This window comes from Methylocystis sp. H62, assembly GCF_015709515.1.
Lineage (GTDB): Bacteria > Pseudomonadota > Alphaproteobacteria > Rhizobiales > Beijerinckiaceae > Methylocystis.
Genome location: NZ_JADNQZ010000059.1, coordinates 398,320 through 602,452, shown reverse-complemented (window position 1 = coordinate 602,452; position 204,133 = coordinate 398,320). Strand labels below are relative to the sequence as shown.

215 protein-coding genes and 2 tRNA genes (1 of these 217 cut by a window edge) are annotated in these 204,133 nt (G+C 63.3%); 113 read left to right on the top strand and 104 right to left on the bottom strand.

Annotated elements, in window-relative coordinates; all coding sequences use genetic code 11:
* Both IYY11_RS22320 and ftsH read right to left on the bottom strand, forming a co-directional pair.
* The coding region (locus IYY11_RS22320; protein ID WP_196405886.1) for a methane monooxygenase/ammonia monooxygenase subunit C at positions 1 to 542 on the bottom strand (542 nt) is incomplete at its 3' end.
* 189 nt (positions 543 to 731) lie between these two features.
* Positions 732 to 2,648 (bottom strand): ATP-dependent zinc metalloprotease FtsH, encoded by a 1,917-nt coding sequence (ftsH, locus tag IYY11_RS22315; RefSeq protein WP_196405931.1) that lies wholly within the window; start codon positions 2,646 to 2,648, stop codon positions 732 to 734.
* A 172-nt stretch (positions 2,649 to 2,820) separates the two neighbouring features.
* Here ftsH and IYY11_RS22310 point away from each other — a divergent pair, with 172 nt between their 5' ends.
* Complete coding sequence (locus tag IYY11_RS22310) at positions 2,821 to 4,287, top strand: GlxA family transcriptional regulator (protein ID WP_196405885.1); 1,467 nt, start codon at positions 2,821 to 2,823, stop codon at positions 4,285 to 4,287.
* 181 nt (positions 4,288 to 4,468) lie between these two features.
* On the top strand, positions 4,469 to 4,600 hold the full coding sequence (locus IYY11_RS23355; protein ID WP_281431712.1) for a hypothetical protein: 132 nt from the start codon (positions 4,469 to 4,471) through the stop codon (positions 4,598 to 4,600).
* 114 nt (positions 4,601 to 4,714) lie between these two features.
* Here IYY11_RS23355 and IYY11_RS22305 read toward each other — a convergent pair whose 3' ends face one another.
* The 4 genes from IYY11_RS22305 to IYY11_RS22290 all read right to left on the bottom strand — a co-directional run bounded on the left by IYY11_RS22305 (position 4,715) and on the right by IYY11_RS22290 (position 8,170).
* Complete coding sequence (locus tag IYY11_RS22305; protein WP_196405884.1) at positions 4,715 to 5,371, bottom strand: acyl-homoserine-lactone synthase; 657 nt, start codon at positions 5,369 to 5,371, stop codon at positions 4,715 to 4,717.
* Entirely contained in the window at positions 5,368 to 6,159 is a 792-nt protein-coding gene (locus tag IYY11_RS22300; RefSeq protein ID WP_312029766.1) for an autoinducer binding domain-containing protein, read from the bottom strand. The genes IYY11_RS22305 and IYY11_RS22300 overlap by 4 nt, the downstream gene beginning before the upstream one ends.
* Positions 6,160 to 6,315: 156 nt before the next feature.
* Complete coding sequence (locus IYY11_RS22295; RefSeq protein ID WP_196405882.1) at positions 6,316 to 7,263, bottom strand: outer membrane protein; 948 nt, start codon at positions 7,261 to 7,263, stop codon at positions 6,316 to 6,318.
* A 352-nt stretch (positions 7,264 to 7,615) separates the two neighbouring features.
* Complete coding sequence (locus IYY11_RS22290; RefSeq protein ID WP_196405881.1) at positions 7,616 to 8,170, bottom strand: PAS domain-containing protein; 555 nt, start codon at positions 8,168 to 8,170, stop codon at positions 7,616 to 7,618.
* A gap of 333 nt (positions 8,171 to 8,503) precedes the next feature.
* On the opposite strand from IYY11_RS22290, the gene IYY11_RS22285 reads away from it, so the two are divergent.
* Both IYY11_RS22285 and IYY11_RS22280 read left to right on the top strand, forming a co-directional pair.
* Positions 8,504 to 9,202 (top strand): rhomboid family intramembrane serine protease, encoded by a 699-nt coding sequence (locus IYY11_RS22285; RefSeq protein WP_196405880.1) that lies wholly within the window; start codon positions 8,504 to 8,506, stop codon positions 9,200 to 9,202.
* Positions 9,203 to 9,260: 58 nt separating this feature from the next.
* Positions 9,261 to 9,692 (top strand): CBS domain-containing protein, encoded by a 432-nt coding sequence (locus IYY11_RS22280; protein ID WP_196405879.1) that lies wholly within the window; start codon positions 9,261 to 9,263, stop codon positions 9,690 to 9,692.
* A gap of 8 nt (positions 9,693 to 9,700) precedes the next feature.
* Here the strand turns inward: IYY11_RS22280 and IYY11_RS22275 are convergent, their stop codons facing one another.
* The 3 genes from IYY11_RS22275 to folE all read right to left on the bottom strand — a co-directional run bounded on the left by IYY11_RS22275 (position 9,701) and on the right by folE (position 11,891).
* On the bottom strand, positions 9,701 to 10,756 hold the full coding sequence (locus IYY11_RS22275) for a patatin-like phospholipase family protein (protein WP_246720157.1): 1,056 nt from the start codon (positions 10,754 to 10,756) through the stop codon (positions 9,701 to 9,703).
* A 116-nt stretch (positions 10,757 to 10,872) separates the two neighbouring features.
* Positions 10,873 to 11,262 carry a phosphoribosyl-AMP cyclohydrolase gene (hisI, locus tag IYY11_RS22270; RefSeq protein WP_196405878.1) on the bottom strand — a complete coding sequence of 130 codons (390 nt, stop codon included), beginning with the start codon at positions 11,260 to 11,262 and terminating at the stop codon, positions 10,873 to 10,875.
* The gene (folE, locus tag IYY11_RS22265) at positions 11,262 to 11,891 is read right to left on the bottom strand and encodes a GTP cyclohydrolase I FolE (RefSeq protein ID WP_196405877.1); all 630 of its coding nucleotides are present in this window, start codon (positions 11,889 to 11,891) and stop codon (positions 11,262 to 11,264) included. Before folE ends, hisI begins: the two co-directional genes overlap by 1 nt.
* Before the next feature lie 250 nt (positions 11,892 to 12,141).
* Between folE and IYY11_RS22260 the strand changes: the two genes are divergently transcribed.
* The 4 genes from IYY11_RS22260 to ruvA all read left to right on the top strand — a co-directional run bounded on the left by IYY11_RS22260 (position 12,142) and on the right by ruvA (position 15,094).
* Complete coding sequence (locus IYY11_RS22260; protein ID WP_175093116.1) at positions 12,142 to 12,567, top strand: iron-sulfur cluster assembly scaffold protein; 426 nt, start codon at positions 12,142 to 12,144, stop codon at positions 12,565 to 12,567.
* Positions 12,568 to 12,652: 85 nt separating this feature from the next.
* Positions 12,653 to 13,909 carry a dicarboxylate/amino acid:cation symporter gene (locus IYY11_RS22255; protein ID WP_196405876.1) on the top strand — a complete coding sequence of 419 codons (1,257 nt, stop codon included), beginning with the start codon at positions 12,653 to 12,655 and terminating at the stop codon, positions 13,907 to 13,909.
* A 70-nt stretch (positions 13,910 to 13,979) separates the two neighbouring features.
* Positions 13,980 to 14,483, top strand: a complete 504-nt coding sequence (ruvC, locus tag IYY11_RS22250; RefSeq protein WP_196405875.1) for a crossover junction endodeoxyribonuclease RuvC — start codon at positions 13,980 to 13,982, stop codon at positions 14,481 to 14,483.
* Positions 14,480 to 15,094: a Holliday junction branch migration protein RuvA gene (gene ruvA / locus IYY11_RS22245; protein ID WP_196405874.1), complete on the top strand. Its 615-nt coding sequence runs from the start codon at positions 14,480 to 14,482 to the stop codon at positions 15,092 to 15,094. The genes ruvC and ruvA overlap by 4 nt, the downstream gene beginning before the upstream one ends.
* Positions 15,095 to 15,103: 9 nt before the next feature.
* On the opposite strand, the gene IYY11_RS22240 is transcribed toward ruvA, so the two are convergent.
* Entirely contained in the window at positions 15,104 to 15,688 is a 585-nt protein-coding gene (locus tag IYY11_RS22240) for a Uma2 family endonuclease (RefSeq protein ID WP_196405873.1), read from the bottom strand.
* A 47-nt stretch (positions 15,689 to 15,735) separates the two neighbouring features.
* Between IYY11_RS22240 and ruvB the strand changes: the two genes are divergently transcribed.
* Positions 15,736 to 16,791 carry a Holliday junction branch migration DNA helicase RuvB gene (gene ruvB, locus IYY11_RS22235; RefSeq protein WP_196405872.1) on the top strand — a complete coding sequence of 352 codons (1,056 nt, stop codon included), beginning with the start codon at positions 15,736 to 15,738 and terminating at the stop codon, positions 16,789 to 16,791.
* A 290-nt stretch (positions 16,792 to 17,081) separates the two neighbouring features.
* Here ruvB and IYY11_RS22230 read toward each other — a convergent pair whose 3' ends face one another.
* Together IYY11_RS22230 and IYY11_RS22225 are read right to left on the bottom strand one after the other, a co-directional pair.
* On the bottom strand, positions 17,082 to 18,119 hold the full coding sequence (locus IYY11_RS22230) for an MBL fold metallo-hydrolase (RefSeq protein ID WP_196405871.1): 1,038 nt from the start codon (positions 18,117 to 18,119) through the stop codon (positions 17,082 to 17,084).
* A 27-nt stretch (positions 18,120 to 18,146) separates the two neighbouring features.
* The gene (locus IYY11_RS22225; RefSeq protein WP_196405870.1) at positions 18,147 to 18,806 is read right to left on the bottom strand and encodes a peroxiredoxin; all 660 of its coding nucleotides are present in this window, start codon (positions 18,804 to 18,806) and stop codon (positions 18,147 to 18,149) included.
* 175 nt (positions 18,807 to 18,981) lie between these two features.
* Here IYY11_RS22225 and ybgC point away from each other — a divergent pair, with 175 nt between their 5' ends.
* Together ybgC and alr are read left to right on the top strand one after the other, a co-directional pair.
* Complete coding sequence (ybgC, locus tag IYY11_RS22220; RefSeq protein WP_196405869.1) at positions 18,982 to 19,413, top strand: tol-pal system-associated acyl-CoA thioesterase; 432 nt, start codon at positions 18,982 to 18,984, stop codon at positions 19,411 to 19,413.
* A 51-nt stretch (positions 19,414 to 19,464) separates the two neighbouring features.
* Positions 19,465 to 20,601, top strand: coding sequence for an alanine racemase (alr, locus tag IYY11_RS22215; protein WP_196405868.1), 1,137 nt, complete (start codon positions 19,465 to 19,467; stop codon positions 20,599 to 20,601).
* 7 nt (positions 20,602 to 20,608) lie between these two features.
* Here alr and IYY11_RS22210 read toward each other — a convergent pair whose 3' ends face one another.
* From IYY11_RS22210 to IYY11_RS22190, 5 genes are all read right to left on the bottom strand, one after another.
* Positions 20,609 to 21,247: a Maf family nucleotide pyrophosphatase gene (locus IYY11_RS22210; RefSeq protein ID WP_196405867.1), complete on the bottom strand. Its 639-nt coding sequence runs from the start codon at positions 21,245 to 21,247 to the stop codon at positions 20,609 to 20,611.
* A 25-nt stretch (positions 21,248 to 21,272) separates the two neighbouring features.
* Positions 21,273 to 21,491: a translation initiation factor IF-1 gene (infA, locus tag IYY11_RS22205; RefSeq protein WP_014890360.1), complete on the bottom strand. Its 219-nt coding sequence runs from the start codon at positions 21,489 to 21,491 to the stop codon at positions 21,273 to 21,275.
* A 169-nt stretch (positions 21,492 to 21,660) separates the two neighbouring features.
* On the bottom strand, positions 21,661 to 22,050 hold the full coding sequence (locus IYY11_RS22200; protein WP_196405866.1) for an endonuclease domain-containing protein: 390 nt from the start codon (positions 22,048 to 22,050) through the stop codon (positions 21,661 to 21,663).
* Positions 22,051 to 22,122: 72 nt separating this feature from the next.
* Complete coding sequence (gene uvrB, locus IYY11_RS22195; RefSeq protein ID WP_196405865.1) at positions 22,123 to 24,687, bottom strand: excinuclease ABC subunit UvrB; 2,565 nt, start codon at positions 24,685 to 24,687, stop codon at positions 22,123 to 22,125.
* A 173-nt stretch (positions 24,688 to 24,860) separates the two neighbouring features.
* A complete protein-coding gene (locus IYY11_RS22190; protein WP_196405864.1) occupies positions 24,861 to 25,226 on the bottom strand; it encodes a hypothetical protein in 366 nt (121 codons plus the stop codon).
* A gap of 59 nt (positions 25,227 to 25,285) precedes the next feature.
* Here IYY11_RS22190 and IYY11_RS22185 point away from each other — a divergent pair, with 59 nt between their 5' ends.
* Positions 25,286 to 25,555 carry a hypothetical protein gene (locus IYY11_RS22185; RefSeq protein WP_018407845.1) on the top strand — a complete coding sequence of 90 codons (270 nt, stop codon included), beginning with the start codon at positions 25,286 to 25,288 and terminating at the stop codon, positions 25,553 to 25,555.
* Here IYY11_RS22185 and IYY11_RS22180 read toward each other — a convergent pair.
* Together IYY11_RS22180 and IYY11_RS22175 are read right to left on the bottom strand one after the other, a co-directional pair.
* On the bottom strand, positions 25,532 to 26,140 hold the full coding sequence (locus IYY11_RS22180) for a hypothetical protein (RefSeq protein WP_196405863.1): 609 nt from the start codon (positions 26,138 to 26,140) through the stop codon (positions 25,532 to 25,534). The two genes, IYY11_RS22185 and IYY11_RS22180, sit on opposite strands and share 24 nt — an antisense overlap.
* 181 nt (positions 26,141 to 26,321) lie before the next feature.
* Positions 26,322 to 28,241, bottom strand: coding sequence for an ABC transporter ATP-binding protein/permease (locus IYY11_RS22175; RefSeq protein WP_196405862.1), 1,920 nt, complete (start codon positions 28,239 to 28,241; stop codon positions 26,322 to 26,324).
* A 107-nt stretch (positions 28,242 to 28,348) separates the two neighbouring features.
* On the opposite strand from IYY11_RS22175, the gene IYY11_RS22170 reads away from it, so the two are divergent.
* On the top strand, positions 28,349 to 28,945 hold the full coding sequence (locus tag IYY11_RS22170) for a TIGR00730 family Rossman fold protein (protein ID WP_196405861.1): 597 nt from the start codon (positions 28,349 to 28,351) through the stop codon (positions 28,943 to 28,945).
* Here the strand turns inward: IYY11_RS22170 and cimA are convergent.
* The 3 genes from cimA to IYY11_RS23350 are packed head-to-tail and all read right to left on the bottom strand — an operon-like array spanning position 28,929 to position 31,209.
* Entirely contained in the window at positions 28,929 to 30,566 is a 1,638-nt protein-coding gene (cimA, locus tag IYY11_RS22165) for a citramalate synthase (protein WP_196405860.1), read from the bottom strand. The two genes, IYY11_RS22170 and cimA, sit on opposite strands and share 17 nt — an antisense overlap.
* Entirely contained in the window at positions 30,566 to 31,075 is a 510-nt protein-coding gene (locus tag IYY11_RS22160; protein WP_196405859.1) for a GNAT family N-acetyltransferase, read from the bottom strand. Before IYY11_RS22160 ends, cimA begins: the two co-directional genes overlap by 1 nt.
* The gene (locus tag IYY11_RS23350) at positions 31,075 to 31,209 is read right to left on the bottom strand and encodes a hypothetical protein (RefSeq protein WP_269750296.1); all 135 of its coding nucleotides are present in this window, start codon (positions 31,207 to 31,209) and stop codon (positions 31,075 to 31,077) included. Before IYY11_RS23350 ends, IYY11_RS22160 begins: the two co-directional genes overlap by 1 nt.
* A gap of 103 nt (positions 31,210 to 31,312) precedes the next feature.
* Here IYY11_RS23350 and IYY11_RS22155 point away from each other — a divergent pair, with 103 nt between their 5' ends.
* Positions 31,313 to 31,693 (top strand): endonuclease domain-containing protein, encoded by a 381-nt coding sequence (locus IYY11_RS22155; protein ID WP_196405858.1) that lies wholly within the window; start codon positions 31,313 to 31,315, stop codon positions 31,691 to 31,693.
* 185 nt (positions 31,694 to 31,878) lie between these two features.
* Here the strand turns inward: IYY11_RS22155 and cysS are convergent, their stop codons facing one another.
* Positions 31,879 to 33,297: a cysteine--tRNA ligase gene (gene cysS / locus IYY11_RS22150; protein WP_196405857.1), complete on the bottom strand. Its 1,419-nt coding sequence runs from the start codon at positions 33,295 to 33,297 to the stop codon at positions 31,879 to 31,881.
* 260 nt (positions 33,298 to 33,557) lie between these two features.
* Here cysS and IYY11_RS22145 point away from each other — a divergent pair, with 260 nt between their 5' ends.
* Complete coding sequence (locus IYY11_RS22145) at positions 33,558 to 33,890, top strand: hypothetical protein (protein WP_196405856.1); 333 nt, start codon at positions 33,558 to 33,560, stop codon at positions 33,888 to 33,890.
* Here IYY11_RS22145 and IYY11_RS22140 read toward each other — a convergent pair whose 3' ends face one another.
* Positions 33,891 to 34,409, bottom strand: a complete 519-nt coding sequence (locus tag IYY11_RS22140; RefSeq protein ID WP_196405855.1) for a CreA family protein — start codon at positions 34,407 to 34,409, stop codon at positions 33,891 to 33,893.
* A gap of 391 nt (positions 34,410 to 34,800) precedes the next feature.
* Here IYY11_RS22140 and IYY11_RS22130 point away from each other — a divergent pair, with 391 nt between their 5' ends.
* Positions 34,801 to 35,958, top strand: coding sequence for a DUF2865 domain-containing protein (locus IYY11_RS22130; RefSeq protein ID WP_196405853.1), 1,158 nt, complete (start codon positions 34,801 to 34,803; stop codon positions 35,956 to 35,958).
* A 33-nt stretch (positions 35,959 to 35,991) separates the two neighbouring features.
* Here IYY11_RS22130 and cckA read toward each other — a convergent pair whose 3' ends face one another.
* From cckA to IYY11_RS22105, 5 genes are all read right to left on the bottom strand, one after another.
* The gene (gene cckA, locus IYY11_RS22125; protein WP_196405852.1) at positions 35,992 to 38,520 is read right to left on the bottom strand and encodes a cell cycle histidine kinase CckA; all 2,529 of its coding nucleotides are present in this window, start codon (positions 38,518 to 38,520) and stop codon (positions 35,992 to 35,994) included.
* Between the two features lie 3 nt (positions 38,521 to 38,523).
* The gene (locus tag IYY11_RS23505; RefSeq protein ID WP_196405851.1) at positions 38,524 to 38,991 is read right to left on the bottom strand and encodes a hypothetical protein; all 468 of its coding nucleotides are present in this window, start codon (positions 38,989 to 38,991) and stop codon (positions 38,524 to 38,526) included.
* A 187-nt stretch (positions 38,992 to 39,178) separates the two neighbouring features.
* On the bottom strand, positions 39,179 to 39,565 hold the full coding sequence (locus tag IYY11_RS23500) for a hypothetical protein (RefSeq protein ID WP_196405850.1): 387 nt from the start codon (positions 39,563 to 39,565) through the stop codon (positions 39,179 to 39,181).
* A gap of 145 nt (positions 39,566 to 39,710) precedes the next feature.
* Entirely contained in the window at positions 39,711 to 40,127 is a 417-nt protein-coding gene (gene dksA, locus IYY11_RS22110) for an RNA polymerase-binding protein DksA (protein ID WP_014890379.1), read from the bottom strand.
* Between the two features lie 82 nt (positions 40,128 to 40,209).
* Positions 40,210 to 41,421: an NADP-dependent isocitrate dehydrogenase gene (locus IYY11_RS22105; protein WP_196405849.1), complete on the bottom strand. Its 1,212-nt coding sequence runs from the start codon at positions 41,419 to 41,421 to the stop codon at positions 40,210 to 40,212.
* A gap of 149 nt (positions 41,422 to 41,570) precedes the next feature.
* Here IYY11_RS22105 and IYY11_RS22100 point away from each other — a divergent pair, with 149 nt between their 5' ends.
* A complete protein-coding gene (locus IYY11_RS22100) occupies positions 41,571 to 42,401 on the top strand; it encodes an RNA methyltransferase (protein WP_196405848.1) in 831 nt (276 codons plus the stop codon).
* Between the two features lie 26 nt (positions 42,402 to 42,427).
* Here IYY11_RS22100 and IYY11_RS22095 read toward each other — a convergent pair whose 3' ends face one another.
* Positions 42,428 to 42,823: a nuclear transport factor 2 family protein gene (locus tag IYY11_RS22095; RefSeq protein WP_196405929.1), complete on the bottom strand. Its 396-nt coding sequence runs from the start codon at positions 42,821 to 42,823 to the stop codon at positions 42,428 to 42,430.
* A gap of 81 nt (positions 42,824 to 42,904) precedes the next feature.
* Between IYY11_RS22095 and IYY11_RS22090 the strand changes: the two genes are divergently transcribed.
* The 21 genes from IYY11_RS22090 (at position 42,905) to IYY11_RS21990 (ending at position 61,204) form a co-directional block, all read left to right on the top strand.
* Positions 42,905 to 43,150: a hypothetical protein gene (locus IYY11_RS22090; protein WP_196405847.1), complete on the top strand. Its 246-nt coding sequence runs from the start codon at positions 42,905 to 42,907 to the stop codon at positions 43,148 to 43,150.
* Positions 43,151 to 43,232: 82 nt separating this feature from the next.
* Positions 43,233 to 43,790, top strand: a complete 558-nt coding sequence (locus IYY11_RS22085) for a NifU family protein (RefSeq protein ID WP_196405846.1) — start codon at positions 43,233 to 43,235, stop codon at positions 43,788 to 43,790.
* A gap of 59 nt (positions 43,791 to 43,849) precedes the next feature.
* Positions 43,850 to 44,587: a tRNA (adenosine(37)-N6)-threonylcarbamoyltransferase complex dimerization subunit type 1 TsaB gene (gene tsaB / locus IYY11_RS22080; RefSeq protein ID WP_196405845.1), complete on the top strand. Its 738-nt coding sequence runs from the start codon at positions 43,850 to 43,852 to the stop codon at positions 44,585 to 44,587.
* A gap of 10 nt (positions 44,588 to 44,597) precedes the next feature.
* Complete coding sequence (locus tag IYY11_RS22075) at positions 44,598 to 45,086, top strand: GNAT family N-acetyltransferase (RefSeq protein ID WP_196405844.1); 489 nt, start codon at positions 44,598 to 44,600, stop codon at positions 45,084 to 45,086.
* 68 nt (positions 45,087 to 45,154) lie between these two features.
* Complete coding sequence (locus IYY11_RS22070) at positions 45,155 to 45,400, top strand: type II toxin-antitoxin system Phd/YefM family antitoxin (protein WP_196405843.1); 246 nt, start codon at positions 45,155 to 45,157, stop codon at positions 45,398 to 45,400.
* The gene (locus IYY11_RS22065; RefSeq protein WP_312029765.1) at positions 45,397 to 45,666 is read left to right on the top strand and encodes a hypothetical protein; all 270 of its coding nucleotides are present in this window, start codon (positions 45,397 to 45,399) and stop codon (positions 45,664 to 45,666) included. Before IYY11_RS22070 ends, IYY11_RS22065 begins: the two co-directional genes overlap by 4 nt.
* Positions 45,667 to 45,950: 284 nt before the next feature.
* On the top strand, positions 45,951 to 47,309 hold the full coding sequence (gene miaB / locus IYY11_RS22060; RefSeq protein ID WP_196405928.1) for a tRNA (N6-isopentenyl adenosine(37)-C2)-methylthiotransferase MiaB: 1,359 nt from the start codon (positions 45,951 to 45,953) through the stop codon (positions 47,307 to 47,309).
* Entirely contained in the window at positions 47,306 to 48,346 is a 1,041-nt protein-coding gene (locus tag IYY11_RS22055) for a PhoH family protein (RefSeq protein ID WP_196405842.1), read from the top strand. The genes miaB and IYY11_RS22055 overlap by 4 nt, the downstream gene beginning before the upstream one ends.
* A gap of 2 nt (positions 48,347 to 48,348) precedes the next feature.
* Positions 48,349 to 48,840 carry an rRNA maturation RNase YbeY gene (gene ybeY / locus IYY11_RS22050; protein ID WP_196405841.1) on the top strand — a complete coding sequence of 164 codons (492 nt, stop codon included), beginning with the start codon at positions 48,349 to 48,351 and terminating at the stop codon, positions 48,838 to 48,840.
* Positions 48,841 to 48,849: 9 nt separating this feature from the next.
* The gene (locus tag IYY11_RS22045) at positions 48,850 to 49,797 is read left to right on the top strand and encodes a hemolysin family protein (RefSeq protein WP_196405840.1); all 948 of its coding nucleotides are present in this window, start codon (positions 48,850 to 48,852) and stop codon (positions 49,795 to 49,797) included.
* An 81-nt stretch (positions 49,798 to 49,878) separates the two neighbouring features.
* Positions 49,879 to 51,522 (top strand): apolipoprotein N-acyltransferase, encoded by a 1,644-nt coding sequence (lnt, locus tag IYY11_RS22040; RefSeq protein WP_196405839.1) that lies wholly within the window; start codon positions 49,879 to 49,881, stop codon positions 51,520 to 51,522.
* 333 nt (positions 51,523 to 51,855) lie between these two features.
* Positions 51,856 to 52,224, top strand: coding sequence for a helix-turn-helix domain-containing protein (locus IYY11_RS22035; RefSeq protein ID WP_196405927.1), 369 nt, complete (start codon positions 51,856 to 51,858; stop codon positions 52,222 to 52,224).
* 127 nt (positions 52,225 to 52,351) lie between these two features.
* Positions 52,352 to 53,542, top strand: coding sequence for a methionine adenosyltransferase (gene metK, locus IYY11_RS22030; protein WP_196400745.1), 1,191 nt, complete (start codon positions 52,352 to 52,354; stop codon positions 53,540 to 53,542).
* 143 nt (positions 53,543 to 53,685) lie between these two features.
* Entirely contained in the window at positions 53,686 to 54,369 is a 684-nt protein-coding gene (gene trmB / locus IYY11_RS22025) for a tRNA (guanosine(46)-N7)-methyltransferase TrmB (protein WP_196405838.1), read from the top strand.
* Positions 54,370 to 54,434: 65 nt separating this feature from the next.
* A complete protein-coding gene (locus IYY11_RS22020) occupies positions 54,435 to 55,328 on the top strand; it encodes a co-chaperone YbbN (RefSeq protein ID WP_246720152.1) in 894 nt (297 codons plus the stop codon).
* Between the two features lie 16 nt (positions 55,329 to 55,344).
* A complete protein-coding gene (locus IYY11_RS22015) occupies positions 55,345 to 56,013 on the top strand; it encodes an LON peptidase substrate-binding domain-containing protein (RefSeq protein WP_196405837.1) in 669 nt (222 codons plus the stop codon).
* 15 nt (positions 56,014 to 56,028) lie between these two features.
* Entirely contained in the window at positions 56,029 to 56,253 is a 225-nt protein-coding gene (locus IYY11_RS22010; RefSeq protein WP_014890397.1) for a Trm112 family protein, read from the top strand.
* Positions 56,254 to 56,267: 14 nt separating this feature from the next.
* A complete protein-coding gene (locus IYY11_RS22005) occupies positions 56,268 to 57,143 on the top strand; it encodes an acyl-CoA thioesterase II (protein WP_196405836.1) in 876 nt (291 codons plus the stop codon).
* Between the two features lie 352 nt (positions 57,144 to 57,495).
* The gene (locus IYY11_RS22000; RefSeq protein WP_029649519.1) at positions 57,496 to 57,834 is read left to right on the top strand and encodes a P-II family nitrogen regulator; all 339 of its coding nucleotides are present in this window, start codon (positions 57,496 to 57,498) and stop codon (positions 57,832 to 57,834) included.
* Between the two features lie 32 nt (positions 57,835 to 57,866).
* The gene (locus tag IYY11_RS21995) at positions 57,867 to 59,342 is read left to right on the top strand and encodes an ammonium transporter (protein ID WP_196405835.1); all 1,476 of its coding nucleotides are present in this window, start codon (positions 57,867 to 57,869) and stop codon (positions 59,340 to 59,342) included.
* Between the two features lie 353 nt (positions 59,343 to 59,695).
* On the top strand, positions 59,696 to 61,204 hold the full coding sequence (locus tag IYY11_RS21990) for a bifunctional UDP-sugar hydrolase/5'-nucleotidase (protein ID WP_196405834.1): 1,509 nt from the start codon (positions 59,696 to 59,698) through the stop codon (positions 61,202 to 61,204).
* Here the strand turns inward: IYY11_RS21990 and IYY11_RS21985 are convergent, their stop codons facing one another.
* Positions 61,205 to 62,653 carry an NAD-dependent succinate-semialdehyde dehydrogenase gene (locus IYY11_RS21985; RefSeq protein ID WP_196405833.1) on the bottom strand — a complete coding sequence of 483 codons (1,449 nt, stop codon included), beginning with the start codon at positions 62,651 to 62,653 and terminating at the stop codon, positions 61,205 to 61,207.
* 148 nt (positions 62,654 to 62,801) lie between these two features.
* Here IYY11_RS21985 and IYY11_RS21980 point away from each other — a divergent pair, with 148 nt between their 5' ends.
* The 6 genes from IYY11_RS21980 (at position 62,802) to IYY11_RS21955 (ending at position 69,423) form a co-directional block, all read left to right on the top strand.
* Complete coding sequence (locus IYY11_RS21980; protein ID WP_196405832.1) at positions 62,802 to 64,712, top strand: extracellular solute-binding protein; 1,911 nt, start codon at positions 62,802 to 62,804, stop codon at positions 64,710 to 64,712.
* A 66-nt stretch (positions 64,713 to 64,778) separates the two neighbouring features.
* Complete coding sequence (locus tag IYY11_RS21975; RefSeq protein WP_029651904.1) at positions 64,779 to 65,891, top strand: microcin C ABC transporter permease YejB; 1,113 nt, start codon at positions 64,779 to 64,781, stop codon at positions 65,889 to 65,891.
* Complete coding sequence (locus IYY11_RS21970; protein ID WP_154450912.1) at positions 65,888 to 67,063, top strand: ABC transporter permease; 1,176 nt, start codon at positions 65,888 to 65,890, stop codon at positions 67,061 to 67,063. The genes IYY11_RS21975 and IYY11_RS21970 overlap by 4 nt, the downstream gene beginning before the upstream one ends.
* 31 nt (positions 67,064 to 67,094) lie before the next feature.
* A complete protein-coding gene (locus tag IYY11_RS21965; RefSeq protein ID WP_196405831.1) occupies positions 67,095 to 67,349 on the top strand; it encodes a hypothetical protein in 255 nt (84 codons plus the stop codon).
* A complete protein-coding gene (locus IYY11_RS21960; protein ID WP_196405830.1) occupies positions 67,346 to 67,792 on the top strand; it encodes a type II toxin-antitoxin system VapC family toxin in 447 nt (148 codons plus the stop codon). The genes IYY11_RS21965 and IYY11_RS21960 overlap by 4 nt, the downstream gene beginning before the upstream one ends.
* Positions 67,789 to 69,423 (top strand): ABC transporter ATP-binding protein, encoded by a 1,635-nt coding sequence (locus IYY11_RS21955; protein ID WP_196405829.1) that lies wholly within the window; start codon positions 67,789 to 67,791, stop codon positions 69,421 to 69,423. Before IYY11_RS21960 ends, IYY11_RS21955 begins: the two co-directional genes overlap by 4 nt.
* Here the strand turns inward: IYY11_RS21955 and IYY11_RS21950 are convergent.
* The 3 genes from IYY11_RS21950 to IYY11_RS21940 are packed head-to-tail and all read right to left on the bottom strand — an operon-like array spanning position 69,406 to position 72,160.
* Positions 69,406 to 69,915: a MaoC/PaaZ C-terminal domain-containing protein gene (locus IYY11_RS21950; protein WP_196405828.1), complete on the bottom strand. Its 510-nt coding sequence runs from the start codon at positions 69,913 to 69,915 to the stop codon at positions 69,406 to 69,408. The genes IYY11_RS21955 and IYY11_RS21950 overlap by 18 nt on opposite strands.
* Entirely contained in the window at positions 69,912 to 70,775 is an 864-nt protein-coding gene (locus IYY11_RS21945) for a C40 family peptidase (protein WP_196405827.1), read from the bottom strand. Before IYY11_RS21945 ends, IYY11_RS21950 begins: the two co-directional genes overlap by 4 nt.
* Positions 70,772 to 72,160: a M17 family metallopeptidase gene (locus tag IYY11_RS21940; protein ID WP_196405826.1), complete on the bottom strand. Its 1,389-nt coding sequence runs from the start codon at positions 72,158 to 72,160 to the stop codon at positions 70,772 to 70,774. Before IYY11_RS21940 ends, IYY11_RS21945 begins: the two co-directional genes overlap by 4 nt.
* 296 nt (positions 72,161 to 72,456) lie before the next feature.
* On the opposite strand from IYY11_RS21940, the gene IYY11_RS21935 reads away from it, so the two are divergent.
* The 4 genes from IYY11_RS21935 to rpsI all read left to right on the top strand — a co-directional run bounded on the left by IYY11_RS21935 (position 72,457) and on the right by rpsI (position 75,539).
* Positions 72,457 to 72,795 (top strand): P-II family nitrogen regulator, encoded by a 339-nt coding sequence (locus tag IYY11_RS21935; protein ID WP_196405925.1) that lies wholly within the window; start codon positions 72,457 to 72,459, stop codon positions 72,793 to 72,795.
* 31 nt (positions 72,796 to 72,826) lie between these two features.
* The gene (locus IYY11_RS21930; protein ID WP_196405825.1) at positions 72,827 to 74,185 is read left to right on the top strand and encodes an ammonium transporter; all 1,359 of its coding nucleotides are present in this window, start codon (positions 72,827 to 72,829) and stop codon (positions 74,183 to 74,185) included.
* Between the two features lie 401 nt (positions 74,186 to 74,586).
* Positions 74,587 to 75,057 carry a 50S ribosomal protein L13 gene (rplM, locus tag IYY11_RS21925; protein WP_196405824.1) on the top strand — a complete coding sequence of 157 codons (471 nt, stop codon included), beginning with the start codon at positions 74,587 to 74,589 and terminating at the stop codon, positions 75,055 to 75,057.
* Between the two features lie 2 nt (positions 75,058 to 75,059).
* The gene (gene rpsI, locus IYY11_RS21920; protein ID WP_175093061.1) at positions 75,060 to 75,539 is read left to right on the top strand and encodes a 30S ribosomal protein S9; all 480 of its coding nucleotides are present in this window, start codon (positions 75,060 to 75,062) and stop codon (positions 75,537 to 75,539) included.
* 61 nt (positions 75,540 to 75,600) lie between these two features.
* On the opposite strand, the gene IYY11_RS21915 is transcribed toward rpsI, so the two are convergent.
* The 6 genes from IYY11_RS21915 to IYY11_RS21890 all read right to left on the bottom strand — a co-directional run bounded on the left by IYY11_RS21915 (position 75,601) and on the right by IYY11_RS21890 (position 79,799).
* The gene (locus IYY11_RS21915) at positions 75,601 to 75,951 is read right to left on the bottom strand and encodes a hypothetical protein (protein ID WP_196405823.1); all 351 of its coding nucleotides are present in this window, start codon (positions 75,949 to 75,951) and stop codon (positions 75,601 to 75,603) included.
* A gap of 128 nt (positions 75,952 to 76,079) precedes the next feature.
* On the bottom strand, positions 76,080 to 77,372 hold the full coding sequence (locus tag IYY11_RS21910) for an MFS transporter (protein ID WP_196405822.1): 1,293 nt from the start codon (positions 77,370 to 77,372) through the stop codon (positions 76,080 to 76,082).
* A gap of 61 nt (positions 77,373 to 77,433) precedes the next feature.
* On the bottom strand, positions 77,434 to 78,780 hold the full coding sequence (locus tag IYY11_RS21905) for a peptide MFS transporter (protein ID WP_196405821.1): 1,347 nt from the start codon (positions 78,778 to 78,780) through the stop codon (positions 77,434 to 77,436).
* 77 nt (positions 78,781 to 78,857) lie between these two features.
* Complete coding sequence (locus tag IYY11_RS21900) at positions 78,858 to 79,322, bottom strand: flavodoxin family protein (RefSeq protein ID WP_196405820.1); 465 nt, start codon at positions 79,320 to 79,322, stop codon at positions 78,858 to 78,860.
* A gap of 10 nt (positions 79,323 to 79,332) precedes the next feature.
* Positions 79,333 to 79,518 (bottom strand): hypothetical protein, encoded by a 186-nt coding sequence (locus tag IYY11_RS21895; protein WP_196405819.1) that lies wholly within the window; start codon positions 79,516 to 79,518, stop codon positions 79,333 to 79,335.
* Positions 79,519 to 79,595: 77 nt separating this feature from the next.
* Entirely contained in the window at positions 79,596 to 79,799 is a 204-nt protein-coding gene (locus IYY11_RS21890) for a DUF1289 domain-containing protein (RefSeq protein ID WP_196405818.1), read from the bottom strand.
* A 143-nt stretch (positions 79,800 to 79,942) separates the two neighbouring features.
* Between IYY11_RS21890 and argC the strand changes: the two genes are divergently transcribed.
* Entirely contained in the window at positions 79,943 to 80,881 is a 939-nt protein-coding gene (argC, locus tag IYY11_RS21885) for an N-acetyl-gamma-glutamyl-phosphate reductase (RefSeq protein ID WP_196405817.1), read from the top strand.
* Between the two features lie 22 nt (positions 80,882 to 80,903).
* Here argC and IYY11_RS21880 read toward each other — a convergent pair whose 3' ends face one another.
* Both IYY11_RS21880 and IYY11_RS21875 read right to left on the bottom strand, forming a co-directional pair.
* Positions 80,904 to 81,980 carry a transglycosylase SLT domain-containing protein gene (locus tag IYY11_RS21880; protein WP_196405816.1) on the bottom strand — a complete coding sequence of 359 codons (1,077 nt, stop codon included), beginning with the start codon at positions 81,978 to 81,980 and terminating at the stop codon, positions 80,904 to 80,906.
* Positions 81,981 to 82,229: 249 nt separating this feature from the next.
* On the bottom strand, positions 82,230 to 82,676 hold the full coding sequence (locus IYY11_RS21875; RefSeq protein WP_246720151.1) for an outer membrane protein assembly factor BamE: 447 nt from the start codon (positions 82,674 to 82,676) through the stop codon (positions 82,230 to 82,232).
* A 180-nt stretch (positions 82,677 to 82,856) separates the two neighbouring features.
* Between IYY11_RS21875 and IYY11_RS21870 the strand changes: the two genes are divergently transcribed.
* From IYY11_RS21870 to purF, 7 genes are all read left to right on the top strand, one after another.
* Positions 82,857 to 83,414 (top strand): DUF177 domain-containing protein, encoded by a 558-nt coding sequence (locus IYY11_RS21870; protein WP_196405815.1) that lies wholly within the window; start codon positions 82,857 to 82,859, stop codon positions 83,412 to 83,414.
* 152 nt (positions 83,415 to 83,566) lie between these two features.
* On the top strand, positions 83,567 to 84,643 hold the full coding sequence (gene plsX / locus IYY11_RS21865) for a phosphate acyltransferase PlsX (protein WP_196405814.1): 1,077 nt from the start codon (positions 83,567 to 83,569) through the stop codon (positions 84,641 to 84,643).
* An 8-nt stretch (positions 84,644 to 84,651) separates the two neighbouring features.
* Positions 84,652 to 85,629: a beta-ketoacyl-ACP synthase III gene (locus IYY11_RS21860; protein ID WP_196405813.1), complete on the top strand. Its 978-nt coding sequence runs from the start codon at positions 84,652 to 84,654 to the stop codon at positions 85,627 to 85,629.
* A 244-nt stretch (positions 85,630 to 85,873) separates the two neighbouring features.
* A complete protein-coding gene (locus IYY11_RS21855) occupies positions 85,874 to 86,227 on the top strand; it encodes an integration host factor subunit alpha (RefSeq protein WP_196405812.1) in 354 nt (117 codons plus the stop codon).
* A gap of 65 nt (positions 86,228 to 86,292) precedes the next feature.
* On the top strand, positions 86,293 to 87,693 hold the full coding sequence (gene radA, locus IYY11_RS21850; RefSeq protein WP_196405811.1) for a DNA repair protein RadA: 1,401 nt from the start codon (positions 86,293 to 86,295) through the stop codon (positions 87,691 to 87,693).
* Positions 87,694 to 87,907: 214 nt separating this feature from the next.
* On the top strand, positions 87,908 to 88,543 hold the full coding sequence (locus tag IYY11_RS21845) for a CvpA family protein (RefSeq protein ID WP_196405810.1): 636 nt from the start codon (positions 87,908 to 87,910) through the stop codon (positions 88,541 to 88,543).
* A gap of 99 nt (positions 88,544 to 88,642) precedes the next feature.
* The gene (gene purF / locus IYY11_RS21840; protein ID WP_196405809.1) at positions 88,643 to 90,139 is read left to right on the top strand and encodes an amidophosphoribosyltransferase; all 1,497 of its coding nucleotides are present in this window, start codon (positions 88,643 to 88,645) and stop codon (positions 90,137 to 90,139) included.
* Between the two features lie 120 nt (positions 90,140 to 90,259).
* On the opposite strand, the gene IYY11_RS21835 is transcribed toward purF, so the two are convergent.
* Positions 90,260 to 90,484 carry a hypothetical protein gene (locus IYY11_RS21835; RefSeq protein ID WP_210331475.1) on the bottom strand — a complete coding sequence of 75 codons (225 nt, stop codon included), beginning with the start codon at positions 90,482 to 90,484 and terminating at the stop codon, positions 90,260 to 90,262.
* Positions 90,485 to 90,526: 42 nt separating this feature from the next.
* On the opposite strand from IYY11_RS21835, the gene IYY11_RS21830 reads away from it, so the two are divergent.
* A complete protein-coding gene (locus IYY11_RS21830) occupies positions 90,527 to 91,273 on the top strand; it encodes an SDR family NAD(P)-dependent oxidoreductase (RefSeq protein ID WP_196405807.1) in 747 nt (248 codons plus the stop codon).
* A 23-nt stretch (positions 91,274 to 91,296) separates the two neighbouring features.
* Here IYY11_RS21830 and IYY11_RS21825 read toward each other — a convergent pair whose 3' ends face one another.
* On the bottom strand, positions 91,297 to 91,848 hold the full coding sequence (locus IYY11_RS21825) for a DUF992 domain-containing protein (protein ID WP_196405806.1): 552 nt from the start codon (positions 91,846 to 91,848) through the stop codon (positions 91,297 to 91,299).
* 247 nt (positions 91,849 to 92,095) lie between these two features.
* Here IYY11_RS21825 and IYY11_RS21820 point away from each other — a divergent pair, with 247 nt between their 5' ends.
* Entirely contained in the window at positions 92,096 to 92,950 is an 855-nt protein-coding gene (locus IYY11_RS21820; protein ID WP_196405805.1) for an EcsC family protein, read from the top strand.
* Positions 92,951 to 93,123: 173 nt separating this feature from the next.
* Here IYY11_RS21820 and IYY11_RS21815 read toward each other — a convergent pair whose 3' ends face one another.
* The 3 genes from IYY11_RS21815 to IYY11_RS21805 all read right to left on the bottom strand — a co-directional run bounded on the left by IYY11_RS21815 (position 93,124) and on the right by IYY11_RS21805 (position 96,394).
* A complete protein-coding gene (locus IYY11_RS21815) occupies positions 93,124 to 93,531 on the bottom strand; it encodes an SRPBCC family protein (RefSeq protein ID WP_196405804.1) in 408 nt (135 codons plus the stop codon).
* Positions 93,532 to 93,653: 122 nt separating this feature from the next.
* The gene (locus IYY11_RS21810) at positions 93,654 to 94,967 is read right to left on the bottom strand and encodes an alginate O-acetyltransferase AlgX-related protein (RefSeq protein ID WP_196405803.1); all 1,314 of its coding nucleotides are present in this window, start codon (positions 94,965 to 94,967) and stop codon (positions 93,654 to 93,656) included.
* Positions 94,968 to 94,972: 5 nt separating this feature from the next.
* A complete protein-coding gene (locus IYY11_RS21805) occupies positions 94,973 to 96,394 on the bottom strand; it encodes an MBOAT family protein (protein ID WP_196405802.1) in 1,422 nt (473 codons plus the stop codon).
* Positions 96,395 to 96,813: 419 nt separating this feature from the next.
* Here IYY11_RS21805 and tyrS point away from each other — a divergent pair, with 419 nt between their 5' ends.
* Complete coding sequence (gene tyrS, locus IYY11_RS21800) at positions 96,814 to 98,076, top strand: tyrosine--tRNA ligase (protein ID WP_196405801.1); 1,263 nt, start codon at positions 96,814 to 96,816, stop codon at positions 98,074 to 98,076.
* Between the two features lie 15 nt (positions 98,077 to 98,091).
* On the opposite strand, the gene IYY11_RS21795 is transcribed toward tyrS, so the two are convergent.
* Positions 98,092 to 101,610, bottom strand: a complete 3,519-nt coding sequence (locus IYY11_RS21795; protein WP_196405800.1) for an AsmA-like C-terminal region-containing protein — start codon at positions 101,608 to 101,610, stop codon at positions 98,092 to 98,094.
* Positions 101,611 to 101,733: 123 nt separating this feature from the next.
* Here IYY11_RS21795 and IYY11_RS21790 point away from each other — a divergent pair, with 123 nt between their 5' ends.
* Positions 101,734 to 102,252, top strand: coding sequence for a peroxiredoxin (locus IYY11_RS21790; RefSeq protein ID WP_196405799.1), 519 nt, complete (start codon positions 101,734 to 101,736; stop codon positions 102,250 to 102,252).
* Between the two features lie 23 nt (positions 102,253 to 102,275).
* Here the strand turns inward: IYY11_RS21790 and IYY11_RS21785 are convergent, their stop codons facing one another.
* Positions 102,276 to 103,226 carry a lipopolysaccharide assembly protein LapB gene (locus tag IYY11_RS21785; RefSeq protein WP_196405798.1) on the bottom strand — a complete coding sequence of 317 codons (951 nt, stop codon included), beginning with the start codon at positions 103,224 to 103,226 and terminating at the stop codon, positions 102,276 to 102,278.
* A 330-nt stretch (positions 103,227 to 103,556) separates the two neighbouring features.
* On the opposite strand from IYY11_RS21785, the gene rnd reads away from it, so the two are divergent.
* On the top strand, positions 103,557 to 104,729 hold the full coding sequence (gene rnd, locus IYY11_RS21780; RefSeq protein ID WP_196405797.1) for a ribonuclease D: 1,173 nt from the start codon (positions 103,557 to 103,559) through the stop codon (positions 104,727 to 104,729).
* A 249-nt stretch (positions 104,730 to 104,978) separates the two neighbouring features.
* The gene (locus IYY11_RS21775) at positions 104,979 to 105,365 is read left to right on the top strand and encodes a hypothetical protein (RefSeq protein ID WP_196405796.1); all 387 of its coding nucleotides are present in this window, start codon (positions 104,979 to 104,981) and stop codon (positions 105,363 to 105,365) included.
* Positions 105,366 to 105,423: 58 nt separating this feature from the next.
* On the opposite strand, the gene IYY11_RS21770 is transcribed toward IYY11_RS21775, so the two are convergent.
* The 14 genes from IYY11_RS21770 to IYY11_RS21705 form a co-directional block, all read right to left on the bottom strand.
* Entirely contained in the window at positions 105,424 to 106,470 is a 1,047-nt protein-coding gene (locus tag IYY11_RS21770) for a linear amide C-N hydrolase (protein ID WP_196405795.1), read from the bottom strand.
* 48 nt (positions 106,471 to 106,518) lie between these two features.
* Positions 106,519 to 108,045 (bottom strand): exopolyphosphatase, encoded by a 1,527-nt coding sequence (ppx, locus tag IYY11_RS21765; RefSeq protein WP_196405794.1) that lies wholly within the window; start codon positions 108,043 to 108,045, stop codon positions 106,519 to 106,521.
* Positions 108,038 to 110,272 (bottom strand): RNA degradosome polyphosphate kinase, encoded by a 2,235-nt coding sequence (locus IYY11_RS21760; protein WP_196405793.1) that lies wholly within the window; start codon positions 110,270 to 110,272, stop codon positions 108,038 to 108,040. Before IYY11_RS21760 ends, ppx begins: the two co-directional genes overlap by 8 nt.
* Positions 110,273 to 110,339: 67 nt before the next feature.
* On the bottom strand, positions 110,340 to 111,035 hold the full coding sequence (locus tag IYY11_RS21755) for a DnaA ATPase domain-containing protein (RefSeq protein ID WP_196405792.1): 696 nt from the start codon (positions 111,033 to 111,035) through the stop codon (positions 110,340 to 110,342).
* Positions 111,032 to 112,252: an AI-2E family transporter gene (locus tag IYY11_RS21750; protein WP_196405791.1), complete on the bottom strand. Its 1,221-nt coding sequence runs from the start codon at positions 112,250 to 112,252 to the stop codon at positions 111,032 to 111,034. The genes IYY11_RS21755 and IYY11_RS21750 overlap by 4 nt, the downstream gene beginning before the upstream one ends.
* A 1-nt stretch (position 112,253) precedes the next feature.
* Positions 112,254 to 112,802 carry a CDP-alcohol phosphatidyltransferase family protein gene (locus IYY11_RS21745; RefSeq protein ID WP_196405790.1) on the bottom strand — a complete coding sequence of 183 codons (549 nt, stop codon included), beginning with the start codon at positions 112,800 to 112,802 and terminating at the stop codon, positions 112,254 to 112,256.
* Positions 112,799 to 113,632 (bottom strand): ABC transporter permease, encoded by an 834-nt coding sequence (locus IYY11_RS21740; RefSeq protein WP_196405789.1) that lies wholly within the window; start codon positions 113,630 to 113,632, stop codon positions 112,799 to 112,801. The genes IYY11_RS21745 and IYY11_RS21740 overlap by 4 nt, the downstream gene beginning before the upstream one ends.
* Entirely contained in the window at positions 113,629 to 114,543 is a 915-nt protein-coding gene (locus tag IYY11_RS21735; protein ID WP_196405788.1) for an ABC transporter permease, read from the bottom strand. The genes IYY11_RS21740 and IYY11_RS21735 overlap by 4 nt, the downstream gene beginning before the upstream one ends.
* Positions 114,544 to 114,732: 189 nt before the next feature.
* On the bottom strand, positions 114,733 to 115,785 hold the full coding sequence (locus IYY11_RS21730) for an ABC transporter ATP-binding protein (RefSeq protein ID WP_196405787.1): 1,053 nt from the start codon (positions 115,783 to 115,785) through the stop codon (positions 114,733 to 114,735).
* Positions 115,782 to 116,555, bottom strand: coding sequence for a class I SAM-dependent methyltransferase (locus IYY11_RS21725; RefSeq protein ID WP_312029764.1), 774 nt, complete (start codon positions 116,553 to 116,555; stop codon positions 115,782 to 115,784). The genes IYY11_RS21730 and IYY11_RS21725 overlap by 4 nt, the downstream gene beginning before the upstream one ends.
* A gap of 41 nt (positions 116,556 to 116,596) precedes the next feature.
* Complete coding sequence (locus tag IYY11_RS21720; RefSeq protein WP_196405785.1) at positions 116,597 to 117,076, bottom strand: DNA polymerase III subunit chi; 480 nt, start codon at positions 117,074 to 117,076, stop codon at positions 116,597 to 116,599.
* Positions 117,077 to 117,257: 181 nt separating this feature from the next.
* Positions 117,258 to 117,569 carry a BON domain-containing protein gene (locus tag IYY11_RS21715; protein WP_196405784.1) on the bottom strand — a complete coding sequence of 104 codons (312 nt, stop codon included), beginning with the start codon at positions 117,567 to 117,569 and terminating at the stop codon, positions 117,258 to 117,260.
* 58 nt (positions 117,570 to 117,627) lie between these two features.
* Positions 117,628 to 118,023 (bottom strand): DUF4383 domain-containing protein, encoded by a 396-nt coding sequence (locus IYY11_RS21710; RefSeq protein ID WP_196405783.1) that lies wholly within the window; start codon positions 118,021 to 118,023, stop codon positions 117,628 to 117,630.
* 318 nt (positions 118,024 to 118,341) lie between these two features.
* Positions 118,342 to 119,892 (bottom strand): leucyl aminopeptidase, encoded by a 1,551-nt coding sequence (locus IYY11_RS21705; protein WP_196405782.1) that lies wholly within the window; start codon positions 119,890 to 119,892, stop codon positions 118,342 to 118,344.
* A gap of 390 nt (positions 119,893 to 120,282) precedes the next feature.
* On the opposite strand from IYY11_RS21705, the gene lptG reads away from it, so the two are divergent.
* The 8 genes from lptG (at position 120,283) to aat (ending at position 128,337) form a co-directional block, all read left to right on the top strand.
* Entirely contained in the window at positions 120,283 to 121,368 is a 1,086-nt protein-coding gene (lptG, locus tag IYY11_RS21700; RefSeq protein ID WP_018407749.1) for an LPS export ABC transporter permease LptG, read from the top strand.
* Positions 121,368 to 123,944, top strand: a complete 2,577-nt coding sequence (locus tag IYY11_RS21695) for an LPS-assembly protein LptD (RefSeq protein ID WP_196405781.1) — start codon at positions 121,368 to 121,370, stop codon at positions 123,942 to 123,944. Before lptG ends, IYY11_RS21695 begins: the two co-directional genes overlap by 1 nt.
* Positions 123,945 to 124,033: 89 nt before the next feature.
* Positions 124,034 to 124,822 carry a DsbA family protein gene (locus IYY11_RS21690; RefSeq protein ID WP_196405780.1) on the top strand — a complete coding sequence of 263 codons (789 nt, stop codon included), beginning with the start codon at positions 124,034 to 124,036 and terminating at the stop codon, positions 124,820 to 124,822.
* A 92-nt stretch (positions 124,823 to 124,914) separates the two neighbouring features.
* Positions 124,915 to 125,358: a type II 3-dehydroquinate dehydratase gene (gene aroQ / locus IYY11_RS21685; protein ID WP_018407746.1), complete on the top strand. Its 444-nt coding sequence runs from the start codon at positions 124,915 to 124,917 to the stop codon at positions 125,356 to 125,358.
* A 7-nt stretch (positions 125,359 to 125,365) separates the two neighbouring features.
* The gene (gene accB / locus IYY11_RS21680; protein WP_196405779.1) at positions 125,366 to 125,887 is read left to right on the top strand and encodes an acetyl-CoA carboxylase biotin carboxyl carrier protein; all 522 of its coding nucleotides are present in this window, start codon (positions 125,366 to 125,368) and stop codon (positions 125,885 to 125,887) included.
* Positions 125,888 to 125,900: 13 nt separating this feature from the next.
* Positions 125,901 to 127,259, top strand: coding sequence for an acetyl-CoA carboxylase biotin carboxylase subunit (gene accC / locus IYY11_RS21675; RefSeq protein WP_196405778.1), 1,359 nt, complete (start codon positions 125,901 to 125,903; stop codon positions 127,257 to 127,259).
* 18 nt (positions 127,260 to 127,277) lie between these two features.
* Positions 127,278 to 127,598 carry an MliC family protein gene (locus IYY11_RS21670; RefSeq protein WP_196405777.1) on the top strand — a complete coding sequence of 107 codons (321 nt, stop codon included), beginning with the start codon at positions 127,278 to 127,280 and terminating at the stop codon, positions 127,596 to 127,598.
* A 70-nt stretch (positions 127,599 to 127,668) separates the two neighbouring features.
* A complete protein-coding gene (aat, locus tag IYY11_RS21665; protein ID WP_196405776.1) occupies positions 127,669 to 128,337 on the top strand; it encodes a leucyl/phenylalanyl-tRNA--protein transferase in 669 nt (222 codons plus the stop codon).
* Here aat and IYY11_RS21660 read toward each other — a convergent pair.
* Positions 128,334 to 129,089, bottom strand: a complete 756-nt coding sequence (locus IYY11_RS21660) for a DUF2155 domain-containing protein (protein ID WP_196405775.1) — start codon at positions 129,087 to 129,089, stop codon at positions 128,334 to 128,336. The genes aat and IYY11_RS21660 overlap by 4 nt on opposite strands.
* Before the next feature lie 86 nt (positions 129,090 to 129,175).
* A complete protein-coding gene (locus tag IYY11_RS21655; protein WP_196405774.1) occupies positions 129,176 to 129,583 on the bottom strand; it encodes an NADH:ubiquinone oxidoreductase subunit NDUFA12 in 408 nt (135 codons plus the stop codon).
* A gap of 126 nt (positions 129,584 to 129,709) precedes the next feature.
* Between IYY11_RS21655 and IYY11_RS21650 the strand changes: the two genes are divergently transcribed.
* Positions 129,710 to 130,924, top strand: coding sequence for an FAD-dependent oxidoreductase (locus tag IYY11_RS21650; protein ID WP_196405773.1), 1,215 nt, complete (start codon positions 129,710 to 129,712; stop codon positions 130,922 to 130,924).
* A gap of 179 nt (positions 130,925 to 131,103) precedes the next feature.
* Here IYY11_RS21650 and IYY11_RS21645 read toward each other — a convergent pair whose 3' ends face one another.
* The 3 genes from IYY11_RS21645 to IYY11_RS21635 all read right to left on the bottom strand — a co-directional run bounded on the left by IYY11_RS21645 (position 131,104) and on the right by IYY11_RS21635 (position 133,457).
* Positions 131,104 to 132,057 (bottom strand): beta-propeller fold lactonase family protein, encoded by a 954-nt coding sequence (locus tag IYY11_RS21645; protein ID WP_246720149.1) that lies wholly within the window; start codon positions 132,055 to 132,057, stop codon positions 131,104 to 131,106.
* 164 nt (positions 132,058 to 132,221) lie between these two features.
* On the bottom strand, positions 132,222 to 132,806 hold the full coding sequence (locus IYY11_RS21640; protein WP_196405772.1) for an SRPBCC family protein: 585 nt from the start codon (positions 132,804 to 132,806) through the stop codon (positions 132,222 to 132,224).
* A 111-nt stretch (positions 132,807 to 132,917) separates the two neighbouring features.
* On the bottom strand, positions 132,918 to 133,457 hold the full coding sequence (locus tag IYY11_RS21635; protein WP_196405771.1) for an SRPBCC family protein: 540 nt from the start codon (positions 133,455 to 133,457) through the stop codon (positions 132,918 to 132,920).
* A gap of 208 nt (positions 133,458 to 133,665) precedes the next feature.
* On the opposite strand from IYY11_RS21635, the gene IYY11_RS21630 reads away from it, so the two are divergent.
* The 3 genes from IYY11_RS21630 to IYY11_RS21620 are packed head-to-tail and all read left to right on the top strand — an operon-like array spanning position 133,666 to position 136,112.
* Entirely contained in the window at positions 133,666 to 134,082 is a 417-nt protein-coding gene (locus IYY11_RS21630) for a CopG family transcriptional regulator (RefSeq protein WP_175094944.1), read from the top strand.
* Positions 134,083 to 134,114: 32 nt separating this feature from the next.
* On the top strand, positions 134,115 to 135,266 hold the full coding sequence (locus IYY11_RS21625; protein ID WP_196405770.1) for a PHB depolymerase family esterase: 1,152 nt from the start codon (positions 134,115 to 134,117) through the stop codon (positions 135,264 to 135,266).
* A 48-nt stretch (positions 135,267 to 135,314) separates the two neighbouring features.
* Entirely contained in the window at positions 135,315 to 136,112 is a 798-nt protein-coding gene (locus IYY11_RS21620; protein WP_196405769.1) for a 1-acyl-sn-glycerol-3-phosphate acyltransferase, read from the top strand.
* Between the two features lie 90 nt (positions 136,113 to 136,202).
* On the opposite strand, the gene IYY11_RS21615 is transcribed toward IYY11_RS21620, so the two are convergent.
* The 3 genes from IYY11_RS21615 to IYY11_RS21605 form a co-directional block, all read right to left on the bottom strand.
* A complete protein-coding gene (locus IYY11_RS21615; protein WP_196405768.1) occupies positions 136,203 to 137,477 on the bottom strand; it encodes an AAA family ATPase in 1,275 nt (424 codons plus the stop codon).
* Between the two features lie 38 nt (positions 137,478 to 137,515).
* On the bottom strand, positions 137,516 to 141,154 hold the full coding sequence (locus tag IYY11_RS21610) for a vitamin B12-dependent ribonucleotide reductase (protein WP_196405767.1): 3,639 nt from the start codon (positions 141,152 to 141,154) through the stop codon (positions 137,516 to 137,518).
* 720 nt (positions 141,155 to 141,874) lie between these two features.
* A complete protein-coding gene (locus IYY11_RS21605) occupies positions 141,875 to 142,432 on the bottom strand; it encodes a hypothetical protein (protein ID WP_196405766.1) in 558 nt (185 codons plus the stop codon).
* 129 nt (positions 142,433 to 142,561) lie between these two features.
* On the opposite strand from IYY11_RS21605, the gene IYY11_RS21600 reads away from it, so the two are divergent.
* From IYY11_RS21600 to IYY11_RS21590, 3 genes are all read left to right on the top strand, one after another.
* Positions 142,562 to 143,470: a GNAT family N-acetyltransferase gene (locus IYY11_RS21600; protein ID WP_196405765.1), complete on the top strand. Its 909-nt coding sequence runs from the start codon at positions 142,562 to 142,564 to the stop codon at positions 143,468 to 143,470.
* Positions 143,471 to 143,690: 220 nt separating this feature from the next.
* Entirely contained in the window at positions 143,691 to 144,263 is a 573-nt protein-coding gene (locus tag IYY11_RS21595; protein WP_196405764.1) for a hypothetical protein, read from the top strand.
* 85 nt (positions 144,264 to 144,348) lie between these two features.
* Positions 144,349 to 145,221, top strand: a complete 873-nt coding sequence (locus IYY11_RS21590; RefSeq protein WP_312029762.1) for a hypothetical protein — start codon at positions 144,349 to 144,351, stop codon at positions 145,219 to 145,221.
* Here IYY11_RS21590 and IYY11_RS21585 read toward each other — a convergent pair.
* Entirely contained in the window at positions 145,218 to 145,568 is a 351-nt protein-coding gene (locus tag IYY11_RS21585; protein ID WP_196405763.1) for a septal ring lytic transglycosylase RlpA family protein, read from the bottom strand. The genes IYY11_RS21590 and IYY11_RS21585 overlap by 4 nt on opposite strands.
* A 419-nt stretch (positions 145,569 to 145,987) precedes the next feature.
* On the opposite strand from IYY11_RS21585, the gene IYY11_RS21580 reads away from it, so the two are divergent.
* The 4 genes from IYY11_RS21580 (at position 145,988) to glyS (ending at position 150,760) form a co-directional block, all read left to right on the top strand.
* Positions 145,988 to 146,626 (top strand): hypothetical protein, encoded by a 639-nt coding sequence (locus tag IYY11_RS21580; RefSeq protein ID WP_196405762.1) that lies wholly within the window; start codon positions 145,988 to 145,990, stop codon positions 146,624 to 146,626.
* Between the two features lie 80 nt (positions 146,627 to 146,706).
* The gene (locus IYY11_RS21575) at positions 146,707 to 147,108 is read left to right on the top strand and encodes a hypothetical protein (RefSeq protein WP_196405761.1); all 402 of its coding nucleotides are present in this window, start codon (positions 146,707 to 146,709) and stop codon (positions 147,106 to 147,108) included.
* Between the two features lie 128 nt (positions 147,109 to 147,236).
* Positions 147,237 to 148,199, top strand: coding sequence for a thioredoxin-disulfide reductase (trxB, locus tag IYY11_RS21570; protein ID WP_196405760.1), 963 nt, complete (start codon positions 147,237 to 147,239; stop codon positions 148,197 to 148,199).
* 257 nt (positions 148,200 to 148,456) lie between these two features.
* On the top strand, positions 148,457 to 150,760 hold the full coding sequence (gene glyS / locus IYY11_RS21565; protein WP_196405759.1) for a glycine--tRNA ligase subunit beta: 2,304 nt from the start codon (positions 148,457 to 148,459) through the stop codon (positions 150,758 to 150,760).
* Between the two features lie 117 nt (positions 150,761 to 150,877).
* Here glyS and IYY11_RS21560 read toward each other — a convergent pair whose 3' ends face one another.
* Together IYY11_RS21560 and IYY11_RS21555 are read right to left on the bottom strand one after the other, a co-directional pair.
* A complete protein-coding gene (locus tag IYY11_RS21560) occupies positions 150,878 to 151,360 on the bottom strand; it encodes a hypothetical protein (protein WP_196405758.1) in 483 nt (160 codons plus the stop codon).
* Between the two features lie 95 nt (positions 151,361 to 151,455).
* A complete protein-coding gene (locus IYY11_RS21555; RefSeq protein ID WP_196405757.1) occupies positions 151,456 to 152,682 on the bottom strand; it encodes a penicillin-binding protein activator in 1,227 nt (408 codons plus the stop codon).
* 183 nt (positions 152,683 to 152,865) lie between these two features.
* Between IYY11_RS21555 and rsmI the strand changes: the two genes are divergently transcribed.
* Both rsmI and IYY11_RS21545 read left to right on the top strand, forming a co-directional pair.
* On the top strand, positions 152,866 to 153,780 hold the full coding sequence (gene rsmI, locus IYY11_RS21550; protein ID WP_196405756.1) for a 16S rRNA (cytidine(1402)-2'-O)-methyltransferase: 915 nt from the start codon (positions 152,866 to 152,868) through the stop codon (positions 153,778 to 153,780).
* 162 nt (positions 153,781 to 153,942) lie between these two features.
* Positions 153,943 to 154,323 (top strand): YraN family protein, encoded by a 381-nt coding sequence (locus IYY11_RS21545; protein WP_196405755.1) that lies wholly within the window; start codon positions 153,943 to 153,945, stop codon positions 154,321 to 154,323.
* A gap of 4 nt (positions 154,324 to 154,327) precedes the next feature.
* Here IYY11_RS21545 and IYY11_RS21540 read toward each other — a convergent pair whose 3' ends face one another.
* Positions 154,328 to 155,074 carry a metallophosphoesterase gene (locus IYY11_RS21540; protein WP_196405754.1) on the bottom strand — a complete coding sequence of 249 codons (747 nt, stop codon included), beginning with the start codon at positions 155,072 to 155,074 and terminating at the stop codon, positions 154,328 to 154,330.
* A gap of 220 nt (positions 155,075 to 155,294) precedes the next feature.
* On the opposite strand from IYY11_RS21540, the gene IYY11_RS21535 reads away from it, so the two are divergent.
* The 9 genes from IYY11_RS21535 (at position 155,295) to ung (ending at position 163,517) form a co-directional block, all read left to right on the top strand.
* Positions 155,295 to 156,938, top strand: a complete 1,644-nt coding sequence (locus IYY11_RS21535; RefSeq protein WP_312029761.1) for a multiheme c-type cytochrome — start codon at positions 155,295 to 155,297, stop codon at positions 156,936 to 156,938.
* Positions 156,939 to 157,088: 150 nt separating this feature from the next.
* Positions 157,089 to 158,057: a hydroxylamine oxidation protein HaoB gene (haoB, locus tag IYY11_RS21530; protein WP_196405752.1), complete on the top strand. Its 969-nt coding sequence runs from the start codon at positions 157,089 to 157,091 to the stop codon at positions 158,055 to 158,057.
* A 180-nt stretch (positions 158,058 to 158,237) separates the two neighbouring features.
* Positions 158,238 to 158,981: a protein TolQ gene (gene tolQ, locus IYY11_RS21525; RefSeq protein ID WP_196405751.1), complete on the top strand. Its 744-nt coding sequence runs from the start codon at positions 158,238 to 158,240 to the stop codon at positions 158,979 to 158,981.
* A 9-nt stretch (positions 158,982 to 158,990) separates the two neighbouring features.
* Entirely contained in the window at positions 158,991 to 159,440 is a 450-nt protein-coding gene (locus IYY11_RS21520; RefSeq protein WP_123175466.1) for an ExbD/TolR family protein, read from the top strand.
* Positions 159,441 to 159,451: 11 nt separating this feature from the next.
* Positions 159,452 to 160,606 carry a cell envelope biogenesis protein TolA gene (locus IYY11_RS21515; protein WP_196405750.1) on the top strand — a complete coding sequence of 385 codons (1,155 nt, stop codon included), beginning with the start codon at positions 159,452 to 159,454 and terminating at the stop codon, positions 160,604 to 160,606.
* A gap of 238 nt (positions 160,607 to 160,844) precedes the next feature.
* On the top strand, positions 160,845 to 162,164 hold the full coding sequence (tolB, locus tag IYY11_RS21510) for a Tol-Pal system beta propeller repeat protein TolB (protein WP_196405749.1): 1,320 nt from the start codon (positions 160,845 to 160,847) through the stop codon (positions 162,162 to 162,164).
* Between the two features lie 32 nt (positions 162,165 to 162,196).
* Complete coding sequence (locus IYY11_RS21505) at positions 162,197 to 162,493, top strand: nucleotidyltransferase family protein (protein WP_196405748.1); 297 nt, start codon at positions 162,197 to 162,199, stop codon at positions 162,491 to 162,493.
* Complete coding sequence (locus tag IYY11_RS21500; protein ID WP_196405747.1) at positions 162,493 to 162,852, top strand: DUF86 domain-containing protein; 360 nt, start codon at positions 162,493 to 162,495, stop codon at positions 162,850 to 162,852. The genes IYY11_RS21505 and IYY11_RS21500 overlap by 1 nt, the downstream gene beginning before the upstream one ends.
* Positions 162,849 to 163,517: a uracil-DNA glycosylase gene (ung, locus tag IYY11_RS21495; RefSeq protein WP_196405746.1), complete on the top strand. Its 669-nt coding sequence runs from the start codon at positions 162,849 to 162,851 to the stop codon at positions 163,515 to 163,517. The genes IYY11_RS21500 and ung overlap by 4 nt, the downstream gene beginning before the upstream one ends.
* Positions 163,518 to 163,654: 137 nt before the next feature.
* Here the strand turns inward: ung and IYY11_RS21490 are convergent, their stop codons facing one another.
* On the bottom strand, positions 163,655 to 164,308 hold the full coding sequence (locus IYY11_RS21490; RefSeq protein WP_196405745.1) for a glutathione S-transferase family protein: 654 nt from the start codon (positions 164,306 to 164,308) through the stop codon (positions 163,655 to 163,657).
* Between the two features lie 20 nt (positions 164,309 to 164,328).
* Entirely contained in the window at positions 164,329 to 165,438 is a 1,110-nt protein-coding gene (locus IYY11_RS21485; RefSeq protein WP_196405744.1) for a calcium:proton antiporter, read from the bottom strand.
* A 179-nt stretch (positions 165,439 to 165,617) separates the two neighbouring features.
* On the opposite strand from IYY11_RS21485, the gene uvrC reads away from it, so the two are divergent.
* A complete protein-coding gene (uvrC, locus tag IYY11_RS21480; RefSeq protein ID WP_196405743.1) occupies positions 165,618 to 167,603 on the top strand; it encodes an excinuclease ABC subunit UvrC in 1,986 nt (661 codons plus the stop codon).
* A gap of 28 nt (positions 167,604 to 167,631) precedes the next feature.
* Here uvrC and IYY11_RS21475 read toward each other — a convergent pair whose 3' ends face one another.
* Entirely contained in the window at positions 167,632 to 168,045 is a 414-nt protein-coding gene (locus IYY11_RS21475) for a lysozyme inhibitor LprI family protein (protein ID WP_196405742.1), read from the bottom strand.
* Between the two features lie 61 nt (positions 168,046 to 168,106).
* Here IYY11_RS21475 and IYY11_RS21470 point away from each other — a divergent pair, with 61 nt between their 5' ends.
* Positions 168,107 to 168,952, top strand: coding sequence for a YihY/virulence factor BrkB family protein (locus IYY11_RS21470; RefSeq protein WP_196405741.1), 846 nt, complete (start codon positions 168,107 to 168,109; stop codon positions 168,950 to 168,952).
* An 82-nt stretch (positions 168,953 to 169,034) separates the two neighbouring features.
* Positions 169,035 to 171,515: a DNA translocase FtsK gene (locus IYY11_RS21465; protein ID WP_196405740.1), complete on the top strand. Its 2,481-nt coding sequence runs from the start codon at positions 169,035 to 169,037 to the stop codon at positions 171,513 to 171,515.
* Positions 171,516 to 171,612: 97 nt separating this feature from the next.
* On the opposite strand, the gene IYY11_RS21460 is transcribed toward IYY11_RS21465, so the two are convergent.
* From IYY11_RS21460 to IYY11_RS21450, 3 genes are read right to left on the bottom strand one after another with little or no spacing between them, the layout of a single operon-like run.
* Positions 171,613 to 172,485, bottom strand: coding sequence for a hypothetical protein (locus tag IYY11_RS21460; RefSeq protein ID WP_246720148.1), 873 nt, complete (start codon positions 172,483 to 172,485; stop codon positions 171,613 to 171,615).
* A gap of 53 nt (positions 172,486 to 172,538) precedes the next feature.
* Positions 172,539 to 172,820, bottom strand: coding sequence for a BrnA antitoxin family protein (locus IYY11_RS21455; RefSeq protein WP_196405739.1), 282 nt, complete (start codon positions 172,818 to 172,820; stop codon positions 172,539 to 172,541).
* On the bottom strand, positions 172,783 to 173,070 hold the full coding sequence (locus tag IYY11_RS21450; protein ID WP_196405738.1) for a BrnT family toxin: 288 nt from the start codon (positions 173,068 to 173,070) through the stop codon (positions 172,783 to 172,785). Before IYY11_RS21450 ends, IYY11_RS21455 begins: the two co-directional genes overlap by 38 nt.
* 204 nt (positions 173,071 to 173,274) lie before the next feature.
* Here IYY11_RS21450 and IYY11_RS21445 point away from each other — a divergent pair, with 204 nt between their 5' ends.
* Positions 173,275 to 174,165, top strand: a complete 891-nt coding sequence (locus IYY11_RS21445) for an outer-membrane lipoprotein carrier protein LolA (protein ID WP_196405737.1) — start codon at positions 173,275 to 173,277, stop codon at positions 174,163 to 174,165.
* Between the two features lie 90 nt (positions 174,166 to 174,255).
* Here IYY11_RS21445 and IYY11_RS21440 read toward each other — a convergent pair whose 3' ends face one another.
* The 11 genes from IYY11_RS21440 to IYY11_RS21390 all read right to left on the bottom strand — a co-directional run bounded on the left by IYY11_RS21440 (position 174,256) and on the right by IYY11_RS21390 (position 184,242).
* Positions 174,256 to 175,290 (bottom strand): aspartate-semialdehyde dehydrogenase, encoded by a 1,035-nt coding sequence (locus IYY11_RS21440; protein WP_196405736.1) that lies wholly within the window; start codon positions 175,288 to 175,290, stop codon positions 174,256 to 174,258.
* Between the two features lie 37 nt (positions 175,291 to 175,327).
* Positions 175,328 to 175,726, bottom strand: coding sequence for a hypothetical protein (locus IYY11_RS21435; protein WP_196405735.1), 399 nt, complete (start codon positions 175,724 to 175,726; stop codon positions 175,328 to 175,330).
* Positions 175,727 to 175,806: 80 nt separating this feature from the next.
* Complete coding sequence (locus tag IYY11_RS21430) at positions 175,807 to 176,595, bottom strand: succinate dehydrogenase iron-sulfur subunit (RefSeq protein ID WP_196405734.1); 789 nt, start codon at positions 176,593 to 176,595, stop codon at positions 175,807 to 175,809.
* Between the two features lie 9 nt (positions 176,596 to 176,604).
* On the bottom strand, positions 176,605 to 177,051 hold the full coding sequence (locus IYY11_RS21425) for a type II toxin-antitoxin system VapC family toxin (protein ID WP_196405733.1): 447 nt from the start codon (positions 177,049 to 177,051) through the stop codon (positions 176,605 to 176,607).
* Entirely contained in the window at positions 177,045 to 177,287 is a 243-nt protein-coding gene (locus IYY11_RS21420) for a FitA-like ribbon-helix-helix domain-containing protein (protein WP_196405732.1), read from the bottom strand. The genes IYY11_RS21425 and IYY11_RS21420 overlap by 7 nt, the downstream gene beginning before the upstream one ends.
* A 167-nt stretch (positions 177,288 to 177,454) precedes the next feature.
* Complete coding sequence (sdhA, locus tag IYY11_RS21415; protein WP_196405731.1) at positions 177,455 to 179,287, bottom strand: succinate dehydrogenase flavoprotein subunit; 1,833 nt, start codon at positions 179,285 to 179,287, stop codon at positions 177,455 to 177,457.
* 145 nt (positions 179,288 to 179,432) lie between these two features.
* Complete coding sequence (gene sdhD, locus IYY11_RS21410; RefSeq protein WP_196405730.1) at positions 179,433 to 179,828, bottom strand: succinate dehydrogenase, hydrophobic membrane anchor protein; 396 nt, start codon at positions 179,826 to 179,828, stop codon at positions 179,433 to 179,435.
* 13 nt (positions 179,829 to 179,841) lie between these two features.
* A complete protein-coding gene (gene sdhC, locus IYY11_RS21405) occupies positions 179,842 to 180,249 on the bottom strand; it encodes a succinate dehydrogenase, cytochrome b556 subunit (protein ID WP_196405729.1) in 408 nt (135 codons plus the stop codon).
* Between the two features lie 162 nt (positions 180,250 to 180,411).
* Entirely contained in the window at positions 180,412 to 181,137 is a 726-nt protein-coding gene (locus IYY11_RS21400; protein ID WP_196405728.1) for an outer membrane protein, read from the bottom strand.
* Between the two features lie 172 nt (positions 181,138 to 181,309).
* Positions 181,310 to 182,524, bottom strand: a complete 1,215-nt coding sequence (locus tag IYY11_RS21395; RefSeq protein WP_196405727.1) for an MFS transporter — start codon at positions 182,522 to 182,524, stop codon at positions 181,310 to 181,312.
* A gap of 194 nt (positions 182,525 to 182,718) precedes the next feature.
* Positions 182,719 to 184,242 (bottom strand): PLP-dependent aminotransferase family protein, encoded by a 1,524-nt coding sequence (locus IYY11_RS21390; protein WP_196405726.1) that lies wholly within the window; start codon positions 184,240 to 184,242, stop codon positions 182,719 to 182,721.
* 237 nt (positions 184,243 to 184,479) lie between these two features.
* On the opposite strand from IYY11_RS21390, the gene IYY11_RS21385 reads away from it, so the two are divergent.
* The gene (locus IYY11_RS21385) at positions 184,480 to 184,677 is read left to right on the top strand and encodes a hypothetical protein (protein WP_196405725.1); all 198 of its coding nucleotides are present in this window, start codon (positions 184,480 to 184,482) and stop codon (positions 184,675 to 184,677) included.
* Positions 184,678 to 184,735: 58 nt separating this feature from the next.
* On the opposite strand, the gene IYY11_RS21380 is transcribed toward IYY11_RS21385, so the two are convergent.
* From IYY11_RS21380 to IYY11_RS21370, 3 genes are all read right to left on the bottom strand, one after another.
* Positions 184,736 to 185,014 (bottom strand): hypothetical protein, encoded by a 279-nt coding sequence (locus IYY11_RS21380; RefSeq protein ID WP_029651216.1) that lies wholly within the window; start codon positions 185,012 to 185,014, stop codon positions 184,736 to 184,738.
* 123 nt (positions 185,015 to 185,137) lie between these two features.
* Positions 185,138 to 185,461, bottom strand: a complete 324-nt coding sequence (locus tag IYY11_RS21375; RefSeq protein WP_196405724.1) for a hypothetical protein — start codon at positions 185,459 to 185,461, stop codon at positions 185,138 to 185,140.
* 98 nt (positions 185,462 to 185,559) lie between these two features.
* A tRNA-Leu gene (locus IYY11_RS21370) sits at positions 185,560 to 185,682 on the bottom strand.
* 86 nt (positions 185,683 to 185,768) lie between these two features.
* Between IYY11_RS21370 and IYY11_RS21365 the strand changes: the two genes are divergently transcribed.
* The 3 genes from IYY11_RS21365 to IYY11_RS21355 all read left to right on the top strand — a co-directional run bounded on the left by IYY11_RS21365 (position 185,769) and on the right by IYY11_RS21355 (position 188,977).
* Positions 185,769 to 187,055: a tyrosine-type recombinase/integrase gene (locus IYY11_RS21365; protein WP_196405723.1), complete on the top strand. Its 1,287-nt coding sequence runs from the start codon at positions 185,769 to 185,771 to the stop codon at positions 187,053 to 187,055.
* 935 nt (positions 187,056 to 187,990) lie between these two features.
* A complete protein-coding gene (locus IYY11_RS21360) occupies positions 187,991 to 188,263 on the top strand; it encodes a hypothetical protein (protein WP_210331472.1) in 273 nt (90 codons plus the stop codon).
* A 285-nt stretch (positions 188,264 to 188,548) separates the two neighbouring features.
* Positions 188,549 to 188,977 carry a hypothetical protein gene (locus IYY11_RS21355; RefSeq protein ID WP_196405721.1) on the top strand — a complete coding sequence of 143 codons (429 nt, stop codon included), beginning with the start codon at positions 188,549 to 188,551 and terminating at the stop codon, positions 188,975 to 188,977.
* A gap of 155 nt (positions 188,978 to 189,132) precedes the next feature.
* On the opposite strand, the gene IYY11_RS21350 is transcribed toward IYY11_RS21355, so the two are convergent.
* The gene (locus IYY11_RS21350; protein ID WP_196405720.1) at positions 189,133 to 189,327 is read right to left on the bottom strand and encodes a hypothetical protein; all 195 of its coding nucleotides are present in this window, start codon (positions 189,325 to 189,327) and stop codon (positions 189,133 to 189,135) included.
* A gap of 35 nt (positions 189,328 to 189,362) precedes the next feature.
* Here IYY11_RS21350 and IYY11_RS21345 point away from each other — a divergent pair, with 35 nt between their 5' ends.
* The 10 genes from IYY11_RS21345 (at position 189,363) to IYY11_RS21300 (ending at position 196,376) form a co-directional block, all read left to right on the top strand.
* A complete protein-coding gene (locus IYY11_RS21345; protein WP_196405719.1) occupies positions 189,363 to 190,643 on the top strand; it encodes an AAA family ATPase in 1,281 nt (426 codons plus the stop codon).
* Positions 190,640 to 191,086, top strand: a complete 447-nt coding sequence (locus tag IYY11_RS21340; RefSeq protein ID WP_196405718.1) for a single-stranded DNA-binding protein — start codon at positions 190,640 to 190,642, stop codon at positions 191,084 to 191,086. The genes IYY11_RS21345 and IYY11_RS21340 overlap by 4 nt, the downstream gene beginning before the upstream one ends.
* 11 nt (positions 191,087 to 191,097) lie before the next feature.
* The gene (locus tag IYY11_RS21335) at positions 191,098 to 191,583 is read left to right on the top strand and encodes a hypothetical protein (RefSeq protein ID WP_196405717.1); all 486 of its coding nucleotides are present in this window, start codon (positions 191,098 to 191,100) and stop codon (positions 191,581 to 191,583) included.
* A 280-nt stretch (positions 191,584 to 191,863) separates the two neighbouring features.
* Entirely contained in the window at positions 191,864 to 192,538 is a 675-nt protein-coding gene (locus tag IYY11_RS21330; RefSeq protein WP_196405716.1) for a hypothetical protein, read from the top strand.
* Positions 192,531 to 192,779 carry a hypothetical protein gene (locus IYY11_RS21325; RefSeq protein ID WP_196405715.1) on the top strand — a complete coding sequence of 83 codons (249 nt, stop codon included), beginning with the start codon at positions 192,531 to 192,533 and terminating at the stop codon, positions 192,777 to 192,779. The genes IYY11_RS21330 and IYY11_RS21325 overlap by 8 nt, the downstream gene beginning before the upstream one ends.
* Positions 192,780 to 192,806: 27 nt before the next feature.
* Complete coding sequence (locus IYY11_RS21320) at positions 192,807 to 193,310, top strand: hypothetical protein (protein ID WP_196405714.1); 504 nt, start codon at positions 192,807 to 192,809, stop codon at positions 193,308 to 193,310.
* A 36-nt stretch (positions 193,311 to 193,346) separates the two neighbouring features.
* Positions 193,347 to 193,637, top strand: a complete 291-nt coding sequence (locus IYY11_RS21315; protein ID WP_196405713.1) for a hypothetical protein — start codon at positions 193,347 to 193,349, stop codon at positions 193,635 to 193,637.
* A 242-nt stretch (positions 193,638 to 193,879) separates the two neighbouring features.
* Positions 193,880 to 194,203: a hypothetical protein gene (locus IYY11_RS21310; RefSeq protein WP_196405712.1), complete on the top strand. Its 324-nt coding sequence runs from the start codon at positions 193,880 to 193,882 to the stop codon at positions 194,201 to 194,203.
* 71 nt (positions 194,204 to 194,274) lie between these two features.
* The gene (locus IYY11_RS21305; RefSeq protein WP_196405711.1) at positions 194,275 to 194,781 is read left to right on the top strand and encodes a hypothetical protein; all 507 of its coding nucleotides are present in this window, start codon (positions 194,275 to 194,277) and stop codon (positions 194,779 to 194,781) included.
* 914 nt (positions 194,782 to 195,695) lie between these two features.
* Positions 195,696 to 196,376: an SOS response-associated peptidase gene (locus tag IYY11_RS21300; RefSeq protein WP_196405710.1), complete on the top strand. Its 681-nt coding sequence runs from the start codon at positions 195,696 to 195,698 to the stop codon at positions 196,374 to 196,376.
* Here IYY11_RS21300 and IYY11_RS21295 read toward each other — a convergent pair.
* The 7 genes from IYY11_RS21295 to IYY11_RS21265 form a co-directional block, all read right to left on the bottom strand.
* A complete protein-coding gene (locus tag IYY11_RS21295; RefSeq protein WP_196405709.1) occupies positions 196,373 to 196,603 on the bottom strand; it encodes a hypothetical protein in 231 nt (76 codons plus the stop codon). The genes IYY11_RS21300 and IYY11_RS21295 overlap by 4 nt on opposite strands.
* Positions 196,604 to 197,064: 461 nt before the next feature.
* Positions 197,065 to 197,466 (bottom strand): hypothetical protein, encoded by a 402-nt coding sequence (locus IYY11_RS21290; protein WP_196405708.1) that lies wholly within the window; start codon positions 197,464 to 197,466, stop codon positions 197,065 to 197,067.
* Entirely contained in the window at positions 197,463 to 198,170 is a 708-nt protein-coding gene (locus tag IYY11_RS21285; RefSeq protein WP_196405707.1) for a hypothetical protein, read from the bottom strand. The genes IYY11_RS21290 and IYY11_RS21285 overlap by 4 nt, the downstream gene beginning before the upstream one ends.
* 180 nt (positions 198,171 to 198,350) lie before the next feature.
* Entirely contained in the window at positions 198,351 to 198,683 is a 333-nt protein-coding gene (locus IYY11_RS21280) for an integration host factor subunit alpha (protein ID WP_196405920.1), read from the bottom strand.
* Between the two features lie 316 nt (positions 198,684 to 198,999).
* A complete protein-coding gene (locus tag IYY11_RS21275; RefSeq protein ID WP_196405706.1) occupies positions 199,000 to 199,407 on the bottom strand; it encodes a hypothetical protein in 408 nt (135 codons plus the stop codon).
* 931 nt (positions 199,408 to 200,338) lie between these two features.
* Positions 200,339 to 200,653, bottom strand: coding sequence for a hypothetical protein (locus tag IYY11_RS21270; RefSeq protein ID WP_196405705.1), 315 nt, complete (start codon positions 200,651 to 200,653; stop codon positions 200,339 to 200,341).
* 118 nt (positions 200,654 to 200,771) lie between these two features.
* Positions 200,772 to 200,846, bottom strand: a tRNA-Val gene (locus tag IYY11_RS21265).
* Positions 200,847 to 201,097: 251 nt separating this feature from the next.
* Between IYY11_RS21265 and IYY11_RS21260 the strand changes: the two genes are divergently transcribed.
* From IYY11_RS21260 to IYY11_RS21250, 3 genes are all read left to right on the top strand, one after another.
* A complete protein-coding gene (locus IYY11_RS21260; protein WP_196405704.1) occupies positions 201,098 to 201,277 on the top strand; it encodes a YdcH family protein in 180 nt (59 codons plus the stop codon).
* A gap of 108 nt (positions 201,278 to 201,385) precedes the next feature.
* Positions 201,386 to 202,801: a protein adenylyltransferase SelO gene (locus tag IYY11_RS21255; protein ID WP_196405703.1), complete on the top strand. Its 1,416-nt coding sequence runs from the start codon at positions 201,386 to 201,388 to the stop codon at positions 202,799 to 202,801.
* Between the two features lie 102 nt (positions 202,802 to 202,903).
* Positions 202,904 to 203,119, top strand: a complete 216-nt coding sequence (locus tag IYY11_RS21250; RefSeq protein ID WP_196405702.1) for a YdcH family protein — start codon at positions 202,904 to 202,906, stop codon at positions 203,117 to 203,119.
* 34 nt (positions 203,120 to 203,153) lie between these two features.
* On the opposite strand, the gene IYY11_RS21245 is transcribed toward IYY11_RS21250, so the two are convergent.
* A protein-coding gene (locus IYY11_RS21245; RefSeq protein WP_196405701.1) for a cation:proton antiporter crosses the window boundary here: on the bottom strand, positions 203,154 to 204,133 show its 3' portion. The gene runs 232 nt beyond the window's last position; 980 of the gene's 1,212 nt are visible here — the last part of the coding sequence; the start codon falls outside the window, past its right edge; the stop codon is at positions 203,154 to 203,156.

The following is a 204,133-nucleotide window of genomic DNA, read 5'->3' as shown; positions in this document are numbered from 1 at the left end:
ACCGAATAGCCCTTGGAGAAATACGGAAGACGCGTCTTCGCATAGAAGAAGCCGCCGACCGCGATCACCGAGTAGATCGGGTAGCTCATGTAGAACTCGATGATGTGCGACGGCGTGAAGTCCGTGTCGCGAATCACCGTCATGTGCCAGGTGCCGTCCTGCTCGGTGAAGAACGACGCGCCCCAGTAAATGGCCGCGGCGTAAACAACAAGCCATTGCACTTCGACAACCAGGCGGCGCATCTCTTCGCGCGGCGCCAGGTTCGAGAAGTCGCGCGTGCGCGTCTTCCAAAGAAAGCCCGCAAGGCCAATGCCGGAGATCAGCTCAAGCGGAATCTCGGTCCAAAGGATCGACATCCAATATGTCTGAAACTCCGGAGCGAACGAATCAAGGCCGGCGCGCCAGCCAAAAACCTGCTCGTAAATCCGGACGACCAGATAGAACCCGTTCAGAACGGCCAAGCCGATCCACATGCCCTTCAGGTCTACTACAGCTTCCGTGCCAGCAGCAGCGCGGGCTGCTGTGTCAGTCGTTGAGCTCATTATGACTCCTCCATAAAATTTGGCTCAAAGAGACGCTCTTCGAGGCTGACGCATCTTGCTTGTTATGGCGCATCGAAACAGTGACTTTGTCGCCAAATACGGCGCAGAACCCGCCACGCGGAAGTCTCTCGCAATACAAAAAAAAGGCCCGGCGCTGACGCCGGGCCCTATGCTTTCAATCGCCGGAGTTTAGACCGGCTGTGGCTCCAAGCCGCCGACGTCGGGCTCTGGCTTTTGCCCCGTCGTCGGCACCGCCGAGCCGCGCGGCGGCGGCGTTGGCGTCGACTCTTCGCGCACCGGCCGCTTGCCGGCGAGCAGGCCCTTCATCTCGTCGCCGGACAGCGTCTCAAATTCGAGAAGCGCATTGGCGATCGTGTCGAGTTGGCTGCGCTTTTCCGACAGGATGCGCATCGCCTCGTCGTAGGCCTCCTGCACCAATCGGCGCACCTCGGCGTCGATCGTCTGCTGCGTCGCCTCGGAAATCGTCTGCTGACGCCCGAGGGAATATCCGAGGAACTGCTCCTGCTCGGGATTGGCGTAGGCGACAGTGCCGAGCTTGTCCGAGAAGCCGAGCTGAGTGACCATCGCACGCGCCACACGGGTGCATTGCTGAATGTCCGAAGCCGCTCCCGACGTCACCTTGTCGTGGCCAAAGATCATTTCCTCGGCGACGCGGCCGCCCATGGCGATGGCGAGCATCGCGGTCAGTTGCTCGTATGTTTGCGAGATCTGATCGCGCTCGGGGAGGCCCTGCACCATGCCGAGCGCTCTGCCGCGCGGAATGATCGTCGCCTTGTGGATCGGCATCGCGCCAGGAACCGAGAGCTGCACCAGCGCATGGCCGCCTTCGTGATAGGCGGTGAGTTTCTTCTCCTCATCCGTCATCACCAGCGTGCGCCGCTCGGCGCCCATCATGATCTTGTCGCGGGCGTCCTCGAACTCCTGTTTCGTGACGATCCGCTTCGAGCGCCGCGCCGCGAGCAGCGCCGCCTCGTTGACAAGATTCATCAGATCGGCGCCCGAGAACCCCGGCGTGCCGCGCGCGACGATCTTCAGATCCACGTCCGGCGCCAAAGGCACCTTGCGGGCGTGAACCTTGAGGATCTTCTCGCGGCCGATGAAATCCGGGTTCGGCACCTGGATCTGCCGGTCGAACCGGCCCGGACGCATCAGCGCCGGATCGAGCACGTCCGGACGGTTGGTCGCGGCGATCAGGATGATGCCCTCATTCGCCTCGAAGCCGTCCATCTCGACGAGCAGCTGATTCAGCGTCTGCTCGCGCTCATCATTGCCGCCGCCAAGGCCGGCGCCGCGATGGCGGCCGACCGCGTCGATCTCGTCGACAAAGATGATGCAGGGCGCGTTCTTCTTCGCCTGTTCGAACATGTCGCGCACGCGCGAGGCGCCGACGCCGACGAACATTTCGACGAAGTCGGAGCCCGAGATCGAGAAGAACGGCACGCCCGCCTCGCCGGCGATGGCGCGCGCCAGCAGCGTCTTGCCGGTGCCGGGCGGTCCCACCAGCAGCACGCCGCGCGGAATGCGCCCGCCGAGCCGCTGGAACTTCTGCGGATCGCGCAGGAATTCGACGATCTCCTGCAGATCCTCCTTGGCTTCGTCGACGCCGGCGACGTCCTCGAAGGTGACGCGCCCTTGCGTCTCCGTCAGCAGTTTCGCTTTCGATTTGCCAAAGCCCATCGCGCGGCCGCCTGCGCCGCCCTGCATCTGCCGCGCCATGTAAATCCAGACGGCGATGAAGAGCAGCAGCGGCAGCCCATTGACCAGGAGAGTCGTGAGCCAACCCGGACTGTCGTTCGCGGGCTTGGCGCTGATCTGCACCTTCTTGGATTCAAGCTTCTGCACGAGGCTCGGATCGCTCGGCGCGTAGGTCGTGAAGGAGCGGTTGTCGTTGAAGTGGCCGGAAATCTCATTGCCGGACATCGTCACGTCATGGACGCGGCCTTCGTCGATCTGCACCAGCAGCTCGCTGAAGGTGATCTCGCGCGCCGGCGTGCGGGTCTGCTGATGCTGGAACAGCCCGAAAAGCAACGCGCCGACTGCGACGAACAGGACCCAAGGCAAATACTTCTTCCAATTCGCCTTCATTTTCACCTCCATGACGAGAGCCGCGGCGGGCCGGGGCGTCGTCGTCAATATGTATGCATCCCCCGCCGGAAGCCGAAGATGCCTCGACTAGCGCAGGATGAGATTAGAAGTAATCTAGGTCAGGATGGCGCAATAGCCAAACAGGCGTCATAATTCGCCAAAAGTTGAGCGGATGAGAAAGATTGTCATCGCCGGCCTAAATGAATGCCTGGGCTCGGCTTTCTCGGGACTAACAGATGTTTTGACGCTCGCGCGCCGCGCCGTCGTTCGCGCCGCCGCGCCCGCTGAAAGCGCTGAAGATCCTTTCTATGTCGTTGCGGCAAGCGCGGACGGCGAGTCGATCCGCGATCGCGCGGGGGCGAGCTTCCCCGTCGCCGCGTCGTTCGAGGCCATCACGGCCTGCGACGCGATCATCGTGCCGAGTTTCTGGCCCGGCGAGGACGGGAAGCCCCCGGACATGTCGCGCTTTGGCGCGACGGCCGCCTGGCTACGGCGCCACCATGTGCGCGGGGCGCTCATCGCAGGCTGTGGAACGGGCGTTTTTCTTCTTGGTGAGGCGGGTCTTCTCGATGGCCGCCGCTGCACGACGAGCTGGCGGCATCATGAGGAGCTGAAGCAGCGGTATGCCCGAATCGACGCCGCCTGGGGCGCGCGGCTGATCGAGGACCGTCGCGTGGTCACCGCCGCCGGCCCCTTGTCGTGGATCGACGTCGCTCTGCATGTCATTCGTGAGCTTTGCGGGGTCGATGCGGCGCGGATCGCAGCGGAGTTCACCCTGGGCGAGGCCGCGCCCTTCAAAGGCGCGCAGCTCGGCCCGACCGTCTACAACGCAACAGGGCTGAACGAAGGCGCCGGCGCCTTTTTGTCCGATGCCGAGCGAATCGTTCGGCAGTCCAACTCGTCAATGAGCGCTCAGGAGCTCGCACGGGCGCTTTCGACGTCCGAGCGAACGCTGCATCGCAGGCTCAAACTGGCCTCCGGAGAGTCGCCGAAGACGTTCATCGATCGAATACGCGTCGAGACTGCGCGCATGTTGCTGGAAACCAGCGCCAAGCCGGTCAAAGAACTCGCCGCCAGCGCCGGCTTCGCCGACGAGGCGAGCTTTCGGCGCGCGTTCCGGCGTTTCGCCGGCATGGCGCCAAGCGCCTATCGGGTGTGGGCGCGCGCCAGAAGCCAGAACAAAGGCCAGCTTTTCGCCCTGCGCAAGGAAGCGGAAATCATTCCGAAAATGCTGACGACCATATTCGACGCCTGCGTCAATGGCGTCACGCTCGCGGACCCCGACCTCGAAGACTCGCCGATCATCTACGCCAATCGACCGTTCATGCGGATCACGGGCTATGAACTCGACGAGATTATCGGACGCAACTGCCGCTTTCTCCAGGCCGACGACCGCGACCAAGAAGGAAGACTGCGGCTGCGCGAAGCGATCCACAATCGAGAACAGATCGAAGTCACGCTGCGCAATTATCGCAAGGACGGCGCGCTGTTTCATAACAAGCTCAACATCACGCCGCTCTTCGACGCCGACGGCCGCCTGCTGTATTTCCTCGGCGTGCAATATGACGTCAGCGATCAGGTGCAGGCCGAACTGGAAATCGGCGACCTTAAAGCGAAGCTTATGTCTCTGACGGATTAATCGTCATTGCGGCGCACAGACGCTGAAGCCTGGCCGACTAACCATTGTTTAGAGCCGGATTACTGGCCGCAAGCCGAAACCGCGCAACACTCTTTTGAGCGGCGTGGGGGGTGCATCGCAAAACCTTTTCCTACTTGGCATATTTCTAAGTCGGTGCGCTAATTTGTCGCGCCTGCCTCAGATGCGGCTCTTCGTTTCCTCAATGGGCAGCGAGCCACAGGACAAAGCCATGAATGCGATCTCAGCGATTCTCTCGATTTTTGCCGCGGCCGCCGCCATCACGCTTGCGATCACCGCGTTCGTGAACGCCTGAACTCTCGCGCGGCCACATCTTGAAGAAGCGTCGCTCGCCGCCCCGCGGCGAGACGCCGACGTCCTAATTTTTGAAATTGCCCCTCGGAAGCTCGTCGGGCGAGAGGTGTTCCGCTCATGACCGGCAGTCTGTCTGGCGCAAACGTTCCAGATCGGCAAGATTGATCGGCGGCGCCGAGGCGTCGCCCGCAAGACTTCTGAATGGCGCGTCCATCGCAGCGCCGACTTCATAGAGCACAGCAAATATGTCGGCGCCGTCGATGCGCATCGGCGGGGCTAATGTTTCGCCGGCGCAGCCGCGATGCGACAGCAGCCGATGCATCGCGCCATCGAAAACGCCGATGACATGCGCCAGCGCGGCGGCTTCAGCGATTGCATTCAGCGCGACGCCGAGCTGACCGATCGTGCGATTCATGGCGGCGTCCGTCGCACGAGAATCTCCGGCGCGGCGCAGCGTCAAACGACTTGCTTCCCAGATCAGCGGGCTCTCGACGCGTAACCCATCCGGCAGCGCGCCCGCGAAAGCGTCGTTCAACATCGTAACGCCGGTCGTCGGCAGCAATCTCAGCGCGCCCGCGACGCATGCCATTTCGTCGAGCGCAAGAACGTAGAGCGGATCAAGCGAATCAAAATAATCGACGACCGCCAAACGATGGACAGCGCCGGACGGCCGACCGGCATGCGCGCGAACAGCGCCGAGTCGCAGATCATACATCTCATCCATGAGACGGGGAAAAAGCGCGCGCGATTCGCCAGGCAGCAGCGCGATCATCGTTCCCGCCGATCGATCAAGTCAGCGGGAGTGGACCCGGTCGCGGAACGCCGCCGTTCGACGCCGACGAGAATCAGCCCTATCCGGCACGCCTCTTCGATCGCATCGTCGACGGAGGCGGCGTGAAGCCGCGCGCGCGCCGTTTCGAGCCAGAAGCGCACAGCGGTTGGACCCGCGCCAAGCGCCACCCCGATCTCATGATCGCCGATTCCTTGGGCCTTGAGGCGCAGGCAAGCCAATTCGGGATCAGACATCCGCATGTCGACGTGGGATTCTCCTGTGAAGGCGTCTCGCACGCTGGAGTGAAAAATCGCGCTCATCGCCATGAGCTTGCGAATCAGGGCATGGCGCGGCGACAGCAGGGGAGAAGCGTCTTCAGGGCAGCAGACGCTAAACAGCGCATATTCGCCGCTTCGGCCGCGCAGGGGAATGGAGACGCCGTTGGCGCCGAGGTCGAGCTCGAGCGCTTCGCCCAGGAGTTTACTAACCATCGGATCGTCGCGATCCAGCAGGCGCCAATCAACCGGCATGATCCCGCCGAACCCGACGCGCACGACGGGCTCGAGATCGACACGGCGCGCCTGGGCATAGGATTTTCGCCACGAGGCGGCATGAACGGCGGACAGCAGCGGTTGGTCGGCCAGCCCGGTTGGCATGTTGACGGCGAGGTAAGCGACGTTCGCGAGGCCTGTCGCCCGCAGGAGTTCGCTGAGGAAGCTGTTGGGAATTGGAATTCTGTCGGCGCGCGTGAGCCGATCGATGAGATCGAAAACATCCTCGCAATACACGCGACGCCTATGGCCGGAACCAATTATCAAATTGATACAGCGTCGCCCGAGGTTAGGCAATGCGCCCGTGCCGCCAAGCTTTGCGAAGGCGTCACCCCAAAAAAAAGAGCCCGGCCAATCCGGCCGGGCTCTTTCATATCGATTGTTCAGGCTAGATCAGTATTTCGCAACAATCGGAGCGGCGCCCCAGTTGAAGTGATAATTGACGCCAGCGCGGACGATGTTGCCGTTGAAGCGAGTCTGGGACTGCGTAACGACGCCGGAGATAAGGCTCCCAGCAGGGAAAGCCGTGAGCGTGTTGCTGAATGTCGTCAAGAGGCCACCGGAGTAGCTGACATTGCCGAGATCGTAATACAGATATTCGACCTTGGCGGACCAGTTCGGCATGAACATCCATTCCAGGCCGGCGCCCGCCGTCCAGCCGACACGCGTGTCGGAAAAGCTTCCGGACGAGAAAGCAGAGCTAGTGATACATCCCGCCGGGAACTGAGCGCAGTCATTGTTGAACTGCGCGACGCCGGTCGACACGGAGACGCCGCCGTAGGCGAGACCGCCGGTGCCGTAGACAAGCAAGGTCGGGGTGAAGAGCCAACCCAACCGGCCGCGAACCGTCCCGATATAGTCGAGCCGCTTCGAGGTCGTGATCGCGGTCGTTACGATTTCGCTGGCGGCGATAAACGGAAATGCGCCCGCTGCGGTAACCGACGTCTTGTTGCTGTTGCCGCTGGCGACGCCTTGGATGTCAGCCTCTACGCCCGCGACGAGGCGGCCGCCCCAGAACTGCCAGTTATAGCCAATCTGGCCGCCACCGATGAATCCGCTGGTGTTGCCCTGCGAAACGCCCGAAGCCCCGAGCGCCGAATACGCCGCATATAACGCCGAAGGGGCGCTTCCGGGGAAGGAGGAAATCGGGGCTGACGACGTCCAAATGTTATTGCTGCCACCCCACGTTCCGCCAGCATTCAGACCGACGTAAAAGCCGCTCCACAGCGGCGGCGGCGGCAGCGGGGGCGGCGGAGGAGCCTTGTAGCTGGGAAGATCGGCCGCCAAAGCCGAGCCCGTCAGCGCGACCAGAAGAGCGGCGACGGAAAGAGCTTTTTTCATCTGTGTCCTCTTTAGCTTGAGGCGGAAACCATCGCCCGATTGCCTAGTTGAAAACCTTCAGCGATCGCTCGCCATGCACTGCACTCAATCAGTCGAGGCCGCGCACAGTCAATGCAAAAGCCCTGTATCTGGCGGGCGTTCGGTCGGAATTCCGGCTGGTGTGGCGCCGGCGCCACAATGGCGCAGCGCTCAGAGTTTGAATCGACTGGCTGACCGGGAGATTCACGTCGCGAGTCGAGTTATGGAGCGCCCGAAAAGGGTTTCGGCACGCGCGCATAGCGTGAGGCTTCGCTCTGCTATGATCATGATTGGAGGCGATGGCTCACAGCAACCGGCTTTCTTCGAAAGGCCGTTAGTTGGAGGCCTCCAGGCGCGCGATCTCGCCGCAGCGCCGTTCCTCCTTCGAGCCTTCCGCCGCCTTGTCCTCCAGCATCCGCACGGCGACCAGATCGAGCGGTCCCACGGGGCAAACTCCCACCCAGTCGAGCCGCCGCGCGGGCGCAAGCGACCCCATGACGCGCGAACAGCTTTTGCCGAAATGACGCAGAGGCAAAAGCAGAAGCTCGAATTCCGCCGCATCGCGGTCCGGCGCGGTCCGGGCGCGCGCGACTAGCGGCGTTTGAGTGTCGATGACCCGGCGAATCGCCTCGGCCGCCTCCTCCTGCCGCTGCGCTCGCCACCATCTAAGGAAGGAGCGTCCCTTCTGCTCGCGCAGCCAGAGGGCGTTAACCCGAGCGCCGCAGAGACGGAGCGGAAGTCGGCGTTCCGGGTCCACTTCGATGATGAAGATGTCGGGCAGAATGTGGCGAATCGCGACGGGATCGATTTCCGCTCGATCCGGCGCCGCCCGTTCTCCCTTCAATCGACGCCAATAGTCGTGAAGCTCCCTAGTGCCCGGCAATATCATTCAGTTCCGCCCGACGCTCGCGCGCCCCCGCCCAGAATTGGGACGCCTGCCCCCGCCGCATCACAATTCTTGCTGAACGGAGCAGCGATCGTGCCATCGGAACGGCGATCGCCGCCATGGCGGCGAGGACAACGGTCAGGACCCCGCAACCTATGAGCGAAACCAACATGCTGAACCGGCCGGAAGCGATCTCGAGCGATCCGCTGGCGCTCGCGCGACGGGTTGAACGTCGCTGACAGGCGCCTCAAATCGGGACGCTCGCCGACGCGGGTCGCGCTAGATTAGCATTGAGGCTGCGCGGGCCGTTGCCCAGCAAAACGGACAGGAGCGAACGTGCCCGCAAGTCGAGAACGAATTTTCAATCTCCCGGTCGTGACAAAGACGCTGATCGTCGTGCTGGCGGCGACGCAGCTCGTCGTCGCTTACGGTCCTTTGGAATTCTCAAACTGGCTGCTCACGACGTTCGCTTTCATCCCCGCGCGCGTGACGCTTGAAGGCGGCGCCGAATACGCCACCATGCTGACCTACTTTTTCTTGCACGGCGATTGGACGCATCTCATCGTGAATGCGTTAGCGCTTGCAGCATTCGGCACGCCGGTCGAACGTCGATTCGGTTCGGCGCGCTACCTCTTCTTTCTCGCCGCGTGCGCCTTCGCAGGCGCGTTGTTGTTTCTTGCGCTGCACCCTTACGAAATCGCCCCTGTCGTGGGCGCATCAGGCGCAATCTCAGGAACAATGGGGGCGATTGTGCGTTTCGCATTTACGCCAGGAGCGCGTCTGGCGGACAAGCGGCGCAGTCCCGGGACGCCACACGACGAGGAATCGCATTCCACTTCGCTGTCGCATCTGCATTTGAACCGACAGGCGATGTTTTTCCTTGTCGCATGGCTAGCGGTGAACGTGCTTCTTGGCGCTTTTCCGCAGGCGGTCGGCGTGTCGAGCGCAATCGCCTGGGAGGCGCATGTCGGAGGGTTTCTGTTCGGCCTGCTCTTTTTCAGCTTCTTCGATCGCGCGGGTCGGCAGGCCCTTTAGTTCGCAGTAACGCCCTCGGCTGGCAGGGAGGCCGGTCGAGAGCGAAAAGGAGGGCCAGATGACGATCTCGAACATACTCGCAGAGAAAGGACGAGAGGTGGTGACGGCGAGCGCCGACACGACGCTGCAGCAGGCGGCTCAGCTGATGATGCGCTATCGAATCGGCGCGCTTGTCATTCTGGACGACAGCGGCCGACTGGCCGGACTGATCGCCGAGCGCGACATTGTTTCGGCGGTGGCGCTGGATGGGCCAGAGGCGCTGACGCAACGCATATCAGCGTATATGCAGCCCAGCCCCCAGCCGGCGAGAGAAGATGACGCCGTCGAGAACACGATGCGGGTGATGACCATCGAACGGCGCCGGCATATCCCCGTGATCCGGGAAACGCGCATCGTCGGCCTCGTGTCGATCGGCGACGTGGTCAAATACCGCATTCGCGTCATCGAGGAAGAGCACCGATCGATGCGCGAATACATCGCGCAAGCCTAAGGACAAGCCTAAGGATCAGGCGAGGTCGATAGCGGGATGTGGGCGAAGATGTTCGGCAGCGCGCGCTTCGTCGCCTCGCGCCCTACGTGGATGAGCTGCTCCGCCTTGTGAAAGTCGAACATGCCGACCTCCTCCAGTCGCGCCGTGATCGTGGCGTCTGGCGGGTCGCCGGCCAACCGCGAACGCAAGATGCGATCCTGGATGATGTTGAATGCGTCGATCATCGCGGTGGCGACGTTCGGCGCATCGCCCGGCTGACGATCGAAATAGCGGGGCAGGAACCGATCGACGAAGGAGGCGTCGGCTTTCTGTCCGAACGGACCGGCCTCTGCGGCGCGATGCAGCGCGCCGGGATCGTCGCGGATGACGCGCGCGCGATACATCGTGTCGGCGGTGACGTTTACGGCGATCACATATTCCGCGCCGAGCGCGCGGCACACGGTGACCGGCACGGGATTGACCAGCGCCCCATCAAAGAGCCAGCGATCGCCAATGCGCACCGGCTCGAAAACGCCCGGCAACGCGTAAGACGCGCGGATGGCGAGAGACACGGAGCCATGCTGCAGCCACACCTCATGGCCCGTCCCAACCTGAGTCGCGACCGCAGCGAAGGGTATGGCCAGGTCCTCGATCTCCAGGCCTTCGAGTTCCTTTTCCAAGGCGGACCGCAACCGTTCGCCGGTGATGAGGCTCGCGCCGGAAAATGAGAGATCCATCAGCGTGAAGACGCGCCGCTTGGTCAGGGTGCGGGCAAAGGCCTCGATCTGATCAAGCTTGCCGGCGGCATAGCATCCGGCGACGACGGCGCCGATCGACGTGCCTGCGATCACATCGGGCTTGATGTCATTGGCGGCGAGTTCGCGCAGCACGCCGATGTGCGACCAGCCGCGCGCCGCGCCCGCGCCGAGCGCCAGCCCGATCGTCGGCTGACCGCGCCTTTGCCGTTTGGCCTCGGTATCGGCCTTGCGTACGAGGGTCGTCGGAGGAGCTTGTGGTTCGTCCGTCATCGCGCCTGCCGCCTCGGCTTCGAGAAGTTGAGGGTTGCGTGAGCGTAGCGATAACATGCCGGCCCTCCTGAGCCGCTGTCTCCGTCATGGTAAGCGGCACAAGATATATTTGGAGACCAGCCTGCGCTTCGGAAGGTGGGCTTCAGGTTAACTTTCCGCCGAATAATGGGCGCCTATGCGCCACCGGCGGAGAAAACCAGCGCGCCATCGTCGCCGAGCGCTCGATAAAAGCAGGATTTTCTCCCCGTATGGCACGCCTTGCCGTCGCCGCCGACTTCGACCTCGAGCAGCACGGCGTCCTGATCGCAGTCGACGCGCAGCGAGAGCACTTTTTGCGTCTGCCCCGAGGTCTCGCCTTTGCGCCATAGCGACCCCCGCGACCGCGACCAATAATGGGCGAGACCCGTCTCGATCGTCTTCTCGAGCGCGAGTTCGTTCATATAGGCGACCATCAGCACTTCGTGCGTCGCCGCCTCGGTGGTGACGCAGACGATGAGGCCGTTCGCGTCGAATTTCGGCGCGAAAACGCTCCCCTCCTCCACCTCTTTCGAAGCCTGCGACATCACCGCGCCCCGCGCAGCAGCGTATAGAAACGCGCCTGCTCGGCCGGATCATCACGGAACACGCCAGAAAACTGCATGGTGACGGTGGACGATCCCTGCTTCATCACGCCGCGCATCGACATGCACATGTGTTCCGCCTCGACCATAACGGCGACCCCGCGCGGCGCGAGCGCTTCGTCGATCGCCGCCGCGATCTGCGCCGTCATCGCCTCCTGAGTCTGGAGGCGGCGGGCAAAAATCTCGACAAGCCGGGCAAGCTTCGACAGACCGACCACCCCGCCCGCCGGATAATAGGCGATGTGCGTCTTGCCAACGAAGGGCACGACGTGGTGCTCGCAATGCGAGGTGAAGGGAATGTCGCGAACGAGCACGAGATCGTCGTAGCCTTCGACCTCCTCGAAGACCTTCGACAGAACCTCGTCGGCGCTCTCCCGATAGCCGCTGAAGAACTCTTCATAGGCTTTGACGACTCGACGCGGGGTGTCGAGCAGTCCCTCGCGGTCCGGATCGTCTCCCGCCCAGCGCAACAGGGTGCGCACGGCGGCTTCGGCTTCATCGCGGGAGGGGCGTTCGACGGTTTTCACCGTCTCGAGCGAAGAAAAGGGACAGGTCTTAACCACGTCATCCATGTGGCGCCTCCAACTGACTAACGCCGCCCGCCCTCAAAAAAGCGTCGGCTGCCTCACGCCTAGCACGAAACGTGCAAGGCGCCCCTCAAATCGTCGCCCTCTCCTGATGGTGCCGAGATCACGAGAATTCGAGACGAACAGGGCCGTGGACGGCCCCGGCGCGGCGATCGCTTTCGCGAGGACGCGCGAAATCCTATATAGAGATTTACCAAGGCGATGGTAAGGCCTTGGCTTGGATGCACCGGCGGCGATGCTCGACAACATTTACAATCAACGCATTCTGGAGCTTGCCGGAAACATTCCGCGCATCGGCCGGCTGCCGCGCCCGGACGCGACCGCCTCGGCCTATTCCAAACTCTGCGGCTCGACGATCACCGTCGATCTGAGGCTGGAAGACGGCAAAGTGGCCGATTATGCGCATGAGCTGAAGGCCTGCGCGCTGGGCCAGGCGTCGGCCTCGATCATGGCGCGCAACGTGGTCGGCTCCACGCCGCAGGAGCTGCGCGAGGCGCGCGACGCGCTGCGCAGAATGCTCAAGGAGAACGGCCCGCCGCCGACCGGCAAATGGGCCGACCTCGCGGTGCTGGAGCCGGTGCGCGACTACAAGGCCCGGCATGGGTCGACGATGCTGGCGTTTGACGCCGTGGCGGACGCGGTGACGAAGGCGGAGGCTTGATCGCAAGCCGACGAGGGCCGAAAAGCTCTCATTCTGACGCCAACCGCGCAATTGCTGTCTTTCGCCAAGACAAGGATCGTCCCAGTTGATCTCACAAGATGCGGAACGAACGACCGGCCGCCAGGGCGTCCTCGGCTGGTGGCGCGCGACGCCCCTTTATCTGCGCATTCTGGGGGCCGTGGCGCTGGGGCTGATCGTTGGCGTCACGCTTGGCGACCAGGCGGCGGCGCTCGAAATTCCCGCAAAGCTCGTCCTGCGGCTCCTGGGGGCGCTTGCCCCTCCGCTGATTCTGCTGGCGATCATGCAGGCGCTGATGCGGGCGCATCTTGGCGGGCGGCAGGCGCTGCGGCTGGTGACGCTGCTGTTGACGAATACGCTGGTGGCGATCGGCATCGGCCTCCTTGTCGCCAACGTTCTTCAGCCCGGTTCATGGTGGAGCCCCGCGCCGGCGCACGCGCCCGCCAAGGCTGCCGCTGGCGCCGATCCTCTCGCGCAGTTCCTGGACAGCGTGCCCAAGAGCATCGGAGGGCCCTTTTCAGACAATGGCACGGTGATGGGCGTCATCTTCATTGCGGTGGCGCTGGGCGTCGCGCTGAGAAGCCTGCGGCATCATGAGGTGCGCACCGTCGAAGACCTCGTTCACGTGGCGCTGACCACCCTGATTACGATTCTGCACTGGATCATCGACCTGGTGCCGCTGGCCGTTTTCGGCATCGTCGCCAGTATCATCGGCGTGAAGGGCTTTGGTGATTTCCTCGCATTGGGGGGCTTCGTCGTCGCCGTGCTTGCGGCGCTGACGTTGCAAGCCGGCTATTACCTCATTCGCGTGCGGCTCGGTTCCTGGGTGCGCCCATTCGAACTGCTGCGGGGCGTGCGCGACGCGTTGGTGATGGCGTTTTCGACCGGCAGCTCCACGGCCACGATGCCGGTGACCTATGCGCGCCTGCGCGAAAATGTCGGGCTGCGCGAGGAGTCCGCCAGCATGGGCGCGCTCGTGGGCGCGAATTTCAATAACGACGGCACGGCGCTCTATGAAGCGATGTCGGCGTTGTTCGTCGCGCAATTGCTCGGCATGCATTTGACGCTCAGCCAGCAGTTCATCGTCGTGGTGACGTCGGTCGTCGCATCCGTCGGCGCAGCCGGCATTCCGGAAGCGGGATTGGTGACGATGACGATGGTCTTCAAGGCGGTGGCGCTGCCCACCGACTACATCGCCATGCTCTTTACCGTCGACTGGCTGCTGGACCGCTGCCGGACAGCCATCAACGTCATGGGCGACGTGACGGTCAGCTGTCTGCTGGACGGCAAAACGCGCGAGCCGCCGGAGACGCGACCGCCCTGAAGCGTCCGAGACGCCGCAAGAGACGCGCAAGAGTCTCGCCCCGCCGCCCCTTTCCGCCTACGCTCGCCGCATGACCCCTGCCCCGATTCGCATCCTCGGCATTGATCCCGGCCTGCGCAACACCGGCTGGGGCGTCATCGAGACGCAGGGCTCGCGGCTCTCCTTCATCGCCTGCGGGCGCGTGCGCTCCGACGCCAGCCTCAACATGGGCAAGCGGCTTTCGCAGCTGCATTTGGGCCTGATGGGCGTCATCGCCGACCATGCGCCGCATGAAGCGGCGATCGAGGAAACCTTCGTCAATCGCGATCCGCAGTCGGCCTTGAAGCTCGGACAGGCGCGCGGCGTGGCGCTGACCGCCCCCGCGCTCGCCGGCCTCGTCATCGCCGAATACGCCGCCAATCTCGTCAAGAAGACCGTCGTCGGCGCCGGCCACGCCGACAAGACGCAAGTGCAGATGATGGTGCGGGTGTTGCTTCCGGCGAGCGGCGCGACGAGCGCCGACGCCGCCGACGCTCTGGCGGTGGCGATCTGCCATGCCCAGCATCGCGGCGCGAGACTGCGGATTTCGGCATGATCGGCAAGCTCAAAGGCCTCATCGACAGCTATGGCGAGGATTTCGTCATCCTCGACGTCAATGGCGTCGGCTATGTGGTGCATTGTTCGACACGCACGCTGCAAAAGCTGCCGCGCGTCGGCGAAGCCTCCGCGCTGGCCATCGAAACGCAGGTGCGCGAAGATTCAATCCGTCTCTTCGGCTTTGCGAGCGAGGCCGAGCGCGACTGGTTTCGGCTGCTGCAGACCGTGCAAGGCGTCGGCGCCAAAGTGGCGCTGGCGATCCTTTCAATTCTGCCCGCGAACGATCTCGCCTCGGCGATCGCCATGCAGGACAAGGCGAGCGTCTCCCGCGCGCCGGGCGTCGGGCCCAAGCTCGCCGCGCGCATCGTCGCGGAGCTGAAGGACAAGGCGCCCGCCTTCGGCGCCGTCGACCCCGCCCTGGCGCGGCTCTCCGGCGAGGAGCCGGAAGGCGCGCCGTCGGCCGCGCGCGACGCAATTTCCGCTCTGGTCAATCTCGGCTATGGGCGCCCGCAGGCGGCGGCCGCGGTGGCCGAGAGCCTAAAACAGCTTGGCGAAGCCGCCGAGGCGAGCGCGCTGATTCGCCAAGGCCTGCGGGAACTCGCGCGCTGAGCGCGAGCATCAGGCGCCGATCACGTCGCGGTAGATTTCGGCGAGCGGAACGCCGACCCCGATCGCCGGCAATTCCAAAGTCGCGGCGAGCCCATCAAAGATCCGGACGCCCCCCCACTCATCTGCGACGCGGTCAAAAGTCTCGATATGGGCGCGGTCGCGCTCAACCAGCACGTAATGCTTCAGGCTCGGCAGCAGTTGATAGACCGCCCATTTCTCGAATCGATCTCGCGCCTTGCTCCCTTCCGACATCACTTCGATGAGCACCGTCGGATCGGACAGATAGGCTGCGCCCGGCTCAAGCGGGCTGCAATGGACGATCACGTCCGGCAGCGTTGAAGACTCTGTCGGGCGGCTACGCAGCCGAAACGACTCAACCAAGGTCCGGCAGGGCGAACCCGACGCACGCAAGCGCTCGCGGATGCCATTCGCCAAATTCTGGATGATGTAGTTGTGCTCCCAGCGCGCGCCGACCATCATGCGCACGACGCGGCCGCCGATCAGCTCCCACTTCTCGTCGGCGGGCTTGTCGGGGAGAAGTTCCTCGAAATCGTCGAGGGACATATACTCATATTGCGAGGACGGGCGATTCACGGCGCGGCTCCGTTTGTCGCATCATAGCATAGCGCCTGCGCCAGCGCATGGGAGCCGCCCGTTTGAACACCCCCGCGCGCCTTGTCAGCCCCGCGCAGCGCGACGACGACGCCGACGCGTCGCTGCGCCCGCTGTCGCTTGCAGATTTCACCGGCCAGGAGGCGGCGCGCGCCAATCTCAAGGTCTTCATCGAGGCCGCCAAGACGCGCGGCGACGCGCTCGATCATGTGCTGCTCGTCGGCCCGCCGGGGCTGGGCAAGACCACGCTGGCGCAGATCGTCGCGCGCGAGCTTGGCGTCAATTTTCGCTCCACCTCCGGCCCCGTCATCGCCAAGGCCGGCGACCTCGCGGCGCTGCTCACCAACCTCGAGCCGCGCGACGTGCTGTTCATCGACGAAATTCACCGGCTCAATCCGGCGGTGGAGGAAATCCTTTATCCGGCCATGGAGGATTTCCAGCTTGACCTGATCATCGGCGAAGGTCCGGCGGCGCGTTCGGTGAAGATCGACCTTTCAAAATTCACCCTCGTCGGCGCGACGACGCGCGCCGGCCTCCTGACCACGCCGCTGCGCGACCGCTTCGGCATTCCTGTACGGCTGAATTTCTACACGGCGGAAGAATTGGAGTTGATCGTCAAGCGCGGCGCGCGCGTGCTGGGGATCGGCGTCGACACCTCGGGCGCGAAGGAAATCGCGCGCCGCTCGCGCGGCACGCCCCGCATCGCCGGCCGGCTTCTGCGACGCGTGCGCGATTTCGCCGTGGTCGATGGCGTCGGATCAATCACCCGCAAACTCGCCGATCACGCTCTGTCGCTCCTCGAAGTCGATTCGATCGGCCTCGACGTCATGGATCGGCGCTATCTCAATCTGGTGGCCGTCAGTTTCGGCGGCGGCCCGGTCGGCATCGAGACGATCGCCGCGGCGCTGTCGGAGCCGCGCGACGCGATCGAGGACATCATCGAGCCGTTTCTCTTGCAGCAGGGCTTCCTGCAGCGCACGCCGCGCGGGCGCTTGCTGACGCCGCACGCTTTCCGTCACCTTGGCCTCGCCGAGCCGGCGCGCCCGGCTTCGCAGTTCGGATTGTTTGGCGAAGGCGAAGACTAACCGGCGATCACGCGGTGAGCACGAAATAAATCATTACGCCAAATAAGAGAACGGCGGCGATCTCGCCGGCATGCTCCAGCGCCTTCAGCGCGCGGCTTAGAAATTTCGAGTTCATGATGCACACTCCGTAGGAACGTACATGGCGTCTCAAGCTACGCTTTCCAGCTCCTTCGTACGAGGCAACGCGATCGCGCCACAGGGGAATCGGGTGAAGGATTGTTTTCCTCACCCTCATCCTTCGAGACGCGTGCTGCGCACGCTCCTCAGGATGAGGAAGCCCAATGTCTGAATTAACCTACGAGCGGACCGCCGGCCTTTATCCAGGCGTCGAGGCCGCCCTGAATATGGCGCGCCGAAGTTAATCCCGCTTGCTGCGCGGCCTCGACCGCCATCGCCGAACGCTCGCCGAAGGCGCAATAAAAAAAGATGCGCTTGCCGGTTGCGACCGCCAGCTCATGCAGCAGCCCGCCATCGCGAATATTCTCGTCGAGTTCGTCATAGGGCATATGCAGCGAGCCGGGGATGACGCCATGAACTTCGCGCTCGCGCGCCTCGCGCAGATCGACGAGAGCCGTTGAGGGCTGACCGAGCACTTCGAGCGCCTCCTGCGGCGTCAACGACCAGCCGCGCCGCGCGATGTCCTCCTGATGCAATCCGATGTGAATGTTCGCCGGCACCGCGACGTCCATCATTTTGGGATTGGGCAAATGCAGACTGTCCATCAGCGCGACATATTCATCGATGGATTTGACCTGCAAACGCGGATTGAACGCCCGTTCCTCGCCGATTGTGCTGACCGTATCGCCCTTATAGTCGTGCGCAGGATAGACAAGCGTCGAGTCGGGAAGCTTCAACAGCTTGCCGAAAAGCGACTCGTACTGCGCCCGCGCGTCGCCGTTCTGAAAGTCAGTGCGGCCCGTGCCGCGGATCAACAGCGTGTCGCCGGTGAACACCCGGTCGGCCATCATAAAGCTGTATGAATCGTCGGTGTGTCCGGGCGTATAGAGAACATCGAGCTCGACGCCCGGAATGCGGATGCGCTCGCCTTCGCGAACGCGCATCGACACCACATCGGCGTTGCTGCGCTCGCCCATCACCGTGATGCAGTGCGTGCGGTCGCGGAGCGCGCCGAGGCCGGTGATATGATCGGCGTGGGTGTGCGTGTCGAGCGCCTTGACCAGCCGAAGATCGAGTTCGCGCATCAGCTGCAGATAGCGATCAACCTTGTCGAGCACCGGATCAATGATCAGCGCCTCCCCGCCGCGATGGCCGGCGAGGAGGTAGCTGTAGGTGCTGGAGACGCTATCGAACAATTGCCTGAAGATCATCGCGCGCGTTCCTGCGCCTGCCGCGCATCATTTCGGTTGCGGAACAATGCGAAGATAGGGCCGCGGCGCGTTCCAGCCGTCTGGATAGATCTTTTTGGCTTCCTCGTCCGAGACTGAGCCGGCGATGATGACGTCGTCGCCCGGCCGCCAGTTGACGGGCGTCGCGACCTTGTGTGCGGCGGTCAATTGCAGCGAGTCGATGATGCGGAGCACTTCATCGAAGTTGCGGCCGGTCGTCATCGGATAGACCATTATGAGCTTGATCTTCTTGTCGGGACCGATGACGAAGATGTTGCGCACCGTCTGGTTGTCGGCCGGCGTCCTGACGCTGGCGTCGCCCCCCGCGCTCGCGGGCAACATTCCGTAGAGCTTGGAGATGCGCAGGTCCGGGTCGCCGATCATCGGATAAGTCGGCTTCGCGCCCTGAGTTTCCTCGATGTCGACCGCCCATTTGGCGTGATTGTCAACCGGATCGACGCTCAAACCGATGATTTTGACGTTGCGTCGCTTAAATTCGGGCTCGAGTTTGGCCATGTAGCCAAGTTCGGTCGTGCAGACCGGCGTGAAATCCTTCGGATGCGAGAACAGAATGCACCAGGAATTTCCAATCCAATCATGAAACTTGATATGTCCTTGCGTCGTGTCGGCTTCGAAATCCGGCGCGGTGTCGCCAATCTGGAAAGACATGTGGAAGCTCCTCGGTTATTGTTGCGACGCGCCTTGGCGCGCGAGCGACGCTCTTCGCCGCCTGAGAGCGTATGCCTATAAATGCGATTGTTTCGCTCAGTATCAAGAACAGCCCCGTTCAAGCCAATCCCGCCTCTTTGATGAAACTCCAACCTAGCCGCCAGCCGAACGCAGAATGACGACGATCGCGCCATGTCAATCCCTGTCCATTCGCGTCTATTACGAAGACACGGATTTTTCCGGACTCGTCTATCACGCCTCCTATTTGCGCTTCATGGAGCGGGCGCGCACCGAGATGTTGCGTTCCCTCGGGCTCGATCAGAAGGCGCTGCTCGAGGGCGCAGCCGGCGCACCGATTTTTTTCGTCGTCCGGTCGATGGACGTCGACTTTCAAAAGCCCGCGACGATGGACGACCTGCTGACCGTCGAAACCGTGATTCTTGAGCTCGGCGGCGCCTCGCTCACGCTTGAGCAGCGGGTTTTGCGGCAGGCGGAACTGCTTGTCCGCGCCAAAGTAAGGATCGTGTGCGTCGAAGCCGGCCGTGCGCGCCGCCTGCCGCCCGAGGTGCGCGCGAAATTCGAATGTCTTCTGCCAAATTCAGCGTAGAATGCCGTCGCCATCTGGACGCCGCCTTTTGCGGCCTAAAATGGCGGCGAGATGGGAATCAACGAACCCGCTGCGCGCCTGCGGCCCCGGACCGAGCCTTCGGACCCGGCGGAGACCGGCGTTCTGATCGTCGACCTCGCCGCCCTCGCCGATAATTGGCGCACGATGGCTCGGCTGGCCGGCGGCGCGGAATGCGGCGCGGTGGTGAAGGCCGACGCCTATGGCTTGGGGCTCGCGCCCGCGATGGGCGCGCTGCTCTCAGCCGGCTGCCGAACCTTTTTCGTCGCCAATGTCGTCGAAGGCGAAGCGGCCCGGGCCGTCGCCAACGACGCGACCATCTATGTGCTGGACGGGCTCGTGCCCGGCGCGGCGCCGCGCCTCGTCGCCGCCGATCTTATCCCGGCCTTGGGTTCGCTGGGCGAAATCGACGAATGGGCGGCGACTGGGCGCAAGCCCAAAGCCGCGATCCATTTCGACACGGGGATGAATCGCTTCGGAATTCCGATCAGCGAGGCGGCGCAGGCGGCCGAGCGCGCGCGCCACATCGCGCCTACGCTGGTGATGAGCCATTTCGTCAGTTCGCAACTGCGCGACGCCCCCTGCAACGCCCGGCAGATCGAGGCGTTCCTCGACGCCCGCGCGCGCTTCGCCGAGATTCCGGCGTCTATGGCGAATTCCTCGGCCGTCTTCTTGCCGCAGCGCCCGCATTTCGATCTCGTTCGTCCCGGTTACGCGCTGTTTGGCGGCAACCCCACGCCTTACGCCGAATGCCCGGTGCGGCCGGTCGCGCGGCTCAGCGCGCGCATTCTCTCAACGCGAGAGATCGAGCCAGGCGCCTGCGTCGGCTATGACGCGCTATGGTCGGCGCCAAAGCGCACGCGCATCGCGACGATCGGCGTCGGCTATGCGGACGGCGTGCCGGTCGGGGCCGCCTCTTGCACTGAAAAGCCGACAGGCGAAGCGCTCGTCGGCGGAGTCCGCTGCCCCTTCATCGGCCGCGTATCGATGGATTATGTCGTGCTGGACGTTTCCGAGGCGCCGCACGAGGCCGCGCAGCGCGGCGAATGGGTCGAGCTGCTGGGCGACGGCATTTGCCTCGAGGAAGCGGCGTCGCGCGCCGGCACCATCGGCTATGAGATTCTCACGCGGCTCGGCGCGCGATTCTCGCGACGCTATCTCGGGGCTTAGCTCGGCGTCACGCCATCGCGAACCACGGCGCGAGCACCGGATATCCCTCGCCTGCGAGGAGCGACACCGTCTCATGCAGCGGCAGGCCGACGACGGCCGTATAGGATCCGACGATCTTCACCAGAAACACGCCGGCGCGTCCCTGAATGGCGTAGCCGCCCGCCTTGCCGCGCCACTCGCCAGTTGAGAGATAGGCTTCGATCTCGGTCGAGCCGAGGCGCTTGAACCGCAGCCGCGCCTCGACGAGACGCCTGCGCTCATAGCCGCGCGGCGTGATCAGGCTCACCGCCGAAAAGACCCGATGCTGGCGCCCCGAGAGCAGCTGCAGGCACTCCTCGGCCTCCTCTCGCGTCTCGGCCTTAGGCAGGATGCGCCGGCCGACGGCGACGACCGTGTCGGCGGCGATCAGAAAGGCTTCCTTCAGCTCGGGCTGCGTCGCGCGCAGCTTCACCGCAGCAGCGGCCTTCTCGCTGGCGATTCGGGTGGCGTAGGCGCGCGGCGATTCTCCGCGGTGCGGCGTCTCATCGATGTCGGCCGGCAGCAGGGCGTCGGCGTCGAGTCCCGCCTGCTGCAACAGCGCCAGGCGCCTCGGCGAAGCTGATGCGAGAACGAGCTTGGGACGGGCGATTGGAGGATTGGCTGTCAAGAACGTCGCTCCGCCAAAAAGAAAATTACCGGAAACGATATGTTATACGCCCTTTGGTCAAATCATAAGGGGTCATCTCGACAAGCACCTTATCGCCAGTCAACACGCGGATGCGGTTCTTGCGCATTTTGCCGGCGGTATGGGCGATGATTTCGTGGTCGTTTTCGAGCTTGACGCGAAACATCGCGCTCGGCAGCAGTTCGGTGACGACGCCGGGAAATTCGAGCAGTTCTTCCTTGGCCATGTGGTTCCTTGTGAGGCGCTCTCGCCGCGAGTTTGGCCGCGCGGCTTAGATAGCGCGAAAAAAGCGAAAAACCCGCTACCCCGGCCGGGGAGCGGACTCGGCGCGGACCCTAATCGAGAACGAAGGATTTGTGAACCAGGGAGTTGAGGGGCGCGATTCCTTCTCCCGTTTACGGGAGAAGGTGGCCCGGCGAAGCCGGGTCGGATGAGGGCGCGTTCAGCACTCTCGATATGTCGTCCAGCGCCGCGCCTCCGATCACACGCTCATTCGACAAGCGCAACACACGCCACCCGTTGCTCAAGAGCCAATCATCGCGCCTCTGGTCTCGCTCCCGCCGTTCGGCGTTTTCGTGCGGCGCACCGTCAAGCTCGATGATCAGGCGCTCAGACACACAGGCGAAATCCGCGATGTAAGGACCAATCGGAACTTGGCGCCGAAACTTCATGCCGAGCAGCCCGCGCCCACGCAGATGTTTCCATAGAATCGCTTCCGCTATGGTCATTTCCTGACGAAGCGTGCGCGCTTGCCGGAGCCTTTCCCTTGGCGTGTCGTCACGCATTTGCGCCCTCATCCGACCCTCGCTGACACGAGGGCCACCTTCTCCCGCAAGCGGGAGAAGGGAGAAGCGGCGTCACTTCGGCTTGCCCTTCACCGTGCGCGTGCCGGGCTTGCCGCCCGAAGAACGCGGCGAGACGCGCGGCGGCGGCGTGAGCCGACCCAGCGGCCGCGCTTCGCCGCCGCCGAAATTATGCGGCCCCATGTCGGCGTCGGTGGGCTTATGCGCGCGGGTCGCGAGCTTTTCATCTTCGTCGCGGCGTATGGCGCCGCGCCCTCCCCGCCCGAAGGAGGCGCGAAATTGCGGGCTCGCCTCGGCGAGCAATTCGGCGCGTTGCAGCCGCTGGATTTCATCGCGCATGCGCGCCGCCTCCTCGAAGGCGAGATCGGCCGCCGCCGCCTTCATGCGCTTTTCCAGATCGGCGATCGTGGCCGCGAGATTATGCCCCGGCGCGATGTCGTAGCCGGTGTCGACCGTCACGTGATCCTGCTCGGCGACCGAGCCGAGAATATCGGCGATGCCGCGCTTGATCGACGCGGGCGTGATGTTGTTCTCGCGGTTATAGGCCTCCTGCTTCGCCCGTCGGCGGTCGGTCTCGCCCATCGCTCGCTTCATCGAGCCGGTGATCTGATCGGCATAAAGGATGACGCGGCCGTCGACATTGCGCGCGGCGCGGCCGATCGTCTGCACGAGCGACGTTTCGGAGCGCAGAAAGCCCTCCTTATCGGCGTCGAGAATGGCGACGAGGCCGCATTCGGGGATATCCAAACCTTCGCGCAGCAGATTGATGCCGACGAGCACGTCGAAGGCGCCGAGCCGCAGATCGCGGATGATCTCGATGCGCTCGATCGTGTCGATGTCGGAATGCATGTAGCGCACGCGCACGCCGTTCTCATGCAGATATTCGGTCAGATCTTCCGCCATGCGCTTGGTGAGCACGGTGACAAGCGAGCGATAGCCGATTTGCGCAGTCGCCCGCGCTTCGTCGAGAAGATCGTCGACCTGGGCGCGCGCCGGGCGCACCTCGACGAGCGGGTCGATCAATCCCGTCGGGCGAATCACCTGTTCGACGAAAACGCCGCCTGTCTGATTGAGCTCCCAGTTTCCCGGCGTCGCCGAAACCGAAACGGTCTGCGGCCGCATGGCGTCCCATTCCTCGAAGCGCAGCGGGCGATTGTCCATGCAGGATGGCAGACGGAATCCATATTCCGCGAGCGTCGCCTTGCGGCGGAAGTCGCCCTTATACATCGCGCCGATCTGCGGAATGCTGACATGGCTCTCGTCGGCGAAGACCAGCGCATTGTCCGGGAGATATTCGAACAGCGTCGGCGGCGGCTCGCCCGGCCTGCGGCCGGTGAGATAGCGCGAATAATTTTCGACGCCGGCGCAGGAGCCCGTCGCCTCCATCATCTCGATATCGAAGCGGGTGCGTTGCTCGAGCCGCTGCGCCTCCACCAGACGCCCGGAACGGTGCAATTCGTCGAGCCGCGCGCGCAATTCTTCCTTGATCGCCTTGATCGACTGCAGCAGCGTCGGCCTCGGCGTCACATAATGCGAATTGGCGTAGACTTTGACGAATTCGAGGTCGACGGTCTTCTTGCCGGTCAGAGGATCGAATTCGGAGATCGACTCCACCTCATCGCCAAAGAAGCTGACGCGCCAGGCGCGGTCCTCATAGTGGGCCGGGAAAATGTCGACGGTGTCGCCGCGCACGCGAAAGGTTCCGCGGGTGAAGTCGGCGCCGATGCGGCGGTAGTGCAGCGCGACGAGATCGGTGACGAGCTGCCGCTGCTCCAGCTTCTCGCCGAGCGTCACCGAGAAGGTCATCGCCGTGTAGGTTTCGACCGATCCGATGCCGTAGATGCAAGAGACCGACGCCACGATGATGACGTCGTCGCGCTCGAGCAGCGCGCGCGTCGCTGCGTGGCGCATGCGGTCGATCTGCTCGTTCACCGAGGATTCTTTCTCGATGTAGGTGTCCGAGCGCGGCACATAGGCCTCGGGCTGGTAGTAGTCGTAATAGGAGACGAAATATTCGACGGCGTTATTGGGAAAGAAGCTCTTGAACTCGCCGTAAAGCTGCGCCGCCAGCGTCTTGTTCGGCGCGAGAATGAGCGCCGGCCGCTGCACGCGTTCGATCACGCTCGCCATGGTGAAGGTCTTGCCCGATCCGGTGACGCCGAGCAGCACCTGATCGCGTTCCTGCGCCGCGATTCCCTTGACCAGCTCCTCGATCGCCGCAGGTTGGTCGCCCTTCGGCGTGTATTCGGAGACGAGGTCGAACCTCACGCCGCCTTCGGACTTGGCCGGCCGCTCGGGCCGATGCGGCGTCCAGGGCTTTTGATCACGAATGTTCGGATCGCCAAGGCGCAGCAGTTGCGCAAGGCTGTCGGCGGTCGCCTCAACACCCCCACCGGCGTGAAAGCCCTCGCCGAGCCCGTATTTCTCGATGTCCTCCTCGTCGAGGCCCTGGATCGAGGAAGCGTCGTAGGCGGCCTGCGGCGCCTCGCCGAACCCGGGCGCGAGCGCCGGATTGAGGAGCTGCATGAGATGCGGCGCAAGCGGCTCCACCGCCGGCTTCGCCGCCTTGGCGCGCGTCGGCCGCGCAGGATCTCTGGGCTTTTTAGGGGGAGAGGCCATGGCGGCAATATGGGGGAGACGGCGGCGGGATGGAAGCGGGAAGGCCCCCTCCCTGTCCCTCCCCCGCTTCGCGGGAGAGGGGACGCCAACGATCGACGCTAGCGAAATCCCGACGAAGCGCCGAATCTCCTCCCTCTCCCGCTTCGGCGGGGGAGGGCTGGGGAGGGGGCAAGTCAAACGCGCCCCGTCGAAGCGAACGATAGCGGCCGACTCGCACCTCCGGCGCATGAAACTCTTGGGACCGCGATTTCAACCGCGCCCAGAAATTCCTGACCACGCTGACGATCATAGAACTCGGCGGCAAGGCCCTGCGTGCGGCAAAAAACTATCGCCAGCTGCGCGGTCTCGGCATCACGTCGAGAAAAACAGTCGACACGATCATCGCCACGTGTTGCATCGAAAAATGTCTGCGGCTGCTCTATAGCAACAGGGATTTCGATCCGTTCGTTGAGCGCCTTGGCATGCGCTCGGCGATGGCTTAGCGATGCTCCGCTCGCAGCGCCCGTTACTTGCAATGTTTCAGGAGCACCGTTGGACAACGCCTCGACCGCGCTATTTGCGTTTGCAGGGGGGCGCCATGCGCAGACGTCGATCGAAAATGAACAAGCTTTTCTCCGACACGCTCAAGATGAGCTTCGTGGCCAATCAGGTGATCGGCTTGCGGCTGATGAAGATCGCCACGGGCGGCGCGCATGGCAAACGCGAAAGCGATTTGATGGTGAGCGAAAAGCTCGAAGCTGCGGCCGAAGCCAGCCTCGCAGCCGCGATGAGCATGGCGACAGGACAACCGCATCGCGCCGCCGAACGCGCGCTCGCCGTTTACACGAAGCGAGTCAATGGCAATCTAACGCGACTGTCGAAGCGCTGACGGAGACGGCTTGTCCTGGCCGAACCGTGGCCGGGGCGCCGCGCGCTTGCGCCGCCACATCGCCAGCGCGGAGCCAGCCCCGACAAGCGAGAGCACGCCGAACACGGCGGACCATTGAGCCCCCTCGCCCACCGAGAAATCATACTGCCCGACATATTCCTTGGCGCCGTCGTCGCTGGTCGCCCTGACGAGAGCGACATAGCTTCCGTCGCTGACGAAATTATGCGTGAAGCTTGTCGTGCCCTTGTCCGCCAAATATTTCTGCGGCGGCAAAACGGCGACGGTGTTGGCGTCAAGGTCGTCGCGCCAATCGGCCTGACCGACATTGCGCAGCAAGCGGATTTCGATGTTCATGTCGCGCAGCTCGATCTGCCGCGCGTCGAGGATGATCATCGTCGGACCGAGCGTCGGCACATGCCGGCAGAAAATCTCGTCGGTCTGATTTTCTTGAAAAGCGCTGAACATCATTTGCGTCGGACCGACGCTCATCACGCAATGGCGTGGATGTTCCGCCCTTGTCTGCGCCTGAGCGATGCTGACGGATGCGCAGGCGAGAAGCGCGGCGAGCAGAAGTCTTCCCGACATCGGACCCTCTCCGGGCGTAACGCGCAGGCAGCGGCTTTCCGCCGTCGCCTTGCGGGCAAAGAGCCGTGCACAGCCGCCGCGCCCGTGGATGCTCGAGAGATCGACTCTGCCGCCGACTGAGACTTCGACAAAGAAGCGATCTTGCCAAAGAGCGGCCAGAATTCGCCATATCGCCGGTCGGCTACTCCGCCCCCTCCAGTTCCTCGCGCTCCGCCTCCAGCAATTTCGCGCGCGCCTCGGCGGCCTCGCGCTGGCGGTTCCACATGCCGGCGTAATGGCCGCCAAGCGCCAGCAGCGCCTTATGCGTGCCGCGTTCGACGATGCGGCCGTGATCCAGAAACAGGATTTCGTCGGCGTCGACGATGGTCGACAGGCGATGCGCGATGACGAGCGTGGTGCGGCCTTTCGCGACCCGCCTCAACGCCTCCTGAATTTCATGTTCCGTCAAGCTGTCGAGCGCCGACGTCGCTTCATCGAGAATGAGGATCGGCGGACCTTTTAGAATGGTGCGCGCAATCGCGACGCGCTGCTTCTCGCCGCCGGAAAGCTTCAGCCCGCGCTCGCCGACCTGCGCGCTATAGGCCTCCGGCACGCTCTCGATGAAGCGGTCGATCTGGGCGAGCCGCGCCGCCTCGCGAACCTCTTCGTCGCTCGCGTCCCATCTTCCATAGCGAATGTTGTAGCCGATCGAATCGTTAAACAGCACGGTGTCCTGCGGCACCATGCCGATCGCCGCGCGCAGGCTTTCCTGCGTGACGTCCAGTATGTTCTGTCCGTCGATCGTGATGCGGCCGCCTTGCGGCTCGTAGAAACGATACATCAGGCGCGAAATCGTCGATTTTCCCGCGCCGGACGGCCCGACGATGGCGATCGTTTGTCCGGGCTGCGCGTCAAAGCTCACGCCTTTGAGGATCGGCCGGTTCGCCTCGTAGTGGAACGCGACATTGTCGAAAACGATCCGCCCTTCGCGCACGACGAGCGGAGAAGCGCCGGGCTTATCCAAGATCTCGGGGATCTGCGCCAGAATCGAGAACATGGTCTCGATGTCGATGATCGCTTGCCGCACCTCGCGATAGAAGGTGCCCATGAAATTCAAGGGCTGCGCCAGCTGCCCCATCATCAGGTTGATCAGAACGAAATCGCCGACCGTATTGCGGCCGGCCTCGATGCCATAAACGCACATCACCATCATGGTGGTGAGCCCGATGATGAAGATCACCGTCTGGCCGGCGTTGAGCACCGCAAGCGAGACATAGGACTGCGTACTGGCCTGCTCATAATGGATCATCGATTTGTCGTAGCGCTCAGCCTCACGTCCTTCCGCGCCGAAATATTTCACCGTTTCATAGTTCAGCAGGCTGTCGATCGCCTTCTGATTGGCGTCGGTGTCGCTATCGTTCATCCTGCGCCGAATGGCGATCCGCCAGTTCGTGGCGAGCGCCGTATAGAGAAAATATCCGGCGAGAGTCGCGACCAGGACGAGCCCGTAACGCCAGCCGAACTGGTAGAGAAAAATGCCGAGGACCAGCGCCATCTCCAGCACTGTCGGGGCGCCGGTCGACATGATGAGGCGCGACAGCGTCTCGATGCCGTTGCGTCCGCGCTCGAGAACGCGAGTCAGTCCGCCAGTCTTTCTGCCGATATGAAAGCGCAGCGACAGCTCATGCATATGCACGAAGAGGTCGGTCGCCAGCCGACGCACGGCGTGCATCGCCACCGCCGCGAAGATGCCGTCGCGCAGCTGCATCAGCACGACTGACGCGATGCGGATTCCACCCATCATCAAAGTGAAAAAGACCGCAGCGGCTGCGAGTTTCCCCGCCACGCCGGCGCCGCCCTCGGCAAGCGCGTCCGTCGCCCATTTGAACGCGTATGGCGTCGCGGCGTTGAACAGCTTGCTGACCACAAGCAGCGCAAACACCGCGGCGACTCGAAGCTCGAGATCCCGCCGGCCGCGTGGCCAGATGTAGGGCCACAAACGCCCTATCGTCTTGAAAAGAGACGCTTCCGACAATTGCTGATCAGTAGCGGGCTGGGGCGCGGCGTCTTCCGGATCGAGCGCATTGGGTTCGCTCGTTTCGACTTGATCAGGTTTAAGCATAGCGCTCCGAATGAATGGGCCGCTGTCACGGCGTTTTGCGTCATATATGACCTTTAGAAGGAATGCGCACCCCGCCCGGTCATGGTGGGAAGCACAAGAGAATGCACATGCGAGAAATTAAGAATGTTTGCGTCTATTGCGGCTCCTCGATCGGCGCCGATCCGCGTTACACAGCGGCGGCGCGGGCGCTGGGCGCGGCCCTTGCGCGCGCCGGGGTCGGCCTGGTTTACGGCGGCGGGGCCATCGGCCTGATGGGCGTTCTGGCGAAGGCGACGGTCGCCGCCGGGGGCGTTGTCACCGGGATCATTCCCGAGTTCCTGGATCGACGGGAGATTCCCTTCACCGGCGCAACGGAGCTCGTCGTCGTCGACGACATGCACACGCGCAAGCGCCTGATGTTCGAACGATCCGACGCCTTCATCGCGCTGCCTGGCGGCGTCGGCACTTTGGAGGAGCTGACCGAGCAGCTGACCTGGATCCAGCTCGGCCGTCACACCAAGCCTCTGGTCATCGCCGACATCGGCGGCTTCTGGCGTCCCCTGCTGTCGCTTTTCGCGCATATGCGGAACGAGGAGTTCTTCGGCGAGGTCGACAACGTGCGCTATCTCGTGGCCGAACGCGTCGAAGACATCCTGCCGATGATTTTCGCGGCGGTCCGCCATTCTCCTGACATCAGCGAGACAGCGGTCACTGAGCGGCTTTAGCGGTTTGACGGTCGTTGCGCTCGACTGACACCAGCAGCTTATAATTGATCGCGTCGACGAGCGCCTCGAAGGACGCGTCGATGACATTGGCCGATACGCCGACGGTGGACCACCGCTCGCCCTCGCCGTCGGCGCATTCGACGAGAACGCGCGTAACTGCGTCGGTGCCGCCCTGGAACACGCGGACGCGATAATCGACGAGCCGAACGTCCTCGATGAAGCGCTGATAGGCGCCAAGATCCTTGCGCAGCGCGAGATCCAGCGCGTTGACGGGACCATTGCCTTCAGCGGCGGAAATGCGGCTCTCGCCATCCACATTGATCTTGACGATCGCCTCGGCGCCTTGGTCCTCAAAGCCGCCATTCCGGGCGAAGCGCCGATCGACCGCGACGCTGTAGCGTTCGATGTCGAAGAAATGCGGCGCCTCGCCGAGCACGCGCTTGGCCAGAAGAAAGAACGAGGCGTCGGCGCCTTCATAGGCGTAGCCTTGCGCTTCCTTCTCCTTCACCTCGTCGAGCAGCCGCGTCAGACGCGGATCGTCCTTTTCGAGGGCGAGGCCGAGCCGGGCGAGCTCCGAAACGATGTTCGAGCGTCCTGCCTGATCCGATACGAGCACGCGCCGCACATTGCCGACCGAGTCGGGCGTGACATGTTCGTAGGTGCGCGGATCGGTCAGCACGGCCGAAGCGTGAATGCCGGCTTTCGTCGCAAAGGCGCTGGCGCCGACATAGGGCGCATGACGGTTGGGCGCGCGGTTGAGAAGTTCGTCGAGCGCATGGCTCACACGCGTCAGCTGCGTCAGCTTCTCTTGCGTCACGCCAATCTCGAAGCGCTCGGAAAATTCGCTCTTCAGCAATAGCGTCGGAATGATCGTCGTCAGATTAGCGTTGCCGCAGCGTTCGCCAAGACCGTTGAGCGTGCCCTGGATCTGCCGTGCGCCGGCGCGCACGGCGGCAAGCGAATTCGCCACCGCCTGTCCCGTGTCGTCGTGGCAATGCACGCCGACGCGGTTTCCTGGAATCTGCTTGACGACCTCTGTGACGATGCTTTCAACCTCGTGCGGCAGCGTGCCGCCATTGGTGTCGCAGAGCACGATCCATCGCGCGCCAGCCGCATGCGCTGCCCTCGCGCAGGCCAGCGCGTAGTCGGGGTTCGCCTTGAAGCCGTCGAAGAAATGCTCGCAATCGACGGCGACTTCCTTTCCGCGCGCGACGGCGGCGTTTACGGATTGCGTAACGCTTGCAAGATTGTCTTCTTCCGTGGAGCGTAAGGCGACGCGAACCTGAAAGTCCCAGCTCTTAGCGACAAAGGTGATGACGTCGGCGCTGCTGTCGAGGAGCGCCGCGACGCCCGGATCATTCTCGACCGAGCGGCCCTGCCGGCGCGTCATGCCGAAGGCGGCGAAGCGCGCGCGCAGTTTCGGTCGCTGCGCAAAAAACTCGGTGTCGAGCGGATTGGCGCCAGGATAGCCGCCCTCGATATAGTCGATGCCAAGGTCGTCGAGCAGCGCCGCGATCTGACGCTTGTCGTCGAGCGAAAAATCGACGCCCGTCGTCTGCGCGCCGTCGCGCAGCGTCGTGTCGTATAGCGTCAGCCGTTCCTTGGCCCGTTCCTTGGCCATCAATGCGCTCTCCCGGCGGCGGGGGCCGCCAACTCCTTGGTCATCGTCGTATTGCCGAGCCATTGGCCGGCGATCGTTTTCATATTGCGCGTCGTCGCCACATAGCCGCGCGCCGCAAAAAAGTCCTGCGCCGCGTCGGAGGCCTCGACCGTCAGCAGCGTCGTCCCCCGCGCGGCGGAGAGTTTTTCGATCGCCTCGGCGAGCGCCGACCCGACGCCCTTGCGCGCCATGTCGGGCCGCACATAGAGCATGTCGAATATCTTATTGTCGCGCAGCGAGGCGAAGCCGGCGATGTTCCCGTCGACAAGCGCGACGATGGTCAGCGCATCCGCGAGGCGCGACGCGAAGGCCGCTTCATCATCAGCCGCAGACGCCCAGGCTTCTCGCTGCGCATCGTCATAGTCGTCGACGGCAAGCGCCTCGACGCTGGCGCGAAAGAGCGCCGCGAGCGTCGCCGCGTCCGCGGGAAGAAACGGCCGCAGACCGGGCGTTGGCGCGCTGCGCGCCATCACACGATCTCAAAGGCGCGCAGCAGATGCCACGCGATGAAGGCCGCGAGCGCCAGCACGATCAGCTTGAACGCGAGATAGAGCGCCCAGTGGCGCTTGAAGGGAAGCGTCTTTTTCCAGTCATCGTTGGACATGTCGCGACCTCGAGGAACGAACCCTCTCCCGATGGGAGAGGGTGGCCGCGGAGCGGCCGGGAGAGGGGTTTCCCGCTATCGAATTTTGCGATTTGATCGATAAATGGCGGGCAAGAACATTTCCATCGTGCGCAGATTGCGGCGCGAGAGCACGGGTCCCGAGGAAATTCTCTGGCGCGAATTGCGCGCCTCGCGTTTCCATGGGCTCAAGTTTCGCCGTCAAGCTCCGATTGCGGGATATATCGCAGACTTCTGCTGCTGCAGCCTCGGACTCACCATCGAACTCGATGGCGGCCATCATGCCGATCAGCCGCTTTCCGACGCCGCGCGCCGCGCTGCGATCGAAAGTCACGGTTATCTGGAACTGCGCTTCACCAACGATGACGTGAAAGAACGACTGGATTGGGTGCTGCAGGAAATTCTTCGCGCCGCTGATATCGCTCGTGCGCGCGCGCCGCGAGCGCCCCTGCTTCGCCTCGACTGAAAAAAGGTTTGTGGCGCCCTTTCCCAAAGGGAGAGGGTCGGTCCGAAGGACCGGGATGAGGGGAAACGATCTTGGGCGCAAAGGCGCGCGCAAACGAGCAACGCCGCAACCCCTCTCCCGGCCGCTCCGCGGCCACCCTCTCCCGAGGGGAGAGGGTTGCGCGCGCTTAATTGAAAGAGGCGCGCTCATCGCTTCACCTCCCAGGTCGTGGTGCCGTCTTTATTGTCCTTGAGTGCGATGCCCATGGCGGCGAGTTCGTCGCGGATGCGGTCGGACTCGGCCCAGTTTTTTGAAGCGCGGGCGGCATTGCGGGTGCTGATGAGCATGAAAACCGCGCCTTCATCAACCGAGCAAGATTTTTCAATCTGAACCCAATTGGCGTACGACTGCACGTCAATGCCAAGCAATTTGAGATTAACATCAAGTTCGCGCTTGTTCTCGATAGCGTGCAGAATCGTCAGCGCGAATGGTGTATTCAAGTCATCTGCCAAGGCATCTAGTACCGTATCGACACCAGCAAACCCACCGCCGTAACCACTACCGTCAGGCGCACCAAAACCACTTCCGAACCCATCTCCATCCAGTTCGACGCCGCCAATTTCGGCTGACCATTTTCGCAAACTAAGTTCCGCCTCCTCCAGCGCCTTCACGGTCCAATCGATCGGCTGGCGGTAATGCGTGCGCAGCATCGCGAGGCGCAGCACTTCGCCCGGCCACTTCCGCCCGCCAAACTTTTCCGTATGCAGCAGCTCGTGGATCGTCACGAAATTCCCCAGGCTCTTGGACATTTTCTCGCCCTCGACCTGCAGGAAGCCATTATGCATCCAGTAATTCGCCATCACGTCCTGCCCGAAGGCGCAGCAGCTTTGCGCGATCTCGTTTTCGTGATGCGGAAAGACGAGGTCGATGCCGCCGCCGTGAATGTCGAAGGTTTCGCCAAGATGCGCCCAGGACATCGCCGAACATTCGATATGCCAGCCGGGACGTCCCCTGCCCCACGGGCTGTCCCAGCCGGGCTCGATCTCCTTTGAGGGCTTCCACAGCACGAAATCCATGTCGCCGCGCTTATAAGGCGCGACGTCGACGCGCGCGCCGGCGAGCATTTCATCGAGCGAGCGCCGCGACAGGCGTCCGTAATTTTGCATCGACGGCACGTCGAAGAGCACATGGCCATCGGCCGCATAGGCATGGCCTGAGGCGATCAGCCGCTCGATGATCGCGACCATCTGCGCGATATGCTCGGTCGCGCGCGGCTGCACGGTCGGCTCGAGACAGCCGAGCGCCTTCACGTCCGCCTGAAAGACCTTGTTGGTTTCGTCCGTCAGTTCGCGAATGGAAATCCCGCGCTCGAACGCCCGCGCGTTGATCTTGTCGTCGACGTCGGTGATGTTGCGGACGTAAGCGACATGCTCGGCGCCGTAGAGATGGCGCAACAAGCGGAACAGCACGTCGAAAACGATCAGCGGCCTGGCGTTGCCGATATGCGCGTAGTCGTAGACCGTTGGTCCGCAGACATACATGCGCACATGCGCGGAATCGATCGGACGGAATTCCTCCTTCGTCCGGCTCAGCGTATTGTAGATTTTCAGCGCAGGCGTCGACATGAATTTCCCCGCAAGGCGCCGGCCGGGGCGTCGCTTCATGTCGTTTTGAGAGACGTGACGGCTCCGGCCAGCGTGATCGCTAGCTGATAATGGTCTTCCGACAAATGGTGAGCCGAAGCGTCATGGCGGCGACCATGCGCCAAAGCGCGCCGCCGCGTCAAGCGCGACGCCTGCCGAGCGGCGGGCCGTTTAACTCGGGTTTTACCGCTATGCGCTAGGTCTGCGGCAGGCTGTCGGGGTCGCGTGGGGCTTTGTTCATCATGTCGAAATATGAAGCGTCGTTCGGGCGGCGTGGGTTTGCGTCGCTGCTCGCGGGAATGTTGATTGGCGTCGGCTACGCCTGCGCCGCACGAGCCGAAGCGAGCGCGGGCGCCGCCTATGTCATCGCCGATCAGGAGGGCTACGGCCTGACGGAATGCCTCACGCATAAGGCCGATTGCGGCAAGATCGTCGCCGATTCCTGGTGCGCGGCGCATGGCCATGGCGCGGCCAGAGCCTTCGGCCGCGCCGACGATGTGACCGCCTCGATCGACGTTAACGCGACGCGCGCCTCGATCGAGCCGGACGCCGCGGTCGTCGCCTGCGTCGATTAATCAGCGCAGAAATTCTCCGCATTGCGGGACTTCGTTCTGGCCGCCCCAGGGCTGAATGGCGACGGTCGAGGTCGAACTCTCGGGCGAACCTTCAACGAGCTTGTCAGAATAGACCATATAGATCAGCACATTACGCTTAGCATCGCAACCGCGAACAATATGCATGCGCTTGAACAGCAGCGAACGCCGCTCGCTGAACGCGGTATCGCCCTGGCCGAACTTCTCCTTGAATTTGACCGGGGCATATTGCCGACAGGCGAGCGAAACCTCCGACGACTGCTCCGCCACGCCGAACATGCCGGCGACGCCGCCTCTTTCATGCGCCGTATAGTAGCAGACGACGCCCTCGATCATCGGGTCGTCGATTCCATAGGTCGCGAGCTTGTCGTTCGGGGTGAGGAGCTTGAAATCCACCGATTTGCGGAAAATGAGATCCGGCCCATTCTGCGCAAAGGCCGGCGCGGCGCCAAAACAAAGAAAGGCTGTCGAAATCAGAGCCAGCAATTTGGAACGCTTCATATCGGCAACCTCCTGGATCACGCTGCCCTTGGGCGGAATCGCCAAAGGCGGATAACATGACCGATCTCGAAAGCTTAGAGCGGGCTCCGTGCGAAAAACCGAATTCCACTTTTCCGTGAGCCGCGCTCTAGCGACGCCGTTGCCGATATGGGCGAAGCCGCGCGGCAAGGGAAGGGCCTCGACCCTGGGCGAGGCAAAAAATTCGACGCGCGCGACGGGGCTGGCGGCGGCGTCCGGCGCCTTGTTGCCGACATGAAGGGCGGGATTAATCGAGCGACGTTTGATCCGCGGCCCGGATTGGTGAAAATGGCGCGATTCGTCGTAAGCGACGCGCGCCGGAACATCAGTCGCCAAGCGATCGCGCAAGCGTTTCTCGGCTTCTTACCAGAGTGTGAAGAGAGCCAAAAACTTCAATGAGGCCGCGACCATAAAGCCCTTTTTGACGAAATGCGCCTTCAAGCGGACGAAACTGGCGGTCGCCGCCGGCGTCGCGTTCGGCCTCCTCGCCGTTTCGCCGGCGGCAGGGGAAAGTCCCTACTGTACGGAGTTGCGCGCGCAGATCGCCCGCGCCAGCGCCGGTGGCAGCGCGGGGAGATACCAGGCCGCGGCCGCCAAGCAGCGCGGCGACTATGCCCGCGTCGCGGCGAGAGCCCGCGCACTCGGCTGCGATCGCGGCCAATTCCTGTTCTTCGGCGATCCGCCGCCGCCTCAGTGCAGTCAAATCAACGCGCAGCTCAATCAACTTTCTGGGGCCATCGCCGGCTACGAACGGGCGAGCGCCGACGACGGCGGCCAGCGTCAGGCGCTTGCCGCCCGTTATGAGGCTGAATGCCGCAATCCTCAGGCGGCGCAAGCGCGGGTTGCGCGACCGCGCAATTTCTTTGAAGAGCTGTTTGGCGTCGCGCCCGATGAAAGCCCGGGCGCGCGCGACATGCCCGTCGGTCCAGACCCGGATCAGGAACCTTCAGACGGAAAGCCGCGCGGGGGTCCAATGGCGATCTGCGTGCGCGCTTGCGACGGCGGGTTTTTCCCCATCACCTATTCGGCGCGCAGCTCCAATCTCGACGATCTCGCGACGATGTGCCGGGCGCTGTGTCCCAACGCCGAGGTGAAACTCTATACGGCGTCGCAATCGAAGGTGCTCAGTTCCGCCCTTTCGATCGACGGCGAAGCTTATTCCGACCATCCCAACGCGCATAAATTCGAGACGACCTATGATCCGGCCTGCGGCTGCAAGCCGCCGGGGCAATCGTGGGCCGAGGCGCTCGCCGAAGCCGAGCGACTCATCGCCGAGCGCCATGCGAAGGATCAGGTCGTCACCGCGGAGCAGGCCGAGCAATTGTCGCGCGCGCTGCCGCCCGGCGCGGCGCGCGGTCGGAAAGCGAAAGGCGCCGCAGCGGCGCCAGAGCCGACGAAGACGCCAGAACCCGCAGCGCAGGCGCAGCCCAGCGCCGAGGACGGCGCGGCCGCTACGCCGGAAACCTATCGCGACGTCATCGGACCTGACGGAATCAAGCGCCGCATGCGGGTCGTCGCGCCGGCATTGTGAGCTCCATCCCGCTCGCTTTAGTTCTCTGCCGCGTCAGGGCATATGCGCCTTGACCGTCTCGATCAGCTGTTTGATCGAGAACGGCTTCGCCAGAAAACCAAAATCGCCTTCGGGAAGATTTTTGGCGAAGGCCTCTTCGGCATAGCCGGAAACGAAGATCACCTTCGCCGCGACGCCGCGTTTGCGCAGTTCGGCGAACATCGCGGGGCCGTCCATCTCCGGCATCACCACGTCGGAGACGATGAGGTCGATCTTGCCGTCGACGCGCTCGACGACCTCGAGCGCCTCCATCCCCGTCGCGGCTTCGAGCACCGTGAATCCACGCGAACTTAAGGCGCGTGCGCCGATCGAGCGCACCGAATCCTCGTCTTCGACGAGGAGAACCACGCCCTGTCCTGTGTAGTCGGCAGCGACCTTGGGCGTATCGGCCTTCTGCGACGTCTCCTTCTCCTCCGGCACGTAGCGCGGCAGGAAAATGCGGAAAACCGTGCCCCGCCCAATCTCGCTGTCGACGGAGATGAAACCGCCCGACTGCTTGACGATGCCGAACACCGTCGAAAGCCCAAGGCCCGTGCCTTTGCCGACTTCCTTGGTCGTGAAGAAGGGTTCGAAAATCTTTTCTTTCACATCGGCGGGAATGCCGCTGCCCGAGTCCTCGACCTCGACCAGCACATAATCCGCCGCCGGCAGCGCCGCCTCATTGAAGGCGGCGCATTCCGAGGCGGCGACATTGCGCGTGCGGATCTGCACCCGTCCGCCTGACTCCAACATGGCGTCGCGCGCGTTGACGACGAGATTGATGATCACCTGTTCGAACTGGGTGATGTCGGCCTTCACGAACCAAAGATCGCGGCCAAGACGAAGTTCGAGTTCGTTCTTTTCGCCGACGACGCGGCGCAGCAAATTCTGCACTTCAGAGAGCGCGTCGCCGAGCTGCAGGACTTGCGGGCGCAGCGTCTGCCGGCGAGAGAAAGCGAGCAGCTGCCGCGTCAGGCCTGCCGCGCGATTGGCGGTTTCCTTGATCTGGCGAATGTCGCGGAAGGCGGGGTCGGTCGGCCGGTGGCTGGACAGGAGCAGATCCGAATAGCCGATGATCGCCGTCAGCATATTGTTGAAGTCATGCGCGATGCCGCCGGCGAGCTGGCCGACCGCATTCATCTTCTGCGACTGCGCGAACTCCTCCTGCAGCTTGCGCTGCTCGGTCGTGTCGAGCGCATAGACCATCGCGCCCTTCTTGCCGGCGTCCTCGGCGGAAGAGACGAAGAAACGCGCCGAACGCGTCGCCGCGCCGGCGCCGTCTTCCTCGAAGACGACATTGATCGGGCGCACTTCGCCTTTGCCTTCGATCGCATCTTCGATCGCGGCGCGCAGGGCGGCGCCGTCGCGTTCGCCCAGTCCGGTCAGCACCGACCATGGCGCCGCGGCTTGTCCCTGGCCCGACTTCAGCGCCTGCGGCAATAATTTCGCGAAGGCCGCGTTCGACGTCAGCACGCGGCCCTCGCCGTCGAGCGTCGCCATCGCCATCGGCGTCGAGTTGAAGAAGCGTGCGAAACGCACCTCGGCCGCGCGCAAATTCTCTTCCGGCTGTTCGCCAGAGGCGCGGTTGAGCACCAGGGTGCGCGAGGCGCCGGATTCGCCGTCCTGACCGAACGCGACCTGGTGCAGCAGCCTGACAGGCAGCGACTTGCCGTTGCGGCATCGCAGGTCGAGGTCGATCTGCTCGGTGCGCACGTCGCCCGGGGCGCCCGACATCGCGGCGAGAAGCGCCGCGCCGCTATGAGCGACGATGGAGGACAGCGTCGCGCCGCCAGATCCAACTTGCGTGAGATCGTAGCCCAGCCATCCGGCGAGCGTTTTGTTCATATAAGAGACGGCGCCGTCCGGACTTGCGGAAAAAAAACCCGCCGGCGCATGATCGAGAAAATCGATCGCGTGTTGGAGTTCCTGGAAGACGTTCTCCTGCCGCTGTCGATCGGCGGTCACGTCGGCCACCGCCCAGAGACACGAGCGGACGCCCGACGTCGTCGGCAGCGGCCGAACGCGAATCCGGTACCAGCCGACCGGCCCCTGCCCCGACAGCGGCGGCGAAAGCCGCAAATCCTCGCTATGCGAAACGCCGCCGCGCGCCGCCTGGACCAGTCTGTAGATCGCCTCGGAGACCTCGGGCGGCCCTGAGAATAGCCGCTCGACCAGCTGAACGCCGGAAGCGTCCTTCGCGTCGCACATCGCCGTATAGGCTTCGTTGGCGTAGACGATGCGCGCATCGCCTCTGGTGACAAGCAGCCCTTCCCCGGAAGTGTCGGCGATGAGCTTCGTCACGTCGTTGCCGGCGACTCGGCCGGAGAAGTGAATCAATCCAACCGCATAGGCGAAGAGAAAAAAGATTCCGGCGACGCCGAAAACCGCGAGCGCCAGGATGGTGACGCGGAGCGCGAGGTCCGAAGGCGTCAGATAATAGGCGGCGACGCCTGCGACCAACGCGATGACGAGGGCGAGCGTCAATCCAATATTCGCGGGCCGCTCGCTGCGTCCCAAGGCGGCCGCTTCGGTCCTGTCGCTCATTTCTTAACCACCCGCGTCATATATCGCCGATCGCGACGGCCATGCTGACGCCGGCGCGCCGATTATTACTCTGCCGACGCTTACAGAATCATCTAAAACAATGGCTGTGAACGCCAATAATAGCAACGCCGGACGTCGGAAGGACGCTGATTCAGCAAACATTAACCATTCATTAACCTTTTTTCGGCGCTTGCCATGAAAGCTGTTAATTTGGCAAGGTTCACGCGCGTTCGAACGAGAGACTAGCCGTTCATGCCTGATAAATTCACTCAACTGCTGCCAGCGCTCGCAGCGCTCGTTGCGTTCCTCGTCGCTGCGGTGCTGCTGCTTTATATTTTCCGTCTGTTGTTCGGACGCCGCCTCCGTTCGCCCGGAGGCCGCAATCGCGCGCGCAGGCTGGACGTCGTCGATGTCTATGACCTCGACCGCGAGCGCCAGCTCGTCATTGTGCGGCGCGACAATATCGAACATCTGCTCCTGATCGGCGGCCCCAACGACATCCTCGTCGAGGGGACGATCAACCGGCTCGAAGGCGCTGTCAGCCGCGGGCCGGAGCAGCGCCCCGGAGCGCCGGCCGCCGCGAACTGGCCTGCCGGGCCTTCGGCTCCGTCTCGAGAGCTAGAAGCGCCGTTGCCGAAACCCGCCGCGGCGGGCGCCGTCAATCTGCCGCCCGACCTCTTCGCGCCCGCGCCCACGAGGCCTGCTGCGCCGCCGCCTCCCCCGCCACCGCCGGCCGGACCAAGAGTTTCAAGTCCGGCCGCGCAGCCGCAGCGCCCGGCTCCGCCCCGCTCGCCGACGCCGCCTTTCCTTGCGCGCGCTCAGCAGCGGCTGGCGCCCAAGCCCGCGCCGGCGCCTGAAGCAGCGGCCCCGGCGCCGCCGCCTCCGCCGCCCGCAGCGCCTCCGAGGCCGGCAGAACCGCCGCCGGCGCAAAGACCTGCAGCGCCGCCGCCGCCTCCCGCTCCCCCGCCGGCCGCCGCGAGGCCTGCAGCGCCCCCGCCTGCGCCCCCGCCGCCGCCCAAACCCGTTGCGCCGCCGCCTCCCCCACCGCCGCCGCCGGCTCCGGCCGACGTGGATCCGCTGGACTCGCTGGAAGCGGAGATGGCGCGACTGCTCGGCCGCTCGGATCAGAAGGAATAAAAAAGGGCGTCGCCAGCGGCGACGCCCTTTGCTTTTCCCCCGAAGGTTTCGGACTAATCGTCTCGATAGACTTTTTCGCGCCGTTCGTGACGCTCCTGCGCCTCAATCGACAGCGTCGCGATCGGACGGGCGTCGAGGCGCTTAAGCGAGATCGGCTCCCCCGTTTCCTCGCAATAGCCGTAACTGCCGTCGTCGAGGCGCGTCAGCGCCGCGTCGATTTTAGCGATGAGCTTGCGCTGCCGGTCGCGCGCGCGCAATTCAATGGCGCGATCAGTTTCGGACGACGCGCGATCTGCAAGATCCGGATGGTTTTCGTTTTCATTCTGCAGAGTGGCCAGCGTTTCGCGACTCTCTTGCAGAATGTCCTCCTTCCAAGCCAGCAGTTTGCGCCGGAAATATTCGCGCTGCCGATCGCACATGAAGGGTTCGTCTTCGGAAGGCTTATACGTTTCTTCCAGATCCACCGCCATCTCGCGAATCCCTAATTGGCCTATAGGCGACGCCTATATAGCCGCGACGGGCGCCACATACAATCATTCCCCGCGCCGCCGCTCACTCCATGGCTCTGCGCAGATTTTCGTCGATCTTGTCCAGAAAGCCTGTCGTCGACAGCCATTTCTGATTGCAGCCGACAAGCAGGGCGAGATCCTTGGTCATGAAGCCGGACTCGACGGTCGCGACGCACACTTCCTCAAGCGTGCGGGCAAAACGGACCAGATCCTCGTTCCCATCGAGCTTGCCGCGATGCGCGAGGGCGCGCGTCCAGGCGAAAATCGAGGCGATCGAGTTGGTGGAGGTCTCGTGCCCCTTTTGATGTTCGCGATAGTGCCGCGTCACCGTGCCGTGAGCGGCTTCGGCCTCGACGGTCTTTCCGTCGGGCGTCATCAGCACGCTCGTCATCAGGCCGAGCGAACCGAAGCCCTGCGCCACCGTGTCTGACTGGACGTCGCCGTCGTAATTCTTGCACGCCCAGATGTAGCCGCCTGACCATTTGAGCGCCGAGGCGACCATATCGTCGATCAGACGATGCTCGTAGGTGAGGCCGAGCGCCTGGAATTTCGATTTGAACTCGGCGTCGTAAATCTCCTGGAACAGATCTTTGAATCGGCCGTCATAGGCCTTCAGAATCGTGTTCTTGGTCGACAGATAGACCGGATATCTGCGCGTGAGCCCGTAGTTGAACGTCGCGCGCGCGAACTCGCTGATCGACTCGTCAAGATTGTACATCGCCAGCGCGACGCCGGAGCCGGGGAAGTTGAAGACTTCCTTCTCGATGACGTCGCCGTCGACGCCTTCGAATTTGATCGTCAGACGGCCCTTGCCCGGCACTTTGAAGTCAGTGGCCTTATATTGATCGCCGAAGGCATGGCGTCCGACGATGATCGGCTGCGTCCATCCCGGCACCAGTCGCGGCACGTTCCTGCAGATGATCGGCTCGCGGAAGATGACGCCGCCCAAGATGTTGCGGATGGTGCCGTTCGGCGATTTCCACATCTCCTTGAGATGGAATTCCTTCACGCGCGCCTCATCGGGCGTGATGGTCGCGCATTTCACCCCGACGCCATGCTCCTTGATGGCGTAGGCCGCGTCGACCGTCACCTGATCGTTCGTGGCGTCGCGATTTTCGATCGAGAGATCGTAATAGAGAAGATCGATGTCGAGATAGGGTCGAACGAGCTTGTCTTTAATCGCGGCCCAGATGATGCGGGTCATTTCGTCGCCGTCGAGTTCGACGACAGGATTCGCAACCTTGATCTTCCGCATGCATCCGCTCCTCTGTGCCGCGCGCCTTATAGCGTCGGCTAAAGGTTTTGGGTAGCAATCCAGGGGCCTGCGACTAAGCGGCGAAGCCGCCCTTCCCCCCGAACGCTTTCCGCCCTAATTTGCCGGCCGCTTTGGGGCGAGGAGTCAAATTGGTCGGGGCCGGAACGGATCGCAGCAAGACGGCCCTTTCCGGGGGGCCGGCGATTGTGCTCGTGCGTCCGCAGCTCGCCGTCAACATCGGCATGTGCGCACGCGCCATGGCCAACTTCGGCCTCTCCGATTTGCGCCTCGTCTCGCCGCGCGAAGGCTGGCCGCGCACCGGCGCCTACCGCAAGGGCGCCTATGCGGCCGCCGCCGGCGCCGTGCATCTCCTGGAAAGCGCGAAGCTCTACGAGAGCGTGCGCGAAGCGATCGAGGATCTCTCCTTCGTCTACGCCGCGACGGCGCGCGGACGCGGCCAGATGAAGCCGGTGCTGACGCCCGCCCAGGCGATGCCAAGCACGGCGGCGCGAATAACGGCGGGCGAAAAGCATGGCGTGCTGTTTGGGCCCGAGCGCACCGGCCTCGACAATGACGACGTCGCGCTCGCCGACTCCATCCTCACCTTTCCGGTCAATCCCGCCTACGCCTCGCTCAATCTCGCCCAGGCGGTGCTGCTCACCGGCTATGAATGGTTCCGCGCCGCGCATGGCGACGCCATTCCGTTTGAGATCGAAGAGCGCTCGCCCCCGGCGACGCGCGAGATGACCCTCGCTTTCTTCGATTTTCTCGAGGGCGAACTCGACAAGCGCGGCTTCTTCCGTCCGCTGACGAAGAAGCCCGTCATGTCGCGCAACCTGCGCAACATGTTCCACCGCATGGGCCTCACCCAGCAGGACGTGCGCACGCTGTGGGGCCTCGTCGTGCGGCTGGTGGAAGGCCCGCGCCGGGAGCCAAAGAAAGTGACCCGGAAGAAGCAGGCGGAAGGCGCGGACTCCTGAGCCGCGTCACCTGTGATGACGCCCCCTCAGTGAAACGAGCGCTTGCTTTCCCGACGCGCCGACGGCGGCGGGGCGAGCGGGCTCGCCTGGTGGTGCACGAGCCGCCAGCGCTCCCCGTTCCAGCGAAACCAATTGGTCGCGAGCAGCAACCCGCCGCCGACCTCCTCGATGCAAAACACCCGCCCGTCGGCGCCCTCGATCAGCGTCTGTGGGTCTCGCGTCGTGACCGCTTCCTGCGCCGGATTACGAAAAATATCGCGGTAGGAGGCGAGCACCGGCATGCGCCCGACGAGCGCCGGCCATCCTGGGTGAACGCAGGAACAGCCCTCCTCCGCCCAAAGATCGTTCAAACCGCCAAGGTCACGTGCGGCGAAGGCCCGATAATAAGCAGCGTTGGCGTCGAGCAGCGAGATTTCATCCATCGGGTGACACTGCGAGATTCGATTGGGCATGGCAAATGCAAGACGTGGCCCAGAGCAGGACGGCGCCAGAGGAATTGTTCGATGGATGCGCTGACCTGGTTCGGGCTCTTCGCGGTAAGCGCGATGCTGCTGACTTATTCCATGGAGGAACGCAGCCAATGGTTCGTGCTGGGATTCGCCGCCGCCTGCGTTCTGGGATCGATCTACGGGTTCCTTCAAGGCGCTTGGCCGTTCGGCCTGGTCGAGGCGGTGTGGGCGGGGGTTGCGCTCAAGCGGTGGGGCTCGCGGCGAAGCGCCTCGCAAGACTGCGGCGAAGCGCTTAAGTAGTAATGTAGAGATGTCACAGAGCGCTCAATTTGTGATATTCGCGCACTTCCGCCGGCCTTGAACCGGACGCAGGAGTCTCCCGATGTTCATCCAGACTGAAGCTACCCCTAATCCCGCAACGCTCAAGTTTCTGCCCGGCCAGGACGTTCTGGGCCAAGGCGCCATGGAATTTCGCTCGCGCGATGACGCCGCTCATGCGCCGCTCGCCGAGGCGCTGCTCTCCATCGACGGCGTTGAGGCGGTGATGTATGGCGCGGATTTCGTCTCGGTGACGAAGAACGGCGCCGAATGGCCGCATCTGAAGCCCGCCATTCTGGGCACGATCATGGAGCATTTCGCCTCCGGCGCGCCGCTCCTGACCGAAGGCGCGGCGCCGGCGCAGCCCGACGGTGAGTTCTATGACTCGGCCGATGCGGAGACGGTCGCTACGATCAAGGAGTTGATCGAGACGCGCGTGCGCCCGGCGGTCGCCGGCGACGGCGGCGACATCGTCTTCCGCGGCTTCAAGGACGGCGTCGTCTATCTTGCCATGAAGGGCGCCTGCTCCGGATGCCCCTCGTCCACCGCCACTTTGCGAAACGGCATCGAGAACCTGCTCAAGCATTTCCTGCCACAGGTGAAAGGGGTCGAGCCGGCGTAGGGCGGCATCTCCGGAGGCGACATTGATCGCGCTCCGAAAACCGTCATAATCGACGAATCATGCGAATCCTTGCGATTGACACCGCTCTGCCAGCCGTCTCGGCCTGCGTGCTGGACCATGACGCGGCGGCGCCGATCGCCGCCGAATCCGTGGAAATGGAGCGCGGCCACGCCGAGGCTCTGCTGCCGCTGATTAGGCGCGTCATGAGCAAGGTCGACGGCGGGTTCGCCTCGCTCGACCGCGTCGCGGTCACAGTCGGACCAGGCTCTTTCACCGGCATTCGTATCGGCCTCGCCGCCGGTCAGGCGATCGCGCTCGCCTGTAAGACCGAGATTGTCGGCGTTTCGACGCTCGCCGCGCTGGCGGCGCCGCTGATCATCGATCCCTTCGACGGCGTGGTCGCGGCGGCGATCGACGCCCGCCATGAAAAGGTCTACATCGCCGCCTTCGGCCCGGACGGGCGCCCGCTCCTCTCGCCGCGCCGCATCAACGCGCATGAAGCGCTTCGCGCGCTCGGGACCGGCCCGCTGCTTCTGACCGGCTCCGGCGCGCCGCTGCTTGCGAAGGAGGCGCGCGCTCGCGGCGTTCCAGTCAGAATCGCGAGCGAGCAGCCTGCGCCCGATATCGTCCTCGTGGCGCGTCTTGGCCTTGCCGCCCAGCCGGATACTGCGCCCGCTCGGCCGCTTTATCTTAAAGAGCCCGACGTCACGATGCCCGCCGCCCGACCCAACGCCCTAACGGCTGTTGCAGGCTTGGGCGATGCGGCAGCGCGCGCCGCCGCCGCGGCGCAGGCGTGAGCTTTGCGCCATGACGCTGCTTTCGTCCTTCTTCGCCAAGCCGACCTTCGTCATCGAACCCATCGGGGCGGAGCGCGCCGATGACTGCGAGCGCCTGCATGGAGCGTCCTTCGCTTTTGGCTGGTCGAAAATCGACTTTGAAAATTATTTGACGGACGCCCACATCGTCGCCGATGGGGCAGTCCCCGAGGGCCGGAAAGGCGAGCTTGGGGGGTTCATCCTCTCGCGGCTGACGCCGCCCGACTCCGAAGTCCTCACTTTCGCCGTCGACCCCAGCAGACGCGGCGCGGGACTGGGCCGGCGCATTCTTGAAAAACATCTCGAAAATCTCGAGCGCGGCGGCGCCCGCCTCGTCTTTCTGGAGGTGGCCGACGACAATGAGGCCGCGCTGAAGCTCTACGCACGGGAAGGCTTCAAGGAGATCGGCAGGCGGCAGAACTACTACCAGCGCGCCAACGGCGAGCGGCGCGCGGCGATCGCTCTGCGGCTGGAGATCTGAGTGCGCGCCAGCTTGCAGGCACTTCTCGGTAAACTAGACTAACTTGGTTTAGTCCAGCCGAGACTCTCATGCGCATCGTCAACATACACGAAGCCAAGACCCAGCTCTCCAAGTTGGTCGATCTTGCCTCTAAGGGAGAGCCTTTCATCATTGCGAAGGCCGGAAAACCTTTGGTGAAGGTCACGCCACTCGAGGCTCCGGTGAAGCCTTTAATCCAGCGGCTCGACTTCATGGAAGGGCAAGGCCTGATTCCCGAGGATTTCGACCGTATGGGCGAGATCGAGATTGGACGCCTATTCGCAGGCGACGCGTGAGGCTGCTACTCGATACCCAGATCATCCTATGGGCCGCCATGTCGCCCGATCGCCTCTCAAAGGCTAAAGCGGTCCTGCTCGAGGAGGCAAATGAACTTGTCTACAGCGTCGCAAGCCTGTGGGAAGTCGCCATCAAACGCCTCGATCGGGCCGACTTTCAAGTCGACCCGCGTGCGCTGCGTCAGGGACTCTTGAACGATGGGTACGACGAGTTGCCCGTGCTCGGCCAGCACGCGCTCCACGGACGCCTTGCCCTTAATTCATGAGGATCCTTCGATCGACTGCTCATTGCTCAGGCGGTCGTGGAGGGTTTGACGCTGCTGACGGCGGATGCGCTCCTGGCGACCTACCCGGGGCCGGTAGAAAAAATATAAGAGGCGCAGATTCTTCGCCCCACGACGGCGTCGCGGCGCAAAATGTCGTATAGTGCGCGCGCTGGGCGCTTGAAGCGCCGAGTCGTGGCGGGCGCGTGAGACGGAGCGACAAAATAAGCACGGAAGTTTTAGACGCGCTTCAGACGCCGCCGCGGGCGGGCGAGGCTCCGTCTGCACTGAAACGCAAGGTTCTGGTCAAGTCTTACGGCTGCCAGATGAACGTCTATGACGCGACGCGCATGGCTGACCTGCTCGGCCGCGAGGGCTACGCCGAGGCCAAGAGCGAAGCAGACGCCGATCTCGTCATCCTGAATACATGCCATATCCGCGAAAAGGCCGCGGAAAAGATCTATTCCGAACTCGGCAAGCTCGCGATCGCCAAACGGGCACTGAACGCGCAAGGCCGCGACATGAAGATCGTCGTCGCCGGCTGCGTCGCCCAGGCTGAAGGCGAAGAGGTGCTCAAGCGCCAGCGCGCCGTCGATATCGTCGTCGGTCCGCAGAGCTATCACCGACTGCCGGAGCTTCTGCGCCAGGCTAAAGACGGCGCAAGGCTCGCGGACACGGATTTCGCCGTCGAGGACAAATTTCGCGTCCTGCCTGCGCCCAGTCGCGCCCAGATTCGCGCGCGCGGCGTTTCGGCTTTCGTCACCGTTCAGGAAGGGTGCGACAAGTTCTGCTCGTTTTGCGTCGTGCCCTATACGCGCGGCGCCGAAGCGTCGCGTCCCGTCGCCGAGATCATCTCCGAGACCATGCGCCTCGTCGACGCCGGCGTGCGCGAGATCACGCTGATCGGCCAAAACGTTAACGCCTATCTTGGTCCGGATGGCGACGGCCGGGAGGCAAGCCTTGCGCAGCTTCTCGACCGGCTGGCGCAGATCGAAGGCCTGGCGCGGCTGCGCTACACCACAAGTCATCCGGTCGACATGGCGCAGGAGCTGATTGACGCGCATGGCGCAAATCCAAAGCTCATGCCCTATGTGCATCTGCCGGTTCAATCGGGTTCGGACAGCATTCTAAAAGCGATGAACCGCAAGCACGGCGCAGACGCATACCTCTCCATCGTCGAGCAGCTTCGAAAGGCCCGGCCAGACGTCGCCCTGTCTTCGGATTTCATCGTCGGCTTTCCGGGCGAAAGCGACGCCGATTTCGAGGCGACGATGGCGCTCGCCCGCGCTGTGGGCTTCGCTTCAAGCTTTTCTTTCAAATATTCGCCGCGGCCCGGCACGCCCGCCGCCGACCGGGACGATCAAATCGACGAGACCGTCAAGAGCGAACGCCTCGCGGCGCTACAGGTTTTGCTTGAAGAGCAGCGGCAAGGCTTCAATGCGGCGACCGTTGGCCGGGAACTCGACGTGCTCTTTGAAAAAGCCGGCCGGCATGAGGGGCAAATTGGGGGCAAGACTCCCTATATGCAGGCTGTGCATGTTGAAGGCCCGATGGCGTGCGTTGGCCGCGAAGTCAGAGTGAAGATCATCGCGGCGGGCTCGAATTCCTTGAGCGGACGGCTCATGAGCAAGGAGGCGAAGGCTTGACGACTATCGACGACCCGTTGCTCGCCGCACGGGGACCGGAGCCTGTTGACCCGGAAGCGGAAATCACGCTCGCCTTCGAAAACAACCGTCACGCCTCGCTCGTTTTCGGCCTCTACGACCAGAATCTCGCCAAGATCGAACGACGCTTGCGCGTCGCCTCCTTCGCCAATGGCAATCACGTCACGCTCAAAGGCAAGTCCGAGGCCTGCGAACATGCGCGACGCGTGCTCGAGGCGCTTTACGAGCGCGTCGCGCTCGGCCAGACGATCACGCTCGGCGACGTCGACGGCGCCATAGAAGAATCAGCGCGCCAACGCAGCCTGTTTCCGGATTCGGAGCCGTCACGCGGCGCTTTCGAGCAGATCCTGACCCGCAAGCGCGGGCCGGTGCGCGCCCGCAACGCCGCACAGGACCAGTATTTGCGGGCGCTCAAGCGCTACGAACTGGTCTTCGCGGAGGGTCCTGCGGGCACGGGCAAGACCTGGCTCGCGGTCGGCCACGCCGTGCAGCTGATGGAGCAAGGCGCAGTCGAACGGCTGATTCTGTCCCGCCCCGCCGTCGAGGCCGGCGAGCGTCTCGGCTTTTTGCCTGGCGACATGCGCGACAAGGTCGACCCTTATCTCCGCCCAATCTACGATGCGCTGCATGATTTCATGGATGCGCGGATGGTCGAGCGCGGCATGCAGACGGGACTCATCGAAGTCGCGCCGCTGGCATTCATGCGCGGCCGCACGCTGACGCGAAGCTGCATCCTGCTCGATGAGGCGCAGAACGCCAGTTCGATGCAGATGAAGATGTTTCTCACCCGGCTCGGCGAAGGCTCGCGGATGATCGTCACCGGCGATCCATCGCAGACCGATCTGCCTCCCGGGCAGAAATCCGGCCTCTCGGAAGCCGTAAACCTGCTCGCCAATCTCGACGTCGTCGGTCGCGTGAGATTTTCGGAAGGCGACGTGGTGCGTCACGATCTTGTCCGGCAAATCGTTGGAGCCTATGAGCGCGCCGCGCGCGCCAACAAGCAGACGCGGGACCCCTGACTTTGGAGATCGACGTGAATGTCGCGGCGCCCGCCTGGCGGCGGATCGCGGACCTGGAAGATTTGGCCAAAGCATGCGTGCATCAGAGTCTCGCAACGAGCGAGGCCACGCTCGCGCCGGAATGTGAGATCAGCGTCACATTTTGCGACGATGCGGCGATCCAGGCGCTTAACGCCGAGTGGCGCGGCAAGGATCAGCCCACGAATGTCCTGTCTTTTCCGACGCCTGGCGCGCTGGGGCGCAAGCCTCTGCTTGGCGACGTTATCGTCGCCTTCGAAACCGTCGCCAGAGAGGCGGAGGAGCAGGGCAAGCTTTTGCGCGCCCACACGGCGCATATGATCGCACATGGATTTCTGCATCTGATCGGATATGATCACGAGACCGCCGCCGAGGCCGAGCGGATGGAGGCGCTGGAGCGTAAAATCGCGACGGCGCTTGGATTTCCCGACCCCTATGCGGAGGATGCAGACGGGCCGGCCGGCGGAGCGAATTGAACAAAGCGCATGTCGACGCGATACGATAACGCCGACGATCCCATTCCATTCAGACGAACTGGCGATGGACCACGCCTGAGCCTCGTCGACAGGCTGCGCGGGCTGCTCGGTCTTGCGCCGGCCTCGGTGCGCGAGGACATCGAGGAGAGGCTTGACGAATCTGCGGGCGACGTGACCCCGCATGAGCGGGCGCTCTTGAAGAACGTCCTCGGCCTGCACGACATGCGCGTCGACGACGCGATGATCCCCCGCGCCGACATCGTCGCCATCTCGCAGGATGCGCCGCTGCGCGAAGCCTTGGAGCTGTTTCGCACCGCCGCCCATTCGCGCCTGCCGGTTTACGCCGATACGCTCGACGATCCGCGCGGGATGATCCATATCCGCGATTTCGTCAATCATATCGCGTGCTGCGCCGATCGTCCCCAAGGCGCCGACGTTACGACCGTCGAACCAAAAAAGATCGACTTCGACACGCCGCTTTCGCAGGCGAATTTGCTCAAGCCGGTGCTCTTCGTGCCGCGCTCCATGCCGGCGCTCGATCTTTTGATCCGCATGCAGGCGACGCGCACGCATCTGGCGCTCGTCATCGACGAATATGGCGGCACGGACGGCCTCGTCACCATCGAGGACATCATGGAAATGATCGTCGGCGACATCGAGGACGAACATGACGTCGTCGACGAGTCGGGCTTCGTCGAGCTTGAGAACGGCGATTTCATCATCGACGGGCGCGCCGATCTTGACGAAGTGACGGTGCGGCTCGGCGTCGACTTCAGACTTGAAGATACGCCCGCCGAGGTGACGACGCTGGGCGGTCTGGTCGCCTGGCTCGCCGGCCGCGTCCCGATGCGCGGCGAGATCATCGCGACGCCGGTCGACTCCCACGAATTCGAGATCGTCGACGCCGATCCGCGGCGCGTCGGCAAGCTGCGCGTGCGGTCGCGACGGCCCGCGTGAGACATCCTGCGCTCGCGCATAAAATTGTCTGCTAAATCCGCTGTACAGTCGGCCTGCCGATTCGCGGCGCTTCGAGGATCGATGGCGCAGATTGCCGAAATCGCCAGCCCGCGCACGTCGGCGCCGACTCTTTTGCAGCGCATTCTCCTCGCCCGCGGCTGGACGCGCCGCGCGATCGCGTTCTGCGCCGGCGCGGCCGGCGCTCTCGCCCTCGCGCCTTTCGACGTTATCCCGGCCATGTTCGTCCCGCTCACCGTCGCCGTCTGGCTCATCGACGGCGTGGCGGACGGCAAGGACGCGCCGCGCTTCGCCCTTGCGCCAATACTCTCGGCGGCGGGCGCCGGCTGGTGGCTGGGCTTCGGCTATTTCGTCGCGGGCCTCTGGTGGATGGGCGCCGCGATGCTCGTTGAAGCCGACCAATTCGCCTGGGCGCTGCCGCTCGCCGTATTCGGCTTGCCGGCGGTTCTTGCGCTCTTTCCCGCCGCGGGTTTCGCGCTCGCGCGCCTCTTGTGGTCGCCCGGCGGCGCCCGCGTCTTCGCGCTGGCCGCGGGACTGGGCGCCGCGGAGTGGCTGCGCGGGCATCTGTTCACGGGCTTTCCCTGGAACGATTTCGGCATGGCGCTCACAAGCGCCGGGCCAATGGCGCAAACGGCCTCTCTCGTCGGCCTGCACGGGCTCGACATCATCGCGATCGTGATTTTCGCCGCGCCTGCGACGCTGATGGATCGCGCGCCGCTCGGCGCCCGCCGCATCGGCGGGACGATGTTCGCCGCGGCGGCGCTCGCCATGCTGATGTTCGCCTATGGCGTGTTTCGGCTGGGCGCCAATAAGACGGAATATGTCGACGGCGTGTCGTTGCGCCTGATGCAGCCCAATCTCCCGCAGGATGCGAAATTTCGCCCCGAGAATGGCGCGAAAATCTTGCGTCACTATCTCGACCTCTCGGAACGCTCGACAAACGCGCGGCCGTCCGGCCTTGCCGAAGTCACCCATCTCGTCTGGCCGGAATCGGCGTTTCCTTATGTCATTTCACGCCACCCCGAGGCGCTCGCGGCGATCGCCCGCGCGCTCAAGGGCGGCGTTCTTTTGACCGGCGCGGCGCGGGCCGAAAGCGATGGCGACGGACGGCCGGGCAAGATCTTCAATTCGATCGAGGCGCTCAAGGGAGAGTCGATCGTCGCCTTTTACGACAAGGTGCATCTCGTCCCCTTCGGAGAATATCTGCCGCTCGAAGACCTGCTGCGGCCGCTTGGAATCAATCACCTCGTTCCGGGCATATGGGACCGCGGCGCGGGTCCGCGCCTTCTCGCCGCGCCCGGTCTCCCGCCGGTCGCGCCGCTCATCTGCTACGAAGCGATTTTCTCGGGCGAGACGATCCGGCGCGACGCCGCTGATCGCCCCCTTCTGTTCCTCAACGTCACCAATGACGGATGGTTCGGCCGCACGACCGGCCCCTATCAGCATCTGGCCCAGGCGCGCCTACGCGCGATCGAAGAAGGGCTGCCAATGATCCGCGTCGCCAATACCGGCGTTTCGGCGATCATCGACGCCTACGGACGCATCCTTCAGTCGCTGCCGCTCGGCGAAGAAGGCCTCATCGACGGGCGTCTGCCGAGGGAGGCGGCGCCCACCGTCTTCGCCGCTTACGGCGCGCTGGCGTTCCCGGCGCTCCTCGCCCTCGCGACGGCCATGGCCTTGCTCGGCGTCGCCGGGCGCCGGCGATAAAGTCGCGCCCGCTTCGTCGAGCGTTGGATGATCCGCCCGCGGCGAAAACACGCCGCTTACATGCCGGCCGAGCGCTTTCCTCGATCCATGAACCTTGCATTTTTTGCGGTTCCACGGGCCGCGCAGCTATCGGGTAGGCCGGGAAATGTAGACTGTCCTTGCCGGGAAGATCGACGCTTGACCGCGCTTAACTGAAATATTCTTGAAATTCATGCACCTACCTGCGATGTAGCTTGCGCGCCCAACGACAAGTCGGCTACAACTGAGCAGGAGGCGGTAACGTTGAAGAAGGCGCCAGACCCGATCGATCTTCACGTCGGCAGCCGCGTTCGGATGCAGCGTATTCTCATGAAAATGAGCCAGGAGAAGCTTGGAGACGCGCTCGGACTCACTTTTCAGCAAGTCCAGAAATACGAGAAGGGCGCCAATCGTATCGGCGCGAGCCGCCTGCAGCAGATTTCGAAGACTTTGAACGTGCCGCCATCCTTTTTCTTCGAAGGCGCGCCAACGAGCGGCGCGCCCGCGCCGCCCGGCGGATTCGCTGAGGAGTCTTCGTCGCAATATGTCGTGGATTTTTTGTCGACGACGGAAGGCCTGCATCTCAATCGCGCCTTCGCTCGCATCCGCGATCCGAAGGTGCGAAAGCGCGTGCTCGATCTGGTGACGACGCTCGCTGAGCAGTCGGAGCCCGCGCCGGAGTGAGAAAATCTCGTTCTCCAAAACGAACGATTTGGCCTTTTCGGCTTGACGCACCGAACGGGCGCTGGCAGATGACTCCCCCTGCTCCGCAGTTATTCAACTCTTCCTCAAAGCCATCGGAGATTTGGAAGTGACCCGGAAAAATTATCTTTTCACGAGCGAGTCCGTTTCCGAAGGCCATCCGGACAAGGTTTGCGACCGTATTTCAGACGAAATCGTTGACGAGTTCTTCCGTGAAGGCCCAAAGGCGGGCATCGACCCCTACGCCATTCGCGTCGCGGCGGAGACTCTCGCGACGACAAACCGCGTGGTCATCGCCGGAGAAGTGCGCGGGCCGCATGTTCCCTTCGATCGCATCATCGAGATCACGCGCGGCGCGATTCGCGCCATCGGCTACGAGCAGCGCGGATTCCACTGGAACACCGCCAATGTGGAAGTGCTGCTGCATGAGCAGTCCGTCGACATTGCGCAGGGCGTTGACGCCGCCGGCAACAAGGACGAAGGCGCGGGCGACCAGGGAATCATGTTCGGCTACGCCGTGCGCGAAACGCCCGAACTGATGCCGGCGCCGATCTATTATTCGCATAAGATTCTGGAGCTGCTCGCCCAAGCGCGCCATAGCGGCAAGGAAAAAGGCCTCGGTCCCGACGCCAAGAGCCAGGTCACGGTGCGCTACGCCGACGGCAAGCCCGTCGAGGCGACGCAGATCGTGCTGTCGCATCAGCACGTCGACGAGACGCTGTCGCCCGCCGACATTCGCAGCATCGCCGAGCCCTATATTCGCGACGCGCTGCCCGACGGCTGGATCACCAACACGACCGTCTGGCACGTCAATCCGACCGGGAAATTCTACATTGGCGGCCCCGACGGCGACGCCGGCCTCACCGGCCGCAAGATCATCGTCGACACTTATGGCGGCGCTGCGCCGCACGGCGGCGGCGCGTTCTCCGGCAAGGATCCGACCAAGGTTGATCGCTCGGCCGCTTACGCCGCCCGCTATCTCGCCAAGAACGTCGTCGCGGCCGGACTCGCCGACCGTTGCACGCTGCAGCTGTCCTACGCGATCGGCGTCGCCGAGCCGCTGTCGATCTATGTCGATCTGCATGGCACCGGCCATGTGTGCGAGGAGAAAGTCGAAGAGCTGCTGCCGCAGCTCATTCGCCTCTCGCCGCGCGGCATTCGCGAGCATCTTCAGCTCAATCGGCCGATTTATGCCCGCACCTCCGCCTACGGCCATTTCGGCCGGACGCCCGATGCGGACGGCGGCTTCTCCTGGGAGAAGACCGATCTCGTCGACCAGCTGAAGTCGCATTTCGCGTAAGTTCGGCCGGATCGGCGAGCGGCTCGGAACGCGAACGCCGCCGCGGGGAAATTCCCGTCGCGCGATGGCTCTGTTCGTGGCGTGGGCGCAAGCCGGCGCTAGGAACAGAGCGATGTTCGAATGATCGCGGCCCATTAGCGCTTATGAGCGAGACCTCCCAGCAACGCGGCGCTCACGCCCGTCTCTATGGCCGCTCGAAAGGCAAGGCGCTCCGAAAGCGTCAGGCGACGCTGATCGACGAGCTCTTGCCGCGTCTGTCGCTCGACCTTGCGCAGCCGCCGGCGGCTACGGCCCGCGAACGGCGCCTCGAGATCGGCTTTGGCGGCGGCGAGCATCTGATTGCGGCGGCGAGCGACAGCCCCGAGGTTGAATTCATCGGCTGCGAGCCTTTCCTCAACGGCATGGCGAAGCTCCTCGCCCGGATCGACGAGCGTGGACTGACGAATATCCGCCTGCATCAAGGCGACGCCGCTGATGTGCTCGACTGGCTGCCGGAGGATAGCCTGTCGCGCATATATCTTTTCTATCCCGACCCCTGGCCAAAGAGGCGCCAGCGCAAGAGGCGGTTCATTGCGCGTGACAATCTCGACCGTCTGGCGCGGGCGATGCATGCGGGCGGGGAGCTGCGCTTTGCGACGGACATCGACGATTACGCCGCCTGGACCTTGGCGCGGCTGCGCGCCCACCCGGCCTTCCGCTGGCGCGCGCAGCGCGCCGAGGACTGGCGAACGCCATGGTCAGGTTGGACCCGAACCAAATATGAAGCCAAAGCCATGGCCGAAGGCCGCGATCCGGTCTATCTGACCTTCGTCCGGGCGCTGCGCTAAGCCGCCTCCAAGCTGCAAAGCCTTCAAAATCACACGGCCGACGATGACGACAGGGGGAGAAGCGCATGGTTGAGACGGCGGGAATGGCTAACGCGCCGACGACGCCGGTCGAAACGACCACGGATCGTTTCCGCGCCGACGTTCTCGACGCGTCGATGCGGCAGATCGTGCTCGTCGATTTCTGGGCGCCATGGTGCGGCCCTTGTCGGCAGCTCGCGCCCGTCATCGAGCGTCTGGTGGCCGCCTCGGGCGGCAAGATCGCGCTGGTCAAAATGAATATCGACGCCGATCCGCTGATCGCCGATCAGCTTGGCGTCAAGTCGATTCCCGCCGTCGTGGCGTTTCAGCGCGGACGACCGATCGATGGTTTCGTCGGCGCGCTGCCCGAAAGTCAAATCAAGGGCTTTCTGGAGCGGCTCATCGGCCCGATCGAGGACGAGGGCGATGCGCTCGAAGCGGCCCAGGCGATGGTCGCGGAGGGCGATCTCGCCGGCGCGGAGTCGCTGCTGAGCGAACTCGCCAGAGACGAACCGCCCAACGCCAATGCCGCCGCCGCCTTGCTGCATCTTTATATCGATTCAGGACGCTTCGATGAGGCCGGGGCGCTCTTTGACGCCCTTCCCGACGCCATACGCCGCGACAGCGGCGTCGCGGCGGCTGGGGCGGCGCTTCAGAACGCCCAACAGGCCCGGGATCTCGGCGAACTCGACGAACTGAGAAATCGCGTCAATCGCAATCCTAACGACCTGCAGGCCTGTTTCGATCTGGCGCTCGCGCTCAACGCCAAAGGACTGCGCGAGGAAGCGGCGGATGCGCTGCTTGAAATCATCCGCCGCGACCGTAGTTGGAATGACGATGGGGCAAGAAAGCAGCTCATTCAGTTTTTTGAGGCTTGGGGACCGATGGATAAGGCGGCCGTGAACGCACGGCGGCGGCTGTCCACGCTGCTCTACTCCTAGGGAGGCGTTCGCCGATATGAGCCTGAACCGTCCCTACGCCGACATCGACGAATTGCCGAGGGTTCTGCCGCTCTTCCCGCTTTCGGGCGCCATATTGCTGCCGCGCGGCGAACTGCCGCTCAATGTTTTCGAGCCGCGCTATCTCGCGATGGTCGACGACGCGATCGCCGGCGCGCGCCTGATCGGCATGATCCAGCCGCTACCGGGCGACGAGACCGTCGGCGAAGCGACGCAGCTCTATGATGTCGGCTGCGCCGGACGGATCACGCGGCTCGCCGAGACCGGAGACGGCCGCTATCTCGTCACCCTCACCGGCGTGGCGCGGTTTCGCGTGCTCGAGGAGCTTAGAACTCGAACGCAATACCGGCAGTGTCAGGTCGGATATGACGAATTCATAGAGGATTTGACGACGGGCGCCGGCGCCGACGCGGTCGATCGCGAAAGCATGGTGTCAATGTTGCGCAACTTCGCCGAATGTTCGAAACTTGAAGTCGACTGGGCGAGCATAGACGCGGCGCCGACGGAGACGCTCGTCAACGCGCTCGCGATGATGTGTCCCTTCGGCGCCAACGACAAGCAGGCGCTGATCGAAGCCATCGATCTGAAAACCCGCGCGGAAACGCTTATCGCGCTCGCGAAGCTCGATCTCGCGCAACGAAACGGCGACCGGCCGCAGTGGCATTGAAGGAAATTGACGACCATGACTGACGAACGCGACTCCGGCGCCGAGAGATTTGACTCCCCTGCGGAGCCGACGCGGATTGATCCGCGCCTGCTCGAAATCCTCGTCTGTCCGCTGACGAAGACGACCCTCGAATATGACAGCGCGCGCCAGGAGCTTATTTCGCGCTCGGCGCGGCTCGCCTATCCGATTCGGGACGGCATTCCAATCATGCTGCCCGAAGAGGCGCGCCAGATCGACTGACCGGCTCGTCCGCGATGGACGAAACCGCGCCATCCAAGCTTCTGGCGCTTCTCGATCTCGAGGAGGTCGGACCCGACCTCTTCCGAGGCCATAGCCCGGCCTCTTCCGGCCGTCAGGTCTATGGCGGACAGGCCGTGGCTCAGGCGCTCGTGGCCGCGACGCGGACGGCGCCCAAAGACCGCCACGTTCATTCACTGCACGGCTATTTCGTCCTCGCCGGCGATCCCTCGATTCCAATCGACTTCGCCGTCGAACGCGTGCGCGACGGCAAGAGCTTCACGACGCGGCGCTGTAACGCCGCGCAGCGCGGACACACGATCTTTTCAATGGAGGCGTCGTTTCAGCGGCGAGAAGAAGGCCTTACGCACGCCGCCCCCATGCCCGAGGCGCCGGACCCAGAGAGTCTCGACGACGTGCATGCGCTCGTCGAGCGTTTTCGGGCCTTCCTTCCGGAACAGGCCGAGAGCTGGGTGAAGCGGCGAAGCGCGCTCGACATGCGCGTCGTCGCGCCCGACGACGTATTTTTTCCCGAACGTCGCGCCGCCGGCCAGATGATCTGGTTTCGCGTCCGCGGCGCGGTCCCAGACGACCCCGCCATTCACACAGCGCTGCTCGCCTATCTCTCCGATATGACGCTGCTCAATACGGCGCTGCTCGTTCACGGGCTTACGATCTTCGATCCGAAGATTCAGGTGGCGAGCCTCGATCATGCCCTGTGGATTCACGAGCCGCTGCGGGTCGACAAATGGCTGCTCTACGCGCAACAAAGCCCATGGGCCGGCGGCGCACGCGCCTTGACGCGCGGGCAGATCTTCACCCGCGAGGGACGCCTCGTCGCCTCGGTGAGCCAGGAAGGCCTGGTGCGCCGGCGCGACTCGGCGCGATCCTGAAGACCGCCAATATTTTAGGCAACATACCAGAGTCTGCGTAATTTCTAGGCGCATAACCGGCCGGCGGCGCCCTAAGCGAAAGCGCACGGGCGCACCAGGCCCGCCCCTGCCTCGAGCGCATAGCCGAGGCGTGCAAAGGCGATAGCCAACCATGCTGCAAGCTGCGGCACAGTCGGTGTCACAGCAGATACGCTTCCGGTCAGTAGATTTCAGCCGTCAGCGCGGCTGGCACGGCATTTGAAAGCGGCAAGTCGCCGACGCGGCGGCGTCCTCCCGCGAATTGCAATCAAGAGACGCCGCCGTCACGCGAGCGACGCTCGCCAACGAGGTCGATAACCAACAGGATTGGCAGATGAAAATCGTCACAGCGATCATCAAGCCGTTCAAGCTCGATGAGGTCCGCGACGCGCTGACCAACATCGGCGTGCACGGCCTTACCGTGACTGAGGTCAAGGGCTACGGACGTCAGAAGGGACATACGGAAATTTATCGCGGCGCAGAGTATGCGATCAGTTTCTTGCCAAAGCTAAAAATCGAAGTCGCCGTCGACGCCGCCCTCGTCGATCAGGTGATCCAGGCAATTTCCAACACCGCGCGCACCGGACAGATCGGCGACGGAAAGATTTTCGTCACGCCGCTCGAACGCGCCATCCGCATCCGCACCGGCGAAACCGACACGGACGCGCTTTGATCGCCTCCCCGCAACATCAGGAGCTCTTAAACATGAAACTTCCTTCGCCTCGAAGCGCTTCTGTCGCTTCGGTCATCGCGGGAGCGGCGATTTCGGCATCATTGGCGTTTCCGGCCTTCGCCGCGAACGATCCGACCCCCAATCCCGGCGACACCGCCTGGTTGCTGACGTCTGCGCTCTTAGTGCTGATGATGTCGATCCCGGGCCTGGCGCTGTTCTATGGCGGCCTGGTGCGCTCCAAGAACATGCTGTCAATCCTGTCGCAAACCTTCGCGATCGTCGCGCTGGTCGGCGTGATCTGGACGGTCTACGGCTATTCGCTGGCCTTCGGCGACGGCGGTTCGCTCAGCAACTATATCGGCGGCTTCAACAAGCTGTTTCTCAAGGGCGTGACGGCCGCTTCCAATGCGGCGACCTTCACCCCCGGCCACGTCGTACCGGAATACGCCTATTTCGTCTTCCAGATGACTTTCGCGATGATCACCCCGGCGCTGATCATCGGCGCCTTCGCCGAGCGCATGAAATTTTCGGCCGTGCTGCTGTTCGTCGCCTTCTGGGTGACGGTCATCTACTTCCCGATCGCGCATTGGGTGTGGGGCGTCGCCGATCCGAACGCGCTCGTTGATGCTGCGACCCAACTCGCCGCGGCCGGCGACGAGGCGGCCAAAGCAGCCGCGCAGGCGAAGATCGACGAGATCAACGCCGCCGTGGGCTGGCTCGCCGGCAAGGGCGCGCTGGACTTCGCGGGCGGCACGGTGGTGCACATCAACGCCGGCATCGCCGGTCTCGTCGGCGCGATCATCGTCGGCAAGCGCATCGGCTACGGCAAGGAAGCCTTGCCGCCGCATTCGCTGACCCTGTCGATGGTCGGCGCCTCGCTGCTGTGGGTCGGCTGGTTCGGCTTTAACGCCGGCTCGAATCTCGAGGCGAACGGCACCACGGCGCTCGCCTTCGTCAACACGATGGTGGCGACGGCGGCTGCGGCGCTCTCCTGGATGATCGTCGAGTGGCTGGTGAAGGGCAAACCGTCCATGCTGGGCCTGATCACCGGCGCGGTCGCCGGCCTCGTCGCCGTGACGCCGGCCTCCGGCTACGCCGGTCCTGTCGGCGCCATCGTCCTTGGCCTCGCGGTTTCGCCGATCTGCCTCTTCTTCGTCGACTTCGTGAAGAAGATGGCGGGCTACGACGACGCGCTCGATGTCTTCGGCGTGCACTGCATCGGCGGCATCACCGGCGCCCTGGCGACCGGAATTCTGGTCAGTCCCGATCTTGGCGGCGTCGGCATCACCGACTACACCAATCTGGAAACCTTCGCCGGAACCTATGACATGATGGCGCAGATGAAGGCGCAGGGAATCGCCGTCGTCGCGACTCTCCTGTGGTCCGGCATCGGTTCGGCGATCCTCTACAAGCTCGTCGACCTCATCGTCGGACTGCGGCCGACGCCCGATCAAGAACGCGAAGGCCTCGACATCACCGACCACGGCGAGCGCGCTTACAACTACTAAGTTCAGTCTCCTGACACGATGTGAAGCGGCGCCCACGGGCGCCGTTTCTTTTTGTAGCGGACGCAAATTGTTATGGGCGCAACGCTTGCCCCACCTCTCCCCGCGGAGAGCGGGGAGAGGTGGGGGCGCTTGACGAGAAGAGCGGCCATACCTCCCCCTTGCGGGGAGGTCGCGACGCGAAGCGGCGCGGGTGGGGGTGATGACGTTTCCCCCCGCGCACGTCGCCCCACCCGGTTCGCTTCGCGAACCACCCTCCCCGTCAAGGGGAGCGATTTCGCCTCCCACCAAAACGTATTGCCCTCGTCATCGAGGGAAGGCAGATTGCGCGTTTCCAATCGGATCAGGGCTGGCCTATGTCGCGGTTTGTTAATCGGCGCGTTTTCCTTCTTTTCTTAGCTGTCGCGCTCGGGATCCCGATTCTTTCCGCCCGCGCGGCCGAGCGCGTCGTCACTCTCACTTTCGTCGTCTTCAGCGACATCTACGAAATGGCTGAGAGAGACGGACGCGGCGGATTCGCCCGGATCGCCGGCGCGCTGAAAGCCGAACGCGCGAAGGCGAAGAATATCATCGTCGCGCACGCCGGCGACACGCTGTCGCCTTCGCTCACCTCGAGCGTCGACAAGGGCGCGCATATCGTCGAGCTCCTCAATCGCATCGGCGTTGACGTGTTCACGCCCGGCAATCACGAGTTCGATTTCGGCGAAGCGGTCTTTCGCCAGCGCATGGGCGAAGCAAAGTTCGCTTTGCTCGCCGCCAATCTACGCGACGCCTCCGGCCGCGCCCTCCCCGGCTTTGCCGACAGCAAGATCATCGATGTCGACGGGGTGAAGGTCGGCATCTTCGGCCTGACCGACGACGAGGCGGCGCGACGGTCCAGTCCCGGAAGCCTGAAACTTCTCCCCGCGATCGAGACCGCGAAGCGCGAGGCCCAGGCGCTGCGCGACGCCGGCGCGGATCTCGTCGTCGTCGTCACCCATTCCGAATGGCAGGACGATCTGCGTCTGGCGAAGCTTGGACCAATCGACATCGTTCTGTCGGGGCATGATCACAATCTTCTTGTCGCCTATGACGGCCGCGCCGCGATCGGCGAAACTCAGGCCGACGGCGTCAATCTCGTCGCCATCGATGTCGAGATGCGGATCGCCGCCGATGGCGTCAAGCGCTGGTCGCCCAGGTTTCGCATCATCGACACGGCGGACGTGGCGCCAGACGCCGCGATTGCAGAACGCGTCGCGCAATATGAAGCCGAGATCGACAAGGCGCTCGACGTCGACATCGGGCGCACAAAGACGCCGCTCGACAGCCGAAAGGCGAGCGTGCGCAGTGAAGAAACCGCGATCGGCGACTTTTTCGCCGATACGATGCGCGCCGCCGCCGCCGCTGACGTCGCCATCATCAACGGCGGCGGCATTCGCGGCAACCGCAGCTATGCTGCCGGGACAACGCTGACGCGCAAGGACATCGCCAAGGAGCTGCCGTTCAACAATCAGCTTGTGACTCTGGAGCTTTCAGGCGCCGATCTGCGCGCGGCGCTGGAAAACGCCGTCTGGCTGGTCGGCAAGGACGCGGGGCGATTCGCCCAGATTTCCGGCGCGCGCATCATCGTGCGGCGCGACGCTGTGCCTGGCTCGCGGCTTGTTTCAATCGAGGTCGGCGGCAAGCCGCTCGACGACACGAAGCTCTACAAGCTCGCGACGATCGACTTCCTCGCCCGCGGCAAGGACGGCTATGTCGCGCTGACGCACGGAAGACCACTCGTCAGGGATCTTGAGGGGCCGCTGCTGACGAACGTTATCATCGACGCCATCGAAAAGGCCGGCGCGATTGCGCCCGTCGTCGACGGCCGCATCAGGATCGAATGATCAAAGTCCGCCGAGGCAGACATATTTGATCTCGATATAATCATCGACGCCGTAGCGCGATCCTTCGCGGCCAAGGCCCGAATGTTTCACCCCGCCAAATGGCGCCGCTTCGGTCGAGATCAGCGTCTCATTGACGCCCACCATGCCGAATTCCAACTGCTCGGCGACGCGGATGACGCGGGCGACGTCGCGACTGTAGAAGTAAGCGGCGAGACCGTAAGGCGTGGCGTTGGCGAGACGAACAGCTTCAGCCTCGCTTTCAAAGGAAATCAGCGGCGCGACGGGACCGAAGGTCTCCTCGTTGAAGATAAGCGCGTCAGCCGGCACATTCGCGAGCACGGTCGGCTGAAAGAAAGAACCGCCGAGCGCGTGGCGGGCGCCGCCGGTGAGAACCTTCGCGCCGCGGGCGACGGCGTCCGCGACGTGACGCTCGACCTTTTCGACCGCCGCTGCTTCGATCAGCGGACCGATGGCGACGCCGTCCTCCGTGCCTTCGCCGACCTTTAACGCGCCAGCCGCCGCCGCGAGTTTTTCGGCGAAGGCGTCGATGATCGACGCATGCACGAGGATGCGGTTCGCCGACACGCAGGTCTGACCGCTGTTGCGATATTTCGTGGCGACGGCGCCCTCGATGGCGCGATCGACATCAGCGTCTTCGAACACGATGAGCGGCGCATTGCCGCCAAGCTCCATCGAGCATTTCTGAATATTCTCGGCCGCCTGCCGCAGCAGAATTCTGCCGACCTCGGTCGAGCCGGTGAAGGTCAGCTTGCGCACGAGCGGATTTTGCGTGAATTCGAGCCCGACCGGCGCAGGGTCTTTCGCCGTGACCACATTGATAACGCCGGAAGGCACGCCGGCGCGCTCGGCAAGCTCCGCCAGCGCCAGCGCGGAGAACGGCGTCAGCTCAGCGGGCTTCACCACCATCGTGCAGCCGGCGCCGAGCGCCGCGCCGACCTTGCGCGCGAACATGGCGGAGGGGAAATTCCACGGCGTGATCGCCGCGGTGACGCCGATCGCCTGTTTGAAGACGAGCAGGCGACGATCGGTCGGACCCGGGATGACGTCGCCGTAAATGCGCCGGCCCTCTTCCGCAAACCACTCAATGAAGCTCGCGGCGTAGGCGATCTCGCCGCGCGCCTCTGAGAGCGGCTTGCCCATTTCCGCAGTGATGATGCGCGCCAGCCGCTCCTGATCGGCCATAATCAGCTCGAACCATCGGCGCATGATATGCGCGCGCTCCTTGGCGGCGCGATCGCGCCAGCTTGGCAGCGCCAACTCACAAGACTCGATCGCCCGGCGGGTTTCGGCTGCGCCCATGTCGGGAACGTGGCCGAGGACCGCGCCCGTCGCCGGGTTGTTGACGGCGAAGGTTACGCCGCTGTCGGCGCCGACCCAAAGCCCGCCGATGAATGCTTGCTCGCGAAGGCCTAGGCTGACAGAGTTCATTTCGACTTCCCCTGGGCGCGCGTCGCGCATTTTTGCTACAAGGGCCAAAGCGGCGTGACCGGTCCTTAACGGGCCGCTCGCGAACGCGCAAAAAAACCGGCATAATTGCGGCTCAAGGGCAAGCGCCCGCCGCCGCCTGAGGTCACATTTGGCTCATTCCACAATCGTCGATCTGACGCGCATTCGCCTGTCCCGTCGCTCTGTTATCGGCGCCGGCGCCGCCGCCTTGATCGCGCCGCGCGTTCTGGCCAAGCCGGGCGCGCCGACCGCCGCCGCCAACCGCTTTGGTCCCCTCGCCCAGGGCGAAGTCGAAAGCCACGGCCTTTCGACCTTTGGCGACCTTGGCGAGCCGGCCGACTTCAAATTTTTCGGCTACGTGAATGCGAAAGCCCCCAAGGGAGGGACTTTGGCGCTGTCGCCGGCAAGCTCGACCTATGACAGTTTCAACGCCTATGTGCTGCGGGGCAATCCGGCGACGGGCATGACGCTCGTCTTCGACAGTCTGATGAACCAGAGCCTCGACGAACGCGACGCCTACTACGGCCTCGTCGCCGAGAAGGTGCGGATCTCGCCTGACAAGCTCACTTACGCCTTCCTGTTGCGTAAAGAGGCGCGGTTCCACGACGGCTCGCCGCTCACGGCGCATGACGCGGCCTTCTCGCTCAACATTCTCAAGAGCAAGGGCCATCCCGTCATCAGCCAGATGCTGCGTGACCTCGAAAGCGCCGAAGCGGAGGCGGACGACGTTCTCGTGCTGCGCTTCGCGCCTGACCGCACGCGCGATCTGCCGCTCAGCGTCGTGGGTCAGCCGATCTTTTCGCGCGCCTATTACAAGGACCGCGACTTCGCAGCGACGACATTGGAGCCGCCGCTCGGCTCCGGGCCATACAAGGTCGGCGCCTTCGAGCAGGGTCGCTACATCGCCTATCATCGCAATCCCGACTATTGGGCGAAGGGCCTGCCGATCACGAAAGGCCAGGCCAATTTCGACGTCGTGCGCTTCGAATATTTCGGCGACAGCCAGGTCGCCTTCGAAGCCTTCAAGGCCGGCGCCTTCACCGAGCGAGAGGAAAACATCGCCCGCGTTTGGGCGACGGGCTATGATTTTCCGGCGTTCAAGGACGGGCGCGTCAAGCGAACCACGACCCCCAACAACAATATTCCGCAGATCCAGGGCTGGTTCTTCAACACGCGCCGCAAGATGTTCAAAGATCCGCGGGTGCGCGAAGCGATCGGCTACGCCTTCGATTACGAATGGACCAGCCGCAACCTGATGTATGACGCCTATAAGCGCATCTCGTCCTATTTCGAGAACTCCGAGCTTGAAGCGAAAGGCTTGCCGAGCGAACAGGAAAAAGCGCTGCTGGAGCCCTATCGCGCTGATCTGCCCGCGGAAGTTTTTGGCGAGCCCTTCGCGGCGCCGGTTTCTGACGGCACCGGTCAGGATCGCGTCCTGCTCAAAAAGGCGAGCGATCTGTTCGTCGCGGCCGGCTGCACGCGCAAGGATGGCGTTCTATGCTTGCCGGACGGAACGCCGCTGGAATTCGAGTTTCTCGACAATTCCAACGTCTTCGAGCGGCACACCCAGCCCTTCATCAAGAATTTGAAGCTGCTCGGAGTCAACGCCCACATCCGCGTCGTCGACGCCGCTCAATACAAGCAGCGACTTGAAAACTTCGACTTCGACGTCGTTCATGACGTGCTGATGATGAGCTGGAACCCCGGAGAGGAGCTTCGCGCTTATTTCAGCTCGAAGACCGCCAATGTGCCCGGCTCACGCAACCTGCCGGGGGTCTCCAATCCGGCGATCGATTCGCTCGTTGAAAAAGCGCTCCAGGCGCAAACGCGCGAAGAACTCGTCACCTGCAGCCGCGCCCTCGACCGCGCTTTGCGGGCGCAGCGCTATTGGGTCCCGCACTGGTATAATCCGGTGCATCGCTTCGCCTATTGGGATCTCTTCGGCCAGCCGGAGCGCCCGCCGAAGTTCGACACCGGCGTGCTGTGGACCTGGTGGTGGGACGAAGATAAGGCGAAAAAAATCAACTTCACGGGACGCTAAGGGGATTTCCCGGCGCCGTCCGTCGGGAGCCGAAATGCGGCCGATGCAAAAGAACGCGAGACGTTAATGGGAGCCTATATCGCCCGCCGCGTGCTGCTGATGATCCCGACGATCCTCGGCATCATGCTTATCTCCTTCGTCATCGTGCAGTTCGCGCCGGGCGGTCCAGTGGAACGCATCATCGCGCAACTGCAGGGCTTCGACGTCGGCGCGACCGGACGCTTTTCCGGCGGGGGCGGCGACGTCGGACAGGGCGGCGCGAGCCAGACCGGAACGATGGCTGCCGAAACCGCCTCGAAATATCGCGGCGCGCAGGGGCTCGACCCGAAATTCATCGCGGAGCTCGAAAAGCAGTTCGGCTTCGACAAGCCGGCGTGGGAGCGATTCCTGCTGATGGTGAAGAATTATGCGATGTTCGATTTCGGGCGCAGCTACTTTCGCGACGAGAGCGTCCTCAAGCTGATCGGCGAAAAGCTTCCCGTCTCGATTTCGCTCGGCCTGTGGATGACGCTTCTGTCCTATTCGATTTCGATTCCGCTCGGCATCGCCAAAGCGGTGCGCGACGGAACGAAATTCGACATGTGGACGTCCAACGCCATCATCGTCGGCTACGCCATTCCGAGTTTTCTGTTTGCGATGCTGCTGATCGTGCTCTTCGCCGGCGGATCCTTCTGGCAGATCTTCCCGCTGCGCGGCCTGACCTCGGATGATTTCTGGCAGCTGTCGCTGTTTGGCAAGGTGAAGGACTATCTCTGGCACATCATTCTGCCCGTCTCCGCGATGACGCTTGGCGCCTTTGCGACGCAGACGTTTCTGACGAAGAACTCTTTCCTCGACGAGATCCGCAAGCAATATGTGCAAACCGCGCGCATGAAGGGCCTGACCGAGCGGCGCGTGCTCTATGGACATGTGTTTCGCAACGCCATGCTGATCGTCATCGCCGGCTTTCCTGGCGCCTTCGTGCATGCCTTTCTCACCGGCTCGGTGCTGATCGAGACGATCTTTTCGCTTGATGGACTGGGCTATCTCTCCTTCGAGAGCATCGTCAATCGCGACTATCCGGTCGTCTTCGCCAACCTCTACATCTTTGCGCTGCTCGGACTTGTGGTGAATCTCATTTCAGATCTCACCTATACCTGGATCGATCCGCGCATCGATTTCGAAACGCGCGAGGTATGACGGTGAGCGCAGCAGCAGCCGACGCCGAAACGCATCTCGCTCCGCCGCTTCATCGCGAAGGCTGGCTGCGGCTCACGCCGCTCGACCGACGACGCCTCGACAGTTTCAAGGCGAACAAGCGCGGCTATTGGTCGTTCTGGGTCTTCATGACCCTGTTCATCATGGCGCTTGGCTCGAACTTCCTGGCGAACGACCGACCGATTCTGGCCTGGTACAAGGGCGAAGTGCTGTTCCCCGCCTTCGTGTCCTATCCGGAAGAAAAATTCGGCGGCTTCCTGGCGCGCACCGATTATCGCGACCCTGTCATCGCCGACGAAATCAAAGCGCATGGCTGGATGCTTTGGCCGCCGATTCGCTTTTCCTATGACACGCATAATCTCGAGCTGCCGACGCCCGCGCCCTCGCCGCCGACCTGGATGCTGACGCAGCAGCAATGCGAGGTCGCCGCGGCGAAAGGTCTGCGGCCCGGCGAGCCCAATCGCGGCTGCGCCGCGCTGGAATATAATTGGCTCGGCACCGATGATCAGGGCCGCGACGTCGTCGCGCGTCTGCTTTATGGGTTTCGCATCTCGGTGCTGTTCGGACTGATCCTGGCGACGATCTCCTCGATCGTCGGCGTCGCCGCCGGGGCGATACAGGGCTATTTCGGCGGGCGCGTCGATCTCGTGTTCCAGCGCTTCATCGAAGTCTGGTCGTCGCTGCCGCAGCTCTATCTGCTCATCATCATTTCATCCTTCTTGACGCCCGGCTTTTTCGTGCTGCTCGGCATCCTGCTGCTCTTCTCCTGGGTGTCGCTGGTGCATGTCGTTCGCGCCGAGTTCCTGCGCGCGCGCAACTTCGAATATGTCAACGCGGCGCGCGCGCTTGGGCTGAGCAATTTTAAGATTATCGTCAAGCACCTGCTGCCGAACGCCACCGTGGCGACGCTGACCTTCCTGCCCTTCATTCTCAACTCGTCAATCACCACGCTCACGGCGCTGGACTTTCTGGGGTTTGGCCTGCCGCCGGGCTCGCCCTCGCTCGGCGAACTGTTGCTGCAAGCGAAATCCAACCTCCAGGCCCCATGGCTGGGACTGACCGGCTTTGCGATCATTGCGCTCATGCTGTCGCTTCTGGTCTTTGTCGGCGAAGCGGTCCGCGACGCCTTCGACCCGAGGAAGAATTTCCGGTGACGGCGTGGTAGATTGCAGGCGGAGCATCACGATGAACAGAATTGTGCGTCAACACTACCCTGCGGCGAAGCTTCCCGACGACTTACGAGATGAAATCGGCGCCGAAAAGCGGGTGACGATCACAATTGAGGTGGAGAGCGTAGGCTCCAGCTCGGAAGCGACCGGGTCTGCTGACGACTGGTTTTCGAAATACGAGCATATACGCCGCGCAACTTTTCATTCGCTGGAGGAAGTGAACGATCATGTTCGCTCGCTTCGCGACGAGTGGGACCATCGCGAGCGATGAGCGTAAGAATCTATCTCGATGCGAATGTATTCATCGACGCGTTCGAAAATGACGATGCTCCGGTCACGCGAGGGAGGACCGTGCTCGATCATCTCAGACGCGGAGATGCCATCGGGGTGATTAGCGAATTGGTTGTCGCCGAGTTGTTGACGAAACCTCTGGAGATCGGAGACAAGGAGTTGTGCGATGCATATGAAGCGCTGTTCGAATCGTCTTCGACCATAGAAACCTTTTCAATCGATCGGCGCGTGCTGGTGCAGGCGGCAAGGCTGAGAGCGACCGTCAAATCAATGAGAATGCCTGACGCAATTCACGTAGCGACGGCAAAACTCTACAATTGCGCGGCCTTTGTCACGGCCGATCGGCGACTTGCCGTCCCCGAGGGAATTCGAGCGATCAATCTCGACGCATCGACCATCGACGAACTACGCGCGCTCGCATGACCATTGGCCCCCTCCTCAACATTCGCGATCTCTCGGTCACCTTTCGGCAAGGGGGGCGTGAGACCAAGGCCGTCGATCACGTCTCCTTCTCTCTTGAGCGGGGCAAGACGCTGGCGCTCGTCGGCGAATCCGGCTCCGGCAAGTCGATCAGCGCTCTGTCGATCGTACGGCTGCTTCCCCCCGGCGCGATCGCGTCCGGCGAGGCGCTGTTCGACGGCGAGAATATGCTCACGATCGACGACAATCGGCTGCGCGCCATTCGTGGCGCAGGCATCACAATGGTGTTCCAGGAGCCGATGACCTCGCTCAATCCGCTGCACATGATCGAGCGGCAGATTGCGGAGATTCTTGAACTGCACGGCATGCGCGGCGAAGACGCGGTTCGGAACCGAGTCATTGAGCTTCTGGGTGAAGTCGGCATCCCTGATCCTCAGGCGCGGCTGAGCGCCTATCCGCATCAGCTCTCGGGCGGCCAGCGTCAGCGCGTCATGATCGCCATGGCGCTCGCCAACAAACCCGATCTGCTGATCGCCGACGAGCCGACCACCGCGCTCGACGTCACCGTTCAGGCGCAGATTCTCGCGCTGCTCGAGCGGCTTCAAAAAACCTACGGCATGGCGATGCTGTTCATCACGCACGACCTCCGGCTCGTGCGCCGTTTCGCCGACACGGTCTGCGTGATGCAACAGGGCCGCATCGTCGAACAGGGCGAGGTGGGCGAGGTCTTCACATCGCCGCAGCATCCCTACACCAAGGCGCTGCTCACGGCCGAGCCCAAGGGCGCGCCGATTATCGAAGACACGCAAGCGCCCGTCGTCGCATCGGCCGAGCAACTGCGCGTCTGGTTTCCGATCCGCCGCGGCTTCATGCGTCGGATCGTCGGCCATGTGAAGGCGGTGGACGGCGTCACCCTTTCGGTGCGCGAGGGCGCGACCGTCGGCGTCGTCGGCGAGTCGGGCTCCGGCAAGACGACGCTGGCGCTGGCGATGCTGCGGCTCATTCGCTCGGAAGGTCCGATCGTCTTCCTCGGAGAGCGCATCGACGGCAAAAGCGTCGACGCCATGCGTCCGCTTCGCCGCGACATGCAAATCGTCTTCCAGGACCCTTACGGCTCTCTCTCGCCGCGCATGTCGGTCGCGGAAATCGTCGCCGAAGGACTGACCGTTCAGCGTCCCGAGCTTACGCTCAATCAGCGCCGCGAAATCGTTGCGCGCGCGCTGCAGGAAACCGGGCTCGATCCATCGACGATGGACCGCTACCCGCACGAATTTTCCGGCGGCCAGCGGCAGCGCATCGCCATCGCCCGCGCCATCGTGCTGGAACCGAAATTCGTCGTGCTGGACGAACCGACCTCGGCGCTCGACATGTCCGTGCAGGCGCAGATCATCGATCTCTTGCGCGACCTGCAGCGTCGCCGCTCCCTCGCCTATCTCTTCATCAGTCACGATTTGCGCGTCGTGAAGGCGCTCGCCGCCCATCTCATCGTCATGCGCTATGGCAAGGTGGTCGAGGAAGGGCCGGCGAGCCAGGTGTTTTCGCAGCCCAAGAGCGAGTATACGCGCGCGCTCTTCGCAGCGGCCTTTCGCAACGAGGCGGAGCCCATTCCGGGCAATTCAGTCGCCGGAAAATGACCCCGGAATCGCCGTGGCGCCGTTCGAACTTTCGCCTGCCCGCGCAGGGTCGCGGAAGGCGACGACCGTGACGCTCTGCGTCAGCACGACTTCGCCGCGCTGGTTATAGGTCGCCATATCCATCGAAACGAAGCCGCGATCGGCGTAGCGGCGCGGACGAACAATCCGCGTGACTTCGGCTTCCACCCTTAAGGAATCGCCCGGCCGCACCGGGAGTTTCCAAGTGATATGCGCCTCAACGCCGACGAGCCCGCCAGCAAAAGGCGGATCGGCTGAGTCGATGAGGAGCTTCACGCTCAGGGCGCCGGTCTGCCAACCGCTGGCGACGAGCCCGCCGAACATGCTGTCCTTGGCCGCCTCTTCATCGAGATGAAAATACTGCGGATCACTGTCGCGCGCGAAGCGGATAATGTCCTGCGCGGTGATCGTGACGCTCGCTGTGCGCAAGCGCTGGCCGACCTGGAGATCTTCCAGATAAAGCCTTTTCGTCATGCCGAAAGGTCTTTCGCCAAGCGCTTGAGGCTGGTGACCGGTCCCGCTCCCGCCGCCTCGTTGCGCGCCCGCACGACGTCGAGCGGCTCGCTCGTGACCTGCATATGCGTGGCGTTGGCGTGAAGCAGCGTCACGGCGTCGCGCATGACGCCGACATGGCCCTTCCAGAAAACGATGTCGCCGCGCATCAGCGGCGCGCTAGGATCGAGCGTCGCGCCGAGCGCAGCTTCCTGCATATCGGTGTCGCGCGGCGCCTTGACGCCGGCCATCAGCAAGGAGACCTGCACCAGTCCCGAGCAATCAACGCCCATCCAAGACTTGCCGCCCCAGAGATAGGGCGCGCCTAGAAGCGTCTCGGCCACGGCGACAAAGTCGGGCGCCTGCGCCTCGCGCGGCGCGAGATGTTTGCGATAGATGAAACCGAGCTCGGGCGTCACGCCAAAGCCGCCGCGCTCCTCGGCGATCGCGACTTCGGCGCCGAGCGGCAGCGCGTTGAGCGGCGGCAATTTGATGTTCGGACCCGGATAAATGAAGGTCCGTGGAACACTGACGCGATGCGTCGGCGCGCTCAATTCGCGCCACAGCGTATTGGCCGCGATCCAGCCGACATAATCGTCGCGCGCAAGTTGCGCCCAGGCCCAGCCTTCCTCCTCATCGTAAACGGTGACGCGCTCGCCGTAGATCGCCTGAGTGTCGACGGCGGCGTCGGGACGTGGTTCACGCCGAAGATCGACGACGCAGTCCCTGACCTCCATTGCGACGCCTTCCACATAGCGGTCGGCGCTCACGCGTCCCTTGAGATAGGCGGCGGCGACTTCTGGGCGCGCGGGCGTCAGCCGCCGATCGAACTTTTCGCTCACGGCTTCGCCTTCCTCTGCTCGGCGCGCGCCTCGATCAAATCATAAAGCAGGCGCGCCGCCTGCACCTCGCCGCCTTCCGGGCGGCCTGGCTTCGTCGACGGGTTCCAGCAGTAAACGTCGAAATGCGCCCACCGCTTGGGATCGGCCACGAAGCGTCTCAAAAACAGCGCGGCGGTGATCGATCCGGCGAAGGAGCCGCTCGTGACGTTGATGAGATCGGATATCTTGCCGTCGAGACCGCTATCGTAATTGTCCCATAGCGGCATCCGCCACACGGGATCGTTCACGGCGCCAGCCTGCAGGGCGATCTCTTGGGCGAGCGCGTCATCGCCGGTATAGAACGGCGGAATTTCCGGACCGAGCGCGACGCGCGCGGCCCCTGTCAGCGTCGCGAAATCGAACAGCAGATCGGACGGCGTTTCGCTCGCATAGGCGAGCGCGTCGGCAAGGATGAGCCTGCCCTCGGCGTCGGTGTTGCCGATTTCGACGCTCAGGCCTTTGCGGCTTCGGTATACGTCGCTGGTTCGAAACGCCGACGCCGAAATCGAATTCTCGACGATCGGAAGCAGCACGCGCAAACGGACCGGCGCATTCCCCTCAAGCAGCATCGCGGCAAGCGAGAGGGTCGTCGCGGCGCCGCCCATGTCCTTCTTCATCAGCGCCATCGCGCTCGAAGGCTTGATGTCGAGCCCGCCCGTATCGAAGCAAACCCCCTTGCCGACAAGCGTGACGCGCAGACCGTCCTCCGGACCGTGCTCAAATTCCACGAGCCTCGGCGCCTGAGCGGCCGCGCGCCCCACGGCGTGAATCAAGGGGAAGTTTTCCGCGAGCAACGCGTCGCCGACAATGACGCGAGTCTTGGCGCCATGTTTCGCGCCGAGAGCGAGCGCGGCTTCGGCGAGCGCCTCCGGCCCCATGTCATTGGTCGGCGTATTCACGAGATCGCGCCCGAGGGCGACGGCGCCGGCGATGCGCTCAATGCGCGCGCGGTCGACGCCCTGCGGCGCGCACAGACGCGGGGCTTCCCTCTTTGCCGCCTTGTAGCGCGTAAAGGAATAGGTCGACAGAAGGAACGCCAGCGCCGCCTGCGCCGGCGCGTCGACGCCATCGCCAAACCGGTAGAGCCCCTTGGGCAGCGCAGTCGCGAGCTTTCCGGCAAAGAACGGATCGCGCGCCTTTGGCGCGCTGCCCTGCGCGCCAAAAAAGACCCGCGGCGCGCCATCGGCGTCAGGCGCGATCAGAAGCGAGCCGGGCTTCGCCTCAAATCCCGCAAGCTCCGCCAGACGCGCGGTAGGTTCGGGAAGCTTCGCGCGGCGTTCGGGCCAGTCTTCCTTATTAAGGAAATCGATGGCGGTCGCTTCGGGCGACCAATCTTCAAGCTTCATCCGCTTCCGCCGCTTTCTGCGCTCCCGACGATCGGCTTCTATCTCTACCGGGCGCCCGCATCACACAAAAGGGAAAGATCGATCATCTCAAGCGGCCTGGCGGCGAAGGCGGCGAGCCGCGCCCAAGTCAGCCAACAATGTACGCATAGTGTACAAAACTTAGCCGCACGGCGCCTCACGACTGGCCAGATTCGAACTCGACGCCAGGATGCAAAACGATTATTTTCTGCGCAGAATGGCATGCCAATTGCTGAGACAATGTTCAATTCGCCAACCATGAGGGCATGTCTGCGCAGATGAAGATCATCACGGCGATTATCAAACCCTTCAAGCTCGACGAGGTGCGCGAGGCGCTGACGGAAATCGGCGTGCACGGAATGACCGCGACCGAGGTGAAAGGCTATGGCCGACAGAAGGGCCATGCCGAAATCTATCGCGGCGCCGAATATATCGTCGCTTTTCTGCCCAAGGTTAGGATCGACATCGCGCTCTCTGAAGCGCTCGTCGATCGCGCCATCGAGGCGATTAGACTCGCCGCCTACACCGGCCATATCGGCGACGGCAAAATTTTCGTCTCGCCGCTGGAGCGCGCCATGCGCATCCGCACCGGCGAAACCGACTCCGACGCGCTCTAAGCGCCTTCCCAATCATCAATCAGGGTTCACGATGCAGAGCTCGTTCGCGCGCAGCTTGAGTAAGGATTTCCTCATCCCGAGGAGCCCGCTACCCGTGGCGGCCGCGCTGGCGGCTTTCCTGGTCTCGCAACCCGCTCTCGCCCAAGACGGCGGAGGCAAGATCGACGGCGCCGACACCGCCTTCATGATCGCCGCCACAGCGCTGGTGCTGATGATGACGCTGCCGGGGCTGGCGCTCTTTTACAGCGGTATGGTGCGCAAGAAGAATGTTCTCGCCACAATGGCGCAGAGCCTCATCGCCACCGCCCTCGTTTCGCTGCTGTGGATCGGCGTCGCCTACAGCCTCGCCTTCAGCGGCGAGGGCGCCTATATCGGCGATGCGTCGCGGTCGCTTCTCGCCGGGATCGGGCTCGACACGGTGAGCCCATTCGCCAAGACGATCCCTGAAATCCTGTTCATGCTCTATCAGATGACCTTCGCGGTGATCACCTGCGCGCTGGTCGCCGGCTCCGTCGCCGAACGCATGAAGTTCTCCGCCTTCATGCTGTTTTGCGCGCTGTGGCTGTTCATCGTCTATGTGCCTTCCGCGCATTGGGTCTGGGGCGGCGGATTTCTGCAGAAGATGGGCCTCCTCGATTTCGCCGGCGGGACGGTCGTGCACATCAATGCCGGGATCGCCGGCCTCGTCTGCGCGCTCGTGCTCGGAAGCCGCGTCGGTTTTGGACGCGAAAATCTCTCGCCCTTCGATCTCTCGCTGGCGGTGGTCGGGACGGGGCTGCTCTGGGTGGGCTGGTTCGGCTTCAATGGCGGCTCGGCGCTCGCCGCCAATTCCCGCGCGGTCTTCGCGATTGTGGCGACGCATCTTGCCGCCTGCGCCGGCGCGCTGGTGTGGAGCGGCCTGGAATGGTTTCAGCGCGGCAAGCCGTCGGTGCTCGGCGTCATCTCGGGCGCCGTCGCCGGCCTGGGCACGATCACGCCGGCCTCGGGCTATGTCCTGCCTTGGCACGGCGTCGTCATCGGGATGATCGCCGGCGGCGTCTGCTATTGGTTCTGCACCGTCGCGAAATATAAATTCCGCTACGACGACACGCTCGACGTTTTCGGCGTGCATGGCGTCGGCGGCATTATGGGCACGCTGCTCGCCGGAGTCTTCGCCACGCGCGCGATCACGGCTTCGGAGGGCGATCCCGGCGTCGCGGGTCTGTTGGAAGGCGATCCGCATCAGCTTTACGTGCAGGCGATCGGCGTCCTCGTCACGATCGTCTGGTGCGTGATCGGCACCTTGGCGACGCTGAAAATCGTCTCGCTGATCACGCCGCTTCGCGTGACTCACGATGATGAACGCGAGGGCCTCGATATCGCGCTGCATGGCGAAGCGCTGCATCAGTAGCGAGAGGGCTTCAAGAAAGGCGGCGGCTTGAAACCGCGTCATGGCCGGGCTTGTCCCGGCCATCCACGCCGTGGAGCCTATGCGGGTCCCTCATAGAGGTCTCCCAAAGGGAGTCGGGACTAGCCTAGCCATGACGGATGGTAGTTGAATTTGCCTAGATTTCTACGCCCGTGCGCTCGGCAATCTGTTTTTGATAAAGCCCTTCCTAGCTCTTTTCGTAAGTCGAACGTGAAGCCTGCGCCGCGAACGCAAGTATACGGTATTATTTTACCACCACTCGCTACATTCGAGTTTTTATAGCTTCACGGAACTTCGGCAGCCCAAAAACCGCTTGACCTCCCCTCGCCCATCCCCTATCCACTCGGCCTCCGAACACACCGTTCACACGGAATTCCCATCTCATGTTTGGCAAGACCTATTCGGCGACTCCCGCCGACATCGAAAAGAAGTGGGTGCTGATCGACGCCTCCGGGCTCGTCGTCGGCCGCCTCGCCTCCATCATCGCGCTGCGTCTTCGCGGCAAGCACAAGGCGACGTTCACGCCGCATATGGACGATGGCGACAACATCATCGTCATCAACGCCGAAAAGGTGGTGCTGACCGGCCGCAAGCGCGAGCAGAAGGTCTATCACCATCACACGGGCTTTCCCGGCGGCATCAAGGAACGCTCGGCGAAGTTCCTTCTCGACGGGCGCTTCCCGGAGCGAGTCCTGGAAAAGGCCGTGCAGCGCATGCTGCCGCGAGGCCCCTTGGGCCGCAAGCAGTTCGGCAATCTGCGCGTCTATAAGGGCGCGGAACATCCGCATGAGGCGCAGAGCCCACAGACGCTCGACATCGCCGCCCTGAACGTCAAGAATAGCCGGAGCGCCTGATCATGGCCGAGACCACCCTTTCCTCGCTTTCCGACCTTCAGGGAAGCGTCGCCACGGCGCCCGAGTCGCCGCGCTATGTGCAAAAGCTCGACAAGCAGGGCCGCGCCTACGCGACCGGCAAGCGCAAAAACGCCGTCGCGCGCGTCTGGATCAAGCCGGGCCCCGGCAAGATCACCGTCAACGGCCGCGACGTCGAAGTCTATTTCGCCCGTCCGGTGCTGCGCATGATTCTGGCCCAGCCGTTCGGCGTCACCAAGCGCGCGGGTCAATATGACATCGTCGTCACGGTCGCAGGCGGCGGACTTTCCGGTCAAGCCGGCGCGGTGCGCCATGGCCTCGCCAAGGCGCTGACCGCTTACGAGCCGGATCTGCGTCCCGCGCTCAAGAAGGAAGGCTTCCTGACGCGCGACTCCCGCGTCGTCGAGCGCAAGAAATACGGCAAGCGGAAAGCCCGCCGCAGCTTCCAGTTCTCGAAGCGCTAAGCTTCGCGGTCTTCAAGGCAAACATTTGCAAAGCGGCGCTTCGGCGCCGCTTTTGTTTTGGTCAATAGACGCAGATCTTGAAGTCGCTTCCGACCCAGCAGGCGGGGTCCTCCTTGGAGCGCTGCGCCTCTCCCCAACGGGAGTTGATCCCGTCGCGGGTCAGTCCCCTCACTTCCGCCACTCCCGGCAAAGTGACGGAAACGCTGATCACCGTCGCGCCGTCGAAGGCGCTTTTTCCAACTGGCGTGATCGAAAAGCTGCCGCCCGTTTCAGCCGAAAACTCGCATTTCCCGTTATATGGCGCCGCGCCGGCGCCATTGACGACGCATCTCGCGGGTCTGGCGACCGCCTCCCCGATCAGGAGTTGCTGCATCATGATGAAAGACGCGATAAAAACAGCAATTCTCTTCATCAAAATCCTCCCCTCGCTCCAACCTCAATCAATCGTCGTTGCAGCAAAGCCAGTGTTAACTTCGGCTCACTTCCATGACGCGGTGAAGTGACGCCTTGTTATTCGACGCCCTGGCGGCCAAGCGCGTTTCAATCGAGCCATTCATCGCGCCGCTCGTGTAGACCCGCGACGCCCATCAGTCCGACGACCGCCCCGAAGATCAGATAGAACGCCGGCGCGATCGGCGTGGCGAGATAGTCGATCAGCCAAGCGACGATGAAGGGCGCGAAGCCGCCGAAGATCATGACGGCGACATTATAGGCGATCGCCAGCCCCACGGTGCGGACATGCGTCGGAAACTGCTCGGCGAGCGCCGTCGAGAGCGCGCCAAAGAGACCCGAGAGAATGACGCAGAAGGCCGTCTGCGCCACTGTCAGCGCCAACAGCGTGCGCTCGGCCTGCAGCCAGACGAACAGTGGATAGACGCAAAGAAGCAGCATCCCGTAGGACGCGAGGAGCAAGGGCCGCCGGCCGATCGCGTCGGAGAGAGCGCCGACGAACGGGGTCAGCACGATCAGCAACACAAGACCGGGCGCCTGGGCGATAAAGGACTGTGCGAGGCTCAGTCCCATCTCCGTCTTTCCGTAGGTCGGCATATAGACGAGGATCACGTAGAAGGAGATCGTCGCGCCGATCGTGGCGGCGAAACAGGCGAGAAGTCGATCGCCCCGCCGCCGAACGAGGTCGAGAAAAGCGACCGCCACCCCGCCGTCCTGGGGCGAGGCCTTGAAGGCCGGCGTTTCCTCGAGATGGCGTCTGACATAGAGCCCGACCGGGCCGATCAGCAGGCCAACGAAAAAGGGCAGCCGCCAAGCCCAGTCGTGCAACGCTTCAGCGGAAAAGACGCCTGCGACGAGCATGCCGGCGAGCGTCCCGAGCAGGATCGACAGGCCCTGCCCGACCATCTGCAGAGAACCGTAGACTCCGCGCCGACCGGCGGGCGCCACTTCGATCAGAAACGCGGTCGAACTTGCGAATTCTCCGCCAGTCGCAAAGCCCTGCAGCAATCGGCCGATCACGATGAGCATGGGGGCGAAGAGCCCGATCGTCGCATAGGTCGGGGCGAAGGCGATGACGGCGATCGCGACGGTCATCACGAACATGATGAGTTGCAGCGCCGCCTTTCGCCCTTTCCGATCCGCGTAAAATCCGAAGAAGAGGCCGCCGAGCGGGCGCGTGCAGAAGCCCGCGCCAAAGGTCGCGAGCGCCAGCAAGAGCGAGGCCGTCTCGTCTCGGCTTGGAAAGAACGCCTGCGCCAGAACCGAAGCAAAAAAGCCGTAGACGACGAAATCATACCATTCCAGCGCATTCCCGATCACGGCGGCCGCGATCTGTTTGGGCGCTGGCGCTCTCACTTGGGGGAAGTTTTGGCGCACATGCATGCAAATTTCTCGATTGTCCGCGCGCGCGCGGATGCTTTGCGTTCGCAGTCGCGAACCTGCTCTAGCGGGAAGACAGGAGGCCGCCAAGCGGTCGCCGCGCAGCCTCAACGATCAGCGCCCCGACGACGCCGAGCGCGCCCATCAGCAGGAAGAAATACACGTTGGCGACGCTCGACCACAAACTGCCGAGCCATCCCGCCAGGAGATTGCCGAGAAACATCGACGTGAACCACACGCCCATCAGCGCCGAGCGCGAGCCTTCCGGCGCGACATGCGACACGAGCGACAGGGCGATCGGCGAGAAATGCAGCTCCGAGACGGTGATGACGGCAAAATAGGCGAGCAGCCAAAGCCAGCTCGCCACGCCGCCGTCGCTCGTCCAGGCCGCGAGCGCCATGACGCCGTAGCTCACAGCGACGCCGAGACAGCCGAGCGACATCTTGCCGATCGTCGAGGGCTCGCGCCCCAACCGCGCAAGCCAGGCCCACAGAGAGACGAGCGGCGGCGTGAAGAGAAAGATCATCAGCGGATTGAACGCCTGAAACCAGGTCACCGGAATTTCGGCGCGCCATCCAAAGACGTTGACGCCGCGGTCGGATTGCGCCGCCCAGAGCGCGATCGTGTTGCCCTGCTGCTCAAAAGCCGCCCAGAACAGCGCGGAAGGCGCAAAGAGCAGCATGAGGATGGTGAATGACCGGCGAAACTGCGCGCGCGCCAGCGCCGTCGGGGCGCGCCATTGGCCGCGTATCGGCTCGGGCGGCAGGCTCGGAAAACCGATCACATATGTCGCGAGGCCGATCGCCATGCCGACGCCCGCGCAGGCGAAGCCATAATGCCAGCCGATCGTCTCCCCGACTGTTCCGCAAACCAGCGGCGCGAAGAACGCGCCGATATTGATGCCGACATAGAAAATTGAATAGGCGCGGTCGCGACGGGCGTCCGCCGGCGCGTAAAGCTCTCCGACCTGGACGGAGATGTTCGGCTTGAAGCCGCCGCAGCCCAGCGCGATGCAAAGCAGCGCGATCAGAAAGAGGCGATCATACGCCATCATGAAATGGCCGATGGCCATCAACGCCGCGCCGATGACGATCGTGCGCGCGCGCCCTAACCAACGATCGGCGATCGCCCCGCCGAGAATCGGCGCGAGATAAACGAGGCCGGTATAGAGCCCGTAGATTTGCGAGGCGAAAGGCTGCGGACCGAGCGGACCGGAAATCGTCTCGAGCCCGCGCTTCAATGCATTGAGGCCGAGCGCCGTGTCCATGCGCTCCGGCGTCAGCAGGTAGTCGACCATGTAGAGGACGAGAAGCGCCCGCATGCCGTAATAGGAAAAGCGCTCCCACATTTCCGAAGCGAAGAGGAAGGCCAATCCGCGCGGATGGCCGAGGAAATCGTCGCTTCGCTGCATTCGCCCTGCCGGACCGAGCTTTCGTTCCGCGCGCCGCTGTGGCCCGTGCAGCCTCTATAGACGATGGTTCAACCGGCTCAAATGGCGCCCACGTCGAGGCCTGCCGCCACGAGCATGCCCAGTTCGCGGCATTCCTCGACGAAGTCTTCCCGCCATTCGCCCCGGCAGATGAGCGGCTCGCGGATCGCCCGCCAGCGCAGGCCGGTGACGATGGTCTCGACGCCGCGCCGCGTTCCTGTTCCGTCGTGGCCGGCGCGAATGTAGAGCGCGTAAGGCAGGCCCTGCGTGCGCTCCAACAAAGGATAGTAGCAACGATCGAAGAAGTCCTTGAGCGCGCCGCTCATGTAGCCGAGATTTTCGGTGGTTCCGAGAATGACCGCCTGAGCGGCGAGAACATGCTCGGGCGTCGCCGCGAAGGGGCTAAGCGTCTCGACCTCGACGCCCTCGATCTCAGGCGCCCGCGCGCCGGCGGCGACCGCGTCCCGCAACCGCTCGGTATTGCGCGACGGCGCATGCGCGACGATGAGCAGGCGCTTGGGCAAACGAGCGCGGCTACCAGGGATGAAATTCTGGCACGTAAATAATTTTCATGAAGATCGCCAGGCCGATGACCGCGAGCACACCCAACAGCGCGCTGTATCCGATCACCGAATAGACCGAGACGTTGTAGACCGAATCCAACAATCGCAGCGCGAACGCTCTCAGCGCGCCGTCTGTATCAGTGACCTGCTTCGCCATGATCTCCCCTCCTCCTGGAGGCGGTCGAACTCATTTCGTGAGAATCAATATAGAGCCCAGAACGTCGCCGTCAGGGCCTACTCGCTGGACGCGATAAGACAGTCGCCTTTGTCGCTGGCGCTCATCGCGCGCTTGCGAATGTCCGCCAGCTCGACGACCTTTGCCTTTTGCGCGTCCGACATCGACATCCAGCCGGCGATCTCGGCGCGCGTGCGGCCGCAGCCGACGCACACGCCGTCGCCATCGAGTTCGCAGATCTTTATGCACGGACTGTCGACCATTGGCTCCACTTTTGACTGCGCTTCGCCCGGATTGCGGCGGATGCGTCCCGCCGCGCTATAGGATGGCGCGCGGCGCGGGTCAAAACGCCCCGGGATTTCGCGACAATCTTTTTATCCTTGTCCAAATCGATTAGATGCGGGCCATGACGACGAGAACCAAGATCTTCATCGACGGCGACGCCGGCACCACCGGGCTCGAAATCCGCGAACGGCTCGCCGGACGCACGGACATTTCGCTCGTCTCGCTCCCGCCCGAGACGCGCAAGGACGCCGCCGCGAAACGCGACATTCTCGCTTCCGTCGACATCGCGATTTTGTGTCTGCCAGACGACGCGGCCAGAGAAACCGTCGCGCTCTGCGACGCGCTCGGGGCCGCGGCCCCGCGCCTGCTCGACGCCTCCACCGCCCATCGCGTGGCGGAGGGTTGGATCTACGGCTTCGCGGAGCTTTGCAAAGGACAGGCGGCGGCGATCGCCCGCGCGCGCCGCGTCGCCAATGTCGGCTGCTACGCCACGGGCGCGATCGCGCTCCTTCGTCCGCTTGTGGACGCCGGGCTTATCCGGCCGGACCAGCCGCTGACGATCAACGCCATCTCGGGCTACTCCGGCGGCGGACGGCAGATGATCGAAGCCTATGAGCGCGGCGAAGCGCCGGCGTTCGAACTCTACGCGCTCGGACTCGAGCACAAACATGTGCCGGAAATCATGGCCTATTCGAAGCTTTCCGAGCGGCCGCTTTTCGTGCCCTCGGTCGGCAATTTCAGGCAGGGCATGCTGGTCTCGATCCCGCTCGCGCTTAACGGATTGCCCGGCAAGCCCAAAGCCGAGGATTTCGAACGCGCCTATGCGGGTCACTACGCGGAGGCGAAACATGTCCGGCTGGCGGCCGCGCCGGCAAGCGGCAAGCTCGACCCGCTGGCGCTGAACGGCGCAGACGACATGGAGGTCTTCGTCATCGCCAATGAGGCGCGCCGCCACGCCCTTCTCGTCGCCCGGCTCGACAATCTCGGCAAGGGCGCGGCTGGCGCGGCGGTGCAAAATCTCGACCTGATGATGGGGAAGACCGCCGTCGTCTCAGCCTAGACCGCGGCGACGCTCGGCGCGCCTATTCGGCATAGGCGGTGGCACCGCCCGGCAGTTTCGCCGCGACGTCCTCATAGCGGCTGGTGCGCATGTCCATCATCGTCTCGAAGGCTTCATGCACCTCCTGGACCGAGCGAACTTTAAGCCGGCGGCCCTGCTGCTCGTAGAAGATCGGCCTATTGGCGCGCGCCGGCCTCGGCAGTAGCGACGCCGCCGACGTGTGCGGGGCCTCGTCCATGGTCCGCATGAAGCGCTCGGCGTCGTCGGGACCCAGGAAGTGGATGAGGTAGGTTTCGCCGCGGGTCAGAGGACGGCCGATCTTCTCGGCGATCCTGGTGCTGTCCTTCTTAAGCATTTCGGCGGCGAGAACCGCGGATAGATAGGGATCGTTGCGCAAGCCCAGGATTTGCGCCCGCTTCTGTCCGCTGACGCGCGCCGAATCGTCGCTGGCGATCGCCGCCGCCGTCTCGCCGTGGCCATGGCGCCAGCCGAAGGTTTTCATCGCCGTGAACCAAGTCTTCTCGACGAATTGGAAGAGCCCGCTGGCGGAAGAGGTCCGCGCCTTCGCCGTGGAGGAGAAATTCGACTCCTTGTCGGCGATGGCCATGAGCAGCGCCGGGTCCATTTCGGTCGTCTGCGCGGCCTTCACCACGCGCTCGACGATCGACTGCTGCACCTTGACGGACCCGAACCGCATCACGCCCGGCGTATCGAAGGCGTCGTCACTCCCCAGCCGATGCGACCAGGTGAGCGCCGCCTGCTCCAAAGAGAAATCCGAGTCGAGCGCCGTATCGTCATCGGCGGATTGCGTCAGCGTCGCCAGCGTCGTCAGCGGAGATGCGGCGACGCGGGCGCGTGCAGCGCGCGCGGTCCGCTCCGGACGACGAGTCTCGTCGCGTTCAGCGGTCATCGCCAGGACCGCCAGCACCGAAAGCAGGGTCGCGACGCAAAGCGCGCGCAACAAAGGAGAACAGGATTGATCAAGCAGCAAGCCCGGCAGGGTCGCCTGGGGCGACGCCTTGGACTGCCGGCCTGAGCGAGGCGACGCGACCTTCTCGTCCTTGGAAGGCGGCGGGGCGTTCGTCACCGTGACGGTCATGCTTCGCGGTTTCTCCACAATTACGCAAAGTTTGCGTAAACAGAAGGTTACCTGCGATGCGGGGCGAAAGATCGGCGGCCGAGGCCATGCTCGCGCCATAATTAAGGCTGCGCCACGGGCGCGCTGCAGCTGAAAAGCGTGTTAGTACAGGGCGTTACGCAGACAGGCCCTTCACTGTCGCCACAATGACGCCACTAGCCGAGACGCGAACGCGCAGCCGCGGCGTCTCGAAACGAGCGGCGGGTGTCTCTAAAAGAGATTCGACACCTTGGAGAGCATGCCTTGGAGCAGATGATACTCAGGGCCGGCGGTCGGCGTCGTGCGGGTGATGAAGTCGATCGGCTTCCCGTCTTCTATGCCGTAATCGGCCACGCGCTGAACCTTCTTCGACTTGTCGAAGTAAACCGCATAAACGCGCTGATCGGTAATGTTCTGAGGCATGAAGGCGAACTGGCGCTCGATACGCTGACTGACGTAATACCAGGCGTCGCCGCCGACCGTCGACGTCGTCGAGGGGGTGCCAAGGACCGTCATCACCTGCTGCGCCGACATGCCAGGCTTGACTTGCCCGGTGCTGCGCGAATCGAGGACAGCGCCACGGTTGACGACGCCCTCGTACCCGAGACAACCTGCAAGCGAAACCGCGAGGCCGGCCACAGCCGCCAACCGAGAAAAGACGCGCAAGGCCTGCGCCATGAATATCTCCGAAATCATCCGCCGCAGCGCGCCCGCGCTCGGTCGATCGTCTCTCGCCAAATCCGTAATCTTCGAACGCAGCGAAAGCAAGACGGCTGTTCTCGCGCTGCGTCGCGCTGGCGTCCGTGCGCCAACACACATATTTGATTAATTGAACGCGCGCGACCTGGAGACGACGCCATGAACGACACTTTCGACCCGCATCCGCCGCTTTCGCGCCGTCTCGCTGTCGCTGAAGTGCCGCCCGAAGGTCTCGACGTCGACATTCGGGCGACGCCGGCCGAGTGCTCCGCGCTGGCGCAGCACAATGCGCTGCCCGCCGTCCATTCGCTCCAAGCAGAGCTGCGCGCGCGGCAACGGCGCGGAAGCGGATTGGAGATCGAAGGCGAGTTGCGCGCCAGGCTTCGGCAAACCTGCGTCACGACGCTCGAGGAGTTCGACTCGGAGCTTGTCGAACCCATTCAGATGCGCTTTGCGCCGCCGCGGGGCGAGGCGCCGCGCGGTCGAAGGCGAGACGAAGAGACGACTGAAATCACGTTGGATGAGGATCCGCCTGACCCATTGATCGGCGGCGTCGTCGATCTCGGCGCCGTCGTTTCCGAGTTCTTCACGCTGGCGCTTGATCCCTATCCACGCAAGCCGGGGGCGAATTTCGTCGAACCGCAACCTGGGGATGGAGCTCAGGCAGTCTCGCCTTTCGCCACCCTGGGACGGCTCAAACCGCGCCGCGAGGCTTGAGGCGAGACAGAATAGGCACTTGCGCCTGTGGCCAGCAAATGGCAAGTCGCCCGCAAGGGCGGGAGCGCGAACGCGCTTCTCGGACGCGTCACAAAGGCCGGCCAAGAATTAAGGCGGCGGATCCAGGCGCGCAGTCGGGAGAAACGGGTTAAATGCCGCAAACTATCCGGATCGCGCTCGACGCGATGGGCGGCGATTTTGGTCCGAAGGTGACCATCGCGGGCGCCGCCAACGCGCTCGAACGACGTCCCGACAGCCGCTTTCTGTTGATCGGCGACGAGCCGGCGATCCGCGCGCAGCTCCAGCGCCATCCGCGACTCGCGGAATGCGCCGACGTGCGCCACTCTTCGGTGTCGATCCGCATGGACGACAAGCCGAGCCAGGCGCTGCGCTACGGGCGGCGGGTCTCATCGATGTGGCTCGCGATCGAAGCGGTCAAGAAGGGCGACGCCGATGTGGCCGTCTCCGCCGGCAACACCGGCGCGCTCATGGCCATGGCGAAAATCTGTCTGCACACGATGGCGCGCGTCGATCGTCCCGCGCTTGCTTGCCTTTGGCCGACGCTAAGGGGCCAGTCCGTCGTGCTCGACGTCGGCGCCTCGATGGGCGCCAACGCCAGCCACCTCGTCGATCTTGCGATCATGGGCGCGGCGATGGCGCGGGTCATCCTGGGACTTGAGCGCCCGACCGTCGGCCTGCTCAACGTCGGCACCGAAGAAATCAAAGGCATAGAGGAAGTTAAGGCCGCATCGACCCTGCTGCGCGACCTCAACCTGCCGGGCTTCGATTATCGGGGCTTCATGGAGGGCGACGGCATCGGCAAAGGCGTCGTCGATGTTGTGGTCACCGAGGGCTTTACCGGAAACATCGCCCTTAAGACCGCCGAGGGAACCGCGGCGCAGGTCTCCGCCTATCTCAAAGAGGCGATGGGCGGATCGCTGCTCGCCAAGCTCGGCTATCTTCTGGCGCAGGGCGCCTTCCGCGAGCTTCGCGCCAAGGTGGACACGCGGGCGACGAATGGCGGCGTATTCCTTGGGCTCGAAGGAATCGTCATGAAGAGCCACGGCGGCGCCGATCCAATCGGCTTTGCGCGCGCGATCGAGATCGGCCACGAGATGGCGGGCAGCGACCTTCTCAATCGTATCCGCGACACTGTCGCGCTGGCGCACCGCCTCGAGGGGCAAGACGGCGCCGATTCGACCAGTCCTCCCCGGGAAGCCGCTCAGTGACGACAAGCATGTCTCAACTACGTTCCGTCGTACTTGGCGTGGGCGCCTATTTGCCGGCGAAGACGCTGAGCAATGCCGAACTGTCCAAGCTCGTCGACACGAGCGACGAGTGGATTGTGCAGCGAACCGGAATCAAGGAGCGCCATATCGCCGCGGAAGGCGAGACGACGTCGATGCTCGGGGAAAAGGCCGCGCGCGATGCGCTCGCCAACGCTGGAATTACCGCCGACGACATCGACCTGATCGTCGTGGCGACATCGACCCCCGACTGGACCTTCCCGTCAACAGCGACGCAGATTCAAGCGGCCCTCGGCATTACCCACGGCGTCGCGTTTGATCTTCAGGCCGTCTGCTCGGGATTCGTTTTCGCCGTCGCCACGGCGGAGAAATTTCTACGCTCGGGCTCGCACAAGCGGGCGCTTGTCATCGGCGCCGAGACATTCTCTCGAATCATCGATTGGACCGACCGAACGACCTGCGTGCTGTTCGGCGACGGCGCCGGCGCGATGGTGCTCGAGGCGCGACCCTCGCTGGGCGGGTCAGAGGAGCGCGGCGTGCTGACGACTCACCTGCGCTCTGACGGACGACATCGCGCGAAACTCCATGTCGACGGCGGCCCTTCCGCGACTCAAACCGTCGGTCATCTGCGTATGGAGGGGAAAGAGGTGTTCCGCTTCGCGGTTGGCCAAGTCACTGACGTCGTCAAGGATGCTTTCGCCGCAACGGGACTGACCCCGGAGGATCTCGACTGGTTCGTGCCGCATCAGGCGAATCGCCGAATCATCGACATGTCGGCGCAAAAGCTCGGGATTGCGCCGGAAAAGATCATCGCCACCGTGCATTTACACGGCAACACCTCCGCCGCGTCGGTGCCCCTGGCTTTGGCCGTCGCCGCGGCGGACGGACGAATCAAACAGGGTGATCTCGTCATGCTTGAAGCTGTTGGGGGCGGCTTTACCTGGGGATCGGCGCTGATACGCTGGTAAGCTGGCGTAATACAACAACTATTTTAATGTAAGCAAATATGGAAAGAAATATTACACGCGCGGTTACAACCTGCGCTTGATTTCCCCATTCAATTCTGAAAAATTCCGACAATAGCCGGTGGCGAATACCCGCTGTGGGCGGGTTTCGGAGCGCTATCGCGCCGCCCCTGATCGCGCCCCGTCGTCCCCCGGCGCGCTCCGGACAGCCCACGACCGTCGTTTTTAATGAATTGTAGGGCAGAAAATGGCCAAGGGGGACGCGACCGCTAAGCCCAACGGCGAAGCGACAGAAGAGCGCATAGCGAGCCGGGGCACCGTGACCCGTTCGGACCTTGCAGACGCAATTCATCGGAAAGTCGGAGTGCCGCGGGCGGAATCCGCGAAATACGTCGAAATGGTGCTGGAAGAGATCTTCGAGCGCATCATCGCGCGCGAAGACGTCAAGCTCTCGTCCTTTGGCGCCTTTGTTGTGCGCTCTAAGAAGGAGCGGCTGGGACGCAATCCGAAGACTGGCGCAGGCGCCAAGATTTCGGCGCGGCTGGTCGTCTCCTTCAAGCCGTCCAACATCATGCGTGCGAGAATCAACGGCGAGGAGTGACGCTTGCTCCGGCGGGCGCGCTTAACCCGCTTGACAAGCGTCGGCGCGTCATGCGCCAAGCATGCATGGCCAAAAGCCGCGCGGTCTACGTCTGTCAGAACTGCGGCGCCGTCGCGTCGCGGTGGCAAGGTCGATGCGACTCCTGCGGCGAGTGGAACAGCCTCGTTGAAGAGTCGGAGGCCGGCGCGCCCGCCGTGTCCCGCCGCGCCGCGCGCGGCCGCGTCTTCGAACTCGAGGGGCTGGCTGGCGAAGGCCGGCCCGCGCCTAGAATTGCGACGGGAATCGACGAATTCGACCGCGTCACCGGCGGCGGCTTCGTGCCGGGCTCGGTGCTGCTGCTCGGCGGCGAGCCGGGAATCGGCAAATCCACTCTGCTCATCCAGGCCTGCGCGACTCTGGCGCGCCGCGGCGCGCGCGTCGTCTATATTTCGGGCGAAGAGGCCGTCGCCCAGGTGCGCCTGCGCGCGACCAGGCTCAATCTCGCCGATGCGCCGGTGGAGCTCGCCGCCGCAACCCAGGTCGAGGACATTCTCGCCACCTGCGCGACAGGCGCCCGCCCGGCGTTGATCGTCATCGATTCGATCCAGACGATGCACACCAACATGGCGGAGTCGGCGCCTGGAACGGTGACGCAGGTGCGCGCAAGCGCCCAGACGCTCCTGCGCCACGCCAAGACGACAGGCTCGACGATCGTTCTCGTCGGCCATGTCACCAAGGACGGGCAGGTCGCAGGTCCGCGCGTCGTCGAACACATGGTCGACGCCGTCCTGTCCTTCGAGGGCGACGGCGCGCATCATTTCCGCATGCTGCGCGCCTCCAAGAATCGCTTTGGCGCGACAGGCGAAATCGGCGTCTTCGAGATGACCAGCCTCGGACTCGCCGAAGTCGCCAATCCGTCGGCGCTTTTTCTCGCCGGCCGCGACTCTGGCGCGCCGGGCGCGGCGGTCGTCGCCGGCATGGAGGGGCAGCGTCCGCTGCTGATCGAAATCCAGGCGCTCGTCGCGCCGACATCGCTGGGCACGCCGCGGCGCGCCGTGGTCGGGTTCGACCAGAATCGGCTGTCCATGATCCTGGCCGTGCTCGAAGCGCATGGCGGGCTGAAGCTTGGCATGCACGACGTCTATCTCAACGTCGCGGGGGGATTTCGGGCCCATGAGCCGGCCGCCGATCTCGCCGCGGCCGCCGCGCTCGTCTCGTCGCTTACCGGCGCCGTCCTGCCGCCCGACATGTGCTTTTTCGGCGAAATCGGGCTCTCCGGCGCCGTGCGGCCCGTCATTCACGCCGGCATGCGACTGCGCGAATCGGGGAAACTCGGTTTCCATCACGCTGTCGTCCCGCAATCCCAACAGATTTCCGATGACGGGCGCGGCTCCGGCGTCACGATCCGTCCCTGCGCGGACGTCGGCGGCCTCGTCGCCGCCATCGCCCGCATATCGACGCGCGAAAGAACGATCGCGCGCGGCTGACGAGGTCGCGCATTAGTGTTTCCGGCTGGCCTCAAGATGCGTTAGAAGGCTGCCAGTGCGAAAGCGAGACGCCTGCCGGACCGACGCTTGCCTACCCGCGGCGGCGCAAAGTTGACACAGGTTCTGGAGAGGGTCGTGCGGATGCCGCCCGGAAGGCGGCCAACAGCCCATTCAGAAGCGTTCAGAGCTCGGGCGAACAAGCAAGGGGCTAGCGATGCCATCATATCTTGATTTGGCTGTGATTACCGTCGTTCTGATTTCGGGGATGCTCGCTCTTTTGCGCGGCTTCACCCGTGAAGTCCTTGCAATCCTATCCTGGGTTGCGGCCGCGGCTGCGGCGTATTTCTTTTATCCGCTCGCCCTGCCCTACATCAAACCATACGTCAGCAAGGACGAGATCGCTCTCGCGGCTTCCGTGGCCTCGGTGTTTTTCGTCGCTTTGATCGCTGTTTCTCTCGTCACCGTGAAGCTCTCGGACGTCATCCTCGATTCGAAGGTCGGCGCCCTCGATCGCACGCTCGGCTTCCTGTTTGGCGCCGTTCGCGGCGCCCTGCTCGCCGTGGTCGCCTTCGTCTTTTACAGCTGGCTCGTGCCCGAAACCAATCAGCCGGAATGGGTCAAGGACGCACGCGCCAAGCCCTTCCTGACGGCTGGCGGCGAGAAGCTGCGCGAAATGCTGCCCGACGACATCGACAGCCTCGTCGCCAAGATCAAGGCGAAGAAGGGCGCGCCGACGAATGAGGAGCCGCCGGCCGACGTCGAGCCGGACAAGATTCAGCCTGCGCCGACCGACGCAAGCACCGAGGCGCCGGCCGAGGCGGCGCCAGCGGCGGGCGATAAGCCTGAATGATGGTCTTGCGGATGGGCCCCGCCGCTGGCACATATGACGGGAATACGACGCCCGGTCGTTTGGGAATGCTGAGCGGCGGCGCGTCACGGGGGACGAAGCATGACCGAGGCCGCCGAGGATCTTCAGCGATCCTCATCGCGCGAGATTAACGCGACAGACGATCTCGACGGCGACAGGCTTCGCGAATACTGCGGCGTTTTCGGCGTCTTCGATCTGCCGGACGCCGCAGCGATCGCCGCCTTGGGCTTGCACGCCCTGCAGCATCGCGGCCAAGAGGCGGCCGGCATCGTCAGCTTTGACGGCGGCCGCTTTCATGGCGAGCGCCGACTGGGACTGGTCGGCGATCACTTCTCTCAGGAAAACACGATCAAGCGCCTGCCCGGCGCCGCCGCGATCGGGCATGTGCGCTACGCCACCACCGGCGAAACCATGCTGCGCAACGTGCAGCCGCTGTTCGCGGAGTTGAACACGGGCGGCTTCGCGGTCGCCCACAACGGCAACCTCACCAATGCCCAGACGCTGCGCCGCGAACTGATTCGCGAAGGCGCGATTTTCCAGTCGACTTCGGACACCGAGGTCATCCTTCATCTCGTGGCGCGCAGCCGACGGCCGCTGCTCATCGACCGTTTCATCGAAGCGCTTCGCTCGATCGAAGGCGCCTATTCGCTTGTCGCGCTCACCAACAAGAAGCTGATCGGCGCGCGCGATCCGCTCGGCATCCGGCCGCTCGTCATCGGCGAATTCAACGGAAAATATATTCTCGCGTCGGAGACTTGCGCGCTCGACATCATCGGCGCGCGCTTCGTGCGCGACGTGATGAATGGCGAGATCGTCATTATCTCCGAGGACGGAATTCAGAGCTTGCGGCCGTTTCCGCCGCAGCCGATGCGCCCCTGCATCTTCGAATATATCTATTTCGCCCGTCCCGATTCCATCGTCCATGGCCGTCCGGTCTATGAGGTGCGCAAGGCGATGGGCGCCGAGCTGGCGCGCGAGCGCCCGATCGAGGCGGACGTCGTCGTGCCCGTGCCGGACTCCGGGGTGCCGGCGGCGCTCGGCTATTCGCAGCAGTCGGGCGTGCCGTTCGAACTCGGCATTATCCGCAATCACTATGTCGGGCGCACCTTCATCGAGCCGACGCAAATCGCCCGCGATTTCGGCGTGCGCATGAAACACAGCGCCAACCGCTGCGTCGTCGCCGGGAAACGCGTGATCCTCATCGACGATTCCGTCGTGCGCGGCACGACGTCTGTGAAGATCGTGCAGATGATGCGCGACGCCGGCGCGACGGAAGTGCATTTCCTGATTTCGTCGCCGCCGATCACCAATCCCGACTACTACGGCATCGATACGCCGCAGAAGGAAAATCTGCTCGCCGCGACGCATACGCTCGATGAGATGCGCGAATATATCGGCTGCGACTCGCTGGGCTTTCTGTCCGTCAACGGCATCTATCGCGCCATGGGCTATGAGCGCCGCGATCCCATCCGGCCGCAGTTCACCGATCACTGCTTCACCGGCGACTATCCGACGTCGCTGACCGACCTTGTCGGCGAAAATCGCGCGCAACTGTCGCTGCTGGCGGAAGCGAGCTGATACATGAGACGTCGATGTCAAGTGAAGTAAAAGTCTCCACGGTCGTTCCGTCCGCCACGCCTTCTGAAGCGGGGATCGAAGAATGGCAAGCGCTGCCGCGAGACCAACAACTGCGGAGGCTCAGCGCAGTTCTCGCAGATGCTGATGGCGCCGCTGCGTCAGAGACAAGGATGGACGAAATTCTAGCAGAAGCTCGTCGCCGCGCCGACCAACGGCGTGGCTGAATTCCGACTTTCTCGTCGCGCGCACGCCGATCTCCCGCGCCTTCGACAGTTTCGTTTCCAGTCGCATTTGATTTTCTATTGCGACGAAGGAGACCATGTCTTCATCCGAGCGCTGATCCATGTGCGTCAGGGCCTCAGGCCGTCCTTGTTCGAATAGATTGTCATGACGCTTCTCCCTTCCGACCGCATCGCACTTGTCACCGGCGCCTCGCGCGGCATTGGACGCGCCCTTGCGCTCGAACTCGCCCGCGACGGCGCGCATGTCGTGGCTCTGGCGCGCACGCAGGGCGCGCTCGAAGAACTCGACGATGAAATCCGCGCGCAGGGCGGGCAAGCGACGCTCGTTCCCTGCGATCTTGCCGACTTTGACGCGCTCGACCGTCTCGGCGCGGCGCTGTTCGAACGCTGGGGCAAGCTCGACGTCTTCGTCGGCAATGCAGGAATTCTTGGACCTCTGTCGCCGCTCGCCCACGTCGATCCGAAGGACTGGAATCGCGTCATGGCGGTCAACGTCACCGCAAACTGGCGGCTCATCCGTTCACTTGATCCGCTCCTGCGCGCGTCAGGCGCCGGGCGCGTCCTCTTCATCACATCCGGGGCGGCGCATCGCGAGACGATGAAGCCGTTCTGGGGCGCTTATGCGGTCTCAAAGGCGGCGCTCGAAGCAATGGCCCGCACTTATGCATCTGAGGCCGCTGGCGACGGCGTCACCGTCATGCTGGCCAATCCGGGTCCGCTGCGCACGCGCATGCGCGCTCAGGCGATGCCGGGGGAAGATCCGATGACGCTCAAAACGCCAGAAGAATTCGCAAAAAAATGCCTCGCGCCGCTGGCGCCGGAATGGCGCGAAAGCGCGAGGCTTTATGATTTCCCTACCGACCGGCTGCTGAGCTTCTCCGCGCCTGCGTAAACGCCGGGGTCTACGCCGAAGGCTTAGCCGTGATGGTGGTGATAATGGTGATGATGGTGGACGTGATGGCGGCGCAGCACGGGCGGGGGCGGCGGCGGCACATAGGCGAGCGTCAGGCGCTCGACGCCAGCCGTCCAACCGACGCCGGAGCCGGCCTGGATGTTGAATGGCTGCAGCGAGAAAGTGTCGTTGGAGCCGCCGACGAGCGCCGCGCCGCCGCCGCCGACCAGAACTTTGGCTGAGAAGCCCGGGCCATAATAGGCGCCCGCGAGCGCGCCCGGTCCGATATGGCTCGTGGCGGAGACGACGCCCCAGGCAAGCTCGCCAGCACCGTTGATCGTCACATTGGCGCCGACCTTGGTGAGCGCGCCGACGTAATGAGCAGGAACAGCGCCTTCAGCGTCATCGCGATACATGCAGTCGATCTGCTGATTTTCGACCAAGACGCTGATGCCGTTGCCAAGCAGCCGGCACTGCAAGGAGCCGATGCGGTCGCCCGCGAAAGCGCTCGCCGGCGCCAGCAAGGCCAGAGCGAAAACGCCGCTCAGCGCGCGACCCAATCCAAATTTCCGCATTTAGTTCTCCTATTCTGATCTGCGCGCCCCGTCTGAAGCGGAGCCGTAGAAGCACGTCTTGCAGTACATTACGACCGGCGAAATGCAACAGCGCCGCTCCAGCCACGCAGATATAGCGTCTGGAGGGCGGATCATGTGCGCGGACGCACGGGCGTGCGCGCCTGCTGCTTCGCCACACCTTTGCCGCGCTTGCAAAGGACGTGGAAGAGTCCGATTTCTAAAGGTGATCTAAAGAACCGAGGATTCCGTGGCGAACTCCTATCCGCTTCCCGTTCTCGTGGACCAGGGCCTTTCCCAGTCCGACGTCGAGGCGCTGCGCGCCGCCGTCGCGGCGCTGGAAAGACAGAGTTTTGCAACGCGGCTTGCCGGATTGGCGAGCCGGCAGCTGAGTTTTGGCGCGATGACGCTGCCGCCGCGCCTGCAGGCGACGGTCGCCTCGGCGACGCAAAAGGCGCTCGCCGCGGCGATGAAGATAGCCTTGGCGAGCCTCGACGCGCAGCCGGCGAAGGACACCATACGCATTCACCGTCGTCTCGCGGCCCTGTCGGGAGGCGTCGGCGGCGCCGTGGGCCTCGCGAGCCTGCCGATCGAATTGCCGGTGTCGACGACGATCATCCTGCGCTCGATCGCGGAAATTGCCCAGGCGGAGGGAGAGGACCTGCGCCACCCAGGCGCCGCCCTCGCCTGCCTCGAAGTTTTTGCGCTGGGCGGCCCTTCCGCTGGGGACAATATTCTGGAAGGCGGCTATCTCGCGCTCCGCGCGCTTCTCGCGAAATCCGTGTCCGACGCCGCACGTTTTATGACTGTCCATCAGATCTCCAGCGACGCGGCGCCCGCTTTGGCGCGTCTGATCGGCGCGGTTGCGGCGCGCTTCGGCATGGTCGTGTCGCAAAAAACCGCGGCGCAGGCTGTCCCGATCATCGGCGCGATCAGCGGCGCGGCGATCAATGTCGCGTTCACCGAGCACTTCCAGAGCCTCGCGCGCGGCCATTTCGTGGTGCGCCGACTGGAGCGGCTCTACACCCCGGCCGTGGTGCATGCCGAATACGCGAGGATCGCCCGCTCGGAGGGCTATTGGGATGATCCATCGCAGGCGGCGTGAGCGGCGACGCGTTTTTGATCACGCCGTAGATGGGTGATGTCTCAATTTGAATCTCGCCTTTGGGTCGAACGCGTAAACATCTGGCTCGCAGCCAGGATGTTCGCATCACGCCATAGAAGGCAAGGTTCCAGGATGGCGCGTTATGCGAATGCTATGCAAGATCGCCGCTATCGTTAAGCCGTGGCCTCGACGTGTTTTTTGAAGTTGTTCAAAATTGTTTGCCACCCATCGCGCTGCTGTTCGATTGAGTGTTCGGTTTCTGCATCGAAGGTGCTGCGCACTGTTACGCCATTCGCACTTTCCAAAAATTCCACGGCGCCGCTACGGTCTCCGAAGGAATATTCGATCAGCTCGTGCCGAACGATCTTGGTGTAAGTTCCGGCAAAGTCGAAACCAAAGCTGCCGTCTTTGGCCTCCATGCGGGAGGAGAAGGCGCCGCCCTCGCGCAGATCGACTGTTGCGCGCGGGCAATGCCAAGTGTCGACCGCGAAGTTCCACTTCATGATGTCGGCCGGTGTGGTGTAGGCAGACCAGACTCTGGCGATCGGCGCATGGACAAGCGTTTCGACAGTGAGTTTCATTGATTGTGTTCCTGCGGCATAGTTTTCTCGAATTAGCGATTTCCCTGGGTGAACTTTCCCTCTCCCCGTGAACGGGGAGAGGGGGCTCGCGCCTAATCGATTCACTTAATTCCGCATCTTCACTAAGGCAAACGGCGCAGCGCCTCGGCGAGATGCCCTACCTGCTTCGTCGTGGCGATGCTCGATTCATTTTCTTCGAGCAGGATGACATCCGCGCCCGCGAGGTTCTCATCGAGCTCCTCTGTCGTGGCCGCCAGCCGCTCGCCGTTCGAGGCGTCGCCCGGCGCGCGCCGGTAATGGCCGAGTTCGACAGCGTTATCCTCGGTCCGCATGTAGAACCAATAATCGATTTGCGGCGGACAGGGCGCGAGCATCGCCGCCGCCAGAACTTCATGCAGGAAGCTCCCGCCGAGCGCCAGCAGACGCGGGGGGCGCGCGCAATCGCCCCTCTCCCCTGCCCGGCCGATCGCCGCCGTCGGGTAATGCGCGTCCGGCGATAAGAGATTGAGCAGATCCAGCAGGTCGCGGTCTGTGCCCAGGGCTTCCGGCGCCGGCGCTGACGTAAAGTCCAGAACGCCGACAGGAGAAGCGGGAAGCGCGCGTGTCGCTTCACGCATGGCGAGCGCGCCGCCGATGCTGTTCCAATGCGTGCCGCCGCGCGGAAAGAGCGGTATCGGTTGTTTGGGCTTTTCCGCCGCAATGAGCGCCGGGCCGTCCACATAGCGCATGTGAGCTTCATCGAGCGCCGCGCGGTAAGGCGCAAGCTTTTCGGGCATCGCCCTCGCGCGCAGGGCGCAAGCCGCGGACTTTGGCAGATCTTCCGGGTAGCGCGCCGCCTTCGAGGGCGAGATGAGATAGACGAAGCTCTTGCCGCGACCTTGCGCCCTCTCCTGAATGTCGCGCAGCGTCGAAGACCACGCGCCGAGCCGCGCGGAATCGAAGGCGCCGTCGCGTGCGCAAAATTCGTCGATGTAGAACTGCTCATAGAGTTGGCCATTGCGGCCGATCACGACTCCGGGCGCGGCCGAGCCGCCGAAAAGCGAAAAGACGAGCTGATTTTTCGCGCGCACCGAGATCGGAAACACCGGCGACATTCGGCCAAGATTGATGGAGACCGCCTTTTGCGTTTCTCCTGAAAGAAAGGCGTCGAACGTCCAGGACGCGGGCTTTGGCTTCGCGACGCCGTAAAGCGGCCAGGCGCTGCGGATGCGCAGCTTCGGCCAATCGCCTTCGACGGCGAAATTCCACAGATTGGCGAGGAACAAAAATGCGATGAAGCCCGCGCAACCGAAAATCGGCAGGCGCGCGAGCGTCAGCGACTTCAAGAAGGCGCCTCGTGCGCCAACGCTCTCAGCGCGCGCGGGCGCGCGCAACGCCGCGCCGCTTTCTCCTTCAAGTCGCCCGACGGGCTTATTCTTTTCGGCGAGATCGCTCATCCGATTCAAAACCGGAAGTAGATGAACGGCTTGAAGGGATCGGCAAGTCCCTTCGCCAAAGCCGCAAGGAAGAGCATGGAAAGCGCGCTGTTTGACGCCAATGCGTAGCGCTGCGCCGCGCTTCCCCAATTGAAGTCCTTGACGTAAAGCGACAGCCGCTGCGCGACGCAAATCGCTCCTGCGACCAGAGCCACGACAACATATTCTTCCGGAATGGCGATCGGCGCGCTGGCGTGCGCCCAGGGCGTCGCCATCAACGCCAGCAGCGCGCCAGCTTGCGACAGAGAGGTTGCGCGAAAGAATGTCCAGCCGACGATCACGATGATCATCGCGATGACGTTGGCGAGCCAGTCCGGCAACCGCTGCAGGCGATTGACCAGAAAGAGCCGGTCGAGCACGAGGAACACGCCGTTATAGGCGCCCCAAGCGATATAGGTCCAAGCCGCGCCGTGCCAAATCCCCGAAGCGAAGAAGCAGATCCACAGATTGAGGTAGGTGCGCGCTTCGCCGCGCCGATTGCCGCCGAGCGGGAAATATAAATATTCGCGAATCCAGCTGGTGAGAGAAATATGCCAGCGCCGCCAGAAATCGGTGATGCTCGTCGCGACATAAGGCATGTTGAAATTTTCCAGAAGCCGGAAGCCGAACATGCGCGCGAGCCCAATCGCCATGTCGGAATAGCCCGAGAAATCGAAATAGATCTGGAAGGTGAAGAACAGCACGCCCGCCCAGGCCTCCGCGAAGCCAAGGGCGCTAACGTCATGCGCGAAGATCAGATCCGCGCCGCTCGCCAATGTGTCGGCGAAGAGCAGCTTCTTCACGACGCCGAGCATGAAGCGGGAAAAACCCACGATAAAGTCGTCGACGTCGGCGTGCGGCATCGCCTCGAACTGGCGCGCGATGTCGTGATATTTGATGATCGGGCCGGCGAGGAGCTTGGGAAAGAAAAAGACGTAAAGCCCGTAAAGCAGCGAACTACGCGCCGGCGCCGTGACGCCGCGATAGACATCGACGAGATAGGTGATCTTTTCAAAGACAATGAAGCTGACGCCGATCGGCAGCGCGATCTGCGGAATGTTGATCCCCGGCAGCGTCAGCGCCTTGAGCAGCGCGTCGACATTGAGCGCGAGAAAACCCGTATATTTGTAGTAGACGAGGATCGCGAGATTGGCGACGACGCCGAGCGCCAGCCAGCGTTTGCGTGGTTTTTGCTCTGACAACGCGGCGATCTTCTGCCCCACGTAAAGATCAAGCCCGACCGACGCGAAGACAAGGAGGATGAAGACCGGCTCGCTCCAAGCGTAAAAGACGACGCTTGCCGCAAAGAGGATGACGGCCCGCCGCGCACGGACTTCTCCAAAAAAGAGATACAGGAGGTAGACCGCCGGACCGAACAGAAACAGGAACAGCGGCTCGTAGAAAAGCATGATTGTCCTGCGTTCGTCGGCGCGCCGGCGCGAGCGCGAAAGCCTGTGGCTTCTACCAAAAGCCCCGCAGCGGGGCAAGAAAGCGGCCCGCCACGGGGACGGTCTCTATGAATTCTTTAATTCCTGTCGGTAGGCGCGGCGGCGCCGCTCTCCCTTCTCCCGCTTTAGCGGGGGAAGGTGGCGCGAAGCGCCGGAAGGGGGCAAGAAGCACTCGCCGACAAGCAAGAAACGGCGGAACCCCCTCCCCAGCCCTCCCCCGCTTTGCGGGAGAGGGAGCAGATGCGCCTCTCATGAGAGTTTCGGGGCCCAGCTCTTTCTCGTTAGAGCTCCTTACATATCGTAAGGAGCTTCAAATCTTAACCGGAATTCTCGAGCCTGGCTCGCTTGCGCAGGCGCCGCGTTGCGCCTATCACCCCGCCATGACCACCGATTTTTCTCCCACGTCCGATTTCCTGCGCGCGCTGATCGAGCGCGGCTTCGTTCATCAATGCTCCGATTTCGAGGGCCTGGACGAGAAGGCGCGATCGGGGACGCTTTCCGCCTATATCGGCTTCGATTGCACGGCGGCCTCGCTGCATGTCGGTTCGCTGCTGCCGATCATGATGCTGGCCTGGCTGCAGCGCAGCGGCGGCAAGCCGTTGCCGCTAATGGGCGGCGGCACGACGCGGGTCGGCGATCCCTCCGGCAAGGACGAGAGCCGCAAGCTTCTGACCGTCGAGCAGATCGACGCGAACAAGGCGTCGATCAGGACCGTCTTCGAACGCTTCCTTACCTTTGGCGACGGCGCCAGCGACGCGCTGATGCTCGACAACGCCGATTGGCTGGCGGGCTTAAACTACATCGACTTCCTGCGCGACGTCGGCCGCCACTTCTCCGTCAACCGCATGCTGACGATGGATTCGGTGAAGCTGCGTCTGGAGCGCGAGCACGAACTCTCCTTCATCGAGTTCAACTACATGTGCCTGCAGGCGTACGATTTCGTTGAGATCAACAGGCGTTACGGCGCGCTGCTGCAGATGGGCGGCTCGGATCAGTGGGGCAATATCGTCACCGGTCTCGATCTCGGACGCCGCATGGGCTGCCCGCAGCTTTACGCCCTCACGTCGCCGCTGCTGACGACGTCGTCGGGCGCAAAGATGGGCAAGACCGCCGCCGGCGCGATCTGGCTCAACGCCGATATGCTGTCGCCCTATGACTATTGGCAGTATTGGCGCAATACGGAAGACGCCGACGTCGCCCGCTTTCTAAAACTCTTCACCTTCCTGCCGATGGAAGAGATCGCACGCCTCGCCGCGCTGCAAGGCGCCGACATCAACGAAGCCAAGAAGACGCTCGCGACGGAAGCGACGGCGCTCATTCACGGCCGCGCGGCGGCGGATGAGGCGGCGGCGACCGCGCGCACGACGTTCGAAGAAGGCGCGCTCGCTTTGTCGCTCCCCAAGATCGCCGTTTCGGCTGAGGAAATCGCCGCCGGCCTCGGCGTGCTGACGGCCTTCGTCAAAGCCGGTCTCGTCGCCTCGACCGGCGAGGCGCGACGCCAGATCAAGGGCGGCGGGCTGCGCGTCAACGATGCGCCGGTGACGGACGAACGCGGCGTCATCGGCGAAAACGCGTTTGAAGGCGACGGCGTCGTCAAACTCTCGCTCGGCAAGAAGAAGCACGTGCTGCTGGAGCGCGCCTAACGTCGCACGCGAGTCCTACCGCTGCTGCGGCATGCGCGCGGTGCCGTCGATGACGCCCATGATCTTGCGCATCAACCCGGGAGCGATCGCGGAGAGCGGATTGACGCTGATCGAAGGCGAGGGGAGCGCGCCATAGAGACGATAGCTCAGCGCAAATATGCCTTCATGCTGACCGCCGGCGAGCACGACGCCGACCACCGGAATGTTCGACAACAGATTGTTCAATGCATAGGCGGGAACGTAGGAGCCGACGAGGTCCAGCCGCTCGCGCGGGAAGTCGATGTAGCCGTCGAAGGTGAGGCCGATCTCGGGACCCGACAGCACGCCCTCGCGCACGGTAAGCTGTCCGCCCGACCAGCTGAAGTCGCTCTCCAATCTGCCGACGCGAACGAGGTCGGGGTCGAAGCGGTAATTGCCGCGATCGTCCGCGCGCGCCGTTCCGCTTTGCGCCATCAGCTGGCGCACGGTCGGTTCGCCGCGCACGAAGAAGTCGCGAATGCGCAAAGCGCCCTCGGCGCGGTTTTGATTAATCTGCACGGTCGCGGTCAGCGCGCCGCTGTCCATCTTCCGATAGATGTCAAAGAAGGAGAGCAGCGAGCCGCCGTCGTTTGTCGCAATTTCAATTTGCGACAGGGTGTTGTCCGGCGCGCGCGCCATGCCGACCGTGAGCTGCTCGCGGCCGAAAAAGCCCTTAAGCGCCACCGCGCGGGGCTTGCCGCCGCGACGCTCCAATTTCAGTTCGACGTTTGTGAGAATTTGTTTGCCGTAGCCGGTGACGATGGGCGACTTGAAGTCGAGATCGAGGTCGTCGACGCTGGCCTTGCCGCGGTCGGCGTGCAGCAATCCCTGCATAATTGGACGGGCGTCGAAATTCGCGCCGCGCGCGACGATCTTCAACAGTTCGCCGCTACGCTGCACGTCGACGCGCATGTCGTCTCCGGGCGAGAGCCGCGCCTGCGAAAGACGGGCGGCGCGGAACGCCCCTTCGCGTCCAAATTCGATGACGCCTTGCGCCTGCGTCGGTCCGGCGTCGAACACGAACTGTTCGAGCGACATCGCCTCGCCGTGGCGCGTCAGCGTGAACGAAGACTTTGCCGACTTTCCCGCTGGCTTTACCAGACCCGGCAGCGGGTTATCGAAATTCGTCCGGGTAAGATCGAGATCGATCTGCGTGTCGACGTTCTCCACCGGGAGGGGCGTGCGTATCGTCGCCAGAATTGGGCCGCTGACGCCGGCGATGGCGTAGCCAGCGCGCTGGCGCGCGGCATCGTCAAAAGTGAATGCGACCTGCGCCTGCGCGGGGCCTTTGTCGCCAAAGCCGCGGCGCACGTCCAGGGTCGCTGGCGCGCCAAAGATTTTGCCGGTTCCGCTCACGCGCAGTCCGGCTGGATCAGCGACGATATGCAACGCGCCGCTCTCGAGCTTCTCCCTGCCGATCAGCTTCTCGATCACGAGGTTCGACGTCGTCGCGTCGATGGCGAACGTCGTGGCCGCGTCGCGCGCCGTCGCCCCTGTCTCGAAATCGACGCGCAGCCGACCTTCGAGGGTTCCTTTCAGCGCGCCTGCTTCAACGGGGACAGACGCGTGGTCGGCGATCGCCGGCAACGAAAGCAGGTCGGAGACGGCCTCGACATCGCCGCCCACAGCAACCTCGACCATCGCGGGCGTGGGGCGCAGCGCGCTGTCGGCGACGAGGAAGCGGCCGGACGAGAGTGCGAGGCGTCGACCCGGCCCGGTGTCCATGGCGCCTGACGTCGCGGCGAAAGACGCCGTCTGTCCGGTGATCCGCAGTCGCCCGTTAATGCCGGTGAGCGGCGCCATGCCCGGCAAGATGTCGGACACTGTCGCATCGACGATGTCGCCCTCGGCGAACAGCGAGCGATCCGGCGGCGCCTGCTCGTAGCGCATCGCGTTCAACGCCGCGCCGTCGAAGTCGGCTGCATATTGGGCGCGCTTCAAAACGCCGACCGGCACATGATCGACGAACCAGGTGCGCACGGACGGCGCGACATGGGTCGGCCATAGACGCGCGAGCGCGCGTATCTGCGTATCCTCGATTCCCATCTTGAGGATGACGCGGATGTCGTCGCGCCAACTCAATACGCCGTTGAGGTCGACGCGCGCATCGGGACCGGTAAAGGCGAATTTGTCGAAGACCATCTGACGTTCGTCGCGAAACAGGCGCGCGTTGAGCAGTCCGCTATCAATGCGGACATTTTTCTCTCCCGCGCGCTCAGGCGCGACGACGGTTGGCGCTTTCAGCCGCAACCCGATCGTCCATGGCCCATCCAGGCTCGTCGCATCGGCGATGGTCTTCGCCCCGTCAGGTGGGCGCGCCTCGCCGACGATGGTCATGTCGAAACCGCCAGCCTTGAACACGAGCGGTGCGATTGCGACCTTGCGCGCGGCCCTGTCCCACACCGCGACGCCGGCGATCTTCTCGATCATCACCGGCTCGTGATCCGGCTCGTCGAAGCGGAAATAGCCCCGGCCGATTTCCATTTGGCCCGACGCTTCCAGAACCTCGTCGCCCGGACCGAGCGCGAATCTCAAATCGAAGGAGAGCGGCGCGTCGGTGTCGAAGGCGGTTGTGCGGACACCGCCGGCAAGCGAAATCTCGTCGATCGAGAAATTGCGAAACTGCGCGTGGAAATCGCGCCGTCCTCCCGGCGCGCCCTTTGCGACGGCGACGGCCGTCCAACGCCCCGAGGGGCCGTTGGCCGCCGCGGAGAAGCGCATGCCGCTGTCGCCCTTGTCGAGGCTGAGCGTCACGTCTTCATAGCGGATGGCGCGATCGATCGTGCGGTCGTCGATCGTGAGCCGGCCATGCGACACGGCGAGACGATCGAGCGCGGCGATTGGACTGTTCGGGCTCGTGGCGAAGTCCATGAGCCCGCGCAGCGCCCCCGCCGCGTCGCGCAGCAGAGTCACGCGCTCCGACCCGGCGCCGTTCGAAGCTGACGCGGCCCCGTCGGGCGCAGTTGCAGGCGCCTTGGCCGGAACCGGATGCGCGCCCGCGGAAATGGCAACGGATCCATCCGGATCGACGGACAGGCGCAAATCCAGATCGAGAACCTCGAGGCGGCGCAGCTTTATGCGGCCGATCAACAGGGAGCGAAGGTCGAGCGACAGTTCCGCGCGCGGCGCCGCCACGATGGGACGACCCTCTTTCTTGACAATGAAATTGTCGACGGACAGCGTCGGACCATGATCGCCGTTGCCGATCGCGGCGGCGCCCAGCGAAAATTCGTAGCGGCCGCCTGCGAGCTCGTCGAGCGATTCGACGATGCGCGGCGCGAGCCAGGCAAAGGTGATGGAGCCCTGCGAAAGCAGCAGGAAGAAGCCGCCGAACGTCAGCGCGCACAGCAGCGTTGCGGCAAGCCCGCTGAGCATGATCAGGCGGGTAAGTCCGCGGGGCGGCGCCCAAAAAAATGGCGATCGCCACGCCGCGCGACAGGCCCGCTGAATCGCGCGCCGCGCCCTGTCGACGACGATATCGCCGCCGCTAGGCTTGCGCCCCGTCCTGTCGGTCAATTGGCCTCGCTCTCGGCTCGATCGCAGCGCGGACGCGGGCGGTTAAGCCGGTCTTGCCGGCTGGCGCGCAGTCTGCATTCTACGCACTGATTTTAGCTGCAGATGCGACGAAAGGAAGGCGCCATGAGCACGACCGCCAGCAAGGCCGAAACGACACTCAAGGAGGGGGCTAAAAAGGAAGGCTTGAAGGAGGGAGATTTGGCGCCTGCCTTCGATCTCCCCGGGGCTGGCGGGGAAAAAATCTCGCTCGCCGCGCTGAAGGGCAAAAAAGTCGTGCTCTATTTCTACCCTAAGGACGACACGTCGGGCTGCACGAAAGAAGCTATAGAGTTTAATGCTTTACGCGATAGTTTCGCGAAGGCGAAGGCGGTGATCGTCGGCATGTCGCCGGACCCGATCAAGAACCACGACAAATTCCGCGCGAAATATGAATTGTCGCTGCCTCTCGCGTCAGATGAGGGAAAGGACACGCTCAGCGCCTATGGCGTCTGGGTCGAGAAAAGCATGTATGGCCGTAAATATATGGGCGTCGAGCGCACGACAGTGCTCATCGGTCCCGACGGCCGCATCGCCAAGATCTGGCGCAAGGTGAAGGTTCCCGGCCACGCCGAGGAGGTTCTGGCGGCGGCCAAGGCGCTGTAACGCGCCTTTTCGCCGCCAGGCCTTCAGTTGTGGTCGTGTTCGGCTTCGGCAGGGGCGGAATCGGCCGGCATCGCCGCGCCCGAACTCTTTTTGGCGATGAGCCTGGCCATGTCCTCCGATCCCTTCTTCGCCGCGGCGAGATCAGGCTTCGCCGCCAGCGCGGCGTCGTAATCGGCCTTGGCGCGGGGGAAGTCCTTCTTGGCCCGCCAGGCGTTGGCGCGGTTGACAAGCGCGCCGACGTAGCTGGCGTCGATTTTCAGCGCCGCGTCGAAGTCGGCGATCGCCTTATCGAATTCGCCCTTGGCGTAGTGGCAGGCGCCGCGTCCATTGCGCGCCGCGGCCAGTTTAGGATCGCGCTTCGCCGCCTCGGAAAATGCGGCGATGGCGCGCTCATGATCGCCTTTCCCATGATAGAGCGCGCCTGCCGCGACGTCCGGCGCCGTCGCTTTTGGGTCAGCTTTCGCCGCATCCCTGAGATCGGCGAGAGCCTTGTCGACATCGCCTTTCGCGCGCCAAACATAGGCGCGCGCCAAAAGCGCGGCGGCGTTCTTTTTGTCGGCGGCGATGGCCTGATCATAATCGGCGAGCGCGCTGTCGAGGTCGCCCTTGGCATGATGCGCGGAGCCGCGCGCGGCCAGAATCACCGATGATTTGGGTTCGAACTCCAGCGCTTTGCCGAAGTCCTCGAGCGCGTGCGCGTAGTCGCCCTTCGCCTGATAAGCGCCGGCGCGATTGACATAGGCCGCCACCTTGTTGTGCGGGGTCTCCTTGTCGATCTCCTGAATGACTTGCGTGCAGCCTGCGATGCGCGCGTCGGGGTCAGGCGCGCGGCACTGGCCCCACGCGGGGCTGACGCCACCCTTATGCGCAGCCATGGCGGGCGCGCTGAAGGCGAGAAGTGAAGCGGCGATGATAGCCGCCGGACACCGCGCCCGCGCGGCCGCGCGCGCTGCGAGAGTGAGACGCTCATGCATGAATTGGGTGGCTCCCCGGATAGAGTGGCGGCGGCATGCTACCCCATCAGGCATCGGCCGCAACTTGGAAATCATGGAATTCCAGAGGCCGGGCCTGTCTTTTTGCGACAGTTGAGCGATCTACGCGCCCCCCTCCCCCCGCTGCGCCGCATGGGCGCCACGTTGCAGCTTTTCGCCCGGTCCAGTGCGGACCGGGCGTCCGATGGTCTGCGAATTTTCGGCAAAACCGTGTATTTTGGTCGGGCCGAAGCCGGGCGAGCGCCGCTGAAACGTCCGAAGTCGCTCCTTGGGACTTCAGAACGGGACCAAAAACGTTTAGAACCAATTCACATGAGTCTTCTTACCACCAATCCCGAACTGACGGCGGTCTGCGACCGTTTCGCTCAGCATCCCTTCGTCACGGTCGACACCGAATTTTTGCGCGAAACCACGTTCTGGCCGCAGGTCTGCGTGATTCAGCTGGCGTCGCCGGAAGAGGCTGTGGCGATCGACGCCCTTGCCGATGACCTTGATCTTTCGCCGTTTTTTGGCCTCATGGCCAATCCCGACGTCGTCAAGGTGTTTCATGCCGCCCGCCAGGATCTCGAGATCATCTGGCGCCTCGCCCGACTCATCCCTGCGCCGATCTTTGATACGCAGGTCGCGGCCATGGTCTGCGGATTCGGCGAACAAGCGTCCTATCTCGAACTGGTGAAGGCGATCACCCGCGCCAGTCTCGACAAATCGTCGCGATTCACCGACTGGTCGCGCCGACCGCTGTCAAACGCCCAGATCGAATACGCCATCGCCGACGTCACCCATCTTCGCGACATATACACCGCCTTGCGGGCGCGGCTCGAACGCTCCAATCGACTCGACTGGCTTGTGGACGAGATGCAGACGCTCACCTCGCCCGCGACCTATGAGCAGCATCCCGAAAACGCCTGGGAACGGCTGCGCCATCGCGCCCGCAAGCCGCGCGATCTCGCCGTTCTGATGGAGCTGGCCGCCTGGCGCGAGTTCGAAGCGCAATCGCGCGACGTGCCGCGTTCGCGCGTCCTGAAGGATGACGTGCTCCTCGAGATTGCTCAAGCCGCGCCGCGCTCTGTCGAAGCTCTCGGCAATTTGCGGTCGTTTCCAAAGGGCATGGAGCGCTCCCGCGCGGGAACCGACATCATCGCCGCTGTGGAGCGCGGCCTCGCGCGCGATCCCGCCACAGTGCCGCGTATCGAGCGCGACCGACGCAACTCAAACGGCGCGACGGTCGAGTTGCTCAAGGTGTTGCTGCGTCAGGTGTCGGAGGAGACGGGCGTCGCCGCCAAGATGATCGCGACGGTCGAAGACCTCGAATCCGTCGCGCATGACGACCACGCCGACGTTCAGGCGCTGAAGGGATGGCGCCGCGCGATCTTCGGCGAGAAGGCGTTGGAGTTGAAGCGCGGTCGCCTGGCGCTCTCGGTGGAAAACGGCCGGGTCGTCACCTTTGACTGGCAGCCGGCGGAGGAACCCGCGAACGCCGAATAAGCCTCACGCTTGCGCCGCAGCGCAGCATGCCGCTGCGCCATTTTTGCGCGCAGGCAAGCGACTGACGAATATTTGTGCGCCATTAAATACCATTGAATATCAAATATTTAATGCGACATTACGATAAGTTATTGCACTGCGATATTGCCGTGCTGCAATGCAGTAACTACCTTCCATTTCGAGCGGGGCGCAGTTCGCTGCGACGGTTGTGCGTTAAGCCGGCCCTGCTCCGAAACGGAAGGATAAAATATGACTACAGGAAATCGAATTGTCGCGGCGGCGTTCGGCGGAGCGCTGTGCCTTGCAGCAAGCTCGGGCCTGTCCGCCGCTGATGCTTCCCTGACGATGAAGCCGCTTATGGCGGCGAGCTTTGACGCTGGCCCCAAGCATGTCGTGAGCTATTTCGTGGGCGGCGAGAACGGCTGCCGTCTGACCATGATGGTCATCGATTCCGCGTTGGAGGAGGATCCGACGCCCGTGACCCCGGCGACGCGTCTCGTCGTCACCGTCGCGGACGGAAAAGCGGCGTTTTTCGACTCTGCTGTCGGCACGTCGTTGCGCTTCAATTGCGCCGCTAGCGCACAGACCATGCGCGTGGACAAGATCAATCGAGTCGCGCGCGCTCCGGGTGAATAGCGTCAGATAGCGGCGCGTCCTAGGACGCGCCGCCAAAAGCCTAGAAACGCCCTGCGCGTCAGTGCGACAGGAATTTGAACGGCTCGGCGGGAACGAATTTGTCCGAAACTTCGCCCGCCAGAATCGGGCTGCCCGTGAGGTCGAGCTTCGCGGGCTTGGCGCCCGGTTCGAGCTTCAGTTTCGTCAGCTCGACCCAGAAGATCGAAGGGTTCAGCGTCGGCTCGAAATAATAGAGCCGATCCTTGATGTCGGTGACCGAACGCCATCGCGTCGAGGCGATGTTCGGCTCCTGCGGCGTTGATATCCCAAGCGGCACCGAGACGTTTCGAATGATCGAAAAGACGCTGGCGATCGCCACGCGCTTGTCGTCGACTTTCGGCGTCGCGTCTAAATTCCAACTGGCGCGGGCGAAGCGATCGGACGCGCGATGCGTGCCGGGAAGGAATTTCGACCCCCCGATCTCAACCCAATAGGTGTTGAGCGCAAGCTGCTGATCGAAGGGTGGGGAGTTGGTCATCACCGTGTATTTCGGGTTGTGATGAATGACGAGCTTGCCGCCGAGATATTCGAGTATGGCGCTGTCGCCAGATTGATCGGCCAGCGCCATATGGCTCGCCGCTTTGACGCCGCCGGGAAGATCGGGCGCGACGATCGCGAAGGGCTCCTTTTGCAGCGCCTTCACCGCATCAGCGACGTTCGCGTAGTTGTCGAGAACATATTGCGCCCAGCCGCCAACGGACAGAAGCGGCTTCTTGGAGGCCTTCGGGTCTCCGTAATCCGCCTCGGCCAGATAGAGAAGATTAACCGCGAGCCCTGCGTCGTTCATGCCTTCAGCCGTGGCCGCATTGTAAAAGTCGGCGATGAGCGAACCATATTTCGAGGTCCATTTGATCGACCCCGGACCAACGCCGCCGTCGCGCGCCATGCCGCGCGGGAAAGACCACAGGCTGGTTCGCGGATCGACGTCCCAATCCATCGTCCGGCCCACAAGATAGTCCTTGTCGCTGGTCCCATAGAGCACGCGCGTGCAGGCCTCGGCGCTCGCGCTCATCAATGCGACCGCACCGGCGGCGGCCAGAAGCCATTTTGCGAATTGCCTGTCCATCTCGAATTCCTTTCAAATAAGTTCGTTGGAGAGTGAAACGCTTTGCGTTCAGGGCGCGACCTCGATCTGCGCGTCGGCGCCCATGAGCTTGCCGAGCACCTTCAGACGATTGAGCACGCGCTCGCTCGCAAGATCGGCGTAAGCGGCAGGCAAAGTGAGCGTCGCCGCGCGATCGCAGACACGCAAGCGTGTGCGCGGCAAAACGCCGGGCATCGACGCTGACAATAAATAGGCGACCCGCATGAGCGCCCCGAGAATGCGCGCGCGCGCGAACAGTCGCGTCGTCAGCAGCGTGCGCAAATCCGAAAGCCCTTCCACGCCGTCGAGCCCTTCGTGACGGAAGACGATTGCAAGCGACAGGAAGGCGCGGCCCGGATGATCAATGGCGACGAAGGGCCCCTGCGTCACGATGTTCATGGCGCGCTGCGCGCGATATTCCGGATGAGCGCGCCACGCGATGTCGGAGAGCAGGCAGGCGGCGTGGCGCAGCCGGCGCTCCTCGTCGGTTTCGTCTATGCCGCTCTTTTCCATATAGGCGTCCGTCCAGTCGATGAGATCGTCGCCATAGCCCGGCGCGCGCGCGAAAGTCGCTTCCAATTCGCGCGTCGCCGCGAGCAAGGGATCGACGCGACGCTCGGCCGGCGACAGGCGCTCATACAACAAGCCTTCGCGCACGCCCGCGGCGGAAATGACGATCTCACGAGGCTTGGCGCGGCGGATGATCTCGTCAAGCACGATCGCCCCATAGGCGAGCAGAGGCCGGCGCGCTGCGGAAACGAAGTCGATGTCCTCAAGCGCCTCGCTGTCGATATGTTCGACGAGTTCGGCGAAATCGGCGGCTTCGCTCGTCTGGATGCGGTAATGATGCATGACGCCGAGCGCATAGTTGCGCTGACGCATGTGGAGTTTGGCGAGCGATCGCCAGGTGCCGCCGACCGCGTAAAAGGTTCGGCCCTTGAGATGATCGAGCGGCTTCGCGTCGGCGATCGCCTTGCGCGCGATGCGCGTCGCCTCGCGCATCGAGCGCCGCGAAGCGTCCATCAGCGCGAGGCCGCCGAGCGGCAGGGTGATCCCTTTGCCGAGCGCTTCCTTGTGGACGTCGATCAGTTCGAGCGACCCGCCGCCGAGGTCGCCCACGACGCCGTCCGGCTCATGAATCGCCGAAATGACGCCAAGCGCGGAAAGTTCCGCTTCACGGCGGCCCGACAGCAGCGAAATGTCGCGCTGAATGGCGTCGCGCGCCGCGTCGAGAAAAACATCGCCGTTCTTGGCGCCGCGCACCGCCGCGGTGGCGATCACCTCGATGTCGTCGACGCCCATCGTCTCGCAAAGCGCGCGATAGCGGCGCAGCGCCCTCATCGCCTTGTCGACGCCCTCGTCGGGCAGTCGACCTGTCGTGACGACGCCCTTGCCGAGACCGCACATCGCCTTTTCGTTGAAGATCGGGGTCAGCGCGCGCGCGAGCGCCTGATAGGCGACGAGACGCACCGAATTCGAGCCGATGTCGACGATCGCGACAGGCTTTGGCGCGGAGTCGGAGCGCTGCGTCGCGCCGCGCGCCGCCGCCTCAAGCATTTTGGCCGCGCTTTAAGAGCGAGCGCGGCCGCCAGTCCTTGAGCGACTTGCCGCGTCCCGAAAGCGAGGGATTGGTCATGAAATATTTATGCGCGTTGAATCGCTCCTCGCCTTCGGGCGGAACGATGCGCAGCGACGAGCCGTCCGGCAGGACGCGATAGCTCTGCTCATTGTCGATCAGATTGGCGAGCATGATCTGATCGAGCACCTGCTGATGCACCGTCGGATTGACGATCGGCATCATCACCTCAACCCTGCGATCGAGATTGCGCTGCATCAGGTCGGCGGAAGAAATGTAGACGTGCGCGCGCGGATGCGGCAACGCATGGCCGCCGCCGAAGGCGTAGACACGCGCATGTTCCAGAAAGCGGCCGACGATCGACTTCACGCGTATGTTGTCGGAAAGTCCCGGGACGCCGGGGCGCAAACAGCAGATGCCGCGCACGATGAGTTCGACCAAGACTCCCGCCTGCGACGCCGCATAAAGGGCGTCGATGATTTCCGGATCGACAAGCGCGTTGCATTTGCCCCAGATGACGCCAGGCTTGCCGGCTTTCACAAAAGCGATTTCCTGCTCGATATGTTCGAGAAGCTTCTTCTTGAGCGAAATCGGCGACACCGACATGCGCTCAAGCCCGGCAGGCTCCGCATAGCCGGTGATGTAATTGAAGATACGCGATATATCCCGTCCGATCACCGGATCGGCGGTGAACACCGAAATGTCCGTATAGATGCGCGCCGTCACCGGATGATAATTGCCGGTGCCGACGTGGCAGTAGGTGACGAGGCCGCCGCCTTCCCGGCGCACGACGAGCGACAATTTGGCGTGCGTCTTGAGCTCAATGAAGCCGAAGACGACTTGCGCGCCGGCGCGTTCAAGATCGCGCGCCCAGCGAATATTCGCTTCCTCGTCGAAGCGGGCCTTTAATTCGACCAGCGCGGTGACCGATTTGCCCGCCTCGGCGGCTTCGACAAGCGCGCGCACGATCGGGCTGTTGTTCGACGTGCGATAGAGCGTCTGCTTGATGGCGATGACATTGGGATCGCGCGCCGCCTGTTGCAGGAACTGCACGACGACGTCGAAAGATTCGTAAGGGTGATGGACCGCGAGATCCTTCTGCTTGATCGCGAGGAAACAGTCGCCGCCATTGTCGCGCACCCGTTCCGGAAAGCGCGGGTTATAGGGCTTGAATTTCAGTTCCGGCCGGTCGAGCGCGACGAGTTCGGAAAGATCGTTGAGCGCCAGCATGCCGTCGATCTCGAAAGTCTCCGGCTCGTTGACGTCGAGCTCCTCGGCGACGAGCGCGCGCAAGCTCGCCGGCATATCCGCCGCCACTTCGAGCCGGATCACCGAACCGCGCCGACGCCGCTTCAACGCGGTCTCAAAAAGCAGCACGAGATCTTCGGCTTCTTCCTCGACTTCGAGATCACTGTCGCGGATGACCCGGAACAGCCCCTGCGCCCGCAGCAAATAGCCAGGAAACAGCCGCTGCGCGTTCATCGCGATCAGCGTTTCGAGCAGCATGAAGCGCTCGCGGCCGGCGACGCCCGCCGTCGCCGGCAAGCGCACGAAGCGCTCGATCTTTGGCGGCAAGCGGACCAGCGCCTGCAGCGTCTTGCGATCGCCGGGGCGCACGAGTTCGAGCGCCAATGTGAAGCCGAGATTGGGGATGAAAGGAAACGGATGCGCCGGATCGACCGCCAGCGGCGTCAGCACCGGAAACACGCGGCTGAGGAAATATTCCTCGAGCCACTCGCGGTCGGCCTTGGACACGTCCGCAGGCTCGACGATAATAATGCCGACGTCTTCAATCTCGGCGCGAAGCTCGCGCCAGCGCCGCAATTGCTCGCTCGTCAACAGCGTGACGCGTTCGGTCACCTTCGTCAGCTGCTCGGCGGGCGTCAGGCCGTCCTCGGAGCGCGCCGTCACGCCGGAGCGCACCTGCCCGCGAAGGCCGGCGACGCGCACCATGAAGAATTCGTCGAGGTTATTGGCCGAGATCGATAGGAAACGCAGCTGCTCGAGCAATGGGTGGCTGCGGTTGGAGGCCTCCTCCAGCACCCGGCGGTTAAATTCCAGCCAGGACAGTTCCCGATTGATGAAACGTTGTGGAGAGGTCGCAAGCTTGGCGGGATCCTCCACGAGAATCTCGTCGGCGCAATCCATAACGGCGATATCGGCGCCCGTGCGCTGGGCTGCGAGTTTATCCTGAATATGCGGTTTCATTTCCACTTCCGGTTCCCAGCCATCATGCCACAGGCCTGTGCGGCGACGAAATCATTCGATCAAACCCTCAAGTGAACTTCTCAATAACCTTGGCCGCGAGCGCCCGTGTGACAGGCCGCCCCTGCGCCAAAGCCTCGCGGTCGAGAGCGGCGACGAAGGCGCGTGCCGCGGCGAGCGAGCGCTCCAGCCTCAGCGCGGCGAAGGCCAGCGCCGGCGGCTCGACGAGGAGCTGCCGATCCGCGAAGAGCTTCACCAGAACCGCGCGCATCAACGCCTCGTCCGGCGCGCCGATTTCGACGATCGGGGCGCGGCGCAAACGCGACAGCAGGTCGGGAAGCCGGGTGTCCTCCGCCCGCGGCGGGCGGGCCGCGCTCATCAGCAGGAAGGCGCCGCTTTCGTTCACGAAATTCAGGAGGTGGAACAGCGCGGTTTCGTCAGCCGCCCGGTCCACATCGTCGATGACGATGGCGCGCGGCGCCTGCGCGACCAGAACTTCCAGCGTCGGCAGGGCGCCGGGCGCAACGACAAGCGCGCCCGCGCGCGCCGCCCAAATGGCGCAGAGGTGCGATTTTCCCGCGCCGGCGGGCCCGATCAGCGCGAGAACCCGGTCCGGCCAATCCGGCCAGCGCTCGATCATGTCGAGCGCCGCGAGGTTCGACGCGGCGGGCAGAAACTCGTCGCGTCCGAAACGCGGCGTCGTCGGCAGGTCGAGCGGCAACTGACGTCCCGGCTCACATGTCTCCGGCGCGCCGGCTTTTGTCATGCGCGATCGGGGATCGGGTGCTTATAAAGCGCGCTCCCGCGGTAGCGCTTCGCAAGAAAGCGCATGAAGGCGCCGAGCGCCGCCGCGACAGGCACGGCGACGATGAGGCCTGTAAAGCCGAACAACGCGCCGAAGGCCAGCAAGGCGAACATGATCCAGACCGGATGCAGCCCGACGGAGGCGCCGACGAGCCGCGGCGACAGCACATAGCCGTCCATAATCAGTCCGGTCGTCACGATCGCCACCGCCTCGATCGGCAGATTGATGTGCGGCCAGCCCTGAACGACCGCGACGATGATCGAGAGAACGAAGGCGGTGACGGAGCCGACATAGGGGACGAAGCTCAGAAAACCCGCGATGACCCCGATGAGAAAACCGAAATTCAGCCCAATCGCCGAAAGCCCGCCCGCATACCAGACGCCAAGGAACAGGCAGACGAGCGACTGTCCGCGCACAAAGCCGGCCAGCGCGCGATCGATGTCGCGGGCGAGCGAGCGCACGTCCTCGCGATGGCGCGGCGGAATCAGATCGTCGATGATGGCGACCATGTGATCCCAATCGACCAGCATATAGAAGGCGACGACCGGCGTGATCACGATGAGCGAGACCACGTTGATCAACGCATAGCCTCGCCACAACAGCGATTTTACGAAATCGCCGAGCAACGTCGCGCCCTGGCTCGTGAGATCGTTTATATATTTTTGCGCATCGAAAGACGCGGCGGCGCCGCCCAGCCCGAATTCCTGCAACCAGCCATTGATGGAATCGCTGGTGAAGCGCTCGCTCCATTGCGTCAGGAGGCCATGCAGCGTCTGCAAATAGCCCGGCAGCGAGGTGATGAAGCCCGCAAGCTGATGCGAAAGAATCGGAACCAGAACAACCGCCGCGGTCCCGACGACCAGAAGAAAGACGACGAGCAGGAGACCCGCAGCGCCCAATCGCGACAGGCCCAGCCGCTGCAGCCGGTCAGCCACGGGGTCGAGCAGATAGCCGAGCGCGGTTCCCGCGACAAAAGGCGCCAGCACCGGGCTCAAGAAATAGAGCGAAAGGCCAAGCGCCAGAAGCGTTAAGCCCCAGAGCGCAAGCTGCCTTTCGAGGCTCAGCCCTGCCCATTGCAGCTGCCGCATCTCGGCGTCGTCGCCTGTTTCGAGAGGCGGCGGCGGAATGACCGCCGGCTGCGCAGTATCGGAGCTGAGCGACGGTGTTCTCTGTGACATGTCACAGCCTCATATGCTGGACCCAAAGCCACAGATAGACGCAGGCGGAAGCAACGGTCAATGCGGCGACGAGGGCGATGAGCGTCACGTTTAACAGCGGAATATGAAGGCCGTATGCCTGAACGGCCAAAACGACGCCCGCGAACACCAGTTGCGCGGCGGTGGTCGCCTTGGAAGAAAAGTGGGGATGCACCTTCATCGGCCGGCCCATGAGCCAGGACAGCGACACCGCGCCAGTGATCATGACATCACGAAAGACCACCATGATTGTGAGCCACGCCGGCAGCGCGTCGACGATGGCGAGCGTGACGTACATTGAAACGATCAGCGCCTTGTCTGCGATGGGATCGAGAATCGCGCCGAGTTCAGATTGGAGATGGTAGGTCCGGGCCAGCCAACCGTCGAGGGCGTCGGACAGGCCGGCGACGGCGAACAGCAGGAAGGCGGCGGTCCATTGCCGCTCGACGATCAAGATGATCGCCGCCGGCGTCAGCACGAGACGGCCGATGGTGATGAAATTCGGAAGAGAAGCGAACCAATTTTTTGTCATGATGCATTATCTGGCGCGCGCGCCAAGCTTGTCACCACTTGGCCATCGCGCCGCGCGCGCCTGAAAGAAACAAGCGCCGCGAGTCCGAGCGCTACGGCGACGAGCGCGAGAAGCAGCGTCGAAATGGCGTTGATCTGCGGCGAAACGCCCAAACGCACTTGTGAGTAGATGCGCATCGGCAGCGTCGTCGCGCCAGGGCCCGTCGCAAAACTGGCGATGACAAGATCGTCGAGAGAAAGCGTGAACGCCAAGAGATAAGCCGTGACGATCGCCGGCGCGATCTGCGGCAACGCCACGCGGACAAAGGCTCCCAAAGGCGTCGCCCCAAGATCCATCGCCGCTTCTTCGAGCGCCGGATCGCGATCACGCAACGCCGCGAGAATCGCGACCGTCGTGAAACACATTGTCAGCGTCACATGACCGATGACAAGCGTGATGAAGCCTCGTCCGACCCCGAACGCGACGAAACACGTAAGCAGCGCGAGGCCGAGCACGACCTCCGGCAGAACGAGCGGCGCATGCACGGCGCCAAAAAACAGGAAACGCGTGCGAAAGCGGCCGAAACGCGTGAGCGATATGGCCGCCAGCAGGCCCAGCAGAGTCGAGATCGTGGCCGAGGTCAGCGCGGCGGCGAGGCTGACCTTCGCCGAATGGAGAAGCTGTTCGTTCTCCAGAAGCGCCGCATACCACTTCGTCGAAAATCCGCCCCACACCGAAACGAGACGCGACGCGTTGAAGCTCATGACCGCGAGAATGACGATCGGCGCGTAAAGGAAGACGAAGCCGACAAAGAGAGTCGCGCGACGCGCCCAGGAAACGACCGCGCTCATCCGGCGTCGTCCTCATCGGCAAGCCGCGCCCGCTCCCACAACAGTAGCGGAATCATCAACACAGCGACGAGCACGATCGCCGCGGCCGAGGCCGCCGGCCAGTCGTGATTGGAGAAGAAGTCGTTCCACAGGGTTCGCCCGATCATCAGCGTCTCGGAGCCGCCGAGGAGATCGGGAATGACGAATTCGCCGACCGCCGGAATGAAGACGAGAAGCGCGCCCGCAATGACGCCTTCGCGCGAAAGCGGCAATGTCACGCGCAAGAACGCTTGCGCCGGCGACGCGCCAAGATCCCCGGCGGCTTCGCGAAGGCTCGGATCCTGGCGCTCCAGCGCCGCGTAGAGCGGCAACAGCATGAAGGGCAGATAGGAGTAGACGATGCCGACGACGACAGCGCCCGTCGTCGCGAACATTTGCAGCGGCGCGGTAATGAGCCCCAGCGCCATCAGCGCATTGTTGATCAGCCCCTCATCCTTCAAAAGCGCGATCCAGGCGTAGACGCGGATGAGAAAGCTCGTCCAAAACGGGGCCGCGGCAAGGCCGATGAGAATAGGACGCAGGCGCTCGGGCGCGCGCGCCATGGCGAGCGCGAAAGGATAGGCGATGACCAGCGTGATCAGCGTCGAGACCGCGGCGATCGTAAGCGAGGATAGATAGGATTCGAGATAGAGCGTGTCGCTGACGAGGGCGCGATAGGAGTCGAGCGTAAAGGTCTGCGCCTTGGCCCAGATGTCGGCGAGACTGTCGGAAAGTTCGAAAATCGGCCGATAGGGCGGGCGCGCCAGCACCGACTGCGAAACGGAGATCTTGGCGATGAGCGCCATCGGCGCAAGGAAGAAGGCGCCGATCCACAGATAAGGCGCCGCGATCACGAGCCGCTCGCCCAGAGAGAGTCTGCGGCGCGCGCTCATCTGACGCCTTCGCTGCGCGCGGCGCATTGGGCGCGCTCATCCTGAGGAGCCTGCGCAGCAGGCGTCTCGAAGGACGAGGGCGCGGCTTCTCGCGCGAGTGGATTTCCTCGTCCTTCGAGACGGCCTCTCCGAGGCCTCCTCAAGATGAGGAAATCCGCGTTGCGCCGCGAACTCATTGTTAACCTCACCCTATCTCTCCTCCGCGAGAAGCGCGCCGGCGCCAGGCGGGAAGCTGAGCCTCACGGAGTCGCCGATCGCGTGGCGTTCGCCATGGCTTGCCGCCGCCCGTAGGACGATGTTGCTGGCGACGCGCACCCGCAGCAGCGTCGTTTCGCCGCGAAAGACGAAGTTCTCAACGACGCCCGCGATCCCCTCGCCGTCGCGCGCAACGCCGATGCGCTCGGGGCGCACGCTGAGCGTCGCCTGCGCGCCGTCCGGAAGATTCCCGGGCTCGCAGGGGATTCGTCCATACTCGGTGATGAGCGCCGCAGCGCCATTGCGGTCCAGGCGTCCCTCGATGAAATTCGTTTCGCCGACGAAGCCGGCGACGAAGCGCGTCGCGGGCCGGTCGTAAATCTCCATCGGCCCAGCAATTTGCTCCACCCTGCCCGCCCGCATCACGGCGATGCGATCGGCGAGCGCCAGCGCTTCGTCCTGGTCATGCGTGACGATTAGAAAACTCGTCTGCGTCAGCCGCTGGATTTCCTTGAGCTGAAACTGCGTCTCTTCGCGCAGCTTGCGATCGAGCGCGCCGAGCGGCTCGTCAAGCAGCAGCATTTTCGGACGCGGCGCGAGCGCCCGCGCCAGCGCGACGCGCTGCTTCTGTCCGCCTGACAGCTCAACGATTCTCCGAGGGCCAAAAGCCGAAAGCTGCGTCATCGCGAGCAATTCGTTGACGCGCGCGTCGATGGCGTCTCTGGTCTCGCCCTGCCGGCGCAGTCCGAAGGCGATGTTCTCGAACACGTTGAGATGCGGAAACAGCGCATAGGACTGGAACATCATGTTCACCGGTCGCCGATAGGGCGGCACGCCGGAGAGATCGTCGCCATTCAGCGCGATCGTTCCGGCGTCGGGCGACTCGAAACCCGCGATACAGCGCATTAGCGTGGTTTTGCCGCAGCCCGACGGGCCAAGCAGCGCGAAGAATTCGCCGGCCCCCACGTCGAGCGACACGTCCTCGAGCGCAACGACCGCGCCGAACTTTTTGCTGACGCTTTTAACCGACAGCAGCGGCGCGCTCACCCGCCAGCCTCGTCGCGACGAAACTCGGCGCGCCAGTGGCGCGCGAGGCCGCCGCTTGCCGGAAGATCTTCCAGTGAAACGAGCCGAAGACCGTCGATGGCGAACGCCTCGATGTCCCTCCGCGCGAGCGGCCATGGCGGGCCGCCCATCTCCTCATTGTCATCGCGCGCCCGCGAGATGATGAGCAGCGTTCCGTCCGGCGCGACAAAGGCGGCGAGCGCCCGCGCGGCGTCGGGCAGAAGCGCTTCCGGCAGCGCCTGCAGCGTATAGAGCTCGTGCACGAGATCGAAGGCGCCGCGCCATTCGGATGGCGCATTGAGGAGATCGGCGATTTGATAATCGACCTTGCTCCGAGGAAACCGCTCGCGCGCCCATTGCACGGCGCGCTCGACGAGATCAAAGGCGACGACATGCGCGCCGGCGCGCGCCAGCGCTTCGGCGTTGTCGCCCAGTCCGCAGCCGACGTCGAGCGCGCGACGGCCGACGAGCGAGCGCGCGGCCAGCCAATCTTCAAGCAGCGGGCGCGGCTCAAGATGCGCCCAGGGCACTGCGGCCGGATCGTCCTCGGCGAGAGCGTAGACCGCCTCGAACCATTCCCGGCGCTTGGGATCGGCCTCGATCCCTCCCGCGCGTTTATGCGGATCAACGGCGTCGAGCCTTTCGCGCGCCTTGGCGCGGCGCTCGGCGAAATCTTCGCCCAGAGCGCGCTGCGAAAAAGTGGAAATTGGGTTTTCGTCTGGAGCGCGCTCTTTGCCTTTGGAATCGATCACGTCATCCGCATCTTGGCGATCCCGCCCAGATGCGGCGTGATCTACGCTTTCGGTTCGCGCGCCTTCTCTTCCCATCCGCCGCTCTCGCTCTGCTGGTGATAGACGAGGCTATAGCCCAGATCGCGCAGTTCTTTCCATTGCGCGCGCGCGTCGGCAAGTTCGGTGTCGTCGCGCCCGTCGAAAACCAGCGCGGCGCGTTCGCGCGGCGCGCCAGAGCCGGCGAGCGCCGGGGCGATGCGCGCGCCCTCGATGAAAAACCGCACCTCGGCGTCATTAGGGTTGTCGGTCTCGCAGGTGAGATAGATCGGCTGCGCCTGTGGCGCGCCGTCGGCCTTCGTCCCATGCGGGAGAAAGCTTTCCGGACGGTACGACCAGAGATCGGCGTCGAGCCGCTGGAGGCGCATTTCGCTCATCGCCTGCACGATGGCGCGCCAGCCGCGCGCGCGTGACCGCTCTAGGAGCGTCGGCAGCGTCTGCTCCACGGTGGCGCGGATGAGGTGATAGAAGGCGATCTCGGGCATGGCGGGCGCCTTTCGCCCCCGGCTATGTCGGAACTCTCCCCCTCGCGCAAGTTCGAGGGTCAATACACTCCCGGTAAAAATGTGTGAATTTTTGAGTAAGAGCCCAAGACCCAGGGCCGGACACGGCGACAAAGCTCAATCTGGGCAAGCGCGAGCGGTTGCCTGTGAGGCTTGAACACGACTAAGTCTCGCCCGGCGTCCAGGAAGGCGGATCGCTCGCCGGAAAAGATTCAAGGCCGGCCTGGTAGACATCGTCTTTGGGCGCCTCCCAAACCCCGCTGATGGTCAGGGCGTTTTTGACTTTGAGGGGCGAAGCGGCGGTCGAAGCGGCGTATTCCGCCTCCATCCACTCAGCCGCCGAGGCGACGGAGCCCTTGAGCACGACGTCTCCCTCGAAGATCTCGACTGCGATCGACTTGGCGTCCGCCAGAGGGCTTTTGTCGAGAGCCTCGCGGACGGCGTCGCGAAGCTCCACTGTGTCCATACCGGTCATCGCAGCCTCGATCCAAAGCGCCGCAGCCCGAAGGCTGCGGCGCTGCGCTTTGCAGTTCTTACATATGGGCCGTGGTGACCGAACGTTCCATGGGCTTCGTGAAGCCGATCGCGAGCAGGACGACAGCCAGGAATGCATGCAGCCAGTGGTCGGCGTGGTTCATCTCCACCAGCCCGCCGAACTCGGCGACGTTTGGCGCAAGGAAGCCGAGGATGGCGATCGCCGTATAGACGATGGCCACGGTGCGAATCATGAGGACCGGGACGCCGAAATAGGGGCTGAGCAGCAAGAGCGCTCCGGTGATGAGATGCACGAAGTTGTGGGCTGCATTCACGTGGAAGTAGCCGCCGTCAGAGACGATCGGATTGGGGACGAACCCCAGCAGGCCAACCGCCACGAACACGACGCCGAGAATGGTCGCGATAAAATCCGCGTTCCATCGAGATTCGATCATGATGCGTTCCTTTCAGTCCAGGACCAACTGAACTGACCATCAGATCGGGCGGCGGATAGATTTTTCCATTAAAAAGCGGACAGAATAACGTATTGACCCCTGTAGGCTGAAGCTATAGCAGGACTCCCGGCGTTAACAGGGCAAATTAATTTGAGTCGATCGTCGACCTACTTCTTCGCATTACTTCAGAACGCATCGTACGACAGCGCCCAATCCGCTCTACTGTGAAGACTCTAGAGCCTAGCTACAGAAGAACCCCGCAGTCAGGCTGAATCAGCTGGCGGAGCCAGTCGCTCGCACAGACGGAGGCATCGTCAGCTACCCCTCGTAATAGTCGCGCACCAGCCGGTCGAGCAGCCGCACGCCCCAGCCGGCGCCCCAGCTCTGGTTGGTGTCGCTCATCGGCGAGCCCATGCCCGTGCCGGCGATGTCGAGATGCGCCCAAGGCGTCTTGCCGACGAAACGCTGTATGAAATGCGCGGCGGTGATCGAGCCGGCATGCCGGCCGCCGGTGTTCTTCATATCGGCGAATTTCGAGTCGATCAGCTTGTCGTAGGCGGGCCCCATCGGCAGGCGCCACAGCTTCTCGCCGATGTGGCTGCCGGCTTTGGTCAGGCGGTCGGCGAGTTCGTCATTGTTCGAGAACAGCCCGCCATATTCCTGACCCAGGGCGACGAGAATGGCGCCGGTGAGCGTCGCCAGATCGACGATCGCCGCGGGATTGTGCTTCTCGATAACGTAAGTCAGCGCGTCGGCAAGGACGAGCCGGCCTTCGGCGTCGGTGTTGATGATCTCGATCGTCTGGCCCGACATCGATTTGACGATGTCGCCCGGCCGCTGCGCCTTGCCGTCCGGCATGTTCTCGACGAGGCCGAGCACGCCGACGACATTGGCCTTGGCCTTACGGGCGGCGATCGCATACATGGCCCCGGTCACGGCGGCGGCGCCGGCCATGTCGCCTTTCATGTCCTCCATCGAGGCGGCGGGCTTGATCGAAATGCCGCCGGAGTCGAAAACGACGCCCTTGCCGACGAAGGCGAGCGGCGCCGCGCCCTCTGCGCCGCCGCTCCAGCGCAGCACGACGAGCCGGGCGCCCGCCTCGGACCCCTGCGCGACGCCGAGCAGCGCCCGCATCCCGAGTTCGGACATCGCCTTCTCGTCGAGGACCTCGACCTCGACGCCGAGCTTCATCAGCTCCGACGCGCGGCGGGCGAATTCCGGTGGAGTCAGGATGTTCGCCGGCTCATTGACGAGAGTCCTGGCGAGCATGACGGCGTCCGCCAAATGGCCGCCATCCGACATCGCGGCGCTATGGCTGTCCGGATCGGCCAGGGCGACGACGACCTCCATCGGCCCGTCGCGATCCGCCTCGTCCTTCTTCTTTGTCTTGTAATGGTCGAATTTGTAGGCGCGCAGCCAGCCGCCGAGCGCAAATTGGCCGACCGAGTCGTGAGCGGCGGAAATTCCTTCCGGCAGGTCGAACAGCACGACCGCCCGCGCCCCCGCGCCTATTTTCGCCGAGGTTTGTCCGCCAAGCGCCAAGAAGTCCTCGAACGGCTTGGCGGCTTCGCGGCCCTCGGTCTCCTCCGCGGCGCCGAGGCCGATCAGAATCACCCGGCTCGCAGGCGCGCCGGGAGCCGCCAGAACCTCGAGCGACGTTCCCGATTTGCCCTTGAATTTCGCCGCCGCGGCGGCGCGCGACAGATGCGCGGCCGCATCCTTGAGCACGCTCGCGGCGCGCTCGCCCATGGCGAGATCGCGGCCCACGAAAATCACGAGCGTGCGCGGATGCCCGTCGTCCTCGGGCTGGCGCAGCAGCGCTTCAGCGGCGTCGAATGACTGGAGTTCATATTTGGCGTTGACGAGCATCAGGGCCTCTTGCCTCCTCCGCCGAAGCGGAAGTCGTTCCGGCGCGAATGCGTCGGTTTTTGAGAAAGTTAGCGCCGGCGGCGCGCCAGGCGCGCAATTTGACGGGAGCGGCCCGCAATATCTTCCGGCGGGCGGCGGCGGTCAATCGCGGCTCTGGTCATATTTTGAACTATTCCAGATTCGCATCCCGCCGCGGAATCGCCGCGATCTTTACGCAGAAATCCGGCGTGGCGCAAAAGCAACGCTCGCGAATTGAATATGTCGGGGCGGCTCAGAGGAGCCGCGCAACGCTTGCGCGCAAAGATGCGAGCGACTAGCGATCGTTAACAGGGCTTTAGCTGCTCCGGCCTGGAGCGGCGCGCCAAAACACTAAGGAGGACAGCCGCAGCCATGATCGGGGCGACGATCACGCGCTATTTTGCGCTGCGGTTTATGCGTACGATTCTGGCGATCTTTTTTACGATTTTCTGCCTGATGTTCGTCGTGGTTTTCGTCGAGATGCTGCGGCGCGCCAGCGACAATCCGCAGGCCGGCGCGGCGACCGTCGCGCTGATGACGGCGATGCGGGTTCCGGCCGCCGCCGAGATGATCCTGCCTTTCGCCGTTCTCTTCGGGTCGATGGCGACCTTCGTCGACCTCACCAGGAAGCTTGAATTGATCGTCGCTCGCGCCGCCGGCATGTCTGTTTGGCAGTTCATTGCGCCGCCGGCGCTCACCGCCCTGCTCATCGGGGTTGTGTCTGTGGCGATTTACAACCCGCTTTCGGCGTCTATGAAGCAGCGCTCCGAACAAATGGAATGGGATCTTTTCGGCGTGCCCGGCAGTTTGCGCATCGACCACGGCGTCTGGCTGCGCCAGCATGGCGTCGACGGGCTGGCGATCATGCACGCCATGAACTCCTCGAATGGCGGCTCGGAGCTCGCCGAGGTCAGCGTCAACATTTACGCGGCGCGCGGCGGATTCCTGGAGCGGGTCGAAGCGCGTCACGCGCGACTCGAGCCCGGGGTCTGGGTGCTCGAAAACGCGCAGGTCAGCCTGCCCGGAGAGCCGGCGCGCAGCGTCGGCTCCTACATGCTCGCCACCGACCTGACGCCCGAGCAGGTGGCGGCGGCGACGACGCCGCCGCAAGGCACGCCGTTCTGGTCGCTGCCGGAAATGACGGCGCGCACCGCCGAAGCGGGTCTCGACGCGACCGGCTATCGGCTGCAGTTTCAGACGCTTCTTGCGCGGCCGCTGCTGCTCGTCGCGATGGTTCTCGTCGCCGCTTCCTTTTCATTAAGATTCTTTCGATTTGGCGGGGTCGCAAAAACCCTTTCGGGTGGCGTGGCCGCGGGCTTCGTGCTTTACATCGTTACTAAAGTCCTCTCGGATCTCGGCGGCGCAGGCATGGTCAGCCCTGTAGTGGCCGCATGGTCGCCTGCGCTTGTCGGGAGCATGTTGGGCACGGTCATTTTGCTCTATTCGGAGGACGGCTGATGGCGCTCACCAGCTCCTCCCGGCGCCTATCCCTTCTTGCGGGCGCGCTCGCTCTCGTCGAGGCGGCCTTCGCCATGCGCTCCGCCGCTGCCGCGCCGCCGGCCGCGGGCGCCGAAGCGCGCATGGTCGTGGAGGCCAAGGAGCTCGTCTATGACGAGAAAAAGAACACCGTCACGGCCCGCGGGGCCGTCCAGATCTATTACAAGGGCCGGCTGCTCGAAGCCGACCGCGTCACCTACGACCGCAACACCTCGCGCGTCTTCGCCGAGGGCCACGCCACGCTGACCGAGACCGACGGCTCCATCGCCAGGGCCGAGCGTTTCGACTTCACGGACGATTTCAAGAACGGGTTCATCGAGAGCCTGCAGGTCGACACCGTCAACAACACGCATTTCACCTCGCCGCGCGCCGAGCGGGCCGGCGAGACGACGACCTTCGAAATGGGCACCTACACCGCCTGCGAGGCCTGTCGAAACGATCCCGCAAAGCCGCGCACGTGGTCGGTGCGCGCCAAACGGATCATTCACGACAACGTCGAGAAGATGGTCTATTACGAGGATGCGTCTTTCGAACTTCTTGGCGTGCCCGTCGCCTATGTGCCGTTCTGGTCGTCGCCGGACCCGTCGGTGAAGCGCAAGTCCGGCTTTCTGTCGCCGGTTTTCATCTATCGCCAGCAGCTCGGCGCCGGCGTGGGTGTGCCTTACTTCTGGGCGATTGCGCCGGATTACGACCTAACCGTAACGCCGATTTATTTTTCCCGGCAGGGCCCGTTCGTCACGGCCGAATTCCGTCAGCGCTTTGATAATGGCGCATATACGATCCGCGGTCAGGGCACGCACGTAGGAGACACAGGCGCGTTCGCGCAAGCCCCGCTGGGCGCCGGCGACAAGCAGTGGCGCGGCGCCATCCAGTCTTTCGGCGAATTCTGGCTCAACGACCGTTGGCGCGCTGGCTGGGACATCACGGCGCTGTCCGATCGCTACTTCCTGCAGGACTATCAGCAATACAACTATCTCCTGCAGAACTATTTCTTCCGCGAAGCGTCATCGACGATCTATCTGACCGGCCAAGGACCGCGCAGCTATTTCGACATGCGCGGCTACTATTTCCAGCTGCTGTCGCCCAATGACGTGCAGGCGCAGCAGCCGGTCGTCCATCCGGTGATCGACTATAACCGCGTCTTCGACATCGATCCTGCGGCGACGGCGGGCGTTGGCGGCCAGGTTGAACTCGACGCCAATGTGACGAGCACTTCCGCCAACGTCGCGAATTTCGAGTCCATACAGCCCCGAACGCTCGATCGCATCTATAGCCTGTACAACGTTTGCCAGATTTACGGTCGGGCGACCGACCCGGCGCAGAGCGGCTGTCTGTTGCGCGGCGTCGGCGGCGATTACCAGCACGCGACGATCAGCGGCGCCTGGAAGCGTAAAATCATCGATCCGGTCGGCGGCGTGTGGACCCCGTTCGCATTCGCGCGTTTCGTGGGAAGCTATCTCGATTACGACCGGCAAGGCTTGTTCCCGATCTATAATCAAAGTCTGTCGGCGATCCCCAACGCCGCGCAGGGCCAGTTCTTCAACGGCGCCGACAACCGCTTCCGCGGCCAGGCGCTCCCGGGCTTCGGCGCCGAATGGCGCTACCCGATCCTCGCCAGAAGCTTCATCGGCGACATCGTCTTCGAACCGATCGCGCAGGTCATCGCCCGTCCCAACGAGACTTCAATTCCATCGCTGGTGAACATCGACGCGCAAAGCCTCGTCTTCGACGATTCAACGCTGTTCGAGTGGAGCAAGTTCTCCGGCTACGACCGGTTCGAGACCGGCACGCGCCTCAACTATGGCGGCCAGGCCACCCTGTCGCTGTCCAATGGCGGCTTCATCAACGCCATGATCGGCCAGTCGCGCCAGATCGCCGGCGCCAATTCCTATGCGCAGGCTGACGCGGCGAATGTCGGCCTCGATTCCGGCCTCGACTCGCGCGCGTCGGACATCGTCGGGCGGTTCGCTTTTGCGCCTTCGTCCGTCCTCAGCCTCGTCGCCAAGGGCCGGTTCGACAAGGGCAACTTGCGCGCGCGCCGGCTCGACGTGTTCGCGACAATGAATCTGGAGCCGATCTCGCTCCAGCTCCAATACGCGAATTACGAGTCACAGCCGGCGATTGGCTTTGACGTGCGTCGTCAGGGGCTCTCCGCGACCGGAAAATACGACATCACCAAAAACTATTTCCTGATGGGCACCGTCACCTTCGATATGAGCCGCTACCTCTATAACTCGCTCACCAATCCAGCGACCACCTACTATGGGACGACGATTACGGGCTCAAATCTCACCGGCACGGCGCCCCTGTTCTCGGTCGCAACGCTCGGCGGCGGCATCGGCTATCAGGACGAATGCACGACGCTTTCGATCAATTATTCGCAGATCTATCAGCCGCAGTCCTACACGGGCCTGCCGGCGCGCAACCAGACGGTAATGGTCACGCTCCAGCTGCGCACCCTGGGCGAAGCGAAGTTCAATTACGGCGTCGGTTCGATGCTGGTGAACGACGGCGTTCGGACCAATCTGCCGCACTAGCTACTCGCGAGAAATATTCGATGCTTACGTCGGGAGGACGCCCGCCGCCCCCTGTGCTAAAAGCGCGGCGACGAAGGGACCCGACACGAATGCGCTGTCGCGCAAAGGAGAATGCAATGAGCTTTTTTATCTCGCTCGCCGCCGGCGCATGTCTCGCTCTAGGCGCGGCGACGCCGCTCTTCGCCGAGGAGCTTTCAGGCAAGCAGAAGGTTGAGATCGAGAAGGTCGTGCACGACTATCTCATTGCGAACCCGGAAGTGGTCCGGGAAGCCATTGACGAACTTGGAAAGCGCGAGAAAGTCGCCGAGGCCGCCACACGCGAAAAAGCCGTCGGCCAGCACGGTGATAAAATCGTGAACTCGCCCAACCAGGCCGTCGTGGGCAATCCGAGCGGCGACGTCACGCTCGTCGAGTTCTTTGACTATAACTGCGGCTACTGCAAGCAGTCGATGGCTTCGGTCGCCAAGTTGATCGAGGCGGACCCCAAGTTGCGGGTGGTGCTCAAGGACTTCCCCATTCTCGGCCCCGACTCCGTCGAGGCGGCGCAGGTCGCGACCGCTGCGCGCATGCAGCTCGACAGCCAGAAGTTCTGGGAGTTCCATCGCAAGCTGCTCACGACTCGCGGCCACATCGGCAAGCAGCAGGCGCTTGCGGCGGCGAAGGACGTCGGCGCAGATATGCCCCGTCTCGAGAAAGACATGTCGAGCGCAGAGACAAAGGCCGCACTGAAGGAAGTCGCGACGCTGGCCGATGAGCTGCGGTTCGATGGAACGCCCGCCTGGGTGATCGGCAAAGAGGCGATCGTCGGCGGCGTGCCCTACGCGCAACTGAAAGCCAAGATCGAAAACCTGCGCAAATGCGGTAAGACCGTCTGCTAGCGCGGAGACGGGCTTTCTTTGCGGCGACAACGAGGCTAAGACAGGCGGCCTGCCGCCTTTGAGATTTTTCGGGGAACGTTTTCGGAAGCGCTATGTCAGCCGTCCATGTGCTTAACGGTCCCAATCTCAATCTCCTCGGCAGGCGTGAGCCCGCGATATACGGAACGGCGTCGCTCGACGATATCCGCGCGACGCTGGAGAAGCGTTGCGCCGAACGTGGCGTGTCGCTGGTTTTCCGGCAGTCCAACCACGAAGGCGATCTCGTCGACTGGATCCATGAAGCCGGCAGCGCGGGAGCGCCTGTGATTTTGAACGCTGGCGCGCTGACGCACACATCGATCGCGCTCTATGATGCGATCAAGGGCGCGGAAGCCGTGGTCATCGAAGTGCATCTATCCAATGTGCACGCACGCGAAAGCTTTCGGAGCCATTCCTACATCTCGCCTGCGGCGCGCGGCGTGATCGCGGGATTCGGCCCGCTTTCATACATTCTTGCCCTCGACGCTGTCTTTGAAAACGAACTGAGAAAGAGCTGAGACACTTATGGCGCGCAAAGCTCAACCGCCTCGCACCGCTTCCTCCCGCAAACCGGCGTCGGTCACCGCGCCCGCGCCCGTCATCGACGCGGATCTGCTGCGCACGATTGCGGAGCTCGTCGCAAACTGCAATTTGACCGAATTCGAGGTGGAGAAGGGCGATTTGCGTATCCGCGCGGCGCGCACGCCTGCCGCAGCCATCGCGAGCGTCGTCGCGCCGTCGGTCCAGCCCCTGCCGCCGCCAACGGCAAAGCCGGTCACGTCCCCTGCGCCCGTCGCGGAGCCCGCCGAACACCCGGGCGCGGTAAAGTCGCCGATGGTGGGCACCGCCTATCTTCGACCGAATCCCGACGCGAAGCCTTTCGTCGAGATCGGCGCGCGCGTTTCGCTCGGCGATAAGCTCCTGCTGATCGAAGCCATGAAGACTTTCAACGACATCGTCGCCACCAAATCCGGCGTTGTGACGGCCATACTCGTCGAGGACGGCCAGCCAGTGGAATACGGCGAACCTCTCCTCGTGATCGAGTAGGCGGCGGTAAGAGATGTTCGACAAGATCCTTATCGCCAACCGCGGCGAAATCGCGCTGCGCATCCTGCGCGCGGCCAAAGAACTGGGCGTCGCAACAGTCGCCGTGCATTCGACCGCCGACGCCGACGCCATGCATGTCAAGCTTGCCGACGAGTCCGTTTGCATCGGGCCGGCGGCCGCCCGCGATTCCTATCTCAATATTCCTGCCCTGCTCTCCGCCTGCGAGATCACCGGCGCGGACGCCGTGCATCCGGGCTACGGTTTCCTTTCAGAGAACGCGCGCTTCGCGGAGATTCTCGAAGAGCACAACATAACTTTCATCGGCCCGAAATCCGAGCACATCCGCCTGATGGGCGACAAGATCGAAGCCAAGGCGACGGCAAGGAAGCTCGGCATTCCCTGCGTGCCCGGGTCCGACGGTCCGATCCTGAGCGAAAAGGAAGCGCTCAAGATCGCCGAAAGGATCGGCTTTCCCGTTCTGGTGAAGGCGGCGTCCGGCGGCGGCGGCCGCGGCATGAAGGTCGCGCGCGACGCGCATGACCTTCCCATCGCGATCGCCACCGCGCGCACCGAGGCGAAGGCCGCGTTCGGCGACGATACGGTCTACCTCGAGAAATTTCTCGAAAAGCCGCGCCATATCGAGTTTCAGATTTTCGGCGACGGCAAGGGCCAGGCGGTTCACCTCGGCGAGCGCGACTGTTCGCTGCAGCGCCGCCACCAGAAGATCTGGGAAGAGAGCCCCTCGCCCGCGCTCAACGACGCCCAGCGTTCGGAGATCGGCGAGATCTGCTCGCGCGCCATGCGAGACATGCAATACGCCGGCGCCGGCACAATCGAGTTTCTTTACGAAAACGGCGAATTCTATTTTATCGAGATGAATACGCGCATTCAGGTCGAGCATCCGGTGACGGAGGCGATCACCGGCGTCGATCTCGTCTGCGAACAGATCCGGGTCGCGGCAGGCTCGCCGCTCTCCTTGCGACAGCAAGACATGTGGTTCTACGGCCACGCCATCGAATGTCGCGTGAACGCCGAGCACCCCACGAGCTTCAGGCCCTCACCGGGGCGCATCGCTTATTACCATCCGCCCGGCGGCGTCGGCGTTCGCGTCGATTCAGCCGTCTATCAGGGCTATACGATCCCCTCCAACTATGATTCGCTCATCGGAAAACTGATCGTTCACGGGCGCAACCGAACGGAAGCGCTGATGAGACTACGTCGTGCGCTGGACGAATTTATCGTCGACGGCATCGATACGACGCTTCCGCTGTTTCGCACGCTGGTGCGCAACGCCGACGTTCAAAACGGAATTTACGACATTCATTGGTTGGAGCATTTTTTGGCGACGGGCGGCATCGAGCCCGGATTTTAGAGCGAAGGGCGGAAGAAGATGAACCGATCCTTGGTCATCGTCGCAGCGCTTCTGGCGGCAGCTGCGCCGCTCTCATCCGCCCACGCAAAAATCACCGTCCGCGGTCCTTTCGTCTTCACTTGTTCGGGCGACGCCAACGCCGCTCTGAGCGTCACTTTCCTTGGCGCGAACGCCAATCGCGCCAAACTTGTCTTTAAAGGCGAGACCGTGATGGCGAAACAGGCCATGGCCGCGAGCGGCGCGCGCTACGTCGCCAAGAACATCGAGTTCTGGAACAAGGGCGACGACGCGATGGTCGAATGGCGCGGCAAGAAGCTCAACTGCTCGACACGCAATTAATTCGACTTTCTTTAAAGAAACTCGCCGCCCGAGGGTGGCGCGGCGTTCTCGCGCCGCTATCCTTCAATAGATGTCCCGTCTCAACGCCCCCTATGCAATCACCCCGCATCTTCTGCTCCGAGCCTATTCCATCGGGCTTTTCCCGATGGCCGAGAGCGCTGACGACGACCAGCTTTATTGGGTCGATCCGGAGCGGCGCGCGATCTTTCCCCTCGATGACTTCATCGTGTCGCGCTCCCTGGCCAAGACCGTAAGGTCCGATCGCTTCGAAGTCGTCGTCGATCGCGATTTCGACGCGGTGATCGACGCCTGCGCGGCTCCCGCGTTTCGACGTGAGCGAACCTGGATCAACGCCGAAATTCATCGGCTTTATCGCGAGCTGTTCGATATTGGCTTCGCACATACGGTCGAATGCCGCCTCGACGGGCGTCTCGTCGGAGGGCTCTACGGCGTCGCTCTCGGAAGCGCCTTTTTCGGCGAGAGCATGTTCCATCTAGAGCGCGACGCCTCAAAGGTCGCGCTTGTCCACCTGATGGGGCGGTTACGGGCGGGCGGCTTCCAGCTGCTCGACACGCAATTCATTACGCCGCATCTCGCCTCGCTCGGCGCGATCGAGGTTTCGCGCGAGGAATATCATCGCGCGCTTGAACAGGCGCTCCCCGAGAAGGCCAACTTCAACGTCTGGCCCAAGAACGCGCCCGTGAGCGGCGCTCAGGCGCTGGCCGCGCTTGAGGATTAGAAGGGAAACAGCGGGTTGCTCGCTGGAGGCGGCGCCGCAGCGGGGCTGGGCTGTTCGGCGCGCCGCTTCTTCTTCTTGCGTCCGCCCGCTGACGCGGCAGGATCTTCCGCTGGCGCAGGCGCCGCCTCAGGCTCGACGGGCGCCGGAGCGGCCTGATCGACAGGCCCGATCGGCTGATTTTCCATCGGCGGCGGCGCCGTCGGCTCGACTCTGCGCGAGCGGCGCTTCTTGCCGCTGGTCCCTTCTGACGGGGCCGTCGCCTCGGCCTCGGCAGGCGGAGCCGCCGGCGCGGCCGCCTCAGCGGGCGGCGCGATCGTCTCCTTGCCGCCTTTGCAGTCGACCAGCCAGACGTCATAGACGGGATGCTCGACCCCGTGGAGACCGGGACTTGCCGCGAACATCCAGCCCGAGAAGATTCGCTTCGCCTCTTGTTTAGCGTCGGTTTTGACCGCTTCGGGCTTGGGGTCGCCCCGGCGTTCCGGCTTGAGGATGAGTTCGTCCACCTCGACGAAGCTCGTCGTCTGCGGCGTTTCGGTCTGCGGTCGCGTGTTGCATACGCGCGGCGTCACCTGAAGGGCGCCGAACTGCACCGTTTCGTCGATCGCGACGTCAAAATTGATGATGCGGCCAGTCGTCTTGTCGAGGCCGGCGAAGATCGCGGTCGGATGCCGGATCGGCTCGGCTGACGCGGCGACCGCAAAAAAAGCCCATGCGCCGACTGCCGCTGGCGTCAGGGATAAGGGCAACTTCATCCGATCACCGCATGATTCTCCGTCCGCCTCAAAAACAAGCCGGGGACGAAAGCAGGCAAGAAAGGCCTTTCCAAGGAGAGCGCCGCTCAGCCTTCGGGCCGCCAGGGGGCGTAGTCGCCGCCGGCGGGCGGCCGCTCGCCCAGCGCGAGCTGAGAGCCCGGCGGCCGATAGGCCTGCGGCGTTCCGGTCAAATTGGCCTGATGCGGAAGCTCCCAGGCGCGCGGCCGATAGGTTTCGTCGGTTGGCGGCGTGTCCACCGTGTGGTGCAGCCAGCCGTACCATCCGGGCGGCGTGGCCGAACCCTCGCAATAGCCGTTGTAGATCACCCAGCGCCGTTCAAACCCGAGCGCGGAGTCGATCTTGCCGCTGCGCCGACGGTAATAGACGTTGCCGAATTCATCTTCGCCGACGCGTTCGCCGTATAGCATCGTCCACAGGCCGGTGCTGAGCGTGGCGCGGTTCCACCAGGTGAAGAAGCGAACGATATAGGACATGTATCTGGCGTCCTCGATTTTGTGGCCCCTTATTGCGTCTGATGGCGCCAATGTCCAGCCTTGCCGCAACCCCGCAATCGAAGCCGCTCGCGCTTCCGCTTGCGACGCCCTCAGACGGAGGACTGTATGTCCGCGACACTTTCGACCCAATGCTGCGTCGTCGGCGGCGGCCCTGCCGGGCTCATGGCCGGATTTCTGCTCGCGCGCGCCGGCGTTGACGTCATCGTCCTCGAAAAACACGCCGACTTTCTGCGCGATTTTCGCGGCGACACGATTCACCCATCGACGCTGCGCATCATGGACGAACTCGGCCTTCTCGACGAATTCCTGCGGCTTCCGCACCACAAGACCTATGAGCTTTCGGCTTGGATCGGGAAGCGTCAATACAAGGTCGCCGACTTTTCGAGCCTCCCCGGCGCGTGCAATTTCATCGCCTTCATGCCGCAATGGGATTTTCTCGACTTTATCGCCGAACATGCGCGCGCCCTGCCGAAATTCCGCCTTCTGATGAAGACTGCCGGCGACGACCTCCTGTTCGACGGCGACCGCGTCTGCGGCGTTTTGGCGACAGGCCCGGAAGGAGAATTGAAGATCGAGGCCAAGCTGGTCATCGCCGCCGACGGGCGGAGCTCACGGATGCGAGAGGACGCAAAGCTCCCCGTCGAGGACTTCGGCGCGCCGATGGACGTGCTGTGGTTCAAACTGCCGCGCAAGGAGAGCGATCCCGATGAAAGCTTCGGCCGGGTCGCGCCGGGGCGCATGCTGGCGATGATCGATCGCGGCGCCTATTGGCAATGCGGCTGCGTCATTCCGAAAGGCGACGCCGAAAAATTGCGCGAGAAAGGCATCGAGTCGTTTCGTGACTCAATCGCCGGCCTTACGCCCTTCCTTGCCGATCGCGTCGACACGCTCAAGGATTGGACGGACGTCAGCCTGCTGACCGTTCAGGTCAACCGCCTCAAGATTTGGAGCCGCCCCGGATTGCTGTGCATCGGCGACGCCGCGCACGCCATGTCGCCCGTCGGCGGCGTCGGGGTGAACCTGGCGATCCAGGACGCCGTCGCGACCGCCAATCTTCTTGCCGCAAAGCTGCGCGACAATGCGCTGAGCGATGAGGACGTGCGCGCCGTGCAGCGCCGGCGGGAGTTTCCGACCCGCGTCACGCAGGCCCTTCAGCTCGCCATCCAGAATCGCGTGGTGCGCAGTGTGCTCGCCGCGGAGAAGCCCTTCGACGCGCCGCTGGCGCTGCGACTCCTCAACGCCGTGCCGCTGCTGCGTCGATTGCCAGCGCGGCTCATCGGGCTTGGCGTGCGGCCCGAGCATGTTGAAACGCAGCCGTGATGCGAATTCCGCCTGCTCCGTTCTTTGGGCGTATCATTCCCGGCAGGCCGGCGGCCTGAGCGGGAATCCAGAACGAATTCCGCTGAGTTAAATTGCGAGCTTGGATTCCCGATCGCGCGCTTTGCGCGCGTCGGGAATGACATCCCAACTGTTCCTGCAGATGCTGTATGACGGCCGCGTCAGTTCGTCCCGCGAATAAAGGCGCCGAAGGCGCGCGGGCCGTCGCCGGTCTCTGCTTTTCCCAGAACTTTCAGCGTCTGCGCGTCGACCGCCCAAAGCTCGTTCGAGAACCAATTGGCGACATAGACGCGCGCGCCATCGCCGCTGACCGCCAGCCCTTCCGGATATTCGCCGACCTTTATCGTTTCGAGCGGCGCCAAGGTCTCCGCGTCGAAGATGCTGACGCTGTCGCCATGCTGATTGGCGACGAAGATTCGGCCCTTGGCGAGCGCCACCGTGTAAGGCCGGCTGCCGCATTTGAGCGTCGCGACGACTTTGCGGGAAGCGAGGTCGACGACGCTGACATCGTCGGATTCCACATTGGCTGAATAGGCGCGCGCGCCGGAAGCGTCGATCGTCACGCCGAAAGGATGCTTGCCGACAGGTATCGTCGCGACGCGTGAAAACGTCGCCGCGTCAATCATGGAAAGCGCATTGTCGTCGCGGTCGGCGACGATGATCGTCTTGCCGTCCGGCGCCACCGCGACGCCCGACGCCATCGCGCCGACGCCGACGCTGCGCTGCGCGCCGCCTGCGAGATCAATCTCGACGAGGCGCCGGCCATAGAGATCGGCGACATAGACGCGCTTGCCGTCGGGACTGGCGGCGACGCCGAGCGGCCCGCCTTCGACCGGAATGCGCTTTTCGATGGTGCGGCTCGCCGCGTCGATGACGGTGAGAAACTTGCCTTCGGGGCTGGTGATGAAGGCGCGCGCGCCGTCTCGCGACACCGCGACGCCCGCCGGCTTGCCGCCGATCGGCAGCGTCGCGACGGTCTGCATCTTGGAAAGATCGACGATCGAGAGGGCGTCGGCGCCTTGCGCGGTGACGAAGGCCTCGTCGGCGAGCGCGGGCGCGGCGAGAAGAAGGAGAGCGATGACCAGAATGCTCGCGCCTCCCCTCTCCCGGCGCAAACCGGGTGCTCCCGGTTTGCGTAGCCAATGCTGAAGTCGGCAAAAGCCGACTTCAGTTCGGGAGAGGGTGTCGCGCGGAACGCGTGACGGGTGAGGGCCCTCATCCGACCCGGCTTCGCCGGGCCACCTTCTCCCGTAAACGGGAGAAGGAAGGCGCCACAGTTTCATCTTTCTTCCACCTTCGCCTTCAACGCCGCAAGATAGGCGCGCTGCATCGCCGTGACCGCGGCGATGGCGACATCGTCGTTCAATTCCGGCGGCGGGTCGTTGTTGGGATAACCGCGGTAGAAGCGCGCCTTCCATTCGACCTGCGTCTTGCCGTCTTCGGACGGCCGCAGCGTAATCAGCGCGGTGTAATTGGTCGCCGGCTGCCGCTTCACATCATCGCCTTCGCGATGCACGCCAAGCAGCATCCGCTCGGCGTCGCGCTTGGTCAGCCGTTCCTCGATGACGCCGCCGTCGGCCATGATCAGCCTGCGACGCGCCTGATCGGGAACATCGTCTCCCGATGCTTCGATACGGGCGACGCCCGGCAGCCAGTCGGCGTGAGCAAAGTCAGAGACGACCGCCCAGACTTTGCCCGGCGGCGCATCCACGATCGTCGTCTCGACGACTTTCAGCGGCGACGCGCCATGCGCCGCGAATGCGGCAATCGGCAGAAACACAGAGAGCCCCGCCGCGGCGCCAAGAATGAGCCGGCGCGTTGCGGCGAAATCGACCCAGGGCGATCGGGTGAAGGGCTTCCTCATCCTGAGGAGCGTGCGCAGCACGCGTCACGAAGGACGAGGACGCCCGTCATCCAATTCGACTGGAGATTGACCGGCGCAATGTTGACCCGTGCTTGGCGCATGGCGCGGCGCTTACTTGCTCTCCGCCTTGGCCTTCAACGCGGCGAGACCCGACTTGTAAATATCGCTCACCGCCTTAATGCCCGCCTCGTCGGAAAGCTCCGGCGGCGGATCATTGTTCATGAAGCCGCGATAAAACGCGCCCTTCCATTCGACGACGCTCTTGCCGCCGTCTTCCTTCACGCTGATCGTCGCAGCGTAGTTGTTGACCGGCAGCACTTTCACGTCGACGGCGTCGATCTTGTAGCTCAGCGACTTGCCGTCGGCGTCATATTTGGTCAGCGTCTCGTCAATGACGCCGCCGTTCTTGAGGGTCAGCTTGCGCTTGGCGTCGGCGGCGTTGCCGCCCGTCCCTTCCGTCTTTGCAATAGCGGGATGCCAGTTCCAATCCTGGAAATTGCCGACGATCTCCCAGACCTTCGCGGCCGGGGCGTCGATTTCGATCTTTTCGACAACCTTCTGGCGCGACGGACCGTGGGCCAGCGCCGACCCAGCGAAAAGAAGCGACAGGGCCGCAACGACACATGCGCGGCGCGCAAGCACAAACGTCATTAGGATCTCCCAGAAAGCCTGATCTTGGCCGCCAAGTTGGGCGGGCAGGCACATAAGGGCGCCTCAAGCGGCGGCGTCAAGAGTAGCCAAGAACTCGACCGCGGAGGAAGTCGTCAGGTCGACGATGGCCACAAAGGTCGCGCGCCCCACTTGCGCCCAAACCCGCGGCCATCCATATACCATCCATGCAGATGGTGAGAGGATGGCCATGGCGGACCTACACAAATTGCGCGAAAGGCCGCCGGAGGCCGAGAAAATCACCATCAATGTCGGCTACGTCGATCTCGGCCATATCGATCTCCTGGTGCGCGAGGGCTTCTACTCCAACCGCACCGACTTCATCCGCACGGCGATCCGCAACCAGCTCGGCGCGCATGCGGACGCGGTCAAACAATCCATCGTGCGGAATACGCTGGAACTCGGCTTGCGCCATTACAGCCGCGAAGACCTCGAGGCCGTGAAGGCGGCCGGCCGAAGATTGCGCATCCATGTCCTGGGACTGGCGTCCATCGCCGAAGACGTAACGCCCGAACTCGCGCGCGAGACCGTCGAATCCATCACCGTGCTCGGCGCGCTGCAAGCGAGCAAGTCCGTCAAGGCGGCGCTCCAGGACCGCATCAGTTGACCTCCCCCATTCTCCCGCGAGGCGTAGACAAAATGAAAAACCTCCTGACGAGCGCCTTCAACCGGGCGACGCAATTGACGCGCGAGCGAAATCTCGCGGAAGCGACGCGCGTGCTGATGGGCGCGCTGACGGCTGGCGGCGCTGCGACGCCAACGCCGCAGCCGGCCGAACATGCCGAGCCGCATCCCCCGACGTTTCGTCTGCGCCGCCCGCTCGGCGAGACGGTGGAGTTGCTGCGTCACGCCGGTCTTCCAGGCCTCAATCAAAGCGGCGCGCCGCTCGTCGGTCTGCGAAAAGCCCCCAACATCGACGTTCCGCCGGGCGCCGCCTATCTCTCGCGCAGCTATGTCGGCCCGGCCGGCGCCCGCGACTACAAGGTCTATGCGCCCAATGGCGTGGGAGACGGAGAACGGCCGTTGATCGTGATGCTTCACGGCTGCGCGCAGAACCCCGACGACTTCGCCCTCGGCTCGCGCATGAATGAGCTGGCTGAAGAACATGGTTTCATCGTCGCCTATCCGGCGCAGTCGACCACGGCCAATCAGATGGGCTGCTGGAACTGGTTCAACCCGGCGGATCAGACCCGCGAGAAGGGCGAACCCAGCCTCATCGCCGGCATGACCCGCGCCATCATGGCGGAATGGCGCGTCGATGAGTCGCGCGTCTATGTGGCGGGTTTGTCGGCTGGCGGCGCCATGGCCGCGACTATGGCCGCGACCTATCCGGAACTCTACGCCGCGGTCGGCATACATTCCGGTCTCGCGCATGGCTCGGCCAGCGACGTCGCCTCCGCCTTCGCGGCGATGGGCGGCAAATTCGAACTCGGCGCGGCGCGCAGGTCGCTGTCTGACGACTACGTGCGGACGATAGTTTTCCACGGCGAAGCCGACCAGAAAGTGCATCCGACCAACGGCGAAACGATCATCGCAGGGGCTCGGCTCGATCTTGCCGATGCGATCGCGCGCGAAACGCGCGAGACCGGATCGGCGGGCGGGCGCAATTACAGCCGAACCGTCATCGCGGACGCGCGCGGCGTGCCGCAGTTGGAACATTGGGCCGTCGAGGGGCTCGGCCACGCCTGGTCGGGCGGCAATCCTGACGGCTCCTTCGCCGATCGCCATGGTCCCGAGGCCTCGCGCGAGATGGTGCGATTTTTCCTGGCCGATGCATCGGCGGCGCGGTAGCGCAGGCGCTGTCATGCGCCTGTCTTAGAGGCGCGCCATCTGCGCGCCATGGCCTATCTGCGCGCGCTCGCCTTCGTCCTCACGCTGGCGGGCGCTTTCGTCTTTCTTGTTCCGCTCCAGGCGCTGGCGCGCCGGCGCGGCTGGCCGATTCAGCACGCGATCCAGACGCGCTTCTGCCGCATGGTCTGCGCCGTCATTGGCATAAAGGTCGACGCGCGCGGCGCCCTGCCCGCAACGGCGCCGCGCTTCGTCGTCGCCAACCACGTGTCATGGACCGACATCATCGCGCTCGCGAGCCTTTATCCCTTCGTCTTCCTGGCGAAGAGCGAAGTCGCCAGCTGGCCTGTGCTCGGATTGCTCGCGCGGCTGCAAGGCACGATCTTCGTCGAACGCGGCGCGAGGCAGGATGTTGCGCGCGTCAATGATTCGCTCGCCGATGTGCTGCGCGCGGGCGGCGATCTCGTCGTCTTTCCCGAAGGCACGTCGAGCGACGGCGCCGCGGTTTTGCCCTTTCGCTCGGCGCATTTGGCGCCGCTCGAGGCCATGACGGCGCGCGGCGAAGCGCCGACGCTCGCGCCTGTGGCGATCTCTTATTCAGACGGGTTGGAGAGGATAGACGTCGGCTGGTATGGCGACATGACCTTCCTGCCTCATCTGTGGCGCTTGATGAAGCGCGGCCCCACGCAATGTCACATTGTGTTCGGCGAGGCGGTCGAGACGAGCGATAAGGACCGAAAGACGCTCGCGACGGAGACGCGCGCGAGGGTGCGGGAGCTGCTGGCGTCGATTGGAGCCGAGAGAGTAGGATGCGCCACTTGCAACGGCAATAAGCAGTCCTCATCCTGAGGAGCCGCCGAAGGCGGCGTCTCGAAGGACGACCCGCGCGGGACGGCCTATTATTGGGCCTTTTTCCGAGTGTAGTCCGCAACACGAATATTATGACGCTCGAATCCGCACTTCTAAGGGGTGATCTTTCCCCAACGCAACGCCTCTGTGTTCCGCCCTAAGGCGGACATAGCCGCGGACGATCGGTTCCCGAAATTCATACCACCCCTGACGATTGGCTTTTAGTATTTCGCCGTGCGTTGGCTTTTTCAGAGTGTTCATACGAGCATTGAATTTTTCACGCGATAGCGCCCTTTCGCCGACCGACTGCATCAGCCTCTGATAGCACTCGAAAATGTCAGCACTCCTACGCTTTAGTTGATGGTCATCTGCAACAGCCCAGAGCACCTGCTCATAATCATTGTTGTACTTGAGCGTCGCTTTCTCGTAGATCGCCTTGAGATGAGGTTCGATGTCATTCACGGCAGACGCAACAGCATCTTTGTAATGGACCACGTTAATAACCTTAACGTCTTCATTGTCATCAAACGCTTCCCAGAGAAGCTTCTCGGTCAAGAGGTGCACGTAATGTGGAAACCCGTCGCTAATGGTCGCAACCCTGTAGCGAGTGGTATCATCGACGTCGATTTCAACGCGCTCCAGTGCAGCGTCAATGATTTGTAAGCGCGCGTCGTACCCCAAGCGATCCAGGCAGACAGCGGTTAGATAACGATAACACGAATGATGAGCATCAAGTAGTTCTTCAAGTGAGCTTCCGACGCCACAAAATATAATCACCACCGGAACGGACTGGTCCCCTAACTGTTTTATGAGGTCTGCAAACAAAGTACGCTGATTGGAGTCCTTGATGCGTTCAAATTCGTCAATCACGATGACAGGCTTTTTCGAATGCTGTTTGGCAACAAAACTGATCGTAGCTATCGTTTCGTTCATCGAACGTAACTCAGGAGCCCGTCCACGCTCGATAATCTCTTGCGACTCTAGTGACAACACCGACTGAAGAACGAGGCCTGCCTTTTTATTGGTTATCCTTTTGATTACGGTGGGGTCGGAGGTCAGCAAGCGGGAGATGATATCCTGTGCGACTCCGTAGAAGGTTGATGATGGGTCGCAGCAGAGAAGGATCGGCTCGGCGCCAGAAGGCTGATGTTCGAACGCAGCGGTCTGCGCCAGCGACGTCTTTCCTACGCCGCGTTCTCCGTGGATAAAGATGTGGCGACCAGTCTGAACGAGAGATCGTCGGATTTCCTCCAACTTTTTATCCCGCCCCCGCAGGTGCTCGATGCTCCTGATGGGCGTTGTAGGAGACAGCACTTGGTTTAGTGCCGTCTCGAATTTGAGTCGTGTATAACCTGCAATGGTCATTCGGTCAGCGCCTCTCGGTTGAAGCCCAGAGTCAGACCTCACGAACACCCCGTCGTCGCGCCGCACGTCTCGCACTTCAGGCACGTGCCGTTACGCACGAGCGTGAAATTCGCGCACTCGGGGCAGGCTTCGCCGACATAGCCCTTCATGCGCGCTTCGGCGCGCTTTTCGGCGACGCCGGTGACGGTCTTCGTCGGCTCGGTCCAGCCGAGCGTCGAGGTCGGGTCGTCAGCCTCATGCGCCACTTCCGGCGTCTCGCGTAAAGCGACCGCCCCGCCGCCCTGCACCACCATCAGCCTGTCGGTCTTGGAGCGCAGCAGACCGCGCGAGACGACCGAGTTCGTCTCGGGCGCCTTGCCCTCATGCTGGCCCTTGCCGAGCACGTCATGGCCGACGTCTTCGGGCGAGACATGCGCGAGATCGTTGCGGCCAAGATAGGAGACGGCCAGCTCGCGGAACACATAGTCGAGGATCGAGGTCGCATATTTGATCGCGTCATTGCCCTGTACCGGACCCGCGGGCTCGAAGCGGGTGAAGGTGAAGGCGTCGACATATTCCTCGAGCGGCACGCCATATTGCAGGCCGAGCGAAATCGCGATGGCGAAATTATTCATCAGGCTTCGGAAGGCCGCGCCTTCCTTGTGCATGTCGATGAAGATTTCGCCTAAGCGCCCGTCTTCATATTCGCCCGTGTGCAGATAGACCTTGTGGCCGCCGACCGTCGCCTTCTGAATGTAGCTCTTGCGCCGGTTCGGCAGCTTTTCGCGCTCGCGGATCACCTGATGCACGACGCGCTCGACGATGCGTTCGGCGATGGCCGCGGCGCGCGCCGGCATGTTGGCGGTGACGAGTTCCTCGACGACGTCCATCGCGTCGATGTCGTCGTCGCCGGCGATGAGCTGCGCCGAGAGCGGCTGCGAGAGCTTCGAGCCGTCGCGATAGAGCGCATTGGCCTTGAGCCCGAGGCGCCACGACAGCAGATAGGCCTGTTCGCAATCCTCGATCGAGGCGTCATTGGGCATGTTGATGGTCTTGCTGATCGCGCCCGAGATGAAAGGCTGCGCCGCCGCCATCATGCGGATATGCGAGTCGACCAGGAGATAGCGCTTGCCGGTGCGCCCGCAGGGATTGGCGCAGTCGAACACCGGATAATGCTCGCGCTTCAAATGCGGCGCGCCTTCCAGAGTCATCGCGCCGCAGATATGGACATTCGCGGCGTCGATGTCGGCGCGCGAGAACCCCAGATGCGTCAGCAGATCGAAGTTCTTGTCGTCGAGCGCGGCCGCCGGAACTTTCAACACGCCGGTGAGAAAGTCCTGCCCGAGCGTCCATTTGTTGAAGACGAATTTGATGTCGAAGGCGCTGCGCAGCGCTCCTTCCACCGCCGCGATCTTCTCGTCGGTGAAACCCTTCGCCCGCAGGCTCGTGGTGTTGATCGCGGGCGCGTTGGAGAGCGAGGCGTGGCCGACGGCATAGGCCTCGATCTCGGCGATGTCGCTCTCGCGATAGCCGAGCGAGCGCAGCCCTTCCGGCACGGCGCGGTTGACGATCTTGAGATAGCCGCCGCCCGCGAGCTTCTTGAATTTGACGAGCGCGAAATCGGGCTCGATGCCGGTCGTGTCGCAATCCATCACCAGGCCGATGGTGCCGGTCGGCGCGACGACGGTGACTTGCGCATTGCGATAGCCGTAGAGTTCGCCTTGCGCGAGCGCCTTGTCCCAGGCGGCGCCGGCGCGCTCGACCAAGAGCTGATCGGAGCAGGACGCGACGTCGAGCGGCACCGGCGCGATCGCCAGCTGCTCATAGCCGACGCGTTCGCCATGCGCGGCGCGGCGATGATTGCGGATGACCCGCAGCATCGCTTCGCGATTCTCCATGAAGCGCGCGAAGGGGCCGCGCTCCTTGGCCATTTCGGCGGAGGTCGCGTAGCAGACGCCCGTCATGATCGCCGAAAGCGCGCCGGCGATGGCGCGGCCGGCGTCGCTGTCATAGGCGACGCCAGACGACATCAAGAGTCCGCCGACATTGGCGAAGCCGAGCCCCAGCGTGCGGTAGTCATAGGACAGCTGCGCGATTTCCTTTGAGGGAAACTGCGCCATCAGCACCGAGATTTCGAGCACCACCGTCCACAGCCGCACGGCGTGTTCGTAAGAATCGACGTCGATGCGCTTGGTCTCGAGGTCGCGGAACTGAAGCAGGTTTAGAGACGCAAGGTTACAGGCCGTGTCGTCGAGGAACATATATTCCGAACACGGATTGGACGCGCGAATGGGGCCGCCGGCCGGGCAGGTGTGCCAGTCGTTGATCGTCGTATGGAACTGGATTCCGGGATCCGCGGACGCCCAGGCGGCGTAGCCGATCTTCTCCCACAGATCGCGGGCTTTCAGCGTCTTCGCCGTCTTGCCGTCGAGGCGCTTGATGAGGTTCCAGTCCTCGTCCTTCTCGACCGCCTGAAGGAACGCATCCGTGACGCGCACGGAGTTGTTGGAGTTCTGACCCGAGACGGTGAGATAGGCTTCGCTGTCCCAGTCCGTGTCATAGGTGTCGAAGTGAATGTCCTTGTAGCCCTGCTTGGCGAACTGAATGACGCGCTTGATGTAATTGTCCGGCACTTCATTCTTGCGCGCGAGCTTGATCTCGCGTTTCAGCGCCGGATTGATCTCGGGGTTGAAACAGTCGTCGCCCGGCCCTTCGCAATTCATGCAGGCGCGCATGATCGCCTTCAGATGCTTCTTGACGATCTTCGAACCGGTGACCAGCGAGGCGACCTTCTCCTCCTCCTTCACCTTCCAATCGATGAAGGCTTCGACGTCGGGATGGTCGATGTCGACGACGACCATTTTCGCCGCGCGCCGCGTCGTGCCGCCGGATTTGATCGCGCCGGCGGCGCGGTCGCCGATCTTGAGGAAGGACATCAGGCCCGAGGACGAGCCGCCGCCGGAAAGCTTCTCCTTCTCGCCCCGCAGCTTGGAGAAATTGGTGCCGGTGCCGGAGCCATATTTGAATAGCCGCGCCTCGCGCACCCACAGATCCATGATGCCGCCGTCATTGACGAGATCGTCGGCGATCGACTGGATGAAGCAGGCGTGCGGCTGCGGATGCTCATAGGCCGATTTCGACTTCACCATCTTGCCATTGGCGTAGTCGACGTAGAAATGCCCCTGGCTCGGCCCGTCGACGCCGTAAGCCCAATGCAGGCCGGTGTTGAACCATTGCGGCGAATTGGGCGCCGCCATCTGCATGGCGAGCATGTAGCGAAGCTCGTCGCTGAACGCCTGGGCGTCTTCCTCGGCGTCGAAATAGCCGCCCTTCCATCCCCAATAGGTCCAGGCGCCGGCGAGACGGTCGAAGACCTGCTTGGCCGAAATTTCGGAGCCGTTGCGCTGGTCCTTGGGGAGTTCGCTGAGCGCTTCCGTATCGGCGACGGAGCGCCACAGGAAGGACGGGACGGCATTCTCCTCGACGCGCTTCAAGCGCGCCGGCACGCCGGCCTTGCGGAAATATTTCTGCGCCAGAACGTCGGCCGCGACCTGGCTCCACTGGTTGGGGACGTCGATATTGTCCAGGGAAAAGACAATCGAGCCGTCGGGATTGCGGATCTCGCTCTTCGTCGTGCGGAACGGAATGTTCGCATAAGGAGATTCGCCCGCCTTGGTGTAGCGCCGCTCAATTTTCATCGTCTCATCCCCTCAAAGCGCAGGCGTCCGCCCGCACGCAGCCATTCGCTGGCCCGCGACGCAATTTGTGCCCAATTCTGAACTCGAAAGACGCGCGCCCCGCGCTCGCGGATGGATACGCTGCGATTGAAAGCACGCCGAAAACGAGGATCACGCCCACGCAAGGCGACGCTCTCGTCCGGCTGTCGCCGAAACTCGCCGAACGTCCTTGAGATCGTTCGCCGCGTCGCCATTCCGTGTTGCCTCCAGACTGCGTGAGTCTTGCGACGACGTCAAGATATAGTGATGAAAATTAAAAAAGCGACAACATGTGGATAAGTTAGTGGATAAAGGGGAAAACTCCAGTCAGGCGGGAACGAGCGTCCGGCATCTGCGCAGATTCGGCAAGCGCGAGTTTTGGAGCTGCATCGGCACGCATCAGCCCTCGCCCTTCGAGACGCCTGCTATCGCAGGCTCCTCAGGGTGAGGGCACTGGGTGGACATTGCGTTTGGTTGGGTCCGCATTGCGCTGAATTAACGGTGCGCCAGCAGTCCTCATGCTGAGGAGCCGCCCGCAAGTCGGGTTTACCCGACTTGTGAATTTAATGTCGATCTCGGGCAGGCCCGAGATCGAGGCGGCGTCTCGAAGGACGAGGACTGCCCGCCTTCAGAAACGGGCTCGGCTCTTACGCGCATACTGCAGATAGCTCCTAATCGCTCGAGGAGGACTGTCCTCCGCCGCTACTGGCAGGCTTTCGCGTCCGCGGGCTGGAGCAAAAAGGCGTGGTTCTCCGCATTGTCGGGGCTCAGATAGAGATAGCTGGAGCGCCCGCCCGCATCAGGCCCCGGCATTTCCAACCGCTCGACGACGCTCACGCGCACGCCCTCGGGCTGCGCGGCGAGCCGGAACGCGCCGGACTCGCTGTAGCCGATCCGGCAATGATGCACGCCGTCGTTCTTGGCCTTGCAGCGGTCCGTTTCCTCGGCGGAGAGCGATGCGTTGCACAAAAGGCCGCCGCGGTCCTCCTTGCAGGCGCCGAAGGTGGAGAAGGTCGCCTTGCCGCGCCCCTTGGTCGAAAATTGCAGCGTCGCCGAAAACGGATAGGGCGGCGTGTCTTTTCGCGTCTCGATCGACAGCCACGCTTTGTCGACGATCTGCTTTTTATGGGCGGATAGATGCGCCGTGTCATAGGCGCGCGCGTAACATCCGAGCGAAGGGAGCGGCTCCGCCTGCGCCGCGACCGTTGCGAAAACAAAAGCGCAGATCGCCGCGCTGACGGTCAAATGTGATGTGAACATTCGGACTCCTGGAGCGAGACGTTCAAGTGTAAACCGCAACTGGTGCGTCACAGCAGCAATTCTCGCGTCACAAAAGCTTCGCCTCCTCGTGATCTTCAAGCGGGGAGATCGCAGCGGAGCGAGTCGCACATGTGGACGGTCAACGCGGATTTCGGTCAGACGATCTTCGCCCTCGTCAATTTTCCGCAAGCGGATGCAAAAAAACCGAAAGCGGCCAAGAAAACGCTCAGTGAAACGCTCGGCCGTCTCGGCGCGCTCGAAGTGCGGCTGGCGCGCGGCAAGAGGGAAGTGCGCAAGGCGCAGCGGCTGCGTTACGACGTCTTCTACAAGGAAGGCGGCGCCATTCCTGACGCGCGCACGGCCTTCACCCGCCGTGACGCCGACCGGTTCGACAAATATTGCGATCATCTCATTGTCATCGATCACGCGGCGCAGACACGGCGCGGCAAGATCAGGCCGAAGATCGTCGGCGCCTATCGATTGATGCGCGACGACATGGCGAAGAAGGCCGGCGGCTTTTATTCCGAAAGCGAATATGACGTCGGGCCGCTTCTCGTGCGCCACGCCGGCAAGCGCGCGCTGGAACTCGGGCGCTCCTGCGTGCTCGCGCCCTATCGCAGCAAGCGGACGATCGAACTCCTGTGGCGCGGGCTTCTCGCCTATGTGCGGGCGCACGACATCGACGTGATGTTCGGCTGCGCGAGCCTGCACGGCGCCAATCCGCTCGCCCATGCGCAGGCGTTGAGCTATCTGGCGCATTACGCGCCGGCGGAAGAGGCGTGGCGCGTCAGCGCGCGAGACGAGCTGCATACATCAATGCGAATACTGGCGCGCGACGCGTTCGATGCGCGCAAGGCGCGCGACGCGCTCTCGCCGCTGATCAAAGGCTATCTGCGGCTGGGCGCGCGTTTTGGCGACGGCGCCGTCGTCGACCGCAAATTCAACACGACGGATGTTTTCGTGGTGATGCCGGTCGCAGAGATCGACGCGCGCTATCTGGAATTTTTCGGCGGCGCGCCGCACCGCCGCGCCGCTTAGCCACTCTGTCACTCCCGCGCGCGCGCCGCCACGCGCGCTGCGCAAGCCAAGGCCCCCAACCATGCGTGCGTCGGCAGCGCCGCCCCGCTCTGGCCGCCCCCGCTCTTCGGAGCCTCCCCCATGATTTTTCCCTGCCCGCCGCCTCTTGAAGACCGGCCGCGCCGCTCTGTTTAATCAAGAGCGCGGCCGCGCGCCAAAATCGCCGTGCAGGAGCAAAAACATGGACGCGAAGAGAGTCACCACGCCCGAAGAACGCCATGAGCTGCGCGAGGTCGTCGGCCTGTTCGACACCGTCGACACGCTGCAGTCTGCGATCGACGATCTTCTCACGGGCGGTTTCGACCGCTCGGAGATCAGCCTACTCGCCGAAGAGGACACAGTGCGCCAAAAGCTCGGCGACACGGACGTGAGCGCCGACGCGCTTGAAGACAGTCCCAGAGCGCCGCGCACGCCATACATCGACAACGAGTCGCTCAATATCGGCAAGGCCTCGATCGTCGGCGTGCTGTTCTACGTCGGCGTCTTCATTGGCGCCGGAGTCGCCCTTGCCTGGGGCCTGTCGCTGACGAGCGCGATCGCGGTTGGACTGTTGACCGGCGGCGCCGCCGGGGTTTTGGGTCTGCTGGTTTCCAAGCTCGTCGGCGACCGTCAGACCAAATGGGCGCAGTCGCAATTGAAGCATGGCGGACTGCTGCTTTGGGCCCGCGTCTGGAACGACGAGCGCGAACGCGCGGCGATGGAGATCATGCAGCGCCACGGCGGCCGCGACGTTCATGCGCATGTGGGAGCATAAGCGCGACTGTCGGTTGTCAACAGCTCGGATCGCTTCTAGCATCGCATTGTAAGGCCTGCGGCGGATCGGCGGCGGGCGGGTTCCTGTGCGTGACGCCATGCGTGTCGCCTTGCGTGTCTTGGCGGTTTTTATTGTTTTTTGCTTTTGGGTCGTTGCGGCGCAGTCGGCCTTCGCTGGCGCGTGGCTCATGCCGCCCGGAGAGGGACAGGCGATCGTCACCACGACCTTCGCCGACGCGCGCAAAGCCTATGACGCCAACGGCCGACTGATCCAAACGCCCTCCTATCGCAAGTTCGAGACGCGCCTATACGTCGAGCATGGCCTTTTTGACTGGCTGACGATCGTCGCCGAAGGCGGCTATATGAATTTCTCCGGCGCTGCCGGGCCATACGACCACCTCAACCTGCTCGTCGAGGAAGCCAAGGCCGGCCTGCCGCTGTCGCTCCAAGGCCCACCGGGCGCGCGCTATGAAGGCCTCGGGCTAGGCGCGCTGGGCGCGCGGACGCTGCTCTTCACCTGGGGCGATTACATCGTCTCGCTGCAGGCGGGCGTGCGGGCGGCCTCCCCGGCCGCGCGGCGGTTCCTCGACATGCGCGATCCCGTGCAGGCCGACCTGCGGCTGCTCGTCGGCCGGCCCTTCGAGCTTTTTGGCTTTCCCGCCTTCGTCGACGCCCAGCTGGGTTATCGGTCGCGCGGACAGAATGGCGACGAGATCCGCGCCGACCTCACCGCCGGCCTGCGTCCCCTACCCGCCATCCTGGTTCTCGCCCAAAGTTTCTCCGGCTTTGCGCCGAGTGGCGGCCCGGCGGGCGTCATCGCCGCACAGAAATTTCAGCTGAGCGCGGTCTATGACGTGACCGCGTCCCTCTCGTTGCAGATCGGCGCGATCGCCGCGATCGGGGGCGTCAACTCGCCCGCCGAGCACGGTCTGATCAGCGCATTCTGGTGGCGATATTAGTTGGCGACCTGCTCTACCTTGACATGCGCCACGCCCGCCGATCTGAAGCCGAGGCTGTCGGCGGCCGCGACGGAAACGTCGATCACCCGCCCCCGCGTGAAAGGTCCGCGATCGTTCACCGTGACGACGACCGAACGATTGTTATGCAAATTGGTCACCCGCACCTTCGATCCGAACGGCAATGTCCGATGGGCGGCCGTAAGCGCGCCGACATGCGCGCCGCTCGCCGTGCGCCCCCTGTGCGCGTAATAGGACGCCTGGCCGACCCACTCGCCCGCTTGCGCCGCGGTCGACGCGAATAGGCTCGCGAGCCCGAGGGCCAGAACTCCCGACATATGTTTTTTCACAACATGCTCCTACGCTGGGCGACTCCACAGATCTCTCGCCAATAGAAATCGCTCGTGACCAAACAATGGCGAGATCAGAAGCGTCACCACGCCGTCCGCCGAACACTTCAGAGGTTTATGAAACCGCACTCGAACCAATATTGTTCCATTACTGCTTATTCTTGTCTTTGATCAACGCGACCGCTTTGCGTAGACGCGTCTTTTAAGACTGCGACATAAGCGCAACACTCCAGAACTATTTTCAGCGGGACGCTCCTTGCCCTGCTCGAACGTAGAGCGCAGCACTTCTTGAAGTGCGCGCATCGCGCGCGATTTAGTGACGTTGGCGGGGTTGGCGGCGAATATTCAGCGCGCCAGGACCGCGCATGAATTTTTCGCCCGCCAGCAAAAGTGTTGAGACCACGATCAGGAGCTGGAAAATGTCTCAATCGATCAAAACGGCGGTCGCGACGGCCGCGTTGGTTATCGGGTTGCTGGCGCATACGGACATCGCTGAGGCGCAAAGGGGCGGCTTTGGCGGCCGAGGCGGAGGGTTCGGCGGTGGCGGCTTCGGCGGCGGCGGGTTCGGCGGTGGCGGGTTCAGGGGCGGAGGCTTCGGGGGCGGCGGCTTCGGCGGCGGACTTGGCGGCTTCAGGGGCGGCGGATTCGGCGGCGGTTTCCGTGGCGCGGTTCTGCCCGGCGGAGGCTTTAGAGGCGGCTGGGGCGGCGGCGGCTGGCGCGGGCCCGGCTGGGGCGGCGGCTGGCGCGGCGCGGGCTGGGGCGGCGGCTGGCGCGGCGGCGGCTGGGGCAGACCTGTGGTCGGCGGCTGGGGCGGCGGCTGGGGCTGGCGACGCCCGTGGGCGCGTTCTTACTGGCCGTGGTATGGCGCGGGCCTGATCGGAGCGGGATACGGCCTGGGTTGGGGTTCGTCCTATTATTCCAACATCGGCTACGGCGGCTGCTATCAGCTGCGCAACGTGTGGACCAATTGGGGCTGGCGGCCCCAGTGGGTGAACGTCTGCGGCGGCTGGGGAGGCGGCTGGGGAGGCTGGAACACCGGTTGGGGTTCGGGTTGGTAAGCGGCCTCGAGCGTCAACTTTTGACGCCAAGCGCCCTTCCGATTTCGGGAGGGCGTTTTTGCATTGGGGAGGAGCTGGACATGTCGAAATCAATTAAAGCGGCGGCTGTGACCGGCGCTCTGCTCATTGGCGTGATGGCCCATTCCGGCGCCGCGCAGGCGCAGCGATGGGACGGATGGCATGGCTTCGGCTGGGGCGGCGGCGGCTTCCGCGGCGCGGTTCTGCCCGGCGTCCACTGGGCCGGCCGTTGGGGCGGTCGCGCCGGCCCGGGCCGGCCGGTGGGCTGGGGCGAGCCTTGGGGCTGGAGCTATTACCGCACAGACCTGCCCGCCTCGAGCTCGGGCGGGGACTGGCCAGGATACTCGAACGCCGGCTATGGCGACTGCTATCAGATCCGCAGGGTGTGGACCCATTGGGGCTGGCGACGCCAATGGATCAACGTCTGCCCGGGCTGGGGCGGCGACGGCGGTTGGGGCTGGTAAGCCGGACTTCCACGCGGCGGTAAGCGCCCCCGGTATCGGGAGGGCGTTGCGCATTGGCGCAGCCCGAGCGGTTGCGGCGACGCTGATAATGGCTAGATTGCGGGCTCCGTCACTCGCGAGGCCACCTCATGCCGCAGCATGCGCGCGTCATCATCATCGGCTCCGGCCCGGCCGGCTATACGGCGGCGATCTACGCCGCCCGCGCGTTGCTCGAGCCGGTGCTCATCGCCGGCTTCGAACAGGGCGGTCAGCTCATGATCACCACCGAGGTCGAAAACTATCCCGGATTCGCCGAGCCGATTCAGGGACCCTGGCTCATGGAGCAGATGCGCCTGCAGGCCGAACATGTCGGGACGAAGCTCGTCTCAGATCATATCGTCGAGGCCCATCTCGACGAGCGGCCCTTCAGGCTCACCGGGGATTCCGGCAAGTCGTACACATGCGACTCGCTCATCATCGCCACCGGCGCCAAGGCGAAATGGCTGGGACTGCCGAGCGAGGAAAGGTTCAAGGGTTTCGGCGTCTCCGCCTGCGCGACCTGCGACGGATTTTTCTTTCGCGGCAAGAAAGTGCTTGTCGTCGGCGGCGGCAACACCGCCGTCGAGGAAGCGCTGTATCTTTCGAATCTCGCGTCGCAGGTGACGATCATCCACCGCCGCGATGAATTCCGCAGCGAGCGCGTTTTGGTGAAGCGCCTGCTGGCGCAGGAAAATGTCTCGATTCTCTTCAATCACGTCATCGACGAGATCGTCGGCGACGAAAACCCGCTGAGCGTCACTGGGGCGAGGGTCAAGAATGTCGCGACCGGCGCGGTCCACACGCTTGCGGCGGACGGCGTCTTCGTCGCCATCGGCCATTCTCCGGCGTCCGAACTGTTCCGCGGCCAGTTGACGATCAAACCGTCCGGCTACATCGCCGTCGAGCCCGGATCGACGCGCACCAGCATGCCCGGCGTCTACGCCGCCGGCGACGTCGCCGACGAGGTCTATCGTCAGGCGGTCACGGCGGCCGGGCTCGGCTGCATGGCGGCGCTCGAAGTCGAGAAATTTCTCCTCGATGCGCCGACGACGGCGGTCAAGGAAATCGCCTGAGAGAGTTCCGACAAGCGCCCGCCTCCACCCTCCCCTTGAGGGGGAGGGTCGCGCCGAAGGCGCGGGGTGGGGTGACGACCCCCACGCGCGCTCGACACAATATGCGGCGCGCTGTACGAGCGTCGAATGAAAGCTGCTTTCACCCCACCCCGGACTGCTTCGCAGTCCGACCCTCCCCCTCAAGGGGAGGGTGAGTAACCCAGGCGCACGTCTTCCGCACCGGGCGGAGGGAATGAGGCGCAGAACATTAAAGCGCAATGTCTGATCTCCTTTTCGAACTTTTCTCCGAAGAAATTCCGGCGCGCATGCAGCGGCAGGCGGCGGACGACCTGAAGCGGCTCGTCACCAATGCGCTCGTCGATCGCGGCCTGACCTATGAAGGCGCCGTCGCCTATGCGACGCCGCGCCGCCTCGCGCTACAGGTGGTCGGCCTGCCGTCGCGCCAGCCGGATCTGCGCGAAGAGCGCAAAGGTCCGCGCGTCGGCGCGCCGGAGGCGGCGGTCGCCGGCTTTCTAAAGAGCGCCGGCCTCGCCTCGCTCGATCAGGCGACGGTCGCGAAGGACAAGAAAGGCGCCGAGTTTTATCTCGCCGTCATCGAGCGCGCCGGCGCGGAGACGATCGACGTTCTGGCTGAACTTCTGCCGGCGATCGTCAAGAGCTTTCCCTGGCCGAAGTCGATGCGCTGGGGCGCGGCGTCCGAGCGCGGGGATTCGCTGCGCTGGGTGCGCCCGCTCCATGCCATTGTCGCGACCTTCGGACCGGAGACCGAAACGCCCGATATCGTCCGTTTCGAGGTCGACGGAATCGCATCGGGCAATGTGACCCACGGCCATCGCTTCCTGGCGCCGCAGCCCATTCGCGTGAAGCGCTTCGAAGATTATGCGCTCTCGCTCGAGCGCGCCAAAGTCGTCATCGATCCAGCGCGCCGCCGCGACATCATCCTGCATGACGCAAAGGATCTCGCCTTCGCGCAAGGACTGGAGCTTGTCGAAGACCCGGGCCTGCTCGATGAAGTCGCGGGCCTTGTCGAATGGCCGGTGACGCTCATGGGCGCGTTTGACGAGAGCTTTCTGTCGATCCCGCCGGAAGTCATTCGCGCGACGATCCGCGTGAATCAGAAATGTTTCGTGCTTCGGCAGTCGGCGATCGGCGGTCGGCCGTCGAAGACCGAAGACCGACTGCCGACTGCCGACGCCCTCACGAACCGCTTCATCCTCGTCTCGAATATCGAAGCCTCCGACGGCGGCGCGACGGTCGTCGCCGGCAATGAGCGCGTCATCGCCGCGCGTCTCTCGGACGCGAAATTCTTCTACGAGACCGATCTCAAGACGAGGCTCGAAGAGCGTCTGCCGAAGCTCGACGCCATCGTCTTTCACGAAAAGCTCGGGACGCAGGGCGAGCGCGTGAAGCGGATCGCGGCGCTGGCGAAAGAGCTTGCGCCGATCGTCGGCGCCGACTGCTTTCTCGCCGAACGCGCGGCGACTTTGTGCAAGGCCGATCTCGTTTCCGAAATGGTCGGCGAGTTCCCCGAATTGCAGGGGCTGATGGGGCGCTATTACGCCAGCGCGCAAGGCGAGGACGCCAGCATCGCCGCGGCGATCGAGGAACATTACAAGCCGCAGGGGCCGAACGACCGCATCCCGACCGATCCCGTGTCGATCGCCGTGGCGCTCGCCGACAAGCTCGACACGCTTGTGGGGTTTTGGGCGATCAATGAGAAGCCGACGGGCAGCAAGGACCCTTACGCGCTGCGCAGAGCGGCGTTGGGGGTCATCAGGATCGTGCTGGAGAATGGATTGCGCTTGCCGCTCCACGGCGTCATGGCCGGGCTTGTCCCGGCCATCCACGCGCAACGTGACGGCGTGGATGCCCGGAACAAGTCCGGGCATGACGTTGCGGCGGACCTCCTCGAATTTTTTATCGATCGGCTGAAGGTCTACTTGCGCGACAAGGGGGCCAGACACGATCTGATAGATGCGGCGCTTGGCGCCCTACCCTCTCCCCTTGCGGGAGAGGGTGGCTCGCGGAGCGAGCCGGGTGAGGGGTTATCGCCCTCATCCGATCCGGCTTCGCCGGACCACCTTCTCCCGCCAGCGGGAGAAGGGAATCCGCCGCTACAGGACGATCTGCTCATGATCACGCGTAAAGTCGAGGCGCTCGACACATTCCTCTCAACCGACGACGGCAGGAACCTGCTCGCCGGCTATAAGCGCGCCAGCAACATTCTGAAAGCCGAAGAGAAGAAGGACGGGCCGGACGCCTATGCGCATCGCCATGCGCCGAACCTGCGCATCGAGCCGCAGGAGCACAAACTTGCCGCCGCCATCGCCCGCGCGCGCGAAGAAACGGCGGAGCATCTTACGAAGGAAGACTTCGCCGGCGCCATGCGCGCGCTGTCAAAACTTCGCGAGCCGGTCGACGTCTTCTTCGACGATGTGACGGTCAACGCCGACAACGCCGATCTGCGGTTGAACCGGTTGCGGCTGCTTGCCGAATTGCGCCGCGTGATGATGGGCGTCGCCGATTTCGGCAAGATCGCAGGCGAAAGCGCGACCGCCTAAAGCGCTTATCGATCACATCGAATCATGTGATCGACAAGAAATCGCTCGAAATCAAATTGGAGCAGGTTCTCATCGAAAAAGTCTGTCAACTTTTTCGGAACCTGCTCTAAGCGCTTGTCAGGGGCAGGCGCTGCAATTCAGCATGCAGGTGATCTGCGCGAAGGGATCGTCCGGCGGAAGAACGATCAGCGTGCACGCATGAATGCAGTCGTGACACGCGTCGCGCAGGCCCGCCTCTCCCGCCGCTTGCAAGATGGGCGTCACCTTGCGCATCACCGCGAAAAGTGCGGTCTCCATCCCTTTGAAGAAGGCGGCGAAGGCCTGACCTTCGGGCGAACTCGGATCCTTCATGCGCAGGCGGACATGCGGATAGCTGTCCGCGCCGCATTTCGCGTCTCCCAAAACTTCGACGTTTTCGACGAGCGCGATGGGCACGTTAATCCAGACGTCCCGCGCGACATCCAGAGCGAACAGAATGGAATTCTTGTCCGCGCCGGGCTTCGAGACGCCGACGACGGTCAGCGGCAGCATACAAGCATCGCCGCTTTGGCGTTCCAGAAACTCGGAGGGCGAATAGACGTTCGTGCGGTTGGTCGCCATGATATCCTCCACTAGAAATCAATGAATGCTGACTGAGCTTACTCATACTTAGAGCGCCGGAATGGCGCGTGGAGAAGGATGAGCGAAACGAACCGCTACGCGCCGTTGCCGGTGAAATTGCGCGGCGCGGGCGAGATGATCTTCGCCGAACCGCCGCCGATCTCCAGCACCGACAATCCCCGTTCATTGCCGCCGTCCGGCTTGAAGCGGAAGACGCCGTCGGCGCCGTTGAAGCCGGAAGGGTTGGTCAGCACGCTTTCCGAATAGCGCTGCGATCCTTGCGAGCGCGACAGCGCGATCGCGAGCGACACGGCGTCATAGGCGAGCGTCGCGACGCGCGCGGGATCGGAGCCGTATTTGGCCTTGTAGCGCTGCGCGAAAGCGTTGAAGCCGGCGTTCTCCGGGGCCGTGAACCAGGCGCCCTGCAGCGCCGGCAGGCTCAGCGTGCGCGCATCGTTCCACAGGCCCGTGCCGAAAATCTGCACCTTCTTGGAATCGATGCCATTCGCCACGAGTTCTTTCGAAACGGCCTGCATCTGCTCGGCCTGCTCGGGAATGAACAGCGCGTCGAACTGATCGCGCGCGGCGGCCAGACGCTTCACGGACTCGCCGGGCGCGCCCGGCTTGTAGCGCTCGATGACCGGCACGCGAATGCCGTACGTCGCGGCGCTCTGCTGAAACTGCGCCATCGCCAGCGTGCCATAGTCGTTTTCGGGAACGAGCGCCGCGATCGATTTCTTGCCGTGCTGCGACGCGAAGCTGACGCCCCGATCGACATAGCCCTCGACCGGGAAGGACAGCAGATAGCTGCCGCGGCCGGCGGCCGAGGAGTCCGTCGAAAAGGCGATCATCGGCTTGTTGGCGGAACGCGCGACGCGGCTGGCCTCCTTGACGCCGGCGCCAAACACCGGCCCCAAAATGACTTCGGCGCCCTCGTTGATCGCGGCCTGAGTCGCCGCGGCGGCGCCCGACGGCGTCGAGCGGTCGTCCTTGACGAGGATCGTCACGTCATTGGCGCCGCTGTCGGCATAGGCGAGCTTTGCGGCGTTGAGCAGCGACGCGCCGACGGAAGACGGACCTGATGGGCCCGTCAGCGGCACGATCAGCGCGATTTTCACCGCGCCTGTTCCGATCGTCTCGCTTTCGGCCGGGGCGGTCTGAGTCGCGCCGCTGAGCTTTAGATCGCGCGCGCCAGGCGCCCAGGGCCCGCTCGTGGGACTGCAGGCGGCGAGCGTGGCCGCAAGGCCGACGAGCGCAGCGCGCATCGTCACGGCCCCGCGCGTGAACGCGCCGGCGCGCGAGCGAGAAGACAATGTCGACATGAAAACCCCCTGCGGCGCCGAGGGCTCTCGCCATGGCGCGGCTATTGCGCGCTAAGGGTCCGAGTCCCTAGCCGAAAGTCAATAGACGGTCCATTTGGAGGAATTGCGGCTGGCGCGCAGTTGGCGCTTGTCCTCTTAAACGAACATCTAATATCTTAAAACGAACAAAGATCGGCGACGCGCATGACCATCGAGGCCATTTCTCCGCCTGCTGCGAGCTACACCGCCTTTGGCCTGCGCGCCGAAGCCGAGAGAATCGAGCCAGGCCTGCACCTTGTCGCGACTCCGATCGGCAATCTGAAGGACGTCTCGTTTCGCGCGCTCTCGACCCTCGCCGCGGCGGATGCGGTGGTCGCCGAGGACACAAGGGTCACCAAGACGCTGCTCGCCCATTACGGGATTTCGACGCCGCTCGTCGCCTATCACGAGCACAACGCCAGGGTGATCCGCCCTCACCTTCTGGCGCGCCTCGAGGCGGGAGCGAAGCTCGCCCTCGTCTCCGACGCCGGCACCCCGCTCGTCTCCGATCCGGGCTTCAGGCTCGTCCAGGAGGCGCTCGAGAGAGGCGTGCATGTGACGTCGGTGCCCGGCCCCTCCGCCGTGCTGGCGGCGCTGGTCGTCGCCGGATTGCCGACCGACCGCTTCTTTTTCGAAGGCTTTCTCCCCCACAAGAGCGGACCGCGGCGTGCAAGGCTCGCCGAACTCGCGCCGATTCCCGGCACGCTGGTGTTCTTCGAAAGCCCGCGGCGGCTGGCCGAAACGCTCGCCGATTGCGCGGCGATTCTCGGCAAGCGCAACGCGGCGATCGCCCGCGAACTGACCAAGATGTTCGAATCGGTGCGGCGCGGGACGCTCGATGAGCTGGCGGCGACGCTCGCCGAAGAGGAGCCGCCGAGGGGTGAGATCGTGCTGCTCGTCGCCCCGCCGGGAGCGGACGCGGCGCTGACCGCAGCCGTTGATCTCGACGCCAAAATTGAAGAGGCGCTGACGGCGCATTCGGTGAAGGACGCGGCGAGCGTCGTTTCGGCGGCGACCGGCCAGCCGCGCCGCCAGGTCTATGCGCGGGCGCTGGAGCTGGCGGCAGGACGAGGGAAGTAAGATGAGCTTGCGCCCCCTCCCCAACCCTCCCCCGCTGCCGCGGGAGAGGGAGTCCGACTCGGGTGCCTGCAATGAAACCGCATAATCTGCGTCGTTAGGGTCCCCTCTCCCGCTCAGATGGGGAGGGACAGGGAGGGGCATAGTGATCGCGCCCGTTTCATTGTGAGCGAGACAAAGCACGACGCCCGCCGCGCCGCCTATGTCTACGGCCTTCGCGCCGAGACGGCGGCGACGCTGTGGCTGCGGGCGCGGCTCTATCAAATCTTGGCGCGCAATTTTCGCGCGCATGGCGGCGAGATCGACATTATCGCCAAGCGCGGCCTCACCATCGTCTTCGTCGAAGTGAAGGCGCGCGGCGATCTTGATAACGCGGCCATCGCCATCACGCCGCAGAAACAACGCCGCTTCTCGCAGGCTGTGGGCCGCTGGCTCGCCGCGAATCCTTGGGCGATGAATTATACGCTGCGCGCCGACGCGATCTTCGTTGCGCCGGGCCGGCTGCCGCGCCATCTCGAAAACGCCTTCGAGCTGCGCGTCGGGTGACGCCTCACGCCGTTTGAATAAACCGTCGCTCGGCGCCGTCCAGCGCCACCGCCGTCAACACGCCGGTCTTGAATGCATGCGTGTCGAGATTGATCCGGTTCGGCAAATCCTCGACGTTGGCATGCGGCGTATGCCCATGCACGATCACCTTGCCGAAGGACTCGCCGCAGTCGAGAAAACCCTCGCGGATGTTCATCAGATCGTGGGGAGCCTGCAAATGCAGCGGCGCGCTGCGCCGTATGCCGGCGTGGCAAAAGAAATAGCCGCCATATTCCGCCCACAGCCGCGTTTCTTCAATGAAGCGGCGATGTTCATCCGGGAAATGCGCAAGAAATTTCACGCGAACCTGTGAGGCGCCGCCTTTCGCCACCTCCTCGCCAGCGTCGACGCCATAGGAATGCAGCGTCATCAGCGCGCCGCTGCTGACCCAATCGTCGAGCGCGGCCGCGTCATTGATGAAGCGCAGCATCGTTTCTTCATGGTTGCCGCGCAGCGTCACGATCGGCGTCGGAAAGTCTCCGGAGCACAGACGCTTCAACACGCCGTTAGCGCCAAGGCCGTGGTCGACATAATCCCCGACGAAGACGGTGACGGCCTGTTCGCAGCGGCGCGCCGCGAGATCTTCGGCGATCGCTTCGGCGAGAACGTGCAGAAGATCGGCGCGGCCGTGAACGTCGCCGATCGCGTAGATGCGCATGCCGGGCGGCGCCTCGGCGGTCTTCAAAGCTGAGGGGAACCAACGCGTCGTCATGGCTTCTCCAGAAAACCATCATGTATCGTCAGGAAGCGTTTTGACGAGCCATAGGGCCGACCCGGGGGTGGCCTCATTGGCGGAGAAGCCTGTGGTCCTTTCCTCTGGCCGCCTCGGCCCCGACAATGCAGCCAGACGCAGAAGGGGCGAGGGGAGCATGCTGAGTTCAATAAGGGTTTCTCATTACGCGGCTCGCCTCGCGCTGATTCTAGCGTTCGCCGTGACCTTTGTCCTCTGCGCGCCGGCCCTTGCGGATACGCCGGATGAAACCTTCAAGGCGCTGGGTCTTGCGAAGACCGCCTCGCCCAAGGAGCTCTACGATGCGCTGACCAAGCGCTACTACGACGAATCACTGGGCGCCGGCAAAGGCTCGTTCGCGAAATATTGGGAGCCGATCCCAATCTCGAAATATCTCAACCCGCATGATTTCTATAAGCCGCCGCAGACGATCGACGTCGACGCGCAGCGCGGGCAATGCGTCGAATGCCACAGCCAAGTGACGCCCGGCTGGACGCATAGCTGGAAGGGCAGCGTGCATGGCAATCTCGACGCGATCCGCAATCTGCCGGACTCGGATGCGCGCGCCTATAAGAAGGCGATGATCACGGAGGTCGAGAACAACCTCCGTTCGATGGGAACGCTCAAGAACGGCGAGGCGCTGAAGGAGGTCGGCTGTATCGACTGCCATATGGGAGTCGGCAAGGATCACGGCCAGCACCAGACCGAATTGCGCATGCCCGACGCGGCCGCCTGCGGACAATGCCATGTGCAGCAATTCTCCGAACGCGAATCCGAGCGCGACACCTTCACCTGGCCGCAGGATCAATGGAAGCCGGGCCATCCGTCACACGCGCTGTCAATGAAAGCCAATGTCGAGAACGCGGTGTGGGCGGCGATGGAGCAGCGCGAAGTCGCGGAGGGCTGCACCTTCTGCCACACGCCGCAGACGACGTGTAACTCCTGCCACACGCGCCACGAATTCTCGGCCGTGCAAGCGCGTAAGCCGCAGGCCTGCGCCATCTGCCACAATGGCGTCGATCACAATGAATTTGAAGGCTACATGCTTTCGAAGCACGGCACGATCTATCAGACGCGCGGCGACACATGGGACTGGAACGTGCGCCTCGCTGACGCGATGGAAAAGGGCAACATGAACGCCCCGACCTGCGCCTTCTGCCACATGGAGTATGAAGGCAAGTTCACGCACAACATGGTGCGCAAGTCGCGCTGGGCCTTCGTGCCGATGCCGAAGATCGCCGAGAACCTCAACCACCCCTGGTTCACGCAGCGCAAGGAATCGTGGGTATCGACCTGCTCGAACTGTCACTCCGACAGCTTCGCGCGCGCCTATCTCGACGGCATGGATAAGGGCATCGTCTCCGGCCTCGACATCACCGAGCAGGCGCGGAGTGTCCTGGTCAAGCTCTACAACGACAAACTGCTGCCGGGTCAGACGACGAACCGTCCGGCGCCGCCGGCGCCCGAGAAGGACGACGCGGGCGGCTTCTTCCAGCTGTTCTGGCAAAAGGGCAATAATCCGAGCGCCATCGAATATGTCTTCGCCGACATGTGGGAGCATCATCAGATCAAGCATTACAAGGGGCTCGCCCATATGAACCCCGGCGGCTACACCTATACCGAAGGCTGGTCGCAGCTCATCGGCGCGGCGGCGAAGATCAACGACGAGGACACGAAGCTGCGCGAAGCCGCGGAAATCCGCGCCGAGCTGAAGCGCATCGCCGGCCAGAAGCGCGGCGACCTCGATCTCGACTCGCCGGCGGGCCGCGCCTTCGCGGGCGGCCTCGGACTGCTGGCGGTGCTTGCCGGCGCCGGTCTGCTCATGCGCAAACGCAAGGGCGGGTAAACGGTTCGCCTGTCATTCCTGGCGCGCGAAGGCGCGACCGGGAATCCAGGGAGCCTTCTCCGAAACATTCGGCTGTTGCTCTGGATTCCCGCTTTCGCGGGAATGACAATCCGGTGCTGAAACAATCGGAACTCTGGTAGTTATGCGCACATGACTCCCCGCATTCGGTTCATCGTCGGCGTCGCCCTCATCGTCTTCGGCTTCGCCCTGCTCGGCTGGGCGATCTACGCCGGGCTCAATCCCACCGCGCCGTTTGAAACGCGGCTCGCGCCAATCTCGGCGGAAGCGGCGAAGGATGTCGAAGGCTTGGGACTCACGCCCGAGCGCCTCCAGCAGATCGAGGTCTCGGCGAAGGACGAGCGCCGCCCTATCGCCACCGGCGTCGTCGCCCGCGATGACGCAGGTCGGCTGACGCCGCTCACGTGGCGCAATCAGGTGACGGAGCCGATCTTCTTCGCCGACGTTTCGGCGAGCGATACGGCGAAGGTGCTCAGCGCAATCCGTGAACACGTTCCGCAAGACGCCGTCGTGCTGGCGTGGTGGGACGTGTCGCGCGCGATCCGGCTTGTCGCCGGGCGCGCCGCGCCGCTCGACGACGCAGAAGCGCGCGGACTGCTGTTGCCGGCCGCCTGGTCGGTTGCGGGGGCGGCGGAGCGCGCGCGATGGGGCGCGGGAGTTGGGGCCACTTTAGCGAAGAGCTTCACGCGTTTCATCGATGCGTTGCTCGATTCCGATGAGGCGCGCGCGAGCGAGGCGTTGAAAAAACTCGCCGACGGCAAGCCCGCCTATGTCGCCATGCGCATTTCGGACGCATGGATGCTCGCCGCTGCACGGCCGCAACAGCTCTCCATCGCCTATAAGGACTTCGCCGCGACCGGCGTTTCGCACGGCCTCATCAAATCCGCGCAACAATGGCTGCGCGATCAAAAGATCGAAAGCGGCTTCGCCGTCGAACCGATGGGCGGCGCGACGCGGCTGCATTATTTCCAGCGCAAGAGCGACGGCGACAGGCTGATTGCACGGCTATTGCCGTTCTCCACCTCCCTGCCCTCGCCCCTGACGCGATTTTCCCTTGTCTATCAGCACAAAGGCTGGTGGATTTGGCGGCTGAATGACTGAGCCGCCCCCAGAACCCATCCGCTTGGCTAAGCTTTGCTTAACCCTCACACCTTGTTAACCAGTCCTCCCTATGGTTTGTTGTGCGGCGCATCGCAGCCCAACAATTGGCGAAATTGCGGGCGATAGACCGGGCGTCGCAGCCAAGCCGCCGCAGAGCGCCTGCCGACTCAAGGACAAATCATGAATCCAGCCGAGATCGCCGCGAGCCCTCTCGCCGCCCCAGCCGCCGACATCACGATCTGGAGCATGTTCTGGGGCGCCCATATCGTCGTCAAGATCGTCATGGTCGGACTGCTCGCCGCCTCGGTCTGGTGCTGGGCGATCATCATCGACAAGACGCTGCTCTTTTCGCGCATGCGCCGCGCGATGGACCGCTTCGAAGAAAGCTTCTGGTCGGGCAATTCGCTCGAGGAGCTTTACGGCAAGCTCTCCGAGAGGCCACAGACCGGCACGGCGACGCTGTTCGTCGCCGCCATGCGGGAATGGAAGCGCTCCTTCCAGGCGGGCGCCAGCGCCTCCTTCATGGGCCTGCAGGCGCGTATCGAGAAGGTGCTCGACGTCTCCATCGCCCGCGAGGTGGAGAAGCTTGAATCCAATCTGCTCGTGCTCGCGACCGTGGCGTCCGCCGGCCCCTTCGTCGGCCTCTTCGGCACCGTGTGGGGCATCATGACGTCGTTCCGCTCGATCGCGGCCTCGAAAAACACCTCGCTCGCCGTCGTCGCGCCCGGCATCGCGGAAGCGCTGCTCGCCACCGCGATCGGTCTATTCGCCGCTATCCCGGCGCTCATCGCCTACAACAAGATGCAGGGCGACGTCGCCAAGGCGCAGGCGCGCATGGAAAGCTTCGCCGACGAGTTCTCCGCGATCCTGTCGCGTCAGATCGACCAGCACACGGCGTCCTCGAACCGCGACCGCGCGGCGTAAGGAGCACGCATGGGCGCTTCCCTCTCGACCCCGGGACGCAAGGGCGGCAGGCGTCGACGCGGCGTGCCGCGCTACGGCGCCATGGCCGAAATCAACATGACGCCGTTCATCGACGTCATGCTGGTGCTGCTCATCATCTTCATGGTGGCGGCGCCGCTGCTCGCCACCGGCGTCGCCGTCGATCTTCCGCAGACCAAGGCCGGCGCGCTCAATATCGATCAGAAACCGGTCTCGATCGCCATCGACGAGAAGGGACAGGTGTTCCTGATGGATCAGCCGGTCGAGACGACACAGCTGCTCGACAGGCTGAAGGAAGCCGTGAAGCAGGGATTCGACGAACGCATCTATGTGCGCGGCTCCAAGGCGGTCAACTACGGCCGCGTCGCCGAAGTGATGTCGCTTGTCATTAGCGCCGGCTACAAGAAGGTCGCGCTGGTGACGGAGCAGGAGAAGAAGTGAGCTGAGCGGAAGTGAAAATTTCGCGCTCCGAACCGGGTTTTCCTCTCTCCTCGGCGATCCACGCGGGAGTGCTTCTGGCGGCGTTCGTCCTGTTTTCCGACGCCCGCAAATTCGACGATGCGGTGGAGACGGTGCCGGTCGACCTCGTCACCGACAGCGAACTCACGCAGATCATGAAGGGCGAGAAAACCGCACGCGAGATCAAGCCAACGCCGCGCGTGGACAAGGTCGCGCCGGAAGCCGAGACGAAGCCCGAGCCGCCGCTCGCGCAGGCGAAGAAGGACATAGCGACGCCGCCGCCGCCCGTACGTCCGCTGCCGCAGCCGACCGCCGACGATGCGCCGCCGACGCCGCCCAAGCGAGTCGCCGCTCTCCCGCCAAAGCCGGAGCCGCCGCCAAAGCCCGTCGAAAAACAACCCGAGCCCAAGCCGGTTGCGAAGCCTAAGGCCGCCGCCCCGGAACCCGACAAAAAAGAGCCCGAGAAGAAAGACCCCGAAGAAGCCGAAGTCGTGAAGCCAAAGCCGCCCGCACGCACGAAGCCGGACCACACGGCAAAGGACGCGGCGGCGACGGAGAAGCCGAAAGAGCGGCTCAAGATCGACGAGGTGGCGAAGCTGCTCGACAGCAAGAAGCCGCAAGACAAGCCTGAGCCTGAGACATCGATCGGCGAACTGGCCGAAAAGGCCGTCAAGGAGTCGAAGCCGAAGTCGGGCGAGGAGAACGCCCCGAAGTCGAAATTCGACGCCGCCAGCATCTCGAAATTGCTGAGCCACGAAGCGCCGCAACGCAAGGCCGCGACGGGCCGAGCGACGCAGGCCGCGGCGCTCGGCGCGCCAACGGGAGCGGCCGCAACGATGTCGGCTTCGATGGAGGCGCGCATCGCCGCCTATATTCACGATCACTACTATCCCTGCTGGGCGTCTGGATTGTCGCTCGGCGGGCAGAGCTATACGCCGATCGTCGAGTTCCATCTTTCCCGCGACGGCGAACTCGAAGGGCGTCCGAAACTGCTGAACGCCTCGGCGAGCCCGACCGAACACGCCCGCGGCGAACAGGCGATGCAGGCGGTGCGCCGCTGCAGCCCGATGCGGATACCGCCCGAGTTCCTGCCCTATTACGAAGAGGCGCTACACGACGTCACGATCCGCTTCCAGGATGCGAATTAGTGAGCGGCGTTGTTCAAGGTGAACGGATTCGCCCCCACCCTGTCCCTCCCCCGCTTCGCGGGAGAGGGGACGCTAACGATCGGCGCTTGCGCGATGCGTATGAAGCGCAAATCTGCTCCCTCTCCCGCGTAGCGGGGGAGGGTTGGGGAGGGGGTCGATGGGGCTCTCGCCGACAACATCCATCCATCGCCGCAAAGCGCTACGCTTTCTTCACGCCGATGCTTGAAAGATATCGCCTATGACATGCTGCATCACCCGCCGCGCCGCCGCCGGCCTCCTCGCCGGCGCGACGTTCGCCCCTTTCCTTCCCGCATCTCTGGCGCGCGCCGGACGCATCATCGATCTCAAGGGCGGCGGCTTTCAGCCGGTCAATATCGCCGTCGCGCCTTTTGTCGGCGACGACGCCGCGCGCACCGTGACCTCCGTGACGCTCAATAACTTCAAGCGCTCGGTGTTCTTGAATCCGATCGACCCCGGCGCCCTGCCCGCGAACGCCGCACCGCCGGACGCCGCGCCCTACCTCGCCGCCTTCAAGGCGGTGAACGCGCAATTTGTCCTCACGGGTCGCTCCCAACGCGCCGGCGACGGCAGGCTGAAAACGGAGTTCCGACTCTTCGACGTGACGACGGGCGAACAAGTCGCGGGCCAGCAATATGTCACCGAGGCCGCCAATATGCGGCGCGTCGCGCATCTTCTCTCCGACGCGGTTTTTTCCCGCATCACTGGCGAGAAAGGGTTCTTCGACACGCGCGTCGTCTTCGTCGATGAAACCGGCTCAAAGGACCGGCGCCGCAAGCGCCTCGCCATGATGGATCAGGACGGCGCGAATGTGCGCTATCTGACGCGCGGCGACGAACTCGTCGTCACGCCGCGATTTTCGCCCAACTCGCTCGACGTCACCTACATGTCGTTTGGCGCCGACGGCGACCCGAAAGTCTTGTTGATGAACATCGAGAACAGCCAGCGCGAAGTGGTCGGCAATTTTCCGGGCATGACCTTCTCGCCGCGGTTCTCGCCCGACGGACAGAAGATCATCATGTCGCTGGCGCAGGGCTCGACGACCAATCTTTATACGATGGATCTGCGCTCGCGCACGACGATGCGCCTGACCGACACCGGCGCCATCGACACCGCGCCCTCCTACTCTCCCGACGGCGCGCGGATCGTCTTCGAGAGCGATCGCGGCGGCTCGCAGCAGATCTACGTCATGGGCGCGCATGGCGGCGAGGCGAAGCGCATTTCATTCGGCGGCGGGCGCTATTCGACGCCGGTCTGGTCGCCCAAGGGCGACTACATCGCCTTCACCAAGCAGAACGGCGGCAATTTCTCGATCGGCGTCATGAAGATTGACGGTTCCGGCGAGCGCATTCTTACCGAGGGCTTTCACAATGAAGGGCCGACCTGGGCGCCGAACGGTCTCTTCCTGATGTTTTTCCGCGATTCTTCGGGCGGCGGCGGACCGAAAATCCACATGGTCGACGTCTTCGGCCGGTCGGAGACTCAGGTGCCGACGCCAGGCTATGCGAGCGATCCCGCCTGGGGCCCGCTGCAGGATTGAGCAAAGGCGCGCTTTTCGATTAGATTGCCTTTATGAAACGTGTCGAAGCCATTACGCGACTGCAGGAATGCGCGCCGGCCATCAAGGCTCGCGGCGCGACATCGTTGTTCCTCTTTGGCTCCGCCGCGCGCGACGAAGCGGCGGCGGATAGCGATCTCGATCTTTTCATCGACTATGATCCCGCCAGCCGATTCAACGCATTTGATCTTGTCGGCATTAAACTTTTTCTCGAGGATGAGTTGAAGACTGCTGTGGATTTGACCACTCGGGACGGCCTGCATCCTCGCCTGCGCCATGCGATCGAGAAATCGGCGGTCCGCGTTTTTTAATGGCTCGCGAATTCCTCCACGCCATCGACGACATTTTGGACGCTATTGCCGGCATTGAGGACGCCACGCGCGGAAAGAGCCTGGCCGACTATCGACGACAATGGCTTCTGCGTCACGCCATTCAACGCGCAATCGAGATCATTTCTGAAGCAAGCCGCGCAATTCCAGACGAAGTGAAGGCGACGCAGCCAACCATCCCATGGCGGAGCGTTCGCGCTATCGGCAATGTATTGCGTCACGAATATCAAGGGCTATCCGATCAAATCATATGGAATGTGGTGGTCGACGAATTGCCGAAACTCAAAGAGGCGATTACGCACATTCGGAATAAATTCGATACGACCGGCCCTTCAAAATGACCAAACCCGTTCGCCTCGAAGAAAGCTGGCGCAAACATCTCGCAGCGGAATTCGACCAGCCCTATTTCCGCGCGCTACGGGAATTTGTGCGCGGCGAATATGTCGCGGGCCGGATCTATCCGCCGGCGTCGCAGATTTTTCGCGCCTTCGACGAATGTCCGTTCGACACGGTGAAAGTCGTCATTCTCGGGCAAGACCCCTATCACGGCGCCGGCCAGGCCTGCGGCCTTTGCTTCGCCGTCGGCGCGACGACGCCGCCGCCGCCCTCGCTCCAGAACATCTTCAAGGAAATCGAAGCCGATCTCGGCCGTCCCGTTTCGCGCGATCCCGATCTTTCGCGCTGGGCGCGACAAGGCGTGCTGCTGCTCAACGCCACGCTCACCGTGCGCGAGAACGCCGCCGGCTCGCACCAGAACAAGGGCTGGGAGCAATTCACCGACGCCGCCATTCACGCGCTATCGCGCGAACGCGAAGCCGTCGTCTTCATGCTGTGGGGCGCCTATGCCCGGCGCAAGGGCGGAGGCGTCGATCGGCGCAAACATCTCGTGCTCGAATGCGCGCATCCGTCGCCGCTTTCCGCCCATAACGGCTTTTTCGGCTGCAAGCATTTTTCGAAAGCCAACGACTATCTCGTCGCGCGTGGCGAGACGCCAATCGAGTGGTAAGGCGCAATGTCATTCTCGACGCTTCGTGATAACGGAGCGAGCGGGAGTCCAGAAGAATATCGACATTCTTGTATCGGCTCTGGATTCCCGGTCAGGCCTTCGGCTTGCCGGGAATGACGTGCCGCAAGGCGAAATAATCAGCCGCCTTTCGCCTTCGCCGCCGCCGCTTCATGAATCTTGAGCAGCTCTTCGTCGGTCTGCGCGACGCGCGCAAAGCAGGGATGCGACGTCACGCGCTCGACATAAGCGGAGATGTGCGCGCTTTCGGGAACAAGGCCGAAACCGACTGTCCACCGCAGCGCGCCGCCCCAAAGAATGTCGGCGGCGGTGAAGCGCTCGCCGAAAAGATACGGGCCCTTCGCCAATTGCGCGTCGATCAGCGCCATGACGCCATCGAAATCCCCGTAGGGACTTCTGCTTGCGGGCGCGGGCTCGCGCTTCATCGAACGATCGACGATCGCGGGCTCGAAAGCTGATCCGTAAAACACGAGCCAGCGCAGATAAGGCCCACGCAAGGCGTCGCCAATAGTTGGGGCGAGGCCTTTCTGCGGAAAGGCGTCGGCAAGATAGATGAAAATCGCGCCAAGCTCGGTCACGAGCGCGCCCTTGTGAACGATGGCCGGCACCTTTCCGAGCGGATTGACGGCGAAATATTCCGGCTTGCGCTGTTCGCCAAGCTGGAAATTCAACACACGCAGCTCGTAGGGAACGTCGAGTTCCTCAAGCAGAGTCAGCACGCTAGAGGCCCGCGTGCGCGGCGCGTAATACAAAATCGGATTGTCGTCGTTCATTGGCGCTCCACGCGTGACAATCAGGGCACGAACAACAGAAAAATATAGGTCGCGAAAACGACAAGGTGCACCAGCCCGGTCATGAGATTCGTGCGGCCGGCGCCGAAGCTCACAACGCTCAGCAGCAATGTCAGCAGCAGCAAGACGGTGTCGCGTTTTTCGAGACCGAAGACGATCTCCCGGTTCGTCGCGACGCTCAACAGCGCCACGGCGGGAACCGTGAGCCCGATCGTGGCGACGACCGAGCCAAGCGCGCCGTTGAGGCTTGTCTGAAGCGCGTTGCGCGTCGCCGCGCGGATCGAGTTCATCGATTCGGGAAGCAGGACCAGCATCGCCACGGCCGCGCCGGTCACCCGGTTCACGTCGTCGACGCCCGCCCAGCGAAGCGCCTCTTCCAGACCGGGAATGACGCGCTCCGCGAGAAGCGAGACGCCAAGCAGGCTGACGCCGAGTCCCACAACTGCGATTATCGTCACCGCGCGCGAAGGCTTCGACTCGCCGTGGCCTACGGCGGCGGCATGCACGTCGATAAAGTAGGATCGATGCCGCACCGTCTGAATGAAAAGAAACGCGCCGTAGAGCAGCACCGAAAGAACGCTGATAAAAATAAGCTGAGTTGTCGACAGAGTCGGTCCGTAGCTCGACGTGGTATAATCGGGCAGAATGAGCGTCAGAACGGAAAGCGCGATCAGGATGGCCAGATAGGCGCTTGTCGCCATCGGCTGGATCTCCTGCTCGTGGTGACGGAAGCCGCCGAGCAGAAGGCAGAGGCCGACGAGACCATTGCAAACGATGATGATTGCGGAGAAAACCGCCTCGCGCGCTTCCGTCGGGTCTTCTTCGCCATATTCAACCATCGAGGCCATGATCGCGACCTCGATAAATGTCACGGCGATCGTGAGCACGAGCGTGCCATAGGGTTCGCCCGTCTTGGCGCCGAGAATTTCGGCGTGCTGCAAGGCGGCGAAGACGGCCCCGATCAACAATACCGCCGCGAAAGTCGGCGGAACGAAATCGATGGACGCTGGAATCTGCGAAATCCAGCGCTCGCCGAACAAAAAAAACCCGGCCAGCCCCAGCGCCAGCGCCGGAAACAGGACCGCGCCAACGGTGATCCTCGCCGCCTGCATGCCGTCCCCTGATCGTCGCAGCCCAAGCTTTGCAGGACTGTGGCCAGACGGACAGGCGGGCGCAAGGCGGCGCTCAGGGGAAATGCGCGGCGGCTCGAGGTTCTACACAGCTCTTTGGTCCAGGCGGTCGAGTCCAGCGAGTCTTTCCATCGCGGCCGGCGGCGAATAGATCTAGCTGAATGACCGCTCACGCAAATCCGCGCGATCTTCCCCCTGAAGACGACGACGTCTTCGATGCGCCCGACGCCGCCGAGGAGGCGCAGGCGGAGCCGTGCGATCCGGGAGCCGAGGCGCCCCAGACGCCTGAAAGCGTCAAGCGCGGCGTCGACGTCATCAAGAAGCATTGGCGGCACGCGCCGAACGGGCCCGGCGTCTATCGCATGATCGCCGAAAGCGGCGAGGTGCTCTACGTCGGCAAGGCGAAAAACGTGCGCAAGCGCGTCGCGAGCTATACGCGTCTTGCAGGTCACGTGAATCGCATCGCGCGGATGATCTCGGCGACGACGACGATGGTGTTCATCTCGGTCGAGACCGAAACCGACGCGCTGCTTTTGGAAGCCAATCTCATCAAGCAGTTGAAGCCGCGCTTCAACGTGCTGATGCGCGACGATAAATCCTTCCCTTACATTCTGATCGCTATGGATCATGATGCGCCGCAGATCCTCAAGCACCGAGGCGCCCGCGCGCGCAAGGGAGACTATTTCGGTCCCTTCGCCAGCGTCTGGGCGGTCAATCGAGCGCTGAACGCGCTGGAACGCGCATTTCTTTTGCGATCCTGCTCGCAAAGCTTTTTCGACAATCGCACGCGTCCGTGCCTGCTCTATCAGATCAAACGCTGCTCGGGCCCGTGCACCGGCGAAATCTCCATGGACGATTACGCCGAGCTCGTGCGAGAGGCGCGGGATTTCCTCTCCGGCAAAAGTCGCAACGTCCGCGAACAGCTGGCGCGCGAAATGACCGAAGCCTCCGACCGACTGGAGTTCGAGCGCGCGGCGCGGCTGCGCGATCGAATCTCGGCGCTCTCGGCGGTTCAAGGCGCGCAGGGGATCAATCCGCGCAGCGTCGAAGAAGCCGACGTCTTCGCCATCGCCAAGGACGCCGGACGCTTCTGCGTCGAGGCGTTCTTCTTTCGCGCCTATCAGAACTGGGGCAATCGCTCCTACTTCCCGCGCGCCGACGCGACGCTGTCCGAGGCGGAAGTCCTCGACGCCTTTCTCGCGCAGTTTTATCAGGAGCACCCTTCGGCGCGCTGCGTCTTTCTCTCGCATCCGATCGAGGACGGCGCGCTGCTTGAAGAAGTGTTGACCGCGCGGATTGGCCGCCGCGTCGAAGTGCTCGCGCCGCAGCGGGGCGAGAAGCGCGAACTCGTGGACCACGCGCTTCAGAACGCGCGGCAAGCGCTCGGCCGCAAGCTCGCCGAAGACGCAAGCCAGCAGCGCCTGCTCGGGGCGCTCGGCCAGGCCTTTGGTCTCGTATCGGCGCCGCGGCGCATTGAGGTCTACGACAATTCCCACATCGGCGGCGCGCAGGCGATCGGCGCGATGATCGTCGCGGGCCCCGCAGGATTTATGAAAGCCCACTACCGCACCTTCAACATCAGAAGCGCGGAGATCACGCCGGGGGACGACTTCGGCATGATGCGCGAGGTGCTCACGCGCCGGTTCGCGCGGCTCGCAAAGGATGGAGAAACCGAGCAGGATCGCGAGGCGTTTCCGGCAAAGCCCGATCTCATTCTGATCGACGGCGGACGCGGCCAATTCGACGTGGCGCGCGACGTCTTGCGCGAACTCGCAGTCGAAGGGGTGGCGATCGCGTCGATCGCCAAGGGCGCCGACCGCAACGCCGGGCGCGAAGCATTCTTCGTCGAAGGCCGCGAGCCGTTTCGCCTGCCGCCGCACGATCCGGCGCTCTACTTTGTGCAGCGCCTGCGCGACGAAGCGCATCGCTTTGCGATCGGCACGCATCGCGCACGGCGCAAGAAGGAATTCACCAAGAACCCACTGGATGAGATCGCCGGCGTCGGGCCATCGCGCAAACGCGCGCTGCTCCTGGCGTTTGGGTCGGCGAAAGCGGTGTCGAAGGCGGCGCTTTCGGACCTAGAAAAGGTTCCTGGCGTCAACAAGACGACGGCGCGGCTCGTCTATGAGCATTTCCAGCGCGAATAGCGCCAGTCGAATGCCCGTGAACAGCGCGCTACTGACCGCCGCAGGAGACGTCGCCTTCTTCGCAGGTGAGCTGATGCTGCAACCGTTTCGTCTGCTGCTTGGTCACATCCGTGAGGCATTGCGCCACGACCATGCTGTGAATGCTGCCGTCGATCGTCCCCAGAGTCTCAAAGGCGCATTGCGCATCCCGGTAGGCGATCCAGGATTTTTGCGCCTCCCGTAATTTTGACTGCCCCGCCGCGCTGATCTTTTTTAGCAATTTGGCATAGAAGGCGTTGAGTTCCGCGTCTGCCTGTTTGAAATTATCGCCCTCGCACAGATTGAGGTCGGTCTGAGAGCCGCGACCGTCGCAGTCCCTGGCGAGCGCCCAGCTCGTCGAATGCGCCACAACGACAAAAGCCGCGCTGATGGCGGCGGCGCGCCGCAAAGAAAAGCTGCTCATCGACGAATTCCCTCCCTTCCGCCATCGCCATTCCCGGTCGCCACGCTATCATGAGTCCGCCATGCGAAAGTTTTTTCAAATCTTTTATGACGCCTATCTCAAGTTCGACCGCGACGATGGTTGGGCGGTCACAAGCTATATCGCCCTCGCAATCCTGACGTCGTTGTTTCCGTTCCTGATTTTTTTGACGGCGCTCGCCGGCTTCTTCGGCTTGGGACGAGAAGCGGACGCGGCCACAAAACTGCTTTTCGAAACATGGCCGGAGAGCGTCGCCGGGCCGATTTCCGGGGAAATCCGTAATGTGCTGACGCAACCGCGTGGCGGGCTGCTGACCCTCGGCGCTGTCTTCGCCATATATTTCTCCTCTACCGGCGTGGAAGCGCTGCGCGTCGCGCTTAACCGCGCCTATGACCTCAAGGACAAGCGCCCCTGGTGGCTGACGCGCCTCGAATCAATTCTTTACGTCTTTCTCGGCGCGGCCGCGCTCCTCGCCGTCGCCATCCTGCTCGTGCTCGGGCCGCTCGCGCGGGCGATCGCGGAACGATACGTTCCGCTCGTCGCCCATGAGCTGCAGCCGCTCTACGGTCCGGTGCGCTATGGCGTCACCACCGGCCTGCTCGCGATTGCGCTCCTCGCGGCGCATAGCTACTTGCCCCCCGAGCGGCAAAGACTTTCCGTCATCGGGCCAGGCATCGCGCTGACGCTGATCGCGTCGCTCGCGCTCGGCGCCGGCTTCGGCGCCTATCTCGCGAGATTTGCTGGCAGCTATGTTTCGACTTACGCCGGCCTCGCCTCGATCGTGATCGCCATCGTCTTTCTTCAGATGCTGGCGGCGATCTTCATTTACGGCGCCGAGATCAATCAGATCGTCGCGGCGGGCGGCAAGAAACCGCACAACCAGGCTTAAGCGCACCTTAACCGAGATTTTTTACGCTGCCCGCATCCGCGCGCCGTTGGCGGCGCTGCGATCAAGCGAGGCTTCTCTTCATATGCGCAGCCATGCAAGGGGCCATTTTACCGAACAGCTTCGCGAGTTCGCGGCGCGCAGGCTGGCGGAAATCCTGGGCGCCGCCTTGCTTGTGACCGCCGGCGCGCTGACGCTGGCGCTCGTCAGCTGGTCCGCCCGCGATCCTTCGCTCAACCACGCGACCTCCGGCCACGTCCGCAATCTGCTCGGCGGACCGGGCGCGATCGTCTCCGATCTGCTGATGCAACTCGTCGGTTTCGGCGCGATCGCCGCCATCGTGCCGGTCGCGACCCAGGGATTGCGTCTCATGCGACGACGCCGGATCGGCCGCGTGATGCTGCGCGTCGGCCTCTGTGTCCTCGGCGTTTTCGCAACCGCCGCGACCGCGTCGCTGCTGCCCGCGACCAACCGCTGGCCGCTGCCCACCGGCCTCGGCGGCGTCGCCGGCGACGCCATCCTGACCGTTCCGCGGCTGATCTTTGCCGGCTCCGGCGTCCTGACCGCGCTCTTTGGCGCCGGGGCCGCTCTCGTCGCGATTCTCGCCGTGACCGGCGCAGCGGGGCTGGGCTTTGAATCCGAAGCGGATATGCGCAGCCGTTCCTCTGAAGATGACGCGAAGATTCGTCCGGGCGCCGACGATGACGACGACGCCGGCGGCGAGCCTGGCGTCGCGTTGATCTCGCTCGGCGCGCTGATTCATCTTGGACTGGCGCTGAAAGCCTGGATGCTGCGCGCCGCCGCAAGACTCAGACGTCGCGCCGCGACGACGGACCGGCCGCCGCCCCCGCGCTATCCGCGCGTCGAGCCGACCTTCGAGGATATGGACCTTTATCCCGCCTTTGCGTCGCCGGGGGCCCAAGATCTCGACGAGCCGCCCTTTGAACCTGCCGTCGCCCCGTCCGCGCCCGTGCCCCGCAGGACGCGTGCGCCTGCCCGCGCCGCGCAGCCCCGCTTCAATACGCGCTATGAGACGCCGCCCCTGACCCTTCTCGCCGAGCCGAAGAAGCAGGCGAGCGGCGTCAAGCTCCCGCAGGAGGCGCTCGAGCACAACGCGCGTCTGCTTGAGGGCGTGCTCGAGGATTTTTCCGTCAAGGGCGACATCATCAACGTCCGCCCCGGGCCAGTGGTCACGCTCTACGAGCTGGAGCCGGCGCCCGGCATCAAGAGTTCGCGGGTCATCGGCCTTGCCGACGACATCGCCCGCTCGATGTCCGCCATCTCCGCCCGCGTCGCCGTCGTGTCAGGGCGCAACGCCATCGGCATCGAACTGCCGAATCAGCGTCGCGAGACGGTCTATCTGCGCGAACTCATCGCCTGCGAGGATTTCGTCCGCTCCAACCACAAGCTCGCCATCGCGCTTGGCAAGACGATCGGCGGCGAGCCGGTGATCGTCGACCTAGCCCGCATGCCGCATCTTCTGGTCGCCGGCACCACCGGCTCCGGCAAGTCGGTCGCGATCAACACCATGATCCTGTCGCTGCTTTATCGGCTGAAGCCCGAAGAGTGCCGGCTCATCATGGTCGATCCGAAGATGCTGGAGCTCTCCGTCTACGACAACATCCCGCATCTGCTAACGCCCGTCGTCACCGACCCGAAAAAGGCGGTCGTGGCGCTCAAATGGGCGGTGCGCGAGATGGAGGATCGCTACAAGAAAATGTCGAAGCTCGGCGTGCGCAACATCGACGGCTACAACGCCCGCGTCGCCGACGCGCAGGCCAAAGGCGAGACGATCACCCGCACGGTGCAGACCGGTTTCGACCGGGAGACCGGCGAGGCGATCTTCGAGCATGAGGAGATGACGCTCTCGACGCTGCCTTATATCGTCGTGATCGTCGACGAGATGGCCGATCTCATGCTCGTCGCCGGCAAGGACATCGAGGGCGCGATCCAGAGACTGGCGCAGATGGCGCGCGCCGCCGGCATCCATCTGATCATGGCGACGCAGCGTCCCTCCGTCGACGTCATCACCGGCACGATCAAAGCGAATTTCCCGACGCGCATCTCCTTCCAGGTGACCTCGAAGATCGACAGCCGCACGATTCTCGGCGAACAGGGCGCCGAGCAGCTGCTCGGCCAGGGCGACATGCTCTACATGGCGGGCGGCGGCCGCATTTCGCGCGTGCATGGGCCTTTCGTGTCCGACCACGAAGTCGAGGACATCGTCGCCCATGTGAAGACGCAAGGCGCGCCCCAATATCTCGACGCCATCACCGTCGAGGATGATGCTGGCGAAGACGGCGAAGCGCCCCTGCCCGGCTCGATGGACGCGGAGGAAGGCGGCGACCTTTACGACCGCGCCGTCAATATCGTGCTGCGCGACAAGAAGTGCTCGACGAGCTACATCCAGCGCCGCCTCTCGGTCGGCTACAACAAGGCCGCTTCGCTCGTCGAACGCATGGAGCAGGAAGGCGTCGTCTCCGCGCCTAACCACGCCGGAAAGCGCGAAATTCTCGTTGGCGGCGGCATCGACCGGGGCGCCTTCGATATCGAGGCGGCGGAGTAAGGCGCGTTCCCTCTCCCCTTTTACGGGGAGAGGGTTAGGGTGAGGGCTTGGGGACCGCGAAGTAATCCATGTCGGATCAGCGCCCTTAGATCGTTGGCTAATATTCGCTGTCGTATCCTGCTTCAGCCCAAAGCATGGCGTCTCTTTCCCGCTCTAAATCTTCAAGCGGCACGTCAATCAATTTGAATTCAAGATTGTACATTGGCATCTGCCAAGAGTCGTAAAGCATTGACATGTCTTGTTCCGACGCGCGTTCGGACGGAAGACCCTCAGCAATCAGCGTTTCAAGTAGGCAGCGAGTGAGATTCTCAGAATCCTGCCAGTTCTCTGTGTCTTTGAATTCAGTCGTTCCCCAAAAATTGGCTATAGCTTGGACCCCTTTCAAACTATAGGCTCCAACATTTGAGAGCGACTCAGCGACGCGCAGAGCGACGGGTTTGAGCCGAGGCAAGCCAGATGCGTATCCGGTAGGCGCATTCCACGTTGGGGCGCCATCCTCATACGCCTCGATATCGGCGTAGAGTTGGCTTTCTCTGCGCGCTATGTTCCAGTTTGGCAGAATATATTCACCAGCGTATCCTTCGAGATAGTGCGCCCGTCTCTGCTCATCGACGTATTCCCGCAGTTGGGAAACATGCATAGGCTTCCAGCGCTGAGCCTCGGCATATAAAAGGCGCGCCAAATGGTCGTAAAACCTGCTTACCATCAGACCAATCTTTGACGAAACCAGTGATGGCGGACAGCGCACTATGTCCATCAAGATTAGGATTTTTGCTGCTTCTTCTTCAGCAAAACCCTCTAGAACGTCTGCTTCTCGATGTCGTTCTTTAAGTACCTCGGCGGCATCCCAGAAGCCCTGTGCGCTCTGAAATACGACGGGTAAGCCCTCCGCAATGAGTTCAAGCCTTTCATTGTGAGGCATCTGGCACATAAGCCTCCCCTGCCGAAGGCCTATGTTAAGTTTGGCCAAGGTGATATCCTTAATGAATTCAGTGACGACTGATGCATTGCGCTATTTTAAGCCTACCCCCTTCCCTTATGCGCATCGACATAGGCGCGCAGCACGGCGTTCATGCGGGTCAAATGGCCTTTGCCATGGGCCTTAAACCATTCCACGACGTCGCTATCGAGGCGAAGATGCACGGAAGTCTTGCCGCGCGGCATCATGACCCGCGCATCCTTCCAAAAATCCTCGCCAAGCGATTCGGCCTCCGGAGCGTCGCGCCGCGTTGGATCTTCGCCACGCGCCCGCGCGGCTTTGATCTCGCTAAGAGTATATTTCGCGGTAGTAGGTTTCTCGCTCATTCCTGTTTGCTCTTTGCGCGCTAATCAGTCGAACGACCCCTTCGCCCCGCCATGTGTAGACCACGCGATAGACCTCGGTCTCCACACGACCAAGGGCGATGAATCGAAGTTCGCCATAGTCTTCTCGGTCATCAATCTTCTCCAGCATCTCATTTGCGAATATCTCGGCGGCTCGCAGGAAGGAGACTCCATGCTTGGCGAGATTCAGCGCCGCTTTTTCTTCATCCCATTCGAATCCAAGCTCCTTCATGCATATCCCTTAATATAATACACATTTTTGTACACAAAATCGAATTCTGCCCTCGAACTCTATCGAAAATCCGCCCGTCGCGCTTGTGCAGCAAGGATTGCCGGAAACGCTCCGGCCTCGCCCGATCAACGTCGTCGCCGCCCCCAATTCCGCCAACTTATGCTAGGAAGACGGCGACAGCTTCCCTCTGAATCGGAACCCGCCGTGACATACGTTCGCTTTGCCGCCCTGCTCGCCGCGCTTTCATTCGCCGTCCCGGCCGCCGCTGCGACAGTCGCGCGCGCTGCGCCGCCGTCGCAGGGAAGCGTTCCGGCGGTCGCCGATAATAAAGCAGCAGAGACGAAGCCAGCCGAAGCCAGACCCGCGGAAACAGGGTCGAAATCGGCTGAGGTCAAATCTGCTGACGAGAAGGGCGTCGACGGCAAGGCCGTGACGGTCAAGCCCGTGACGGCCAAGCCCGGAGAGGCGAAGCCTGCAGACCCGATCGGGAAGAAGACCGCCAAACCGAGCGCGCAGGGGCCCGCCGCCGCCGCCACGATCGCGCCGCCGCCCGTGCCCGAGCCGGAGAAGCCGCTCACCCGCGACGAAGCGCTCAAGCGCGCCAACGCTTTTTTCAACGCATCGCCGGTGATGACCGCCGATTTCGTGCAGATCGGCGGCGACGGCAAGCGTTCGGAAGGCAAGCTTCACGTTCAGCGCGCCGGCCGGGTGCGTTTCGAATACGCCCAGCCGGCGACGATGGAAGTCGTCGCCGATGGCGCGCAGGTCGCGGTGCGCGACCGTAAGCTCAACACGCAGGATCTCTACTTTATCACTCAGACGCCGCTCAAATTCCTGATGAAGGACAAGATCGACCTCGAAAAGGATGTCGTCGTCGAGGACGTGAAGATCGATGATTCCGGCGTCACCATCGCTATTGAGGACAAGGCGACCTTCGGCGGCACGTCGCACGTGCGTCTGATCTTCGACCCCAAGACCTTCAAATTGAAGCAATGGGAGGTGAAGGACCCGCAAGGCTATGAGACCTTGATTTCGGTCTTCAACATCGACCAGGCCAAAGTGCCTGATCCGGCGCTGTTCAAGATCAACAAATAAGCCGTTGCCGTCGGCAATTCGCTTTCGACCGCGATCGCCCACTTGGCGCTGCCGCTCGGCCCATTTGGCGATGATGATCGCCTTCGGGCGTTACGCCGCCTTCTTCTTAGGCGCGAGCAGCTTGCGGTTCATCAGGACTTCCGCGATCTGAATGGCGTTGAGCGCCGCGCCCTTGCGCAGATTGTCGGAAACGCACCACAGAACCAGCCCATTATCGACGGTCGGGTCGGTACGGATGCGCGAGACATAGGTGGCGTCTTCGCCCGCCGCTTCATGCGGCGTGATGTAGCCGCCGTCCTCGTGCTTGTCGATCACCAGCACACCCGGCGCCGCGCGCAGAATGTTACGCGCCTCGTCCGCCGAAATCGGCTTTTCGAATTCGATGTTCACCGCTTCCGAATGGCCGATGAAGACCGGCACGCGCACGCAGGTGGCGACAAGCTTGATCTTGGGATCGAGAATCTTCTTTGTCTCCGCGACCATCTTCCACTCTTCCTTGGTGAAGCCGTCCTCCATGAAGACGTCGATCTGCGGAATCAGGTTGAAGGCGATGCGCTTGGGAAATTTCTTCGCTTCGACGGGGTTGGCGACGAACACCGAACGAGTCTGCGCAAAGAGTTCGTCCATTCCCTCCTTGCCCGCGCCAGAGACCGATTGATAGGTCGAGACCACGACGCGCGTGATCGTCGCCGCGTCGTGCAAGGGCTTCAGCGCGACGACGAGCTGCGCCGTCGAGCAGTTCGGATTGGCGATAATGTTCTTTTTGGAAAATCCCGCCGCGGCGGCGGCGTTCACCTCCGGCACCACCAAGGGCACGTCAGGGTCCATGCGCCAGGCCGAAGAATTGTCGATGACGACGCAGCCCTGCGCGCCGATCCTGGGCGCCCATTCCTTCGCGACGGAGCCGCCCGCGGACATGAGACAAATGTCGACGTCGGAGAAATCATAGGAGTCGAGCACCTTGCACTTCAGCGTCCTGTCGCCGAAGGACACCTCCGTGCCGATCGAACTCGGCGACGCCAGCGCAACGACTTCCGAAACCGGGAAGCGGCGCTCAGCGAGAATATCGAGCATCTCGCGGCCTACGTTGCCCGTAGCGCCGACGACGGCAACCTTATACGCCATGATTAACTCCAGCCGGCGATCCCGGCGTCTGAGAAGGTTAGAACGGGAGACCGACGGACATATTGCCCGAGGGCGACACGCCAATGGGCAATCCGCCCTTCGGCGGGCTCGACGTCTCGCCTTCCTTCTCCTTCTGCTTTCCACCGGGCGGCGCCTTGCCCGGCGACCAGCCTTCAAGCTCGCCGAACTGGCGGTTGCCGGTGCCGCCCTGCTGCTGGCCGGCGCTGGCGCCGGCGTTGGCGCGCGGCGATTGCTGCGCCTTCGCTCTCTTGGCCTTCGGCTGCGTCGTTACAGAGCCGGAAGCGTCAGGCGCTCCGGGATCGGCTTGAAACTGCTGCGCCGAGGCGGTCCGAGGGCCGCCGACGATCAGGCAAGCGGCGATCAGGCAAGAGGCGATGAGAAGCGAGGCGCAACTACGACGAGCGCGGGTCGACATGGCGCAGATCTCCGAAGACGTTTGTTCCGTCCTAAACCGGCGGCGCGGCGGGATCAAGGCGGCCGGGCGCTCAGCGGAACTCAGCGCGACTCCGCCTCGTCCTGGGCGATCGCCATGTTTTTGAGGTCCGCGATCGCCTTCGCCGGCGACAGGCTCTTCGGGCAGACCTGGGTGCAATTCATGATCGTGTGGCAGCGGTAGAGGCGGAAGACGTCGTCGACATAGGAGACTCGATCCTCGGTCGCTTCGTCGCGCGAATCCTGCACCCAACGGAACGCCTGCAGCAGCGCTGCGGGACCAAGAAACTTGTCGGCGTTCCACCAATAGCTCGGACAGGCGGTCGAGCAGCAGGCGCACAGGATGCATTCGTAGAGCCCGTCGAGCTTGGCCCGCTGCTCCGGCGATTGCAGCCGCTCCTTCTCGGGGGCGGGTCCGGCGCGCAGCCAGGGCTGGATCGCCGCATATTGTTCATAGAAGATCGTCAGATCGGGCACGAGGTCCTTCACCACCGCCATATGCGGCAGCGGATAGATTTTGATCGCGCCGTCGATGTCATCCATGCCCTTGGTGCAGGCGAGCGTGTTCAGACCCGCGATGTTCATCGAACATGAGCCGCAGATGCCCTCACGGCAGGAGCGACGAAAAGTCAAAGTCGGATCGATCTTGTTCTTGATCCAGATCAGCGCGTCGAGGACCATCGGTCCGCAGTCGTCGGCGTCGACGAAATAGGTGTCGAGGCGCGGATTGGCGCCGTCGTCAGGGTCCCATCGATAGATGCGCAATTCGCGAAGGCGCTCGGCCCCTTCGGGCTTCGGCCACGTTTTGCCTTCGGAAATGACGGAGTTTTTGGGGAGGGCGAATTCGACCATTTCTCGATCCTACGATCCTTGTTGGTCCGGCTCTTGCGCCGGCCAGTCGGCGAGGAGAACGACGTGGTTTCGATGTCCGTTGACGACCGCCTTTTCGAGGAATTTTCGGTCGTCAGTCACCAGATTCGCGCCGTTCATAATAGCGCATGCAAGATAGACGCAGTCCGGGAAAGGATGACTAAGGCTTAACGCCAAGTCGAACGCGGCGCGCAGAGTCTGTTCAGCATGGACGATCCGGGAAAAAGAGGCAGGAAGATCGTCCAGGGCGTTCAACGCCTGCTCCTTTGTCACCGTCCCTTCTGTTACTTTACGCCGCAGGGCGTTCGCTACCTCTGTGAGAATAATGTCGGGCGCGATCAGTTCCGCGGCGCTCGCCAACACGTTCCGCGCTTCAGTGCGCCAAGCCTCCGCGACGTACCACTTCACCGCAACGCTCGCGTCTACGACGACTACCACTGGTCGCGCGCCTCGCGAATGATCGCGGTGCTGTCGCTTTGCTCGACATCCTTTGGAGTCATGGCGGCGATGCGGTCTACAGCGGCCAGACGAGCCGCGCGAACAGTGTTCTCGCTGACCGCCTTCTCAAGAAGGTCGGCGGCCTCCTCCTCCACCGTGCGGTGATGGACGGCGGCGAGCTCCTGAATCCGGGCGATCGCCTGGGGGCTGATGCTCTTGATCGTGATTGCATTCATAGCAGCATGTCCTCAGACGCAGTCTCATCGGGCGTCGCGCAGTCCGGCGCTTTCAAATGCGGACGTACGATACGACCGTGCCGGAGCAACGGGCGCTGATGCGGTGCGGCACGCTTCCAACAGCCTGCTGTCGCTTCTTCGATAGACATTGTCGCATTCCCGTCGCCTTAATACACCCGCGCCTTCGGCTCGACGTAAGCCACCTCATTGGTCATCGTGTAGCTGTGCACCGGGCGATAATCGATCGATGTGGTCTTCCTCTCGCGATCGATCGTCGCGAGCGTATGCTTCATCCAGTTCTTGTCGTCGCGGTTCGGGAAATCCTCGCGCGCATGCGCGCCGCGCGACTCCGTGCGGTTGGCGGCGCTTTCCATCGTCGTGACCGCTTGCACGATGAGATTGTCGTATTCCAGCGTCTCGACGAGATCGGAGTTCCAGATCAGCGAGCGATCGACAATCTTGACGTCGGCGCCGTCGCGCCAGACGGCGTTGATCTGCTCGACGCCTTCGGCGAGGACCTCGCCGGTGCGATAGACGGCGCAATGCGACTGCATCGTGCGCTGCATCCTGTCGCGCAATGTGGCTGTCGATGTTCCGCCGTTGGCGTTGCGGAAAAAATCGAGACGCGACAGCGCGAGATCGGCCGAATTCGCGGGAAGCTCCGGCTGCGTATCGTTTGGCTTGATGAGTTCGGCGGCGCGCTGCGCCGCGGCGCGGCCGAAGACGACGAGATCAATGAGCGAATTCGAGCCGAGGCGATTGGCGCCATGCACGGAAACGCAAGCCGCTTCGCCAAGCGCCATCAGACCTGGCACCACCTCGTCGGGATTGCCGTTACGCTTGCGCAGCGCCTCGCCGTGAAAATTCGTCGGTATGCCGCCCATGTTGTAATGCGCGGTCGGTATGATCGGAATCGGCTGGCGCGTCACGTCGACGCCGGCGAAAACCATCGAGCTTTCGGAAATGCCCGGCAGGCGCTCATGCAGGATCGCCGGATCGAGATGTTCGAGATGCAGATGGGCGTGATCCCTCTCCTTGCCGACGCCCCTGCCCTCGCGCACCTCCATCGTGATCGCGCGCGAGACCATGTCGCGCGGCGCGAGATCCTTCACGGAGGGCGCGTAGCGCTCCATGAAGCGCTCGCCTTCGCTGTTCGTCAGATAGCCGCCCTCGCCGCGCGCGCCTTCGGTGATCAGGCAGCCCGCGCCATAGATCCCCGTCGGATGAAACTGCACGAACTCCATGTCCTGCAGCGGCAGCCCGGCGCGCAGCACCATGGCGTTGCCGTCGCCGGTGCAGGTGTGCGCCGATGTTGCTGACAAATAGGCGCGGCCATAGCCGCCGGTCGCGAGCACGGTGAGCGCGGCGCGAAAGCGATGAATCGTCCCGTCATCGATCTTCAGGCACACGACGCCCCGGCAGGCGCCGTCCTGATCCATGATGAGATCGAGCGCGAAAAATTCGACGAAGAACTTGGTGTCGAGCTTCAGCGCCTGTCCATACATCGTGTGGAGCATCGCGTGGCCCGTGCGATCGGCGGCCGCGCATGTGCGCTGCGCCGGCGGACCCTTGCCGAAATCCGTCGTCATCCCGCCGAACGGACGCTGATAGATCGTGCCTTCGCTCGTGCGCGAGAAGGGGACGCCCCAATGCTCCAATTCATAGACGGCGGGCGGGGCGTTGCGGCACATATATTCGATGGCGTCCTGGTCGCCGAGCCAGTCGGAGCCTTTGACGGTGTCGTACATGTGCCATTTCCAATTGTCCGGCCCCATGTTGCCGAGCGCGGCGGCGATGCCGCCCTGCGCCGCCACGGTGTGCGAGCGGGTTGGAAAGACCTTGGTGACGCAGGCGACGTTCAGTCCCGCCTCGGCGCAGCCAACGACGGCGCGTAGCCCAGACCCGCCCGCGCCGACGACGACGACGTCAAAGGTGTGGTCGACGATCGCATAGGCGCGACCGCCCACCGACACATTTGATGCAGGACCCTGTGCAACCATTGATCAAGCCTTCTCGAATCTCATTCGCGTCGCGCGCAGCGTCGCTGCGTCGTCACAAGACGGGATCATTGCGATCGAAGCAGCGATGTCGCGCTGCTTCCTGCTCTCGCCTGTCACGTCGACGTCCGTTGGTTGCATCGTCCGACTACTTCGGCGCAGCGATGAGGAGGATCGCGAGGACCCAGATCGCTGCGATGGCGCGCGACGCCCATGTGTTGGCGACGATCGCCTGCGCCTTCAACACTTTGTCGTGCACGTAATCTTCGATGATGTCGTCCATGCCTTGTCGTGCATGGATCATGCCGACCACGCCGAACGCAAGAAGCACGAGCGCGGGAATCGGTCTGCCGATTTCGGCGCGCACGCCTTCGAGCGGCTTGCCGGCAAGTCCGAGAATCCACCAGGCGCTCAGCACGCCGAGCGGGACCAGCGCATAAGACGTCAGCCGCATGAAGCGCGCATGAGTCGAACCGCTGTGGTCGGAGACATAGGCGTCGCCGGGTCCAGTTCGACCGCTCTTGAACCTTGTCGCAACCGTCATGCGTTCGCTCCGCCTAGCCCGCCAGCGTCTTGAAGATGTAGACGAGCAGCGTCAGCAGGACGCCGCCGACGAGCGTCCCCTGGGCCAGCAGTTCCCGCCCTTTCGCGTCCATGTAGAGGCCGCGGTCCCAGAGCGCGTGACGCACGCCGCCGAGCAGATGGTGGAAAATCGCCCAAACGATCATCAGCACCAGCAGATTGCCGATGAAGCCCGACCCGATCCAGGAAACGGCGGAGAAGGCGCCGCCGCCAACCGCGGCGCCGAGCAGGAACAGCGCCAAAAGCGCCATGCCGACGTAAAGCCCCGCGCCGGTGATTCGATGCGCGATCGACATCATCATCGTCAGGATGGGCCTAAAGACCGTCAGATGCGGCGACAGCGGCCGCCGCGCGGCGAGCCCGTCAGTGTCGGCGTCTGCCATGTAGAACCCTCTCGCGTGCGGCCGATTTCTTCTCGGAACGCTTCCAAAGCAGATAGTTCAATTGTTGCGGCGCCGCAACTACGCGGGCGGCGCCTTCGACGGCTACATATGCAAAAGCCCCGTCGCCGGGGCTTTTGTCGCTCATCCTTGTAGCATTCGCGTTCAGTAGGCGGCCATTGGAGGGCCGGGAGGCGCAAGGAGCCAGTTGAAGCGATAATTGACGCCGGCGCGCACCGTATTGAGATGCGCGCGCTGCTGGGATTCGACGATGAAAGGCGCAACGTAGATAGAGTCGTAATTCGCGCCGATGTTTGTGTAGAGATATTCGACCTTCGCCGACCAGTTGGGAAGGAAGGCGTATTCGAGCCCTCCGCCCGCCGTCCACCCGGTTCCGGTGCGGGCCTGAGAGCCAAGCCATCCGTAGTTGAGACGCAGGTCGCCATAGGCGAAGCCGCCCGTGCCGTAAAGGAGCAGCTGCGCGTTCAGCATCGACACGCCCGCGCGCCCTCGCACCGTGCCGAACCAGTCGACGCTGCGCGTTGCGCCCCACCCCTGATTGCCGCCGCCGCCGACGCTCGATCCTTGAAAATCGGTTTCCAGACCGACGACGAAGAGCGGGGTGAGCTGATAATTATAGCCGATCTGGGCGCCGCCGACGACGCCGCCTGAGTTAGACGCGCTCGAGGGCGCCAGCCAATGTCCATAGTCGTATCGATCAAGCCACCCGCCGCCAAGATTGAGACCGGCGTAGATCCCGGTCCAGGTGAAGATTGGCGCCGGCGGATAATAGACCGGCGGCGGCTCCTTGCGCGAAGGCAGGTCTGCGGCCGAGGCCGACAGGACGGAGAGGCAAGCCGCGACGGCGATGCCGAAAGCTGGTTTTTTCATGAGAACCTCGATGGTGCGTTTTTGAAACGCCAGCGCCCCCGCCAGTTCTGAAATGAATGATCAACAATGGCGCAATTGCGAAAATTTATCGTTCATTTTCAACGATTAATGGACATGCTTAGGCAGCGGTTAACGCGCCTGATTTTCGACGCGACGTTCTTAACGCGCCGGCTCAAACCGGCCCGTGGGTCTGGCCGATCCGACCGCCGCCGGCCGCGAGTCCGACGAGCGCCAGCGACGCCAAAAGCGCGCCCGCCCAGAAGGCGGACGCGGAACCGAAGGCGTCCCACAGCGCCCCCGCGCCGGCGCTGGCGGCAAGCAGCGCGACCCCGCTTGCGAGGTTGAAAACGCCGAAGGCCGAGCCGCGCAACGCCGCCGGCGCGACGTCGGCGATGAGCGTCGCGAGCAGGCCCTGGGTGAGGCCCATGTGCAGGCCCCAAAGCGCCACGCCGAGCCACACGAGCGGCATATGATCGGCGACCGCCAGGACGGCGTCGGCGGCGATCAGCGCGACAAGACCCGCCATGAGCGGCGTTTTTCTGTCGCCGCGATCCGAGAAGGCGCCAACCGGATAGGAAGCGCCGGCATAAACGACATTCATCGCGACGAGCACCAGCGGCGCGAGCGCCACCGGCAGTCCGACGTCGCGCGCCTTCAGGATCAGGAAAGCCTCGGAAAAGCGCGCCAGACTGAAGACGACGCCGATCGCCACAACGATCCAGAAGGGGCCGCCGAGCCGGCGGACTTCCTCGATATGCAGCGGAAAACGCGCCGGCCGCGGCGGCCGGGAGGCTTCCGGTTCGCGCACGCCGAGCGCCAGGACCACAACGGCGAGCGCCGCCGGAATCGTCGCGATCCAGAACACGAAAGGAATGCTGTTGGCCGAGAACCACATCGCGGCCACAGCGACCGCCGGCCCGAGAAAGGCGCCGATCGTGTCGAGCGACTGGCGAAGCCCGAAGGCCGCGCCGCGAATGGAGGCCGGCGCGATATCGGCGACGAGCGCGTCGCGCGGGGCGCCGCGGATGCCCTTGCCGACGCGGTCGATGAAGCGGGCGGCCATGACCCAGGCGACATTCGGCGCCAGCGGGAACATCGGCTTCGTGAGCGCCGCAAGCCCATAGCCGATGATCGCCAGCTGCTTGCGGCGTCCGAACCAGTCCGACAGCGCGCCGGAAAAGATCTTGACGATCGAGGCGGTCGCTTCGGCGACGCCTTCGATGATTCCGACTTCGGCCATCGAGGCGCCCATCGCGCCGACGAGATAGATCGGCAGCAGCGCATGGATCATCTCGGATGAGAAATCCATGAGCAGCGAGACGAGCCCGAGCGCCCAGACGCCGGACGGTATGGCGCGCAGACGCGAGTGGGCGCTGGAGTCGTTCATGAATTGATTCGGCTCGCGCGAAACCCTCTCCCAAAGGGAGAGGGTCGGTCCGAAGGACCGGGGTGAGGGGTTACGATTTCGCCGCTTCAGACACAAGGAATCCGCTGCGGCTGCGCCAAAATTCGTCCGGGAGAAACCCCTCACCCGGTTGCCTCGCAACCACCCTCTCCCGCAGGGAGAGGGTTTGGCGCGCGCTACGTCTTCAGCGCCTGCGCCAGCCGGGCGATTCCGGTCTCGATTTCTTTTTCGGTGAGCGCGACGAAGCCGAGCATCAGCAGCCGATCGCCGCCATTGACGTCGTCGAAGCGCAGCGCCGAGCCCGTCGCCAGCGAACAGACGCCGACGCCGGCGGCAAGGCCCCTCTTCTCCACCTCGGCCGCGTCCGGAAAACCGTCCGGCAGCTTCCAGACGAGATGCATGCCGGCCTGGTCGCCGTAGATCTCGCAGGCGCCGAAGTGATTCCGCAGCGCGCCCAGCAGCGCGTCGCGCCGATCGCGATAGAGCTGGCGAATACGCCGCAAATGGCGCCCGAACTCGCCGCTCGACATGAAATCCGCCATCGCCGCCTGTTCCAGCCAGCTTTGACCGTTGTTCATCAGCATCTTCATGCGCCGCCCGGCTTCGGCGAGACGGCGGGGCAGCACGACATAGCCGAGCCGCAGGCCGGGCCCCATGCACTTGGAAAAGGTGCCGAGATAGATGACGCGCTCGTTGCGATCGAGCCCCTTCAGCGCCGTCAGCGGCGAACCGACAAAACGGAAGTCGCTGTCATAGTCGTCTTCCATAATGTAGGCGTCGTATTGCGTCGCCCAGGCCAGAAGCTCGAGCCGCCGCTGCAGGCTCATGGTCACGCCGATCGGATATTGATGCGACGGCGTCACATAGGCGACGGCGCCCCTGGTTTTCGGCAGTCGCGACACGTCGAGCCCGTCCTGGTCAACGGGAACGGGATAAAGCGTCGCCCCGAGGCTCTCGAGCACGAAAGCGGCGCCCTGATAGCAGGGCGACTCGACGACGGCGGTGGAGCCCGGCGTGACGAGCAGGCGGCCGACCAGATTGAAGCCGTCCTGGCAGCCGCCGACGATGATGATCTGCTCCGGATCGGCGACGACGCCGCGCGCCGGCGCAAGATGTTTGGCGACGGCGCGCCGCAGTTCCATCAATCCTGCGGCGTCATTGTAGCTCGTGAGATTGGAGCCGACCGCCTTCAGCCGATTCTTGATGTGATGCGACCAGGCCTTGAGTGGAAAGGATCGCGCGTCCGGCCGGCCCACCCAGAAATCGGCGGCGAGACGACGACGCTCCGGGTCGGCGAGGCGATGGGTGCGCAACGCCCCGCAGGGCGGCGGAGCTTCAATCGCGGCGCCCTGCTCTTCCGTCTGCGGCGTGCGGTGATTGGCCGACAGAAACGCCGTGTCCGGCAGATCCGGCGAAACGAAGGTGCCCACATAGGGCTTCGTGCGAATGTATCCTTCGGCGATCAGCCGCTCATAGGCCAACACGGCCGTGTTGCGCGAGACGCTAAGCTGGCTGCTCAGTTCGCGCGTGGTCGGCATCGGATCGTCGCATTTGAGCTGGCCGTTGAGGATCATCGAGCGGATCTGGTCGAAGATCTGGTTCTGCAGAGTGTTCTTGTCTGACTCAGCCAGAATGATCGACAGTTGCACATGCCCGCTCTTGACGATGGGCGCTGGACGATCCGTGGTCGTTAAGGTCATCGCTGCAATCTCCCCTGGGCGCAAGCTAATGCGCTTCTAACCCGCGCGCATAGGTCCACAGGGAACGTAAGCATTGGCGCCAACTTTCGCGCCCGTTGCTAATTAGCACGCCAGCCAGAGAGGAGAACTGTTTCGATCTGGCGCCATCAGGTTGCTTGCTCCTGGCGCTTTTACTTGGACGCACATTGGGGAAAGCTGCGTTCGTTCGCAGAAGCGCCTGAGCAAGGGGAGACCAAAATGCCGTTTTCGAAGTCGCGCTTCGTGCCCGTGGCGTTTTGGGTTGGATTTCTCGCCCTTGGCCTCGCCACCAACGTCAATCACGAGCAAAAGACCCGCGGGGCCGCCCATAGCAGGCAGGAGATGAGCGTCGCCAGCGCCTCGGCCAAGCGCCTGCCGCTGCTGATCCAGGATCGCAATCAGATCGTTCGCGATTAAGCGCGCGGACAATTTACTCCTCGGCGCCGCGTGAGCGGCGTTTTTTTGCGCCAAATTCCTATGGTTTGCGCAGGGGCACGAGGCGGTTCAGCACGGTGATGGACAAGAAGCCGCCGATCCAGGCCCCCACCGCGGCGAACGCCACATAGGCCCAGTTCGACGTATAGCTGATCACCGCGAAGGCCGAGAGCAGATACCAGATGCTGCTCCAGCTCGCGGCGGCGACGCGCCGACGCTCCGACACGGCGGCGTTGAAAAACACATAGACCGCGTCGGTGATGGCGGTCGAGACGGCGACGCCAATTCCGATCAGCGGGTCAATCGCAGGCAGGTCCATGGTCCCCTCCGCTTTCGCCCGGTCAGGGCGGATGGGAGCAGCTATGGACGCCGCAATGGGGCGAGGCAATCGAGTTAGCGAAGGCGGCAGGCGAGCCGCTGCGTCGCCTTATGCCGCCAGCATTCAGTCAGCATCGCTGTCCTTGGAGGGCGGCTTTCCACACGCCCAAATGCACTTCTTCGCGGATTTGCCATCGCAGAACGGTTGATAAAGGGCATAGTACCAGACCGAGTAAGGGATTTGACCGTAAGGGCGCGTCGGGGCGACCCCTGGCGTGCGAAGGATCGGCAAGCATTTTTTGGGCGCTTTTGCTTGATCTTTCGACTGGGCCGCGCCGGCGGCAAGGGTGACGCCAAGCAGGGTCAGGAACAGATATTTCCACATACGCTGGCCCTGCATGTTCAACCGAAGCAAGACGCCAGATGGCGTGCGGATATGCTCGGGCAAGCGACCAGCTATAGTTTCGCGCGTGACGGCGGGTGACGCATGGTCGGGTCAATGTTGCAAGGCTTGCGGCGATGGGCGACCAAAATGGGTCGCTTAAATGGTGGGCGCGACAGGGATTGAACCTGTGACCCCTACGATGTCAACGTAGTTGAATAGGGATTATCTGGGTTTTATCCTGCTTCCATGACTTTACCAAGCAACTGATTTATGGGATATTCCCCTTTACGTTCATGTATCGAGTTTACCCGGATTTTCCGCATTCTGCTTCCAACCTGCTTCCAAAACTGCTTCCAAGATCGGCCCGCCCATGCCCAGGCTCACCAAGACCCTCGTCGACGCGCTCGACCCAGCCGGCAAGAATTCCTTCGTTTGGGATAGCGACCTTTCCGGCTTTGGCGTCCGCCTCATGGCGTCAGGACGGATGACCTATGTCGTGCAGTATCGGACCGCCGCGGGTGCGACCCGCCGGCTGACGCTCGCCAGTGTTGGCGCCATCGCGCCAGACGAAGCGCGCAAAGTCGCCCGGCTTCGGCTCGCCGATGTGGCCCACGGCCGCGATCCGTCCGAAGAGCGGCGCGCAGCCCGTGAAGCCAGCCGGCCGATGACCGTCGCCGAGCTGTGCGAGCAATATCTCCAGGCCGCGCGCCATGGGCACGTCACGACGCGCTTCGGCCGATCGAAGCGCGCCGCGACAGTCGCGATCGACGAAGGCCGCGTCTCACGTCACATCGTCCCGCTCATCGGCAAGAAGCCAGCCGGCGAGCTGACACGCGCTGACATTCAGCGCATGGCCGACGCCATCGCCGCCGGCAAAACGGCGACTCATGTCAGGACGCGAGCCCGCGGCGTCGCGCGCGTCACCGGAGGCGCGGGAACCGCCGCGCGCGTCGTGGAACTGTTAGGCGGCGTCTGGACGTGGGCCGAGAAGCGCGGATTGGTGTCGGGACAGAACCCGGCGCGCGGCGTCGACAAGGCCCGCGGCGAGGCCCAGGAGCGCGTTCTTTCGATCCATGAGCTTGGCGCGCTCGGCGAGGCGATGGAACGCGCCAGAGACGCCGCGCCGCTCGCTGTGGGCGCGTTGCGCCTGATAGCGCTCACCGGCCTGCGGCGCGACGAAGCTTGCGGCCTGCGATGGAGCGAAGTGGACTTCGAGGGCTCATGCCTTCGCTTGGCGCAGACCAAGACCGGCCGCTCAACGCGCGCGATCGGCAAGGCGGCGATCGAGCATCTGCGCTCCCTGCCCCGCCTCAGCGACGAATTCGTATTCCCGAGCCGATCGGGCAAGACCCACGCGGACCTGAAGAAGCAGCTCGCGGCGATCTTCGACGCCGCAAAGCTGACCGACGCGCGATCGCAGGCGCTTCGCCGGACGTTCGCGACGCTGGCCGACGAGGCAGGCTGCGGCGACGCGACGGTCGGCGAGCTGCTTGGGCACGCGAAGCGCGGAGTGACGCAACGATCCTATGTGCGCCGGCCCGATGCGGCGCTTGTCGCCGCAGCAACCAGGGTCGCGCAGACGATCGCCAACGCGATCGACCGGACCGGCGGAGAAGTGGTGTCGATCCAGCCTCGCGAAAACACAACCGCCAGCTGAACTGCGTGAGCACACTCGCCTATCCTGACCCCTTCCAACGCCTTCCAACGCCAAAAATCGCCCTTCCAACGCCTTCCAACGCCTTTCCAACCACCCTTTTTGCCCCTTCCAACGCCCTTCCAACGCTTCCAACGGAGGCTTCCAACTCCCCCCTTATACCCCCCAGGCGTTGGAAGCCCGCCTCGGGGCCGCTTGGAGCGCCCCTCGCGGGCGCCAACGCTTCGCGCTCGGGTTCCGAAATCCTGAGCCGCGTCTCTCGCGCGTCTCAACCATCACCTTTCGAGCATCTCGCACGCCCACACCTCGCCCCGATGCGTCAGCGTCGCGTGAAGAACGCAACTCCCCCCGCCGAGGAGTGCGCCGCCACGACTCAGAAACCGGCCGCCCGTCGCCGAACCGATCGCCGGGCTACTTCCCACGCTGACAGCGCGAAACACGCACCAGCGACTCGCCATGGCGATTTTCACGCTTATTGCCTTTCGCCAGCCCGCCGAGCCCTCGCTCATCTCCGTCCGCCCCACCACCTTCGCGACGCGATCCCTCGACCTTCGCTCGACCGAACATGTGCGCGTCGGCCGGCGGGCTCATGCCTCGCGCGCGCGTAGGATCGGCCGTGTGAAAGAACGACTTGCGGAACGTCATCGCGCTGATAGCAAAAGCGCGATCTTGGGTAGAAAATCTAGCCGCCCAATCGCGCCGTATGGGTAGATTTAATACTCATTTTATTCTTTAACATCAGTGATTTACATCAATCGCAAGCGCTGCTATGAAGAAGCAGCCGGGCGAGACGTTGCAGCGCCGAGCCCGGCCTAACCACAGCTGGTTTCGGAGACCGAACCATGGCTAATGCTCAACATACTCGAATTGTGTCCGCGCAAGCATCTCCTCGGCAAGGACCGGCCGGCGCGGACCCGATCTTTGCGGCGATCGCCGCCATGAAGCGCGCGTCGACTAAATACAAGGCCGCAGAAGCCGAGGCCGAGTTATCCGCCACTCACGACGAAGCTGCGGATGCCGCAGGTAGCGCTAAATTTGACGCCGAGTTCGCCGTCATCGACATGACGCCAACGACACGCGCGGGCGCCATAGCGCAGCTGCGCGTCCTCGCGACGCTCCTCGACAGAGAAATGCCGGCCGACGCCGTCGTCGTGGGGACCAGCGAGACGATCCGTCGGGCGCTTGCAGTTATCGAGAAGAACCCGCGCTGATCCATTGCGGCCGCAACTGAACGCGGACACCCTGACACAGGGCGCGCGAGTACGTCTCGCCGCCTTTCCTCGAGGAGCGGTGCAGATCGGCCCGACGGCCCTCGCGCCAGCCACCGAGCGCCAAAAACAAATCAATCAGAGAACATCACTAAATTTCAATGCCTTATGGCAAAGGCAAAAATAATACACCAAAAGTCTCCCGCGGCTCGACAGATGACATACAGCCGGCAAAACTGACGTTTCAATGCATAACCTATTGAGTTGACTCTTACGCGTTGAGCAACGTTGGGTGACTACTTGGTGTATATTTTATACCCTTTACCGAGTATATTTTCTACCACTTTGGCTTTTATTTATATCGCTGGTATCATCTCCGTGTATTCAATAAAGCGGAGACGCGACGTGTCAGAACCTAAGAAATTAATCACGCCCGAAAAGGCCGTCGAGCTCTTGCGCGAGCGCTATGGTTTCGGGTCGGTTGCCTCGCTGGCGAAGTGGAGAACGACCGGCGGCGGCCCGCGTTTTCGAAAACTAGATCGCTTCGTTCTCTACGACTCCGACGATCTAATTGCCTGGGCCGAGGCGAAGATCAGCCAGCCCTTCTCATCCACCAGCGAGGCTGAAAGCGGCCGTCCCTGCGCGGAAGGACACCGCCGTGGCCGCCCGAGAAAAGGGACACAAGAAGAGCGTCAGGAGCCCGCCGGGACGGCGTAGTCGAGTGCAGGAGAGTAGCGAGTTAGTCGCAGCCGCCGGCACCAAGGACGCCGACAATGAACGCCACCGCCATTGCCGCGGAGGCCGGTCACTCCCGCGAAGACGCGACCGGCGCATATTTTCCGACGAACGAAATGAACCTAGCGCCCGCGCCGTCAGCAGTCGCCGCACCGGCTCCATGCGATTTTTCGAAACTCCCGGCGGCAATTATCGATGCTGAGTTCGCCGAGCGCGGCGATCTTCTCGCCCGCGCGGGCGGACTTATCGAGCACTGTGCGCTGTCCGGAGATCGACCAAGCCTCGAGCGCGCTATCCGCGCGGCACGATCCATCACGCTCGACCTCTGCCAACTCTTCCTTGAAGTCTGCGCGAACGAGGCTTCGCGATGAATGCCGATCCATCGGCCTTCGCAGAGGCGGCGCGCGAATGGCGCGAACAGCGGGAAAAGCCGGCGGCCGTGCGGCTGGTATCGGCGGAACCAATCCTCGACGCCTCCGACGCGATCTCCATAGCCGAGCCGGAATACGTCAGGCGTGACCAAGAGGCCATCGGCGAGAAGATTGGCCAAACGAATTACGGCGACGAGAAGAAGATCGAACTGCCGATCGTTTGCGCCTCCGATCTTGACCCCGAGAAAGCTCCCCACCGGCGCTGGCATGTCGCCGATCTCATCCCCGCGGCGAACGTGACCATTCTTTCAGGTGACGGCGCGACCGGCAAAAGCTTGCTCGCACTTCAGTTGGCCGCGGCAACTGCCACCGGCACGGAATGGATTGGCACGGCGCCGGCTCCCGGCCGCGTCTTGTTCCTGTCAGCCGAAGACGAGCTCGACGAGTTGCACCGCCGGCTTGCCGCGATTAACCGCGAGCGCGCCGATTTGTCAGAATTGTTTATCTGCCCACTCGCAGGCGCAGACGCAGTGATGGCCTCCCCCACACCACGCGATGGCCTGCTTGCAGAAACGCCAATCTTCGCCGCGCTAAAGCGCGAGGCGAACAAACTGAAACCTGCGCTGATCGTTCTAGACACTCTCGCCGACATTTTCGGCGGAGACGAGATCAAGAAAGTTCATGCACGCCAGTTCATCGCCATGTTGCGCGGCGTTGCGCTTGAGAATGACGCCGCGATTGTACTTCTCTCACACCCGTCCCTTAGCGGAATGGCGAGCGGTTCCGGCACGTCCGGCAACACAGCCTGGAACAACTCTGTTCGGTCAAGGCTCTACTTCGAGAGGCGAAAGAACGCCGATGGCTCGGAAGACGATACCGATATTCGAAGTTTGAGCGTCAAGAAGGCCAATAGAGCCGCAAGCGGCGCCCCGATCGTTGTTCGCTATAGCGACGGAAGGTTCGTCCTCGATAAGGATTGCTCATCGTCTTCTGAACAAGAACGAAGAGCCGAGCGCGTCTTTCTCTCACTGCTTGCGCAGTTCGATAGCGAAGGCCGCGCCGTGTCGCATTTGCCTTCAAACGCATATGCGCCGGCATTGTTCGCCAAACATCAAAATGCGGAACGTCTCGGAAAGGCAAAACTCTCGGCGGCGATGGATCGCTTGTTTGCGAAGGCTGCAATCCGCGTCGAAGAGACCGGCCCGCCGTCTAAGCGCCGCCAGCGAATTGTTGCTGCGCAGAAGCTAGAGACACAGGAGACGGAGAATTCTCGATGACCGCGCGCGCCCTCATCACAGGAACGCTCTTCCGTGCGCCCGAGCGCAAAGTCTCGCGCAATGACCGACCTTTCGTCCAGGCGACCGTCAAAACCAAAGACGGTGATGCTTCGACATTCTGGCGCGTCTTCGCGTTCAGCGAAAGCGTGCAGGAGGAATTGCTCAGGCTGCACGATGGCGACGCGCTGTCTGTGTCAGGATCGATGCGCGCGGAGATATGGGCGCCGGACGGCAAGGAGTCCCGTGTCAGTCTTACGCTGACAGCAGACGCGATCCTGCCTCTTCGGCGAGAAAAGCAGCCACGCGAGAAGCAGCGAGCCGGCGCGCCCCGCGGATCAGCCGCCCCCCATGATCGCTCGAGCAGCGCCAGGCGCGCCGTCGGCCATCGCTCGCCAAGCGCACCTCACGGCTGGCACGAGAGCGACGCCGACATTCCATTCTGAAAGGCCCGACCATGATCCTTGGAATTGACCCTGGCCTCGATGGCGCGATCGCGGTTCTGACCGACGGCGGCGATCTGCTCGAAATCCACGACATGCCGACTTTGCTCGATGGAGCCAAAGGCAGGCGCGCGGTCAATCCGGCGCTCTTCGCCACCATCATCTATTCGACGCACGCGAGCCGCGCATATTGCGAATTGATCGGACCTCGCCCGACGGACGGGACGACGGGCGCTTTCGGCTTCGGCCGCACGCGTGGGATCATCGAGGGCGTGCTCGCGGCCGCCGGCATTCCTCTCGAATTGATCGCGCCGCCCGTCTGGAAACGCGCATCTAACATCGCGCCGGGCAAGGAGAACAAGGACAGCGCCCGCAGCGTCGCAATCTCCCGTTGGCCTTCGCAGGCCGCCATATTCGCGCGCAAGTGCGACTGCGACCGCGCCGAGGCCGCGCTGATCGGCCTCGCGGGCTTGCTGCGGGAAAGGAAGGTTGCGGCGTGATCCGCTCAGCGACGAACCCGCGAAAGGCCGAAGTGCTCAAGCAGCTGCGCAAGGGCAAACTGACTGTCGAGCAGGCCGCAAAACTCGCAGACGTTCCTGTGTCAGGAATTGTCGGCTGGGCGAAGCTCGCAAAAATCCCCCTCCCGGAAAAGTATCTCCAGCCCCGTCGCTCGCCTTCGGGGGCGCGTTGAGACCAAATTTTTTCCGGTGCGTTGCGACCAAAATTGCTTCGCGCGTAGGCTTTCGGCGCAATTTCAATCGCATCGCTGACACGCCTGACATGAACGAGACGCACGAGACGCAGGAAACCGAAGCGCCGAAGAACCGAATGCAGGTTCTCGGGCATGAACGGCCGTCGAAAAAGAAGCCGCTGACCGCGCTCGACGCGAAGGCGAAATTGTTGATCGAATATCAGATTTCTGGATGCCCCCACGCGTACGTCAGCCAATACACGCGCGCCGCTCCCACCGAATTCGACCCAGATGCGCGCCGGCCGCTTGAGCCCGGCGAGCCTCTCAAGTTGGAAGAGGCCGCAGATTTACTACGCACTCGCCGAAGGCACGCGCGCTGGATCATGGCGCAGCCAATCGCTCAGAAGGAGTTGGCTCTGCAACTCCAGGCGATGCGCGACGGCCACCGAGCCGAAGCGCTCAATACGGTCGTCGCTGTCATGCGCGACCGCGGCGACGGCAAGGCCGCTGACAAAAAAGTCAGAATTCAGGCCGCGAGCATGATCCTCGGCGACGCGGTCGGCCAAACGCCCGCAAAGTCGAACGTGCAAGTTAATGTCGGCGTGAACCTCACGGCCGGAATCGTAATACGATTGCCCAGCAACCTCCCGCAGACGCCTCTCGAAAGCGGCGTCGAGCCCAAATCGATCGTCGACACGCACCCGCTCAGCCGCGAGCAGCGGATGCTCACGCGCGTGGAAAGCAACGAGGCCGCCGATGACTGACCTGCGCGCGTTCATCAAGAGCCTGCCGAATGCGGGCGACCTCGACCCCGCTAAACGCACGGCGAACGAACGCGAGATCGAACGCCGTGTAAGCTCGTTGCCGGCCAGCGAGCGCGCGAAGTTTGAGACGACGCTCCGGGATATGGCCAGCGAGCAACATCGCAGCCTGAATTTCGAGACGAAATGGGCAGCGGCGAAACAGGCGCAACAGCTCAAAGAGCAGTTATCGAGTTCGAAGTAGCCCGCCTCCCGAGCAAGGACAAAAGATATGCCGCTTCAGCCCAACGCCCTTCCCTTCGCGCCGCCGACTCTGGCGGCTCCCTTCGACGCCGCTCTCGCATTCGGCACGAACGCCGTCGCCGAAACCAAGACTTCGACCGGCTACTTCGGCGCGCCGACGCAGCTCGATATCGGCCAAGGGCACGTGCGCGGCGAATGGGTGATCAACATCACGGCCCTCGACCAGGTGACTGGCGATGAGAGCTGCACCTTTCACTTGCTTGGCTCGAATGACGTGGCTTGGGCAAACGGCAACGTCGAAATTCTGCAATCGCAGAATTTTGGCGGCGCATCCGGCCGTGCTTTCGCGACCATCCCCGGCGCCACTCCAGCGCCCGGCGCTTCGGCTTACGGGCCGGCGGGAACGCGCAGCCAGTTTCCCTTCAGCAACATGAAATCGGGCATCGTCTACCGCTATCTGCGTTGCTACGCGGTGATCGGTGGCACGACGCCATCAATCACAGCAAACACGTTCCTGTCGCTCGGCATGTGACGAAGTGACGAACGCTGCGCAAAAAGGATCACGACCATGATTTTGGCAACCATAGCCGCGCCGACAGGCATTCTTGCGGCGCTGGACAAGCGCGCGGCTCAGCGCAACGAGTCGCACGCGAAACTCTTGTCGCGCGCCGGTCTTGTGCAGGATGACTGGGATGCGCTCGCCGTCGCGCTCGGCGGCGCAAACGCAGTGAACTTGCGCCGTCTCTTGAATGCGTCTCAGGCGGCGCTTTGCGTGATTGAGCAATCGACCGCCATCCAGGAAAACAGCTCCGCCTCGCACAATGCGGCGATCACGTCGCATTTTGGCGACCTTAGCTAATGACCGACGCGCCGCCCGATAGACCACCAGCATGGGCTCCGTGCGAGCGCGTCATTCCGCTCGGAAATCAACGACCGCCAACGTCGGAGGAAATCTGGAACGAGCTAGTCGATCGCGGATGGCGTCGGCGAAATTTGCCTACCGAGGAAGACGAGCGCGCGATCGAACGCCGCAAGAGATCGCGTCGGCGAGTTTGGTAAACATTGAGCGCTAGCAGCGCGGTTGAAGGAAGGAAACGAGTGATGGAAAATCGTGGTTATGTTCGATTTGTCGGCGGCGAAACCAAATGCTTTGCGAGCACGAGCAAGCCGAAAGGAATTCTCGCCAGCATCTTGCGCACGCTCGAGACTCGCGGCGTCACGCGTCGGCAGATTGAAGATCAAGGCATCGATATCGAAGCCATGGAGCAGGCCTTCGCAAAAATCGATGAGCGGCAATTTCAGATGCTGCTCAATCTGGATCACTTTCATCCCATCCAGATCGTGGTGATCGAGGCAATGGAGCGTCACGCTCCGAGCGTGGCGATCGACTCGCGCGACCCCGGCACGATGTTTGGCCGTTTCTGACATGGAAGCGCGCGCGCCTCTCGAGCGGCTGCAGGCGCTCATCGCGTCCGAACCGAAAGGCCAGGCCTGACATGGGCGTGGCCGCCGGCCTTTCTCTCGCCGCCACCGGCCTGCAGGCGGGCGGCTTTTTCCTGAAGGGGCAAGCAGCCGCCTCGAACGCGCGCGCGCAGGGCCAAAGCACCGGGTTCTCGCGCTTCTACGACGCGATGCAGGCGCAGATTGCGGCGCAGGCCGGCGAACTGAAGGCGACCGAGACTGACACGTTCCTGCGCCGACGCACAGAGGGCGCGCTGGCGAACATTGACGCGGTGCTCGCGGGTACGGGCACGGTCGACAGCTCGCCGTCGTCGTGGGCGGTCAAGAACCGCTTCGAATATCTCGCTGACGAGGCGCGCACGTCGCAGACGGGCAACATCCGCCGGCAGGCGCAAGCCGATCGCAACCAGGCCCAGCTCTATGCGTTGAGCGGCGTGAACGCGATCAACGCCGCCAACGACAACGCGCGCGATCTTGACACGCTGGGCCTGCTCAGCAGCGGCGGGTCGATTTTCAAGCGCCTGCTCCCGTCGAGTGACTGACCCCCCGAGATAGCGTTCGCGGCGGCCCGCAACGTCACGCCGAGCTGCGGCGCAAACTGGATTGCGCGCGGGAGTGGCGCGAAGATCATCGTCGCCATCGCTACGAAGCAGCTGCAGGGGAGCCTGGACACAAATCAGCGCTTCGGCCTCAACCGCATCTCCACGAACCTCAATTTGGAGTCGCCGCCTACGGCGCATCTTCAGTCAACCCCGCAGCCGCTCGCCACTCCGCCCCCCGCATCGCCGCCTCAACCAATCGAGCCTGCGACCCAAAGCGTCGAAGACCAGATCAAGCGTGAGAAGCTTCTCCACGCGCAGCTCGCCAGGCGCGAAGATCGCGGGCTCGCGCTGCGATGCGTTCCCCGCTTCGCCCCGCCGTCGGCGCTCAACAAAAATTCGCCGGACCAACTCGCCATAATTTGATCACTCGCCGAGCACGAAGAATTCGTTCGTTAGTGGAGGCGGGGAATGAAAACGGAAGCACCCAGGATTTTCTCATAAACAAGCTTCCAAATGGCGCGCGATTTGATTGGTAATTCGCTCGTATAGGAGCTGTCAGCGTAAAATGATTTCTATAGGGAAAATGTGAAACACCCCGAATTTCACCGACTACATCACCACCACCCCAGCATTTTTGTGACGCCAGCAAGCGCGATACTGGCAGCGATTGCGCATGAGATATAAAAGTCACGAAGATGAGTTTGCAATTTTCCCCGTCCCCCCCTTTTTTTATGAAACAATTATTTACTACGCCAAGCAAGAGTGTATTTGTTATGCAGTCTAAGCTATTCGAGCGACGTGATTTTTTTAGAATTGGCATACTGGGGATTACTGCCTTTCAAGTCAAAATTCGACGCAACACTCCATACGTGCGCGACGGTTGATGTGTCTGACGTTCTCGCTATGCTCCCGCCATGTGCGGACGCTTCACGCAACATCTGTCTTGGGAAGAACTTCACCGGCTCGCCGACCTGATCGGCCAGCCGCGAAACCTCGGGCCCCGCTACAACATCGCGCCGACAACCAGAATTGAGGTCCTCCGTCCTACATCGGGCGGCAGTGACCTTGTTCCCATGCGATGGGGGCTTCTGCCCTCTTGGTGGAAAAAGCCGCTGAGCGAGCTTCCCTCGACGTTTAACGCCCGCGCCGAGACGGTCGCCGAGAAGCCGATGTTTCGATCGGCGTTCAAGAGCCGGCGCTGCGTCATTCCGGCGCCCGGCTTCTATGAGTGGACGGGCGCCAAAGGCGCGAAGACGCCCCACTATTTCAGCGCGCCCGATGGTCGGCCTCTCGCCTTCGCTGCGCTATGGGAGACATGGCGCGACGCCGAAAGCGACGCACAGGTCGACTCCGCCACGATCATTGTCGGCGCGGCGAACAATTGGATGACGCGCTTTCACGATCGCATGCCGATCATTCTCGACTGGCGAGACGCCGGCGCATGGATGGCGGGAGACGATCCTGGCGCGCTGTTGCATCCGCCGCCAGAGGATGCGCTGCAGGAATGGATCGTCTCGCCTCGGGTGAACCGCTCGGGCGTCGGCGACGCTGATCCGACGCTGATTGCCGAGATTTTTGCGACCCGCGATTTTTAGGCGGAAAGTGCTTTGTGTCCCTCTTCGGAAGTCCAAGCCTCAATCAAGTTCGGCCCGTCGTAAAGTTCCACGCGGTGGCTGTCGGCCGAACCTCTATAGCGCGCGACGGCTCCGCCGAAGGAACTCCATGCCTGGCTCGCACCATGGTCTCGCAGTGTTCCGACTTGTTTGTCCTTTTTCCAGATGACAATGTTGTATCGAGGCTCGCTTGATCGATCGGCGTTCATTGTCGCGCTCCTAAATTCGAATCGCGTGATCAATACTCTCACACTCGATGAGTCAGGATCATGGCGGAAAGTAAGAAGGAGAACGCCACGGCTGTGATCGAATGCGCCTTAGCGGCGTTGACGCATCTGGAAGGGGCGCAGAAATCGATCATCCTGTGCGCCCGCGCACTGTGCCTTCCGACCAGACGCGCAATGATTTGAACGTTGCAAAAACCTTGCGCTTTTCGAAGCGATCAGGGGCCAGCCCCCAGGGCCGGCCCCTTTTCTGTGCGTGGAAGATGCGGGCGGTGTCGCGCTCGCCTATGTTTATTTCGAGGACAACCTGGCCGGAGGGGGCTCGTCAATCGCCGCGGAGCCCGTCACGCAGACGGTCGCGCACGCTATGTCAGATGCCGCGAACGCGAGGTGACGATCATGCCGGACTGGCCGGACTATCAAGCGAGGGGTGAGCGCCTTCCATACTACGGCTTTAGCTGTCGGAATCGAGTGGTGGTTTTCATGGGCAGTTCGAACATCGCGCCACCTTCCACGCGGCCAGCGAGATCGACAATGCCTTCCCATAGCGCCAGCAGGCGCTCAGCCTGCTTAGTGATCTTGCTCTTGTAAAGGCTGGGAGACATGAAGAAGCCGATGAGCTTAGAGTTTCGGAATGCGTGATACTCCGCTTTGTTCCTCGTTATACGCCGATCCGCCGATATGACGATCCATCGGCCTTCCCGGCCGAGCGCTTCGATCCATTCAACGTCAGTAACGCGTGGACCAAACCTATCGCGAAGATGGATGATCTCATGTTCTCCAGCAAAAAGGGCGTTTAGGGCTCTAGCGAGCGCTGGAGGAAGGTGCTCGTCGAGGAGAACTTTCACGCCGCGAGGAGGGATTCTTCAAATTTCACTGCATCTCGAACAACTGACGCGGAAACTTCATAAATCTTCGCGACGCGCTCAACTGACCCCTCGACTTTCAGGGCGTCCGCAAGCACGACAGTTGGCACGCCGAAATTAGCTGTGATGGGTTGGCCAAAGGCGCGTTTCGGGTCGAGCACGATGGTGTCCTTCCCGTTGAGAGGCCGCCAACGAGCAACCGCCTCATCGGAAATATCCAAATCCTTGAAGCTTCGCTCGATAACGCGTTTGAATACGAATTGGCGCTTCTTGAGATCAAGCAGCTCCGTGTCGCCGGACTGCTTCAGGCTATCGAGAAAAATGGTTCTGCCATCGGTCTTGAACCGCCGCGTGGAAAACGGCCGGTCGTCATTCGCGCACTCGCGCGCGTATTCCAGACAATTGCGGATGGTCTTTAGCCCCAAGCCGGCGTCGATGAACGCCTGAACGAAGCGGAGCTCGATCAGATCGCGAAAGCCGAGCTCAATGTGGTCGTCTAGCCTTGGAATCTGCGGCGTCCACAGCGGAGGAATTTCAACCGCCATGCCTCGATTCTTATGAGAATACCCACCAAGCCACCGGCGAATGTTGCGTGCCGGCGTCTTGATCAAACGTGACGCCTCGGGAACCGTATAGGAACCGATTCCGATCGGCACATCCTCAAAACGTCTGGCGGCAGGGTGCATGAATCAAGCTATACGACGATCGTTGCTTAAAGCCCATAGCGGAACGTTGAGCGTCGACGGGACAGTCCCGCCCCTGGGGCACAAAAACGCCCCGCCGTTACATCCACGGTCGGGGCGTTTTGTTGCGACGGAGCACCGACGCTGACGCAATGCTACGCCCTCACAGCATGCGCCGCAACGTCAAGCGTCGCCGTTGATTTTTGCGAGCATGATGTTGGACGGCTTGAAGGAGACGACCAGCCGCGCCGAAATCTTGGCGCTTACGCCCGTTTTCGGATTGCGCCCCAGCCGCTCCTTTTTGGCCCGCACCAGAAAGGTGCCGAAGGAGGAGAGCCTGACTTCTTCGCGTGCGACGATGCACTCGAAAATTTCTTCAAGCACTATGTCAATGTATTTCGCGCATTCGGCCCGTGGCACGCCGACTTTTCGGTGGATCGCGTCTGCGAGTTCCGAACGAGTCACGCTGCCCCTCTTGGCGCCGGAGCACGAAAGTTCAGTTCGAGACAAGGTCATGCTATCTGTCATAAGTATAAGCGACCGCATGCTGCACGGCACCGAAACGAGCGTCAAGCCTCATTCGCGGCATCATGCGGCGGACCTTACGCCGACCCGTATATCGCCCTGACGGCCGCTGCGTCTTCGCCCAGCCCGGAACACAAATCGTGTCGCCGGCGAATTTGGGTCACGGCGGGGTTGAGCGGCAGATCGGCGGCAAAGGCTGTCGCGCATAGGGCAACGAGCGCGGCAACCGCCAATCTAGCGGCATTCACTTCGGCGCCGCTCCTTTTTCCTTGGCTGACACGAATTCCCCCGCGACGGGAACAGCGGCTCAGTCGCGGGCTGCTTTGGCAGTACCGAACAGCTCGACAACCAGCGTTGCAAGTTCGGCAGCTGCCGGATCATTGTGATACCGGCCGGCGCGCAAGAAACACATCACCGATATCGCGGCGTAAGAACAGCATCCCATAAACCCGGCGGCATCGCGCTGATCCACGAATAATTCCGAGATTTCTTCGGCGAGCGCGCCCATCTGCCCAATCGTAGCGAGAGCGTTAATGTCAAAAGGCCCCAGAAAGCCGCCTTGGACACCCGAGTGTTCAGCTACTTTATCAGCAGCGAATATCATCGCATTGGCGAGCGCGTTCTTTTGGCGACGATCCCTTTCCATAAATTCACCGAGAATGCTCGACGCCCTATTGATGTAGCTGATATGCGTGAAATCGGGATAATCGGTCATAAAATGCTCGACTGGAAAAAATTTTCGCCGCGAGTCTGAAACAAGGCGCTTAAGAAAAGCGAAAAGCCGGACAGCAGGTCGCCGGTAAATTGCGCAGGGTTCGCAAGACCATCCGCGCCAGCGCCAGCGAAGGAAATTTAAGCAATAATCCGCCTTCCGCTAATCCCGGCTAAGCGCCAAGCGGAAATGGGGAGCCACCCTAGACCGTATACCCGAGATGCCCGATATCGGGGGCCAGCCGCCCGGCCGCGAGGAACCCCCGCGAGGTTTGCCGTTCAAGTCTCGGATGCGGGCATAGCCAGCGGCGGCGTTTGCCCGGCGCGGAAGCCCTCATGGAGGTGAAGACGCCCGGTCGTCTGCCCCCGGATGGCCTCTTCGACCAATGCGCCGCGGTGGCGGGCAATTTATCTGAGGCTCGATCGGCTCTCGCCGGGCTGGAAAGTCTCTCGCGGAAGTGGTATCCAATTACCGCAAGTCGGCGGTGTCCGTTTCAGCAACCGCACGATGGCCCGGCCGAGTTTGCCTCTCGCGCCGGGCCCATCACCCTCCCAGCGCCGCAAAAAATTCCAACGCACCGCCACCGTTTTGTCAAGGAAGCCTTGACACGTAAAGGCGATTTTTGACGTGCGCACAACCATTACGAGAAGCAGCCTCACTGCCATAGCCCCGGATAATTTCTGACAGGCGAAATTTTTTGAGGGGCGAGGCGTGCGGGGGGCGACCGCTAAGCACGCCAACCGAATGGCCAAAATCTCCGTAGGCCGAGAAAAAATGGCGGCAAGGCCGATTTCCTCCCATATCAGCCGGGTTTTGGGGAGGGAGAAGTGTGCGGCTGAAGCACGAGATAGGGGTCGGCGACCCGTTTTTTGGCCCTACCCGGCCTTCGCGCAAAAGGCCCCCACCCCCATCGCCCGCCAGTGGATTGCGCGAATTACGCGGCGAGGTCGGCTTCGTCTGGCCGGTGACTGGGCGGAACGTAGTGCGACGTGCCGACCAGCGCCCGGACGCTCGCCGGCAGCGCGTCATCGTCGGCGATGACCTGGAGCTTGAGACCGAGCGCGCCCAAGATGGAGGGCAGAGACATTTCGCCTGGCCGCTTCATGCCGCATTCGAGCTTGCTGACATATCCATCGGCGACACCGACCGCTTGGTCTAAGGCAAGGCTCGCGATCCGCAGTTCATAGCGCCGAGCCGCGACGAGCTTCATCAGCTCGGATAGCGATGTGCATTCACCGACGACGCGCATCAAGCCTCCGCGTGCAAATCATGTCGCGCGGGAGTCTATCGCAAGCGCGGCCTGCTTCCAACCTGCTTCCAATGTGAGGGGGTGTTTTCCGAAGCTTTTCGTAAGCTTTTGATTTTTATGGTGGGCGCGACAGGGATTGAACCTGTGACCCCTACGATGTCAACGTAGTGCTCTCCCGCTGAGCTACGCGCCCCCAGGCCCGTGGGCCGGAGCGCCCGTCTATACTGACGTACGCGGCGACGCGCAAGCGGGCTTCGCCTGCGACGTTGGGAATCAGCCTCGCCCGCAAGCCACGGAAAGAATTGACGTTCCGTAAAGGCCATGGGCTTCGCATGCAAAAGTTTTGTGACGTGGCGCGATTTCGAGTCTTGCGGCGCGCCCGCTTTGTGGCAGACTTAACGCCCCTCCCGCTTGTCGAGCGGAGAGAAGTTAAGGAGGTTTCGCATGTCCTTGCAGGGCCATATCGTCGAACTCCAGCGCCGCCATGACGCGATCAAAAAGGAGATCGAGCAGGAACAGCTGCATCCCCAATCGGACGAATTGAAGATCCTGGAACTCAAACGCAAGAAGCTGCAGATCAAGGACGAGCTCGCCAAATTGTCGATTAGCGAAACGCGACATTAGCGTTTCCCTTCGCTCACTTTCTGCTTTACGCCATGGGCGGAGAGAGATCTCCGCCTTATTTTTTTGGGCGTTCGCGCCGCGGCGCGCGATTTGCGAGACCTCGTCCTTATGCCCGTCACCGAGCTTTATCGCCCCGAGACGCTACACGAAGGTCTGGGCGAGCCCTTCTTCGACCGCGTCGCACCCGCCAGTTTCCCCGAACATCGACTCCGCTACCGCAATCAGCGTTGGGCGGCGCGGGTCGGCCTCGACGCTCTGAGCGATGCGGAATGGATCGAGCATTTGGGGCGTTTTTCGCCGCTTCCGGGCGGGTTCGCGCATCCGCTGGCGCTGCGCTACCACGGCCACCAATTCCGCGTGTACAACTCGGATCTCGGCGACGGTCGCGGCTTCCTGTTCGCGCAGTTGCGCGACGCCAAGGACGGCCGCCTGCTCGATCTCGGCACCAAGGGCAGCGGCCAGACTCCCTGGTCGCGGCGCGGCGACGGGCGGCTGACGCTCAAGGGCGGCGTGCGCGAGATTCTGGCGACCGAGATGCTCGAGGCGCTCGGCGTCGACACCTCCAAGACCTTCAGCCTGATTGAAACGGGCGAGGCGCTGATGCGCGGCGACGAACCCTCGCCGACGCGCTCCAGCGTGCTGGTGCGCCTGTCGCATTCGCATATTCGCATCGGAACGTTTCAGCGCCTCGCCTTCCATGACGACGCCGCGGCGATCGAGAGGCTACTCGACCACGTCTGCCGTCACTATTTCCCCGCCATCGCCGATCTGCCGGCGCCGGAGAGGGCCCTCGCCTTTCTCGAAGAGGTCGTAGCGCGGGTCGCCCGGCTCGGCGCCGGCTACATGGCGTCAGGCTTCGTTCACGGCGTGCTGAATTCCGACAATATCAACGTCACCGGCGAGAGCTTCGACTATGGGCCATGGCGCTTCGCGCCAGTCTATGACCCGACCTTCACCGCCGCCTATTTCGACGAAAGCGGGCTTTACGCCTTCGGGCGTCAACCCGGCGCGCTCGGCTGGAATCTGTCCCGTCTGGCCGAATGTCTGATCCCCCTCATCGGGCTAAAGACCGCCGAAAAGGTGCTGGCGACCTTTCCCACGCGTATCCAGCAGGAGTTTCGCGCGGCGCTGCTCAATCGGCTCGGGCTCGCCTCGGCCGGCGAGGAAGCCGACGCGGCGCTGGCGAAGGCCTTCGTCGATTTTCTGACAGTGACGCAGGCCCCTTTCGAACGGACCTTCTTCGACTGGCGCGGCGGCTTGGCGTCCGCCGGGCGCGCCAAACACAGTCCGTCGGCGGCGCACTATGACGCGGAAGCCTTCGCGCCGCTGCGCGCCGCTTTGGCCGCACACGAACCGGCGCCTTCCGCGCGCCTCGATCACCCCTATTTCCAGGGCGCGGCGCCCTGTACGATGCTCATCGACGAAGTCGAGGCGCTTTGGGCGGCGATCGCCGAGCGCGACGACTGGGCGCCGCTCTACGCCAAGATCGCTGCAATCGAGGAGATGCGGAGCGCCTATGAATGACGACAGAGCAATTCGCTTGAACGCGCCATGGCTGCGGCGCGATAATTGCGCTCCAGCGCCATCGATTCCTCAGCGTTCAATGGCGCTCAACGGCGGCTGTCAATGAACGAAACGAGCGAGATCGAAACGAGCGCGACTCGCGCTGAAGTCGCACGGCTTCGGCTGGAGCATCACGATCTGGAGACCGCGATCGACGCGTTGCTGGCGGTCGGCGTCTCCGATCAGCTGCAGATTCAGCGGCTGAAGAAGCGCAAGCTGCTGCTGCGCGATCGCATCGCCTATCTCGAAGACCAGCTTACGCCCGACATCATCGCCTAAGCTGGTTTCCTCTTCCGCCGCGCAGAGGGCGGACTTACGGCCGCCCCGGCACGAAGCCCAATGCGCGGAGCAGCAGCGGCATGGTCAGGCCCTGAACCACAATCGAGAAGCCGACTACGGCGAAAGTGATGGCGAGTATCTCGTCGCGTTGCGGCAGATCGCCCGGAAGCGACAGCGCCAGGGCGAGCGCAAGCGCGCCGCGCAAGCCGCCCCACCAGAGAACATGCTGCTCGCGAAACGAGATCTTCCATCGCGAAAGGAAAAATAACGAACTCAACGGATAGACGACGATGGCGCGCGCGCAAAGCACCGTAGCGATCCCCACGGCCAGCGCCGTCGCTCCAACGGCGCCGAACGGGGTCGACGCCACATCCGCGCCAATCATGAGAAACACCATGGAATTGGCCAGAAAAGCCGCGAAATCCCAAAAGGACAGAACGAATTCGCGCCCCTTGAGACTGATGTAGCCGCCTTCCTGCTCGCTCAGCAGGCCCAGATTGCCCATGACGAGACCGGCCGTCACCGTCGCCAGCACGCCGGAGACATGGAAATATTCTGCGACCAGAAACGAGCCGAACGCGGCGATGGTGGTCAGCGCCGCTTCGATGAGATGTTCCGAGGTGCGCAGCGAGGCGAGGATGGCCGCCCCGCCGAACAAACCCCCGACAACGACGCCGCCGAACACGACTTTCACAAGCGTGAGGGCGGTCGCCGCGGCGCTCTGGTCCGCGCCGCCGCTTTGCACGAAGGCGAGCGCCATGACGAAGAGCACCGCCGCAGCGCCGTCGTTGAGCAGGCTTTCGCTTTCGACCAGCAGCCGCATGCGGCCTTTGATCCGGTTGTCCTTGAACATCGCAATGATCGCGACCGGATCCGTCGCTGCGATCAGCGCGCCAAACAGCATCGCCGAGAAGAGCGGCCAGCCGAGCAACGTCGTCATCGACGCCGTGACAACCGCTGCGGAAACGACCGTTCCGATTCCCGCGAGCAAGAGCAAAGGCAGCGAATCGCGCA

Coding starts and splice junctions, on each gene's coding strand:
- ruvA (WP_196405874.1), top strand. CDS start 14,480: ATGATCGGCAAGCTCAAAGGCCTCATCGACAGCTATGGCGAGGATTTC.
- IYY11_RS21520 (WP_123175466.1), top strand. CDS start 158,991: ATGGGCGCTTCCCTCTCGACCCCGGGACGCAAGGGCGGCAGGCGTCGA.
- IYY11_RS22070 (WP_196405843.1), top strand. CDS start 45,155: ATGCGCATCGTCAACATACACGAAGCCAAGACCCAGCTCTCCAAGTTG.
- IYY11_RS21750 (WP_196405791.1), bottom strand. CDS start 112,252: ATGTCACAGAGAACACCGTCGCTCAGCTCCGATACTGCGCAGCCGGCG.
- IYY11_RS21270 (WP_196405705.1), bottom strand. CDS start 200,653: ATGCGCGTCGTCGGTGAATGCACATCGCTATCCGAGCTGATGAAGCTC.
- IYY11_RS21400 (WP_196405728.1), bottom strand. CDS start 181,137: ATGAAAAAACCAGCTTTCGGCATCGCCGTCGCGGCTTGCCTCTCCGTC.
- IYY11_RS22280 (WP_196405879.1), top strand. CDS start 9,261: ATGACGATCTCGAACATACTCGCAGAGAAAGGACGAGAGGTGGTGACG.
- IYY11_RS21990 (WP_196405834.1), top strand. CDS start 59,696: ATGTCGCGGTTTGTTAATCGGCGCGTTTTCCTTCTTTTCTTAGCTGTC.
- IYY11_RS21490 (WP_196405745.1), bottom strand. CDS start 164,308: ATGAACGACGACAATCCGATTTTGTATTACGCGCCGCGCACGCGGGCC.
- IYY11_RS21720 (WP_196405785.1), bottom strand. CDS start 117,076: ATGCCCGAGATCGCCTTCTATCACCTCATCCGCGCCACCGTGGAGCAG.
- IYY11_RS21600 (WP_196405765.1), top strand. CDS start 142,562: ATGTGGACGGTCAACGCGGATTTCGGTCAGACGATCTTCGCCCTCGTC.
- IYY11_RS21630 (WP_175094944.1), top strand. CDS start 133,666: ATGGCGGACCTACACAAATTGCGCGAAAGGCCGCCGGAGGCCGAGAAA.
- IYY11_RS21755 (WP_196405792.1), bottom strand. CDS start 111,035: ATGACAAAAGCCGGCGCGCCGGAGACATGTGAGCCGGGACGTCAGTTG.
- purF (WP_196405809.1), top strand. CDS start 88,643: ATGACCGAGGCCGCCGAGGATCTTCAGCGATCCTCATCGCGCGAGATT.
- IYY11_RS23350 (WP_269750296.1), bottom strand. CDS start 31,209: ATGTCCAACGATGACTGGAAAAAGACGCTTCCCTTCAAGCGCCACTGG.
- IYY11_RS21455 (WP_196405739.1), bottom strand. CDS start 172,820: ATGAGCGAGAAACCTACTACCGCGAAATATACTCTTAGCGAGATCAAA.
- IYY11_RS21655 (WP_196405774.1), bottom strand. CDS start 129,583: ATGTCCTATATCGTTCGCTTCTTCACCTGGTGGAACCGCGCCACGCTC.
- IYY11_RS21710 (WP_196405783.1), bottom strand. CDS start 118,023: ATGATCGAATCTCGATGGAACGCGGATTTTATCGCGACCATTCTCGGC.
- aroQ (WP_018407746.1), top strand. CDS start 124,915: ATGTCAGCCGTCCATGTGCTTAACGGTCCCAATCTCAATCTCCTCGGC.
- IYY11_RS21595 (WP_196405764.1), top strand. CDS start 143,691: ATGGACGCGAAGAGAGTCACCACGCCCGAAGAACGCCATGAGCTGCGC.
- folE (WP_196405877.1), bottom strand. CDS start 11,891: ATGGATGACGTGGTTAAGACCTGTCCCTTTTCTTCGCTCGAGACGGTG.
- IYY11_RS21650 (WP_196405773.1), top strand. CDS start 129,710: ATGTCCGCGACACTTTCGACCCAATGCTGCGTCGTCGGCGGCGGCCCT.
- IYY11_RS21305 (WP_196405711.1), top strand. CDS start 194,275: ATGGGCGTGGCCGCCGGCCTTTCTCTCGCCGCCACCGGCCTGCAGGCG.
- lnt (WP_196405839.1), top strand. CDS start 49,879: ATGGCGCAGATTGCCGAAATCGCCAGCCCGCGCACGTCGGCGCCGACT.
- IYY11_RS21740 (WP_196405789.1), bottom strand. CDS start 113,632: ATGAGCGCGGTCGTTTCCTGGGCGCGTCGCGCGACTCTCTTTGTCGGC.
- ybgC (WP_196405869.1), top strand. CDS start 18,982: ATGACGACGATCGCGCCATGTCAATCCCTGTCCATTCGCGTCTATTAC.
- IYY11_RS22045 (WP_196405840.1), top strand. CDS start 48,850: ATGTCGACGCGATACGATAACGCCGACGATCCCATTCCATTCAGACGA.
- IYY11_RS22170 (WP_196405861.1), top strand. CDS start 28,349: ATGCGAGAAATTAAGAATGTTTGCGTCTATTGCGGCTCCTCGATCGGC.
- IYY11_RS21670 (WP_196405777.1), top strand. CDS start 127,278: ATGAACCGATCCTTGGTCATCGTCGCAGCGCTTCTGGCGGCAGCTGCG.
- IYY11_RS22005 (WP_196405836.1), top strand. CDS start 56,268: ATGGACGAAACCGCGCCATCCAAGCTTCTGGCGCTTCTCGATCTCGAG.
- IYY11_RS21275 (WP_196405706.1), bottom strand. CDS start 199,407: ATGACCGATTATCCCGATTTCACGCATATCAGCTACATCAATAGGGCG.
- accB (WP_196405779.1), top strand. CDS start 125,366: ATGGCGCGCAAAGCTCAACCGCCTCGCACCGCTTCCTCCCGCAAACCG.
- IYY11_RS22225 (WP_196405870.1), bottom strand. CDS start 18,806: ATGTCTTTCCAGATTGGCGACACCGCGCCGGATTTCGAAGCCGACACG.
- IYY11_RS21345 (WP_196405719.1), top strand. CDS start 189,363: ATGAATGCCGATCCATCGGCCTTCGCAGAGGCGGCGCGCGAATGGCGC.
- IYY11_RS22105 (WP_196405849.1), bottom strand. CDS start 41,421: ATGCGGAAGATCAAGGTTGCGAATCCTGTCGTCGAACTCGACGGCGAC.
- IYY11_RS21435 (WP_196405735.1), bottom strand. CDS start 175,726: ATGTCGACCCGCGCTCGTCGTAGTTGCGCCTCGCTTCTCATCGCCTCT.
- IYY11_RS21280 (WP_196405920.1), bottom strand. CDS start 198,683: ATGACCTTGTCTCGAACTGAACTTTCGTGCTCCGGCGCCAAGAGGGGC.
- IYY11_RS22295 (WP_196405882.1), bottom strand. CDS start 7,263: ATGAAAAAAGCTCTTTCCGTCGCCGCTCTTCTGGTCGCGCTGACGGGC.
- IYY11_RS21620 (WP_196405769.1), top strand. CDS start 135,315: ATGGCCTATCTGCGCGCGCTCGCCTTCGTCCTCACGCTGGCGGGCGCT.
- IYY11_RS21310 (WP_196405712.1), top strand. CDS start 193,880: ATGGAAAATCGTGGTTATGTTCGATTTGTCGGCGGCGAAACCAAATGC.
- IYY11_RS21695 (WP_196405781.1), top strand. CDS start 121,368: ATGGCGCTCACCAGCTCCTCCCGGCGCCTATCCCTTCTTGCGGGCGCG.
- IYY11_RS21325 (WP_196405715.1), top strand. CDS start 192,531: ATGACTGACCTGCGCGCGTTCATCAAGAGCCTGCCGAATGCGGGCGAC.
- IYY11_RS22175 (WP_196405862.1), bottom strand. CDS start 28,241: ATGCTTAAACCTGATCAAGTCGAAACGAGCGAACCCAATGCGCTCGAT.
- IYY11_RS22260 (WP_175093116.1), top strand. CDS start 12,142: ATGCTCGACAACATTTACAATCAACGCATTCTGGAGCTTGCCGGAAAC.
- IYY11_RS21790 (WP_196405799.1), top strand. CDS start 101,734: ATGAGCACGACCGCCAGCAAGGCCGAAACGACACTCAAGGAGGGGGCT.
- IYY11_RS21955 (WP_196405829.1), top strand. CDS start 67,789: ATGACCATTGGCCCCCTCCTCAACATTCGCGATCTCTCGGTCACCTTT.
- IYY11_RS21690 (WP_196405780.1), top strand. CDS start 124,034: ATGCGCTGTCGCGCAAAGGAGAATGCAATGAGCTTTTTTATCTCGCTC.
- IYY11_RS21905 (WP_196405821.1), bottom strand. CDS start 78,780: ATGCAGCGAAGCGACGATTTCCTCGGCCATCCGCGCGGATTGGCCTTC.
- IYY11_RS21250 (WP_196405702.1), top strand. CDS start 202,904: ATGAACGAAACGAGCGAGATCGAAACGAGCGCGACTCGCGCTGAAGTC.
- IYY11_RS22230 (WP_196405871.1), bottom strand. CDS start 18,119: ATGATCTTCAGGCAATTGTTCGATAGCGTCTCCAGCACCTACAGCTAC.
- IYY11_RS21705 (WP_196405782.1), bottom strand. CDS start 119,892: ATGCTCGTCAACGCCAAATATGAACTCCAGTCATTCGACGCCGCTGAA.
- trxB (WP_196405760.1), top strand. CDS start 147,237: ATGCCGCAGCATGCGCGCGTCATCATCATCGGCTCCGGCCCGGCCGGC.
- IYY11_RS21845 (WP_196405810.1), top strand. CDS start 87,908: ATGCCATCATATCTTGATTTGGCTGTGATTACCGTCGTTCTGATTTCG.
- IYY11_RS21475 (WP_196405742.1), bottom strand. CDS start 168,045: ATGAGCAGCTTTTCTTTGCGGCGCGCCGCCGCCATCAGCGCGGCTTTT.
- IYY11_RS21940 (WP_196405826.1), bottom strand. CDS start 72,160: ATGAAGCTTGAAGATTGGTCGCCCGAAGCGACCGCCATCGATTTCCTT.
- dksA (WP_014890379.1), bottom strand. CDS start 40,127: ATGGCGGTGGATCTGGAAGAAACGTATAAGCCTTCCGAAGACGAACCC.
- sdhA (WP_196405731.1), bottom strand. CDS start 179,287: ATGGTTGCACAGGGTCCTGCATCAAATGTGTCGGTGGGCGGTCGCGCC.
- aat (WP_196405776.1), top strand. CDS start 127,669: ATGTCCCGTCTCAACGCCCCCTATGCAATCACCCCGCATCTTCTGCTC.
- IYY11_RS21300 (WP_196405710.1), top strand. CDS start 195,696: ATGTGCGGACGCTTCACGCAACATCTGTCTTGGGAAGAACTTCACCGG.
- IYY11_RS21440 (WP_196405736.1), bottom strand. CDS start 175,290: ATGGCGTATAAGGTTGCCGTCGTCGGCGCTACGGGCAACGTAGGCCGC.
- IYY11_RS21555 (WP_196405757.1), bottom strand. CDS start 152,682: ATGTCGACATTGTCTTCTCGCTCGCGCGCCGGCGCGTTCACGCGCGGG.
- IYY11_RS21420 (WP_196405732.1), bottom strand. CDS start 177,287: ATGAATGCAATCACGATCAAGAGCATCAGCCCCCAGGCGATCGCCCGG.
- IYY11_RS22000 (WP_029649519.1), top strand. CDS start 57,496: ATGAAAATCGTCACAGCGATCATCAAGCCGTTCAAGCTCGATGAGGTC.
- IYY11_RS22075 (WP_196405844.1), top strand. CDS start 44,598: ATGACGCTGCTTTCGTCCTTCTTCGCCAAGCCGACCTTCGTCATCGAA.
- IYY11_RS22015 (WP_196405837.1), top strand. CDS start 55,345: ATGAGCCTGAACCGTCCCTACGCCGACATCGACGAATTGCCGAGGGTT.
- IYY11_RS22305 (WP_196405884.1), bottom strand. CDS start 5,371: ATGATCGCGCTGCTGCCTGGCGAATCGCGCGCGCTTTTTCCCCGTCTC.
- IYY11_RS22185 (WP_018407845.1), top strand. CDS start 25,286: ATGAACAAGCTTTTCTCCGACACGCTCAAGATGAGCTTCGTGGCCAAT.
- IYY11_RS23355 (WP_281431712.1), top strand. CDS start 4,469: ATGCGGCTCTTCGTTTCCTCAATGGGCAGCGAGCCACAGGACAAAGCC.
- IYY11_RS21985 (WP_196405833.1), bottom strand. CDS start 62,653: ATGAACTCTGTCAGCCTAGGCCTTCGCGAGCAAGCATTCATCGGCGGG.
- IYY11_RS22020 (WP_246720152.1), top strand. CDS start 54,435: ATGGTTGAGACGGCGGGAATGGCTAACGCGCCGACGACGCCGGTCGAA.
- IYY11_RS21875 (WP_246720151.1), bottom strand. CDS start 82,676: ATGGCGCAGGCCTTGCGCGTCTTTTCTCGGTTGGCGGCTGTGGCCGGC.
- IYY11_RS21935 (WP_196405925.1), top strand. CDS start 72,457: ATGAAGATCATCACGGCGATTATCAAACCCTTCAAGCTCGACGAGGTG.
- uvrC (WP_196405743.1), top strand. CDS start 165,618: ATGACCGCTCACGCAAATCCGCGCGATCTTCCCCCTGAAGACGACGAC.
- ung (WP_196405746.1), top strand. CDS start 162,849: ATGACCAAACCCGTTCGCCTCGAAGAAAGCTGGCGCAAACATCTCGCA.
- infA (WP_014890360.1), bottom strand. CDS start 21,491: ATGGCCAAGGAAGAACTGCTCGAATTTCCCGGCGTCGTCACCGAACTG.
- IYY11_RS21500 (WP_196405747.1), top strand. CDS start 162,493: ATGGCTCGCGAATTCCTCCACGCCATCGACGACATTTTGGACGCTATT.
- IYY11_RS21890 (WP_196405818.1), bottom strand. CDS start 79,799: ATGGTCGACAGTCCGTGCATAAAGATCTGCGAACTCGATGGCGACGGC.
- cckA (WP_196405852.1), bottom strand. CDS start 38,520: ATGAGCGACAGGACCGAAGCGGCCGCCTTGGGACGCAGCGAGCGGCCC.
- sdhD (WP_196405730.1), bottom strand. CDS start 179,828: ATGACGGTTGCGACAAGGTTCAAGAGCGGTCGAACTGGACCCGGCGAC.
- IYY11_RS22160 (WP_196405859.1), bottom strand. CDS start 31,075: ATGGCGCGCAGCGCGCCAACGCCCGGTCTGCGGCCGTTTCTTCCCGCG.
- IYY11_RS21960 (WP_196405830.1), top strand. CDS start 67,346: ATGAGCGTAAGAATCTATCTCGATGCGAATGTATTCATCGACGCGTTC.
- IYY11_RS21805 (WP_196405802.1), bottom strand. CDS start 96,394: ATGCTTTTCTACGAGCCGCTGTTCCTGTTTCTGTTCGGTCCGGCGGTC.
- IYY11_RS21775 (WP_196405796.1), top strand. CDS start 104,979: ATGACTACAGGAAATCGAATTGTCGCGGCGGCGTTCGGCGGAGCGCTG.
- IYY11_RS22095 (WP_196405929.1), bottom strand. CDS start 42,823: ATGGATGAAATCTCGCTGCTCGACGCCAACGCTGCTTATTATCGGGCC.
- IYY11_RS21580 (WP_196405762.1), top strand. CDS start 145,988: ATGTCTCAATCGATCAAAACGGCGGTCGCGACGGCCGCGTTGGTTATC.
- IYY11_RS22180 (WP_196405863.1), bottom strand. CDS start 26,140: ATGTCGGGAAGACTTCTGCTCGCCGCGCTTCTCGCCTGCGCATCCGTC.
- IYY11_RS21320 (WP_196405714.1), top strand. CDS start 192,807: ATGCCGCTTCAGCCCAACGCCCTTCCCTTCGCGCCGCCGACTCTGGCG.
- IYY11_RS21965 (WP_196405831.1), top strand. CDS start 67,095: ATGAACAGAATTGTGCGTCAACACTACCCTGCGGCGAAGCTTCCCGAC.
- IYY11_RS21340 (WP_196405718.1), top strand. CDS start 190,640: ATGACCGCGCGCGCCCTCATCACAGGAACGCTCTTCCGTGCGCCCGAG.
- IYY11_RS21635 (WP_196405771.1), bottom strand. CDS start 133,457: ATGACGTTTGTGCTTGCGCGCCGCGCATGTGTCGTTGCGGCCCTGTCG.
- IYY11_RS21485 (WP_196405744.1), bottom strand. CDS start 165,438: ATGCAGGCGGCGAGGATCACCGTTGGCGCGGTCCTGTTTCCGGCGCTG.
- IYY11_RS21615 (WP_196405768.1), bottom strand. CDS start 137,477: ATGACCATTGCAGGTTATACACGACTCAAATTCGAGACGGCACTAAAC.
- IYY11_RS21825 (WP_196405806.1), bottom strand. CDS start 91,848: ATGCGGAAATTTGGATTGGGTCGCGCGCTGAGCGGCGTTTTCGCTCTG.
- ruvB (WP_196405872.1), top strand. CDS start 15,736: ATGGGAGCCGCCCGTTTGAACACCCCCGCGCGCCTTGTCAGCCCCGCG.
- IYY11_RS21380 (WP_029651216.1), bottom strand. CDS start 185,014: ATGGACCTGCCTGCGATTGACCCGCTGATCGGAATTGGCGTCGCCGTC.
- radA (WP_196405811.1), top strand. CDS start 86,293: ATGGCCAAAAGCCGCGCGGTCTACGTCTGTCAGAACTGCGGCGCCGTC.
- IYY11_RS21995 (WP_196405835.1), top strand. CDS start 57,867: ATGAAACTTCCTTCGCCTCGAAGCGCTTCTGTCGCTTCGGTCATCGCG.
- IYY11_RS21610 (WP_196405767.1), bottom strand. CDS start 141,154: ATGAAAATTGAGCGGCGCTACACCAAGGCGGGCGAATCTCCTTATGCG.
- IYY11_RS21815 (WP_196405804.1), bottom strand. CDS start 93,531: ATGAAACTCACTGTCGAAACGCTTGTCCATGCGCCGATCGCCAGAGTC.
- IYY11_RS21335 (WP_196405717.1), top strand. CDS start 191,098: ATGATCCTTGGAATTGACCCTGGCCTCGATGGCGCGATCGCGGTTCTG.
- IYY11_RS23505 (WP_196405851.1), bottom strand. CDS start 38,991: ATGTTCGATATTGTCGCGCCGCACAATGACGAGCTGGCGCTCGCGGTC.
- IYY11_RS21895 (WP_196405819.1), bottom strand. CDS start 79,518: ATGGCGAAGCAGGTCACTGATACAGACGGCGCGCTGAGAGCGTTCGCG.
- IYY11_RS21810 (WP_196405803.1), bottom strand. CDS start 94,967: ATGAGCGATCTCGCCGAAAAGAATAAGCCCGTCGGGCGACTTGAAGGA.
- rpsI (WP_175093061.1), top strand. CDS start 75,060: ATGGCCGAGACCACCCTTTCCTCGCTTTCCGACCTTCAGGGAAGCGTC.
- IYY11_RS21260 (WP_196405704.1), top strand. CDS start 201,098: ATGTCCTTGCAGGGCCATATCGTCGAACTCCAGCGCCGCCATGACGCG.
- argC (WP_196405817.1), top strand. CDS start 79,943: ATGACGACGAGAACCAAGATCTTCATCGACGGCGACGCCGGCACCACC.
- IYY11_RS21715 (WP_196405784.1), bottom strand. CDS start 117,569: ATGACCGGTATGGACACAGTGGAGCTTCGCGACGCCGTCCGCGAGGCT.
- IYY11_RS21395 (WP_196405727.1), bottom strand. CDS start 182,524: ATGAACGACTCCAGCGCCCACTCGCGTCTGCGCGCCATACCGTCCGGC.
- IYY11_RS21870 (WP_196405815.1), top strand. CDS start 82,857: ATGAACGACACTTTCGACCCGCATCCGCCGCTTTCGCGCCGTCTCGCT.
- ppx (WP_196405794.1), bottom strand. CDS start 108,045: ATGCTTGAGGCGGCGGCGCGCGGCGCGACGCAGCGCTCCGACTCCGCG.
- IYY11_RS22275 (WP_246720157.1), bottom strand. CDS start 10,756: ATGTTATCGCTACGCTCACGCAACCCTCAACTTCTCGAAGCCGAGGCG.
- IYY11_RS21830 (WP_196405807.1), top strand. CDS start 90,527: ATGACGCTTCTCCCTTCCGACCGCATCGCACTTGTCACCGGCGCCTCG.
- IYY11_RS21660 (WP_196405775.1), bottom strand. CDS start 129,089: ATGAAGTTGCCCTTATCCCTGACGCCAGCGGCAGTCGGCGCATGGGCT.
- cysS (WP_196405857.1), bottom strand. CDS start 33,297: ATGTCGACGCCTGCGCTGAAAATCTACAATACGCTGAGCCGGACGAAG.
- IYY11_RS21285 (WP_196405707.1), bottom strand. CDS start 198,170: ATGCACCCTGCCGCCAGACGTTTTGAGGATGTGCCGATCGGAATCGGT.
- IYY11_RS21330 (WP_196405716.1), top strand. CDS start 191,864: ATGAACGAGACGCACGAGACGCAGGAAACCGAAGCGCCGAAGAACCGA.
- ftsH (WP_196405931.1), bottom strand. CDS start 2,648: ATGAAGGCGAATTGGAAGAAGTATTTGCCTTGGGTCCTGTTCGTCGCA.
- IYY11_RS22010 (WP_014890397.1), top strand. CDS start 56,029: ATGACTGACGAACGCGACTCCGGCGCCGAGAGATTTGACTCCCCTGCG.
- IYY11_RS21910 (WP_196405822.1), bottom strand. CDS start 77,372: ATGCATGTGCGCCAAAACTTCCCCCAAGTGAGAGCGCCAGCGCCCAAA.
- IYY11_RS21465 (WP_196405740.1), top strand. CDS start 169,035: ATGCGCAGCCATGCAAGGGGCCATTTTACCGAACAGCTTCGCGAGTTC.
- rnd (WP_196405797.1), top strand. CDS start 103,557: ATGAGTCTTCTTACCACCAATCCCGAACTGACGGCGGTCTGCGACCGT.
- IYY11_RS21575 (WP_196405761.1), top strand. CDS start 146,707: ATGTCGAAATCAATTAAAGCGGCGGCTGTGACCGGCGCTCTGCTCATT.
- IYY11_RS22200 (WP_196405866.1), bottom strand. CDS start 22,050: ATGCGTGACGACACGCCAAGGGAAAGGCTCCGGCAAGCGCGCACGCTT.
- IYY11_RS21540 (WP_196405754.1), bottom strand. CDS start 155,074: ATGACGACGCGTTGGTTCCCCTCAGCTTTGAAGACCGCCGAGGCGCCG.
- hisI (WP_196405878.1), bottom strand. CDS start 11,262: ATGTCGCAGGCTTCGAAAGAGGTGGAGGAGGGGAGCGTTTTCGCGCCG.
- IYY11_RS21450 (WP_196405738.1), bottom strand. CDS start 173,070: ATGAAGGAGCTTGGATTCGAATGGGATGAAGAAAAAGCGGCGCTGAAT.
- IYY11_RS21760 (WP_196405793.1), bottom strand. CDS start 110,272: ATGAAACCGCATATTCAGGATAAACTCGCAGCCCAGCGCACGGGCGCC.
- lptG (WP_018407749.1), top strand. CDS start 120,283: ATGATCGGGGCGACGATCACGCGCTATTTTGCGCTGCGGTTTATGCGT.
- IYY11_RS21860 (WP_196405813.1), top strand. CDS start 84,652: ATGTCTCAACTACGTTCCGTCGTACTTGGCGTGGGCGCCTATTTGCCG.
- IYY11_RS21950 (WP_196405828.1), bottom strand. CDS start 69,915: ATGACGAAAAGGCTTTATCTGGAAGATCTCCAGGTCGGCCAGCGCTTG.
- IYY11_RS22145 (WP_196405856.1), top strand. CDS start 33,558: ATGTCGAAATATGAAGCGTCGTTCGGGCGGCGTGGGTTTGCGTCGCTG.
- IYY11_RS21880 (WP_196405816.1), bottom strand. CDS start 81,980: ATGACCGTCACGGTGACGAACGCCCCGCCGCCTTCCAAGGACGAGAAG.
- alr (WP_196405868.1), top strand. CDS start 19,465: ATGGGAATCAACGAACCCGCTGCGCGCCTGCGGCCCCGGACCGAGCCT.
- IYY11_RS21560 (WP_196405758.1), bottom strand. CDS start 151,360: ATGGCGACCAACCGCACGAACGTCTATTCGCCCTCCGAGTTTCTGGAA.
- IYY11_RS22310 (WP_196405885.1), top strand. CDS start 2,821: ATGAGAAAGATTGTCATCGCCGGCCTAAATGAATGCCTGGGCTCGGCT.
- IYY11_RS22085 (WP_196405846.1), top strand. CDS start 43,233: ATGTTCATCCAGACTGAAGCTACCCCTAATCCCGCAACGCTCAAGTTT.
- IYY11_RS21295 (WP_196405709.1), bottom strand. CDS start 196,603: ATGAACGCCGATCGATCAAGCGAGCCTCGATACAACATTGTCATCTGG.
- IYY11_RS21430 (WP_196405734.1), bottom strand. CDS start 176,595: ATGGTCGAATTCGCCCTCCCCAAAAACTCCGTCATTTCCGAAGGCAAA.
- IYY11_RS21385 (WP_196405725.1), top strand. CDS start 184,480: ATGCCGTTTTCGAAGTCGCGCTTCGTGCCCGTGGCGTTTTGGGTTGGA.
- IYY11_RS22035 (WP_196405927.1), top strand. CDS start 51,856: ATGCAGCGTATTCTCATGAAAATGAGCCAGGAGAAGCTTGGAGACGCG.
- IYY11_RS21975 (WP_029651904.1), top strand. CDS start 64,779: ATGGGAGCCTATATCGCCCGCCGCGTGCTGCTGATGATCCCGACGATC.
- sdhC (WP_196405729.1), bottom strand. CDS start 180,249: ATGGCAGACGCCGACACTGACGGGCTCGCCGCGCGGCGGCCGCTGTCG.
- tolB (WP_196405749.1), top strand. CDS start 160,845: ATGACATGCTGCATCACCCGCCGCGCCGCCGCCGGCCTCCTCGCCGGC.
- accC (WP_196405778.1), top strand. CDS start 125,901: ATGTTCGACAAGATCCTTATCGCCAACCGCGGCGAAATCGCGCTGCGC.
- plsX (WP_196405814.1), top strand. CDS start 83,567: ATGCCGCAAACTATCCGGATCGCGCTCGACGCGATGGGCGGCGATTTT.
- IYY11_RS21835 (WP_210331475.1), bottom strand. CDS start 90,484: ATGGATCAGCGCTCGGATGAAGACATGGTCTCCTTCGTCGCAATAGAA.
- IYY11_RS21640 (WP_196405772.1), bottom strand. CDS start 132,806: ATGAGGAAGCCCTTCACCCGATCGCCCTGGGTCGATTTCGCCGCAACG.
- IYY11_RS21855 (WP_196405812.1), top strand. CDS start 85,874: ATGGCCAAGGGGGACGCGACCGCTAAGCCCAACGGCGAAGCGACAGAA.
- IYY11_RS22290 (WP_196405881.1), bottom strand. CDS start 8,170: ATGATATTGCCGGGCACTAGGGAGCTTCACGACTATTGGCGTCGATTG.
- IYY11_RS22155 (WP_196405858.1), top strand. CDS start 31,313: ATGGCGGGCAAGAACATTTCCATCGTGCGCAGATTGCGGCGCGAGAGC.
- rsmI (WP_196405756.1), top strand. CDS start 152,866: ATGACCATCGAGGCCATTTCTCCGCCTGCTGCGAGCTACACCGCCTTT.
- IYY11_RS21505 (WP_196405748.1), top strand. CDS start 162,197: ATGAAACGTGTCGAAGCCATTACGCGACTGCAGGAATGCGCGCCGGCC.
- IYY11_RS21770 (WP_196405795.1), bottom strand. CDS start 106,470: ATGGACAGGCAATTCGCAAAATGGCTTCTGGCCGCCGCCGGTGCGGTC.
- IYY11_RS21255 (WP_196405703.1), top strand. CDS start 201,386: ATGCCCGTCACCGAGCTTTATCGCCCCGAGACGCTACACGAAGGTCTG.
- IYY11_RS22140 (WP_196405855.1), bottom strand. CDS start 34,409: ATGAAGCGTTCCAAATTGCTGGCTCTGATTTCGACAGCCTTTCTTTGT.
- IYY11_RS21470 (WP_196405741.1), top strand. CDS start 168,107: ATGCGAAAGTTTTTTCAAATCTTTTATGACGCCTATCTCAAGTTCGAC.
- IYY11_RS21625 (WP_196405770.1), top strand. CDS start 134,115: ATGAAAAACCTCCTGACGAGCGCCTTCAACCGGGCGACGCAATTGACG.
- cimA (WP_196405860.1), bottom strand. CDS start 30,566: ATGGCCAAGGAACGGGCCAAGGAACGGCTGACGCTATACGACACGACG.
- IYY11_RS21970 (WP_154450912.1), top strand. CDS start 65,888: ATGACGGTGAGCGCAGCAGCAGCCGACGCCGAAACGCATCTCGCTCCG.
- tyrS (WP_196405801.1), top strand. CDS start 96,814: ATGACCACCGATTTTTCTCCCACGTCCGATTTCCTGCGCGCGCTGATC.
- tolQ (WP_196405751.1), top strand. CDS start 158,238: ATGAATCCAGCCGAGATCGCCGCGAGCCCTCTCGCCGCCCCAGCCGCC.
- IYY11_RS21930 (WP_196405825.1), top strand. CDS start 72,827: ATGCAGAGCTCGTTCGCGCGCAGCTTGAGTAAGGATTTCCTCATCCCG.
- IYY11_RS21745 (WP_196405790.1), bottom strand. CDS start 112,802: ATGACAAAAAATTGGTTCGCTTCTCTTCCGAATTTCATCACCATCGGC.
- glyS (WP_196405759.1), top strand. CDS start 148,457: ATGTCTGATCTCCTTTTCGAACTTTTCTCCGAAGAAATTCCGGCGCGC.
- IYY11_RS21315 (WP_196405713.1), top strand. CDS start 193,347: ATGATTTTGGCAACCATAGCCGCGCCGACAGGCATTCTTGCGGCGCTG.
- IYY11_RS21365 (WP_196405723.1), top strand. CDS start 185,769: ATGCCCAGGCTCACCAAGACCCTCGTCGACGCGCTCGACCCAGCCGGC.
- IYY11_RS21360 (WP_210331472.1), top strand. CDS start 187,991: ATGAAGCGCGCGTCGACTAAATACAAGGCCGCAGAAGCCGAGGCCGAG.
- IYY11_RS21915 (WP_196405823.1), bottom strand. CDS start 75,951: ATGAAGAGAATTGCTGTTTTTATCGCGTCTTTCATCATGATGCAGCAA.
- IYY11_RS21605 (WP_196405766.1), bottom strand. CDS start 142,432: ATGTTCACATCACATTTGACCGTCAGCGCGGCGATCTGCGCTTTTGTT.
- haoB (WP_196405752.1), top strand. CDS start 157,089: ATGACTCCCCGCATTCGGTTCATCGTCGGCGTCGCCCTCATCGTCTTC.
- IYY11_RS21785 (WP_196405798.1), bottom strand. CDS start 103,226: ATGCATGAGCGTCTCACTCTCGCAGCGCGCGCGGCCGCGCGGGCGCGG.
- IYY11_RS22090 (WP_196405847.1), top strand. CDS start 42,905: ATGGATGCGCTGACCTGGTTCGGGCTCTTCGCGGTAAGCGCGATGCTG.
- rplM (WP_196405824.1), top strand. CDS start 74,587: ATGTTTGGCAAGACCTATTCGGCGACTCCCGCCGACATCGAAAAGAAG.
- IYY11_RS21735 (WP_196405788.1), bottom strand. CDS start 114,543: ATGAGCGCGCGCCGCAGACTCTCTCTGGGCGAGCGGCTCGTGATCGCG.
- tsaB (WP_196405845.1), top strand. CDS start 43,850: ATGCGAATCCTTGCGATTGACACCGCTCTGCCAGCCGTCTCGGCCTGC.
- IYY11_RS21390 (WP_196405726.1), bottom strand. CDS start 184,242: ATGACCTTAACGACCACGGATCGTCCAGCGCCCATCGTCAAGAGCGGG.
- trmB (WP_196405838.1), top strand. CDS start 53,686: ATGAGCGAGACCTCCCAGCAACGCGGCGCTCACGCCCGTCTCTATGGC.
- ruvC (WP_196405875.1), top strand. CDS start 13,980: ATGACCCCTGCCCCGATTCGCATCCTCGGCATTGATCCCGGCCTGCGC.
- uvrB (WP_196405865.1), bottom strand. CDS start 24,687: ATGGCCTCTCCCCCTAAAAAGCCCAGAGATCCTGCGCGGCCGACGCGC.